The following is a 224,201-nucleotide window of genomic DNA, read 5'->3' on the forward strand; positions in this document are numbered from 1 at the left end:
GATGCTGCTTGGCGAAGCCTTCCTGACGGCTGCGCAGGCCTGGCCCGATGACGTGTTCAGCCGATTGCCGAAGAAGACGGCCTATCCGGTGGCCGTCGGTGCGGTGACGAGCGCGCACGGGATAGCGCTTGAGAAAGCGCTGGCTGCCTTCCTGCATGCCTATCTCTCCCAGGCGGTCTCTTCCGGTATCCGGCTCGGTGTCACGGGACAGAAGGACGGCGTTGCCATTCTCGCCGGGCTGGAGGAGCATGTGATGGATATTGCCGCGCGTGCTGCCCGCTCCAGTCTCGACGATCTGGGTTCGGCGACGGTTCAGGCTGACATTGCGGGGCTTCGTCACGAGACGCAGGAGACGCGGCTGTTCCGCTCATGAACGAGACTTATCCTGATATCTGCGTCATTTGACGGTGGCGGGAAAGCAGCGCTTCGCTATCATCTGACTTCGATTGGAGTAAGACATATGAAATCAAGAAACGGACCTCTGCGCGTCGGCATCGGCGGGCCGGTCGGCTCGGGCAAGACGGCGCTGACCGAAAAGCTCTGCAAGGCAATGCGCGACGACTATTCCGTCGCTGTCGTGACCAATGACATCTATACGACCGAGGATGCCGAGGCGCTGGTGCGTATGCAGGCGCTGCCCTCCGAGCGCATTGTCGGTGTGGAGACCGGCGGCTGCCCGCATACGGCCATCCGCGAGGATGCAACCATCAACCTGCAGGCGATCGCGGGTCTCAACGAGCGCATCCCCGATCTCGACGTCGTCTTCATCGAATCCGGCGGTGACAATCTGGCGGCGACGTTCTCGCCTGATCTCGCCGACATCACCATCTATGTGATCTCCGTCTGCCAGGGTGAGGAAATTCCGCGCAAGGGTGGGCCGGGCATTACAAGGTCAGATCTTCTCGTCATCAACAAGAAGGATCTGGCGCCTTATGTCGGGRCTGACCTCGATGTGATGGATCGGGATGCGACACGGATGCGCGCAACGCGCCCCTTTGTCTTTTCCGACATGAAGCGCGGCGACGGCATCAGTTCGATCGTCGACTTCCTGCGGGTGCAAGGCGGTCTATAAAGCATCTCCGGTTTTTCGAATCACGGGAGATGCTCTATCTCCTTGTTCTTATGCAATTCCGGACGCAAAACCTCTGCGCACTTTTGCTGAGGCCTAGATACGCCTGAGCATGTTGACGTCGCTGATGGCGATGAAACGGCCGCGCACGGTCACGCCTGCGGATTTGAGTGACGAGAAAGCGCGGGACAGCGCCTCTGGCGCCAGACCCAGCTTGCGGGCGAGCAGATTCTTCGGGAAGGGTAGCCGCAGCGATGCCATGGCCGGTCCTTCCTCCACGCAATGCGAAAGAAGGTAGTGTGCCACGCGTTGCGGCGCCGTCTGCATCCGGTCGTTGGCGAGGCACTCCATCGTCGACAGCAGATGCAGCGACAGGCTACGCATGATCGCAGTGCCGATCTGCGGGTGTTCAGCCAAGAGGGCGCGTACCTTGCCGATGTGGAAGCGGGCAAGCACCGTGTTGTCCATCGACTGGGCGCCATAGCGATAGATGCCGCCTGCCTGGATCAGACATTCGGCGAAGCTGTCGCCCGGCTCGCAGATGCGGATATCTGCCTCACGCCCTTCTCCATTCAGACGAAAGAGCCGGACGTAGCCCTCCAGCACGCTGTAGAAATAAACGCCGGGCTCGCCTTCCTGAAAGAGAATGTCGTGCGAAGCGGACGTGATCACGGTGGAGCAGGCGCGCAGCGCCTCGGTTTCCGCGCTGTCCAACTCTGCAAATATTCCGGCTCTGGAAAGCAGCGCCCGCTCGCGGCTGCTCGGCATCAGCATCCTGTTCATGTTCCGGCCTCCGGCAGCGGCCAATGCCGCCAATATCCCCTTGATGATGCCAGAATAGGGGAAGCGGGGCGCGGGGGAATTGATTTTGGTCAAACGCCTCAGCGTGGCCTCTTATCGAAGCCGGCGATCAACCGGGATGGTGAAGGACCAGGCGTCCGGACCTTTGCGACTGATGAACCGATGCATGAATGGCAGGAGGACAAACAGACGCTTGCCGCGTTCGGCCTCCTCGGCAGGTTGGTTGTTGCGCGGGTTCCCCCAGCGGTCTTCATAGAGATCCTTGAATAACGAACTGATCGGGATCATCGCTCCGTTCTCCGTCATGTTGAATCGATTCAAAATCTCAGTGGATTTATTGAACCGATTCAATCTTCCTCCTCATCCGTAACGCTGTCAAGTTTATTTTGAACCGATACAATTTCTTGCTAGAGTGAGCCAAATCGGTACCTGCAAGGAGTAGCTTTGGGCAAAGGGCATGTGAGACTGGCTGATGTCGCCAAGGCGGCAGGCGTATCGCAGGGCACGGCATCGAATGTATTCAGCCGCCCAGACGTGGTCCGGGAGGAGGTTCGCGAACGGGTGCTCAATGTCGCCCGCGAGCTCGGTTACGGTGGGCCTGATATCAAGGGCAGGCTGCTCAGGGCAGGGCGGGTGAACGCGATCGGTGTTGCCGCCGTCGAACCGCTCACCTATTTCTTCGACGATCCCTGGGCGCGTTCGCTGATGACCGCGATCGGCGAGGTCTGTGATGCCAGCGGCACAGGCATTGCCGTCGTATCGGCGATGAACGAGGAGCGGCTCGCCTGGAACATCAACAGCGCGCTCGTCGACGGCTTCATTCTGCTTTGCGTGGAAGGCGGAGAGAGGCTCGTGGAACTCACCCGTCAGCGCCAGCTGCCGTTCATCGCGCTGGCGCTCGGTATCGAGGATGAGACCATTCCGGCGATCGGCATCGACAATGTCGCGGGCGGGGCTGCGGCTGCGCGGCATCTGCTGGAACTCGGGCACCGGAATATCGCGATCCTGTCGATCGGCGATGTCGATGGCCTTGTCGGCCTGGTTGCACCAGAGCGTGTCGATCCTGAAATGGAAGCGACGCCACGCGACCGCATGCATGGCTACTGGAAGGCGTTGGCGGAATACGGCATTCCTCGCGAAGCCGTTCCGATCCAGGGAACGTTGCATGACAGGCCGAGCACCATCACGGCTATGGAAACCCTGTTCTCCTCTGCCAATCCACCAACGGCAATTCTGGCAATGTCGGACAAGGTTGCGCTGTTTGCCATGCAGTGGCTCGCCGAGCGCGGGCTAAAAGTGCCAGAGGACGTATCCATTATCGGCTTCGACGGCGTGCCGGAAGCCGCAACCTCGCTTCCGCGCTTGACCACCGTCGCGCAGCCCTTTGCCGAAATCGCACGGCGCTCGGTGACGGCGATCCTCGAAAATGCGCTGCCGGAAGACCATGAGGCGCTCGATCTCGAACTTGTCGTGAGAGACAGCACGGCGGCGCCGCGTCCACGCTAAGGCTTAGAAAATAAAAAGGCCGGGTCGATGCCCGGCCTTTTCCTTCATGGCGTTAGCCTATTCAGCCGCGAAGGGCGGCAGGCGCAGCACGTTGGTGTCGTTGGCAACCTTGCGCTTGCTTTCCGGCTTCTCGATCGCGTTCAGGCGTTCCTCCAGCGAGTCGATGTCGCTGCGGTTCTCGCGGGTGACGCGGGTGAGATCTTCGCTCGACATCGGCAGGTCCTCCTTGTCCTTCTTGCCCACCAAGCGGCCGAAGATCCAGCCGAGCAGGCGGGAAAGATCGTCCATGATCAGGAAGAAGGAGGGCACGACGACGAGCGAGAGCACCGTCGAGACGATAATGCCGCCGATCACCGCGATCGCCATCGGCGCGCGGAACGAGCCGCCTTCGCCGACGCCGAGCGCGGAAGGCAGCATGCCCGCCGACATGGCGATCGAGGTCATGATGATCGGCCGTGCGCGCTTGCGGCCGGCTTCGACCATGGCCTCGACACGAGCCATGCCCTGGTGGCGCATCTCGATCGCGAAATCGACGAGCAGGATGGCGTTCTTGGTGACGATACCCATCAGCATCAGAATGCCGATCATGACAGGCATCGACAGCGGGTTGCTGGTGACGATCAGGCCCGCCGCCACGCCGCCGATGGCAAGCGGCAGCGAGAACAGGATGGTGMAGGGCTGGATAATATCCTTGAAGAGCAGGATCAGCACCGTCAGCACCAAGAGGAGGCCCATCAGCATGGCGTTGACGAAGCTCTGCTGCATCTCGGTCTGTACCTTGGTGTCGCCGCTTTCAGCAAGGTGCACGGTGGCCGGGATCTTGGCGTCGTTGACGATCTGGCGGAAGCGGGCCGAAGCCGTGTCGAGCGCCACGCCCTGCGGCAGGTCGGAGCCGATCGAGACGACGCGGTAACGGTTGTTGCGCTTGATCGAGCTGACACCTTCCGAATAGTCGATATTGGCGACTGTTGCGAGCGGCACGGTGCCGCCGCTGGCCGTCTGGATCTTCAATGCCCGGATGGCGGCGAGATCGCGGCGCATGTCGAGTGATGCCTGAACCCGGATCGGAATCTGGCGATCGTCAAGCGAGATCTTGGCAAGGGCCGCGTCCACATCGCCGATCGTGGCAACGCGGATCGTCTCGGATATCTGCTGCGGCGTGATGCCGAGGCGAGCCGCCTCATCCTTGCGCGGATAGACCTGCAATTCCGGACGGGGCAGGGCGCCGTCGGCGCTGACATTGGCCAACAGCGGATCGGCACGCAGCTTGGATTCCAGAATGCCGACCGCATCATTCAGGTCCTTCTCGTTCTTGGAGAGGAAGTTGAAGGACAGGTCGCGTTCGCCGCGGTCGTTGAGCTTCAGAATATGGACGTCGGGAATGTCGCGCAGCTTTGCGAAGACTTCCTTTTCGATATCCCATTGCGGACGTTCGCGGCCGTGGACTTCCACCTTCGGCAGTTTCGGGCCGATAACAGGGATATGGCCGAGCACATCGTTGACCACCTTCTTGACCAGCGACTGGTCGAGCTTGTGGAGCGCAAGCGTGATCGTCGCACGGCGCAGTTCGAGATCGCCCTTCGGCGATGCGCCGCCGAGAACGAAGACGCTTTCGACGCCGTTGATGTCCTTGACCCTGTCATAGATCGCATCGGTCGTCTTCTCGGTGTCGTCGAGCCGCGCATTGGGCGGCAGTTCGACGGAGAGAACGATGCGTGAAGCATCTTCCGGCGGCAGGAAGCTGCCGGGAACCTGCATCAGCAGGAAGACAGAGCCGACCAGGAAGCCGATCGCCGCAAGCAGCGTCGCATAACGCGTGTACCAGTGCCCGGTCGTGCCGCGCACCAGGCGCGTATAGCCCTTCATCAGCAGGCCGTCATTGTCATGATGGTCATCGATGCCGTCTTCGGCACGCATCAGATAGGCGGCCATCATCGGGGTGATGAGGCGCGCCACCATCAGCGAGAAGAAAACGGAAAAGGCGACCGTCAGGCCGAACTGGATGAAGTACTGGCCCGGAATGCCCGGCATGAAGGAAACGGGGACGAAGACCGCGATAATGGTGAAGGTGGTGGCTATGACGGCAAGGCCGATTTCGTCCGCAGCCTCGATTGCCGCCCGATAGGGCGTCTTGCCCATCTTGATATGGCGGGCGATGTTCTCGATTTCCACAATCGCATCGTCGACGAGAATACCCGTCGCAAGAGTCAGGGCGAGGAAGCTGACGAGGTTCAGCGAGAAGCCCATCATGTCCATGACCCAGAAGGTCGGGATCGCGGAGAGCGGCAGCGCGATGGCCGAAATCAGGGTCGCGCGCCAGTTCCTGAGGAACAGCAGGACGACGATGATGGCGAGGAGAGCACCTTCGAGCAGCGTGTGAATGGCGGCTTCGTAGTTGCCGTAGGTGAAATAGACCGAATCGTCGATCAGCTCGATCTTCACGTTCGGGTTTTCGCCGCGCACCTTGTCGAGGCTCTGCGCCACTGTTTCGGCGACGCTGACTTCGCTGGCGCCCTTCGAGCGGAAGACGCCGAAGGTGACAACCGGCGTATCGTTGAAGCGCGAGAAGGATTTCGGCTCCTCGTAGGTGTCCTTGATGACGCCGAGATCGGATAGCTTGACGAAACGGCCACTCGGCAGCGCAATCGTCGTGTCTGCAAGCTCAGCGACGTTGCGGGCGTCGCCGAGAACGCGGATCGCCTGCTCGCTGCCTGCCACCTGGCCGCGGCCGGAGCCGAGGTCGACGTTGGTACCGCGCAGTTGCTGGTTCACGCTTGCGGCGGTGATGCCGTAGGCATTGAGTTTGTCAGGGGTGAGTTCGATGCGTACTTCGCGCTCTGCGCCGCCATAACGGTCGACACGGCCGATGCCGGCCTGGCCCTGCAGCGCACGCTTGATGGTATCGTCGACGAACCAGGAGAGTTCTTCCAGCGACATATCGGGCGAGGAAACAGCAAAAGTCTGGATTGCCTGGCCCTCGACATCGACCTTTGTGACGATCGGCGCTTCGGCCGTTGCCGGCAGATCACTGCGAATGCGGTCGATCGCGTCCTTGACGTCCTGTACGGCCTGTTCCGTCGGCACTTCCATCCGGAACATGACATTGGTCTGCGAGCTGCCGTCGGTCACCGTCGACTGGATTTCGTCGATGCCGGTGATCGAGGCTATCGCGTCTTCGATCTCCTTCGTCACCTGCATTTCGAGTTCGGACGGCGAAGCGCCGCTCTGCGTCACACTGATCGAAACGAGCGGCACGTCAATGTTCGGGAAGCGCGTGATCGGCAGCTTGTTGAAGGACTGCATGCCGATGAATATCAGCAGGCAGAAGGCCAGGAGCGGCGCGATCGGATTTCGAATGGACCAGGCTGAAAAATTCATCGGATGGTCTCTTTAGTTGGAAGCCGGGGGCTGTTCGCGCACCGGAGTGATGTGGTCGCCGTCGCGGACATAGGCGCCCGCCTTGGCCACGACCTCGTCGCCGGTCTTCAATCCACTGATGATCTCGACATAGGGTCCGTCCTGGATGCCGGTCTCGATCTTGGCAAATTTCACCACGCCACCCTCGACCCTTCGGGCGGAGGAGCCTTCACTGCTCGTGAGCACCGCAGTCAGCGGAAGCGATACACCCTCGGTCTCACGGACGATGATCTCGGCGCTGCCATACATGCCGGAACGCGCCTTGCTGTCATCGTCGATGGAGATATGGACGAGGCCCAGGCGGGTGACCGGATCGACGGTCGGCGACACCAGGCGCACGGCACCGGAAAGCTTTTCGCGGCTGCCCGAGAGCGAGATCGTCGCCTTCTGTCCGGCCATGACCCTAACGATGTCGCTTTCGGCGACTTCGGCGACAAGTTCGACGTCGCCGTCGCGGATGATGGTGAACAGCGGGTTGCCGGCACCGGCAGCAATGGCGCCGACTTTGGCGTTCTTGGCCGAAACGATGCCTGCAACCGGTGTTTTCACATCGGTGCGCGCCAGCTTCAGGTCCGCATCGGCGATCTGGCTGTCGAAGACCTTGAGGTCGGCTTCGGCGACCTCGATCGCCTGCTCGGCGGAGGAGACGCGGGCATTGGCGGCTGCGGCGGTCGCATCGGCCTGCTCGACCTGGGCGGTGGAAACCGTGCCCTTCTTGCCCATTTCCTGGGCGCGGGCCTGCTGCTGCCTTGCCTGCTCGGCATTGGCCTGTGCCTCGATGAGCTGGGCGCGCAGCTGGGCAAGACTTGCCTCACCCTTGGCTTTCGTCGCCATCATCTGGCTCTTGGTCAGGACCAGAGCGTCGTCGTTGAGCGTCGCCAGCGTGCTTTCCGCCTGAACCTTGTCGCCGACATCGGCCTTCAGGGTGCGAATGGAGAGGCCTTCGACCTGCGGCTGGATATAGACTTCCTCGACGGGCTTGACCGTTCCCGTGCCGATGACACGGTCGACGAGGGTGCGGTTCACCGCCTTGGTGACGACGATTGCCGGCAGGTTCTGCGGAGCCTGGGCCTGCGGCTGCGTGGCCTGAGGTTCCTGAGCAAATACAGCCGAGGCCGCAAAAGCGGCGGCAAGAAGGGCCGAGACCGCAAAAGCGGTGACAGGGAAAGTGGAGGCGCGTAGTAATGCGTGTGGCTTCAGTGCCATGCGTCTTCGTCCAATCTCTTGACAGGATCGGCCGGACTCGCGCGTCGTCATGCAACTCGCGAACCGGGCAAATGCCGTCTTCCAAATCTCAGAGGTATTTACCCGCATCTCATCTGCCGGAACGCGTCATCCCTCTCCGGCAAATCCAGCTAGTACGTGGTATCGATTTGCTCCACGTGCAAGCCTGGCAGAAAATAATTCCCCATGAGATAATATTAATTACCATTGCGGGGCTCATCAATCACCTCAGGGTTATGTGAACATGACGATGATTGATCGGCTCTCATATGCTTGACGTTTGACGCCTGATAAATGCGACAGTTGCAAGGCGATTTTTTTCATCGAGTGCAAAAAAACAGAAACGCGCGGGAAATTCTCCCGCGCGCGTTGCATTTTGGTATCGCTATGCCGTTACTTGGCGGCGGCGTCGGTGATGTCGTGGGTCCAGGCGCCCGAGGGTTCCTTGTTGATGATCTTCTGGTCGAGCAGAGCCTTCGCCGTACGATCATAGAGCGTGGTGTCGAGCTTGCCGGTGCCGTCACCGATCAGCTTGGCGACTTCGCCCATCATGCGCTTCTGGTGGTTTTCGTCCTGGCCGCCGGCGTCGACGACGATTCCGGCCGCTTCATCCGGGTTCTCCATGGCGTATTTCCAGCCCTTCATCGAAGCGCGGACGAACTTGACCATCTTTTCCTTAAAGGCCGGATCCTTCAGCTTTTCTTCCGAAGCATAGAGGCCGTCTTCCAAGAGGTCGTTGCCCATGGCGGTGTAGTTGAAGACGGTGAGATCTTCCGGCTTCAGGCCGGCATCGATTGCCTGCCAGTATTCATTATAGGTCATGACGGAAATGCAGTCGGCCTGCTTCTGCAGCAGCGGCTGAACGTCGAAGCTCTGCTTCAGCACGGTCACACCGTCAGGGCCGCCATCGGTCTTGAGGCCGAGCTTGCTCATCCAGGCGAAGAACGGATATTCGTTGCCGAAGAACCAGACGCCAAGTGTGTGGCCCTTGAAATCGGCTTCGGTTTTGACCGGGCCGTCCTTGCGGCAGATCATTTCCATGCCCGACTTCTGGTATGGCTGGGCGATGTTGACCAGCGGAACGCCCTTTTCGCGGGCAACCAGCGCGCCACCCATCCAGTCGACGATCACATCGGCGCCGCCGCCGGCGATCACCTGCTCGGGAGCGATATCGGGACCGCCTGGCTTGATATCGACGTCGAGGCCCTCTTCTTCATAATAGCCCTTGTCCTTGGCGACGTAGTAGCCGGCGAATTGCGACTGGGTGACCCACTTCAACTGGAGCGCCACCTTGTCGGCCGCCATCGCGTGGGCGGCGGCAAGCGACATAGCGCTCGCCATCATTGCAACCATCAATTTTTTCATTTTCTTGTTCCCTCTGAAGTTATGCCCAGACCCTGGTGCGGGGCCGGGGCACGTCTAACCACCACGGATAGACGGATGCCAGAACGTCACCGCCCTCTCGGCAAGGGCGACGACACCATAGAAGATCGAGCCTGCAAGCGCCGCGACGGCGATCTCGGCCCAGACCATGTCGACATTCATGCGGCCGATCTCCGTGGAGATGCGGAAGCCCATGCCGACGATCGGCGTTCCGAAGAATTCCGCAACGATGGCACCAATCAGCGCCAGCGTCGAGTTGATCTTCAGTGCATTGAAAATAAAGGGCATTGCGGCCGGAAGCCGGAGCTTTACGAGCGTCTGCCAGTAGTTCGATGCATAGGTGCGCATCAGGTCGCGCTCCATGTTGCCGGAGGCGGCAAGCCCCGCAACAGTGTTCACCAGCATCGGGAAGAAGGTCATGATGATGACGACGGCAGCCTTCGACGGCCAGTCGAAGCCGAACCACATGACCATGATCGGCGCCACGCCGATCATCGGCAGGGCCGAAACCAAATTGCCGATCGGCAGCAGGCCGCGGCGGAGGAAGGCGAAACGGTCCGCAAGGATGGCGACGACGAAGCCGCTGATGCAGCCGATGGCGTAACCGATCAGAACGGCCTTGAAGATCGTCTGCCTGATGTCTTCGCCGAGGATCGGCAGGGAGCCTATGATGCGTGCGCCGATCGCGGACGGCGGCGGCAGCAGCACGAAAGGGACACCGGCGCCGCGCGTGATCGTTTCCCAGATGATGAGGATCCAGGCGCCGAAGATTGCCGGGATCAGCAGGCGCAGCAGCCACTGGCTGGCTGGGGTTGTCGGCTTGACCTCCGAAAGCTCCGTCACGCAGCGCCAGGCAAGCAGCCAGCAGGCGGCCAGCAGCAGGAAGAAGGAGCTGCTGGCGAAGCCTTCATTGCCCGAAAGCGTGCCGAGCAGCAGCCATGCCGCACCATGAGCGCCGATGAAGAGGGCGGTTGCGACAAGCGATGTGGATAGGGGCGCGAAGGAGATCAGTGCTGCGACGATCGCAAGCAGTGCGATCAGGATGACGGTTCCTGCGGATGGAGGCTGTGTGGCACCGGCCCCAAAGACCGGCAGCATGACCATTGCGCCTGCCACGCAGAGGAGGGCGATCAGGCCCTGCCAGGAAAGCACGACTTGCTTCATGCCGGCCTCCCGCCCATGGCGCGGTCGACGATCTTTGCGACGAGGCCGACGATTGCGACAAGGATTGCTGCGAGGACCGAGCCGGCGACCAGTGCTGCCCAGATATCGATCGTCTGGCTGTAATAGGAGCCGGCAAGCAGCTTGGAGCCAATGCCGGCGACGGCGCCGGTCGGCAGTTCGCCGACGATAGCGCCGACGAGGCTTGCGGCGATTGCCACCTTCATCGAGGTGAAGAGGAAGGGAATGGAGGCGGGCACACGCAGCTTCCAGAAGGTTTGGGCAGCCGTGGCATTATAGGTGCGCATCAGATCGAGATGCATGACCTCGGGCGAGCGCAGCCCCTTCACCATGCCGACCGTGACCGGGAAGAAGGAGAGGTAGGTGGAGATCAGCGCCTTGGGGATGAGGCCGGTAATATTGATCGAGCCGAGCACGACGATGACCATCGGGGCGATCGCCAGGATCGGCACGGTCTGGGATGCGATGATCCAGGGCATCAGGCTGCGATCGAGCGCCTTGATATGGATGATGCCGACGGCGATGACGATGCCGAGCAGCGTACCGAGCGCAAAGCCGAGCGCGGTGGAAGAGAGGGTGACGCCTGCGTGGTAGACGAGGCTGCRATTGCTGGAGAGCTTTCGCAGGAAGGTGTTTTCGAAGACGTTCTGCGCCACCTGATGCGGCGCCGGCAGGATGGGCTTCGGCTGGGAGAGCGTCCTGCCGATGAATTCCCCCGTCGTCGAGGTGACGTTATTGCGCGTGTCCATATCGCGCTGGAACGGCGCGTTGAGGAAGACGGCTGCGACATACCAGACGGCAATCAGCACCAGCAGGATGGTAAGGACGGGGACGATCTTGTCCTTGAGGGTGTCGGGTTTCATGCGGCCTCCCTCGAAATTCCGCGTATGGGCTTACTCATAACTGTGCCCCGCCCTCAGCCCTTCGCGGACGCGATGGGCGATTTCCAGGAATTCCGGTGTCTCGCGGATGTCGAGCGGGCGTTCCTTCGGCAGTGTCGAGTCGATGATATCGGTCACGCGGCCCGGGCGTGGCGACATGACGACGATCTTGGTGGAGAGGTAGACGGCTTCCGGAATGGAATGGGTGACGAAGCAGATCGTCTTGTTGGTGCGCGACCACAGTTTCAGAAGTGCTGCATTCAGATGATCGCGGACGATTTCGTCGAGGGCGCCGAAGGGTTCGTCCATCAAGAGCAGATCGGCATCGAAGGCGAGCGCGCGAGCGATCGAGGCGCGCTGCTGCATGCCGCCTGAGAGCTGCCAGGGGAACTTCTTCTCGAAGCCGGAGAGTTCGACGAGGTCGAGCGCCCCATCAATGCGCTTCTTCTGTTCCGGTTTCGAATAACCCATGATCTCCAGTGGTAGAGCGATGTTCTTCTCGATCGTGCGCCACGGATAAAGTGCCGGCGCCTGGAAGACGTAGCCATAGGCACGAGCCTTGCGGGCCTCATCCGGTGTCATGCCGTTGATGGCGATGTCGCCGGAGGTCTTGCGCTCGAGATCGGCGATGACGCGCAGGAAAGTCGTCTTGCCGCAGCCGGAAGGGCCGATGAAGGAGACGAACTCGCCCCTGCGGATATCGAGATTGACATCAGCAAGCGCGTGCACCGCGCCGTCATTCGTCTGGTAGCTGAGACAGAGTTCCTTGGCGGATACGACGGAGGGTGCTTGCATCAATAAACCAGTCTTGTTTTCGCCGCGCCGTCGCGGTTTTCCATGATATCATTGCCGCCGGTCTTACCGACAGCACAGTCCTTGGAGGATGAGGATGGACGCAAAATCAAAGCCCACCTGCCACATTGTTCGCCCCAACCACACCTATGACGGCAAGCAGGGGCTGAGCTATTTCCAGGGCATCGCCGCCGAGACGGTTGGTGCGAAGGGCATCTGCATGCATCTTCTGACGATCCCGCCCGGCGTGCGCGCCAAGGCGCATCTGCATGAGGCGCATGAGACGGCGATCTATATGCTCTCCGGTGAGGCGCATACCTGGTATGGCGACAGACTGGAGAACCATGTGATCGTGCGCGCCGGCGAACTTTTCTACATTCCGGCCGGTGTGCCGCATCTTCCGGCAAACCTTAGCGGCACGCCCTGCACGGCGATCATTGCCCGCACCGATCCGAACGAGCAGGAAAGCGTGATCCTGCTGCCCGAGCTGGATGCGCTGGTGCCTGCGTGAGGCTATTTGCATAGCGGCAGCGGCCCCCACTTGATTGCGGCATCGGCCACGAACCCGATCGTATAGCCTTTAGGCCCTGATGTGATCTTGACGGTGTCGTCGTTAGTGCTCTCTTCGCCCTCCGCCTGGCAAGCGACCGTGGCGGTGAAGTCCTTGCCTTCGGTCTTCAGGACTTTCTTGATTTCGCAGTAAGAGGCTGCCGTGGTGATGCCCTCGGAAGTCAGCAGAAAGAAGTTGTCGGAACCCGTGCTTTCGCCGCTCTTGGCGTAGGCGCAGCCATCCTTGTTGCCGTAGCTGCCCTTGATGGGCAGCGTGTCAGCATTCGCCGCGGTGGAAAGCGCGGCCAGGGAAACGATCGTCAGAAGCAGATGGCCGCGCATATGTGTCACACCCCGCTCGCCGGAATGCYCGTGCGTTCGACCTTGCGGGGAGCGGTGATCTCCTTCCAGGTCGACAGCGCCCTGCTGACGGCGGTGACCGGCTCGCGCTTGACGAATTCGCCATGGCCCGAGCGGGTCTTGACGGTCCCTTCCTCGATCGCCACGACGCCACGTGTTAGGGTATAGCGCGGCAGGCCGGTGACTTCCTTGCCTTCGAAGACGTTGTAATCGATCGCCGACTGCTGGCTCTTCGACGTAATGGTCTTGGAGCGCTTCGGATCCCAGACGACGAGATCGGCATCGGCGCCGACGAGGATCGCGCCCTTCTTCGGGTAGATGTTGAGGATCTTGGCAATGTTGGTGGAGGTGACGGCGACGAACTCGTTCATCGTCAGGCGGCCGGTATTGACGCCGTAAGTCCAGAGCATCGGCATCCGGTCTTCGAGGCCGCCGGTGCCGTTCGGGATCTTGGTGAAGTCGCCGACGCCGAAGCGCTTCTGCGCCGTGGTGAAGGCGCAATGGTCGGTCGCTACCACCTGCAGCGAACCGGAGGCGAGGCCCGCCCAGAGGCTGTCCTGATGCTGCTTGTTGCGGAAGGGCGGGGACATGACGCGGCGGGCGGCATGATCCCAGTCCTTGTCGAAATACTCTGACTCGTCGAGCGTCAGGTGCTGGATCAGTGGCTCGCCATAGGCGCGGATGCCCTTCTGGCGGGCGCGGCGGATCGCTTCATGCGCCTGTTCGCAGGAGGTGTGGACGATATAGACGGGGCAGCCGGCCATGTCGGCGATCATGATGGCGCGATTGGTGGCCTCGCCCTCGACTTCAGCCGGGCGCGAATAGGCATGCGCCTCGGGGCCGTTATTGCCTTCCGACAGCAGCTTGGCGGAGAGCGAGGCGACGACATCGCCGTTTTCGGCATGGACGAGCGGCAGGGCACCGAGCTCGGCGCAGCGCTGGAAGGAGGCGAACATCTCGTCATCGTTCACCATCAGCGCGCCCTTATAGGCCATGAAGTGCTTGAAAGTGTTGATGCCCTTGTCCTCAACGATCGTCTTCATTTCATTGAAGACCTGCTCGCCCCACCAGGTGATCGCCATGTGGAAGGAATAGTCGCAGTTGGCACGCGTGGACTTGTTGTCCCACATGGTCAGCGCTTCGAGCAGCGACTGGCCGGGAGAGGGAAGGGCGAAATCGACGACCATGGTCGTGCCGCCGGAAAGGGCCGCCCGCGTACCGCTTTCGAAATCGTCGGAGGAATAGGTGCCCATGAAGGGCATTTCGAGATGGGTGTGCGGATCGATGCCACCAGGCATGATGTAACAGCCTGTGGCATCCAGCACCTCGTTGCCGGAGAGGTTCTGGCCGATCTCGACGATCTTGCCGCCGTCGATCTTCACATCCGCCTTATAGGTGAGGTCGGCCGTGACGATGGTGCCGTTCTTGATGACTGTAGTCATGGCTGCTGTTCCTTTTCCGTGCGGTCTTGTTCCTGTTACTGCTCAACTGTCATCGTGGGCGTGCCACTTCGCAGGAGCGCTGCACCCTTGGCGATGAGGCGGTAGACGGCCTCCTCACTCAGCTCATCGGGCGTGTCATGCTCTTCCTCATGATACCAGTCAGGCTGGTCAACAACATCGGTGCCGCCTACTGACAAAGACCAAAAACCATCGCTTTCGCGAAAGTAGAAATCTTTGCCATCGATCAGCCCCGTTGCCTGTATCGGCTGGCTGCCTCTGGGGCGTTCAATCAAAATTCCAGGCATCGAAGGGCCGAGTTCTATCCGAACGACGCCAGGCCCAGTTGGCATGGTACTTAAAATTGAGTGGAAGCCATTTGAGTCCGGATCATTCGGTCCGGCCAGTTGGACGTCGTTAGGCTTATAGCGCCATAAGTTCGAGATCTGCGGGAGCTTGATCCGCTCGCCCCTCTCGTTGATGCCAATGTAGAAAACTTGCGCGCCAGGAAGAGCGCCCCATGGTCCTTCGGTGACCGGCGCAATATTGGCCATGGCCCATTGGAGATCTGCAGCGGTTCGCTGACTTACGAACTTGAAGGCATCAGCATAATCGAGATAGGTCGTTGGCAAATCAGCTGCCATCACACCACAATCTCCGCCGTTTCCACCACTGCATGGAACAGCACGTCCGCCCCAGCCGTTGCCCATTCCTTGGAAATGTCTTCCGCTTCGTTGTGCGAGAGGCCGCCGACACAGGGACACATCACCATGGTCGCGGGCGCAACTTTGGCGGCCCAGCAGGCGTCGTGGCCGGCGCCGGAGATGATGTTCATGTGGCTGTAGCCGAGGCGTTCGGCGGCGGAGCGGACCGAGGTGACGAGCTTTTCGTCGAAGGTGACGGGCTCGAAATGGCCGATCGCTTCGACGGAATAGCCGACGCCCAGTACCTCGCAGATCTTCGGCGCTTCGGCCTCGATCTTTGCCCGCATGCGGTCGAGCTTGGCCTTGTCGGGCGAGCGGATGTCGACGGTGAAGACGACCTTGCCCGGCAGTACGTTGCGGGAGTTCGGCGAGAAGAAGACCTGGCCGACGCCGCCGACGGCGCCCGGCTGTTCGCCCATTGCCACGCCCTGCACCATTTCCAGGATGCGCGACATGGCAAGCCCGGCATTGACACGCATGTTCATCGGCGTCGAGCCGGTATGGGCTTCCTTGCCGGTCAGCGTGAATTCCAGCCACCACAGGCCCTGACAGTGGGTGACGACGCCGATCTGCTTGTTTTCGGCTTCGAGGATCGGGCCCTGTTCGATGTGATATTCGAAATAGGCATGCATCTTGCGGGCGCCGACGTCTTCGTCGCCGACCCAACCGATGCGCTTCAGTTCGTCGCCGAAGAGATTGCCATCGGGGTCTTTGCGGTTATAGGCGAAATCGAGGCTGTGCGCGCCGGCGAAGACGCCGGAGGCCAGCATCGCAGGAGCGAAGCGCGCACCTTCCTCATTGGTCCAATTGGTGACGACGATGGGGTGCTTGGTCTTGATGCCGAGGTCGTTCATGGTCCTGACGACTTCGAGGGCGCCGAGCACGCCGAGCACGCCGTCATATTTGCCGCCGGTCGGCTGGGTATCGAGATGCGAGCCGACATAGACGGGAAGGGCGTTCGGATCGGTGCCGGGGCGGGTCGCGAACATCGTGCCCATCTTGTCGACGCCGAGCGTCATGCCGGCGTCTTCGCACCATGTCTTGAAGACGTTGCGGCCCTCGGCGTCGGAATCCGTCAGCGTCTGGCGGTTGTTGCCGCCGGCAATTCCCGGGCCGATCTTCGCCATGTCCATGAGACTGTCCCAAAGACGGTCCCCATTGACGCGCATGTTTTCGCCTGGCGCTGCCACCATACTGAAAGTCCTCACCTGTTTTGCGGCAGTCATGCAAAGTACATGCCCGCCTTGTTCCCATGGTCAAATTCCGCTGCCGCTTCTTGTTCTGTCAGCGCCGGAAAATCGCCAGTTGCCTTTGTTTTTTATCTGGCGGATAATTTGACCGATTGGTAAACATTACAACTTCCATCGCTGCGCTCAAGACGAAAATCACGAAAAATACAGACAAAAATGCGGGCAATTGCGCATTAAAGCGGCAGGAGAGGCCGCTCTTCCAATCTTGAGCGAAGGAGTTGAATTTCAAGGGGAAAGAGCGAATGGCCATACCGAGAGCGGCGAAGACACTTCGGCGGACACGCATCCAGGAAGAGAAGGAAGAGCAGATACTGGAAGCGGCGCTCGATGTGTTTTCGGTCAGCGGCTTCCGCGGCTCGACCATCGATCAGATCGCCGAAGTGGCCGGCATGTCGAAACCGAACCTGCTCTATTATTTCCGCACCAAGGAAGCGATGCACCGCGCGCTGATCGACCGGGTGCTTTTCAACTGGCTGGAGCCGCTACGGGCCTTCGATGCGGAAGGCAATCCGGAATCGGAGATCCGCAGCTATATCCGCCGCAAGCTTGAAATGGCGCGCGATTTCCCGCGCGAGAGCCGGCTCTTCGCCAACGAGATGTTGCAGGGCGCGCCGCACGTTCTCGATATGCTGAAAGGACCGCTGAAAGAGCTGGTCGACGAAAAGGCGGCCGTGATCCGCACCTGGATCAAAAGCGGCAAGATCGCCCGCTGCGACCCCTATCACCTCATCTTCTCGATCTGGTCAACGACGCAGCACTATGCCGATTTCGACGTGCAGGTTCGCGCAGTGCTGGGCGAGGAACGTTCCGGCGACGGGCGTTTCGAGGATGCAGCGCGCTTCCTGGAGCAGCTTTTCATCAATGGTCTGCTCCCGGATCCTACGGGCGCCTGATGGCCGTTTAGTCGGCGGGGTAGCCGGGCGAGGCTGCGTCTGGCGCATTGGATAGGGCTCCCTTCTCCCCGAGTGGAGAGAAGGGAGTTCCGATCAGGCGGCAGCGCTTGCTCCGCCTTCAAAAGCAAGACCTTCGTCCGCCCAGCCGGTCAGGCCGCCGATCATCATCTTGACCGGCAGGCCGAGGCGGGACAGGCGCAGTGCCGCCTTGTCCGCGCCGTTGCAATGCGGGCCGGCGCAATAGACCACGAACAGCGTATCGGCAGGCCATTCGGACATACGATGCGCGGTCATCTTGCCATGCGGCAGGTTGAGGGCGCCGGGCACATGCGAGAGGGCGAAGAGCTGCGGCGAGCGCACATCAAGCAGCACGAAATCGACCTTGCCGGAGGCGAAGGCGGCGTGCACATCCGAGCAATCGGTTTCGAAGGCGAGCTTGCGGGCGAAATGTTCGGCGGCGGTTTCGGGGGAGGCTGTAGGGATTTCGGAGACGGGGCTTGGCATGATCTTTTCCTTTCTTGCTTTGCTGTTGCCGCAGATCATTGCCGATGCTACGGATTGGCGAAATTGGCCATCGTGACTGACAGCGTAAAGATCATGCCAAAATCGGATATGCACCGGACGCAGGGGCCGCATGTCGTGGTGCTCGCCTATGACGGGCTCTGCACCTTCGAATTCGGTATCGCCTATGAGGTCTTCGGCCTGTCGCGGCCGGAGATGGGCGAGCGCTGGTATCGCTTCTCCGTCGCCGGCATAGAGCCGGGTCCGCTGAGGGCTGCCGGCGGGCTGACGGTTGCGGTCGACCAGGGGCTTGAGCAGCTCGACGAGGCGGATCTGATCATCGCGCCAGGATGGCGGGCGATCGATGCGCCGGTGCCGGAGCCTCTGATCGCCGCTTTGAAGGCAGCCCATGAGCGGGGAGCACGCGTGATGTCGCTTTGCTCCGGCGTGGCAGTGCTTGCCGCGACTGGCCTGCTGGCCGGGCGGCGGGCGACGACCCATTGGCGCTATGTCGCCTCGATTGCCGCGCGTTACCCCGACATCGCGCTTGATGCCGATGTGCTTTACATGGACGAAGGGAGCATCCTGACGGCGGCGGGCAGTGCCGCCGGCATCGATCTCTGCCTGCATGTGGTACGCGGCGATTTCGGCCCCGATGCTGCCAACAGCGTGGCGCGGCGACTCGTCGTTCCGCCGCATCGCGAGGGCGGGCAGGCGCAGTTCATTGCGGCTCCCGTACCGGAAGAGCGAGAGGGCATTCGCCTTGGACCGCTGATCGAATGGATGCGCGAGCGGCTATCGGAGGAGCAGCCGATCAGCCTGCTCTCGAGCAAGGCCGGCATGAGCATGCGCACCTTCCAGCGCCGCTTCGAGGCGACGACGGGCGACAGTGTCGGTGAGTGGCTGCTGAAGGAGCGGTTGCGGCATGCCCGCGACCTTCTGGAGAAGGAGCTTGCGGTGTCGCTCGACGATATCGCCATCGCCAGCGGCTTCGGCACATTGGCGACCATGCGCCACCATTTCCGCAATAGGCTCGGGACCAGTCCGAGTGCTTACAGGAAATCCTTCGGCAATTAGCACGCCCCAGGCTTGCATTTATCTTTCGCTTCGCCTAAGTGGGCCGCGTTAATTGTTTCTGGAAAGGGAGCGCACGATGACGAAAATCTCAGCACGCCCCGAGAGGGTTTCGGCTTAAGTCGCCTAACGGGCTGACGATGCCGGTTGAACATCGCCGTTCGGGCGATGAAAGACCACTCATATCCAGAGTTCGTAATCATGGGCAATTCCATTGGGAGCAAAAGCTCCCCGGTGACGCCGGCCATATCGCCTGCGGTCATCAACCATTTCTTTTCCGGCAGTACCTGGATCGAAGGCGCTGCCTTGGATCAACTTGCCGAAATGTCCCGCCTTCCGGGCGTTTCGCAGATCGCCGCATTTCCAGATCTGCATCCCGGCAAATATGGCGCAACCGGTGTGGCGCTGGCATCGGACCGGCTATATCCGCTGCTGATCGGCAACGATATCGGCTGCGGCATGTCGCTCTTCCGCCTGGATCTGCCGCTTCGTAAATTGAGGATCGACAAGGCTGCGGAGCGGCTTCGCCGCCTTGAGGCTGAAGAGATCGGCGATCCCGCTCTTCTGCTTGAGGAGGCGGGCTTGCCCGTTTCTCTGGCGCCGGATGCGCTCGGCACGATCGGCGGCGGCAACCACTTCTGCGAATTGCAGGCCGTGGAAACGCTTGCCGAAGGTGGGGCTGGCGCCGGTCTGGATGGTCAGGGCCTTTACCTGCTTGTCCATTCCGGCTCGCGTTCGCTCGGTGCTGCCGTGTTTTCCGAGGCGGTCAGCGCTCATTCCTGTCTTGGGGCCGATCTTGCGGCTGGGCTCTTGCCGGGTTCGGAAGCAGGCGTCGCATGGCTTGCAAGCCATGACCAGTGCGTTGCCTGGGCATCGCTGAACCGGCGGCTGATCGCGGCACGGGCAGCGGCGGCATTGCGTGCCGATCTGCATCTTGTCGCCGATGTGCCTCACAATCTCGTCCGGTCTTCCGGCCGCGATTTCGTGCACTACAAGGGGGCGGCCGCGGTCACACCGGATGTGCTTGCGCCGGTCGCCGGATCGCGGGCAAGCCTCAGCTATGTGGTTCGCCCGGGAGAGGGCGTATCCCGTTCGCTTGGCGGCATATCGCATGGAGCTGGTCGCAAATATGACCGTGCCAGCATGCATGGGCGAGCCGGGCGCAACAGGTCCGAGCGCGAGCATCTGCTGCGCAATGCCTGGGGCGGCATCGCCATTTGCGATGATAGGGCGCTCGTCGTCGAAGAGGCGGCCTCCGCCTACAAGGATGCCGGGCAGGTCGTCGCCGATCTCGAGAATGAGAAGCTGGTCACGGTGCTTGCAAGCTTCCGGCCTCTCGTCACCTTCAAGAAGGCAGTCGACGAAGCCGAGGTCGAGCAGCGTCGGCGCAAACCGGAATACCGCCGGGAAGGAGGGCGTGGCCGTGAGCGCTATTGATCTCCTCATCACGTCTGGCAACGGGCCGGTCGAATGCCGCATCGCGGTCTCGGCACTTCTGCGTATTCTTGAGGCCGAGGCCAGGCAGCAAGGATGCTCCGTAACTGTCAACCTCGGACCGATGCCGGATCCGCACGGTGCGAAGTCGGCGATCATCAGCATCGAGGGTGATGCGGCGGAGCAGGTCGCCACGGGCTATTGCGGCACAATCCGGTTCACCTTCAAGAGCCCGGTTCGTCCCGGACACAAACGGCAAAACTGGTACGTGGCCGTGCGGCGTATCGATCTCGCGCCCGAGGGCAATGCAGTGACGATCAATCCGGCGGACCTGCAATTCGAGACGCTGCGGGCTGGCGGGCCGGGCGGACAACATCAGAATACGACCGACAGTGCGGTTCGTGTCCTGCACCGTCCGAGCGGTCTCGTCGTGACGGCACGCGACGAACGCTCGCAGCATCGCAACAAGGCGCTGGCAATCCGGCGGTTGCAAGCGATGCTGCAGGATATCGAGGCGGAAAAGCAGGAGGCGGCGAAAGCCGGGCGCTTCATTGCCAACCGTACGATCGAGCGTGGCAATGAAGTCAAAGCCTTCAAGCTTTGATCCGCCAATGGCCTGAAAACAGTCGACGCCCGTCTAGGCGGGCGTCGATTTTCTGCGTTTCGTGGGCGGATTCTTACTCCGCGGCCTGGCGCGCCATCGGGTTGTTCGGGTGGGTCGTCCAGTTCGCGTAGTTCGGGTCGACCACCTTGCCGGTGCGCTTGTCGAGGGCGCCAGCCGGGAGCTGCTCCATGGTGATGCAGTTTTCGACCGGGCAGACGCTGACGCAGAGATTGCAGCCGACGCATTCCTCGTCCATCACCTCGAAATGGCGAACGCCATCGACGAAATTGGTGATCGCCTGGTGCGAGGTGTCCTCGCAGGCGATGTAGCAGCGGCCGCATTTGATGCAGGCGTCCTGATCGATCTTCGCCTTGGCGATGTAGTTGAGGTTGAGGTACTGCCAGTCGGTGACATTCGGCACGGCGCGGCCGGTGATGTCGTCGAGGGTCTTGTGGCCCTTTTCATCCATCCAGTCGGAGAGGCCCGTGATCATTTCCTGCACGATCTTGAAGCCGTAGGTCATGGCTGCGGTGCAGACCTGCACGTTGCCGGCGCCGAGCACCAGGAATTCAGCCGCATCGCGCCAGGTGGTGATGCCGCCGATGCCTGAGATCGGCAGGCCGTAGGTTTCCGGATCGCGGGCAATCTCGGCGACCATGTTGAGCGCGATCGGCTTGACGGCTGGGCCGCAATAGCCGCCATGGCTGCCCTTGCCGCCGACGGTCGGGTTGGGGGCGAAGTTATCGAGATCGACCGAGACGATCGAGTTGATCGTATTGATGAGCGAGACGGCGTCCGTGCCGCCGGCCTTGGCGGCGCGGGCAGGGCGGCGCACATCGGTGATATTGGGCGTCAGCTTGGTGATGACCGGCATGCGGGTGTACTGCTTGCACCAGCGCACGACCATTTCGATATATTCCGGCACCTGACCGACAGCCGAGCCCATGCCGCGCTCGGACATGCCGTGCGGACAGCCGAAATTCAGTTCGATGCCATCGGCTTCGGTCTCTTCCACCAACGGCAGAATGGCTTTCCAGGCCTGCTCCTCGCAGGGCACCATGATGGAGGCGATCAGCGCCCGGTCCGGCCAGTTCATCTTCACCTGCTTCATTTCGCGCAGGTTGGTCTGCAGGTCGCGGTCGGTGATGAGCTCGATATTGTTAAGGCCGAGCAGGCGGCGGTCGGCGCCCCAGATCGCGCCGTAGCGCGGACCGTTGACGTTGACGACAGGCGGGCCTTCTTCACCCAGCGTCTTCCAGACGACGCCGCCCCAGCCGGCCTTGAAGGCGCGTTCGACATTGTAGGCCTTGTCGGTCGGCGGTGCAGAGGCGAGCCAGAAGGGGTTCGGGGACTTGATACCAACGAAATTATTGCGGAGATCAGCCATTGTTCATTCTCCCCTTCAGGCGACCGCGACAGCCGGAGCGGCTGCGGCAGTGAGGGTGCGGTGAATGGATTCGGCCGCATCACGGCCATGGGCGACGGCAGAGACGGTAAGGTCTTCGCCGCCGAAGACACAGTCGCCGCCGGCCCAGACGCCATCAACCGACGTACGGCCTTCGGCATCCACAGCGATGCGGCCGGATTCTATCCGTAGCGCGCCGAGACCTGAGGTTTCGAATGTCTGGCCGATTGCCTTGAAGATCTGGTCAGTCGCGATCACACCCGTCTCGCCGGTGCCGGAAAGGCGGCCATCGACGATTGCGGTATATTCCACCTCGATTGCCGCCACCTTGCCATCCTGCGAGAGGATGGATTTCGGCGCCAGCCAGTGGCGGATGATGACGCCCTTGGAGGTGGCAAGATCCTGCTCGAATTCCGAAGCGTTCATATGCTCCTTGCCGCGGCGGTAGCAGATCGTCACTTCCTCGGCGCCGAGCAGTTTTGCCTGCACTGCGGCATCGATTGCCGTCATGCCACCGCCGAGAACGACGACACGGCGACCGATGGCGATCTCGCCCTTGTCACCAGCCTGGCGCAGGGCCGCAATGAAATCGACTGCGTCATCGACACCGGGCAGGTTTTCATTGTCGACGCGCAATGCGTTGACGCCGGCAAGGCCGAGGCCGAGGAAGACGGCGTCATACTGGCCCTGGAGATCGGAGAGCGAGAAATCGCGGCCGAGCTGCTGGTCGTGCTTCACTTCGATGCCGCCGATGGAGAGGACGTAATCGACCTCTCTCTGTGCGAAATCGTCGACCGTCTTGTAGGTGGCGATGCCATATTCGTTGAGGCCGCCCGACTTGGGCTTTGCGTCGTAGATCACGACGTCGTTGCCCTTGACGGCAAGACGGTGGGCGGCTGCGAGGCCAGCGGGACCGGCACCGACGACAGCGATCTTCTTGCCGGTCGGTTCGGCGCGCCGGTAGAACTGCTTGTCGGCAGCCATTGCCGCATCGGTCGCATAGCGCTGTAGGCGGCCGATCTCGACAGGGCGCTCTTCGGCGGTGTTGCGCACACAGGCCTGCTCGCAGAGCTCTTCGGTGGGACAGACGCGGGCGCACATGCCGCCAAGGATATTCTGGTCGAAGATCGTCTTTGCCGAGCCGATCGGGTTGCCGGTCGAAATCTGGCGAATGAAGAGCGGAATATCGATGGAGGTGGGACAGGCCGTCATGCACGGCGCGTCATAGCAGAAATAACAGCGGTCGGCGGCGACCAGCGCTTCGTGGTTGTCGAGGCGCGGATGAAGATCGGAAAAATTAGCCTCGTACTCGGCGGATGAAAGCCGGCCGGCACGAATCCCAGTTTCCAGGCGTTCCATTGAAGTTCCCTCTTTATTGGTAACGACTAGTGAGGGAATCGTAACTCAGGTTCAAAAATTTATCAAACGGTAAAATTTTGGCAATTTTCTTTCGTCTGCGTCATGTAAATAATTGATTTTGTTTGTCATGATAATTCTTTAGGCAGGCTCTGCCTTCCGATTGGATGGATCTGAGTGGCAACCCAGTTCGGGTGTCCGAGAAAAAATTGACAAAAGGCCAAATTTTTTCCGAACCGGGGGAACCAAAGTTAATGAGCGTAGTTAATGCGATATCCGGATGATGACCGCATCGACCCAACATGCGCGCCCCCAACCCATCATTCGGACGAACTCACGGTCCCCTCCCGGTGAGTGGAGACAGCCGGTGCGCCGCCCTCGCACCGGCTGTTTTTCCGTCTAGGCCCCAACAATTTCAGCAGGCAGGCAATTCCGGCAAAACGTGCAGCGGTAAAACGTCTCAAGTGCGTTTCAGTATTTCGAATTCCGTTTCCGGAACGGTCAGGTGATATTCAATGCGGCCGGGTACCAGCGTCAGTTCGGCCTTGCCGTTGACGGAGGAGGGCACGACACGCTCCAGCACCGTGCGGCCGAAGCTGTTTTCGCTGAATTCGTGCACATCGGCACTGTTTGGAAGCACTTCCACCCAGGCGAGTTCGATTGCCCGGCGGCCGGTGATCTTAGCCTCCCGGCAGTTCAGCGTGACCGACGTTGCCCCGTTGGCGATTGCGCCATAGGAGGCGGAATTAACGATCAGTTCGTGTAGCGCCAGGCCGACATGCACGGCGGCGTTCGGCGTCAGGTGGGCGTTGATGCCAAAGATYGGCATGGAGCCKGCGGTTTCCGGCCAGTAGGGGGCGAACTGTTTTCCGGCGAGTTCGAACAGGAAGGCGCCGCGCCAGCTGGAATCGGTGATCAGATCCTGCGAGTTGGAGAGCGACTGAAGACGGCCGCGGAACTTCATCAGGAAAGCATCGAGAGAAATGGTATTGCGTGCGGTCTGCGTGGCGATACCCTGGATGATGGCAAGCAGGTTCTTGGAGCGGTGGGAAAGCTCGCGCAGCAGCGATTTCAGCACCTTTTCGCGATGCCGGCTTTCGGTAATCTCCGAGATGACAGAGAGCAGGCCGTAATTGCCGCGCGCGCCGGTGCGTTGAACGTTCAGTTCGAATGTCCTGACTTCGCCGTCGATTGCAACATCGACCTCGGCATTGCTGGAGGCGCCGGTCTCAAGCACCACCTGCTTCATCGCGGCAAGGGATTTGCCGTGTGCTTCGCCAAACAGTGAGCCGTCATCACCACCGGCGACAAAACGCTTCTGGAAATAGGGGAGAAGATTTTCGGCATAGATTATGGCAAGGCCCGCATCCTGATACAGGATCGAGATAGCGGCGCTGGCGAGCGCGCGCTCCATGATGGCCGCCTTGCCTTCGATGGTGAAAGGCGTTCCGGACAATGGTCCAGTCGTATTCACTCGGCCGCCTTTCCTCAGTCCCTTCGAACATACGGAAGGATGTTACCCCTCCCGACAAAACTGCCGGTCATTCTAAAAGCAAGCGCTGCAAAAACCGTTAAAGCCGCCAATACGCTCCGGCAGAGCCGGAACGCATTGTTGCCGGAATGGTTCCGGCGCGGCTGAAATTCATGTTTCAGGCCGCCACACGGGTCGTTTCATTGAAGAAAAGAGCCTGGCTGATCAGGGCCTTGACCATGTCGGGGTTGAAAGGCTTGGTCACGAGGAAGGTGGGCTCCGGCCGCTCCCCGGTCAGCAATCTCTCGGGGAAGGCGGTGATGAAGATGACGGGCACGCTCGATGTCTTCAGGATATCGTTCACGGCATCGATGCCCGAGCTGCCGTCGGCAAGCTGGATATCGGCCAGCACCATGCTTGGTTTGGTCTTGTTGTAGAGCGCGACGGCTTCAGTATGGGTGCGGGCGATGCCGGTAACGCGGTGGCCGAGGCTTTCGACCATCTGCTCGATATCCATGGCGATCAGCGGTTCGTCCTCGATGATCATGATATCGGTGGCCACCTGGCGCGAGATCTCGTGCGAAGCCTTGTCGAGGAGCTCCATGGTCTCATCATCGCTGATTTCGAGAATGTCGGCGATCTCGGAGACCCGGAAATTCTCGACGGAGGCGAGCAGGAAAGCCTGCCGGGCGAGGGGCGAAACCTTCGAGAGGTTCAGCGTGGCGCGCTGCTCCCAGGCATAGGGAGAGGATGGTTCAGGAATCTCGACCGCAGTGGAACCAAACAGTTGCGTGAACAGTTTGTAGAGTGCAACGCGGTCATTCGCGGTATCCGGGAATATGGAGAGATCGGCGATGATCGCTTCCAGGACGGCGGCGACGTAAGCATCGCCAGAAGTCTGAGTGCCGGTAAGCGCGCGGGAATAGCGACGCAGATAAGGAAGGTGCGGCGCAATTCGAGTGGAAAGTGTCATTAAAAACTCCCGTCTACAGGCCATGAATAGCTGCAATGATCTAAAAACGCGGTCTTGATAAAAAAGTTCCTGATGTAAGGAACTTTTTTTGCAACGCCGCATTATCCTAGCCGACAAATGAAGGGCGTCACGTTTTGACCCATGTGAGCGGAATGGATCTATTGCATCAAGGGTTTGAAAGAACCGGCTTGATCGATTGGATATACGTTCCATTTAGCTTTCACAGCAGACTTTGCCTTTCATCCCGAGACAACAGGCAAGAAGTGATCAGTTGATGACGACAGCAAAGACAGAAGCACCGGACGAGCGCCAGCTGGAACTGCGGGCGAGCGATATACTGGATCCGAACAATCAGATCGGCGTCAGGCTGCGGTCGCTCTATGCCGCCGCGCAGGAGGAAGCTATTCCCGACCGCTTTCTCGACCTGCTGGAAAAGCTCGACCAGGCCGAATTGATGGCTTCCGCGAAGATGGCCGAATAGGAATACCCGCATGGAAAAAGCGCAACCGAGCTTCAAGCGCGAACTCCTGGCGGCCCTGCCGAGCCTTCGCGCTTTCGCCATATCCCTGATCGGCCGGCACGATCGCGCCGACGACCTGGTTCAGGACACCATCATGAAGGCCTGGGCCAAGCAGGACCATTTCGAGATGGGCACCAACATGAAGGCCTGGCTCTTCACGATCCTGCGCAACGAGCTTTACAGCCAGATGCGCAAGAGCGGCCGTGAGGTGCAGGATAGCGATGGTTTGTTTACCGAATCCATGGCGACGCATCCGTCCCAATACGGCGCACTCGACCTGCAGGACTTCAAGAAGGCGCTGGACCAGCTGCCGCCCGACCAGCGCGAGGCGATCATTCTCGTCGGTGCATCGGGCTTCTCTTACGAGGAAGCGGCGGAAATCTGCGGCTGCGCTGTCGGTACCATCAAGAGCCGTGTAAACCGCGCGCGCCAGCGTCTGCAGGATCTCCTGCAAATATCAGGCGAGGCGGATTTCGGCCCGGATGCCACGTCGGCGCCGCTGACGTCGAAGGCCTTTGCCTTCTGATCAACTTGTTTCCGTGGGAGGAAGGAAGGCCGGCTGCCCTCACGGGCGCCGGCTTTTTATTTGGCGTCCGGGGGTGCACCCGCCTGCCTGAGCGGGTCGCCGAAAACCGGGCCACCGCAGCGTCGGTGCGATCACTCGCTCGAATGCAGTATGCCGCGCCAACGGATTTGGACGCGGCATATATGTGCGACAAAGCACTGTCGGGAAAGTGAAGAGGCGCTGCGGAACGTCAGTCGTCCCGCTTCGAACCCACGAGATTGGCGGCGACAAGAGCGGCCACTATGCCCGCGGTTAATAGCGGCTGGGAGCGGACAAGACCGATGCCGGCGGTTGCCAGGGATTCCAGTGCGGCGCGACGTTCGCGGGCGCGGCGGGCTTCCTGGCGATTCATGATTGCCATGACGACAAAGACGATGATCGCGATCAGCAATGCGCAGGCCGCCAGGAAAAGCGAAGCGCCGATCGGCCCATAGATGCCTGCCAGCCAGATCGCTCCTGCGGTCACGGCAAGCGCATAGGCGGTCAGCAAAAAAAGCAACGCAACGGCGACGAAGATGCCGTTGCGCTTGGTGCGTTCCACCGTGCGGTGAACGCTCGTGCCTACGAGCAGGCTCAGGATCGGGAAGAGCATCGAGCCTCCTAGCGGCGGGCGAGCATGGCGATAAGCAGGCCGAAGGCGGCAGCGGCGCCGACCGTTGCCAGTGGGTGGCGGCGGACCGTATTGCGCACTTCGCTTGCGCCGCGCAGGTAACTCTGCTGCAGCTCGTTCAGCAGATCCTCGCTGCGGCCGAGGATGTCCTCGTAGCCTGCGGATGCCTGCGAGCGCAGTTTCTCGCCCTGACGGCGCGAGGTCTTGCCGAGAACATGCGTCAGTTCGGCGAGCTCTTCGCGCAGGGCTTCGATCTGATCTTCAACACTGGCTTCGAGATTGTGGAGCGCGCCGTTGCGGCGGCTGCGGCTGGACTGGAAGAGGGAATAGGCCATGACTGTCTCCATAGCTGGGCGCGGACAAGCACCGCCCGGTTTCACACAGGGTCAGCGCCATCAATGGCACGGAAGAGAGCGCCCGGCTTTGACCCAAATCATTGCGGACAACGCATTTGGGCTGGAAAGGTTCCTCAGTTGGCGGGAAGCGCGCTGTGCGCAAGCACGAAGGGCGTACCGTCGACTGGCACCTGATTGACGCGCAACGGGCAGCCGAAGACGGATTGCATGGTTTCGTCCGTCAGTACCTCACGCACATTGCCAGCGGCTGCCAGCCGGCCGGATTTCATCAATACGATCCTGTCGGCGAAGAGAGCCGTCAGGTTGAGATCGTGCATGACAGCGATCACCCCGCCGCCGCGTTCGCAGAAATTACGCGCCAGCGTCATGATCGTCAGCTGATGGCTGATGTCGAGACTGGAGACCGGCTCATCCAGCAGCAGCCAGCAGGGTTTGCCATCAACGACCGGTTCGGCGATCTGGCAGAGCACGCGGGCAAGCTGAACGCGCTGCTGCTCGCCGCCCGAGAGTTCCTGATAGAAGCGACCTTCAAAGCCAGTGAGATCGACGGCGGCAAGCGCTTTTGCAGCTGTCTCCTCGGCCTGATCGGGGTGAAGGTTGAGGCCTGATGTCAGGCCCATGCGGACGATTTCCCGCACGGTGAAGGGAAAGGAGATGCTGCTTGCCTGTGGCAGCACCCCGCGGGTGGAGGCAAGCTGCCAGGGCTTCAGTGTGTGCACTTCTTCGCCGTTGAGGCGCACGGAACCTTCATAGGCAAGCTCGCCGGAGACGGCTTTCATCGTCGTCGTCTTGCCGGAGCCGTTGGGACCGGCAATGGCGGTCAGTTCGCCCGCCTTCGCAGTGAAGGCGACGTCGCGCACGATGGTCTTGCCGGAGAGGCGCACGCTGACGCCGGAAACTTCGATCATCGAAACAAACTCAAAGGGCGAGGCGCGAGCGCTGCCGCAACAGGATCCAGAGGAAGAAGGGGCCGCCGACGGCCGCCGTGATGATGCCGATCGGCAGTTCGGCCGGTGCTACGATGGTGCGGGCGAGCACGTCGGCAAAGATCAGCAGCGAACCGCCGAGCAGGGCGGAGGCCGGCAGGAGGAAGCGGTGGTCCGGGCCGATCACCATGCGCAAGATATGCGGCACGACGATGCCGACGAAGCCGATGCCGCCGCTGACGGCGACGGAAGCGCCGGTTGCGGCCGCAACGGTGACGATGGCAATATTCTTCAGCCGCTGGACCGGCACGCCCATGTGAAAAGCGGCAGCCTCGCCGAGTGTGATGGCGTTCAGGCCACGCGCCATGAAGGGCAGGGCGACGAAGGACAGGAGGATGATGGGACCGGCTGCAGCGATCTTGATCCAGGTGGCGCCGGCAAGCGAGCCCATGCCCCAGAAGGTGAGGTCGCGCAGCTGCTGGTCATTCGCCATATAGATCAGCACGCCCGTCAGCGCGCCAGCCAATGCACCAAGCGCGATGCCGGCAAGCAGCATGGTGGCGACGGAGGTCTGGCCGTTGCTGGTGGCGACCCGGTAGAGCAGCAGCGTGGTGGCGAGACCGCCGCCGAAGGCTGCAAGCGGCAGGGCATAGATGCCGAGTGCCAGGTAGAGGGGTGCTGCGATTGTGCCGCCGAGCACGATCATCACGACAGCGCCGAGGCCGGCGCCCGAGGAGACGCCGACGAGGCCGGGATCGGCGAGCGGGTTGCGGAACAGGCCCTGCATGACGGCGCCGGAGACGGCGAGCGATCCGCCGATCAGGAAGCCGAGGATGGCACGGGGCAGGCGGATATCGAAGATGATGATCCGGTCGCGGGCGCTGAGCGCCGTTTGCGACCCCGCCATGTTTCTGACGACATCAAGAATGGAAGCGTCAGACGCCCCCGTCGTGATGGAGAAGAGCAGGGCGAAGACGGAAGCCACGATAAGGAAGGCGATGCCGAGCAGGGCGAGCTCGGTTCTGTCGCCCGCCTGCCGGTGTCTGCGGAATGCCGCCGAAAAGGATCGCCTGTTTTCCATCATGGCTTCCGAAACGGCCATCGTCAGCCTCCGTAGATCGCCGCGTTGAGTTCGCGAACCGCACTTGCCGTGCGCGGACCGAAGCCCAGGAGATGCAGGCCATCCATGCGGATGATCGCCTTCTTTTCGCCGGCTGGCGTGAGCGCGATCGACGGCTGTGCGAGCAGATCCTCGTTCTTGGTGCCTGCGCCGTCGCCACGATTCATCATCAGGATCACATCGGGCTTGGCGCTGATGATAGCCTCATCGGTGAGCGGCTTGTAACCCGGAAATTCGTCGACCGCATTGATGGCGCCGGCGAGCTTGATGACACCGTCCGCGGCGGTGCCGGTGCCTGACGCCATGATGCGGCCGTTCTGGGCGCTGAGGATGAAGAGAACGCGTTTGCGCTCGGCCTCGGGGCGCTTTTCAGCATCGGTGACGGCGGCATCGATGTCGGCGCCGACCTTTTCTTCAAGCGCCTTCGCCTTGTCCGGCACGTTCAGCAATGTGCCGACGCGATCAATCTTGGCGATGATACCGTCGCGCGTATAGGCATTCGGAACGGTTTCGAAGGGCACGCTGGCATTCTTTAGGACGTTCAGCGCTTCCTGCGGGCCAGAGCCTTCGACGGCGATGATCGCCGTCGGGTTCATGGCGAGAATGCCTTCCGGCGAAAGGGCGCGCATGTAGCCGACATCAGGCAGCTTCAGGGCTGCTTCGGGAAACATGCTTGTGGTATCGCGGGCGATCAGCCTGTTTTCTTCGCCGAGGGCGTAGATGATCTCGGTGACGTCGCCGCCGACCGAAACCAGCCGCGAGGTATCGAGCTTCTTTTCCTCAGCTTGCGCGGCGCGGACGAAAGCATAGCTCTCGCCCGCCGGTGCTGCCGGGATCAGCGGCAGAGCCATGACAGCGGCCGTCAGGGCCAGTTCCCAGGGGCGGATCCGGCGCAGGAGGTTTCTAGGCATCTTCATCGTTGCGATCCTTATGCGGCGACGCTTGTTGCCCGCGGCAGGTTTTCCATGATGTCACGCCATTCGGCATTCTCGTCGGAGCCTTCCTTCCGCTTGCCGAAGAACTGGATGATCATGTTGCCATCAGCATCATAGGCTTCGAGCGAGGTAACGTGGCCGTCCTTGGTCGGTTTGCGCACGGCCCAGGTCTCGGCAATGTGGTCCTGGCGCAGATGCAGGTGGAAGGTTTCGTCGAGGATGTTGATCCATGGACCCATCGGCTGGACGTTGAAGATCGGGCCGGAATGGATCTGCACGATGCCGTTATTGGCGACGAAGCACATGATCGGCAGGGCTGATTTGACGGAGGCATGCATCATCTCTGCCGTCGCCGTATTGTCGAGCTTCCAGGCATAGTCGTCGCCGACGGTGCGCACGGCGGCCTGGCGGCCGATCTTCAGGCGCTTCAGCATGCCGAAGAATTCATGCGTGTCGGTCATCTTGCTCCAGTTGTCGCGCAGCTCTTCGCGGCTGACATCGCCGTCTTCGTCAACATCCGGGGAAGCCTCCGCTTCGACGAGTTCTTGGCCCTGGTCATCGAGCTTCAGCTCGCCGACAATGCGATGGTAGGCCTCGACATTGGATGCCGGGCGCAGGTGGATCTTGTGGACGGCGTTGCCCGTCTTGTCGAAATACTGGAGGCTGAGGCGCTCCGTGTCGCCGTCCTTCTTGGTGACGGCAAAGGCGTGGACCCAGCGGCTTGGAAAGACGCGCAGATCGATGTTTTCGCCGAGCACGATGGCGTTGTGCTCGCCGACCTTGATGTTTTCGTAGACACCGATCTTCTCGTGTACGGCGCTTTCGTTGCGCGACAGGGCCATGACTTCACCGAGATCGGCGACACGTTCGAGCAGCTTGACGGCGCTGGCATCGATTCTGATAGCGCTGATGCCGACTTCGGCTGCGACGAGGGCCGCCTCGGAGATCTTCAGCTGCGCGGCGATATCGCGCTCGCGCATCTTCGGATTTTCAGCGCGGAATGCGCGGATTTCGGATGGTGCCGGTCTGGTCTGCTCGGTCATGTTCTACCCTGCTGTTATGAGCTTACTTGTTGAGAATGAGTTTGCCCTGACGGGTGATCTTCAGGCGGTAGATCACGCCATCGTGCCGAATCATGATCTCGTTTGAGCCGGCAAAAAGATCGCCGCTTTCGAGAACGCGGATCTCGGCCACCGCAGGTCCGTTCCGCGGCGGTGCGAGCTTAAAACTATCTGGCTTTTCAACCATCATTTCGGTTGGCTTATTCCGCGATTGCGGGGGTGAAGGCCCCGGTTCCGGTTACAATTAACTTGACTCTCATACTCATAGTTTTTTAAAGACGCAATAATTGAAGACAAAAGCAGTCAAGTTTTTGATCCTGCTGTTTTGAAGCCGCTGGACGGCGGTCAATTTGCTTATGGAGAGGCGATGATGACGGGTCGGTTTGCTGCGTTTGTGGCAAGTGTTCTGCTTTCGGTGTCGGGCGTCGCACAGGTCTATGCGCAGGATGCGGCCGCCGCCAAGCTTGATGTCGAGCTTAATGCGCTGGCACCTTCGCAGAAGGGCTGCATGATGACCTTCGTTGCCGAGAACAATCTCCAGACGCCGATCAACAAGATCTCGTTCGAACTCGCTTTCTTCAACGACAAGAATGCCGTCGACCGTATCACCGTGCTCGATTTCCGCGATCTGCCGCAGGGCAAGAAGCGCGTGCGCCAGTTCGATATGCCTGGTGTCAAGTGCGAGACGGTCACACGCATCCTCATCAACGACACGCCTGTCTGTGACGGGCCGGCCGCCGGCGAATGCATGAAGGGTCTCGTGACCCGTTCGCAGATAACAGTTCCTTTCGAAGGCTAAGACGAAAGCCGGGATGAAGCCCGGCGCGCATGTTTCAGGCTGTCCGAGGCGTAAAATGGCTATTTCAGCGAAGTCCAGATCGAGACACGTGCTCATCGAGGAGGCGAGCGCTGGCGAGAGCCTGAACGATAACAATCCCGGCATGCATCCCGGCCACGAACTGGCCGACCTGCACAATGCGCAGCGTCAGCCGGCCGGCGAGCAGGTCATCCACTATGCGCGTTTTGCGCAGATCTCCTCTTTCCCCGATCATCCGGAAGCAGCATCAGCCTCTTCCGTCACCCCGCCGCCGATGGATGCGGCAGTGGAAAAGCAGGAAGACGAGAAGGCACCGGTACGGCGCCGGCTGACGGTCACCTGCATCTGCTCGCTGATCTTTCATGCGGCACTGGCGGTCGTGCTGATCGTTGCCTTTCCGAAGGCGCCTGAGGAGGCGATTGAAGAAGCCGGCCAGGCGATGAGCGTCGTCATGTATGGCGATTCCGACGTCGATCAGACGGCAGCCGGCGAGACCGAGACGACCATCCAGCAGGAAATCATTCCGGAAGAGGTGCAGCCCGACACGATCCAGCCGACGGAGACGGCGGAGGTTCAGCCGGAAGCCGTGCAGCCGACCGGGGTCGCGCCTGTCGAGACGCAGGATCCCATCCAGCAGGCGCCGGCGCCGGAAGTGACGCGTGTTTCGCCTGAGACGGCTGCGGCTGTCGAGCCCGAGATTCTGGTGTCCGAAGTGCCGGCTGAAGAGTCTGTCGCGCAACCGATGTCGACGGTCGTTCCCGAACAGCAGCAGATGCAGGTCGATACGGTCCGGCCTGAGGTGCAGCCATCCGAAGTACAGCCGACTGCGGTCCAGCCGACCGAAGTGCAGCCTGCAGAGACTCAGCCGGAAGTCGCGGAGACGCCGCAAGAGGTCAAGCCCGTCGAAACCGCCGAAGTACAGCCGGAGCCGGAGCAGCCCGAGGAGGTTGTCACGCCGACGCCGAAGCCCAAAGCGGAAACGCAGGAAAAGCCTAAGCCGGTCGAGAAGAAGCGTCCGCCGCAGAAGGCGGCAGGCAGGGAAGGCGAGCAGCAACAGAATTCTCAGCGCGGCGTTGCTGAAGGCGATCCGTCAGCCCAGTCCGACCGTAATTCGCAAGCTGCCAGCAACAATAACGGGGTCGGCACAGCCGCTCGCGCCAATTACGGAGGAAAGGTTCGCGCCCGTATCCGGCGTGCGCTTCGCGAGCCTCGCGGCGTTGATGGGACGGCGGGAGTGACGTTGACCATCGGCGGTAGCGGTAATCTTGTCTCTGCCGTCATTTACAGAAGTTCGGGCGTTCCGGAGATCGATCAGGCGGCTACCGAGGCTGTGCGGCGCGCATCGCCTTTCAGCCCGCCGCCGGGAGGGCAGTCCGTGAGTTTCAAGCAGGAAATTCAAGTCGGCAGAAATTAAATATGATAAAAATAATCAACTTTATACTTTACTCTAAAAATCAAGTTTAATAAGGTCCGTTCGCACACGCAGGAATCGTGTGACGATCAACGAGCGAACGGGTGGTAAATGGCTCGAAAGGCGAAGAAGGGGGCGAACCGGGACATCCGTGTTCAGGCCGATCAGGAGACGAAAGAGATCTCCTCGGGCCGCTCCAAGCTGGATGGCCGCAGTTTCCTCTATGTCGGCGGTCGTGATTGCCAGGTGGCGCATCTTCGCCAGATCGCCAGCAATTTCGGCGCCGAGCTCATCCACCATGATGGCGGTCTTCGCGAGGCCGTTTCGCGCATCGATACATTGCTTCCCTCGGTCGACTGCGTGTTCTGCCCCATCGACTGTATCAGCCACGATGCCTGCCTGCGTGTGAAGACCGGCTGCAAGAAGTTCAGCAAGGCCTTCATTCCGCTGCGCAATGGCAGCAAGTCCAGCCTGGAACGTGCGCTGCAGACGATGAACGAACGAGACAATTCCCGATGAATGAAGAACGCCCTGACGGGTTTACGATGATCGGCCTGCATAAGCTCGCCGCTCACGGTGGCGACGGCCTGGTGCCGGAGCTTTACGAGGTTTTCCTGGAAAATGCCGCGCGCCAGCGCAGCTATCCCAATGTGGTGCTGTTTCCCGCCTGGGAGGCGCGCATGCCCGGTGAAGCGGCTGCAAACTCCATTGGCGCGGACGCTGTTGATGGCAATAATATCGTCGCCTTTCCGCGTTATGCGGAGCGGGCGAGCAAGAAAAAGGCGTGAGGAGTTTTTGATGTATATCGCGATGAACCGCTTCAAGGTGGCCGCCGGCGCCGAGGGTGATTTCGAGACTGTCTGGCGCAATCGCGATTCCAGCCTTTCCGAAGTTCCTGGCTTCGTCGAGTTTCGGCTGCTGCGCGGCAAGGCCAATGCGGAGGAGGGTTATACGCTGTTTTCCTCCCACACGCTCTGGCGCAGCGAAGAGGATTTTCTGAACTGGACGAAGTCGGAGAATTTCCGCGCTGCGCATCGCAATGCAGGCGACAACAAGGGCCTGTATAAGGGCCCACCGGTGTTCGAAGGCTTCAACGTCGTTGACGGCATATGAGCGGCGATCCCGATCGTATCGAGGTTCTGCCGGTCCTGCCGTCGCTCGACATCTCCGAGACGCTTTCCTTTTATCGCGATCAGCTCGGCTTTGCCGAAACCGTCTACGAGACCAGCGATTATCTGATCGTCAGACGCGGCGAGATGGAGCTGCATTTCTGGCTGACGGATGATCGAAGCCTGCCGGAAAAGACATCCGTCTACCTGCGCGGCGGCGGCGTTGCCGCCCTTCATGCGGAATACCGTACGAAGGGCGTTCCACGCCTGTCGGATATGGAGGTGCGGCCGTGGAACATGGAGGAATTCTATATCCATGATCCGCACGGCAATCTCCTGCGCTTCGGCCGTATACCGCAGCCGGTGAGCTGAGATTTCGTACGGAAGAAGGCACTTGGCGAAAAGCACTCCGGAACCCTGCGGGAGGCAGGGACGCGCTAGGGTGCCGTTTTTCCCTTCTCCCCRGCGGGGAGAAGGTGGCCCGAAGGGTCGGATGAGGGGGCTCCGAATGCCGACGGATGATGGTGTTGGGCGGGCGGCGACGGTTGCTCTATGCGATAGCCGATGCCATTTGGATTGTGGTGTGGTTAGCCTTGTGCCCGGGGCCCCCTCATCCGCCCTTTGGGCACCTTCTCCCCGCCGGGGAGAAGGGGGCGCCTATGCCCGGACCCGAAAGAATGCACTTGCCGAAACCGTAAGCCACCCCAGCATCATCGCCCAGCCGCCCGTGGGCGCGGCATAGGGGAAGAGGCCGGAGCCGGTGAATCGCAGGGTGACGAGATCGCCCGCAAAGAGCAAAGTCCCCACGATCATCAGCAAACCGGCCAGCCAGGCGGTTTTGATTTTGCCGGCACCCAGCGCCAGTGCCAGCAGGGCGGGGGCGTGGGCGAGACACATGGCAGAGGCCGAGGCGGCCAGATGCGCGTCACCACCGCCATGGGCGGCAAGGGCGGCCAGCGCTACGCCTGCGAGGCCGAACAGGCCGGCAAAGAGATAGAGCACCGGTTCCAGACTGGCGTTCAGGCTCATGACTATTCCTTGTTCTGCATGTGATGGGCGAGCCGTTCGACCGGTGTCCAGATGAGGTCGCGCAGCGCCTGGCTGGCGATGGTTTCATCCATGGCGCGGCGGAAGCAGAGCAGCCATTCGTCGCGTTCGACGGGGCCGATCTCGGCAACGAAATGACGGCTGCGCAGACGGGGATGGCCGCGCTTGTCGGTATAGAGCGGCGGACCGCCGAGATAACCGGTCATGTATTCGTAGAATTTCTCTTCGCTGCCTTCGAGGCTTGGTGGATGCACGGCGCGCACGTTTTTCGCCTCTGGCAGCGTATCCATCAACTCGTAGAAACGATGCGTCAGCGCCCGAACGGTCGGATCGCCACCGATCGCCTCGTACAAGGTCGTCACCTGTGAAGTTGCCTGCTCCGGCACGAAACCATCCCTTTAATACCCACCCCAGAGCGCCGGCGTCCCCTCCGCCACTCTGGGTTTTTGTTCCAGCATCGGATTGTCCGAAAACCGTTTCACACTTTCGGTCCGATGCTCTACATGCACTCGATCAAAAAGGATCGCAACTGTCATCAAAACAGCGCGGCATTTCGCGCATAATCCTTTGCGAGGTAGGGCCTTCAGTCGATTCTTCTTGGCAAAACCGTCCGGACGGTATCTTTATAAATCCATGTCAAACGCTCATCATCGCAAGAAACAACCCGTGCTCGTGCGCCAGCAGTTGCTGGAGGTCGCCGCGCGTCTTGCTGGTGAAAGTGGCATGAGCGCTGTCACGCTCGATGCGGTCTCGGCTGCGTCAGGTGTCAGCAAGGGTGGACTGCTGCATCACTTCCCGACGAAGAATGCGCTCCTGGACGCCCTGTTCGAAAGCCTGCTGGAGAAGTTCGACGCCGATATAGACGAGCTGATGCGCGCCGATCCGCTGCCGCAGGGCCGTTTCTCGCGCGCCTATCTGCAGGCGGTGTCCGGGCTGAAGGATCGTCCCGACGATTCCAGAAGCTGGACGCAGGTGACGATCGCGCTTCTCGCCGAACCCCGGCTGCGCCTGCGATGGCGCCAATGGGTGGCGGCGAGGGCCGAGGAGTATATCGGCACGGACTCCGCGCTCGACACATTGATCGTGCGTTTTGCCGCCGACGGTCTGTGGTTTGCAGATACGTTGGAAAGCCATGATATCAGTGGCGCTCTGAGGCGAGAGCTGATCGCTCGCCTCATCGAGCTGACCCACAAGTAGATTAAGAAGGAATACCGCCATGAACCCGGCTGCCGTCTATGGGCTGCTCGTTGCAGCCATCGTGCTTGAAGTTATCGGCACGACAGCACTTCAGCTCTCCCAGCAGTTCACCCGCCTCGGGCCGACGGTGCTTGTCGTCGCCTGCTATGGGGCTGCCTTCTACTGCCTGTCGCTGACGCTGAAGCATATTCCCGTTGGAATCGCCTATGCGATTTGGAGCGCTTTGGGAATCGTGCTGATTTCCTCCGTCGGCCTCATCTTTTTCAAGCAGCGGCTGGATACGCCCGCCATCATCGGCCTTGGCCTGATCATATCTGGCGTGGTCGTCGTCAATCTGTTTTCCAAGTCCGTTTCCCATTGATGTGACAAGGGGTTTTCCCGGGCGGTAAGGCCCGGAAAAATCCTCTTTGTCAAAATACCGACAAAGGTCTATGTCTTCCTCTGACGTGGAGGAGGGACTGCTTTGGCTGGCCATCTTTCCAAAGCGCTTTGAATCCCGCCTTCCTGCTTGCCAAAAATCCAAAGGTTCTAGAGGAGCATAGCCATGGCCATTCGCACCGTCGTATGGGGAGAGAACATCCATGAGACAACCAACGAGATCGTCCGCGGCATTTACCCTGAGGGCATGCACACCACGATCGCCAAGGCGTTGAACACCGATCCGGCTATTTCCGCGACCACGGCAACGCTGCAGGAACCCGAACACGGCTTGAGCGAAGCCCGGCTTGCCGAGACCGACGTTCTGACCTGGTGGGGCCACAAGGATCACGGCGCCGTCTCCGACGTCGTCGTCGAGCGCGTCGCCAAGCGGGTGTGGGAAGGCATGGGCCTGCTCGTGCTGCATTCCGGCCATTTCTCCAAGATCTTCAAGCGGCTGATGGGCACGCCCTGTGCGCTCAAGTGGCGTGAGGCGGGTGAGCGCGAGCGTCTGTGGACGATCAATCAGCGCCATCCGATCGCTGCCGGTCTCGGCGAGCATTTCGAGCTGGAAAACGAGGAAATGTATGGTGAGCAATTCTCCGTACCCGAACCGCTGGAAACGGTGTTCATCTCCTGGTTCCAGGGCGGCGAAGTCTTCCGGTCCGGCCTGACCTGGCGCCGTGGTGCGGGCAACATCTTCTATTTCCGTCCCGGCCACGAAACCTACCCGACCTATCACGATGCAAACGTGCAGAAGGTGCTGATCAACGGCGTGAAGTGGGCCTATAACCCCGAGGGTGCGTTGACTGGTATTACCGATGCCCCAAATGTGCCGGTAGAAAAAGCACTGGAGCCGATCGTCGAGCGCGGCCCGAGACTGCACCAGGCCGGCGAAGCCGGTTACCGCTGAGGAGCATCCATGCGACTACTCGTTCTTGGTACGGGCGTGATGGCGAAAAACCAGCTCGCCCACTTCATGAGTATCGACGGCGTGACCGTGGTCGGCGCCGTCGACACGGATTCCGACCGGCTTGCCGCATTCGCCGATAAGTTCAATATCGAGAAGCGGTTTCTGACGCTGGAGGAGGCGATCGCCTGGGGTGAATTCGATGCGGCGACGAATATCACGCCTGACCGGATCCATCACCCGACCACCATGGCGCTGATCGCGGCCGGCAAGCATGTGCTTTGTGAGAAGCCGCTGGCGGAAAACTATCCGAAGGCGCTGGAGATGACGGAAGCGGCTGAGACCGCCGGCGTCATCAACATGGTGAACCTCACCTACCGCAACGTCGCACCGCTGCAGCGTGCTCGCGAGATGGTGCTGGCCGGCGAGCTCGGCACGATCCGCCATGTGGAGGCGTCCTATCTGCAGAGCTGGCTGGTGTCGCGCGCCTGGGGCGACTGGCGTACGGAATCGACCTGGCTCTGGCGTTTGTCCACCGGCCATGGATCGAACGGCGTGCTCGGCGATGTCGGCATCCATATCCTCGATTTTGCGGCCTATGGCGCTGCGACCGATATCGATCATGTCTTTGCGCGGCTGAAGACCTTCAACAAGGCGCCGGGCGGCCAGATCGGCGAGTATATGCTCGATGCCAATGACAGCTTCACCATGTCGGTCGATTTCGCCAACGGCGCGCTTGGCGTCATCCATGCCAGCCGCTGGGCGACGGGTCATCTGAACGAGCTGAAGCTGCGCATCTATGGCGAGAAGGGCAGCCTCGAGGTCATCCACCGTCCAAGCGGTTCGGAGCTGCATGGCTGCCTCGGCGAGGATGTCGAAACGGCGACCTGGAAGCCGGTCGACGCGCCGCCGGTTCCAACCAACTATCAGCGCTTTGCCGAGGCCGTGGCGACGGGCGTGCAGCTCGACCCGAACTTCCGTCATGCGGCAAACCTGCAGAAGGTGCTCGACCTTGCCATGGTCACCGAGCGCGAACGCCGCGAGCTGAAAGTCTGATATTTATCAAACGGAACCGCCGTCACAATGCGCGGCGGTTCCTGCGGCATTTGATCGCAAAACCTGTACTTGAGCGGCGGGCGTGACTATCCATATTTAGGAAATGGTCAACGCGGTGATGTCGTGTCGGCTCCTGCGCGGAAGGCCATGCAATCTCCCAAGGCCCGCAATGGAACGCCCATGACAGACGGTATTGCCAACACCCCCCTTCCCGAACAATCAGTATCCACTCCCGAAACGCAGGGCTTCGCCACTGCCGGGATCGCCCCCATGGATCGCCCCAGCGCCATCACGCGCTTCTTCATGGGCATCGTCGCCTGGGCCGAGGGCCTGAACTTCAAATATGCAAAGCTCGGCAATCCGCCTGTTTATGACAACGCGGTGTTCCCGTGGGCGAAGGAGGTCGAGAAGGCCTGGCCTGAGATCCGCGCCGAACTGGACCGCGTGCTGGTGCGCCAGAGCGAGCTGCCGAGCTTCCAGGAAATCTCCACCGACGTGCAGACCATCTCCAAGGACAATCGCTGGAAGACCTTCTTCCTCGTCGGTTTCGGCGTAAAGTCGGAGCAGAACATCCAGGCCTGCCCGGAAACCTGGAAGGCGGTGCAGAAGATCCCCGGCCTGAAGACGGCGATGTTTTCGATCTTCGAGCCCGGCAAACATCTGCCGGCGCATCGCGGCCCCTATAATGGCGTGCTGCGCCTGCATCTCGGCATGATCGTGCCTGATGCGACCGATAAGCTCGCCATCCGCGTGAAGGACCAGATCTGCCACTGGCAGGAAGGCAAGGCGCTGATCTTCGACGACGCCTATGAGCATGAAGCCTGGAACCACACGGACAAGACGCGCGTCGTCCTGTTCATCGATTTCGTGAAGCCGCTGAAATTCCCGGCGCGGCTAATCAACTGGGCTCTGCTCAATCTTGCGATTTTCACGCCGTTCATCCGCGAAGGGCTCGATAATCACAAGGAGTGGGAAAAGAAGTTCTATGCGCAGGCGGAAGCCCTGCGGAACCGTACATAGAAAAAGGCCCCGCTGAAGCAAGCGGGGCCAGTTCCCTGTTATTCGATCACTTGAACCACACGATGGGTCTGCGGCTCGACGATCACATGGCGGTCGTTGATGACGGTATAGGCGTAACGCGGATTATCCGGCACCGGGATCACCTGAACATCTGCAGGCAGCGGCTTGCCAACCACGATCGGCTGCTGCACGACCACTGCTGACGGCGGGGCCGGCTGCTGCTCGACATAGGTCACGACCTCACGCGGCGGCGGATCGACGACAGCACCGGCTACACCGCCTGCCACGCCGCCAATTGCAGCGCCCACGGGACCGCCGACAATGGCGCCGGTGATAGCGCCGCCGGCGGCACCCGTTACGGCTCCATCAGCCATCGCATTGGTGGCGAGAGACGAGAGCGCAAGCGCGCTCGATACAAGAATGACCTTGTACATTTTGCTTCTCCTTAGCTCTATGTCTTTGTTTTCAAGCCAATTCCGGATGCAGAACCGCTATAGGCTTCTGCTGGAATTGCTTTGGTTTGCATTGGGGTAACGAGCCCATCCTGTCGATGTTCCGGCCGGAGAAGCGTTTCGGAGTCACGGTTTGGAAGCGCAGGTCACATAGTGTGAGGTGTGCTATTCCAGCCTGCGGCGGAACAGCCAGGCGGCAGCACCAAGTGTCGCGCAGGCGATCAGCGCCAGTGGAATGGTCTGGTTCAGCACCTCGGCGGCCGGAATATCCTTCAGGAAGACGCCTTTGACGATGATGAGGAAATAGCGCAGCGGATTGATGATCGTGATTGGCTGCAGCCAGTCCGGCATGTTCTCGATCGGGGTTGCGAAACCCGAAAGCAGCATGGCCGGCACCATGAACAGGAAGGCGCCGAGGATTGCCTGCTGCTGTGTCATCGAGAGCGCCGAGATGAAGAGGCCGAGGCCTGCCACCGAACCCAGATAGAAGATCGAGCTGCCATAGAGCAGGAAGAGCGAGCCGCGTAAGGGCACGCCGAAGATGAAGATCGCCGCCAGCACATAAAGCGTCATGTGGAAGAGGCCGATCATCATTGGCGGAATGAGCTTGCCGATCAGGATTTCATGGACGCGCAGCGGCGAGACCATCAGCTGGTCGAAAGTGCCGAGTTCCCGTTCGCGGGCAATGGAGAGCGCTGTGACGATGAGGCCGATGAGCAAGGCGATGCTGGCGATCAGGTTCGGCACCATGAACCATTGATAGGTGAGGTTGGCGTTGAACCAGTTGCGCGGCACGGTCGCGACCGTCTTCGCCATGGCGCGCCGGCCTGCCGGCGTTTCGGCCGAAAGCGTCATGCCGATTTGGGTGAGATAGCCGGAGACGATCTGGGAAGCGTTGGAGCGGCGCCCGTCGAGGATGATCTGCAGATCAGCGGGGATACCGGCCTCGATGTTGCGGGAGAAATCCGGGCCGATCTCGATTGCGGCAATGACGGACTGGCCGTCGATCGCCTCGCGGATATCGGTCTGGTTATCGGTGGTCTCGATGCGCCGGAATGTCGGCGAGCCCTGGATGCGCTGGATCAGTTCCTGCCCCCAATGACCGCTGTCGCGGTTCAGCACCATCACATCGACATTGCGCACTTCGAGTGTCGCCGCATAGGAAAAGACGAGGAGCTGCATGAGGGGCGGCACGATCAGCACGAAACGACCCTTGGGGTCGCGCATCACGGCGAGCAGTTCCTTGATGATGAGGGCCTTCAGCCGCGTCCACCACATCTCAGCCGATCCTCTTTCTGGTGCTGCGAGCAGCCAGCACAAACATGATGCCACCGATCGTGAGCATGACGGCAATGGAGCGCGCGAACATCGGCCAGATATCGCCTGCCAGGAACACCGTCTGCAGGCTGGGGATCAGATAGCGGGCCGGCACGATGATGGTGATCCACTGGATGATCGCGGGCATGGAATTGATCTCGAAGAGAAAGCCCGACAGCAGGAAGGCCGGCAGAAAGGCTGTGATCAGCGCGATCTGCGAGGCGAGGAACTGGTTCTTGGTCGCCGTCGAGATCAGCAGGCCCTGGCCGAGTGCGGGGATCAGGAAGGCGGCTGACAAAGCATAGAGTGCTGCGACCGAACCCCGAAAGGGAACGCCGAAGAGGAAGACGGCCAGCAGCACGCAGAGCGTCATCGAGGCGAGGCCGAGCAGGAAATAGGGGAGGATCTTGCCGGCAAGCAGTTCGGCTGATGTCACCGGCGTCGCCATCATCGCCTCCATCGTGCCGCGCTCCCATTCGCGGGCGACGACGAGCGAGGTGAGCAGCGTGCCGACCAGCGTCATGACGATGGCGATGGAGCCGGGGACGAGGAAGTTGCGGCTCGTGAGCTCCGGATTGAACCAGAAGCGCTGCTCGATGGAGATGGGCGGTCCGGCCGCGACGGTTTCGGATTGCCGCTGCCGCTCCCAGTTGGCGACGGTCCCTTGCGCATAGTTCTGCACGAAATTGGCGGTATTCGGGTCCGAACCGTCGACGAGAACCTGGATCTGCGGGCGGTTGCCGGCGGCATAGTCCGTCGTGAAGTCTGCGGGAATAACGACGATGCCGCGCACATTGCCGAGCACGAGATCGTTCTCGAACATGCGCCGGTCGCGCCCGACTGTGACGGAGAAGTAGCGGGAGGCCTGGAAGCTTGCCGAGAGGTCCTGCGTCAAGGGTGTGGCCTGCTCCAGCACGAGGCCGATGCGTGTGCGGGTCGTATCCAGCGACACGCCATAGCCGAAGAGGAAGAGCAGGATCAGCGGCAGCACGAAGGCGATGAGAATGGTGCTGGGATCACGGATCGCCTGATAGCTTTCCTTGCGCACGAGGGCGACGAAGCGGCGGATGCGGGAAGAGGTGCTCACGCGGCTTCCCCCTCTGTTTCCGACTCCTGAACAAGAGCGATGAAGGCGTCCTCCATCGTCGGGTCCGGCTGCTCCTTGGTTGCGACACGCGCCTTCAGCTCATCGGGCGAGCCGAGCGCGATCGAGCGGCCGCGATAGATCAGCGAGATGCGGTCGCAATATTCCGCCTCGTCCATGAAATGCGTCGTCACGAGCACTGTGACGCCCTTTTCGACGAGCGCGTTGATATGGGTCCAGAATTCGCGCCGGGTAATCGGATCAACGCCTGATGTGGGTTCGTCGAGGAAGAGGGCGCGCGGCTCATGCATGACGGCGCAGGCAAGCGCCAGGCGCTGTTTCAGGCCGAGCGGCAGGTCCTTCGCCGAATGGCGCACGTGGCGGCCGAAATCGAAGATCTCGGTCATCAGCTTGATGCGCTCGCGGCGGCGGCTGCCGGAAAGACCGTAGACGCCGGCGAAGAATTCGAGATTCTGCATGACGGTGAGATCGCCATAGAGTGAGAATTTCTGTGCCATGTAGCCGAGCTGGTTGCGGGCCTCGGCGGCATCCTTGCGCAGGTCGAAGCCGGCAACACGGCCTTCGCCCTCCGTCGGCTTCAACAAGCCGCAGAGCATCTTGAAGGTGGTGGACTTGCCCGCACCATTCGGGCCGAGCAGGCCGAAGATCTCGCCGCGGCTTATATCGAAGGTGATCTTGTCGGCAGCGGTGAAATCCCCGAAGCGCTTGGTCAGGCCATGCGCCTCGATGACGGGCCGGTTGCCCATTTCGCTTGGCGACCCTTGCGCTTCCGCGAGTTTCGAGCGTCCGCCGGGGCCGCCGCCGAGCATATCGATGAAGGCATCCTCGAAGCGGGCAGGGGTGGGCGCGAGCTTTGCTTCACCGCCGGCACCACCGATATCAGGCGTCTCATCCTTGCCAGTGACGAGGCGGATGGCATCGCCCTGGATGACGCCGTCGATGACGCCTTTCGTCTGCAGGAGTTCGGCCAGCACCTGGCGCCTGCGGCCTGTCACGCCTGACACCTTGAAGACGCGGTCCTCCACGCGGCCGGTCAGATCATGCGGCTTGCCGGAAAAGAGCAGCTTGCCCTGATTGAGCAGCAGAACGTGATCGCAGGCTTCGGCCTCATCCAGATAGGCGGTCGACCAGAGCACGCCGATGCCTTCCTGCGTCAGGTTCTCGACCATTTTCCAGAGATCGCGGCGCGAAATGGGATCGACGCCGACGCCCGGCTCATCGAGCAGCAGCAGGCGCGGCTTCTTCAGCAGCGCGCAGGCAAGGCCGAGCTTCTGCTTCATGCCGCCCGAGAGCTTACCGGCAAGCCGCGTCGTGAAGCGCTTGAGATCGGTGAAGGTCAGCAGTTCCTCGAAGGAGGCTGCGCGCTCGGCCTTCGGCAGGCCGCGCAGATCGGCGTAGAGATCGAGATTTTCCTGAACCGACAGGTCCTCATAGAGGCCGAAGCGCTGCGGCATGTAGCCGATCGAGGCCTGGATGGCGGCCGGGTTCTTCTGCGTATTGAAGCCCAGCACCTCGACCGTGCCGCTATCGGGCAGCATCAGGCCGGTCATCAGCCGGATCAATGTCGTCTTGCCGGCGCCGTCGGGGCCGACGAGTCCGGTGATCGCGCCGCCCTTCACTTCGCCGGAGACGGCATCAAGTGCGGCCGGGCCATCGCCGAAGCGCTTGGTGACATCGGCAAGCCGCACCAGCGCTTCATCCTTTGGGGCGGGAGACGTGCTCATTGTGCGGCCAGCGAGGGAAAGTGCACGGTGACCGGCATGCCCTGACGCAGGTCCGGGCCGGGCTTGTCGATGACGATGCGCAGGCGGTAGACGAGATCAGTGCGAAGCTCGGGCGTCTCGACCGATTTCGGCGTGAATTCCGCGACCGGCGAAATGAAGCCGATCGTGCCTTCATAGGGCCTGTCCGGCTGCGTATCCGAGGTCACCTGAACCTTCATGCCGGGATGCAGGCGGCCAAGATCGCCTTCCGCGACATAGCTGCGCACCCAGACCGGCTGGGTCAGCGAGAGCACAAAGACGGTATCGGCCGGCGAAACGATGGCGCCGGGCTCCCGCACGCGAGAGAGGATGACGCCGTCATTCGGGGCGCGCAGTTCGGTATCGGCAAGCGAGATGCGGGCGGAGACCAGCGCGGATTGGGCGGCCTTCAATTGCGCTTCGGCAGCGGCGATATCTTCCACGCGGGTGCCTTCCTGCAGAAGCTTCAGGGCCTGGTTTACGGAATCGGCGCGTGCTGCGGCCATCGACCGGTTGGCTGTCGCCTCATCGAGACTTGCCTCCGATATCGTGCCCTGTGGGCGGAGCTGGCGCGCGCGGTCGTAGGCGATGTTGGCATTGCTGAGCGCCGCAAGGCTTTCGTCGTAGGATGCTTGTGCCTGGGCGATTTCCGTCGGGCGGGGGCCGGCCTTCAGCTTGTCGAGTGTCGCCTGCAGTGCGGTGACATTGGCCTCGGCGGAGGCGACGGCTGCCTCATTGGGTGTGGCATCCAGTTTGCCGAGCACGTCGCCGCTCTTGATCATGTCGCCTTCATCGACAGCAAGCGAAGCAAGCCGGCCATTGACGCGGAAGCCGAGCGAGACCTGGCGGATATCGACATTGCCATAGAGCGCGAATTCCCTTGATCGTTCCGGCAGCCAGCCGAGCTTCTGAGGTAGGCCGTACCACCAGGCGGCAGCGCCCGCCGCAACGAGAATGAGGATGGCAAGGGGGAGGATCCGTCTCATCTTGTATTTCCTTTCGGCTGATGCAACTGGCCGACAAGCTCTGCAACGAGGTTGCGCAGGGTCTGGAGTTGTTCAGGGCCGACCGACTGCCACTCCATCTGGGCGAGAACGGCCGCATGGGCGACACGGAAGACCATGATGTTGCCGACGAAGGCGAGGGTGCGCAGCCGCACATGTTCGCTGGCCGGGTCTTCCTGCAGGATGGTGCCGATCATCCGGCGCGCCATTTCGATCATCGGGCGCATGAGGCCCTGATAGACACGGGCGAAGGCCTCGGTCGGCTCCATCTGCTCGCGGATGATGAAGCGCGCCCAGGGCTCGGACTCCTTGCTGACGAAAAGGCCGACCATGGTCGCGCCCATCTCCGTCAGCAGGCGTCGCGCATCCTCTTCGCTCAGCTTCCGACCCGCAGCCTCGAGCGCCATGAGATGGGCGCCGATCTGCTGGCGCAGGGAGCCGACATGACGGTCGATGCGGGAGACCAGATATTCTGCGGTCGCGACATAGAGGCCTTCCTTGCCGCCGAAATAATAGGGAATGGCCTGCAGGTTGACGCCTGCGGCTTCGCTGAGCTGCCGCGTCGAAGTCCCGTCGAAGCCGTATCGGCCGAAGACATCGAGGGCCGCGGACAGCAGCTTTTCCCGGGTGATTTCGGCGCGGTTTGGTTGGTTTTGTTCATCAGTCATGTCTCATATATAACCCCAACGAACGTTTCAGTCAATCGAATGAATGTTTATCTTGCGAGGCCAGTCCAGATGTGTATGAGGATTGCGGGCGCGAGCCGCCAGTATATTTACGTTTACTGCCGGCGCATTTACCGTTTCGTACTTCCATAAATGCTAATGTTCTGGCTGAATGGGCTGATGAGAAACCAGCACGTCACGCCAGGAATCGGACGACATGCCTGGAGAGCGCTTGTTACCGGCGCTGCTCTTGCTCTTCCTGTGGCCATGGCTTGCGCTGACGATATTGCGCCCGGAAAAGGCAATCGCATTCAGAACGAGGTGGTGAAACCATCTCCTCATGATGGACAACTGACGGCGCCGCATATGAGCGCGGTCTGGTGGCTGCGAATCAGGCGAGAGGCACCGCAGGCCGATCAGCCTGATCGTTCAAAGCAGGTTTTCGTGCGCAGCGACAACCAGCCCTAATCCCGGCCACCGCAGCCTCAGCTGAAGCGCTGCGCGTCCATTCTCAGGCACGAAGGACGCCTTCTGAGCCTAGACATCGGGCTTTCCGAAAGCCGATTCCGGTTTGCGGGCCGGTGCCGGGGGGCTCGTTTCCGGCCGATGGGGGCTCGGGTCTCTTTTCCGGCGCTGAGCCCGGCCGATCAGGCGGAGCGCCACCGCTGAGGGCAAGATCCTCGCAATGAAGGCGGCGAGCTTCGAAGAGATGCCGGGAATGACGAGGCGGCGGCCGGACTTGAAACCCTGCCATGCCTGCTCGGCCACATAGTCGGCATCGAGCTTGGGCAGGACCTTGAAGAGGGCAGCCCGGTCGGCGCCGGATTTTTCCAGGAAATCGGTCGAGACAGGGCCGGGGGCGACGCAGGTTACCGTGACACCGAAGCGGCGGACCTCCTCATGAAGGGCGGTCGAGAAGGCGCGCACGAAATTCTTGCTGGCGTAATAGAAGGCCATGTAGGGGCCGGGTGTGAAACCCGCGACGGAGCCGAGATTGATGACGCCGCCGCTGCGGCGCGCCACCATGCCCGGCAGGAAGCGCAGCGTCATGTCGGCAAGCGCGCGGATGTTGACGTCGATGATCCCGAGCTGCTCATCGGCGGGCAGGGAGGTTGCCGCACCGCGCAGCCCGTAGCCGGCGCTGTTGACCAAAACGCCGCAGGTCAGCCCGTTTTCGGCAAGATAGGATTCCAGCCGGGCGGATGCATCCGCAGAGGCGAGGTCGAGTTCGATCGTGAAGGCTTCGCCGCCCGCCTGCGCAATCTCCGTTGCGGCGGCCGCAAGGCCTTCGGCGGAGCGGGCCACCAGAACGACGATATTGCCCTCGCGCGCGGCAACCCTGGCAATAGCACGCCCGATGCCGCGGGACGCTCCGAGAACGACGACAGCCAAGCGCTGCTCGGCGCTTTCGCTCATGGGACAATTCCCGCAATCGATATGCCGGCGGGCTTTCCCGCCTGCGGCAGCCCCCTGACCTCGTCAGTGACTTCGCCGTTCAGGATCTTTTCGAACCGCTCCAATGCCCGGGCGATCGTGGCGCCATCCATGACGCGGTGATCATAGTGGATGCGCACGGTGACCGTGCCGTCCGCATCGATCGGGCCGTAATTCAGCAGCGTGGTGAGCGGCGTCAGCGGATTCAAGGATTCGGCGCCGAGGCCGGAATAGACAGAGAACTGGAACGTGCCGAAATAATGCCCGCGCCGTTTTGCCAGGTTGAGCCCGAGCCACATCATGGACCAGCGGAGCAGGGCAGGCGCCCGGGCAAGTTTGAGCGAACGCCGGAAGTCCTTGATCTCGCCAATCGGCAGCGAGCGGGCTTCGCGGATCAGCTTTTCCAGCTCGGGAATGGGGCGCTGTTCCGGCCCCTTTATCTTGCTCAGGAGAACGATCCGCTCGCCCTCATGCTCGCGCTCATGAGCGATGGAGGCCACGCTTTCAGGATATTCGTAGAGCTGATGAAACGGGAATTTGATATAGGCGCGCCGGAGATCCGGGGTCTCCTTCGAGAGCAGCGCATAGCCTTTCAGGAACAGCACGGTCCATGACGGGCGCGGATTGCAGGCGTTTCGGGCATCCAGCAGCGGGCGGATATTCATCTGCCGCTGCACGGTGACCCGCGGGATGCCGATCGAAAATCGCATGAGATCTCCGACAAGCCGCCTTGCGGGCGAAAGTCTGATTGTTCGTCCCCTCATCCTGCTGCTCCCCCTAATAGAGATAAGGGATGATCCGCTTGGTTTTGTCCATATAGGCGCGGTATTCAGGGCCAAAAACATCCATCATCATACGCTCTTCCTTGTCCACCCGCAGGAAGAACAGCACGGCAAAGCCGACGAGGCCAGCCAGACCTGCCACCCAGTTTGCCAGCAGGAAAGCCTGGGCGAGGCCCATCAGCATGAAGGAGGTGTACATGGGGTGGCGCACCAGCGCGTAGGGACCTGATGATATCAGCTCGTGCTTCTGGCGGATTTCCAGCGTGATGGACCAGTTTCGTCCCAGCTGCTTGTGTGTCCTGCGAAAGACCCACATTGCGAGGCAGAAGATAGCGGCCCCAAGCACGACCGCCCACAGGTGGGCAGGGTAGTCGGCAGCTTTCGGGATGCCTGTCGCGACGTAAAATCCAGGCACGATCGCAAGCCCCGCGAGAGCCGCCGCAAGGGCTATCTTCTCCGAGATGCTCCGCCGGCTGCTGACGACGGGCACGCGTTTGCCGCGGCGCTCAAACGGGTATCGAATGATGTACCATGCGACAATTCCGAGGACCCAGACGATCTCGCCAATGGTGTGAACTGACAAGTTCAAATCTGCACCAGAACCTTTCCACGATCCGTTTTCCGGGATCGCCCTGCTTTTCTATCAACCCGTATTCATCTCCCGCAGATCTGTAATGAATTGTTGCGGGCGAAGCCAGATGCCGGGCGTCTTATAGCCCATATGCTTGGCGATATCGGCCACGAAGGCATTGCAATTGTAGACAGTCGCTTCCCAGAGACGGCTGCGTGCCTGGAGGCCCCTGATGTAGGCGACCGTGTCGTCATATTCGGCATCCGTCAGCATCACGCGCCAGCTTGCCGAGCGGTATTGTTCCTCGAGGTCGCCATCCGTTGGGCCTGTCGTGGCGGGGACGGGAATGAAGTGGCCGATCACATAGGGCGCGGCATCTTCCGAAGCCGGGGCAAGTCCGGCAACATCGGGATTGATCATTCTTCCGTTCTTGTCGACGCTCCCGAAAACGACATAGGTGTGACCGTAGGTCAGCGCGTAACGCGAGCGGAACTCGATGAAACGCCGCCCCGCCTGGTTTTGAGCCGTGGCCGGTTTCTTCAGGTCACGGGCATCGGATGTATAACGTGGCTGGGGGGCTTTGTCTTCTGACTGACACGATGATACCACAACCGCCAAAATAGCGACCAAGCACAAGCGGCTTCTTTCAAGCGCCATCAACACGCTCCATGTGCAGGCTCCTGCGAATGCGGGCCTGATGCCGGCTGATGCGCCGTTCCTGCGTCCTGAATGGCAGGCGGGATCAATCCTGGCTGTTTTAGGATGTTGGAGAGAGGAAGGGCCTATCGAGCCCTTCCTAAGTTCATGCGAATTTTACTTGTAGACGGCCGTTGCTGCGGGCGGTGGAGCTTTCCCCTTGCCTTTACCAATCGACCCGCAGGCACTCAGATTGGCCACCGCAAGCGTTGCGAGGATCACGAATAAAATTCTGCTCATTAAGTCCTCTCCTCATCCTGGTGCAGGCCTGAAAGACTGCACCTCAAAGTTTGACGATAATCGGCACCTTGGACAGTGCGGGAGTGATGCAATGTGCAACGAATCTACATTAGCAGATACTTACCGGTGTGGCCAACCCCGCAATTTCACATGGTAAACGGCATCAAATGACGACCACACGCGTTCCCACCCGGGTGCGGGAGTAGAGGTCGACTATGTTTGCATTGGTCAGGCGAATGCAGCCGTTCGAAACCGCTTGACCGATCGACCAGGGCGCGTTGGTTCCGTGCAGCCGGAAGAGCGTGTCCTGGCCGCCCTGGTAGAGGTAAAGAGCCGCAGCCCCCAGCGGGTTGTCCGGTCCTCCCGGCACGCCATCGGCATATTGGGCGAGCCGCGGCTTGCGCGCGATCATGTCGTCGGTGGGCTTCCACGAGGGCCACTCCGCCTTGCGGCCGATCGAGGCTTCGCCCTTGAAGCTTAAGCCTTCCTCGCCAACGGCGACGCCATAGCGCGTGGCAACGCCGCCGTCCTCGACGAAATAGAGATAGCGTGCGCCCGTATCGACGACGATGGTGCCGGGCGGCTCGCCTCCGTCATAGGCCACTTCCTGCCGGCGATAGCGGGGATCGGCATCCGGATCCCTTCCCAAAACCCGGTAGCCCAGCGGCGGGCCATCCGATGTCGTACTGCATCCATGAAGCATCAGAGCCAGGCTGCCCAATACGAGGCCCCGGCGCGTGACTGCTGCCCTTTCGTTCATTTCCACCTACCCTCAGTCAGCTTCGATATTTTCCGGTCAGCAGCGGGCTCGTTTCCGGCCCATTCGCTTCTGTGGAATTGCGTATCTGGCAGGCGGACAAGCTGCGCAACTTGTAATAGTATGCATTTCGATCATTCACGAATCTCCTTGCCTCAGCCACTCGTTTTGCAAGAGTATTAGAATACGGGAATGGAAGGAAGCGATGAAACTTTGCCTGGAAGGAAAAGTCGCGATCGTGACGGGTGGGGGCTCCGGTATCGGGGCTGCCGTTTCCCGGCAGCTCGCCAACGAGGGTGCCGAGGTCGTCGTTGCCGATCTCAATGAGGATGCTGCACACAAGACTGCCGCGGCAATTACTTCGGACGGCGGGCGCGCCCGCGCCTTTGTCGTCGATGTGACCGATTTCGAGGCCGTGCAGAGGCTTGTGCATTTTGCCGTCGAGGAATGCGGCGGTCTCAATCTCGCCGTCAACAATGCGGGGGTCGATGGCGTGCGGGCAGCGGTCGCAGATTATCCGCTCGACGACTGGCACAGATTGATGAACGTCAATCTGAACAGCGTTTTCTACTGCATGAAATGCGAGATCGGAGCGATGCTGAAATCGGGCGGGGGGGCAATCGTGAACATGTCCTCTGCCCTTGGGGCCGTCGGGTTGCCGACCGCGGCCGCCTATACAACAGCCAAGCACGGCCTTGTCGGACTGACGAAGGTCGCCGCGATAGAATATGCGCGATATGGAATCCGGGTAAACGCTGTCGGTCCCGGCTGGATCGACACGCCACTCCTGTCGGAGCATCTGGAAGCAGCGAGCACAAGGCGGATGGCGGCGCTGCAGCCAATGTGCCGGCGGGGGACACCTGATGAGGTCGCCAATCTCGTCAGCTTCCTGCTGTCTGAACAGGCGAGCTTCATTACAGGCGCTCATTACCTGGTGGATGGGGCCTATACTGCACATTAGAGCCCGGCACAGGTTCGCAGAAATCACGCGACCTTGCCGGTTCAGCAGCATACCCTAGATTGAAGTTGCGCGGGATTCTCGCGGCCGATGTACATGCCGTTGTTTTTAAACACAAAGGGCTTCCATCATGTCGGACAAATCGAAGAAAGGCATCGATCGCCGCGATCTCCTGATCGCATCTATTGCCACGGTCGGCGCGTCGGCTGCGCTCGCCGTCAGCACCGGTGCTGCGAATGGCCAGGACGCAGCGAAACCTGCTGCCAATCCAGCCTCGGGAACGGTCTATACCGGCGATGTCATCCAGGGGAAAAAGGTCGTCAGCGCGCTCGACGTCGACGACCTGGAGCCCGGGCAGAAGCACCTCCTGTATTTTCAAGGTGCGCAGATGCCCACGGGGCAGCACTGGTACGTGTCGGTGACGGTCGCCAAGGGGGCAAAGCCGGGCAAGCGCGGCATCCTGACCAGCGGTGTGCATGGCGACGAAATGAGCAACATTCACACGGTCCAGACCGTGATGAACCAGCTCGATCCGGCGCAGATGTCGGGCACGGTCATGGCGGTCACCGACGTGGCACGCCCGGCCCTTGAAAGCATGCAGCGCAGGTGGCCCAATCAGGGCAGGGGCGTAGATCTGATCGATATGAACAGGGAATGGCCGGGGAACGAGAACGGTGCCTCCGCGCCCAGCCGGCATGCCGGGCTGCTGTTCAACCGGCTGCTGCGGCCGAACGCCGATTTCGCGATCGACTTCCACACCGGAACAACCGGGTTCGAAGTCACCGCATTCAATATCGGCGGCATGGATGTGCCCGAGGTCAAGGCGATGGTGGAGCTCTATCCCGTCGGCCAGATCTTCGACAACCATGTCTATCCCGGTGTCCTGCACAACGCGTTCATGGATGTGGGCATCCCCTCCTTTACGCCGGAGATCGGCGCTGCCCGCGTTCTGGACATCGAGATGATCGCGCTGTTCGTGGAAGGCACGATGAACGTCCTCAAGCATCACGGCATCGTTGCCGGGCCGATGGGCCGGACAGGCAAGGACGTGAATGTCTTCGTCGGCAACARTGCGTTCCCGATCCTGGCAACCCAGGGCGGGATCGTCGAGCATCTGGTCAAGCTCAACGACAAGGTTGAACCCGGACAGAAGGTGGCCATCCAGCGCAACAGCTTCGGCGAAGTGGTCGTGGAATATACAAGCGGCGTGGCCGGAGAGATAACGGGCCAGCGCAGCGATGCAATGTCCGAGCCCGGCAACCCCCTGGTCTTCATCCTCTTCCACAAGGCGGCGCTGGAGGGTGTCGAGGCTTATCCCGAGTAATCCGCCGTTTCCGCACAAGCGGGCTGTCAGCTGGGTGGAAGGGCAGGTGGAGGCGCGGATTATGGAATGCGTGGCGGGTGCTGCCTTCCCCCTTCTCCCCGAGGGGAGAAGGGGGATCCCCGATCCGCTTCAAAGGTTGTTCGGTATTTCATGCCCGGTTGGCGGCCAGCCGTTCACGCGCAGCCTGGAGGATATCTTCCTTCGTGCGGTCGCTGACGCCACTCTCCAGACCTTCGGTAACAAGCCGTTGCAGCTCTGCCAGCTTGTCCGATCGCTCCTGATCGCGCCGGATCAGATCACGGACATAATCGCTTGCGTTGCTGTAGCGCCCTGTCCTGGTCTGGGCTTCCACCCACTCCTTCATCGGGTCGGGCAGGGAAACATTCATGGTTGCCATATCAATCACCTCGTTTTGAGATAATGGCATAGTTTGGCAAGGATTGCCAATATTTGGAAGATGGCAACCGGCGATGCGTGCAGCCCTCCAGCATCGGCCCCCAAAATCGTCCTTTGTGCATCCGAATGGACGAGCGGCGCTCACCCAATGGTCAGGTCGAGCGCAGGAACCGCGCGATCAAAGTGATGCCTGCCAATCAAAATCGGTTATCGGCTGCTTCCAAAGCAAACAAATTCGCTGGGATGATCAACTTATCCGTTTACTTGGGTTGGAATTGCGCAGAATATTAGCAAATGGGAGGATAAGCCTTCGGCCCACTCTCGATACATTGCGCCCGAACGGCTTTCCTCCCTTGGTTTCAAGGGAGGACCAATCATGAGGCGGGTATTGTTCTACGCGGCATCCGCCGCGATACTATCGCTCGGCGTCTCGCATGCATTTGCGCAGTCGGGCGGCGTCGAGAAAGCGGTTGGCGGCTACAACTTCGAGGAAGCCGCAAAAGAGGCCCCCGGCACGAAGGATTTCCATTCGGCTGACGGTCATCTGACCTTCGCGATCGTAACGCATACGGCAGGCAACGGCTTCTTTGACCCTGTCTATGTCGGCGCGACCGTCGCCGGCAATATGATCGGTGCCAAGATATTGCTGCTCGGTTCGGAATCGCCGGTGGACGACCCCGCCCGCGAGCTCGAGGTCCTGAACCAGATCATTCAGGACCCGACGATCGACGGCATCATCATGACGACGCCGCAGGTCGGCGCCTATAACGACATCGTCAAGGCTGCCGAGGCGGCCGGCATCCCGATCGCGACGACCAACTCGTTCGACGGCACCATTCTGCACCGGAGCGCGATCAGCCACACCGGCCAGGATGCGTCGGCGGCGGCAATCGGCGGCGAGGCGCTCGCCAATTGCGTACTCGCCAGTGGCGCGACCAGCGGCTCGATCGTGCTGCCGTCCTCCACCGCGATGGGCAATATCGAGGTGAACAACCGTGTCACCGCCGCCTTCAATGCCATCGTCAAGACGTTGAAGGACGCCGGCAAGCTCGATGCCTTCAAGGTTGACGCCGGTCCGGAGAATGTCGGCATCGACACGAACCCGAACGACCCCGTCAACGCACTTGTTTCGCTCTTCGAGTCCCGCGGTGACGTGGTCGGCGCCTTCACAGCCAACAACGTCTTTACGCCGCCGCTCGTCAAGGCGGTTGCCCAGATGGGGAAGACCGGCAAGTTGTGCGCTTATGGTTTCGATCTCGGCCCGGCACAGCAGGAAGGCATCGCAGCGGGGAATCTGACCGGCTCGCTCGGTCAGCAGCCCTTCCTGCAGGGCTTCTGGCCTGTCATGCAGCTCTATCTCCAGATCGATCGCGGTATCGCAGCTGCCAATCTCGACACACGCGCCCAGCTTGTGACGAAGGACAACGTCGCCAAGGTCGGCAAGCGCTTCGAGAACTGACTGCCGTTCGAAGCGTCTGAAATCAAGGCGGGAGGGCGCGCGCCGTCCCGCCACGCGACAGCAAGGATCGGTCGGTAGAAACTCATGGAGCTCGCCACGACGACATCGCTCGGCCGTGCGCCGCCCCAGCTCGTCGGCGGCTGGGAGGCGGGGCTCCTCATGTTTCTTGCGCTGCTCTATTTCGGCGGGGCAATCGTCAATCCGGCCTTTTTCGGATCGACAGAAGCCCTTCACGCGCTTCTGCGCGATACGTCGCGTGTGGGGATCATCGCGGTCGGGATGACTTTCGTCATCGTCAACAGGGATCTCGATCTTTCGGTCGGTTCGACCTACGGTCTGGTCGCCGTGGTTTTCGCCAGGCTTTTTGCCCCGAGCTTTCTCGATTTCGGCGTGATCCAGTCGGTGATCCTCTGCGTGCTGCTGGGTACCGCGATCGGCCTGATCAACGGCGTGCTCGTCACCGTCCTGAAAGTGCCGGCCTTCATCGCGACGCTGACGATCCTCTTCATCGGCCGCGGCTTCGTGCTGGCGCTGACGCATGGTCAGGCAATCTATTATTCCGACAAGGCGAAAGACCATCCGCTGTTCTTCCATCTCGGCGAGACGAATATCCTCGGCTTCAACAACCAGATCGCGATCTTCTTCCTCATCGCCATAGTTGGAGCCTATGTGCTTGCCAAGACCCGCTGGGGCTATGAGACTTTCGCCACCGGCGGAAACGAGCAGGCGGCGGTCTATGCCGGCATTCGCTCACGCTGGGTGCGCATTCGCGCCTATCTGCTCTCCTCGCTTTGCGCGACCCTTGCAGCTCTCCTGTCGGCCGCCCAGGACAAGGGTGTCACCCCTCTTTATGGTGTCAGCTGGGAACTCACCGTCATCGCCTCCGTCGTCATCGGCGGAGCATCGATCCTTGGCGGGCGCGGGCGCGTCATCGGGTCTTGCCTGGGTGCCGCGGTCGTCGTGCTGATCGACAAGGTGCTGCGCGAGGGATGGCCGATCACGCGCATCGTCGTGATCGACGGTGAAAGCATCGCAGTCGGCGCCAAGTTCACCCTGCCGGCGGGCGCCGTGCTGGTTTTCCTCGGTCTGCTTCTCGTCATCGCCGTGCTGATCGAGCCCTTCCTTATCAGGCGCCAGGTTGCGGCCAGGCTTTGGGCATGGCTGCGCCGCCGGCCGCCCCCGCCGGCCTACGAGATGGGTGGCGTGGCGATTGAAGGTGTCCAGACCAAGGGGGCGATGGCGGCCGACATGGCCCTGTCTGCCACCGGGCTCGGCAAGTTTCTCGCCCGCCGCGATGCCCTCGCCATCATCCTGACCGCCGTGTTGTGGCTGACCGGTCTCGCGCTCAGGCCGGATTACTGGTGGAACCTGCCCAACACCTTTGCCATCCTGCTTAACTACACGGAACTGGCCCTCATCACGGTCGGTCTCACCTATGTCATCGCAGCCGGCGATATCGATCTCTCCGTCGGCGCGGTGCTTGCCCTTGCCGGCAGCACGGCTGCCTATTTCCTGAAGGTGCTCGGCGCCGACCCGCTCACCGCCGTGGCGATGGGCCTGTTTGCGGGGACGTGCGCCGGCGCCGTCAACGCCATGGTCGTCGTCGGCTTCAAACTGCCTGCCTTCATCGCCACGCTCGGCATGTTCTACATTGCCCGCGGGCTCGCCGCCTGGTTCGTCGCGGGACAGCAGCTGACCGGCTGGCCCGAGGGCTATAACCTGCTCGGGCGCAAGGTGAATGATGTTCTCCTTCATTTCGGCCTTGCGTTGCCGCCGGGGATCATTCGCTCGGTGGCCGAAGTCGTCAGCGTCCAGACGATCTGGATGTTTTTCATCGCCGTGATCGCCGGTATCGTGCTTGCCTATACGCCGTTCGGGCTGAAGGTCTGTGCGGCCGGCGGCAACGTGCGCGCCGCAGCCTATGCCGGCATCAACACCAACCGCGTGCGCTTCATCTCGCTCATGCTGTCGGCGATCTGCGCAACCATGGCCGGGATCATCAACGTCGCCTACTTTCGCAGCTTCAACCCGGTCGCCGGCCAGTTTCGCGAGCTCGATGCGATCGCTTCTGTGATCATTGGCGGCGGATCGATCTTCGGCGGTTACGGCACGATGATCGGCTCGCTTGCGGGTGCCGCCGTCATCACGCTCGTCCGCGCACTGCTTCAACTCAACGTCCAGGGGTTCAGCATGCCGCAGCACTGGATCAACGTCTTTATCGGCGTCATCCTCATCGTCGCGGTGCTGATCGATATATGGGTGCGCCAGGCCAATATTTTCGGACGCCTGCGAGCCAGGCTGAGAAGAGGCGCGTCAACGGGGGACGGCAGTCATGGCTGAGGCGACATCATCCGCGCCGATCGTGGAAATGCGCGGCATCGAAAAAGCCTTCGGGGCCGTGCAGGCGCTTCGCAAGGTCGATCTGACGCTTTATCCCGGCGAGATTCTCGGCCTGGTCGGCGACAATTCCGCCGGCAAATCGACGCTGATGAAGATCCTGACCGGTGCTTATCAGCGCGATGCGGGCGATATCCTCGTTGCCGGGCAACCGGTGCGCTTCAAGAGCCCGCACGAGAGCCGCGGCGTCGGCATCGAGATGATCTACCAGGATTTCGCGCTCTGCGGCAACATGGATGTCGGCCAGAATATCTTCCTCGGCCGCTGGCCGCTCAAAGGCCCTTTCGTCAACAGGCGGAAGATGTATGCGGAAGCCGACAGCGTGTTGAAACGGCTCAAGGTCGACGTGAACTCTGTCTATCAGAAGGTCGAAAGCCTGTCGGGCGGCCGCCAGCAATCCGTCGCGATCGCCCGCGCAATCTCGTTCGAGCCGCGCGTCGTGATCCTCGACGAGCCGACCGCCAACCTTTCCGTGATGGCGACGGAACGGTTGCTCGAAACCATGCTGGAACTGAAGAAGCAGGGCGTTGCCCAGATCATCATCTCACACCGTCTGGTCGATATTTTTGCCGTGGGTGATCGCGTCATGGTGCTCAAGCGCGGTGAATATGTCGGCGATCGTTACATCAGGAATACCGACGAGCATGAAGTGCTGGAGATTATCGTTTCCGGCACGCGAGAGAGCGCGCGGACAGCCGATGAGGCGAGAAACATCTGATGGATCGACCGCTCCGCTTCGCGCCAGAAGCGGACTCGCGGCCCCTAGCTGACCTTTCCGCATTTCGACAGGATATCGTCGACGACCGAGGCGAGCGGCCGAGTGGCGTCGATGGTCGTCGCATTCCCGGGAATGTCTTCCTTCGTCGCATGCAGGTGCAGGACCAGGTCCCGTTCGGCCGGTTTGCCGCCAAACTCGTCTTCGGGCCGGCCGGCAAGCCGGTTCTTCAACGTGTCCGGGTCGACGTCGAGAACGAAGACCGCGTCAAACAGATCGATAAAGTGATCAGAATTCCTCGAGCCGCCGCAGAAGAAGGAGACCGGGTGGCTTTTATCGTCCGCGAGCGATTTGACCTTGCCGACATGCCAAAGATGGTGCCGGTGCACGAAGGCCACATCCAGGCTATTCTCTTCATGCCGGGAGACATCCAGCGGCTCACCCGTCAGGGGATCGCCCCTGTAAGCCAGCTCGCGGTCACCGTGAACGACGTGGTAACCGCGCCGCTGCAGTTCCGACGCGACCGAGGTCTGGCCGGTCCCGGAAACGCCTTCGATCAAATAGTTCCTGACGCCCATTTCGCTCCCGCTCGGTGAACCGCACGCCTTATGGCGCCCTGCTGCCTTATGGCGCAGAATTATAACGGATTCCCGACGCTTCAATGCTGCCGCTGCTCACAAACGCCGTCAGTGCAGGACGGCGATGGCGGTAACGCCGGCCTCGTCTGCAGCGCGAATAATCGCTGCTCTGAGTTGCTCCGGGGCAGCGTTGCCCTTCACGACATCAAGGCAGATTTTGATTGCCAGAAGAAACTCCTCTCCATCATCGGAGGGGAATTCCCTTATGAGCGCATTGGCGGCCCCCATGGCCGTCCTGATGGAAAACAGCCTGTCGGGGTCCTTGAACATAAGGATCACGGGAGCGAATTCGATCGAGGCGTCCCATTCCATTACACAATACTCCAGATGGGATAGTGTAATTTTAACGGTGCAAGAGGCGTGCCAATGCACGCGACGGTTTATGGGCGGGCATTTATCGGAAGGGATGTCAGTTCCGATCGCTGCTCAACGTCCGTCGTCGCCCAGCATGTGATCCGCCAGCTTGTAACAGTGGCTCGCCTGATAGGCGTTCCGGCCACGGTTCATGTGCGTCAGGTTGAATGCCCGGATAGCCTGCAACGCACGAGGTGTGGCGAGAAATTTGCCAATTGAGGAGAAGCCGCGGACCTTGACGCCGAAAATGTCCTCGCCTCTGGGAAAGAAATAGCTGACGTCATCAGGCGTCATGACGCAGTGCTCGAGGAAATCCTCGTCCACCTGGCCTTGATCCAGTGAGTGGTCGGTGGTGAAATCGGAAAGATGCACCAGGAAGAGCGCGCGGATGTCCTCACCATCAGCATAGAGCGAGAAGAGCTCCATCCAGCTCGCATTGACGCGAACGAGGGCTTTGCCCGGTGTCGACGGCAGACAGGAAACCGACCAGTAGTGCCGCTCCGTCCGGCGCGGGATCGGGATGCAGTCGCTCCCGTAGCGCCGGAGAATGTCCAGAACCTCTTGTGCCTGCCGCCGGCGCAGCAGCTTCTCAAACCTGGGGACGTACTTGAGACGCAATTCCAGGGACTCCGAGCGCTCGTCGGCATCGTGCAGGATCGTCTCGCCCCGCATCCAGTCGCGCTGCTGCTCAAGATCGAGGAACCCGCGCAGACCGGCGGTGTTTTGGCGGCGCACCGCGCTCACGTCATGTACCATTGAAGCAATCCCAGGCTCCGCTTCTGAACAGCTCTTCGCCTCGTCGCGGCGACAGAGCTTTACGAATTTTTTCCGCTAGCCGCATATATCCATCATTTGCTCGGGAGAACTACGGCCCCTATGCCGAGACACTTGTCGGACCTGCCGCTCAAGCGAAGCCGTAGACAGCCAGAAGCGGGTGTGGAACCACTCTATCTCTTTGTTTTTACGCAATTCCGGACGCAAAACCGCTATGCACTTTTGCTGGAATTGCTCTAACCAGACAGGGTTCGAAAACCGTGATCGATAGGCCGGTTTCCCGAACCCATCGGTGGATCAGCTCTCAATGGAAATCAGCAGCTACTAATAGCCACCGATATTGCCGCGAACGGGACCAATCCCCAGTGGAGTTGCGTAGGTCGTGTTATCGCCGCCGGTGCCGGTGGTCGCGCACCCTGAAAGGGTCAGAAGCGCGATCGTTACCGCGGCCAAAAGGTATTTTACAGACATGACATTGTCCCCCTTATCAGTCACCGCGCAGGCCTTCAGGGCCAGAGCACGAGTATTCCCCAAACCATCGGCATCGGCAACTGTGCGAGTACCTATTCGACGCAATTGCCTCAAGATATCGGGGCTTGGAATAAGCCCGTTCACTCTCGGCCCGATGGGCCTTTGCGGAAGGCATGGACCGAATTCATTTCCAAGCTGGGGCCTGCCCGGCGGCGGTGTCGAAGCCGTGGATGATGGCGTTTACCGCCGGCCAATCGTTTTTGATCGTGCACCCGGGACGGTATACCGGCGGATCGCGGCGCTTTCAGGAGCGTGCCCTAACTTTCAGCAGCATGCCCTGGGTTGAAGCCGTGCGGGACTTCGCGACCGCTGCGCATGCCATTGTTCGATATCCTCGTTTCCGGCACGCGAGAGCGCGCGCTGACCACTGATGAGGCGAGAAGGGGCCTGACTGGCCGGCTATTCCGCCATCCACTTCGCCTTGGAGGCGTCGAACCCTGTCTCGCAGCGCGTTCTATCTGCCAACCGTTTTCCGAATAGGTCTGGCGACGCCACTCCATCCCACGCGGAAAATCTCATGCCACATATGACCGCACACGAGCCGCCGCGCGACTGGCTCGCCATGCTCAAGACGAATGACAAGGGCAATCCCCTTCCGGGCCTCACGCTCAATTGGACCGTGATGCTGGAGCACCACCCCGACGCGCGCGGAATGCTTGCCCTCGATGAATTCAGCGGCCAGACGATGCTGCTGCGCCGGCCGCCGTGGGATCTGCGGCAGGGCGACTGGAAGCCTCGTCCCGTCGGCAACAATGACCTTGCCGAAGCGGTGGAATGGCTGGAAGGGTTTGGCCTGACGCCGAAGGTTTTCAACATCAATCCCGTTATCGACAAGGTCGCCAGCCGGCATCCCTATCACCCGGTGAAAGGCTGGCTCACGTCGCTGCCGGCATGGGATGGAACGAGGCGCGTCGATACTTTCCTGACCTGTTATCTCGGTGCCGAGGACACGCGCCTGAACCGCGCCTTCGCGCGTAAATGGCTCTCAGCGCTGGCCGGACGCGTCTTTGAACCAGGGTGCCAGTTCGACCACGTGCTGACCCTGCAGGGCAGACAGGGCCTTGGAAAATCATCCTTCGGCCGGGCGCTCGTTCCGATCGAGGAATGGGTGACCGACGGCGTGACGGTGGGCGATGGCGCGCGCGAAGTGATCGAGAACACGCGCGGGCGCTGGCTTGTCGAGCTTGCGGAGCTTGCCGGCAGGTCGAACCGGGAGATCGAGGCGATCAGGAAGTTCATCACGGTTCGCATAGATACCGCGCGCGGGGCGTATAAGCAGAGGGTCGACGACGTGCCGCGCCAGTTCGTGTTCTACGCCACGACGAACGCCGACGAGTTCCTGACCGATACGACGGGCAATCGCCGCTGGTGGCCGGTCAAGCCCACCGCGATCGATATCGCGGCCATCCGGGCCGATCGCGCTCAGGTCTGGGCCGAAGTCATGACGATCTACGAGCGCGAGGCCCTGTGGCTGGACGACCCGGCATTGCGGGCCGACCTTGAAACCCTGCACCAGGGCGTGATGGATTTCGGCCCCACCTATGAGATCATCCGCGACCTTATCCCTGATGGGGACATGAGGCTGACCTGCGCGGACATGCGCAAGCTTTTGACCGGCGGAAGCGAGGATGCAAGCCGGTTGCCGGCCGGCTGGCGCGCCAACCTGCAGAGGGCGCTTGTCGGGCTGGGATTCAAACCGGACTCGAAGCCTACCAATCGCAGCGGGCGCACCGTGCGCGTTTATGTTCGTGGCGATGAGGACGGCCCGCCCTGGGCAAGATGGGTTGATGGCCGCATCGAGTTCGAACGCCACCCGAGAAGGCGAGATGCGAGTTTCTAAAATGTGCTCTGCGAGTGAAGACGCCGCCCTTCGGGCGGCTTTCTCTTTTCGGGCCAGTTCGCGGAAACGCCGACAGCGATTACGAACGCACACGCAGATATTGTAACCTCATTTCGGTAGCTTTCTCAACAGGTTACGGATGTTGTTACGCAATTACGAAGACAATGGTGAAACATGGGCGGAGAGGTAGAATGACGTTCCGATGCGCCGTTTCATATCTTTATGAGAAGCGGACATGCGCCGTAATCTCGTAATTCTGTAATCTTTTCTGCTAAGGTACTGAATTCATTGAATGAACACTCTTACGAAATCTGCCGGTAAATGCGGTGATTACACAAGTCGGACATCGCCGCATTCCCTCGAAAGCACGGCCGGCAAGGGGCGGTTATCCGCTTCTGGAACCGACCTCGGGCGCGACGGGATCTGAGTGACTCGCCAGGCCTGTGCTGGTCGGGAGACGGACAGCTCAGTGAAGTACGGCGATGGCGGTAATCCCGGCCTCGGCTGCAGCGCGAATGATCGCCGCTCTCAATTCCCAAGGGTCAGCGTTGCCCTTCACGACATCAAGACAGATCTTGATCGCCGCAAGAAATTCCTCCCCGTCATCTGAGGGGAATTCCTTCATGAACGCGTTGGCGGCTCCAATAGCCGTTCGGACGGACAGCAGCCTGTCCGGATCGTGAAACATCAGCGTATAGCGGGCGCTTTATACGTTGGCGGATGCGCGGATCGGAACGAAACCTCAGGTCGCGTCCTGGATAAAAATTCGGAACAGCGTCATGCACGGCAAGCTCGTTTCGCCCTGTTCCAGCCAGGAGGATGACCAGATCATCCTCGATCTGGCCGAACTCCTTCGAACGCTTACCCGCGAGGCTGCGCGTCGCGCTTTGGCTTGAGTCACCCGGCACTGCCGGGTGACAGATCGTCCGACCGACGTTGGGTGACGGCCGCGGTCCGGTCGATGTCGTCAAGACCTGATGAACGAGAGCAGGTCGGGGTTGAGGACATCCGCATGTGTGGTCAGCATGCCATGGGGGTAGCCCGGATAGGTCTTCAGCGACCCGTTCTTGAGCAGGTCGACCGCACGCGGCACTGAACTTGCGAAGGGGACGACTTGATCGGCCTCGCCATGCATCACCAGCACTGGCACAGTGATCTTCTTGAGGTCTTCGGTATAATCTTCGAGCCAAGAGTCGACGGTTGCGTAATGAGCGAGGGCACCGCCGGCCATGCCTTGGCGCCACCAGTTCGCAATGATCGCCTCCGAAGGCTTCGCCCCATCGAGGTTGTAGCCGTAGAACGGGTTCTCAGGGACGAAACGGTAGAACTCCGACCGGTTGCCCAGCACGCCTGCCCGGATCGCTTCGAACCACTCTGGCGGCTGACCGGACGGGTTGTTCTCGCTCCGGTACATGTTCGGCGTCAGGGAAGCGACTAGTACCGCCTTCGCGACGCGCTCTTGGTGGCGAGCGACATAGCGAGCTACCTCACCGCCACCCGTGGAGTGGCCGATGTGGATCGCGTCGCGCAGGTCGAGGTGTTCCGTCAGGGCCGCGAGGTCGGCAACCCAGTGGTCCATGTCGTTGCCGGTGCCGGGCTGGTCGGACCGGCCATGGCCGCGCCGGTCGTGGGCGATCACCCGGTAGCCGTGGTGAAGGAAGAAGGTCATCTGGGCGTCCCAGTCGTCCGCCGACAGCGGCCAGCCGTGGCTGAAAACGATCGGCTGGCCTGAGCCCCAGTCCTTGTAGAAGATGTTTACGCCGTCCGTGGTAGTGATTGTAGGCATCGCGTTGCTCCATCTGCGCTGTTAAACGTTTATTTGAAGATCATAATCAATCAATTAGAGCCATTCATCCACGCGCTACTGCAATAGGCTCTTTAGACATTTAGCGTTTCCTCTCCGATTGGACAGAGTTGTTTGCGAAATACTCCGGTGAGGCGCGTTCGATTATATCCCGAAATTGCGACGTTAATTAAATCCCCCTTTTATCAGAGACAAATACCTTGTACGTTCGAGCTATGCCTTGAAGGTATAGCGAGGGCTCGATGGAACTCAGGCATTTGCGCTATTTTGTTGCCGTTGCGGAGGAGGGAAGCCTACTGACCGCAGCAGAGCGGCGGCTTCACACGTCCCAGCCCTCACTCAGCAGGCAAATTCGCGATCTGGAAACCGAAGTCGGTGTAAAACTGTTGGAACGGCAGTCGCGCGGCGTGACGCTCACCGCCGCCGGTAAAGTGTTTCTTGATCACGCGCGGCTGGCGTTATTGCAAGTCGAGGCGGCTGCGGAAGGGGCCCGGCGGGCAGAACGGCCGGAAAAGCAGTCGTTCACTATCGGTTTTCTCGCAGGGCAAGAGATTGTGTGGCTACCCCATGCATTGCGCATTATTCGTGAGGAAGCGCCGGAGGTTGAAATCATATTGTCCAGTCAGTCTTCCCCGGACCTTGCTCTGGCACTGATGCGAGGCAAGCTGGACGTCGCTTTCCTTCGCCCCGAGACGCAGAGTGTTGGTGTGTCCTTCAAGTTTTTAGCCAAGGAGCCACTGATCGCCGTGCTGCCGGCGGACCATCGCTTGACGTCGCGCAAAAAGATCCGGCCGCAGGACCTTGCCCGCGAAACTTACGTCAGTTCGGCTAGAATTTCTCCCGTATTGCAATCCGTGATCCAGGATTACGCGTCGAACGTTGGGATCACACTCAAGGCAGAGTACGAAGGCGAAGGCCTACCATCAGCAATGTCGCTCGTCGTGTCTACAGGTGGAATAACGCTTATTCCGCTTTATGCGCAAAATATGCTTACACCAAATGTCGTTGCCAGAGCACTTGAGGGTGTGCCTCCGACAATTGATCTCACCTTAGGATACAACGATTCAAATTCCTCACCTTTGCTCCGCCGATTTTTGTCTCGCTCTGATGAATTAGTCGCCAACGTCCAAAATCAGAGCATCATCCGCTATGCTGAAGTTCCATAGTAGGGACCCCCTTTACAAAGAAAAGCAGGCCCCCTTGCGGCAGCCATGAAGAGTAGCGTCACGGCGTTCACATCCTCACCCCCCCCTCTGTAACCATAATCCATGTGTGGCGCACGCCCCTGTGATGTTGGATGCTGCAGAATGCTTTCCCTGTTTTGCGACAAATCACCTTAAGCGGGCCGTTCCCGCCGAAGGGGACGCCGGGAACAACGGGCGCAAAGACCAACGTCACAGGTGATGTCGCCACCGGCATGCGCCTCGTTCGTGGAACCGGGACTTCTACCTATGCCGGCAGTAAGGAGGTCGTTGCGGCCGGCAATGAAAAGCAGGTCATCACGATCACGCCCGTGAACGATGCCGCACCGGTTCATACCGCGACGCATGGCCTGCCGGCAAACCTCAGCTTGGCAACTCTCGGCCTTGTTGCCGGTGACTGGCTTGAAATCGAAATCCCGGTGGAACTGAACGATTGGGCAGGCTGGGACTATCTCGACACTTCAGTCCGCGGACCGGTCCAAATCGGCAACACAGTCACCGTTCCAGGTGGCGGCTGGACAACGGGCAATTATGTCGGCGGCCGAGGCCGGTCATTGATATGCGGTTCGAAGCTCTGGCTTCCTCCCGGTCTAACGATGACGAATATTCGTCTCGATAACCTGCTGATCCTTCGACACCTCTGCAATACGGGCGGGACCGGCGTTGCGAAGATCGGAGCCCCGATCATTCGCAAGATCGCCGATCCACGTGCCGCATGGAAGCTGGTGGCATAAAGGCGAAAGCCCGCCGTGGGTGCGGCGGGCTTTCAGAAGAGGGCTTTCGTCAGGGTGAAAACCTTCCTCGCGCTGAAAGTTGAGAGCGCTCCAGCGACGCAAAAATTATGCGAAGAGTGGGGTTTTTCTAGCGCCTCGTTCGAAATAATTCGCAGCTTAGTTAAAGCGCTTCTAGCACCACTTCGATCTGGAACTTAGCGGGGGCGTCATTAAAAATGAAATTTATCTCCGCGCGGTTTTCCGAAAATTCCAAAACGTAGAAGAATGCAACGCTCTGCTCGTCACCCATGGCAAGGAAGGTGGGCAGTCTATCAGCCAGCCCTTCTTGATTGGTCGATACGATCACCATGAATTTTGTATGTCTCCCAAACACCTTGGGAGCTAGGACGCCGGAATCTTTCCATTCTATTAAGCCGACTATGCTGGTGACATAAGCCGCCGCAGCAAACGTGTCATCCCAGGAGATATCGGCCAATACCTCCATTCCTTCCTTCGGCTCTTTTCGAACATCGGCTAGATAGCCGAAAAATTCATCGAAGTGGCTTATTAACTCGCCGTCACGCACCCCGAATCCTATCCTTGTAGGATAGCGCGGAATTTGCGCCAGATGCTCTGCCCTTAAGTCTCGGACCTGCCTCGCGATCCAAACAGCCATGTTTTCCTCGGCGAAGCGCCCGTGGTTCTTCTTGAGTATCCCGCAAATCTCAAGGATATCGCGCGCGCTGCCATTTAGTGAGGCAATTTCATACATGACTTTGGACGTGAGAGTCGTGCAGATTTTCACCTTTTCAGGCAGGTCGAGTCCCGTGAGCGGATGATCCGAACAAGCTGCATAGGGACCATCAACAACACTTATAACCGCGATGTAGTCGATGTCCCCCCACGCGATCGAGAAGCTTCGCCACTCATTGCTTCCCCTGATCGGCTTGCCCGCCTTCCATTCTTTCATGCGGTCACGAGCTTGCTTTACGTTATGCGCTACCAGATCCTCGAAATAGGAATTGCTCTCGGTCATGTTAATGAAAAAGAGCGCTCGTCCTGCGACGATGATCATGTCCGCAGGCTCATGGCGGCCAGGGCCGCCCCATAGATCTGGATGAAACATTGCATAAGCACTGATGGAGTGAGACGCGAAATGCGCTACCAGCTTCTCCTGTTTGGTCCGCTCGTGCGGCTGTTTCTTTCTCTTCCCCATGGTCCTCTAGAATCCGCAGCTCTTCTGTTTCAGCGCCAACATAGCCTAGGTTGAAAAACCTGCCCATAGAGTCAATTCTCATGGTTGAGTCGTCGAGGCGCGAGGAGCAGATGAACCGGAAGCAACTGAGACAATTTTACGCCTATGTCCCTTGGGGCAAACCTGAAGACTGCCCTTGCAGAAGTGGAAAGCAATACGGGCAATGCTGCGGCGTGAGAGGGGGATGGCCCGACCTTGCTATTCCCCCGTTTTTGCCAAAAGCAAAGGCAGCTGAAGCGCCTCATGACGAATGTTATATGGCTAGCTTCGGTGGTTGCGGTGGAACCATTTCCCGCGAGCATTACATCTCCGAGTCGATATTGGAGGAAATTGGCGACCTCGACATGGGGGGGTTGCCGTGGGTAGAAGAGGGGAAAACCTTACGGCTGCCTGCCAGCGCCTTGGCGGCTAATGTGCTTTGTAAAGACCATAACAGCGCTTATGCCACCCTTGATGATCTTGGGCTGCGAAACTTTCGAAATTTGAAGCGTGCGACCGAGGAAATCATCAAGTTCTCATCGAAGGTGTCGCACACACTGATGTCGGGAAGCGCCATGGAGCTTTGGGCGCTGAAATGCCTCGCGGGAATGTATTATGGTAGGGTCGCTGCGGCCGATCGGCACCGTCTCCGCGATGTCCGTGAGATGAATATTGATTTGCTCCGCGAGATAATGATGACGCGGCGGTTTCCACCTGACTGCGGGCTTTATGTCAGGACGAGGGACGTAGACCCAAAGGGAATTGACGTTGCCATTGCGCCATTATCGACGGCCTCGAATGTCATCGGGATCAGAATTCGATGGTTCTATGTCGAATTTGAAATCATTTTTGACCCGGCCGGCGTCAATTTCGACGTGCTCCGGACGGAAGCAGAATTTCGCCCGCGTCTGCTAACGCTTCGATGCCAATCGCGGAAAACACATATCGTGATGACCTATTCCGAGCCTACGGACCCTGTGCAGTTCATCACAACCGGCCGAGAGGTCACTTTAACGGTGCCTCCGCGAAGAGAATCGTAACCGATACCTTCGACCTTTCTCTAAGGGTATGTGATAGCACTTTGTTCAGAGTTGATCGTCGCTTCGGCGGCGATCCGACTAGCGATAGTGCAGCTGCTTCAGTCTATCGTGATGTTCTTCGGCCTTGCGTGATGCTTCACGCGCACTTTCCTCCCACCCGTTTTGTGGCATGATCCGATGGCGAACCCATGGCTCGAAGCCTACGTTCCACCGCCATTTACCTGAGCGGTTCGGAGTTGTGCTGTCTAGTTGGATACGGCCAAACACCTCGCCGTTGTCGAGACCTTCAAAGTCTTGCTTGCCTTCGCCGGGCCAAGTCTCGCGCCATTTGTATCTGGGTCGGTATTCGTCGTGCATTGCGGAAGGCTAGCGCGCCGACTTTGCGAGGACAACGTTAGTTGTTGAGTTTTCGTGTCCGAAAGCTAACGCCAATTTGTCCAGAAGGCCGCGCCGCGCCACAATGGGTGGCGGGACGGCTCCTGCGGGAGTGCCCAATTTTGTTCGGAAGTGGCGCACCCGACAGGATTCGAACCTGTGACCTTTGGAATCGGAATCCAACACTCTATCCAGCTGAGCTACGGGTGCATGCCTGACGATGTGACTCGTCGTCCGATGTCGTGGTTCTTAGCCTAGCTTTGGCTCTGCTTCAATCGCGAAGTTCACGGAAATTCTGGGACTTGGCTTTTAAAGCGATTTCCGGCCAAGCTGTTGCCGAAATGAAAACTCCGCCGGTCCTTTCGGTCGGCGGAGTTTTGTCGAGCTATCGGTCGATCAGACCTGCATGGCGCCGGGGCCGGGGATGGCCTTGGGGGGCACCTTGCCGAGGATGATCATGCCGAGGACTTCGTCCTTGGTGACATCTTCGGTGCGGGCGTGGCCGACGACCTGGCCGTTTTTTCATCACCGAGACACGGTCCGCGAGGTCGAAGACGTCGTGGATGTCGTGGCTGATGAGGAAGATGCCGATGCCTTCTTTCTTCAGCTGCTTGATGAGCTCGCCACCTGTGCCGTTTCCTGGGGCCCGAGGGCTGCCGTCGGCTCGTCCATGATCAGGATGCGGGCGTTGAACAGGATGGCGCGGGCAATGGCGACCGACTGGCGCTGGCCGCCGGAGAGCGCCTTGACCGGCTCCTTGAAGCGCTTGAAGTTCGGGTTCAGGCGGCCCATCACTTCGCCCCCGACGGTGCAACGGCCCGCAACGCGGTCCTGACGATCGCATCGCCGAACTCCGGCGAGACCGGGCGATGGCCGACCAGCAGCCGGAAGAAGACCGGTCCGTAGATCATGTCGAGCAGCGCCTCCATATCAAGCGGCGGAACGATCTCTCCCCGAGCCAGAGCCTCCTCCAGGATGACACGGCCCGCGTTGCGGCTCGACAGGATCACCTGATTGCGGAAGGCCTTGGTGAATTCGCTTTCCGGGTCGGCGGCCGCGAGTGCCATGGTGATCTGCCGCCCGCGCGTGCTCGCAAAGGCAGTCACCAGTCCGCTCATCTGCGCGCCGAGAGCCGCCTGCGCCGTGCCCCCTCCGACCTCCGCTTCCGGTAGCCGGTTGACCAGAAGGGCGGCCATCGCCAGTTCCTGCGCGTTGGCCCAGGAGCGGTAGATCGTCGGCTTGCCGACGCCGGACCGCGCCGCCACGGCTTCGATCGTCATGCGGCCAAAACCTTCGGCCATCAGGATTTCATGGGCGGCCTCCAAGGCACGCCTCTGTGCGGCAGCGCTTGGCGGCCGCCCTCGTTTCTTCGGTGTTGCGTTAATCTCTTGACTCATATCTTTACGATACGTAACGTTAATGAAGGACCCAGTCAAGGAGGATCATCCATGCCGAGTTTTGCCCGAAAAGTGAGCACCTACTTCATCGTCAAGGATGCGGCGCGGGCCATCGACTTCTACAAGGAGGCTTTCGGCGCCACGGAAGTCTTCCGTATGACCGATCCTTCGGACGGGCGGATCGGCCATGCCGAGCTGCGTTTCGGAGAGACGCTGATGATGTTGGCAGACGAGTATCCGGACTTCGGCGCCCTGTCTCCCGATACCGTCGGAGGCTCGCCGGTAACCTTCCACATGGACACGGTGTCGACCGACGCAGCACTGGCGCAGGCGCTGTCGGCCGGGGCGACGATGTTGCGCCCGGCGACCGACCAGAGTTTCGGCGAGCGGGTGGCGCAGGTGCTTGATCCCTTCGGTCATCGCTGGATGCTGTCGCAAACCATCGAGCAGGTCACGCCTGAGGAGATGCAGCGCCGATGGAACGAGGACATGTCGGCGTGAGTGCTGCAACCCTTGAAGCGCTCGAGGAGGCTGAGCGCGCCTTCAACGCGGCGATGGTTTCCAACGATCCCACCCAGATCGCCGCCTGCATCACTGAGGATTGGGTGCTGGTGACGCCTGAGCGTGGCCCAATCCCTGCACAGGCTATTCTTTCGGCGATCGGATCCGGTGTCCTGAGCCATGACACGATGACCAAGACGACGCATCACGTCCATCTGCTCGGCAATGTCGCCACGGTTACCGGTCGCGGGCAGAACACGGGCATGTTCCGTGGCGAACCGATATCAGCCGACGAATGGATCACCGACGTCTATCACCGGGAGGGCAACAGGTGGCGGTGCGTACTGACCCACCTCTCCCCTGCCAGGAGCGGTGTCTAGCGGAGAATGCATATAAAAACTCCGCCGGCCTTGCGGGCGGCGGAGTGTGATTGTCGCGGGTCTGGTCGCCTGGCGGCGATCAGACCTGCATGGCGCCGGGGCCGGGGATGGCCTTGGGGGGCACCTTGCCGAGGATGATCATGCCGAGGACTTCGTCCTTGGTGACATCCTCGGTGCGGGCGTGGCCGACGACCTGGCCGTTTTTCATGACCGAGACACGGTCCGCGAGGTCGAAGACGTCGTGGATGTCGTGGCTGATGAGGAAGATGCCGATGCCTTCCTTCTTCAGCTGCTTGATGAGTTCGCCCACCTGCGCCGTTTCCTGCGGACCAAGGGCTGCCGTCGGCTCGTCCATGATCAGGATGCGGGCGTTGAAAAGGATGGCGCGGGCAATGGCGACGGACTGGCGCTGGCCGCCTGAGAGGGCCTTGACCGGCTCCTTGAAGCGCTTGAAGTTGGGGTTCAGGCGGCCCATCACTTCGCGGGCGGAATGTTCCATCGCGACGTCGTCGAGCGTGCCCCAGCGGGTCTTCAGCTCGCGGCCGAGATAGAGGTTGGCGGCGGCGTCGACATTATCGGCGACGGCGAGCGTCTGGTAGATCGTCTCGATGCCGAACTTCTTGGCATCGCGCGGATTGCGGATGTCGACCGGTTCGCCATTGATCAGGATCTCGCCCGAGTCACGCTTGTAGGCGCCGGATAGGATCTTGATCAGCGTCGATTTGCCGGCGCCGTTATGGCCGAGAAGAGCCACGACTTCGCCGGGATAGAGATCGACCGAGGCATTGTCGACCGCGTGAATGCCGCCGAAGGAGATCGAAATGTTTTTCAATTCGACAAGGGGAGAGCGTTGTTCAGCCATGGTTCGTACTCCTCTTACTTCGCACGGGAGCGATAGACAGTGTCGAGCCAGACGGCAATGACGAGCACCGCGCCGACGACGACGTTCTGGATGGGCGTATCGACATTTGCGAGACCCATGCCTGACTGGAGCGACTGCATGACGAGCGCGCCGAGCATGGCGCCGGCAATCGTGCCGGTGCCGCCTGCGAGCGACGTGCCGCCGATGACGGCTGCTGCGATCGTATAGAGCTCGTAGGTCGTGCCCTGCGAGTTGGCGGCGGCGTTGAGGCGGGCCGTCGAAATGGCGGCGGCGACGGCTGCGAGGAAGCCCATCAGCGCGAAGATGCGTACCGTGACCCAGCGGGTCTTGATGCCGGCGAGTTCTGCCGCTTCCGGGTTGCCGCCGATCGCGAAGACATAGCGGCCGAAGCGCAGGCGGGTGGCGATGAAGGTCATGACGATGCCGACGAGGATGGCGATCAGCACGGGCACGGCGATACCGTAGGGGATCATCAGGCCGGTTTCCGGCATGGTGATGTTATTGGCTTCGGCATAGCGCTTGGCGATCGCCGGCGGCCAGTAATAGATCGTGGATACCCAGATCGCGCCGAGCACCATGGCACAGCCGAGGACACCGAGGACATATTCGGCCCAGAGCGGACGGCGCGGGAAGTTGAAGCGCCGGCGCTGGTGACGCGAGCCGATGATCGAGACGACGATCAGCACGCAGGCAGCCGCACCGATGATCCAGCTCCAGGTGGCACCGATTGCGCCTTCGGCGCCGCCGCCCATGATGCGGAAGGTGGTGTCGAGGGGGGCGACTGTCTGGCCGCTCGTGACATACCAGGCAAGGCCGCGCCAGGCGAGGAAGCCGCCGAGGGTGACGATGAAGGACGGCACGCCCATGAACGCGATGATGACGCCCTGGAACAGGCCGATCGCCGAGCCGACGAGGAGGCCAGCGATCAGCGTGATGACCCAGGTGAAGGAATTGTCGAAGCCCAGATATTGCGGCAGGAACTTCGCCTGGACCACGCCCATGATCATGGCGACGAAGCCAAGGATCGAGCCGATCGACAGGTCGATGTTTCTGGTGACGATGACCAGCACCATGCCGGTCGCCAGAACCGCGATTTCGGTCGTCTGGACGGAAAGGTTCCAGAGGTTTCTGGGCGTCAGGAACAGGCCGCCGGTATAGAAGTGGAAGCCGACCCAGATGACCAGCAATGCGCCGATCATGCCGAGAAGGCGGGTGTCTATTTCCGTTGCCCTGAGGAAGCGCGTGAAGGGGCCTTCAACTGCCGTGCGCGGGCCGGAGGAGGTCGATTGGGTGATGTCTGCCATGGGTTTGCCGTTTCCCCCATTTGTTTGGGCGCAGGCCTGCTCCTGATAGGAATAGCTGGCCGATGACCGCCCTGTTCTTGATGTGACCACCGGGACGCTTCCGAAAATAGCCGATCACAACGGCACTATTCTGGCAGGGAATCAAAGCATCCGCGATGTGCGCGAGAACGGAGAAGCGCCACTGAGCGGGCTTCATCCGCATCCGGCGCCGCAGCGGAGGGCCGCTGCGGCGCCGGTATTTCAGATCGTCAGGCGAGGATTAGTCGCAAGCCTTGACGGAACCAGCCTTGACGCCCTGGCAAGCTTCAGCCTTGGAGATCCAGCCGGCGTCGATGACGACGTTCAGGTTGTCCTTGGTGATGGCGAGCGGGGTCAGGAAGATCGACTGCATCTTCACCTTCTTCGGGCCGCCTTCGAAAGTCTGCACACCTGCAACCTTGTCGAGGGCCGTGCCGCCGGCGAGATCGAGAGCAACTTCGGCAGCGCGCTTGCCGAGTTCGCGGCTGTCCTTCCAGACGGAAACCGTCTGCGTGCCGAGAGCGATGCGGTTCAGAGCAGCCTTGTCGGCGTCCTGGCCGGAAACCGGAACAGTGCCGGCGAGGCCCTGTGCGTCGAGAGCGGCGACGGCGCCACCGGCCGTACCGTCGTTGGAAGCAACGACAGCGTCAACCTTGTTGTTGTTGGCGGTCAGGAACTGCTCCATGTTGCGCTGAGCGTTCTGCGGCAGCCAGCCGTCGGTATAGGCTTCGCCGACATTCTTGATCTTGCCGGCGTCGATTGCAGCCTTCAGGACTTCCTGCTGACCTGCGAAGAGGAAGTCAGCGTTCGGGTCGGAAGACGAGCCCTTGATGAAGACGTAGTTGCCTTCCGGCTTTGCCTTGAAGACGCCCTGAGCCTGCAGGCGGCCGACTTCCTTGTTGTCGAAGGTGATGTAGAAGGCAGACGGGTTTTCGATCAGGCGGTCGTAACCGACGACCGGGATACCTTCGCTGGCAGCCTTTTCAACAGCCGGGCCGATTGCGTCGGAGTCCTGAGCGAGAATGATGAGGGCGTTTGCGCCCTGGGAGATCAGCGACTCAACGTCGGTGAGCTGCTTTGCAGCCGAAGACTGTGCGTCAGCGGAAATGTACTTTGCGCCCTTGGCTTCCAGAGCCTTCTTGATGGCGGCTTCGTCCGTCTTCCAGCGTTCTTCCTGGAAGTTCGACCAGGAAACGCCAACGACGAGGTCGGCAGCCATGGCAGCCGACTGCAGCGAAACGAGAATGGCAGCACCTGCCATCAGCTTATAAATAGACTTCATAATGTCCTCCCGAGTGAATTGCAGCCGGCCCAGCCTCTGCTCCTCCGGCCACCGCGAAAGCCTGTCCAGAAAGGTTCGGATTTTTTTCTCGACAGTCGAGAAATTTAGTGTCAGAGATTTTTTCAACTGTCAACACCGCACTACCGGCTTAATTTCCTTTGACTGGAGGGGCTGGAGATGCTGTGGCAAACCAAGGGCGGAACGAACGGGGAAGAGGCGGCGATAGATGCTGACCAAGTCGAGCACGGAGCTCGTACGGCAGAGAAACAGCGTGCTTGTGCTCGCCACTCTTCGCCGCCACGGGCCACTTGCTCACACTGAAATATCCGATTTCACGCGGCTTTCGTCCGCGACCGTTTCTGCGATCACGGCCGATCTCGAAAAGGCGCAAGTGATCGAAAAATCCGAGCACCAGGCAGCGAGCGGGCGAGGGCGTCCGCGCGTGCTTTTGCGCCAGCGGCGCGACTGCGGCTATCTCATCGTCGTCATCATCTCCTCGGATGCCGTGCAATATTCGCTCGTCGATTATTCGGGCAAGCTGATCGACCGCTTCAGCGAGGAAAGGTCGCATGATCCTGATGGGGCTGGCCGCTTCGTGAACGGGGTGCGGGCGGGGCTAGAGCGTATCCTGTCGCGCTCGCGGATCGAACGGGAGAAGGTGCTGCTCATTTCGATCAGCAGCAAGGGGCTGGTCAACTCCTCCGAACCGGTTCTCGTCTGGTCGCCAATCTTCGGCAGCGACCAGATCGATTTCGAACTGGCGCTCAAGCCGGAATGGAAGGCGAAGGTCATTCTCGACAACGAGACACTGCTGGTCGCCGCCGCTCTCGGCGCGCGCGAAGAGAATGTCAAAGGCGCGGATTTCCGCTCGCTGGCGGCCCTTTCGCTCGGCCACAGCATCGGGCTCGGAATCGTGCGGCGGACGACCCATGGCGGGCATGAAGTCTCCGCGCCCAATTTCGGGCATATGCTGCATATGGCCAATGGCGGGCTTTGCCGGTGCGGCACGCGCGGCTGCATCGAGGCCTATGCCGGTTTCTATGCGATCCTGCGCACCGCCTTCGAAGTGCCGCTCGATACGATCCCGGCAAAGTTCGTGCCGCTGGCCGAGCTCGACAAGATCGCGGCGCGGGCGCGGCAGGGCCACCGCATCTCGGGCTTTGCCTTCCGGCAGGCGGGGCTCGCGCTCGGCAACGGGCTGTCGCGCATGCTGAGCCTGACGGAGCGCATGCCGATTGCGATCACCGGACCTGGCACGCGATATTACGATCTGCTGCGGCAGGGGATCGAGGAGGGGCTCGGTCAATCCCATATGGTTCGCATGGAGGGCATGCCGGAACTCAGGGTCGTCGCGGACGAGCAGATTCTCGTCTTCGAAGGACATCTGAATCGGGCGCTGGCCGTCATCGACGAGGATATCGTCGTGGCGGGTCTGCAGGGTGGGGATTAGTGGTCGGTATGAAGCCGGTCAGACCCGGTAAAACCCCTCCCTGGTGCACCGCTTCGCTTCTTCCGAAACGCTGAGAATCTGGAAAGCGGGTGCGGCGGTTTAAGCCCCTCCCACCTGTGGGGAGGGGTTGGGGAGGGGGGTTTTGAGGCCCACCCGCGCGTGTCATCAAACGAGAAATGGCCGGGCAAGAGCCCGGCCATCTCATTGTGGCGACCGTCGGGAGAGGGCGGTCAGCCGATCTTGATGAGCTTGCCTTCCTTGACGGACTGGACGGCGGCATCCGCGAGCGCGAGAGCAGCCAGGCCATCTGCGCCGGAGGGCGAAATCTTCGAACCCTTTTCGATCGCCGAAATGAAGCTTGCGATCTCGTTGGCATAGGCCTCGGTGTAGCGGGTCATGAAGAAGTCGTGCAGTGGCGGGCGGGTATAGCCTTCGCCGTTGGCAACTTCGATCGAGACCGGGCGCTGGTTTTCGGCCGAGACGAGACCCTTGGAACCGTGGGCTTCGATGCGCTGGTCGTAGCCATAGGTGGCGCGGCGCGAATTGGAGATCACGGCCTGCTTGCCCGACGCGGTCTGCAGGATGACGGAGACGCTGTCATAGTCGCCGGCTTCGCCGATCGCCTTGTCGACCAGCACGGCTGCGGTCGCGAAAACCGAGACTGGCTCTTCGCCGAGCAGGAAGCGGGCCATGTCGAAATCGTGGATCGTCATGTCGCGGAAGATGCCGCCCGAACGCTTGATGTAATCGACCGGCGGGGCGCCGGGATCGCGCGAGGTGATCGTCACCATCTCGACATCGCCGATCTTGCCTTCGTCGATGACCTTGCGGACCGCCATGAAATGCGGGTCGAAGCGGCGGTTGAAGCCGACCATCAGCTTGGCGCCGGTTTCTTCTACGACCTTGATGCAGGCTTTTACGCGCGCAACATCCAAGTCGATCGGCTTTTCGCAGAAGATCGCCTTGCCGGCGCGGGCGAAGCGCTCGATCAGGTCGGCATGGGTATCGGTCGGCGTGCAGATGACGACGGCGTCGATATCCTTGGCGGCCTCGATCGCTTCAATGGTGCGCACTTCGCAGCCGTAGGCGGAGGCGATCGCTTCGGCAGCCTGCGGGAAAGCGTCGGCGACGGCCACGAGCTTTGCATTGGCATCGCCGCTGACGGCCTTTGCATGGACCTTGCCGATGCGGCCGGCGCCGAGAAGACCAAATCTCACTGTCATTACTGCCTCCCTATATTCGGAACAAATAAACCGAATTGATATAAGTTTGGAATTTTCATTCCATTTTCCAGTCGCCGCGTCAAGTCCGCGGGCCTTTCACATTTGTGAAATCCATCCTAAAGACAAGTGACGTCTTCACAACAGTGAGACGGCGTTACCACGACAATGGGACAGAGATGCAGCTGATCGATCCTAACCATCCGACCTATCGACACCTTTGGGTTCGTGTCCTCATCGTCGTGGTCTGTTTCGGATGGGCGATCTTCGAATTCATCGGCGGCGACCCCTTCTGGGGCGTGCTTGCGGGCGGCGCCGGCGCCTATTCCTTTTATATGCTGATCTGGACCTTCGATCCGAAGCCGCCGGAAACGGCGGCAGTTGTCACACCCGATGATGAGGACGGGGACAAGCCGGCAACAGAAGAAGAGAAGAAGGTCGAATAATTAAAGCGTGTCGCGATCTTTCGGATGCGCGCCACGCTTCAGGTCCTTGTTTCACGCATATCGTTCTTGCAAAACCGCTGCACAGTTTTGCACGGCACGGGTTCTCCGGCCCTCCGATTCGGCGCGGAAGGCCCGCAGCTGTTCAGAGCGACAGCTCTCTGGCTTGCGCGTCGATCTTTTCGCAGGCATCCCCGAACGGATCGCGCATCGGCACCAATGGCGAAGCGCCAAGGAGGAGAAGCGCTTTCAAGTGCTTCCAGCCGCCTTCCTCGCCCAGCACCGGTGCATAGGATGTCATCGCGGTGCGTTCCTCACCGTAGAGGCGCTTGTATTCCGCAAAATTGGAGAAGTCCTCGTGATTGCTCCCCAAAAGATGGAAGGTCTCGGCCGCGGCACCTTCGGCAAGGATGACTTCATGCGTGTCGAGCAGGACGGCATAGTACTCGATCGACATGTCGTCGGCCGGAGTGACCGGTGCAATGGTCGTGCCGTTCACGAGATCCTTCACACGGATCAGAACGCCGTTCAGATACAGCGCATGGCCCGGTGACAGATAGAGATCGGAATGTGGCGTGCGGCTATCCAGCGCATGGCGGGAAATCCGGATCGGCACGACGCCTTCATGCCAGCGTGCGCCGCTCTTCTTGAAGACCTGGCGGCCGACCCATTTGATTGGACGGGTGCTCCCGTCCGGAAGGGCAACGCGATCGCCGATGCGCAGATCCTCGACGGGCTTTTCACCGCAATCCGTGAGGATCGCCGTCCCGCGCAGGAAACACTGCGGGCCGCCGCCAGAGCCACCGTGTCCGCTAGAGCCACCGTGTCCACCGGAGCCGCCGTGTCCGCCAGAGCCTCCATGTCCACCGGAGCCGCCGTGCCCCCAAAGCCGCCCCAACGCATTCGCGGGAGATGTGGAAATTGCCGTCGCCAATGCCGCAACGCCGGCAAGCCGGGCACCGGCGGCAGCGGCAACACCTAGAAAATGTCTGCGCGCGGTATTGCGTGGCAGCTTAGGATCTTGCGTGGATGACATGCTGGTGTCCTTCGATAACATTAACACCGGCCTATGTTACAAAAGGTTGTATCGCATTCAATTTCGCTAAATAGCGTTGAGGCCTAATGAAAAGGGAGTAGGCACGGTATGTTGGCCTGCCGAAATATGCTGTCGCCGGTACCAAAAAGCGGAAGAATTATCTGCTACTAAAACGCGAAATATTCAATCTGGCTGCTATCAGTACCGGTTGAGTTGTCAGAAAAAAGCAGTGTAGACAAGCCGCAAAGCGAGCCGGAAACGCCGGCCTTCCAAAGCCTGGAACGTCTCAAATCATTCGACGAGGGACGGGGAAGCTTCAGCTGTGCGGCAGGCGGCGCATCGCCTCGTCGATCAGCAGATTGGCGATCATCATGCGTCTGTTGGCATTGTCGCGGAAAGGCTCTGCGACACCGTCAGGATGATTGGCCTTGGCGAAAGCGCGCCGTTTCTCGTTCAGCGTCTGTTGCGTATCGGCAGATGAAATCGACAGGTCCGAGGCAATCTCTTCCGGCGCAATGCGGGCGAGATGAGCGGGCATGACCGGTTCGGGCTCAGGCGGGGGAGGCGCCGCTATCGTAGGCTCGGGGCCGAGATTGTCGAAATAGGCTTGCCCGACCCGCTGCGAAGCAGCCGAAACACCCTCCATCACATCGAAGGCGAGGCCTGTCGGAAAGCCGGGAACGCGATGGGCGGCCGGCTCTTCCGCTTTTCCGGCGTCTTCCTCTTTCAACCGTTCGAGAACAGATTGGAATATCGATTGTCCGAACAGCATGCGCCTTCCTTTTCGAGCGGCGCATTAAACGGCGCCAAGTTGGCGCCGGGCTGGATTTCGGTGCAGTGATCCTGAGCCTGTCCTGGCGAGATTGAAGCATTCTGTTGGCCACAGTAAATCTTGGCGTGGTGCCAGCCTGGTGGAATCCTATGCCTGGTGAACTGTCCGCAATGTATCGTGCCCAGAGCCGGTCGCCGCGACGGGGCAGCATTTGTGGATAAGGAGATGGGGGCGCGTATGACAGCGTGGAAGCGGACGGTACAATGGACCGATTGGAACGGAGACGGACTTGAGCGTCTTTCCATCCTCCACAATGAAGAGGGTGTGCTTGCGGAAGGTGTTGTGACCGGACAGTTCGAAGCCGGCAAATATGATCTGACCTACCGTTTGGTGATAGACCCGCATTGGCGCGTGCGCGAAGTCGGGGTTCAGATCGCCAACGGCCCAAGACTGCACATTCTGTCCGACGGCCGCGGTCGTTGGGTCAACGGGAATGGCTCGGAGATTTCCGATTTGGCCGGGTGCATCGATGTCGATATTGCGGCAACACCCTTCACCAACACCCTGCCAATTCGGCGGCTTGAACAAAAAATAGGTGTCGCCGAAGACATCAGCGCTGCCTATGTTTCCTTGCCGGACCTGATCGTCGAACCTGTCGAACAGCGATATACCAAACTTGCCGAGAACCGTTTTCTCTATGAGGGTATATCAACCGGATTTTCCGCCGAACTCGAGGTCGACGGCGACGGTATCGTGCTGGACTACCCAGGCGTTTTCAAAAGATTGTCGTAGCATGCGCGTCGTTCAGTCCGGGTATCTTGAAGGCCCTAGCCCTCAGCCTGCCGGATGCTCTCTTCCAGAATGAGATCGTAGAGCAGCCGGGCGCTCGGCGGCAGGGCGCGCTCGCGGACGGTGATCAGGCTGTAGGGCTTGACGTTGATCTCGAAATCGATCGGCAGGATGCGCACGTCGGAGGCATTCGAGCTCTGGGAGGCGAGAAACTGGGCGACGTCGACGGCGACGGGGGCAATGGCATCCGTCTCGCAGATGATCGCGCAGGTCAGCAGCAGCGAGGAGGTGTTGACGATGTTTTCCGGAAGCCGAACTGCGCGCGACAGGAAGATATCCTCTATCGTGCGGCGCAGCAGCGTGCCCGGCGGCTGGAACACCCAATCGTAATCCTTGATCTCCGACAGGCTGCTTGGGCTCTTCTTCTTTAAGAGGGGATGGCGGCTGCGCACGATCAGGCAGGCTTTCTCGATGCCGATCTCGCGGACCTCGAAAAGGCGCGGGTTGAGGTCATCGGGGATGCGGCTGATGATGAAGTCGTGGCGGGCGGCCAGAAGCTCGCGCGCCAGCACATTGCTGGTCTCGACCTGGATATTGACCTCGATGCCGGGAAAGGTCTTGCGCACCGTGTTGATGGCGGGAACGACGAGGCTCATGGCGGGCGCGGTGACGGCGCCGATGAAGACCGAGCCGCCCTTGCCGCTCTTCAATTCGCCGATCTCGCGGCTTGCCTCGCGGAGCTCCAGAAGGATCTTGCGGGCACGCCTGGCGAGTGCCTCGCCGAAGGTGGTCAGCACCACGCCGCGGGCAACCCGCTCATAGAGCGAAGTCTTCACGATCGACTCCATTTCGGACAGCATTCGGGAGGCCGCCGGCTGCGATATGTTCAGCACCTCTGCGGCAGCAGAAATCTGCCCGCTATCTTCGATTGCGACAATCATACGCAGATGATTCAGCTTAAGTCCTGCACGTAGAAGGCCGTCATCACCAAAATTGTCGCTGTGAATGTCGACATGTTCCAACGAAAATGGCTCGGAGATAATCGTCATGGTTGCAGCCTCCCCACCGCGCTCCATCAAAAGTAATACTTTTTAACGATATACCAAATTTGTTATGCACATTACCAGTTATTCTATTTGACAGTTATAGGAATCCATACCAGTTTGCCGCCGTGTGCTGGTTGGCACTCAACACGTGTGAGATCGTGGAGGAGACCTACTTCGTTTCTCACCATCTGAAGTAACTATCCAATACGGAACCTGCCACAGTTTCGGGGCGGGCGATTTTTCGTCCGCTAATCTTTAACAAGGGAGAGAGAAATGAAATCCATTATCTCATTGATGGCTGCGGCTGCTTTCGGCGTCGCATCGTTCGTTATGCCGGCTATGGCGGCTGACAAGGGCCTGGTTGGCATTGCAATGCCGACGAAGGCTTCGGCCCGCTGGATCGACGACGGTAACAACATCGTCAAGCAGCTCCAGGCTGCCGGCTACCAGACCGACCTGCAGTATGCTGACGATGATATTCCGAACCAGCTTTCGCAGATCGAAAACATGGTTACGAAGGGCGCCAAGGTTCTCGTCGTTGCTTCGATCGACGGCACGACCCTCTCGGACGTTCTCCAGAAGGCTCATGACGCCGGCATCAAGGTCATCGCTTATGACCGCCTGATCCGCGACTCGGCTAACGTCGATTACTACGCCACGTTCGACAACTTCCAGGTTGGCGTTCTCCAGGCTGGCACGATCGTCGACAAGCTCGGCCTCAAGGACGGCAAGGGCCCGTTCAACATCGAACTCTTCGGCGGCTCGCCGGACGACAACAACGCCTTCTTCTTCTACGACGGCGCAATGTCTGTTCTGCAGCCCTACATCGACTCCGGCAAGCTCGTCGTGAAGTCCGGCCAGACCGGCATGGACAAGGTCGGCACGCTGCGTTGGGATCCGGCAACGGCCCAGGCCCGCATGGACAACCTGCTCTCGGCTAACTACACCGACGCCAAGGTTGACGCTGTCCTGTCTCCTTACGACGGTCTGTCGATCGGTATCCTCTCGTCGCTGAAGGGCGTCGGCTACGGTTCGGCTGGGCAGCCGCTGCCGGTCGTCACCGGTCAGGACTCGGAAATCCCGTCGATCAAGTCGATCATCGCTGGCGAGCAGTATTCCTCGATCTTCAAGGATACCCGCGATCTGGCGAAGGTCACCGTTCAGATGGTTGACGCCRTCATGTCCGGCAAGGAGCCTGAAGTCAACGACACGAAGACCTACGACAACGGTGTCAAGGTCGTTCCGTCCTACCTGCTGAAGCCGGTCGCCGTGACCAAGGAGAACTACAAGACGGTTCTCGTTGACGGCGGTTACTACAAAGAAGACCAGCTGAAGTAATTATGAATGGCCGGAACCCGCGCGATTGCGGGTTCCGGTCTTCGATTCTATGATCGCCGGGTCATTTCCGATCGCGGCGTTGGGTTTTTAGTCATGGAAAATACAATCCTCGAAATGCGGAACATCACCAAGACGTTCCCGGGCGTCAAGGCGCTCGAGAATGTGAACCTCAAGGTTCGTCAGGGTGAGATCCACGCATTGGTGGGCGAAAACGGGGCCGGCAAGTCGACCCTGATGAAGGTGCTCTCCGGCGTCTATCCGGCAGGAAGCTATGATGGCGACATCGTCTATGAAGGCGACGTGCGCAACTTCAAGGTTCTGAAGGATTCCGAAGAAATCGGTATCGTCATCATCCACCAGGAGCTGGCGCTGGTGCCCCAGCTTTCAATCGGTGAAAACATCTTCCTCGGCAATGAAAACGCCAAGAACGGCGTCATCAGCTGGGGCGATACATTCAATCGCACGAAGCAATTGCTCGCCAAGGTGGGCCTGGCGGAATCTCCGAACACGCTTGTCACCGACATTGGCGTCGGCAAGCAGCAGCTCGTCGAGATCGCAAAGGCACTGTCCAAGAGCGTCAAGCTGCTCATTCTCGACGAGCCTACCGCATCGCTGAACGAAAGCGATTCCGACGCGCTGCTCACCCTGCTGATGGAATTCCGCAAGCAGGGCATCACCTCGATCATCATTTCCCACAAGCTGAACGAGATCCGCAAGGTCGCCGACCAGATCACGGTCCTGCGCGACGGCATGACCGTCAAGACGCTCGACTGTCACAAGGACGAGATCAGCGAAGACATCATCATCAAGAACATGGTGGGCCGAGACCTCGCGGACCGTTATCCGCCGCGCTCCGTGCCGATCGGCGAGACGATCTTCGAAGTCAAGAACTGGAATGCCTTCCACCAGCAGCATCGCGACCGCCAGGTCCTGCACGACATCAATGTGAATGTCCGCAAAGGCGAGGTCGTCGGCATCGCTGGCCTGATGGGCGCCGGCCGCACCGAATTCGCCATGAGCGTCTTCGGCAAGTCCTACGGCCACAAGATCACCGGCGACGTCTTCGTCGAGGGCAAGAAGGTCGATACGACGACGGTGCGCAAGGCGATCGACGCCGGTCTCGCCTATGTGACCGAAGACCGCAAGCACCTTGGCCTCGTGCTGGGCGAAACGATCGTCCACAACACGACGCTTGCCAATCTGGAAGCGGTGTCGAATGCCACCGTTATCGACAGTGTCAAGGAATCGCGCGTCGCCTCCGACTATCGGGCGAAGCTGCGTATTCGTTCCTCCAGTATTTTCCAGGAAGCGGTCAACCTGTCGGGCGGCAACCAGCAAAAGGTCGTTCTGTCGAAATGGTTGTTCTCGGATCCCGAAGTGTTGATCCTGGACGAACCGACGCGCGGCATTGATGTTGGCGCCAAATATGAAATCTATACTATCATCAACCAGCTCGCGGCTGACGGTAAAGGCGTTCTGATGATTTCATCTGAAATGCCTGAGCTTCTTGGTACGTGCGACCGCATCTACGTCATGAATGAAGGACGTATCGTTGCGGAACTGCCGAAGGGAGAAGCGAGCCAGGAAACCATCATGCGCGCCATCATGCGCTCAGGAGAGAAGAAACAATGACGCCGATCAATCAACCCATCACCGAGCAAGGGCGTGTCGTCTCCATCGGCGAATTTGTTCGAGGCAACATCCGTGAATACGGCATGTTCATCGCGCTCATCGCGATCATGGTGTTCTTCCAGATCTCGACCGGCGGCGTTCTCTTCAGGCCGCTCAACCTGACGAACATCATCCTGCAGAACTCGTTCATCGTCGTCATGGCGCTGGGCATGCTGCTGGTGATCGTTGCCGGCCATATCGATCTTTCGGTTGGCTCCGTCGTCGGTTTCATCGGCGCGATTGCCGCCGTCATGACGGTGCAGTGGCATATGAACTATGTGCTCGCGACCGTTATTTGTCTGGCCGTGGGTGCGCTGGTCGGCGGCGTTCAGGGCTATTTCGTCGCCTATCACAAGATCCCGTCCTTCATCGTCACGCTCGCCGGCATGCTGGTCTTCCGCGGCCTGACGCTGACCGTGATGACGGGAGCCGGCACGGGCACCAGCATCGGTCCGTTCCCTCCGGCCTTTCAGCTGATCAGCATCGGCTTCCTGCCCAACCTTTTCGATATGGGCGGCATCAACTCGACCTCGATCATCCTGACCGTCATCGGCGCCGTGACCCTCGTCTATCTGGCATGGCGCGCGCGCAAGTCGAACGAAAAGCATGGCAACGACGTCGAGCCTCTGGGCTTCTTCATCGCGCAGAACGGCATCGTCGCTCTCGCCATCCTGGCGCTCGGCATACAGTTGTCGGTCTACAAGGGCTTCCCGAACGTGCTCGTCATCATGCTGGTGCTGATCACGGCTTACGCTTTCATCACTCGTCGTACGACGATCGGCCGCCGTATCTATGCGATGGGCGGTAACGAGAAGGCAACGAAGCTGTCCGGTATCAACACCGAGCGTCTGACCTTCCTCACCTTCGCAAATATGGGTCTGCTTGCCGGTCTGGCTGGTCTGATCGTTGCGCTGCGCCTCAACTCGGCAACGGCCAAGGGCGGCTTCGGCCTCGAGCTCGACGTGATCGCGGCCTGCTTCATTGGCGGCGCATCGGCGCAGGGCGGCGTGGGCAAGGTGACCGGCGCTGTCATCGGCGCTCTGATCATGGGCATCATGAACAACGGCATGTCGATCCACGGGCTCGGCACCGACTCCCAGCAGATGGTCAAGGGTGCGGTGCTTCTCGCTGCCGTCTTCTTCGACGTCTATAATAAGAACAAGGGCTGAGCTCAGGCTCAGCCCCCGCATCGCAGTCATATGAAAATTGAATTCCGGCTCCGGATGGAGCCGGAGCGGCGAAGCTTTGTCATCGCCAAACGAAAAGGATGAAGACCGTGCTTATTTCGCAGATCAAGGGCGCAAACGAAGAGATCATCGTCGCCGTGCGCGAACCGGGTGCCGCCGCCAAGGCCGTCAAGGGTGCCGAGAGCGTTTACGCTCTGGCGATGGAAGCCGCAGATAGCGGCAAGTCGCTCGTTTCCGTTATCGAGGCTCACGGATACGGCGAACCCGTCGATCTTGAAAAGGCCTATGCCGAGGGACGCTTCCTGCCGCCGATCACGCACCCGGATGCCGCGCATCTGCACCTGACCGGTACGGGCCTGACGCATCTCGGCTCCGCCGCGACGCGCGATTCCATGCACAAGAAGACCTCCGAGGCGGCAGAGGAAACGCTGACCGACTCCATGAAGATGTTCAAGATGGGTCTTGAAGGCGGCAAGCCGGCTGCCGGCCAGAAGGGCGTGCAGCCCGAATGGTTCTACAAGGGCAATGGCTATGGCGCCGCTGCTCCGGGCGCTCCGCTCGTTTCGCCGTCCTTCGCGCTCGACGGCGGCGAAGAGCCTGAGATGGCCGGCATCTATGTCATCGCCAAGGACGGCACGCCGTTCCGCATCGGCTTTGCGCTGTCGAACGAGTTTTCCGACCACGTCACCGAGCGGATCAACTATCTCTTCCTCGCCCATTCCAAGCTGCGTCCGGCAAGCTTCGGTCCGGAAATCCGCATCGGTGTGGCTCCGGAGGATATCCGTGGCACCTCGCGCATCAAGCGCGGCAACCACGTGATCTTCGAGAAGCCGTTCCTGTCGGGCGAAGCGAACATGTCTCACACTTTCGCCAATCTGGAATATCACCATTTCAAATATGGCCTCTTCCGCGTGCCGGGTGATGTGCATGTACATATGTTCGGTACGGCGACGCTTTCCTTTGCCGATGGCATCAAGGCGGAAGAGGGCGATGTCTTTGAAATCGAGGTGGCCGAATTCGGCCTGCCGCTGCGCAACCCGCTGAAGGTTGCTGCCGAAGAAGAGATCGCCGTCAAGCAGCTCTGATTTCCAAGACCGGCCGCCACGCAAGCGGTCGGTCATTTGTCATAGAGGAGACCCAAGGCCCATGACTATCCATCAGAATCTCATTGCCGGTGAATGGACCGGCACCAATGCCGCCGAGAATATCAACCCGTCCGACACGAACGAGATCGTCGGTCTCTACGCGCAGGCAAGCGCCGAGGATGCCAAGGCTGCGATCGCTGCTGCCAAGGCTGCCTTTCCGGCCTGGTCGCGCTCCGGCATCTGGGAGCGCCACGTCATCCTGAAAAAGGCCGGCGACGAGATCATGGCGCGCAAGGACGAGCTTGGTGCTCTGCTTGCCCGCGAGGAAGGCAAGACGCTTCCGGAAGCGATCGGCGAAACGATCCGCGCATCGCAGATCTTCGAATTCTTCGCAGGCGAAGCACTGCGCCTTGCCGGCGAAGTCGTTCCCTCGGTGCGTCCCAACATTGGCGTCGAGATCACTCGCGAACCGCTTGGTGTCATCGGCATCATCACGCCCTGGAACTTCCCGATCGCCATTCCGGCCTGGAAGATCGCTCCGGCGCTCTGCTACGGCAACACCGTCGTCTTCAAGCCGGCCGATCTGGTTCCCGGCTGTTCGTGGGCAATTGCCGACATCCTGCACCGCGCGGGCCTGCCGAAGGGTGTTCTGAACCTCGTCATGGGCAAGGGCTCGGTCGTGGGGCAGGCCATGCTCGACAGCCCCGACATTGCCGGCGTCACCTTTACCGGTTCGACAGGCACGGGCAGGCGCGTCGCCACATCTTCCATCGAGCATAACCGCAAGTTCCAGCTTGAGATGGGCGGCAAGAACCCGATGGTCGTGCTTGACGACGCCGATCTGACCGTGGCCGTCGAGGCCGCAGCCAATTCCGGCTTCTTCTCCACCGGCCAGCGCTGCACGGCGTCGTCGCGGCTGATCGTCACCGAGGGCATCCACGACAAGTTCGTTGCAGCGCTCACCGAAAAGCTGAAGACTGTCGTCGTCGACAATGCCATGAAGCCCGGCACCCATATCGGCCCTGTCGTCGATGCCCGCCAGCTTCAGACCGATACCGATTATATCAAGATCGGCAAGGAAGAGGGCGCCAAGCTTGCCTTCGGCGGCGAACTCATCTCGCGCGAAACGCCCGGCTTCTACCTGCAGCCGACGCTCTTTACCGAGGCGACCAACCAGATGCGCATCTCGCGCGAAGAGATCTTCGGACCCGTCGTTTCCGTCATCCGCGTGAAGGATTACGAAGAGGCGCTGGCAACCGCCAACGACACGCCGTTCGGCCTGTCTGCCGGTATCGCCACGACCAGCCTCAAGCATGCGACGCATTTCAAGCGCAATTCCGAGGCCGGCATGGTGATGGTGAACCTGCCGACCGCCGGCGTTGATTTCCACGTTCCCTTCGGCGGCCGCAAGGGCTCGTCCTACGGCCCGCGCGAGCAGGGCAAGTACGCCGCCGAATTCTACACAACCGTCAAGACCGCCTACACCCTGGCTTGAGACGAAGTGCGATAACCCTGATCGTACGAGGCGATCAGGGGATATCCTGAAGGACAGAAATTATGAAGAAGAAAGCAGAATGGCCGCGCAAGCTGAGGTCGCAGGAATGGTATGGCGGCACGAGCCGCGACGTGATCTACCACCGCGGCTGGCTTAAGAACCAGGGATATCCGCACGACCTGTTCGACGGCCGCCCGGTCATCGGCATCCTCAATACCTGGTCGGATATGACGCCGTGCAACGGTCATCTGCGCGAGCTCGCCGAGAAGGTGAAGGCTGGTGTGTGGGAAGCCGGCGGCTTCCCGCTCGAGGTGCCGGTATTCTCGGCATCCGAAAATACCTTCCGCCCGACCGCGATGATGTACCGCAACCTTGCCGCACTCGCGGTCGAAGAAGCGATCCGTGGCCAGCCGATGGACGGCTGTGTGCTGCTCGTCGGCTGTGACAAGACCACGCCGTCGCTGCTAATGGGTGCTGCCTCCGTCGACCTGCCGTCGATCGTCGTCACCGGCGGTCCGATGCTGAACGGCTATTTCCGTGGCGAACGCGTCGGCTCCGGCACGCATCTCTGGAAGTTCTCCGAAATGGTGAAGGCCGGCGAGATGACGCAGGCCGAATTCCTTGAGGCGGAGGCGTCGATGAGCCGTTCGTCGGGCACCTGCAACACGATGGGCACGGCTTCCACCATGGCATCCATGGCTGAAGCGCTCGGCATGGCACTCTCCGGCAACGCCGCGATCCCGGGCGTCGATTCCCGCCGCAAGGTGATGGCGCAGCTCACCGGCCGCCGCATCGTGCAGATGGTCAAGGACGACCTGAAGCCTTCCGATATCATGACCAAGCAGGCCTTCGAAAACGCTATCCGCACCAATGCGGCCATCGGCGGATCGACCAATGCCGTCATCCACCTGCTGGCCATGGCCGGCCGTGTCGGCGTCGACTTGACGCTCGACGATTGGGACCGCTGTGGTCGCGACGTGCCGACGATCGTCAACCTGATGCCGTCGGGCAAATACCTGATGGAAGAGTTCTTCTATGCCGGCGGCCTGCCTGTCGTGCTGAAGCGCCTTGGCGAGGCGGGCCTTCTGCACAAGGATGCGGTGACGGTTTCGGGCGAGACGGTCTGGGACGAAGTGAAGGACGTCGTCAACTGGAACGAAGACGTCATTCTTCCGGCTGAAAAGGCGCTGACCTCTTCGGGCGGCATCGTCGTGGTGCGCGGCAATCTCGCGCCGAAGGGCGCGGTGCTGAAGCCGTCTGCCGCCTCGCCGCATCTGATGGTGCACAAGGGCAGGGCCGTCGTCTTCGAGGACATCGACGACTACAAGGCCAAGATCAACGATGACAATCTCGACATCGACGAGAACTGCATCATGGTCATGAAGAACTGTGGTCCGAAGGGCTATCCGGGCATGGCCGAAGTCGGCAACATGGGCCTGCCGCCGAAGGTGCTCAAGAAGGGCATCACCGACATGGTGCGCATTTCCGACGCCCGCATGTCCGGCACCGCCTACGGTACCGTCGTGCTGCATACCTCGCCGGAAGCCGCTGTCGGCGGCCCGCTTGCTGTCGTCAGGAACGGCGACATGATCGAGCTCGACGTTCCGAACCGCCGCCTGCATCTCGACATTTCCGAAGAGGAACTGGCGAAGCGTCTGGCCGAATGGCAGCCGAACCATGATCTGCCGAAGTCCGGCTACGCCTTCCTGCATCAGCAGCATGTCGAAGGTGCCGATACCGGCGCCGACCTCGATTTCCTCAAGGGATGTCGTGGAAGTGCAGTCGGTAAGGACAGCCACTAACGGACGTATCCGACCGTAGATTGATGGAAAGGCGGGGTGAGAACCCCGCCTTTTAGCTGAAATGTTCGCAAATATCTGTCGCGAAACTCCGGCTCTTACGGGTGGTTTTGCGACAGAAATTACGGGAAAGTTCGGTGCTGGCGGCCTTGTTTTGAAAGTCAGGAACTCCGCTAGAGGCTGAATGCGCGAAATGCCAACCGTCATTTTGACCGCGCAGCGCAATCGCCGATTTTGTCATCGCCAATCGTCAGCCAAGGCCATCGCTGCAGGTACTGATTGCACTTATCCAGAAATAAGCCGCGCTGAGGATTGAGAGGGTTCAGGCGCAGGATGCCGTTCCACATGTCATCCAAGCCATCGGGCGCATAAAGGCTGCCGTCGCTAAGGCGAATACCGATCCTTGTGCAAAGGGTGAGGTAACGGTCGATGCCATCCTCCGCCTTTTGCAACGTCGGATAGTCCGCTCCAAACTTGTCCTTGTACCAGAGATGGACCCGAGCCTGGTTCTTGATCTCCACCTTTACGGATAGATCGGCGACCGCCTGCTGCACCCGGCGAATGACGGCATCTTCGGCGTCCCATGACAGGTCGGAGTCGTCGAAGTAGAAGACGTCATAGTCCTTTATCCCGTGCTGAGGATCATAACCCGACTTTAGGTTCCAAACCGTCTGCACGAGGCAGCCGGCGGTTAGAATGCCTTGAGGAATCTGGAGGAGGCCCAGCCGGCTTAGCAATTCGGCGTTTATCGGGTTACGGCGCACAGACTCAATGAATTGCTGCTCGCTAAGCGACATAACATATCCTCTGCTAGTGGCTTCGCCAAACCGGTTATCTCGAAAACCCCAACTGTGCGGAGTGATTGCTGGGCATTAGTGCGAAAGCCCGCTGCCTTCGCAACGCTACAAATTCAGGCGCCTCGTCACGGAGCGAACTCTAGATTTGATCCAGCGAAAATCTGAATTCGGACGCTTCTTCGTAAACCAAGGCCGATGGTCTTTGGCCTGTTCGCATCAGGTGGTCCGCGACAAGCTGGAAACCCATTGAATATCCGAGCTGACCCGGCAGATCTGATGTCCAGAAGAACCATGCCTCGTGGTCATAGCTGCGATTGCCCCACTCCTGCGCGGCACGGGTCACATATCTGCGGATTTCATCGCTGGATAGTCTTTCCCAGGGCTCAGGTGGACCACCGTAAATTTCCTGCGCAAAATGTCCCGCCAGGCCTTCAGAAACCAGTGCTTCCCCCAATGAATTTCCGTATCCGGGTCCATCCCATCGGGCAGCGTGATGCAGTTCATGCACAAACATCCGCTCCAACGACGCATCGGCATTTGCAGCAAGAGCTGGATTGGCAGGATCGACCGTCAGATAGATCAAGCCCGGTTCCGGCGCATATCCAAGATGCCCCTTCTCGGACAACACGTGGGTTCCAGCTTTCACCACGACATCGACGGGTGCTGCCCGCAGTAGAGCGCTCCCTTTATCGAAGGCGTCGGACAGCCGCTCATCCAGCCAATCACGCAGCTCGGAAAGTGCACCGCGTGCATCAAGAAAATGAAGGTTCATGCGAGACATGACTGCACCATAAGTTCATGCAGGGGATTTCGGCAAATGGCAGCCGGCACCGGATCGCCGGTCTGTGGAAGAAGGCCTCATGGAAGCCGAGCGGGTGTCAACCGCTGGAGCGCAGGCGGTCTTCTTCCATCTCAAGCTGATCGAAGAGCATGCGGATCGCCGGCCATTTGCGGTGGAAGGCGGCGACGCAAGCCGGATCGAAATGGGTGCCGCTGCAGGCGATGATTTCCCGGTAGGCTTGGTCGATCGGCCATGCCTGCTTGTAGGGGCGCTCGGAGCAGAGCGCATCGAAGACATCGGCAACGGCGACGATGCGCGCCTCGATCGGTATCTGTTCGCCGGCAAGGCCTTGCGGGTAGCCGGTGCCGTCCCATTTTTCGTGGTGGCCGCCGATGATGGCGGTGGCGACGCGCGAAAGCTCGGCGGAACTGTTGCGCAGGATCGAAACGCCGATCGGCACATGCTCGCGCATCTTTTCGATCTCGTGCGGCTCCAGCTTGCCGGGCTTCTGCAGGATGGCGTCGGGAATGCCGATCTTGCCGATATCGTGCAGGGGCGCGGCGAGATAGATGTTGCGGCGCTGGATGCGGTCCATGCCGAGGCCTTCGGCAATCAGTTCGGCGATGTTGGCGACACGTTCGATGTGATCGCCGGTATTGCCGTCACGCGAGGCCATGGCCTGCGCCAGACACCAGACGATCTCCTGCTCGCGGATATCGGCTCGTTCGGTGGCACGGCGGAAAGCCTGATCGAGCGAGCGGGCCCGATCGACGAGGGCAAGCTGAGCGCTGCGCAATGCCAGGAGGTTCAGGACGCGGGCCTCGAGCTCCAGCGGATCGAAGGGTTTTGCCAGGAAGTCCGTAGCACCTGCCTCCAGCGCTTCCAGGCGCACGGAGCGTTCCGTCTGGGAGGTCACCATCACGATGGGTATGGTTTCATAGCCGCGCTGGCTGCGCAGGCGGTGGATCACGGTGATGCCGTTGAGCTCGGGCATCATGTAATCGACCAGCACGAGATCGAATTCGACTGTTCTCGTGCGCTCGAGGGCTTCCAGCGGATTGGTGAAGCTTTCGATCTCGCAGCTGGCAAAGCGGCGGACGGCGGTTTCAAGGGCAAGCAGGCTGGATTTGCTGTCATCGATAATAAGAAGAGACATAAACGACCTACTGAAATCTCAAAACAGGCCGGCGCGCTGTGCGCCGGTGCCCACAAATGCGGGCCTTATGAGCGCACAGCTTCCGCCAGCCGGTTTAAGATCGGGTTAGCTCGAAGTAGAGAATTGGTTGCAACAGCAATTATTGCGTGTTTCAACGCGCATGATGCCGCGGCAAATCGGCCTGCTCTTGTCAGTTCTGGCTTTGGCTCTGCATCTGGCCGCTGTCTTCGACCTTTACGGTGACCGACAGTTTTTCACCTGGAGTGCCGATGCGCATGCCCGACACGGGAGCCGCATCGCGATAGCAGAGGCCGGAAGCCATGCGGACATAGCGGTCGTCCGGGCAGATCTCGTTGGCAGGATCGAAGCCGACCCAGCCGAGGCCTGGAATATGCGCCTCGCCCCAGGCATGGGTGGCAGCCTGATCGACCTTTTCTTCCATCATCAGATAGCCGGAGACGTAGCGCGCCGGAATATCCAGGGCGCGCGCCGCGGTAACGAAGATATGGGCATGGTCCTGGCAGACGCCGGTCTTCCTCTCGAGCGCCTGTTCGGCAGTGGTCTCGGTGCTGCTGGTGCCGGGCCTATACTCTACCGCCTCGTGGATCGCCGCCATCAGGGCATGCATGCGGGCAAGATCGTTCTCGCCGGTTATACCCTTGGTCAGTTCCTTTACCAATTTGCCTGCCTTGGTGAGCGGCGTATCGCGCAGGAAGAGCCAGAGCGGGCAGAAACCGGTATGGGGGCCGGTGACACCGTTGCGGTCTTCAGTCTCGATCTCGCCTTCGGCGACAATGCGCGTCACCTGCTGTTCGCCTTCCAGCGAGACGAGGTTTACATGATTGCCGAACTGGTCGTCATATTCGACTTCCGGCTTGGCGCCTTCGACATGGAGGGACCAGTTGAGCACGGTCTGGCCGATCGTGGTCGGCGGTGTCAGGCGCAGCCGCTGCAGGGAAAACTGCGCCGGTTCGTCGTAGCGGTATTCGGTGAGGTGGCTGATCTTCAGTTTCATGATCTGACCCGCTTAAGCATAGAACCGGTAGCCATCGGAGATTTCGTTGCCGAGCTTGTTGTTTTGAGCGACGAAATCCTCGAGAAACTCATGCAGGCCCTGATCCATGACATCCTTTATCTTCAATGTCTGCAGCGTGGCGCGAATGGCATCCGCCGTATCATGTGCGGCCAGCCGCTCGCCGTAATCCTTGGCAATGTAACCAAGGTTGCTGACGATCTTCTCGTAGCTATAGGCGAGTGAACGCGGCATCTGACCGTTCAGGATCAGGAAGTCGGCAATGTTCATGGCACGGTATTCGCCGTCATAGGCCCAACTGTAGGAGCGGTGGGCGGAGACCGAACGCAGGATCGACTCCCACTGAACGTTGTCGACCGAAGAGCCTACCTGCGAGATCGAGGGCAGCAGCACGTAATATTTCACGTCGAGGATGCGGCTCGTATTGTCCGCACGTTCGATGAAGGTGCCGATGCGGGCGAAATTATAGAGTTCGTTGCGCAGCATCGAACCATGGAAGGCGCCGCGGATGAGGCCGGCGCGATGCTTGATGACATCGATGACCTCGGGCAGTTCTGCCGCCTTCAGTTTTTTCGACAGCAGTTCCTTGAGGTCGATCCAGCATTCGTTGGTCGCTTCCCAGGTCTCGCGTGTCAGCGCGGTGCGCACCATGCGGGCGTTGTTGCGGCCGAAATCGATGCAGGACATGACGCTCGACGCGTTCTGGCGGTCGCGCAACATGTAGTCGATGACATCGGGGCCGGTCAGTTTCGAATGGGTCTCGTCATAGAGTTCGCGCACGCCGGCGCTTTGCAGCACGCCGTCCCAGTTGTCATCACCGGCGTCGCTGCGCGTCAGCGACATGCGCAGGCCGGCATCGACGAGACGTGCAATATTCTCGGCGCGCTCGATGTACCGGAACATCCAGTAGAGCCCGTTTGCAGTTCTTCCGAGCATCAGTCCTCCAATACCCAGGTGTCTTTGGTGCCGCCGCCCTGGCTGGAATTGACAACCAGCGAGCCCTGCTTCAGCGCCACGCGGGTGAGCCCGCCCGGAATGATCTGCACCTTGTCCGAGACCAGCACGTAGGGGCGCAGGTCGACATGGCGGGGTGCTATACCCTTGTTGACGAGGATCGGAACGGTGGAGAGCGAAAGTGTGGGCTGGGCAATGTAATTGCTGGGCTTTGCCTTCAGCTTCTCGGCGAAATCGGCGCGTTCCTTCTTGGAAGCCGTCGGACCGACGAGCATGCCGTAACCGCCCGAGCCATGCACTTCCTTGACGACCAATTCTTCCAGGTGCTCCAGCACATATTTCAGGCTTGATGCTTCTGAACAGCGCCAGGTCGGCACATTCTCGAGGATCGGCTTGCGGCCCGTATAGAACTCGACGATCTCAGGCATGTAGGAATAGATCGCCTTGTCGTCGGAAATACCGGTGCCGGGCGCATTGGCGATGGTGATATTGCCGGAGCGGTAGACATCCATGATGCCGGGAATGCCGAGGGCCGATTCCGGGCGGAAGGTGAGGGGATCGAGGAAGTCGTCGTCGACGCGGCGGTAGAGCACGTCGATCGCCTCATAGCCGCGCGTCGTACGCATCTTCACCTTGCCGTCGATGACGCGCAGATCCGAGCCTTCGACGAGCTCGACACCCATCATGTCGGCGAGGAACGAGTGTTCGTAGTAAGCGGAGTTGTAAATGCCGGGGGTGAGGACGGCGACACGCGGCTTGCCCTTGCAGCCGGGAGGTGCGAGCGACGCCAGGCTCTGGCGCAGGAGATAGGGATAGTCCTCGACGCGCTGCACCTTGTTCTCATGGAAGAGTTCCGGGAACATCTGCATCATGGTTTCCCGGTTTTCCAGCATGTAGCTGACGCCCGAGGGCGTGCGGGCATTATCTTCCAGCACATAGAACTGGTCTTCGCCGGTGCGCACGATATCCGTGCCGACGATATGAGTGTAGACGCCGCCGGGCGGCCGGAAGCCGATCATCTCGGGCAGGAATGCAACGTTCTTTTCGATCAGCTCGCGCGGGATGCGGCCGGCGCGGATGATTTCCTGCTTGTGGTAGATATCATCCAGGAAAGCGTTGAGCGCGATCACCCGCTGCTCGATACCCTGAGCGAGCTTTCGCCATTCGCGGGCAGAGATGATGCGCGGGATGATGTCGAAGGGGATGAGCTTTTCGGAACTGTCGGCGTGGCCGTAAACCGCGAAGGTGATGCCGGTTTTGCGGAAGATGTTTTCAGCGTCGCGGGACTTTGAAATCAGATGTGCCCGGTCTTGGCTGTTGTACCACTCAAAGTATTTTTCATATGGCGTACGGGGACTTTCGTCTCCGGTGATCATTTCATCAAATGCCAAAGGTGTGGCTCCCCTTTTTTCTTCATTTGAATACAACGCAAAAGGCAATGCAAGAACCATGCACAGTTCGCATGGAAGATTCATAAAATCTTCTGCAGTGCGAAAAACCGGTGAAAAACTGGGCATTTATCAAGATCTGGCGCGAGGCGGATTCCTGTCAATCCTGACGTCGCGCACAAAAGATGAGCAGGTGATTATTTCCTGCCCGGGCGACGGATCAAACTCTGCCCGTGCCGGTGACCGAAGGACGGCCAAAAGAAAAGGGCCGGATCGCTCCGGCCCTCACTGATATCACTAGCTTAAGCGCGTTCGCGACGCGGGCCGCCGCCATTGCGGCCCTTGCGGCGCAGACCGCCATTGCCCTCGCGGCGCTGTTCGCCCTGCGGCTGCTGGTCGCCGTGATTGCGCGGCGGGCGGCCATGGACGTGCTGCTTGTTACCGCGATGATGGCCGGTTGCCTCAGCCGGCTGAGCCGGGCGCTGCTGCTGATTGCGGGCAGGGCGGAAATCCGAGGTCGAAACCAGATCATTGTCCGGGCCGTGATCCGGCGCCTGCTCGTTGCGGCGCTGGCCACGGAAATCCTGATTGCGGTTGTTGTGCTGAGGGCGGGCGCGGCGCTCTTCGCCGGCGCGCACTTCAGTGACGTCGCCATCGTTACGCGGACGGCGATCACCATGGCCGGCGGGACGGCCGCCATTGCGGGTTTCGCTGCGTCCGCCTTCACGACGTTCGCCGCCGCGGTGGCCACCTTCGCGACGCTCGCCACCTTCACCACGGCCACCTGGGCCGCGCTGCTGGTTCTGGCCGCGGCCGCGATTGTTGGCACGGGGAGCGGCACGCATATCAGCCGGCGGTTCGCCGCTGGCAACGGCAATGTCGATGCCCATCAGCTTTTCGATGTCGCGCAGCAGGCGGGCTTCGTCGGGTGCGCAGAAGGCAATTGCGATACCATCGCGGCCGGCACGGGCCGTGCGGCCGATGCGGTGGACGTATGCTTCCGCCACTTCCGGCAGGTCGTAGTTGAAGACGTGGCTGACGGCAGGGATATCGATGCCGCGAGCGGCGACGTCGGTTGCGATCAGCGTCTTGATGGCGCCGTCGCGGAAGCCCTTCAGCGCGCGTTCGCGCTGGCCCTGGCTCTTGTTGCCATGGATGGATGCGACGGAATAGCCGACCTGCTCCAGATGCTTGGCGAGCTTTTCAGCGCCGTGCTTGGTGCGCAGGAAGACGATGGCGCGGCCATCAGGGTTTTCGGTCAGCGACTTCTTCAAGAGAACCGTCTTGTCGTTCTTGCCTGGAACGAAGTGCACATACTGCTCGACCTTGTCGGCAGCCTTGCCCGGAGGCGTCACTTGGACCGTGACCGGATCGGTCAGGTAGTCGCCGGCGAGATCGGCAATCGCCTTCGGCATGGTTGCCGAGAAGAGCATGGTCTGGCGGCGCTTCGGCACCATCTTGGCGATCTTGCGCAGGTCATGCACGAAGCCGAGATCGAGCATCTGGTCGGCTTCATCGAGCACGAGGTAGCGCACGGCCGTCAGTGTAATGGCATTGCGGTTGCAGAGATCGAGCAGGCGGCCGGGAGTGGCGACGAGGATATCGGAGCCGCGCTCGAGCTGAAGCTGCTGCTTGTTGATGGAAACGCCGCCGACGACGACGTTGATGCGCAGCGGCGACTTGCGGATGAATTTTCTGAGACTGTCGGCGATCTGGTTCACCAGTTCGCGGGTCGGCGCCAGGATCAGCGTGCGGACGGAGCGATTGTCCGGACGCTTCTCTTCCTTGAGCAGGCGCTCGATGAGCGGCAGGCCGAAAGCAGCGGTCTTGCCGGTGCCGGTCTGGGCAAGGCCGATCAGGTCACGGCCCTGGATGAGGAGGGGGATAGCCTGTTCCTGAATGGGCGTCGGCGTTTCGATGCCGAGCTGGAACAGAGTGGCGACGACCGGCTTGGAGACACCGAGCGATTCAAAATTGGTCAAGTCATAACCTTTTAGGGCGCGCCAAACGAAAACGCCGGATCGCCGAATGCGGTCCGGTGTTAATCTGGCGTCAAGAACCCCGCGTGAAATGGGAACTTGTAAGTTGGAAAAAGCTTCCAGCGCGTCTTGCCGCTCTTGGGTGCGACATTATCAGAATGCGCTCTATCCTTCTTCAGCGTCTATCGCAGTGGCACGCTCACGCGGCGGCCGGAAGGTGAAAGCTGAGCGCCATGTGGTCTATTTCCCACTGAAAGTCAAGGGGATCGGCCGACAATGACCTCTGAGGGCATGGAAAGGACGAAATTTCCCGAGGCCGTCTCGGTACCGTTGACGAGAATGACGATGCGATGTTCGCCGGGATAGTAGCGCCGCGTCGTGATCGGCCGCATGGCGTGGCGGCGCTGCACGATATGGTCTTCGCCCGCTTCCAGCGTGACGGTCTTCCATTTGAAGACCTTGGGAGAGAGCGAGCCGTCGGCCTTCACATGGTGGATCGCGTAGTCGATCATCAGTGATTGCGCGATATCGCCGGCATTGCGCAGGCGGATTTCGAAATCCAGCCCTTCGCCGAAAAGCACCGCCGGGTTCGCGAGCAGCAAGTTGCACTCCAGCGATGCGGCCGCGCCGAAGCCGAAATTGGCGAGCGCCCGGGCATGACCCTTTTTCAGAAGGGTGCGGGAAGCATGTTTCAGCAGCCAGCGGCGCTCGGCAGAAGCGCCTTCGATATGCTTGGCGATAAAGGCCGCGACGAGATCCGGATGATCCTTGGCGATATCGTTCAGGCTGTTTGCCACTGAACGGCGAACATAATCTTCGGGATCGTCCATCAGCGCAGTCAGAATCGGCAGGATGGGAGAAGGGTCCGTGATCAACCGCGGCAGGCGCATCGCCCAGGGCAGGCGCGGGCGGGTGCCCTCGCTCGCCAGCCGGCGGACATGGTGGTCGGGATCGCCGACCCAGCTGGAGATGATGGCGAGCGCGCGCTGCTGATCGCGATGGATGAAAGGGCGGATGCCGAATTCGGCGGTGAAATGCGGCGTCAACCCCTTCAGGAGATCGATACCGAGGTCGAAATGATCGGGGCCGCGGGCGGCGATGAATTGGTTGACCGGCAGGAGCATCCAACCTGAGAGTCCCACCCTGCCTGATATCGGAAGGCTCGCCTTTAGGATGGCGGCGGCCTCAGGAAAATCCTCGGGAAGGGTTGTAAACAGCGCGTCGCGGATCAGCGCCGAGCGCTCCATCAGCTCCAGAGCTGCGAGGCCGTCGGTCGCGAGCCTTATGAAGCGCTCCTTATCGAAGGACGGTGCGTTGCCGGCAATGCGATCGGCCATATCGCCGACCAGCCCTTCATGTAGCAGGTTCTTGAGCGGTTCCGGCATGGTGGTCCTCCTACCTATCTGGCGGCCGCAAACGGCAAGTTCGGATAGAGCCGTTTAATAACGGCGCACCGCATCGCGATAGCGAGATCGTCGTGAAAGATTTCCAGCGCTTTGCTCGCTTCGTTTGGTACGAGCCAACCGTCAGCAAGACGCCAGTGGCGGAAGAACAGCCAGTCCAGTTCGATCTGGCATAGGAACTCCAAACCTCTTCTTGCTTGTTCGGGAGTGTCGGGTGGGCCTATCCACGCGTTCGGCCCAAATTTAGCGCGCGACTCCTCTACAGCTGCCGCACTGCGCTTCACCGCTGCCGTGACATCCGCGTCGGTGATGGTGACAAGTTTGTCCATTTCGGCGCGGATATCAGCCGGGATCGTAGCGAGAGCTTGCTCAGCCGCAGCAGAAAAACGGGGATCGAAGGTGAAAGCCATTTCCCACTCCTCTGGCCAGTCTCGCCAGAATACGGTTTCAGCAATCTCCGTCCAACGGCCTTCGGCCAGCAGCCCCAATGCCCGAAGGACGGACAAGACCTCGGGTGTTGCTAACGCAGGACCAAGACCGTTTGCAGCCCCGATATTCGGCGGAGGCGGAGGCGGAGGTGGTGCGCATATCCGGTAAATGAGAAAGGCGCCCGTCGGCAGGGGCGCGCTGCCGTCTTGCAGGTGATAAGATAGCAACCTCTGTTGTGCCGCCAGTCGAAGCACTGAGACGCACAGGTCGTCCCAACGCGGTAGCTCTTCAGGTAGTCTGGCATTCTTACGCGGGATTGCGCCTCCGCTGGTTTTATCGGCCTGGCCAAGTGCCACCAGCGCTTCGCAGCTGATCTCGTAGGCCGTTAGGGCCATATCGTTCCAACCCTCTTCCTCATCGTCGCGAGGGAGGTTTCGGGATAGAAAATCGATTACTTCGGCCGCCCAACCGGCAGCTGCGGTGTTCGTGGCCATTCCGTCTCTGCCCATCTGCATGCCAATATCTGGCTGAATGCTTGAAATGCGATCGATAGCGAAAGCAAAATGCATGAACGCTACGGGCGGATTACTAGCTGCCTTCTATGATATTTGACAGAGCGACGAACAGATTGGTCAGCGCGGAATTGTTGCTCCGGCGTTGTGGAGCAAAGGCGTTTCATCGGATTGAGTGATGCCGTAGCCATGACGCTATCGGCACTGATGCCGAAACTCGCCATTGCATGGCCCGGCGCCGCCGGGAGGGCAAGTGGCGCCGGGAAGAGACTCAGCGCCTGCAGACTTCGATGCGATAGGGTTGGCCCCAGCGATCGTAGCGCCATTCAGGATGGCAGAAGCGCGGGCCGTAATAGGCGGGATAGGCGGGATAGTAGGCATAAGGTTGTGGATAATACGCATAGGGCCCGGGGTAAGCAGGACGCGAGGCGATCGCCCCACCCACGACGCCGCCGACGACACCACCGGCAAGGCCGCCCCAGAAGGCATTGCCGGAATGGGCGTTTGCGGTCCCGGCCGTTGCCAGCGAAGCGCCGGCAAATGTCAGTGCAATCAGGCCCGCCGCCATTGTCTTATGAAGAACGGACATGTCGAATTCCTTTCGTGGTAGGCTCGTCATTGAAGCCATTGCCAGAATCGGCKCCGATCGCGGCGCGCTGATGGTCGCGCAAGCCGCGTCGGGATTAAATTTTCTCCATGCTTGGTCATTGCCAGGCCGGGATCCTCCCCGTGGCCCGGTGGCGTTTTTCTCGGTGAATCTTCAAATCATTTCAGTTTCGTGCAAGCCTTTATTGTCACTCTGATTCATCAACTTCATGAGCCGGCTTGGAATTTTTGCCAGTGGAATTTTATGGTTAACAGCTTGTTAAAAGCCTTGGCGTTATAGTTGTTCTAGGGGATATTTCGTTCATTGCGGGAGTGAAGATTTTTTGAATTTTACCGGGGAACTCTTGGAGCTGGCCTGCCGCCGGATCGCTGATCTGGATACCCCGGCCTATGTCAAAAACAGCGAACTCCGCTATGTCGCCGTCAACGAGGCCTATGCCCGCTTCTTCGGTCGCGAGATTTCCGATTTCATCGGGCGGCGCAGCCGCGAACTCTTCGACCGGCCGGAAGAAGAGGAGCGCGAGGATCGCGAACGCCGTGCGCTGGTGTTCGGTACGGAAGAGAGCGCCATCTCCTTCGATGCCGCCGGGCTCAGCCATGAGCGCGTGCTGATCGAAAGCTTTTCGCCTTCCCAGGACCGGGCCTATGTGCTCGGCATCTTCGATGCACGCGAACCGCGCCGCGCCATTCCCGAGGCTGCCGATGCGATGGCGACCGATCTCGGCCGCATCCGCGAGACGCTCGAAAATCTCGATCATCCGATCGGTATCTTTGCCGATGACGGCCGGCCGCTGATCGTCAACGCGGCCTATCGGAGTGGCAGCAGGTATGCGCCAGACGGCAGCAAGCCTGCGCCTGTGGGTGAGACTGCCTGGCATGAGAGTGTGCGGGAGCGCGATCTGCTGCGCACCATCATGGAGGATCTTCCGGTCGCCGCCTTCGTGCGAGACGAGGACCACCGGCTGGTCTATGCCAACCAGTATTACGAGACCTTCACCGGCCATGCCCGCTCCAAGGTACTCGGCCTGACCGAGCACGACATGTTCGGGCAGGAGGCAGGTGAGGCGATCTACCGGGAAAACCTGCGGGCGCTGAAAAACGGCGCACTGACCGAGGTCGAGAGCACCCTGCCGAATACCGACGGCGAAATCTTCCAGGTGATCTCCCGCGTCAACCGGGTCGTAACACCTGATGGCAAGCACTATGTCGTCGGCTCCTTCTCCGACATCACGCCGCTGAAGGCGCGCGAGAAGGAACTGATCGAGGCGCGCAAGCATGAGGAAGTGCTGCATCAGGAAATCGAGAGCATCCTGCGCTCGCTTCCGGTCGGCGTCCTCATCCTCGACAACGACCACACCATTCTCTACGTCAATGACGAGTTCTACAGCATCTGGGAGCTGCCGCTCGACGACCGTTTCGATGGGCGGCCGTTCATCGATGTCATCAAGCGCAATTACGAACTCGGCCGCTACGGTGAGACGCAAACACCGGAGGAGATCTACGAATTTCGCAAGGGGCTTTTCGAGGCTGACAATCCGGAGCCGATCGAGCTTGACTGGGCCGCGGGCAAATCGGTCATTTTCGACAGCCGGCGCATTTCCAGCAACCGTATCCTGCTGACCTATTCGGATATTTCCTCAGTGCGTGAGCGCGAGAGAGAAATCCACGAGGCGCGTGCGGCGCTGGAAAATCTCGGCGAGATGATGCGAGATGCGACGCATGCCATGCCGCAGGGGCTTGCGATCGTCCAGGACGGCCTGATCAAGCTTTCCAATGACGGGCTGGCCGAGGTGCTGCACATTCCGGCCGAGCTGACGGGAGTTGGCAGGGAATGGATCGATCTCTTCCAGTTCTGCGCCAATCGCGGCGATTTCCACGACAGGGCGGTCGAAACGCTGGAGGGGTGGCGTGCCAATATCGCCGCGCGTCAGCCGATCTCCACCGTCTTCCACGTCGGCGGCGAGCGCTGGGTGAACATGGAAGCCACCATCAGCGAACGTCAGCACTGGGTGGCGCTGTTTACTGACGTCACCGAGCTCAAACGGCGCGAGGAGGAACTGACGCAGCTTCTGTCGCGCGCCGAGGCCGCCGACCGCGCCAAGTCGGAATTCCTTGCCAATATGAGCCATGAGATCCGCACGCCGATGAACGGCGTGCTCGGCATGGCGGAACTACTTGCCAAGACCAATCTCGATACCCGCCAGAAGACCTTCGTCGATATCATCGTCAAGTCAGGCAATGCGCTGCTGACGATCATCAACGACATCCTCGATTTCTCGAAGATCGATGCCGGGCAGATGAAGCTGCGCAAGGCGGCCTTCGATCTGATCGAGGCTGTCGAGGATGTGGCGACGCTCCTTTCCTCGCCCGCTGCCGAGAAGGATATCGAGCTTCTGGTGCGCGCGGCGCCCGATCTGCCGGCAGCCGTCATCGGCGATGCCGGGCGCTTCCGCCAGATCGTTACGAACCTCGTCGGCAATGCGGTGAAATTTACCGAGCGCGGCCATGTCTTCGTCGATATCGGCTCGGAGCAATCCGCCGGCGGCGAGATCATGATCAGCATCCGCATCGAGGATACCGGCATCGGCATTCCGCCCGAGAAAGTGGAAACGGTCTTCGACAAATTCTCGCAGGTCGATGCCTCATCGACCCGGCGGCATGAGGGCACGGGCCTAGGCCTTGCGATCACTGCCGGTCTCGTCGATCTTTTCGGCGGTTACATCGATGTCGAAAGCGAATGGGGCAAGGGTTCGGTCTTTACCGTCAAGCTGCCTTTCGCGGTCGCCGCCGCCCGCATCGAGCCGAAGCCCTTGCCGATCAATGTGCAGGGTGCGCGCGTCCTCGTCGTCGATGACAATGAGGTCAATCGCCGGATCCTCACCGAACAGCTCGGCCTCTGGGGCTTTGACGGCGTTGCCGCAGAGGGCGGCGCCACGGGCTTTGCCATTCTGGAGGCTGCCGCTGATCTCGGCATCAAGGTCGATGCCGTCGTGCTCGATTATCATATGCCCGACATGAACGGCGCCGAAGTCGCCCGCCGCCTTCGCGCTGATAGCCGTTTCGTGGAGCTGCCGATCATCTTCCTGACCTCGATGGATATTTCCGGAACGGAGAAGGAGTTTGCGGCGCTGAACGGCCATGCGCATCTGATGAAACCGGCGCGCGCCAACTTGCTGCGCAATACGGTCGTCGAGGTGGTGCGGGCAAGCCGCGTCAAACAAGCCTCCGAGGCCGAGATTGCGCGGCTGCAGAAAGAGATCGAGGTGCTGCCGCCGGCACCCGCACCTGCTCCGCAAAGACGAGCTGCCGAATTCGTCGATGTTCTCGTCGCCGAGGACAATGAGGTCAACCAGATCGTCTTCACGCAAATTCTGCAGGGAACCGGGCTTTCCTTCCTCGTCGTCAACAACGGCGAGGAAGCGGTGGAGGCCTGGGAGCGTCATACTCCGCGGCTGATCATGATGGATGTCTCGATGCCAGTCATGAACGGCCATCAGGCGACCAGGCTGATCCGCGAGAGGGAACAGGGGCAGGGGCATCGTGTGCCCGTTATCGGCGTCACCGCGCATGCGCTGGAAAGCGACCGCGAGCTTTGCCTCGATGCCGGCATGGACGATTACATGTCCAAGCCGATCAGCCCGGAACTTCTGGAAGACAAGATTCGCCAGTGGCTTGGTGGTGGCGAATTGCAGCCGGGCCGCTCCGGCTACTGAGGCTTTACCCCGCAGAGCATTTCCCGCTTGCCGGCAAACCCCTTGCGACGCTCGACAATAAAGCCGGCGGCCGCGAGATTGCGGCGCACGAAACCCGCGGCGGCATAGGTCGCGAAACTTCCGCCAGCAGCAGTCTTTTCGCAGACGAGATGCATCAGCTCTTCCGACCACATATCGCTGTTGCGCGAGGGGGCGAAGCCGTCGAGATACCAGGCGTCGAATTCGGGAGCAGCTTCAGAAACCCCGTCGAAGGCTCCGCCGCAGACAACGCTGAGCTTTGTCTGGTTGTCCAGATCGAGCGCGACGATGCCCTCGGGATTATCCGGCCAGATGGTGGCCAGCGCCTGCCGTTCGGCATCGATCTCAGGCCAATGGGCAAGCGCGCGGTCGATTTCCGCGCGGCGCATCGGATAGAGCTCGAAGGACATGAAATGCAGATGCTGGCCGGGCTGGCGGCAAAGCTTCCATTGCCGCCAGGTCTCCGAGAAATTCAGCCCGGTGCCGAAGCCGAGTTCGCCAATGAGAAACGTTGGGCGGCCGCTCCATCGATCAGGCAGGCCGTTTCCCGAGAGGAAGACGTGGCCGCATTCCAGCCGTCCGTCGGTCTGGCAATAAAAATGGTCGCCAAAGGCGGTCGAATAGGGCATATCGCCGTCGCGCCATTCGAGGGGCTGCGGCTTGCCCGCGCCGATCTGATCGGGATTGATGTCTGTCATGGAAAAAGCCGATAATCCCGCCCCGGCCTCGGGTCAATCATCGATCGATCTCCTCATCGTCGGCGGCGGCATTATGGGCCTATGGGCAGCCGTCCATGCCGAGCGCCGCGGTATCAGCACTCTGCTTGTCGATGCAGGTCTGCTCGGCAGTGGCGCAAGCGGCGGACTGCTCGGCGCCCTGATGCCGCATATGCCGGATCGCTGGTCGGAAAAGAAGCAGTTTCAGTTCGATGCACTGGTTTCGCTGGAGGCCGAGATTGCGGCCATTGAGGCGGAAACCGGGTTATCAGCCGGTTATCGGCGATCGGGCAGGCTCATCCCGCTGCCGAAGCAGCATCTGCGCAAGATCGCGCTTGGCCATTCCAAGGATGCCGAGGTTCACTGGAGAGCGGGAGAGCGGCGTTTCCATTGGCATGTGCTGGATAGGCCACCCGGGGAAGGCTGGATCGGAATCGATTCAGTCGCCGGCGAGAGTGGTTTCGTGCATGACACGCTTGCCGCTCGTGTCGCGCCACGCTCGCTGGTGGCAGCACTTGTCGCCTTTCTGGGCAACGCACGGCATGTGCGGATGCTGGAGAATACGGAAATAGCAGAGCTCGATCCGGCGCGGGGAACGGCCTCGATCGACGGCGGGACGATCGCCTTCGGCCGCTGTATCCTTGCAGCGGGATATCGCTCGTTTCCCTTTCTGGAAAAACTGACGCCCGGGTTGCGGAAACCTCTCGGGCAAGCCGTGAAGGGGCAGGCGGCCCTGCTTGCCGCCGATATCGATCCCGCCTTGCCGACAATCTTCCGCGATGGGCTTTATGTGGTCGCGCATGAGGGAGGGCACGTGGCTGTTGGTAGCACCAGCGAGAACAGCTTTGCCGATCCGTTTTCCACCGATGAACAACTCGACGCGCTGATCGAAGCCGCCCGTGATATGGTGCCAGTGCTGCGCGATGCGCCTGTCATCGAGCGCTGGGCCGGATTGCGTCCCAAGGCGATAGACCGCGATCCGATGGTTGGACGACATCCGGAGAATCACAATCTCGTCGCCCTGACGGGTGGTTTCAAGGTCAGTTTCGGGCTCGCGCATCGGCTGGCGGAAGCGGCGATATGCATTGCAAGCGATGCAAATGCAGAATTTTTGTTGCCGGAAAGCTTTGCAATTTCAAACCACATAACAATCTCTTCACGTTAAACGTGAATTAGAAGCCGCTCCGCTTCGTTATTCTGTCATGCAAATCACCTATCAGCTTGCGCATCGACGGCGCGGGACGGGATCCCGCGCTCATTTCATCCGATGGAGGAAATCGCATGCGCTATGCCATTTGCTTCACGCCCCCCGCGAGCGATCCGCTCTCGCATGTGGCGGCCAATTGGCTTGGCCGCAACGTATTTTCAGGTGATATGGTCGAGCCCCCGGCAATCCGCGGCCTCGGGATCCATGAGATCGCCTTTCATACGGCAGTGCCGCGTCGCTATGGGTTTCACGGCGTGCTGAAGGCCCCTTTCCACCTCTCGTCCGAGGTTTCCGAATCGCAACTGCTGCGCGATCTGATGCGCTTTTGCGGGACGCTTTCGCCCTTCCAGATTCCGCGTCTGGAAGTTGCGCGCCTCGGCACGTTCTACAGCCTGTCACCGATCCGTCCTTGCGATCAGGTTCACTACCTCGCATCTGCTATCGTCCAGGAGTTCGACCGGTTTCGTGCGCCGCTCTCCGAGGCGGATATCGAGCGCAGCGATCCGGATGAACTGTCGGCCGCGCAATTCACGAACCTGCATCGCTGGGGCAATCCCTACGTGATGGACGAGTTCCGCTTTCATATGCCGGTCACAGGTCCGGTCAACGCGGTCGACATGCCGCGTATCGAGCAGGCGCTGCGGTCACTGTTCGATCCAGTGCTTGCCGAACCGGTGACGGTCTCGAATGTCGCGCTGATGATCGAGGAGGGCACCGGCGGCCCGTTCCGGGTACACTCGCTGCATCCGATGGGCAAGGTCAGCGCGCGCAAAATCGCCTGAGGCGCGCGCCTCAGGCCGAAGGCCAGTTACGCACTTTTACGGCTCGACATTCCGCTCACGGATGCTACCGTTTCACCTGTCTTTTCAAAAGGTGATTTGATGGTATCCGAGACCTATCCGCGCAATCTCATCGGCTACGGGCGCAATACGCCCGATCCGAAGTGGCCCGGCGAGGCACGCGTCGCAGTGCAGTTCGTCATCAATTACGAGGAGGGCGGCGAGAGCTCCATCCTCGACGGGGATCCGGCTTCGGAAAACCTGCTGTCTGAAATCGTCGGCGCGCAGCCCTGGCCGAACCAGCGCAATCTCAACATGGAGTCGATCTACGAATACGGCTCCCGCGCCGGCTTCTGGCGGCTCTGGCGTCTTTTCACCGATCTCAAGGTGCAGGCGACCGTCTATGGCGTGACGCTTGCCATGGCCCGCAATCCGGAAGCGGTGGCTGCCATGAAGGAAGCGGGCTGGGAGATCGCCAGCCACGGCTATCGCTGGCTGGAATACAAGGATTTCCCCGAGGATCTGGAGCGCAAGCACATTCTCGAAGCCGTGCGTCTGCATACCGAGCTGACCGGTGAGCGGCCCTATGGCATGTATCAGGGCAAGCCCTCCGACAATACGCTGAAGCTGGTTCAGGAGGAGGGTGGTTTCCTTTATTCGTCGGATTCTTATGCTGACGATCTGCCCTATTGGGTGAAGGGCATCGACGAAAATCCCTTCCTCATCATTCCCTATACGCTCGAAACCAACGACATGCGGTTTGCCACGCCGCAGGGCTTCAATTCCGGTGACCAGTTCTTCACCTACCTCAAGGACGCCTTCGATACGCTCTACGAGGAAGGCAAGGAGGGTAGTCCGAAGATGATGTCGGTCGGCCTGCACTGCCGTCTCGTCGGCCGGCCGGGACGCGTGGCGTCGCTGAGGCGCTTCATGGAATATGTGCTGAAGCACGACAAGGTCTGGATCCCTCGCCGTATCGAGATCGCGCGGCACTGGCATGCGAACCATAAGCCGGAAACAGTCTGATGATTTCGCGCAACGAATTTGTGTCCCGCTTCGGTGGGGTGTTCGAGCATTCGCCCTTCATCGCAGAACGGGCTTATGACGATGGCTTTGTCGGCGACAAGCTGACGGTGGATCGTGTGCACACGGAGCTCGTCGCCATTTTCCGCGCCGCGAGCAGGGAGGAACGCCTCGGCGTCTTGCGTGCTCATCCCGATCTTGCCGGGCGGCTGGCGATATCGGGTGAGCTGACTGAAGACAGCAAAAAGGAACAGGCTGGTGCCGGGCTCGACCGGTTGAGCCCTGCCGAGCATGCGCGTTTCACCGAGCTTAATTCCGCCTATACGCAGAAATTCGGCTTTCCCTTCATCATCGCGGTGAAGGGGCTGAACAAGGACGATATCCTTGCCGCTTTCGAAAAGCGGATCGACAATACCAGCGACGAAGAATTCGTGACTGCGGCAGCTGAGGTCGAAAAGATCGCGTTGCTGCGCCTGACATCCATGCTTCCGGAGACCTGAATGACCGCTACGACCGATACCAGCCTGCCAGCTTTCGCCACGGGCGCCATCAATCTTGCCTCGGCCCGTCTCGGCGCCAAAGGTCTCTACGCCACGGACGAATTCTTCGCGCCGCTGGAGCGCATGCTGCAGGATGTGCCGGCAAGCTTCGATCCGGATCTCTATGACGATAACGGCAAGTACATGGACGGCTGGGAAAGCCGTCGCAAGCGCGTTCCCGGCCATGACTGGGCAATCGTGAAGCTCGCCATGCCAGGCCGCATCTTCGGCTTCGATGTCGATACCAGCTATTTCACCGGCAACTATCCGCCGCATTGCTCGATCGAAGCTGCCTTCGTCGAGAGCGGCGACCCGACCGACACGACCGCATGGACCGAAATCCTGGCAAAGTCGCCGCTCGGCTCCAGCGCGCATCATTTCTTCGAAAATGCCGACAAGGAGAAGATCTGGACGCATCTTCGCCTGCATATTTACCCGGACGGAGGCGTGGCGCGTCTGCGCGTCTATGGTTCAGCCTATTTCGATTGGTCGAAGGTCGGCGCGGGCGAGGAGATCGACCTTGCCTATATTTTCAACGGCGCGAAATCGCTTGCCTGGTCGGATGCGCATTACGGCCATCCCGACAAGCTGCTCGGCCCCGGCCGCGGCCTCAACATGGGCGACGGCTGGGAAACCAAGCGGCGGCGCGGCCCGGGTCACGACTGGGCGATCATCCGCCTCGGCCATGCTGGCACGATCAAGCGCGTGATCGTCGATACGGCCTTCTACAAGGGCAATTTCCCCGACACCTGCGAACTCCTGGGCGCCTATCTGCCTGATCTCGGCGATACGCTCTCGGAAGCCGATATTGCCGCATCGGAAAACTGGAAGCCGATCCTGCCGCGCAGCAAGCTGCAGATGGATCACATCCATGAATATGGCAGCGATACGATCGCCGATATCGGTCCCATCACGCATGTGCGCTATGCCATGCATCCTGACGGAGGCACGATGCGGCTTCGGCTCTATGGGGTGAAGGCTTGAGTTCTTTCCTCTTTCAGCCACGTCCCTTATATTCGCGGCATCAGGAGTGATGCCGCGATGACACCGTCGGAAGTGCTGGAGAAGAACAGGCAGGCGATCCGCGAAGCGACCAAGCGCTTCAACGCGGCGAACCCGCGTGTGTTCGGTTCCGTCGCCCGCGGCGAGGATCGGCCGGACAGCGATCTGGATATTCTGGTGGACGCTTTGCCCGGGACGACGTTGTTCGATCTCGGCGGGCTGCTGGAAGAATTGCAGGACATTCTGGGGGTTGAGGTGGATCTGGTTACTTCAGGCGGATTGCCGGAGCGCATCAAGCATCGTGTTCTATCGGAAGCCTCTGCCATATGAGCCGTGAGCGCCTTCTTGAACACGTGGATCGTATGCAGGAGGCCGCGCAGCAGGCCTTCGACCTGACAGAGGGCATGAGCCAAGAACAGTTTCTCGGTGATATTCGCACTCAGTTGGCAGTGACGATGTCGCTGGTTTTAGTCGGCGAAGCGGCAGCCCGAATTTCGGCAGGCGACCCCGGCTTTATCCAGGATCATCAGGAAATTCCGTGGACCCGGATCGAGGGCATGCGAAACCTCATTGTCCACGATTACTATCGGGCAGAATTGCCCGTCATCTGGCAGACGGTGAGGAGCGACCTTCCGGCTCTGGTTTCCCAACTTGAAAATGTTCGCCACTGGCGCGTTCAGGGCGAGTAACACCGTGTCCCAATATCTCGAAATACAGCCTCTCACGAAATCCGCCTTCGCGCTCTTCGGCGAGGTGATCGAAGCCGACCCGGCCAAGATGCGCTTTATCAACGTCGGCAATACCGAGCGCTTCCATGCGCTTGCTACCCCCGAAGTCGTGGGCGAGGGCGCGCGTGTCATCATCAATCTCTTCCGCGGCCAGCCGCGCGGCTTTCCCTATGACGTCGGCATGATGGAGCGGCATCCGTTCGGCAGCCAGAGCTTCTCGCCGATATCAGGCCGTCCCTTCCTCGTCGTCGTTTCGGAAGATGAGGGCGGTCGTCCGGGGCGTCCGCAGGCCTTTCTCGCGCGCGGCGATCAGGGCGTGAATTACAGGCGCAATGTCTGGCACCATCCGCTGATGGCGCTCGGTGAGCCGAGCGATTTTCTCGTTGTCGATCGTGACGGGCCGGGCAACAATCTGGAAGAATTCTTTTTCGACGAACCCTTCATCATCAAAGAGCCAGGCCTATGACCGGACTGACCACTCATGTTCTCGATACTGCGCTCGGCAAGCCGGCGCAGGGGCTGCGGATCGATCTCTTTCACATCGAGGGTGAGCTTCGCCACCTTATCAAGACTGTCGAGACCAATGCCGATGGCCGCGTCGATGGCGGGCCGATCCTGATCGGCGAGAGTTTTCGCGCCGGCACCTACGAACTGCTCTTTCACGCCGGCGATTATCTGAGGTCAAACGGGACGCCTCTGCCGCATCCTGCCTTCCTCGATCTCGTGCCGATCCGCTTCGGCATTGCCGATATCGCGGCGCATTATCATGTGCCGCTGCTGATCTCGCCCTATGGCTATTCCACCTATCGCGGGAGCTGATATGCGCTTTGCCGCTATTGCCGATATCCATGGAAACTACCCCGCACTGGACGCTGTGCTGGCTGACATCGCCGCCCAAGGGATCACAGATATCGTCAATCTCGGCGATTGTTTCAGTGGCCCGCTGGAGGCGGGCAGGGTGGCGGACCGGCTGCTATCGCTCTCCATTCCGACCGTGCGTGGCAATCACGACCGCTATCTGATCGAAGGACCGCCGGAGGAGATGCATATCTCGGACGCTGCAGCCTATGCGCAACTAGATGCAGCTCATTTCGATTGGCTACGGTCGCTGCCGGTCGACCTGATCTACAGGGATGAGGTCTATCTCTGCCACGCGACGCCCGGGGATGACAACCTCTACTGGCTGGACATGGCCGTTGTCGATGGCAGCGTGGTGCTGCGGCCGCAGGCGGAGATCGAAGCGCTGGCGGAGGGTATCGAAAGCCCATTGATCCTGTGTGGTCACACGCATATTCCGCGCATGGCAGCACTTTCCGGCGGCCGTCTTATCGTCAATCCCGGCAGCATCGGCGGCCCGGCCTATGACGATGACAAGCCCTATCCGCACAAGGTTGAAACCGGCCACGCGATGGCGAGTTATGCGGTGCTGGAGAAACCGGCCAGTGGATGGACGGCGCAATTCCGCAATGTCCGATACGACAACATGGCCATGTCGGCACTGGCGGAAGCCAATGGACGCCCGGAGTGGGCATCCGCGCTCGCGACAGGCCGAATGCCGTAACCTTACTGCCGTCCGGCGATAATCGAGGAATCGACATCCTTGATATCGCGTTTGCCGCACAGCGCCATGGTGACGTCCATCTCCTTACGGATGATCTCAAGCGCCAGCGTGACGCCGTCCTTGCCCATGGCGCCGAGGCCATAAAGGAAGGGGCGGCCGATATAGGTGCCGCGCGCCCCGAGTGCCACGGCCTTCAGCACATCCTGACCGGAGCGGATACCGCCATCCAGATGCACTTCGAGACGGTCGCCGACGGCATCGACGATCCGCGGCAGCATGCTGATCGTAGAGGAGGCGCCATCGAGCTGGCGGCCGCCATGATTGGAGACGATGATGGCGTCGACGCCGGTTTCGGCGGCCTGCCTCGCATCCTCGACATCGAGAATGCCCTTGATGATCAGCGGACCGCCCCATTGTTCCTTGATCCAAGCGACATCTTTCCACGATAGCTGCGGGTCGAATTGTTCGTTCGCGAAGGTCGTGATCGAGGGAAGGTCGTTGAGGCCCTTGGCGTGGCCGAGGATGTTGCCGAAGCTGCGACGCTTCGTCTTCATCATCTCCATGCACCAGAAGGGGCGGGTCGCCATCTGCCAGATATGCTTGGGCGTGAATTTCGGCGGGGCCGACAAGCCGTTGCGCAGATCCTTGTGACGCTGGCTGAGGATCTGCAGGTCGGCGGTCAGCACCAGAGCGGAGCATCTGGCTGCCTTGGCGCGGTTGATGAGATCAAGCACGAAGCCCCTGTCGCGCATGACATAGAGCTGGAACCAGAAGGGTTTCGTCGTGACGGAGGCGACGTCCTCGATCGAGCAGATGCTCATGGTCGAAAGTGTGAAGGGTACACCGAATTCTTCCGCCGCGCGGGCAGCCAGCATTTCACCGTCGGCATGCTGCATGCCGGTCATGCCGGTGGGAGCAAGCGCCACCGGCATCGACACCTTCTGGCCGATCATCGTCGTCTCAAGCGTGCGGTTGGTCATGTCGACCAGCACCCGCTGGCGCAGCTTGATATCCCGAAAATCGGCTTCGTTGGCGGCGTAGGTCGATTCCGTCCAGGCGCCGGAATCCGCATAGTCGAAGAACATCTTCGGGACGCGGCGCTGAGCCATTTTCTTGAGATCGGCAATGGTCAGCGGCTTGGCCATGGATCGAACCTTCACATCTGGTGATGTGGTCGAATACCACGCTTTCTCATTCTCTGGTATTTGATTTCAGAGGAGTTTTACCATCAGGCCATCGCCTTTCTAAAGCCCGCTTTTCATTGCGACGCCCGCCACATAAGTCTCCGCCACGGCGCGGTCATCGCCCATGGTCTGCAGCAGGAACAGTTCCTCCGGAAGCGTCTTCACGACCTCCATCTTCAAGGCCATGGCAGGTGTCGCTGCGGCGTTGAGAACGACGAGGTCGGCATCCGTGCCGGGCTCCAGTGTGCCGATCTTGTCAGCCAGCGACAGTGCCTCGGCATTGCCGAGGGTCATGTAATAGTAGCTGTCCAGCGGATTCAGCCGTTCACCGAGAAGCTGCTGGATTTTGTAGGCTTCGTCCATGGTCCGCAGCATGGAATAGCTCGAGCCGCCGCCAATGTCCGTGGCGACACCGATGCGAACGGGCTTCTCGCGGCGGGCGAGCGCCTTCAGCGGGAAGAGGCCGGAGCCGAGGAAGAGGTTGGATGTCGGGCAATGGACGGCGACCGCGCCGCTCTCGCTCATGGCGTCGGCTTCGCGCTCCGAAAGGTGGATGGCGTGACCGAACAGGCTCTTCGGCCCGAGCAGGCCATAGCGGGCGTAGATATCGGTGTAGTCGATCGCCTCCGGATAGAGCTCGCAGGTGAATTTGATCTCATCGTGGTTTTCCGACAGATGCGTCTGGATGTGCAGGTCGGGAAATTCGCGGGCGAGGGTTGCCGTTGCCTCCATCTGGGCGGGCGTCGAGGTGATCGCGAAGCGCGGCGTGATGGCGACGTGGTTGCGGCCCTTGCCGTGCCAGTCGGCAATCACCTGCCGGGTCTCGTCATAGCCCATCTCCGGCGTATCGAGCAGGCCCTGCGGCGCATTGCGGTCCATCATTACCTTGCCGCCGACCATGCACATGTTGCGGCGCATGGCTTCAGCGAAATAGGCATCGGCCGAGGTCTTATGAACGGAGCAATAGGCAACCGCCGTCGTGGTGCCGTGGCGGATCAACTCGTCGTAGAAATGCGTCGCGATCCTCTGCGCGTGGGCGCTTTCGACGAAGCGGCACTCCTCCGGGAATGTGTAGGTGTTCAGCCATTCCAGAAGGTTTGCGGCATAGGAGGCAATGACCTGCATCTGCGGAAAGTGGAGGTGCATGTCGATGAGGCCCGGCATGATCAGATGCGGACGGTGATCGATTTCGGCGATCTCGGCAGGTGCCTTGGCCTTGACGTCAGCATAGGTGCCGACAGCGGCGATGATGCCATCCTCGATCAACAGACCGCCGTCTGTCTCGTAGAGATAGCTCTCGCTATCGGCGAGGCTGAGTGGGGCACGGCGAAAGGAGAGCAGGCGCCCGCGCAGGAGTATCGTGGTCATTCTTGTTTGCCTTCGACTGCGCTTTCGAACCAGGCGACGAGCAGCTTGCGCTCGTCGGGCGTAATGTCGGTTACATTGCCCGGCGGCATCGCATGGCTGCGACCGGCCTGTATATAGATTTCGCGCGCATGCGCGGCAATTTCCGCGTCATTTTCCAGAATCACGCCCTTTGGTGGCCGGGCGATGCCCTCATAGACCGGTTCCGCCGCATGGCACATGGAACAGCGCGTGCCGATCAGCTGCTTCACGGCGGGAAAGTGCGGATCGCCGGCAAATTGCTGGAAGGCGGGAGCAACGGACGCATTCTGATCCTCGCCGGTCAGCAATTTGGGCACGGTCGACAGCCACATGATGAGGATGAAGAGCACGACCGTGACGATCCAGGTCCAGGTCGGTCGTCCCTTGCGGGCATGGGTGGTGTTGAACCAGTGGCGGATCGTGACGCCCATCAGGAAGACCAATGCGGCGATCACCCAGTTGAAGGCAGTACCGAAGGCCAGCGGATAGTGGTTCGACAGCATGAAGAAGATGACGGGCAGCGTCAGGTAGTTGTTATGGAGCGAGCGCTGCTTGGCCATGTAGCCATATTTGGCATCCGGCGTGCGGCCGGCGATCAGGTCGGCGACGACGATCTTCTGGTTGGGAATGATGATCATGAAGACGTTGGCCGACATGATCGTGGCGGTGAAGGCGCCGAGATGCAGGAAGGCGGCGCGGCCGGTGAAGACCTGCGTGTAGCCCCAGCCCATGAAGACCAGCACGACGTAGAGGACCGCCATCAGGCCCCAGGTGTTCTTGCCGAGCGGCGACTTGCAGAGCAGGTCGTAGATGATCCAGCCGCCGGCGAGTGATGCAAGCGAGATCAGGATCGCCACCGGCCTCGAAATATCGAGCACGTGGCGATCGATGAGGAAGAGGTCGGCGCCGCCGTAATAGACGATGCAGAGCATGAGGAAGCCAGAGAGCCAGGTGAAATAGCTCTCATATTTGAACCAGGTCAGGTGCTCCGGCATCTCAGCCGGCGCCACCAGATATTTCTGGATGTGGTAGAAGCCGCCGCCATGCACCTGCCATTCCTCACCGTGAACACCGGCGGGCAGATGCGGCCGCTTCACCAGGCCGAGGTCGAGCGCGATGAAATAGAAGGACGACCCGATCCAGGCGATCGCGGTGACGACATGGAACCAGCGCGCCGCAAAGGCCAGCCACTCCCAAGCTATTGCATATTCATACATTCAGTTCCCCTGTTCTTCTTCCCGACTCGTGAGATTGCGAGAAATTCCGGCGCGAGGAAAGGGGGCACGTGGGGTTTCTTGCCGCAGTGGAGATTGCAGGAAGAGCTTGCCGGGTGCGGCATTTGTGCTACGGCATCGCCGACGACGCTATTAAGGAGGCGCTGAAACATGCAGATCGAAGTCCCTTGCCCGAAGTGCCGCAACACGCGCATGAAGTTTCCGCGCCCGCAGCCGATCGACAGCGACATCATCACCTGTTTCAGCTGCAATTTCGAACTCGGCACCTACGGTTCGATCAAGACGAAAATGGTTGCAATGCTGAACCGCGTCGCGGCTGCCGAACAGCAGCAGAAGAAGCACTAGTTTACGGTTTAAGCCGGTGCAGTTGCGCCGGCCGCGGCACGAGCCCGTTCACAGGGTCCTTTAGCGACAGCCTAAAAGATTAGCCCGCTTCGATCAAAGCGTCCTTTCCGACCGGGCGCCTGTCGGCGTCGAGCAGTGCCTTGAGCAGCGAAATCGCGCGCTGGCCGAGCGCAATCGACTGACCGTCCCGCCGCAGCACGCCGCTGCCGGGGTTGAGTATGAAACGGCCAAAAGCATACGCTGCTCTTCCATCACAATACTTATATCCGCGCAATTTGAGGTGGCAATCTGGTTGAGTGCTGCGCTGTTGAGCGGGTACGTCGTTTCCACGCCTTAAAAAACAACGGATTTCTGCGACATTTTATCCACCGCTAATGCTCCGAAGTGGAGCAGATGATTCCTTGAAATGTGAAGATCGGGTTACAGTTTTTTAATGCTTGCCGCCGGGAAGGGGTGGAAACCGCTAAAGACCGGCGGCGCATTCATCGACGGAGAAGATGCCAATGCGCAGCATTCTGACATGTGTGATGATTGCCTATGCGTCGTTTGCGACAGCTCACGACGCCGCCACGGGTTGGAGTTACGACCCCTACTGTTGCAATGGAAATGCCGAAAACGGCGATTGCCAGATGATCCCGTCCAAGACCGTGGCCATCACGCCGGATGGTTATCGCGTGACACTGAAGCCTGGCGACCACCGGCTTGTGACGCGCTATCATGTCTTTCTGCTACCGATGACCAGGGCGATGCATTCGGGCGACAGCGATTATCATCTCTGCCTGTTCCCGAACGAGGATACGCCGCGATGTTTCTATGCGCCCGATATGGGTTACTGAGAGGATTTTAAGCCCTGTCGTTTTTGCGTGACATGTTCAGTCCTGCTCCACATCGAATTTCTGCAGCAGCCATTTCCGAAAATTCCTGATTTTCGGTACGTTTCGCCTGTTTTCCGGATAGGCGAGCCAATAGTCGCGTCCGTCATTGCCGGTCAGTTCGAAGGGCTGGTAAAGCCTCCCGGCGGCGACATCGTCCTGGAAATGGCCGGGATTGAGCATGGCGACACCGCCGCCGGCAATCGCGATGCTGGCATCGAGGATCTGGGTGCCGAATTCGCTTTTCGGATAGCGGGAGAGATCGGCATCCTTGACGCCGGCGGCTGCGAACCATTCGGCCCACCAGGAATCACCGGCGCTGATCAGGAACAGTTTCAGAAGATCGGCGGGCTCGTGGATGCCGCCGATTTCGGCCGCGAGCTTGGGGCTCAGCATGGGGGAGTAGTCAAGTTTCATCAGCCGATGACTGATCAGGCCCGGCCAATCGCCGCGTCCCCAACGGATCGCCACGTCGGCAGCCTCTTTCTGGAAGTCGACGATCGTGCCTGAGGTGACGAGCCTGACGGCAATGTCCGGAAACTGCAGCTGGAAAGCGCCGATGTAGCGCGAGAGCCATTGCTGGGCGAAGGTCGCCGTCGAATGGATCGTCAGCGTTTCCCCGGTCGTCTTGCGCATCGAGGCCATGGCTTCGATCAGAATGTTGAATGCCTCGGAGACCCTGGGCGCGAGATGTTTGCCCGCTTCCGTCAGTTCGATCTGGCGGGGCAAGCGCAGGAAGAGCGGCTCGCCGATATTCTCTTCCAGAAGCTTGATCTGGTAGCTGACGGCCGTCTGCGTCATGCCGAGCTCATCGCCGGCCCGGGTGAAACTGCCGAGCCGGGCCACGGCTTCGAAGACGCGCAGCGCATTCAGCGGGAACTGCTTCGACAGTTTCATGGATAAGTTCTCTTTATGGATGCAGGCGGTTGTTCGATTGGAATTGCAGCATTTTTTCCGGCAAACTGCAATCATCTCATCAAGCCATTAAGGTGATGTCATGGATTGCCAAGCTATCGAAGAGAGCCGTTCTCCCACAAGAGAGACATTGTTCACCGTCATCATTCGCCGGCTGGCCCGGGGGATCGGCAGCCGGATGCCGCGGCTGGATATCGACGTCACACCCGATCGCATCAAGCGCGATCTCGGTTTCCTGGATGGACGCGATCCGCGTTATGAGGATGACCGCTCGCGGTAGGCCGCGAGCGCAGTCAGGATTTCGGCTGCTGTCATGGTGGCGATTACTTCGGGGCGTTTGTCCTTCACGAAGGAGCCGCCGATCGGCAAGGTAAGGCGCTCCAGCCAAGAGCGTTCGCCGCCGGCTTCGCGGGAAAGCCAGCTTGCAAAGGTCGCTCGTTTGGTCGCCGAGCCGATCATGCCGGTATAGGCAAGGTCGGTGCGGGCAAGTGCTTCACGGGCGATCAGGAAATCAAGGGCATGATCGTGGGTCAGGATGACGAGTGCTGCGCCGGCGGGCATGTCCTTCACCAATGCCTCGGGCATCGGCACCAACAGGCTCTTCGTCGAGACCGGAAGATTGGCGAGTTCATCCCGCCGGGTCTCGATGACGGTGATGGAAAGCGGTAGTGGTGCGAGCGCCGCTGCAAGGGCGCGGCCGACATGACCTGCGCCGAAGACGTAGACTTCGGGCAGGCGTTCGGCTTCACTTTCCTGCTTTTTCTCCAGTTCATCCCTGACGGCATCGGTCACACAGCGGAAATGCAGTTGCGTGCGGCCGCCGCAGCACTGGCCGATTTCCGGACCGAGCGGAATATCCATGATGTCATTGCCGCCAGTGCCGGCAAGCAATTCGCGGGCATTGCCGATGGCGATATATTCAAATTGGCCGCCGCCGATCGTGCCCCAGAGGCTGCTTGCCGAGACCAGCATGAAGGTGCCGGCCTCGCGCGGTGTCGAGCCTTGGGTGCCGGTTATTTCGACGAGGATCGCTTCGGGCTGGAGGGCCAGAAAGGCGCGGAAGTCGCTGCCGGGCACAAAACCGGAAAGGATTTCGCGCCGCGTCATGGCTACACCCTCTTCATCCTCTCGACCGCCATCAGCACGCGTTCAGGCGTTGCGGGCGCATCGAGGTGAGGGCAGACGCGGTAGTTTGCGATGCTGGCGACGGCCATGGAGAGCGCTTCCAGCACTGAAATCGCCAGCATGAAGGGCGGTTCGCCGACGGCCTTGGAGCGGCCGATCGTGGCTTCCGCATTCTCGGACCATTCGGCGAGCCGCACATTGAAAATCTTCGGCCGGTCGGAGGCGAGTGGGATCTTGTAAGTGGAGGGCGCATGCGTGCGCAGGCGGCCCTTGTCATCCCACCACAGTTCTTCGGTCGTCAGCCAGCCCATACCCTGGACGAAGGCGCCTTCGACCTGGCCGATATCGATTGCCGGGTTCAGCGAGCGGCCGACATCGTGGAGAATGTCGGTGCGGTCGATGAGATATTCGCCGGTCAGCGTGTCGATCGTGACCTCGGTGCAGGCGGCGCCATAGGCGAAATAGTAGAAGGGCGTTCCGCGGCCGGCCTGGCGATCCCAGTGGATCTTCGGCGTCTTGTAGAAGCCGGCGGCGGAAAGCTGTACGCGGGCGAAATAGGCCTGCTTGATGAAATCGGGGAAGGGGATTTCGATCTCGCCGACCCGCACCCGGTTCGGCAGGAAGATGATTTCAGAGGCCGGAACGTTCCATTTCTCCGCCGCAAAGGCGACGAGGCGCTCCTTCAACTGGCGCGCCGCATCGTAGGCGGCCATGCCGTTCAGGTCCGAGCCGGAGGAGGCGGCGGTCGCCGAAGTGTTCGGGACCTTGCCCGTCGTGGTCGCTGTGATCTTCACGCGGTCGATATCGACCTGGAAGCTGTTCGCCAGCACCTGCGCCACCTTGGTATAGAGGCCCTGGCCCATTTCCGTCCCACCGTGGTTCAGGTGGATCGAGCCATCCTGATAGATATGGACGAGGGCGCCGGCCTGGTTGAAGGCTGTCATGGTAAAGGAGATGCCGAATTTCACCGGCGTGAGCGCGATGCCCTTGCGGATATAGCGGTTGTCGCGGTTGAACGAGACGATGGCGTTGCGTCGGGCGCGGTAGTCGGCGCTGTCCTCCAGCTCCTCGACCACGCGGGCGATGATATTGTCCTCGACCTCCTGATGGTAGGGCGTGGTCGTGCGCCCCGAGCCTGGCTGGCCGTAGAAGTTCAGCTTGCGGATATCGAGCGGATCCTTGCCGACGGCATAGGCGATCTCCTCGATGAAGCGCTCGGCGCCGAGCATGCCCTGCGGGCCGCCGAAACCGCGGAAAGCGGTGTTGGAGACGGTGTGCGTCTTCAGCGGCTGCGAGGTCAGATGCACATGCGGATAGAAATAGCTGGAATCGGCGTGAAAGAGTGCACGGTCGGTCACCGGGCCCGACAGGTCCGACGAGAAGCCGCAGCGTGCCGAATAGGTGGCGTCGACAGCGTGGATGCGGCCTTCGTCATCGAAGCCGAGTTCATAATCGACGCGGAAATCGTGGCGCTTGCCGGTGGCGCTCATATCCTCGTCGCGATCGGGGCGGAACTTGATGGCGCGCTTCAGCTTCTTGGCCGCGACCGCGGCGAGGGCTGCGAACTGGTTGCCCTGCGTCTCCTTGCCGCCAAAGCCGCCGCCCATGCGGCGCACATTCACGGTGACGGCATTCGAGGGAATATGCAGCACATGGCCGACGATATGCTGGATTTCGCTCGGATGCTGGGTCGAAGACCAGACGGTGACCTCGTCGTCCTCGCCTGGGATCGCCATGGCGATATGGCTTTCGAGGTAGAAATGCTCCTGACCGCCGATGCGCATGCGGCCTGTCAGCCGGCGCGGGGCGTTTTCCATTTCGGTCTTCGCCTCACCGCGTTTCAGCGTCATCGGGGTGATCACAAGCGGGCTGCCGTTTTCGATGGCGCCGTCGATGTCGCTCCAGTGCGGCAGGTCGCGATATTCGATTTTTGCCTCGCGGGCCGCACGACGAGCAGCCTCGCGGGTTTCGGCTATGACGGCGAAGATCGGCTGGCCGTGGAATTGAACCAGGGTTTCGGCAAGCAGCGGCTCGTCATGGCTGCCATTCGAGCTGACGTCGTTGACGCCGGGAATGTCCTTGCCGGTGAAGACCCAGACGACGCCGGGATAGGCCGCGACTTCCGACAGGTCCATCGAGATGATCTCGGCATGAGCGCGATCGGACATGCCGAGAGCGCCGTGCAGGAGATCAGCAGGCTCTGGAATATCGTCGATATAATCGGCACTTCCGGTGACATGCTTATGCGCTGAATCATGGCGCAAGGACACATGCATCTGGCCGTTGATGAGCTTGCGGTCCTCGAAGGTGGATTTGTCCATCAGGCAACCTCCTCGAACCGCTTCAGTTCGGCAGGTGCGCCGACGGTTTCGAGATAGAAGCGCGTCAGCAGGTTCTTGGCCGTCAACTGGCGGTATTCCGCCGTAGCGCGCCAGTCCGTCAGCGGCTGGAAATCGGCATCAAAGGCAGGGCGTGCGGCCTCTATGGCTGCTTCCGTCCAGGGTTTGCCGATCAACTCGGCTTCGACGCTGCGGGCGCGCTTCGGCGTTGCCGCCATGCCGCCGAAGGCGATGCGGATCTCTGTCACGCGCTCGGCCTCATCAAGCACCAGATAGAAAGCGCCGAGCACGGCGGTGATATCCTCGTCGCGGCGCTTGCTGATCTTGTAGACCGCGAATGTCGCGTCTGCGACCGGGTGGGGCACGAAGACGCTTTCGACGAATTCGCCCGGCCGGCGATCCTGCTTGCCATAGGCGATGAAGTAATCTTCCAGCGGCAGAGTGCGGGCGCCTTCGGCCGAGCGCAGCGTCAGCTGCGCGCCAAGCGCAATCAGCGGCGGTGGGCTGTCGCCGATCGGCGAGCCGTTGGCGATATTACCGCCGATCGTGCCCATGTTGCGCACCTGATCGCCGCCGATGCGGGTGATGAGGCGGGCAAAGGCGGGGATCTTCCGGGCGATGGTGTCGAGCGCGCGGGTGTAGGTGACGCCGGAGCCAATGCTGATGCCATATTCACCTGCAGTAATCGTCTGAAGCTCAGCCAGATGATTGATGAAGACCACGGGGTTCAGGTGCTGCATCTGCTTGGTGACCCGGAGGCCGACATCGGTGGAGCCGGCAATGACGGTTGCGGTCGGCTCGGCCGCCAGCACCCGCGCAAGCGCATCGACGGAGCGCGGCACGATGAGGCGGCCTTCTTCTGACACAATCGAGATCGTATCGGATGCCTGCATGGCCCAGAGGCGAGAGATGATTTCGGCACGGGTCTTTTCGAGCGGATCGAAGAGGGTGCTCGGCCGCTGCAGGCTCACCTGTTCGGCGGCCTTGACGATCGGCTCATAGCCCGTGCAGCGACAGAGATTGCCTTGCAGCGCCTTTTCGATCTCGGCACGGTCCGGCTTCTCGTTTGAGAGCCAGAGGCCGTAAAGGGACATGATGAAGCCCGGCGTACAGAAGCCGCATTGCGAACCATGGCAATCGACCATGGCCTGCTGCACCGGATGCAACGTGCCGTCCTTGGCTGCCAGATGCTCGATCGTCACCACATGTGTTGCGTGGAGCGAGCCGATGAATCGGATGCAGGCATTGACGGATTCGTAGAAAAGCTTGCCGTCGATCAGCCGGCCGACCAGCACGGTGCAGGCACCGCAATCGCCTTCGGCGCAGCCTTCCTTGGTGCCCGTCAGCCGCCGCTTCAGCCGGAGAAAATCGAGAAGAGTCTCCGTCGGCCGGACGTTACTCAAGGAAACGTCCTCGCCATTGAGGATGAAGCGGATGCTGTCGTTCATGATATTCCCGGTTGTTTTTCTTAAAATGGTTATGCCGCCGTCCAGCCCCCGTCAATCGAGATATGCGTGCCCGTCACCTGCCGGGCTTCCTCGCTTGCGAGGTAGAGGGCGAGCGCGCCGATCTCCTCGGCCTTGACGAATTCATGCGTCGGCTGCGCCTTGAGTATGACCTCGGTCTTGACCTGCTCCTCGGTCATGCCGCGCGCCTTGGCGGTATCGGGGATCTGCTTTTCGACCAGCGGGGTCAGTACATAGCCGGGGCAGATGGCGTTTACCGTGACGCCGAATTCGGCAAGCTCGAGGGCAGCCGTCTTCGTCAGGCCTAATATACCATGCTTTGCCGCTACATAGGCAGATTTGAAGGGCGAGGCGACCAGGCCATGCGCCGAGGCGATATTGATGATGCGGCCATGCTTCTTCGCCTTCATCAGCGGGATTGCGGCCCGCATCGTATGGAAAGAGCTGGACAGATTGATGGCGATGATCTGGTCCCACTTCTCGATCGGGAAATCCTCGATCTTTTCGACATGCTGGATGCCGGCATTGTTGACGAGCACATCGACCGTTCCGAAGGTCTTGCCGGCAGTCTCGATCAGATCGGCAATCTCTGATGGCTTCGTCATGTCGGCCGGATGATAGAGTGCCTTCGCTTTCGACGATGATTCAAGGCGTTCGATTATCGCCTTGATTTCGTCGTCCTTTCCGAAACCGTTGATGACGACGTTGTCGCCCTTGGCAGCAAAGGCAGTGGCGATCGCAAGCCCGATGCCGCTGGTGGAGCCGGTGACGACGACTGATCTGCTCATGCTTTTTCCTCCCTGACTATGAGATGCTGCATTGCAGCGTCAAGGCGAGGTTATGCCCAAAGGCGGCGAGCTGGCAATCGGGAAGTGACTGAGGGGCCTGGCTGCCACTTACGCCCTTCCAAGCCAGGCGGACCTGCCCTATTGATTTGCCACGACAACAGCATGCAGCGGGAGGAATCGCATGGGTGGATATGTTCTGACGGTCGATCAGGGAACGACCTCGACGCGGGCGATCGTCTTCGACGGCGACATGAAGATCGCCGGCATGGGCCAGAAGGAATTCACACAGTTCTATCCGCGCTCCGGCTGGGTGGAGCACGATCCCGAGGAGATCTGGGACTCGGTCGTTTCCACGATCCATATGGCGCTGCGCGAAGCCAAGGTGACGGCCAAGGATATTGCCGCACTCGGCATCACCAACCAGCGCGAGACCGTCGTCGTCTGGGAGCGCGAGACCGGCAAGCCGATCCAGAACGCCATCGTCTGGCAGGACCGGCGCACGGCAAGCTATTGCGACAATCTCAAGCGGCAGGATCTCGAGCGCACCTTCACGAAAAAGACCGGCCTTATCCTCGATCCCTATTTCTCGGGCACCAAGCTCTCCTGGATGCTCGCCAATGTGAAGGGCGCAAGGGCGAGGGCGGCGCGCGGTGACCTCTGCTTCGGCACGATCGATACTTTCCTCATATGGCGGCTGACTGGCGGCAAGAGCTTCGTCACCGATGCGACCAATGCCTCACGCACGCTGATGTTCAATATCGCGACCAACGAATGGGACGAGGATCTGCTCGACATCCTGCGCGTGCCGGCCGCTATGCTGCCCGAGGTGAAGGATTGCGCCGATGATTTCGGCACCGTCGATCCCGAACTGTTTGGTGCAGCCATCCCGATCCTCGGCGTTGCCGGCGACCAGCAGGCGGCGACGATCGGCCAGGCCTGCTTCGAGCCGGGCATGCTGAAATCGACCTACGGCACCGGCTGCTTCGCGCTGCTCAATACCGGCAGCGATATGGTGCGATCGAAGAACCGGCTCCTGACGACCATCGCCTATCGCCTTGATGGCGAGACGACCTATGCGCTGGAGGGTTCGATCTTCATTGCCGGGGCAGCCGTGCAGTGGCTGCGCGACGGCCTCGGCATCATCGACAGGGCGTCCGATACGAACGACCTGGCCGAGAAGGCTGATCCGACACAGGACGTCTATCTCGTGCCGGCCTTTACCGGCCTCGGCGCCCCGCATTGGGATGCCAAGGCACGCGGTGCGATCTACGGCCTGACCCGCAACAGCGGCCCGGCAGAACTTTCCCGTGCGGCGCTGGAGGCCGTCTGCTACCAGACGCGCGACCTCTTGGAAGCGATGCAGAAGGACTGGAAGAACGGAACCGACGATACGGTGCTGCGCGTCGATGGCGGCATGGTCGCCTCGGACTGGACGATGCAGCGGCTTGCTGATCTGCTGGAAGCTCCCGTTGATCGTCCCGTCATCCTGGAAACGACGGCGCTTGGTGCTGCCTGGCTTGCCGGCAGCAGGGCTGGAGTGTGGCCGGACAGGGAGAAGTTTTCGGCGACCTGGAAGCGTGACCGGCGCTTCGAGCCCTCGATGGACGAGAAGACCCGTGCCGCTAAGCTCAAGGGTTGGAAGAATGCGGTGAAGCGGACGCTGAGCGAGCTTTGATTGCTCAGTTTGGCGAGCTTATATGAGCGTACTGCTTGCGGTATTCCGCCGGCGTCACGTCAAGATGGCGCGTGAAGGCGCGGCGTAGCGTATCGTCATCGGCAAAGCCGCATTCGCTCGCCGCAATTCAGCCTGGATCGGCTAAGTCTCAGGCAGGCGGCGTCGATGCCGTCTGCCTCTTTCGTCTCCCAAATTAAAACAACTCTATTTTGTGGTGTGGAAAAATATACGCTTTAATGTAGAATTTCCTAGGGTATTGGCTTATACTCTTGCGCTGCATCTGTGGGGGATAATGCCATGAACAGCATACACCCAATAGCGACTGCACTTGTACTTTCTCTGCTGTCAGACATTGTTGCGCCGACTTTGCTCTATGCGCAGACGCGCGTGCAGGTGAAGTATTTCGCAGCCTTCACGATGGATGGGCGGCCTACGTCGCGGCCATATGCAAGTTGTCAGCGGGTTCAGATCCGCAGCAGGACATTATGGGCATGCCCGTTGTCCGCACTTCGTTCCGACGCCGCCGAGCGCAACCGCAGTGGATCGGATATGGGCAGCATGAGCAATTCCCGTTCCACGTCTAGCGACAACGGCTCCATGGGCGACCAAGGCGGTAGCGGCATGGGTGGATCAGATTCGGATCCTATGAACTGAAGAATCACACGCGATGCCGATTGATTTTGCTTTTAGGGGGTGAGCCGTCGGAATGAGCGAAAACTGGGCCGTCTGCATCGGCATCAACAGCTATGACAGTCTGAAGCCGCTTGATTGCGCCCGGCGGGATGCCGAGGCCGTGAATGATTTTTTCAAGGACACGCTCCATTTCAAGAATGTCTATTTCCTTGCCGAGGACGCACCGCCGCTAAAGGCGGATTATGGGCAGATGCTGCATTCACGACCGACATTCGGCAATCTTATGCGGTTCCTGCGCGTGCGCTTCGAACAACCGTTTCTGCAGCCGAGCGATAATCTCTGGTTCTTCTTCGCGGGTCATGGCCGGCGCGAGCGCGACCAGGATTATATCCTGCCGCTGGACGCGGATCCGGGCAATGTCGAGGAAACCGGCATACCCGTGAGATATGTCGTCGAAAGACTGCGTAGAAGCGGCGCCGAGAACGTCGTTCTATTGCTCGATGCCTGTCGCAACGAAGGTGCACGCGACGGTCAGGGTGTCGGTCTGGACAACCAGCGCGGCACGGTGACGATCTGCTCCTGCAGTCCCACCGAATTTTCCTACGAGATCGATGACCTAGGGCACGGAGCGTTCACTTACGGGTTGATCGAAGGGCTGCGGCTGCATGGAGAGCAGAATTGCGCAACCGTCGAGCGGCTGGATGCCTATCTTCAGACGCGCGTGCCGGAAATATGCCGGCTGCACGGCAAGCCGCGTCAGACGCCGTGCACTTTTGCCGAACCCCTGTCCAAACGGCATTTCATTCTGTTGCCGGATATTGCCCTGCCGGAAGACCTGGAGCCGCTCAAACTGGAGGCGCTGGAGGCGGAGGCCAACGACGATCTGGCGCTTGCCGAGCAGCTCTGGTGGCGGATCAACGCGGTCGAGCCTACGGACGCGCAATCGAGAGCTGCCATCAGGCGTATCGCGCTGAAATTCGAACGTCTGGCGGCACAGCCAAAGAAGCCCGAACTGCCGGCGCCAGATCCTCCTACACCTCCGCTGCCGCCGGACGATCAGACTGTGAAGACCTCACGGCGCAGGCTGGTGATTGGTGCGGCCGCCGGGGCTGCCGCGCTTGCTGCTGGTGGGGGCTTTTTGGTTCTGCCTCGACTGATGAAGCCGCGATTTCCCGAGCTTCGGCAAGAGATGCTGCAGATTGAAACGGTGGATAGCGAGGGCAGGCCGCAGCCGACGGCCTGGCAGCAGGCAAATTGTTTCGACCAGCCGCTTGGTGGCGATAACKCCATCGAATTCAGCATGATACCGGCCGGCGAGTTCACCATGGGATCGCCCGACGGAGAATTGTTGCGCAGCGACGATGAGGGACCGATGTTCGTCAAGGTCGGACATTTCGCGATCAGCCGAACGACGATTACGCAGGCACAGTGGCGCAGCGTCGTGCTGGCGCGACCCAGCACGATCCGCTGGGCGATGCCGGTCGATCCATCCTCCTTCAAGGGGGACGACCTGCCGGTAGAGACGATCACCTGGCAGCATGCGTGGGAATTCTGCGCACGGCTTTCGGCATGGACCGGCCACACCTACCGTCTGCCAAGCCAGGCCGAATGGGAATATGCGTGCCGGGCGCGCACGACGACACCCTTTCACTTTGGACAGACGCTAACGCCGAAGCTCGCCAATTATTGCGGCACGGGCGGCGCGGTCTGCGGGGTGAGCGACGGAAGAGACATCTCCGACCTCGCCTATGATGGAAATGTTTATCCTGACGGCGCCTATGGCAGCGGCCCTGCCGGCATCTTCATCGGCCAGACAAAACCGGTCCGGTCCTACCCGACGAACCGCTTTGGTCTCTTCGAGATGCATGGCAACGTCTGGGAATATTGCAGCGACAACTGGAGCGACCGGCTTGAGGACATCCCGGATAATGGCAGTCCCTATGTGGGCGGCCGGATGGACCTTCATGTGCTTCGCGGCGGTTCATGGTCGCACAATCCGGCCATTTGCCGGTCGGCTTACAGGGATCGCGTGAATGAAACCTCCCGAGGCTGGTCCGGACGGATCGGTTTCAGGATCGTTTGTGAAGTCTGAGTGCAAAGGGAGCTGAATTGCGATGGACAGGCAGATCCAGGTTATTACCGACGCCGAACCCCTTGTTACGAGCGGCGCAAGGGGCAGCGAAGACGTGGGTGGCGGTTTCGGCGCTCGCTCTGATGGCGGGCTCTTCCGGTCGATCACGCTCAGTGCCGATGGGTTGCGCGATCAGGTTTCCAATCTCGTCGAGGTCGTCCAGTATGTCTTCAGCCATACGCTGGAGAAGCCCGATCTTTCGCTCGATCAGATCGAGCTTTCTGTGGAGATCAGTTCGGAAGGGCAGATCAGTATTCTCGGCACTGGAGGCAAGGCCGGCGGCCGAGGCGCGATCAAGCTTGTCTTTAAGCGTCCTCCCCAGCCGGTCGCCAAAATTGCGGTTGCGGCAGGAGAGGGGCATGCAGGAGCCGAAGCCGTGGTTAGCAAACCGCAATAGCTGCCGACGAGGGTCGGGTTCCGATCATTTCTTCAGCCAGGGTGTCGCGGTGCTCCAGAAGATCACGTTGGCGCCGAGATAGTCCTGCGCGAAGGCGGTGAACTCTTCCTTGGTGAAGGGCTTCCTGGTCGCCGGGTTCTTGTAGGTCAGCGTCGGCTCCTGCACGGCGAGGCCGACATAGGAAATCTTGCCCTTGTACTTGTTGAAGAAGGGGTAGGAATTCTTCATCTGCGCCTTGCGGTTCGGTACGATATCGGGACCGCCGAGGCCGACATTGTTCTTGGCGGCATAGTCGAAGAGCCGACCCATATAGTTGTGGTCGTTCTCCCATTCGCAGGGCCAGAAGTTCACATATTGCACGACCAGCGATTTTTCGAAGGCCTTGCGGGCGAAGGCGAGGTTTTCCATCTCGGCGGAGAAATAGGCATCGCACGAGAAACCTTTCGGATCGTGCTTGGGATCGAGATCGATAGAGGTTTCCGGCAGGTTGATGCCGTAGACCTGGCCGTCGAACCTTTCGGCGAGCGCCTTCAGCAGCGCCTGGTAACGTTCGCGAACGGCCGGGTTCCACTGCTGGGCGACCCAGCCGGAACCGACCGGCTTGTTCTCGCCGGGATTGTCGAATTGCGGGGTCAGGCCGCCGTCATATTCCGGTTCGGTCAGCATGTAGTCTGGAATGTTGCGCGCCTTCGGATTGAAGAAGCGGTCCTGCACCTGGATGAACATCTTCTTGTTCAGGCTTTTGGCAATGGCCAGGTCCTGCTCGATTGCCGAAAAATCATACTGGCCCTTCGCCGTTTCCAGGCTCTTCCAATTATAGACGACTTGCACGCCACCGATATTGGGCCGAGCGAGCTTCGCCTTTGCGGCCGCGAGGTCGCCGGAGCCCATATAGAGGAAGTTTTCCGGGGCGGAGGCGGCATGGGCAGCCGGCGTCGACAACACGAGGGCGGCAAGCGCAACGAGAAGTCTCTGAGATTTGTTCATGGGGTTCTCGAATGGAAAGGTGATGGAAAGCGCGCAAAGCTCTCCCGGCCAAATCGGGCAACTCAATGGCGGCGATTGCCGAGCCCTTGTGGATAGTTAACCGCGCTACATTCATCGGATTTACTAATTTTTCCATCCGTAATTTTTTGATGCGGCCTGTCGGCCAAACGGTTACTCCTTCGTCATTCGGAAAGAGGAGCTACCGATGCTTTACGCAATCCTTTGTTACGCCAATGAGGAAACCGTCTTCGCCTGGACCGAGGAGGAAGAGGCCGCCGTCATGGGAAATCTCCATGCCGTGATCGAGCCGTTCGCCGCTGCCGGCAAGCTCGGCCCGACCGGCCGGCTGATGCCGACGACGACGGCAACGACCGTGCGCAAGGGCAGGGACGAGGCCTTTGTGGTCGACGGTCCGTTTGCGGAAACGAAGGAGGCGCTTCTCGGCTTCTATACAGTTGATTTCGAAACGCTGGATGAGGCGATCGGCTTCACGAAACAGCTTTCGGCGGTCAATCCGGGTTCCACCTCTTACGAAATTCGGCCGTTCTACACATTCCGGCCGGGAGAAGTTGCATCATGACAGACATTGCCTGGATCGACCTCGCGCTTGCCTCGGCCCGGCCGAAGGCGCTCGGCGCGCTGCTGCGCTACTTCCGCAATCTCGATACGGCGGAAGAGGCGTTTCAGGAGGCGTGCCTGAGGGCGATCCGGACATGGCCGGAAAAGGGACCGCCGCGCGATCCGACGGCCTGGCTGATCTTCGTCGGCCGTAACAGCGGTATCGATGCGGTGCGCAAGCGGGCGAAGATCCAGGCCCTGCCGGACGAGGACCAGATTTCTGACACTGAGGACGCTGAAAGCGATATTGCCGACCGGCTGGACGATTCCCATTATCGGGACGATATCCTGCGGCTGCTGTTCATCTGCTGCCATCCGGACCTGCCGGCCACCCAGCAGATCGCGCTGGCGCTGCGCATCGTTTCCGGCCTGTCGGTGACGCAGATCGCCCGTGCCTTCCTCGTCTCCGAAAGCGCCATGGAGCAGCGCATCACTCGGGCCAAGGCGCGGGTGGCAAAGGCTGGCGTGCCGTTCGAGACGCCGAGCCCGCAGGAGAGGGCCGAGCGGCTGATAATCGTCAGCACGATGATCTATCTGATCTTCAATGAGGGCTATAGCCAGGCTGATCCGGAGCAGGAGGCGGCAGCCTTCAGCGACGAGGCGATCCGGCTGGCGCGGCTGATACTGCACATCTTCCCCGCTGAGCCGGAACTGATGGGGCTGCTTTCCCTGATGCTGCTGCAGATTTCCCGCCGGCAGGCACGCTTCAGTGCCGAAGACGAGATCGTGCTGCTCGAGGATCAGGACCGCTCGCTCTGGAACCAGCCCTTCATCAACGAGGCGCTGGCACTGCTCGACAAGGCGCTGCGTCACCGCAAGCCCGGTCCCTATCAGTTGCAGGCGGCAATCGCCGCCGTTCATTCCCGTGCCAAACGCGCCGAGGATACAGACTGGGTGGAAATCGATCTGCTTTATCGTGCGCTCGAACGTGTCCAGCCTTCACCTGTCGTGACGCTGAACCGCGCTGTCGTCATTTCCAAACTTCATGGCCCGCAGGCGGCGCTCGACCTCATGGAGCCGCTCGGCGAAAAGCTCGACGGTTACTTCTATTATCACGGCCTGCACGGCAATCTCTTGAAGCAGCTTGGCCGTGTCGCCCAGGCACGGATCGCCTTCGACCGTGCGATTGCGCTTGCCCATTCGGCTGCGGAAGCGGCCCATATCCGCCGGCAGATCGACAAGATGCAGGAAGAGGCGGGGCAGTCGGTGGTAAAGTAAGCTGTGTGTCCATGGGATACCGCGTCTTGCGATCTCAGTGAATGGGCATCGAAATCATCGATACCCGGGAGTCGTCCGCCTGACGCGGCTATCAACTTTATCGAACGATCCGTTCCAGAATTTCCGTTTGCTCCAAGCCCTGCCGGACCTTATCTCAGGGGCAAGTCAAACAGGATGCCGACCATGGAACTGGGCCTTTATACATTCGCAGACGTCAATCCCAACCCGTCCCGCAGCAAGGGGGTGGAGGGGGCCGAGCGGATCAAGCATCTGATCGAGGAGATCGAGCTTGCCGATCAGGTCGGGCTCGATGTCTTCGGGCTCGGCGAACATCATCGGCCAGATTATGTGGCCTCGGCACCGGTGGTTGCGCTGGCTGCTGCTGCGGCGAAGACGAAGAATATTCGGCTCAGCAGCGCCGTCACGGTTCTCTCCTCCGACGATCCGGTGCGGGTGTTCCAGCAGTTTGCGACGCTCGATCTGATCTCCAACGGTCGTGCCGAAATCATGGCGGGGCGCGGCTCCTTCATCGAATCCTTCCCGCTCTTCGGCTATAACCTAGAAGACTACGACCAGCTCTTCGAGGAGAAGCTCGATCTTCTTCTGGCCTTGCGCGATAACGAGGTCGTCAACTGGAAAGGCGAGCTTCGCGCGCCGATCCAGGGACGCGGCGTCTATCCGCGGCCGCTGCAGGATCCGCTGCCGCTGTGGATCGCGGTGGGTGGTACGCCGCAGTCCGTCGCTCGCGCCGGTGCGCTCGGCCTGCCGGTGGCGCTTGCCATCATCGGCGGCGAATATCCGCGATTTGCGCCACTGTTGGATCTCTATCGGGAGGCTGCCCGCCGGGCAGGGCAGGATGCGGCGAAGCTGAAGACCAGCATCAACGTCCATGGTTTCATTGCCGATACGACGGAGGCCGCGGCCGACCAGTTCTACGGCCCGCAATCCGAGGTGATGAACCGCATCGGCCGCGAGCGCGGCTGGGGTCCGACGAGCCGGGCGCATTTCGACATGTCGCGCGGCCCGAGCGGCAATCTCTTCCTCGGCGATCCGGAAGTGGTGGCCGAGAAGATCATTGCCGCCCACAAGGTTTTCCGCAACGACCGCTTCCTGCTGCAGATGGCGATCGGGCTGATGCCGCATGACCAGATCATGCGCGGCATCGAGCTCTACGGTACAAAAGTGGCGCCGATCGTCAGAAAGGCATTGACTGAGGCTGCCGAAGGCGCGAAAGCCACCGCTTGACGCAGAGCCTGTCGCTCTCGGGTAAAATCCGGAACGGTCTATGGTTATCGAGAACGACGAAGAACTTACCAAGCTCAAGGATATCGGCCGCATCTGTGCCAATGCCATACAGGTGATGGCAGCGGCCATGGAGCCGGGGATGACGACGCTGGAACTCGACCAGATCGGCCGCAAGGTGCTGGAAGATGCCGGCGCGCGTTCCGCTCCGGAATTCTGCTACCAGTTTCCGGGCGCGACCTGTATCAGCGTCAACGAGGAAATTGCCCACGGCATTCCCGGGCCGCGGGTCATCCGACCGGGCGATCTCGTCAATATCGATGTTTCGGCGGAAAAGGACGGCTTCTTTGCCGATACCGGCGCTTCCTTCGCCATGCCGCCGGTCAAATCAAGGATCGAGAGGCTCTGCCGGGACGGCAAGCGGGCGCTTTGGGTCGGTCTCAACCAGATCAAGGCTGGCGAGCCGCTGGCGAAGATCGGCAACGCCGTCGGTGCCTTCGCACAGAAGAACCGCTATACGCTCGTCGCCAATCTCGCCAGCCACGGCGTCGGCCGTTCGCTGCATGAGGAGCCGGCCGAGCTTTCCACCTGGCCCGATCCGTCCGAACGGCGCATGATGACGGAAGGCCTCGTCTTTACCGTCGAACCTTTCCTGTCGCTCGGCGCAACATGGGCAGAAGGTGGAGATGACGCCTGGACGCTTTATGCCGATCCCAAGGCCCCGACGGTGCAGTATGAACATACCGTGGTTGCAACCCGCAACGGGCCGATTATTCTGACATTGGCGGCTTGAGGGGCAACGCCCTTCACTGTTGGAGGTCGAGATGGCTGTTGCCTTCACCAAGGAAGAAAGTGCCGAAACCGCAGCGGAAACGCTGCTGCCAGATCGCACGATTTCGCCTCATCCAAATCTCGTGACTGATGCAGGGCTAAAGGCGCTGGAACTGCAAGTGCAGGAAGCGCGGCAAGCCTATGAGGCTGCGAGCACGATCGAAGATGTGAATGAGCGGCGGCGGCAGGCAGCAAATCCCCTGCGTGATCTGCGTTATTTTGTCGAGCGCGTCCGCACAGCCCAGCTCGTTCCTGCTCCGGCTTCGACTGAAATTGTTGCCTTCGGAAGCACTGTAACCTTCAGCCGCGATGATGGGCGGGTCCAGACATATCGCATCGTCGGAGAGGATGAAGCCGATCCGAAAGCTGGGTCGATTTCCTATGTCTCGCCGGTCGCCCGGATTCTCATGGGCAAGGCCGTCGGCGACGTCGTTGCGGTCGGCGATCAGGAACTTGAGGTCATGAAGATTTCGTAGAGCGCCGCGCGCTTCATGCGCGACGCTCATGTCTGCGTCAGGCGGCCTGCGGCAGGCGAGCGATGACCTTGATCTCAAAATCGAAGCCGGCCAGCCAGTTCACGCCGACGGCCGTCCAGTTCGGGTAGGGCGCCTCGCCGATTTCCTTCATTCTGATGCCCGAAATTACCGGCCACTGTGCCTCGGGATCGGTGTGGAAGGTCGTGACGTCGACGACGTCGTCGAACGTAGCGCCGGCAGCTTTCAGCACGGCTTTCAGATTATCGAAGGCAAGCTGTACCTGCTTTGCGAAATCGGGCTCGGGCAAACCGTCTTCGCGGCTGCCGACCTGGCCGGAGACGAAGAGAAGGTCACCGGAGCGGATTGCCGCCGAATAGCGGTTGATCTCATAGAGCGCCTGCCGGCCGGCGGGGAAAATCGCATTGCGCTTGGTCATTGTTTTACTCCTGTTCAGACAAAAGGATACCGATCGCCGAACTTGCGTTCGTCGAGAGAGGTGAGGCCTTTATGGGTGCGGGGTTGGCCCGTTACGCGGAGCCGCAATTGATATACGCTCCGTATGTGGATATATCATGAGATACGCCGCGTATGTCAATACACATACGGGGCGTATGTGAGTTTTGGAGATAGTAATGGCCGCAAAAACCCGGGCACAGATGATGGAGGAGACGAGGGCGAAGCTTATCCATGCGGCCCGGAAGGCTTTCGCAGTCAAAGGCTATGCGGCAGCCTCCATGGACGACTTGACCGCCGATGTCGGTCTGACGCGCGGCGCGCTCTATCATAATTTCGGAGACAAAAAGGGCCTGCTGCAGGCCGTCATCGACCAGATCGATGGCGAGATGGTGGAACGGTTGCGCATCGAGCGCGATCGGGCGGAGACGAGCTGGCTCGGGCTATTGGCGGAATATACCGCCTATATCGAGATGTCGCTGGAGCCGGAAATTCAGCGCATCATGCTGCTCGACGGGCCGGCGGTGCTGGGAGATCCCTCGCAATGGCCGAGCCAGAATGCCTGCCTTCGCACGACAACGCAGACCATCCAGGCGCTGATCGATGAAGGCACGGTCAAGTCAGTCGATGCAGAGGCCGCCGCCCGCCTGCTCAATGGGGCGGCGCTCAATGCGGCACTCTGGATCGCCGCAGAGAATGATCCTCATCCTTATCTGGCAAAGGTCATCGAAGCGTTCCGATGCCTTGCGGGCGGTCTATTGAAAACCGAAAGCTGACGAGGGCGGCGATTTAGGCCGTCCTCGTCGGGTGAGATTAGTCCTGCTGCGGGTCGGTCTTGCCGCCCTGCAGGATCTCCATGGCAGCGCGCTCCAATATGCCTGATATCCTGACGGCTTCGCTTGCCGACCAAGGATGGCGCATGCGTAGCGCTGAGCGCAGCAACTGGCGTGCGGCATGTACGTTGCTGTGGTCGCGGCCGAACTCATCGTCCTCATGATCGCGGCGGTGCTGGCTGCGGCCACCGCCACCTCTGCCATGGCCACCCTGCGGCTGGTCTGGGTCGAACATGCGGTTGACGAAGGCCATGCCCTCGGCAATGCGCTCCAGCTTGGCAAGCGTCTCGTCGATCGCCGCGCGGTTATCTTCCACCTTCTGGCGGCCGGCCTCGGTGATCTTGTAGAGCTTCTTTGCGCCGTCGTTTTCGACTTCGGCCAGTCCGGTTTCTTCCAGATAGATCAGTGCCGGATAGATGACGCCTGGGCTCGGCACGTAAAAGCCGCCGGAGCGCTCTTCCAGCGTCTTGATCAGCTCATAGCCGTGGCTGGGACGCTCTTCCAGAAGCGCCAGCAGGATCGTCTGCAGTTCGCCTGCGGAAAACCTACGGCCCATTCCCATGCGCATCGCCTCACCGACGAAACCACCTCGAAAACCTCTCATGACATGCTCCTTTATATCTGATGTATCGCTCACTATGTCGTAAAACATATATCGTAAGATATGTCGTTCAAGAGGTGAGCGCGAAAAATCTGTTGCGAAATTGAAGCACCCATCAGAATTACTCACTTGTGGCACCCATGTTGCAGCGCGATAAACGGGCAATGTTGGCTCCGAATAACGACCGCCCGGTCAATCTCCTCACCGCAGCGCTTGCAGGCGCCGTCGCCATGGCGGCGGCCATGGGCTTCGGGCGCTTTTCCTTCACGCCGATCTTGCCTGGCATGATGGTCGGCGTGCCGCTTTCGGCCGCCGATGCGGGCTTCATCGCTTCCGCCAATTTCGTCGGTTATCTGGTTGGCGCCGTTCTTGCCGCCTATGGCTGGGCGGCGGGGCGCGAGCGGCTGGTGGCGCTTCTTTCCTTGCTTGCGACTGCAATCCTGCTGGCCGCCATGGCAGCGACGGATTCAGTCTTGCTCTTTGCCGTCATCCGCTTCCTGGCGGGCGTGGCGAGCGCCTTCACGCTGGTCTTCAGTTCGGCAATCGTGCTAAGCCACGGTGCTGCTGCAGGCAATGATCACGTTCAGGCGACGCATTTTGGCGGGCCGGGGGCGGGGATTGCGATTTCCTCCGTCATGGTGCTTGCGCTCGGCTATGTCTTTGACGATGCGGCCGGCGGCTGGCGCGCGGACTGGATCGGTGGAGCGCTCTTCTGCCTGGTCAGCCTCGTTATCGTCTGGTCATTGCTGCCGAAGGCTCCTGTGCACACGGGGCAGGTGAAGGAGCCTGCGCTGATCTGGAGCCGGCCGATGGTGCTGCTGACACTGTCCTATGGCTTGTTTGGCTTCGGCTATGTCATTACCGCCACGTTCCTCGTCGCCATCGCCCGCGCGAGCGCGTCCGGGCCGATCGTCGAGTTCCTCTGTTGGTTCATAGCGGGGCTGATGGCGACGGTCGCGTTGTTCATCTGGAAGCCTTTCGTGCGCTCGCTCGGCCTTGGCGGCGTCTATGTCGCGGCGCTCATCATCGAGGCGATCGGCGTGCTCGCAACGGTCGAACTGCCGCATTCGGTGGCACCATTGATCGGCGGCGCGCTTTTCGGCGCGACGTTCCTTGCCATCACCGCCTATGGATTGCAGATCGGTCGCCGGCTCTCACCCGAAAGCCCGCGCCGCATCCTGGCGCTGATGACCGCCGCCTTCGGTGTCGGCCAGATTATCGGCCCAGTCGTTGCTGGATGGATCGCCGAGGCAACCGGAAATTTCGTGCTGCCGACCATTATTGCTGCCATCGTGCTGGTTTTCTGCGCACTACTCGTCATGCCTGTGATGAAGAAAATCCCTTAAGTGGTTACAAGTGCGTAACAATGGGCTGAACCCATTGCCGCTTTCTTCGAACTGCCTTAATTTCCGGGCAATCAGTGGTTCGCCACTCTTCCGTGACTCCAGTTCAGGAAAGCAAATCCTCCCGTGTTCCATTCCTTCTTTCCCCAGCCAAAGGCGTTCTTTACTTCGCTCGTAGTCTGGACGCTGGCCGCAATTTTCGGCTGGTATTTCTTCGCCGCCGGTCTTGGTGCTTCCCTCGGTTTTGCACCGGTTCCTGAAGAGCAGCAGCCGATCGATCTCTCTTTCTTCCTGCTGCCGGAAAACCTCTGGTTTTATGGGTATTTCTTCCTGGCTGCGCTGATCTTCTGTGGTGCGTGGCATCTGAAGGCGCTCAGGCATCCGTGGAAGATTTGGTCCATCTGGGGCTCGGCGCTTATCATCTTCGTGACCTATTTCAGCGTGCAGATTTCGGTTGTTATCAACAACTGGCGCCGGCCGTTCGGTGATCTGCTGCAAAATGCGCTGGCGAAGAAGCCGGGTATAACTGTCGATAACTTCTATGATCTGTTTCTAATCTTTGCACAGATCGCCTTCCTCGCCATGTTCGTATCGATCATGACCGACTTTTTCACCAGCCACTACATCTTCCGCTGGCGAACCGCGATGAACAATTTCTACATGGCGAATTGGGAAAAGCTTCGTCATATCGAAGGCGCATCGCAGCGTGTGCAGGAAGACACGATGCGTTTTTCCACCACGCTGGAAGGTCTCGGCATCAACCTGATCAATTCAGTGATGACGCTGGTCGTCTTCCTGCCGATCATGCTGGCGCTATCACATTACGTAACGACCCTGCCGTTTCTGGGGGAAGTGCCAAACTCTCTCTTCTGGCTGGCTATCTTCTGGTCGGCCTTCGGTACCGTTCTGCTTGCTGCCGCGGGTATCAAGCTGCCTGGTCTGAACTTCAAGAACCAGCGCGTTGAGGCCGCCTACCGCAAGGAACTGGTCTATGGCGAAGATCATGCGGACCGGGCGCAGCCGCCGACGGTTCAGGAACTGTTCTCAAGGGTGCGGAAAAACTATTTCACGCTCTACTTTCACTACATGTATTTTAACGTCGCCCGCTCGTTTTATCTGCAGGCGGACAATCTTTTCGTCTATTTCTTTATGGCGCCCACCCTCGTCGCCGGCGCCATCACGTACGGTATCTTCCAACAGATCGCGACCGCTTTCGGCCAGGTCAGCAATTCTTTCCAATACCTGGTAAACTCCTGGTCTACGATCATCGAGCTGCTCTCCATCCACAAGCGTCTCAAGGCCTTCGAGGCGGCAATCGACAACGAGCCGCTGCCTGATATCGACCAGCGCTACCTGGAGCGCGAGGCCGGTGTTGTCCACGTCGACGGCTGATCACAGGAATAAGGGCCACCGCTTCGGTGGCCCTTTTCTTTTGGGGATCCGACGAGGATCGTCAGTTCGGGCGCGTACAGCCCGTATTTTTCCGGTCCATATCCATCAATGCCTCCAGAATATGGTCGGCGACGGCCCTGTTGCCTTCCCTGATGGCAATATCGTAGGCCGCCAGGCAATGGTCGAGCAGCGGTGTAGCCACTGGCGCTTCCTCGGGAAGAGGAAAGACAATGCCGCCGTAAAGAGACGGAATGCCGTTCTTGTTGCGGAAGCACCGCCCAAATGCCATGACCTGATGGAAGGTGCCGTTGGCGCGACGTACGCGGTAGCTCTGTTGCTCCGGCTCCTGCGTCAGGATTGTATCATGGATGATCTTGGCTGCGGCCGGCTGATCCTCCGGATGGATACGGGCGACATAGGCTTCGAGTGGAAGGCCACTTGCCGTTTCCGCGGAATCAAGTCCGAACATTTCAGCGACCGCTCCGTCGCCATAGAGGAGGTTCGCAACGATATCCCAAGTGAAAAAGCCAGTTTCACAAGCGGGAAATTCGTCCTTGTCAGCCAGGCACTCCGGGTTCTCAATAAATGTCATGACGTTACCTCCCATGCTTGCCGCGCATTTGTGAGGTAATGCTTATCGAAGTGCAGGCTCGATGCAATCAATAGGTGCAGGTGGTTTTTGATATCCAACAGTTTGAGCGGTAAGTGCGCCTTACAACCCGGAGTTCTCCTGCAGCTTGCCACGGGCCTCGATCATGGGGATCGCTTCGGAATAGCTGACGCAGGCAACATCTGATCTGTGGCAAACGTCGCTGACCAGCCTGTCGAGCGCGCGCCAATAAGCGCCGCCGTTCATTTCCACGAAGTGGAAGCCGAGCTGCAGGGGAATGCGGCTGCCGGTATATTGCTTGTCGAAGGCTTCCTTAAAGGCGGCGTAGGCACGCTCTTCGAAAGCGGCGGTGTCTGCTGCATCCTCCTCGCCCTTGGAGTGGCGGACGAAGAGATTGTAATCCATTCCGATGATGGGCTTTTCGCCCGGACCTTCAGGGATGAGCGGCAGGCCGAAGCGTATGACGCCGTCTTCCTCGACCGGCATGGCCGGCCCCCTGGTAACGAGGCTCGCATCATAGGTAAAACCGGCCCTCTTCTCGGCTGCGATCATGTCCGCGCCGCCGCCGGTCGAAAGGTACGGGGCGCGAAACCCCCTGATGCCGTGGTCGACGAGATCCTGCCAGCCGGCTGGCTCTTCCAGGCCGACGCTTTTCCAGGCGTTTTTCAGCGTCTGTTTGAAGGTCGCATATTCGGCTGACCAGTCCGCCTCGCTCCATTGCCGGCCGTCGAAATGGCCGCAAGCATGGCTGGAAATATCATGGCCCTCGAGGTGAGCGTGCCAGATATTGCCGAGGCGTTCACGGATTTCGTCGTCGCTCTGTGCGAAGCCGACATTGGATTTTCCGCGTTTCTGATGAGGGGCCTGGTAAGCCTGCTTCGCGTCCTGATTCATCAGAAAGGTGCAGGATAGGAAATAGGTGAAATGTGCGCCGTTCTTCGCCGCCATTTCACGGCTCTTCTGCCAGAGCGCATTGTCGTGCGCGCCGTCAAAGGAAATGATGACGAGCTGTTTCGGCTTGTCGGCGGCGCCAGCAACAGCCGGAAAAATCAAGGAGAGGGCGAGGGAGGCAGAAAAAATAGAACGAAACATGGGCACCGCGACAATTTGCATTGCGGTTTTCCTGTTACAGAAATGCGGCGAAGCTACGGTCTTGCTGGCATTTTTCGCCGTCTGCCGGTAATTCATTGCTGACCGTCAAAATAGGAAAACCAGATCATCATGGCTCTGCTCGTCCTCAGCCTCATTCTCTTCCTCGGCCTGCATCTGATCCGCGTCGTCGTTCCGGGCTTCCGGCAGGCGATGATTGACAGGGTGGGCAAGCCCGCCTGGATCGCCTTCCACTCGATTGCCAGCATTCTGACGCTGATCTTCGTGATCTATGCCTTTGGCGTTGCTCGCAGCGAACCGATCGGCATGCTTTACAATCCACCCATGGGTATGGCGCATCTCACCGTCACCCTGATGTTGATTGCAGTGATCTGTCTCGTTGCCGGTTTCCTGCCTGCCGGTTATATCAAGACGAAGACGAAACATCCGATCGTTCTGTCGGTGAAGATCTGGGCGCTTGCCCATCTTCTGTCGAACGGCGAGGCCTATTCGGTGCTGCTCTTTGCTGCATTCCTTGCCTGGGGCGTGGTGGTGCGCATTTCGCTGAAGCGGCGCCAGCGCCGCGGCGAGATCACGCTGCCGGTTTTCGTTTCGGCCAAATATGACATCTATGCCGTCATCATCGGCGTGGTCGTCTGGGCGCTGATGATCTGGCGTGTTCACGAATGGCTGATCGGTGTCGCGCCGCTACCGATGCTTGCTTCGTGACGATTCTGCGATATCCCCCTTACAACTGCTGCAAAATGGAGTAGAAGGCCCGACAATGTGCGTTTTGCATTGTATATGGGTATCCGCGGCCGGAGACGAGAATGGCATTCAACGACGATAGCTTCATTCGTGAAGTCAATGAGGAACTGCGTTCCGACCAGATGAAGGGCGCGGTGCGCCGGTTTGGCCGCTATATCATTGCCATTGCCGTTCTTATCGTTCTCGGAACCATCGGCAAGGTCGCCTATGAATATTGGGACAGCAACGCGTCCTCCGGCGCTGGCGACCAGTTCCTGGCGGCGATGAAGCTTGCCGACGAGAACAAGACTGACGAGGCGCTGGCCGCTCTCGACAAGCTGGAGAAGGAAGGCCACGGCGCTTACCCGGTCCTGGCGCGCATGCGCGCCGCGACTGTCCAGTCGCAGAAGGGCGACAATGCCGGTGCGATTGCATCCTTCCAGTCCATTGCCAAGGACACGTCCGTTCCGGCTGCCGTGCAGGATGCCGCCAAGATGCGCGCCGGCTGGCTGCTGATCGAAAACGGCACCTACGAACAGGTTTCTGCCGCCGTCGAGGAAATGGCCGTACCGGGCAATGCCTTCCGCCATTCGGCGCGTGAGGCGCTCGGTCTTGCCGCCTACAAGGCCGGCAACATGGCGCAGGCACGTCAGTGGTTCCAGTCGATCGTCGACGATGTGGACAGCCCGCGCGGTGTTGCCAATCGTGCCCATATGATGCTTGATCTCATCACCGCATCCGGCAAGGCGCCCGCCGCGCAGGGCTGAGCTTAAGGGAAAATAATGAGTTTTACGGTCGCCATCGTCGGACGCCCGAATGTCGGCAAGTCGACGCTTTTCAACCGACTGGTCGGGAAGAAGCTTGCGCTTGTCGATGACACGCCCGGCGTGACCCGCGACCGCCGTCCGGGTGAAGCGCGGCTTATCGACCTGCGTTTTACAATTGTCGATACGGCAGGCCTCGAAGAGATGACGGATGAGAGCCTGCAGGGCCGCATGCGCCAGCAGACGGAAACGGCAATCGACGAGGCTGATCTATCGCTCTTCGTCGTCGATGCTAAAACCGGTCTGACGCCAGTCGATACGGCGCTCGGCGAGATGCTGCGCCGTCGCGGCAAGCCGGTCGTGCTGGTTGCCAACAAGTCTGAGGCGCGCGGTTCCGACAGCGGTTTCTACGATGCCTATTCGCTGGGGCTTGGCGAACCCGTGCCGATTTCGGCCGAACATGGGCAGGGCATGCTCGATCTGCGCGACGCCATCGTTGCCGCTCTCGGCGAGGATGTCGCTTATCCGTCGAAAGACGATGTTGCCGTCACCGACGTCGATCTGCCGCAGCCGACCGGTGAAGAGGGCGAAGAAGACGAAGAGCCTGCCTATGACGACACCAAGCCGCTGCGCGTGGCAATTGTCGGTCGTCCGAATGCCGGCAAGTCGACGCTGATCAATCGCTTCCTCGGCGAAGACCGGCTGCTGACAGGCCCGGAAGCCGGCATCACCCGCGATTCCATCTCCGTGGAATGGGATTGGCGCGGACGTACTATCAAGATGTTCGATACGGCCGGCATGCGCCGCAAGGCCAAGGTGATCGAGAAGCTGGAAAAGCTTTCCGTTGCCGATGGGTTGCGCGCCATCCGCTTTGCCGAGACCGTCGTCATCGTCTTCGACGCGACGATCCCGTTCGAAAAGCAGGATCTGCATATCGTCGACCTCGTGCTGCGCGAAGGCCGTGCGGCTGTGCTCGCTTTCAACAAGTGGGATATGATCGAGGATCGTCAGGCTGTGCTGGCGGACCTGCGCGAAAAGACTGACCGACTGCTGCCGCAGGCGCGCGGCATCCGCGCGGTGCCGATCTCCGGCCAGACAGGCTGGGGGCTCGACAAGCTTATGCAGGCGATCATCGACACTGACCGTGTCTGGAACAAACGCATCTCCACTGCCAAGCTCAACCGCTGGCTGGAGCAGCAGCAGGTCCAGCATCCGCCACCGGCCGTTTCCGGTCGCCGCATCAAGCTCAAATATATGACGCAGGTAAAGGCGCGCCCGCCGGCCTTCATGGTGTCCTGTACCCGGTCGGATGCCCTGCCGGAATCCTATACGCGCTATCTGATCAACGGGTTGCGGGCGGATTTCGACATGCCGAGCGTACCGATCCGGATCCATTACCGGTCGCCGGACAATCCGTTTGAGGGCAAGAAGAGGCGGACCTAGCCCGCTTCTTGTTGTCGCCTTACCGCTTGGGCCAGAGTGGGTTTGCCGGACGCGCCGGTAGCCCTCAAGCCGCGCTCTTATTCAGTGCTTCCCGCAGCGCGACGATCTCTGCCTGTAGCCGGACAAGCTGATCCGCGTCGTGGCCGCTTGCGTCGATGATGCAGCCCGGTACGGTCTCGGCTTTTTCCTTCAGCCGCTTGCCTTCTTCCGTCAGGTGCAGCACGACGACACGCTCGTCCTCTCTGCTGCGTTCGCGGCGGATGTAGCCTGCTGTTTCCAGGCGCTTGAGGAGAGGGGTCAGCGTGCTCGATTCCAGGAAGAGCTTTTCACCGAGGCCGCCGACGGTCTGGCCGTCTTCCTCCCAGAGGCAGACCATCGCCAGATATTGGGGGTAGGTGAGGCCGAGCTTGTCGAGCAGAGGCTTATAGACGCGGTTGAAAGCGTGGCTTGTCGTATAGACGGCAAAGCAGATGAAGGTGTCGAGTTTCAGCTGGTCCGACATGATGCGTTCTCCAAAATCGTCAAATTTTATATCGCGCGATAAATAATCGTAGCCGCTTTTAGCGCATGGCAGCTATGCAAGAATTATAGTCGCACGATAATAAGTCGTGTGCGATATAAAAACTGTGTTCAGGACGAACGCGACGAACCCAAGAGGACACGACAATGTCGACGATCAAGACCGCAGTTTCCGCAGCAGCAATCCTGGCAGCTTCCGCCATTGGAGCGTTTGCCGATCCGGTACTGGAACCGACAACGCAGAAATTCATCGATAGCCTGGCCGGCTCCAAGCCGATCTACACGTTCTCGCCCGCCGATGCCCGCAACATTCTCGCCGGCGCCCAGAAGGGCGACGTCAAGAAGTTGGCGGCCCAGGAAGAGGATAAGGTGATCAAGGTCGGCCCGACGGGCAGTGTCAAGCTGCGCATCGTACGCCCTGAGGGCGCCAAGGGCACACTGCCTGTAATCATGTATTTCCATGGCGGCGGCTGGGTATTGGGCGATGCCGATACACATGACAGGCTGGTGCGCGAAATTGCCAACGGCGCCAAGGCTGCCGTCGTCTTTGTCGACTACGATCGTTCGCCGGAAGCCCGTTACCCGATCGCCATTGAACAGGCTTATGCCGCGACGAAGTACGTCGCCGATCATGCCAAGGAATTCCATGTCGATGCCAGCCGCCTTGCCGTTGCTGGCGATAGCGTCGGCGGCAACATGGCAGCCGTCGTGACGCTGCTTGCCAAGGAGCGTGGCGGTCCTGCTATCGACCAGCAGGTTCTGTTCTACCCCGTCACCGACGCTAATTTCGACACTGGCTCCTACAACCAGTTCGCCAATGGCCCGTGGCTGACCAGGGAGGCCATGAAGTGGTTCTGGAATGCCTATCTGCCGGACGAGGCCAAGCGCAAGGATCCGACCGCTTCGCCGCTGCAGGCGTCACTCGAGCAGCTGAACGGCCTGCCGCCGGCGCTCATCATCACCGACGAAAACGACGTGCTGCGCGATGAAGGCGAGGCCTATGGCCGCAAGCTCACTCAGGCCGGCGTGAAGGTCACGTCGATCCGCTACAACGGCACGATCCACGACTTCGTGCTCTTGAATGCGATTGCCGAAACGCCGGCCGTCCGTGGCGCCATCTCCGTCGCCAACGATACGCTTCGGGCTGCTCTTCACAAGTAAGGGTCAATCAGCGGATGGAAGAGGCCCGGCAGGTTCGCCGGGCTTTCTTCTTGGAAGGGATTTGGTGGCATACTGCCAAGCCTTCTTCCATTTCGGCGTGATAACGCCGTTGGCGGCGCGGATATTATTGATGAATTGCAGCGTCGCCGCTTCCCAGGAATATTGCATGGCAAGCTCGCGTGCCTTCTCTCGCGAGCTGGAGAGGGCAGCAATGCAGGCAGTCTGCAGGTTCTCGTCCAGCGCGCCGACAAGGCTTTCTTCGCCGATGATATCCAGCGGGCCGGTAACGGGATAGGCCGCGACCGGGACGCCTGATGCAAGCGCTTCCAGAATGGTATTGCCGAACGTATCCGTCAGCGACGGGAAGACGAAGACATCGGCCTGCGCATAGGCCTTTGCCAGTTCTTCGCCGAATTTCACGCCGGTGAAATGCGCATCCGGATAGCGTTCTTCGAGTTCGGCGCGTGCGGGGCCGTCGCCTACCACCACTTTCGAACCGGGCAGATTGAGATCCAGGAAGGCCGGCAGGTTCTTTTCCAGTGCCACGCGGCCGACCGTCATGAAAATCGGCCGGGGAAGGCCGAAGGGCTTTTCCTCCTGCGGCATCGGATGAAATTGCGCGGCATCGATGCCGCGGCTCCAGGGCATCAGGTTCTTGAGCCCCTTGGCAGACAGTTCGCGGGCAAGGCTGGGCGTCGCCACCATGCAGCCGGCGCCACCATTATGGAACCAGCGTACGAAGGCGTAGAGCCAGCTTTCGGGGATCGGCAGGCGAGCCGACACATATTCGGGAAAGCGGGTGTGGTAGCTGGTGGAAAAGGGCATGCGCTTGCGGATGCACCAGCGCCGCGCCGACAGGCCGAGCGGGCCTTCAGTCGCGATGTGGACGTAGGAAGGATTGTGCTTTTCGATCTCGCGGGCGACGCGGCGGTACCAGGCGATCGACAGGCGGATCTCGGGGTAGGTGGGGCAGGGGATGCTGGCGAAACGCTCGGGCGTCACCATCGAGACTTCGACGCCCATCCTGGCCAGTTCGCGATTGGTGTTCTCGATCGAACGGACGACGCCATTGACCTGGGGATGCCAGGCATCGGTGACGATCACAAGCCGCTCCGGCACGGCCCCAGCGGCTGCGGCACTAGCCCAGCTTTCGCCGCTATATGAATTTGACGGACGTTGCAGCATGTTTCCATTTCCATCAGCGTCGCTTAGTTCTGGCAACGCACAACCCCTGGCGGGGTTTCCGGAATGGCGATTCCCGCTTTCTTATTTTGGCGGAAGTGCGTGATGGAAATATTACAGCCCTGTACGAGTATTTACAGGAACTTGCGGCGGCAGGGGCCAGCAATTATGTCGGCGATGAATGGCCGGAAGGCGTTTGCGCCTTAAAAGGAACGGCGCCGACGGGGAAGTCGGCGCCGCAGTAAAGCTTAGGCTGCAGCCGAAGCGAAGCCGGAAGTCGGGACTTCCGAGATCGTCTTCAGAACCTGCGAAGCGATCTGGTAGGGGTCGCCCTGGGAGTTCGGGCGGCGATCTTCGAGGTAGCCCTTGTAGTCGTTCTTCACGAAAGAGTGCGGAACGCGGATCGAAGCGCCACGGTCAGCAACGCCGTAGGAGAACTTGTTCCACGGAGCGGTCTCGTGCTTGCCGGTCAGGCGCTTGTCGTTATCCGGGCCGTAAACGTTGATGTGGTCCATCAGGTTCTTGTCGAACTGCGCCATCAGCGCTTCGAAATAGGCCTTGCCGCCGACTTCGCGCATGAACTTGGTCGAGAAGTTGCAATGCATGCCCGAACCGTTCCAGTCGGTGTCGCCGAGCGGCTTGCAGTGATACTCGATGTCGATGCCGTACTTTTCGGTCAGGCGCTGCAGGAGGTAGCGCGCCATCCAGATCTGGTCGGCGGCCTTCTTGGAGCCCTTGCCGAAAATCTGGAATTCCCACTGGCCCTTGGCCACTTCGGCGTTGATGCCTTCGTGGTTGATGCCGGCAGCGAGGCAGAGGTCAAGGTGCTCTTCAACGATTTCGCGGGCAACCGAGCCGACATTCGAATAACCGACGCCGGTATAGTACGGACCCTGCGGAGCCGGGTAGCCGCTCTCCGGGAAGCCGAGCGGACGGCCGTTTTCGTAGAAGAAATATTCCTGCTCGAAGCCGAACCAGGCATCCTCGTCGTCGAGGATGGTCGCACGGGCGTTGCTTGCATGCGGTGTCACGCCATCCGGCATCATGACTTCGCACATGACGAGCACGCCGTTGGTGCGGGCCGGATCGGGATAGATGGCAACGGGCTTCAGCACGCAGTCAGAGCTGCGGCCTTCAGCCTGCATCGTCGACGAACCATCGAAGCCCCAGAGCGGGAGCTGTTCGAGCGTCGGGAAACTATCGAATTCCTTGATCTGCGTCTTGCCACGCAGGTTCGGTACCGGGGTGTACCCATCGAGCCAAATATACTCGAGCTTATACTTTGTCATCGCGACTCTCTCTGCTGCGAACTTGAGCAAATCCTGAGGCAGTAGACGCAAGGGTGCGCTCTCCCGCCGGGGGATGTCTCATGTAAAGCACGTAGCGTGCCAGATCGGGCGATCGACATAAAAAATTTACGAATCATCCCGCCATCGCAATTTCGGAGTAGGCACGGCAGGAGGCCGAATGAAGCCGGTATATGGCTATCCCGCTTTGAGATGAGCATCTTCCGCGTTGGAACCAGATGAAAATTCTGGCGTTGAGGCTGACGGATGAAGTTTTAAACAAATCAGCGCACGCTTAATCAGGAAATGCTGCATCGATCGTTCATAATTGCAACATTGCTGCTATTTTGTGCAATTTGCATAAACTATGTGCATTGTGCTATTATACAGACCGTGAATGTTGATAGGCCGAGCTGAAGAAAGGCTATCTCATGGCAATCGGTTTCCACCGTGAATCCGCGACAATATACCAGTTTCCCATCAAGGCCGTTCAGGCCCAGAACCGCTTCGAGCGCTTTCGCATGATGGAGCGGGAGGCCGCTGATGTGTGTGACGCTGCGCTCGACAGCTGCTGGTATCACGACGAAGCCGTTCGCACCGACGATAAGAAACCCAATTCCTGATCTGGCGATCGACGATGAATGACCGCTTAGGCGGGGGCGAGCCTGCGCGTGGCCAGCGATAAGCGACATGCGCAGGCTTTAATAAAACGGTATCAGAGGCCGAGCTTTTCCTTCGGCACGAGTGCGCCATGCTCGCTGACGACGCGGGCGGCAATTTTTGCCCCGAAGCGAGCAGCTGCCGGGGCGTCCCGGTTCTCCAGATAATGAGCAAGGAATGCGCCGTTGAAACTGTCGCCGGCGCTCGTCGTGTCGACGACCTTTTTGACCTTTTCCGCCGGCACGTAAGCTTTCTCGTTGGCGAAGCTCAGCGTTGCACCTTCGGCGCCGTTCTTGACGACGACATGCGAGGCGCCAAGAGCAAGATAGCGCTCAATGGTGGCGTCGATGGAGGCGTCTCCGAAATGGGCTGCCTCGTCATCGAAGCTCGGCATGACCAGCGAGGAGGCACGGCCGCCTTCGCTAATCGTCGTGTGCATCACATCGTAGCTCGACCAGAGGCGGGGACGGATGTTCGGATCGAAGACGACGAACTTGCCGATTGCCTTGGCGCGGCGGATTTCCGCCAGCAACGTCTCGGCGTCGTCATGGGAGAGGATGGCAAGCGTGATGCCGGAGAAATAGACGACGTCAGCACTTTCCACCGCCTCACGCAGGCGGTCAGGATCGGCGGCAAGGCTGCGGGCGGCGGAGCTGTCGCGCCAGTAGCTGAAGGAGCGTTCGCCGTTCCTGAGATTGATCATGTAGAGGCCGGGCGTCTTGCCCTTGATGCGATGGATGAGGTCCGTGCCGATACCGGCCTTGCCCATGAAGGCGACCATTTCGTCGGACATAGGATCATCGCCGAGCGCGGTGAAATAATCGACCGACCAAGCGGAAGGCAGGCAGGCGCGAGCATACCATGCGGTGTTGAAAGTATCGCCGGCAAAGCCTTTCCGCAGCAGGCCTTCACCCGCCTGCGAGAGCTCCACCATGCATTCGCCGATCGACAGAAACCGTCCGCTCAAGCCGTCCTCCCGGATTTTTTCTGTTCTTGCGGATACGCGAAGTGCTGAGATGAGACAAGCCGCACGGAGCGGAAAGTCCATCGCCCCGATGTAGGGCGATGGAAGATGGGAGATCAGGGCCGGTCTATGTGATAGCAGGCGGCTGTCTGACCGGGACGGATCATTTCCGTCGGCGGCATTTCGGTGCGGCAGATATCTGTTGCCTTCCAACAGCGGGGCGAAAAGACGCAGCCCTTCGGCGGATTGAGCGGCGAGGGCGGGTCTCCCTGCAGGCGGATGCGGCTGCGCAGGCGCGCAAGTTTGGGATCCGGGATCGGAGCCGCGGAGAAAAGCGCCTGCGTGTAGGGATGGGCCGGGTGTTCGAAGACCGTCGCGCAATCACCGGCCTCTACGACCTTGCCAAGATAGAGCACCAGCACGTCATCCGAGATCAGACGTACGACCGAGAGGTCGTGGCTGATGAAGATCAGCGTCAGGCCGAACTCCTTGCGCAGCTTGCGAAGCAGCGTGATGACCTGGCCCTGGATCGACACGTCGAGAGCCGAGACCGGCTCGTCGCAGATGATGAGCTTCGGCCGGGTGACGACAGCGCGGGCGATGCCGATGCGCTGCGCCTGACCGCCCGAGAATTCGTGCGGATAACGGTTGATCATTTCCGGCACCAAACCGACGGCGGTCATGATCTCCCGCACGCGCTCAAGACGCTGAGACCTTGTCAGCTTCGGTTCGAAGACGGTGAGCGGCTCGGCAATGATGTCGCCGACCGTCATGCGCGGATCGAGCGAAGCGATCGGATCCTGGAAGATGATCTGCATGTCGCGGCGTGCGGCACGCATTTCCTCATCCGTCAGATCGAGCAGGTTGCGGCCCTGCCAGAGGATACGGCCCTTCTGCGCCTTCAGAAGACGCAGGATCGAGCGGCCGAGCGTCGACTTGCCGCAGCCGGATTCGCCGACAATGCCAAGCGTGCGGCCTTCGGCGAGATCGAAGCTGACATTGTTGACGGCCGTCAGCATCAGCGGCGGCTTGAAGAAGGATTTCGAGGGGATCTCGAACTGGGTCGTCAGGTTCTCGACCCTCAGAAGCGAGCGTTCAGCCATGGACCAGCAACTCCTCGCGGCGGGGGAAGGGATGGAAACAGGCGGCACAGTGGTTTGCGCCCTGCTGTTGAAGCTGCGGCGGTCGGTCGATGCAATCGTCCTGGACCTGCGAACAGCGCGGCGAAAAATTGCAGCCCTTCGGCAGGTGCTGCAGGTTCGGCGGGCGGCCGGGGATGACGACGAGGTCGTCGACATCCTGGTCCGGGCGCGGGATCGAAGCATGGAGTGCGGCCGTATAGGGGTGGGCCGGGTTTTCGAAGAGCTCGTCGACCGGAGCTTCCTCGACGATGCGGCCGGCATACATGACTGCAACCCTGTCTGCGAGACCCGCGACGACGCCGAGGTCGTGGGTGATCATCAGAAGCGCCGTGTTCATCTCGGCCGTCAGATCATTGAAGAGGTCGAGGATCTGGGCCTGAATGGTCACGTCGAGCGCGGTGGTCGGCTCGTCCGCAATCAGCAGTTTCGGCTTGGTGAGCAGCGCCATGGCAATGACGATGCGCTGGCGCATGCCGCCCGAAAGCTCGTGCGGATAGAGGTTGAAACGGCGTGTCGGATCGGGAATGCCGACGCGCTTCAACATCTCCAGAGCCGCGGCAGAGGCCGCCTTGGCGGTAAAGCCGCGGTGGATCTCGAGCTGTTCCGTCAGCTGCCGGGAAATCCGGAGCGACGGGTTCAGCGCCGTCATCGGGTCCTGGAAGACCATGGCCATATCCTTGCCGCGGACATGGTCGAGCTCGCGGGGTTTAAGCGCCAGCACGTCCTTGCCTTCGAGCAGGGCCTGGCCGGTCGTTTTACCGTTCTTGGCGAGCAGGCCCATGATGCCGAGGAAGGTCTGGCTCTTGCCCGAACCGGATTCGCCGACGATGGCGATGCGCTCACCGCGGCGCACCGTCAGGTTCATGTTGGAGACCGCCTTCACCTGCCCTTCGGGCGTTTCGAAGGTGATCGAATAGTCCTTCAGTTCGAGAAGGATATCGTTCTGTTTTTCTTTTTGATTTTCTGGGGTCATCCTATCGATCCTTCGGGTCGAACGCATCGCGCAGGCCGTCGCCGATGAAGAGCAGGCTCAACAGCAGGGCAACGAGGAAGCTTGCCGGGAAAATCAGCAGCCAGGGCATGCTTTCCATGGCGTCGGTGCCTTCGGCAATAAGGGTGCCGAGCGAGGTCAGCGGTTCCTGAACGCCGAAGCCGAGATAGGAGAGGAAGCTCTCGGTCGCGATGATCTCAGGCACGGTCAGGGCGGCGAAGATGACGACGGGGCCGACGAGGTTCGGGATGATGTGCTTGGTGATGATCTTGAAGGGCTTCTGACCGGAGGCGCGGGCCGCTTCCACGAATTCGCGGTGCTTGAGCGAGAGGGTCTGGCCGCGCACGATGCGGGCCATGGTCAGCCATTCGAGCGCGCCGATCGCCGCAAAGAGCAGGTAGACGTTGCGGCCGAAGATGACCATCAGCAGGATGACGAAGAGGATATAGGGGAGCGCATACATGATGTCGACGAAGCGCATCATGATGGAGTCCAGCCTGCCGCCAATATAGCCGGAGACCGCACCGTAGAGCACGCCGATGACGACGGAGACGAGGGTTGCCGTCAGCGCCACGGCCAGCGAAACGCGCGTGCCGTAGAGCACGCGGGCGAGAAGGTCGCGGCCGTTCGGGTCGGTGCCGAAATAGTGGCCGCTTTCGAAGGAGGGCGGGGTGCGGAAGGCGGCCCAGTCCGGGTCTTCATAGTTGAAGGGGATGAAGTTCGGGCCGAGGAAGGCGGCGAGGATCAGCAGCACCAGCACGCCGATGGAGATGACTGCCGCTTTGTTACGGGAGAGACGGCGCAGCGCGTCTTTCGTCAGCGAGCGGCCTTCCGGAGCCAGGCCTTCCGCTTCCAGCAACTCGGCTGCGAGCAGCTCTCTTTTTGCAGGATTGAGGATCATCTGTTTCTCACTTTCGGGTCCAGCCAGGCATAGGCGATGTCGACCAGAAGGTTCAGGAACACGATCAGCACCATGTAGAAGATGACCGTACCGAGAACCATGCCGTAATCGCGGTTCAGCGCTGCGTTGACGAAATAGCGACCGATGCCGGGCAATCCGAAGATGCTTTCGACAACCAGCGAGCCGGTGAGAAGGTAGCTTGCCGCCGGGCCCAGATAGGAGACGACGGGCATCATGGCGGGCTTCAGCGCGTGGCGCATGACCGTCAGGCGCGGACCGATGCCCTTTGCCTTGGCGGTGCGGATGAAGTTCTGGTTCATCACCTCGATCATCGAACCGCGGGTGATGCGCGAGATGCGGCCGGCATGCGGCAGAGACAGAACGACAATCGGCAGGACGAGATATTTGATCGAACCGTCACCCCAACCGCCGACCGGAAACCAGGCGAGGTGAATGCCGAAGATCAGCTGCATGATCGGCGCGATCAGGAAGTTCGGAAGAACGACACCCACCAGAATGAGGGCACCCAGAATATAGTCCGGTGCCTTGTTCTGATAGAGCGCCCCAAGACAGCCGACGGCCACGCCGACGATGATGGCGATCAGGAAGGCTGCCGTACCGATGGTGAAGGTGTAGGGCAGACCGATCATGATCTGCTGGGTGACGGTGAAGTCCTCGCTCGCGAAGGAGGGGCCGAGGTCGCCTTTCAACAGGTCGCCGACATAGATCAGGTACTGCTGAACGAGCGGCTTATCCAGATTGTAGTGGATCGCGAGGTTTTTCAGGATCACCGGCGGCAATGGCCTTTCGCCATCGAAGGGGCCGCCGGGGGCAAGGCGCAAAACGAAAAAGCAAGCTGTGACGGCGATCCACAGAACAGGGATCGTCGACAGCAATCGACGGAGAGCGTATTTGATCATGATCGTGGAGCGGCTCTTCCCGGGAGGACCGGGAAGAGCCTTTCATCCTTATTCCTTGATGGACAGCCAGCGGGTGCGGTGGATGTCCTGAACGTTGTCGACGAAGCCTTCGATCTTAGGCGAGACGACGTTCTTGGAGACGTAGTAGTAGATCGGAAGTGCTGCGGAATCGTCCAGCGCGAGCTGTTCGGCCTTCTTGAAGATTTCGGCGCGCTTCGTCAGATCGGTCTGAGCGTTGCCGTCCTTGATCAGCTTGTCATAGTCGGCATTCGACCAGCGGCCGTAGTTCATCTGGACACCCGTGACGAGCAGATTCAGGAAGTTGTCCGGATCGTTGTAGTCGGCGAGCCAACCGGCACGGCCGATCTGCACTTCACCACGCTGCAGCTGGTCGTAGTGGACCTTTGTCTCAGCGTTGACGAGCTCGACATTCACGCCCAGCGGCTTCCACATGGAGGCGATCGCGACGGCGATACGCTTGTGGTTGTCGTTGGTGTTGTACTTGAGCTCGGTGGTCAGCGGATGATCCGGGCCGAAGCCGGCTTCCTTCAGCAGCTTCTTGGCTTCTTCAACCTTGTCCTTGTAAGGAAGGTCCTTCCAGGAAACGTAGGCCGGTTCGCCGTAATTTGCCGTGCCCGGTGGAACCCAGGAATAAGCCGGGAGTTCGCCGGTGCCGAGGATCTGAGGGCCGATGACTTCGCGGTTGATCGCCATCGAGAGAGCCTGACGGACGCGCTTGTCGTTGAAGGGCGGCTTGGTCGAGTTGATGACGTAGTAGTAGAGACCGGAGAAGGGGGCGACATGCGCCTGGCCAGGCAGGTTCTTCTTCATCCACTCGTACTGGTCGGTCGGGAAGTCGGTGAGGATGTCGAATTCGCCGGCGCGGTAGCGCTTCAGCGCGGCTTCCTGGTCTTCAAGCACGAAGAACTTCGCGCCGTCGATCTTCACATCCTTGGCGCCGTAGTACTGGTCGCTCTTGACGGTCGTGACATGCGAACCGGGGACCCACTCGACCGGCTTGTACGGACCGTTGGTGACGATGTTGCCGATCTTGACCCAGTCCTGACCCTTGGCCTCGACGACATGCTTCGGCAGCGGATAGGCCGTGTAGTGCATCAGGGCGTTGATGAAATAAGGGGTCGGGTTTTCAAGGGTGATCTCGAGCGTCTTGTCGTCGATTGCCTTGACGCCGAGCTCGTTCAGATCGGTGATCTCGCCCTTGTTGATCTTTTCCGCGTTCTTGATGGTGAACTGCAGATAGGCGTAGTCGGCCGCATTCTTCGGATCGATGAGGCGCTGGAAGGCGAACACAAAGTCGCCGGCCGTTACCGGTTGGCCATCGGACCACTTGATGCCGTCACGCAGCTTGAAGGTGTAGACCTTGCCATCAGCGGAAATGGTCCAGCTTTCGGCCTGGCCGGGAACCGGGTTGTCCTTGGCGTCTTCGGTGACGAGGCCTTCGAAGATGTCGCCGGCAATACGGTTTTCCCAGTCGCCGGAGAGTTTTTGCGGATCCAGCGAGGTGGGGTCGCCACCATTATGGATATTCAGCGTGGCCGCGTGGGCCGAAAATGCGAGCAATGAGCCAACCATTGCAGACGCGAGAAATTTTTTCGTGAAAAAGGACATACTGGGTCCACCTTTCTAGGCTTTTCGCCTTTTCTTTAGTCATTTGTTCCCGATTTGACCTGTTACGTGCAGGTCAACGGCACCTTAACGCAAAGGTTTGGCGTTGCAACCCCTAAACCGGTGGGTAGCATTCGGGTGTGGACAAGCTTATAAGCGTCTCCCTTTTGTCCGATCGCGACCGTCCGTCATTCAAGTCCAAATGCGCCATTGCGCTGTTGTTTTTTGCTTCGCCGCCTTTAGTGTTGCGGGCGAAATGAAGCAGGAGGCGGTGGTCAATGGTGCTGCAGACAGGCGGGAATGCGGATTGGTGGCGCGGTGCGGTGATCTATCAGGTCTATCCGCGCTCGTTTCAGGATACGAACGGTGACGGGCTCGGCGATCTCAAGGGGATAACCCGGCGCCTCTCTCATATCGCAAGCCTTGGCGTCGATGCGATCTGGCTCTCCCCCTTCTTCAAATCGCCCATGGCCGACATGGGTTATGACGTCTCCGACTATTGCGACGTCGATCCGATTTTCGGCACGCTCGACGATTTCGATGCGATGATGGCAGAAGCTCACAGGCTCGGCATCAAGGTCATCATCGACCAGGTGATTTCGCACACATCCGACCGCCATCCGTGGTTCGTGGAAAGCCGCTCCAGTCGCATGAACGACAAGGCCGACTGGTATGTCTGGGCCGATCCGAAGCCCGATGGGACGGCGCCGAACAACTGGCTGTCGATCTTCGGCGGACCGGGTTGGGAATGGGACGGCGTACGCCGGCAATATTACCAGCATAACTTCCTGACCTCGCAGCCGGACCTGAACTTTCACAGCAAGCCGGTTCAGGATGCGCTGTTGCAGACGGTGAAATTCTGGCTCGACCGCGGCGTGGACGGTTTTCGGCTGGATACGGTGAATTATTACTTCTGCGACAAGCTGCTCCGAGACAATCCGCCGCATCAGCCAGACCCGGATCAGCCCGGCCTCGATGCGCCCGACAGCAATCCCTATGGCATGCAGAACCACCTTTACGACAAGACGCAACCGGAAAACCTCGAATTCCTCAAGCGCTTCCGTGCATTGCTCGACCAGTATGAGGGGCGCACGACTGTCGGCGAAGTCGGCGACGGTGCGCGCTCGCTGAAGACCGTTGCGGCCTACACGACCGGCGGCGACAAACTGCATATGTGCTACACCTTCGACCTGCTTGGTCCGGACTTCACGGCAGATCATATCCGCGGCTGTGTCGAGAGCTTCCAGCGCATGGTGAAGGACGGCTGGGTCTGCTGGGCCTTCTCCAATCACGACGTCAACCGCCACGTCAGCCGTTTCGCGCTGACAGAAGAGGAGCGTCCTGTTATCGCCAAGCTGGCGATTTCGGTTCTGGCAGCACTTCGCGGTTCGATCTGCCTCTATCAGGGCGAGGAGCTGGGGCTGCCGGAGGCGGAGCTTGCCTTCGAAGACCTGCGCGACCCTTATGGCATTCGCTTCTGGCCGGCCTTCAAGGGCCGCGATGGATGCCGCACGCCGATGCCCTGGGAGGCCGGCAAGGCGCATGCCGGTTTTACCAGCGCGGAAAAGAGCTGGTTGCCGGTGCCCTATGAGCAGGCAGCACTTTCCGTGGACACGCAGGAAAACAATGACAGCTCCGTGCTGCATCATTACCGGCGTACGCTGGAATTCCGGAAAACCTATCCAGCGCTCGTCGACGGCAGCATGGAATTCGTTGGCAGCAATCAGGATCTGCTCGCCTTCGTGCGTGAGAAGGGAGACGAGAAACTGCTCTTCGTCTTCAATCTGACGCGTGAGCCTGCGGAGTTTCAACTTCCTGCCGGCATGGTACTGGGCGCTCCATTGTCCATGCCCGGGTTCAAAGCCGTCGCCAGCATCAAGGCAGTGCAGCTCGACGCGCTTGACGCCTTCTGCGCTCGTATCAGCTAACTCAGTCGTCAGCTGATCAGCGCGAAGCGATCGACGTCCACCATTCCCTTGTCCGAGATCTTCAAATGTGGGATCACGGGCAGGGGCAGGAAGGCGACCTGCAGGAAAGGTTCTTCCAGGGTCGTGCCCAGCGCATAGGCCGCCTTGCGCAGATGATGCAGCGTGTCGCGCACCGCCTCATAGGGTTCGAGGCTCATCAGGCCGGCAACGGGCAGGGCGATCTCGCCGGTGACCTTGCCGTCTTCGACAACGACGAAGCCGCCCTTGATCTCGCCGAGACGATTGGCCGCAAGCGCCATGTCATCCTCGCTGACGCCGACGACGCAGATATTGTGGCTGTCATGGCCGACCGTCGAGGCGATGGCGCCTTTCTTCAATCCAAAACCCTGGACGAAGCCGTTGGCGTGATTGCCGTTCTTGCCGTGACGCTCGATGACGGCCACCTTGATGATGTCATTGCCGAGATCGACGGTGGTCTGGTTGCCCCTGGCTGGCAGGCGGTAGCGACGATGCTCGGTGATGATCTTGCCGGGCATGACGCCGATGACGGGCGTCTCGCCTTCCGAAACGGGTACGCCGAAGTGGGCCGCATTGACCGGCCGCGCCTTGACGCTGTCTAGGCCGACAGGCGAGACGGGCTTGCGGGTGGCAAAGAGCGCATCGGTGACGTGGCGGCCGGCCGAGAAGACCATCTCCGCCCGGCAATTCTCCAGGCTGTCGACAACGACGAGGTCGGCCCTCCAGCCCGGGGCAACGAGGCCGCGGTCACGCAGGCCGAAGGCGCGGGCGGCGGAGATCGAGGCGGCCCGGTAGATCGCCAGCGGCTCGACACCAGCAGCGATCGCCGTGCGGATCATGTAGTCGAGATGGCCCTGCTCGGCGATATCGAGCGGATTGCGGTCATCGGTGCAGAGCGCGAGGTATGACGACAGGCGTTCGGTGATGATCGGCATCAGGGCGTGCAGGTCCTTGGAGACGGAGCCCTCGCGCACGAGAATATGCATGCCCTTGCGAATTTTCTCCAGCGCTTCGACAGCACTCGTGCATTCATGCTCGGTGCGAATGCCGGTGGAGAGATAGCCATTCAGATCATTGCCTGAAAGAAGCGGCGCGTGTCCGTCGATATGGTCGCCCTGGAAGGCGTCGAGCTTCGCCATGCAGACGGGATCCTTGTGGATCACGCCGGGGAAATTCATGAATTCGGCGAGGCCGATGACCTTGGGATGGTCGCGATAGGGCAGGAGGCTTTCGACCGGCAGGTCGGCGCCTGATGTTTCCAGATGCGTGGCCGGCACGCAGGAGGACAGCTGCACGCGGATATCCATGATCGTTTCGAGCGCCGAAGCGAGGAAGAACTCGATACCGTCCTTGCCGAGCACATTGGCGATCTCGTGAGGATCGCAGATCACGGTCGTCACACCATAGGGCAGCACGCAGCGGTCGAATTCATGCGGCGTGACGAGAGAGGATTCGATATGCAGATGTGTGTCGATGAAGCCGGGAACGACGATCTTGCCGGAGATATCGATCTCGGTCTCGCCGCTATAGGCGCCGCAGGTGCCGACAATACGATCGCCACCGACGGCAATGTCCGATTGGACGAGTTCACCCGTCACGAGATCGAAGAAGCGTCCGCCTTTCAAGACGATATCGGCCGGTATGCGACCCACACCCTGATCGATGAGACGTTCGAGTTTGGCGGTCATGACTATCCTCGCGATACAATCGATTCCGCGAGTTATAGCGCATCTGTCTGTGGATTCGATGCCCGCAAACGAAACCGGGCGCCGACGACGCCCGATCCCGTGTTTCATTCGTTTCGATTACTCGGCAGCGACGATCTTGCCGCCTTCCCACTTGTAGAGCGAGAAGCTCTGCGAGGTGAGGTCGCCGGTTTCGCCGTAGGTGAGCTTGCCGATGACGGTCGAGATTTGTTCGCCACCCTTCAGGGCAGCAGCAACGGCTTCCGCATCCTCGGCACTACCGGCCTTCTCGATGCCGGCCTTCAGCACTTCGACGGCAGCATAGGCGTTGAGCGTGAAGGCTTCGGCCGGGATGTTCTTGGCGGCCAGTGCATCGGCAGCAGCCTTAGAGTCCGGGCTCTTGGTGGCGTCGGAGGCGTTGGTAAACAACGTGCCGGCTGCCGCATCCGTGCCGATCGACCAGAACTCGGTGTTGGAGAGGCCGTCGCCGCCGATGATCTGGGCGTTGACCGAGAGGTCATGCAACTGGCGGGCAAGCAGGCCGCCTTCCGGGTGGTAGCCGCCGAAATAGACGAGATCGACCTTTTCGGCCTTGATACGGGTCGTGAGTGCGGAGAAGTCCTTGTCGCCGGGCGTAATGGAGTCGTTGATGACTTCGGTGACGCCGCCTGCGTTCAGTGTCGCCTTGAAGGCGTCGGCAAGGCCCTTACCGTAAGCGCCCTTGTCGTTGATGATGGCGACGCGCTTGTCCTTGAAGTGTTCCAGAGCATATTTGGCGGCGACTTCTGCCTGCTGGTCGTCGCGGCCGCAGGTGCGCAGAACGTTGGTCAGGCCGCGCTTGGTGAGGTCAGGCGCGGTTGCCGTTGGCGTGACCATCAGCACGCCGTTTTCGGCCAGAACGTCGGAAACCGGGATTGCAACGCCGGAGGTGACCGGACCGACGACGAAGCGGATGCCGTCGGCGACAACCTTGTTTGCGGCAGAAACGCCCTGCTTCGGTTCCCCGGCGTCGTCAGCAAGCTCGAGCACAACCTTCTCACCGAGAATGCCGCCGCTCTTGTTGATTTCATCGACGGCGGTCTGTGCGCCGTTCTTTACCTGGTCACCATAGGCAGCCACCGGGCCGGTCAGCGGCGCGATGAGGCCGATGACGATATCCGCATGCGCGAGCGGCGCAAATGCCAGCGAGGCGATGAGCGTCGCCGTCAGGGTCTTCAGGGTCATGTTCTCTCTCCTTGGGTAGGGTCTCTTCGACCACCGGTTGCTTGCCGCGAAAGCCGTTTCTTTTGTCAGCGATCCCTTCGGGAGCGTGCCAAGGACGAGGAAAAGCTGCGCGATCAATGAGCCTCGCGGCCATATTTGGCTCGCGCGGCGCATGGCAAGATTTCTAGGAATTTCGGTGAGATTCCGCAAGATGATAACAAGATCGGGTTCGTTTTCGCCAAATCTGGAAAGATTGCGCCCGATTTTTTGATTTTTCAGTCCATTTCCCGCAATTTTCGGTCTGCCTTGTCTCGACCATCCCTCAGGCTTGCCGCGGCCGCTGCCAGGGCAGTCTCAAGCTGCGACCGTTAGGCGATGTTTTTTTGATCGCGTGCTTTCAGTCGGGTGTGACTTCAACTTCTGCTGAAAACCGAAGCGAATCTTCTTCGACCGAGCATATCGACGGCTGCGAATAAGCAGACAGCCGGTAACGTCGCCAATGATCCTTGCGGTAATTCATATATTCAAGACAATTAATAATTGATTCTGAAAATCCCAGTATAACTGTCGTTCCTGTAGATATTGTTGCGGTGCAATAAAATATTCGATTTGTCGATATATAGATAGCGGGAACAGATATCTGGATGCTCAAGCGTATTGAAGCCAGGCAGGTGCGCACCGGAATGTTTATCGAGATGGTCGAGGGTATCTGGCACGATCCTCTTCTATCTCGGCGACGGTTCTTACTGCGGCGCGAGAGCGATACGCTGAAGCTCAATGAGTGCGCGGATGCAGGTGTCGTGATCAACACCACCAAGGGTCTCGATGTCAGGAACACCTCACGTAAGATCGAGATCGACGTCAAGGCAGCGCGCGAGACCATTCAGAAATCCGTGGAGGTCCTGGAAGATGTCTTCGGTCGGCTGCAGGGTGGAGATGCGATCACCGTCGATCAGGTCGAGCCGGTGATTTCCTCCGTTTCCAAATCGATGGATGACCACCCTGCCGTCTTCATGAGCGTTACCCGGCTGAAGTCCAAGGACGAAGTGACCTTTCTGCATTCCCTTTCGGTCAGTGCCTTGATGATCCTTTTCAGCCGCCATCTCGGACTGGATGAGGAAGTGGTGCAGACGCTCGGCACGGCGGGGCTGTTGCACGACGTCGGCAAGCTCGAAATTCCGCTCGAAGTACTCAACAAGGAGGGGCGCCTGAACGAAGACGAGATCCAGTTGATCCGTGATCATCCGGAAAAAGGGCATGCAATCCTGTCGCGCCAGGAGGGCATGTCGGAAATCGTTCTCGACGTTTGCCTCAATCATCATGAACGGATCGACGGCAAGGGTTATCCGCGCAAGCTGTCCCACGGCGAGATTAGCTTTCACGCACGTCTTGCCGCGATTTGCGATGTCTATGACGCCGTTACTTCGGTGCGCCCCTACAAGGCTCCGTGGAGCGCGAAGGAGGCGTTGAGCTGGATGCTGGCCAATGAAGGGCATTTCGACCGCCGGCTCGTCAAAAAATTCGCCCTCTGCCTGTCGATCGCCTCCGTTTCCTGAGCGTATCTGTCTCATCACACAAGGCCTGCAGGGCCGCAGGCCGAATGTCTTCGTGATCCGTGGCTCCCCGAAAGCGCGCAGACGAGGAAGCTGCTCTATTGATCAGCGAGCGCCTTTCCCAGGAAATCCGTGACCATGCTGGAAACCTGCCGGTGAATCGTTCCGCGATCTGCGCCGACGCCATCCCGGCAGACGATGCTCTCCCCTGGCGCTTCCTTCTCGATCAGTTCGGCGGCGCCAGGTTTGCAGGGCTGCATGAAGCTGAAATGCAGCGATCCGGGGATAAGGCTGTAGGTGGTGGCCGCTGGCGGCAGATGGCGGGCAAGGTAATCGGAATCCTTGTTGGTGGCGGCTATGTCCGCCTCGGTTGCCGTGTCCGCATCCACATCCGCCGAGGCACCCAGCACCATGAGGGGGATATGGATTGCCGCAAGGCTCTCCGGTGTCAGCCCGCGGCCAGGTCCGAGGTCGAGTGTCACGACGGCACGAATCCTTGCATCACTGAGATCGGCGGCCATCGCCGCATTTGACGCCGCATCGCGCCCGATGCCGAGCGCCTCGAATATCTTGCAATAAATCGGGCTGAATTCAGCCACGCAATTCTTCGTCACCTTGGCGGCGTCGAAGCGGCCGCCCGCCAGTTCGACGACCGTCCAGCCGCCGAGTGAATGGCCGATGGCGGCAATCCGATCGGATGCCACGCGGCCCGTCAGATCAGGATTGTCGAGCAGAGCATCGATCACGCGGCTGAGGTCGCCGGGGCGCTTCCACAGTTCAACGGCATCGGGCTTTCGCATGTCGAATGTGGTCGTGCCGGGATGATCGGGTGCGGCGACGACATAGCCTGCGTCCACGAGATCGGCGGCGAGCCAGGCGAGGTTGCGCCAGCTGCCGCCATAACCATGGGAGAGGACGACCAGCGGATGCGGGCCGGCTACGGGTTCGGCGTCCTTGATTACAGGTTGGCCGATGAAGGCCGGTGTTTCGCCGAGAAGGACGGGCGTGGCGTCAGACGCGGTCGGATACCAGATGCTGACATGCATCGGGCGATCGGCGTTTTTGCCGGGCAGGGTGATTTCGCGGAAACCGGTTCCGGCATGTGCTGCTGATACCAGCAGCAGGAGCAGAGGGAGGACAAAGGCAAGTCTTGGCATGGGATCTCCATTGGGTTGATTTGCCCTGTCTGGAGGAAATCCCTGAGGCTGGAGACCGATAACGCGATTGAGGTCGCCGATATCAAAAGAAAGGGCGAGGCCGGCGCCTCGCCCTTGAATTCACTTGGGACGATTGAGCTCAGATGTTGTTCTGCAGGATCGTACGCAGCTTGCCGAAGAGCTCGTCGATGTGCTTCTTCTCGATGATTAGCGGCGGGGAGAGCGCGATGATGTCGCCTGTCGTGCGAATCAGCAGGCCGCTTTCGTAAGCCTTGAGGAAAGCCGTGAAGGCGCGCTTGGTCGGTTCACCGGCGATCGGGTCGAGTTCGATGGCGCCGATAAGGCCGGTATTTCTGATGTCGATGACATTGGGGCAATCCTTCAGCGAATGCAGCGCGTCGGCCCAGTAGTCCGAGAGTTCGGCTGCACGCGTCAGCAGGCCTTCTTCCTTGTAGGTGTCGAGCGTTGCAAGTGCTGCGGCCGAGGCGATCGGGTTACCGGAATAGGTATAGCCGTGGAAGAACTCGATCATGTGCTCGGGGCCATTCATGAAGGCATCATGGATTTCCGAGGTCACGAAGACCGCGCCCATCGGGATGACGCCGTTGGTCAGGCCCTTGGCGGTGGTGATGATATCGGGCTTCACATCGTAGTACTGGGCAGCAAAGGGAGCGCCCAGGCGGCCGAAGCCGGTGATGACTTCATCGAAGATCAGCAGGATGCCGTGCTTGGTGCAGATCTCGCGCAGCTTCTGCAGATAGCCCTTCGGCGGAATGAGAACGCCGGTGGAGCCAGCGACTGGCTCGACGATGACGGCAGCAACCGTGGATGCATCGTGCAGAGTGACGATGCGCTCGAGTTCGCTGGCGATATCGCCGCCATGCTCGGGTTCGCCGCGGGTGAAGTTATTCTTGCCGGGCAGATGGGTGTGCGGCATGTGGTCGACACCGGTCAGCAGCGTACCGAACATCTTGCGGTTGGTGACGATGCCGCCGACCGAGATGCCACCGAAATTGACGCCGTGATAGCCACGCTCACGGCCGATCAGGCGGAAGCGTGAGCCGTTGCCCTTCACGCGGTGATAGGCGAGCGCCACCTTGAGCGCCGTTTCCACCGATTCAGAACCGGAATTGGTGAACAGGACGTGGTCCAATCCTTCCGGCGCGATGTCGACCAGGCGGTTGGCGAGCTCGAAAGCCTTGGGATGGCCGAGCTGAAAGGCCGGGGCGTAATCAAGTTCGCCAGCCTGTTCGCTGATCGCCTCGGTGATCTTCGGACGGCAGTGGCCAGCATTCACGCACCAGAGGCCAGCCGTACCGTCCAGAACCTGACGCCCGTCATGGGTCTGGTAGTACATATCCTTGGCGCTCACGAAGAGGCGCGGTTCCTTCTTGAACTGGCGATTTGCGGTAAAGGGCATCCAAAAGGCGCGAAGGTCGTTTGGCGTTGCATTCAGGCGGTTGGACATGCTGTTCTCCTGGCCGTTGGGGAGGCCGTTCCCGTTCAAGGCTTGGTGCCGTTTATTTTTACTGCCCGGTCAAATTATCAGCGCCCGGCAAGGCGTCAAGCCGAAGAAGCGCCGCCGTCTGCCGTTCCCGGACACTTCGGGCGTCATCAATCCTTCGCCCGGCATTGCTACAAAAATCGATGGCCGCAATGGCCGAGGGCATTTCATTCATTTCCTTGAAATTCAACCGTTTTTACCGGAGGTAGTCATGACGGACCGCCAGAAAACCAGACCGCGTCCCAATCCGCGGCGTGCATTTGCGCCGAGCTACGGCACCATTCTCGAAGAAGGCGTTCGTCGCCGTACCGTTCTCAAGGGCTTCATCGCCGCCATGGGGGCAGCCGCTTTTGCGCCGGCGCTCGAAGCAACGAAGGCAGAAGCTGCCGAGTCGACCCTTACTTTCCCCGAACTGAAGCGCGTGCGCGACACCGCCGACCATTGGCCTGATGGTTACGAGCGCCAGATCCTCGTTCGCTGGGGCGACGCTCTCTTTACCGACAGCCCGGAATTCGATGTCGCCAAGCTCAATGGCAAGGCGGCCGAGCGCCAGTTTGGCTACAACAATGACTTCACGCAGTTCCTGCCGCTGCCCTGGGGCGAAAAGAGCTCCGATCACGGCCTGATGGTCGTCAGCCATGAATATGCGACGCCCTATCTGATGTTCCCGGGCCTGACCGCCGACGATTACCGCGAGAAGATGACCGAGGACCAGATCCGCGCCGTCATGGCCGCCGTTGGCGTATCCGTTTTCGAAGTGCGCAAGGATGGCAATCAGTGGCAGGTGGTCAAGGACGGCAAGTATAACCGCCGCATCCACATGAGCACGGAAATCGGAATTTCCGGCCCGGCTGCCGGCGACGACCGTCTCAAGACCAAGGCCGATCCGACCGGCACTGTTGTCTTCGGTACGATCTCGAACTGCAATGGCGGCATCACGCCTTGGGGCACGATGCTTTCGGGCGAGGAAGGCGCAATGGACGTCTTTGCAGGCGACTATACCAAGTTGCCGAACCAGGAACTGGTCAAGCGCCAGGGCTGGGACGAGGATGAGAACGACATCTACGCTGTCAGCCGCGTCGAGCCGCGCTTCAAGTTCGAGGAAGAGCCGAATGAGTGGATGCGTTTCGACTGGGTTGTCGAAATCGATCCGTTCGATCCGACGGCAAAGCCGGTCAAGCGCACCTCACTCGGCCGCATGACGCATGAAGGCGCGCAATGTTGCGTCGCCCCTGACGGCCGCGTCGTGGTCTTCATGGGTGATGACGATGATTTCGAATATATCTACCGCTTCGTCACCCGCGATCCGTGGAACCCTGGCGATCGCGCCGCCAACAAGGACCTGCTCGACCACGGCACACTGTCGGTCGCCAAGTTCGAAAGCGACGGCACGATGCGCTGGATCCCGCTCGTTGCCGGCGAAGGTCCGCTGACGGAGCAAGCCGGCTTCAAGACGCAGGCCGACGTGGTTCTCGCCATCCGCGCTGCCGCCGACCTCGTTGGTGCGACGCCGATGGACGGGCCGGAAGGCTTCATCCCGCATCTCGGCACCGGCAAACTCTATGTCGCCATGACCGAAAACGAGGATCGCCTGCCGAAGGGCCAGGGGGACGACGAGAAGGAACAGGTCAACGTTGCCAATCCACGTGGCCCCAACCCGCATGGGCATCTGCTGGAGCTGGTAACGCCAGGCGGTCCTGACAAGCCCGATTACGCAGCTGAAAGCTTCAGGTGGGACGTTTTCGTGCTCTGCGGCGATCCGGCCAAGCCCGAGGACCAGGCGATGTTCCACCCGGCGACCACCTCGGCCGGCTGGTTTACCGACCCCGATAACCTTGCCGTGGATCCAGCAGGCCGCCTTTGGGTGACCACCGACGGCCCGCCGCCGGAAGGCATCGCCGATTCCGTCTACGTTATGGATACGGAGGGTCCGGGCCGCGCGCTGCCGAAGCTCATTTATATCGCGCCTGTCGGTTCGGAGACCTGCTCGCCGACCTTCACCTCGGACGGCTCCAGCGTCTTCCTCTCGGTCCAGCATCCGGGTGAATTGCGCATGGCCGACAACGAGGATGCGACCTCGATGGAAGATGCCGGCACCAACTGGCCGGACTTCAAGCCGGGCGTACCAGCCCGTCCGTCGCTCGTCGTGTTGACGCGCGCCAGCAACGGAGTGGTGGGCAGCTAAGCCTGTCGTTCTGACATAGATGGGACCGGCAATTCTTGCGAATTGCCGGTCCCAAAGGTTTTACGTGCTGAAAATCGTTAAGCGGCGCCCTCGGAAACATTTCCTCGGAACGTTGCTCAAACTGACGTCATGTCAGCGCTAACATCAGGCTGCAGACCTGCTCCGGTTCTGAGCCACGTAGATATCCTCCAGCGTCGCGAGGATCTTCATGACCGGCTCGGAGTTGCTGGAATAGTAGATCGTCTGTGCATCACGACGGGTCTTGACCAGCTTCTGAGCGCGCAATTTCGACAGATGCTGGGAGAGGGCCGACTGGCTCAGGCCGACCTGGGTGGCGAGAACGCCGACAGGCACTTCTCCCTTTACCAGGCTGGTGAGGATCAGCAAACGCTTGGGGTTGGCCATGGCCGATAATAAAGCTGCCGCCACATTGGTGTGCTCGGCCAAATCAGAGGTTTCCATATTTTTTCTTCCTAATGCGAAACGTACATCATCCGTACAGGCACAGGCCGTCAGACGGTTCTTTGACTGACGGCGAAACCTAGCAATTGGGCTCGAAGATTGTATATACCTAAATTTAAGGTATCAGGTATGCTATTTTAGATATGTTTGAACAAATGTGATCTAAGTCTTCAGCGGGTATGTCGAACTCGCAACGCATCAATAAGTCACCTGAAATCATATCAAAACCTTCGGAATCGACCCCACATATGCGCCAGGGACCCGCTTCAGGTGCCTTCAGCCTGGATGTCAGCGCTAACATCAGGTCCGGATGGCGCGCTACTAAATCTTGCACTGCAGCGTCAGCTTTTTCAGCGATGTGATCATTTGCCTCGGAGTGAATCACGAGATCGCTGCCGTCCAAAATGTAAGCACGGCCGAATCCGCCATTAAGGCTGGCCGATTGCGGGATGAGCCGGAAGAAACGGAAATCCGGGAAATCGATATAGAGTTTCGCCTTGGCGTGACGGTTGAGGAAACGAGCGCGGATGCGCGCGTGGAGAGGCGTATCCCGCTCCACCTGTTCCGCACGGCATTGGGTCGTCAGGCGGGCATGGGCGAGCGGATCGCCCTTGCCGGGCTCGCCGGTCAGGAGCGAGGCCCTGGCATCGGCAGCGAGCGCTTTCGTGTGGGTCGAGAGCGCAGAAACGAGAATAACAGGCACGCCGTCTATGTCGGTGCCGAGGAGAACCCGGCTTGCGAAGGGAAAGCCGGTTTCAGGATCGAGAACGGCGAGAGCCGCATAGCGGGCGGAGCGCAAGAGGGTGCGCGCCAGCTTGCGGGCCTCGTCGTCGGTTTCGCGGAGCGTAGAGGACGGTTCTTTCATATCCGCGTTGTCGCAAAGCGGAGTGAAAGGATCAAGTCTAAAGCGTGTCGCGATCTTTCAGATTCGCTTGCCACGCTTTAGTTTTCGCATGTCGTTACCGCAAAACCGCTGCACACTTTTGCGCGACATGCTTTATTCCTTCCGCTTGTGCCGCGTGAGGCCGGTGACGACATCCTGTGCAGAGATCGTGCCGACGATCTGGCCGTTGTCGACCACGCCGATGCTGCCGGGCTGCCGGGAGAGGGCGTCGAGGATATCGACAAGCGGCGTCGTGGGGCGCGCAGTGGCACTGACCGACATGCCGATTGCCGCGTCGCCAAGCCCAGGCTGCATGATGTCAGAAGCCATCAGCATGTTGATCGGGTTCATGTTCTGCACGAAGTCGGCGACATATTGATCGGCCGGGTTCTTGACGATTTCCTGCGGCGTTCCGCACTGGATGATGCGTCCGCCCTCCATGATGGCGATGCGATTGCCGATGCGGAAGGCCTCGTCGAGATCGTGGCTGACGAAGAGGATGGTCTTCTTCAACCGCCGCTGGAATTCCAGCAACTCGTCCTGCAGGCGTGTACGGATCAGCGGATCGAGCGCGGAGAACGGCTCGTCCATCAGCAGGATCGGTGCGCCGGTGGCGAATGCACGGGCGAGGCCGACACGCTGCTGCATGCCGCCGGAGAGTTCGTTGACCTTGCGGTCGGCCCATTTCGTCAGGTTGACGAGTTCGAGCTGCTCGCCGACCCGGCTCTTGCGCTCGGCTTCCCGCACGCCCGAGAGCTCAAGGCCGAAACCGACATTCTCGGCAACGGTGCGCCAGGGCAGGAGGGCGAATTGCTGGAACACCATGGAGACCGTATGCGTGCGCAGGTCGCGCAGCGCCTTGGCGTTGCATTTGTAGGGGTTTACTGGCCCCGTTGCCGTCGAAACGGCGACGTCGCCGCGCACGACCGGCGCAAGCCCATTGACGGCGCGCAGGAGCGTCGACTTGCCGGAACCCGAGAGGCCCATCAGCACGAGGATTTCGCCTTCCTCGATGGTCAGCGAGGCATTGGCGACGCCAAGAACGAGGCCGGTCTCGGCGCCGATCTCGTCACGTGAGCGACCCTGGTCGACCATGGCGAGCCCAATTTCCGGGCGGTCGCCGAAGATGATGTTGACGTCTCTGAAACTGACCGCGGTCATGCGCCGTCTCCTTCGCCTGCGGTGCGGAACATGCGGTCCAGAATGATTGCCAGGATGACGATACAGAAACCGGCCTCAAAACCCTTGGCGATATTGACGGTGTTCAAGGCACGCACGACCGGTACGCCGAGACCGGGAGCGCCAACGAGGGCGGCGATCACGACCATCGAGAGGGAGAGCATGATTGTCTGTGTCAGGCCGGCCATGATCTGCGGTGTTGCAAACGGCAGCTCGACCTTGCGCAGAACCTGGATCGGCGTCGCGCCGAAGGCGACGGCGGCTTCGACGAGGGAAGGGGGCGTCGAGATGATGCCGAGACGGGTGAGGCGGATCGGGGCGGGGATGGCGAAGATGACGGTAGCGATCAGGCCGGGCACCATGCCGAGGCCGAAAAGGATAAGTGCTGGAATCAGATAGACGAAGGTCGGAATGGTCTGCATGAGGTCCAGAACGGGCCGCATCGCGGCATAGATCCAGGCGCGGCGGGCAGCCGCAATGCCGAGCGGAATGCCGATCACCATGCTGACGAAAGTCGCGGCGAGTACGAGCGCCAGGGTTTCCGTCGTCTCCTTCCAATAGCCCTGGTTCATGATGAGCAGCAGCCCAAGACAGGTGAAGACCGCCACTGTAATCGACCGGCGCAGCCACCAGGCGAGGAGGCTGATGGCAAGGACGGCAATCAGCGGATTGGGCGTCTGCAGCACGAAAAGCAAGGCATTAATGACGTGCGACAACAGGGCGGAAAGTTGGTTGAAAAACCATTCGCCGTTCGATGTCAGCCAATCGACAAAGGACTTGGCCCAGGGGCCAATGGGAATTTTAGCGTCGGTGATCCAATTCACGAGGCGCGCCTGTCTTTTGAGAACGAAGATCGGGATGAAAACGAAAACGGGGCGGCAGATCCGCCCCGTTCATTTCATCAGAGGCCGAGGCCAGACTTGACGGCCGCGAGGCCATCGCTGCTGCCGTCACGCGTCTTGACACCGGCGAGCCAGGGTTCGACCGTGGACGGATTGGCCTTCAGCCATTCGCCCGCTGCCTTTTCCGGTTCCTCGCCGTCGTTCAGGATCTTGTTCATGATCTCGTTCTCCATCTTCAGGGAGAACTTCAGGTTCTTGACCAACGCCCCGACGTTCGGGCACTCACCGAGATAGCCGGCACGTACGTTGGTATAGACTTCGGCGCCGCCAAAATTCGGCCCGAACGTGTCGTCCCCACCAGACAGATAGGTCATCTTGAAGTTGGTGTTCATCGGATGCGGTTCCCAGCCGAGGAAGACGATGGGCTTGCCTTCCTTCTCGGCGCGGGCGACCTGCGCCAGCATGCCCTGCTCGGAAGATTCGACGAGTTCCATGTCCTTCATGCCGAAGGTGTTCTTGTCGATCATGTCGATGACATGGCGGTTGCCATCATTGCCGGGCTCGATGCCGTAGACCTTGCCGTCGAGATCGCTCTTGTGGGCAGCGATATCCTTGAAGTCCTTGATACCGAGTTCGGCGCCCTTGGCATTGGTTGCCAGCGTGTACTTGGCGCCAACGAGGTTCGGACCGTAGGACTCGACCGACTTGTCGTCGAGGTAGGGCTGGATATCTGCCTTCTGGGACTGCATCCAGTTGCCGAGGAAGACGTCGATGTCCTTGTTCTTCATCGAGGTATAGGTGACCGGCAAGGAGAGAACCTTGATGTCGGTCTCATAGCCGAGCTTCTTGAGGAGCAGGGAGGCGGTCGCCGTAGTCGACGTGACGTCCGTCCAGCCGATGTCCGAAAGATGGACGGTGGAGCAGCTTTCAGGATCTGCGGAGAAGGCGGCGGTCGCAACGGAAAGAGCTGCGATTGCAGTTGCGGTAACGAGTTTGAATGCGCTTGTTGTTTTCATTTTAGACTCCCAGTCTTACGTTCCCAAGCCAACCATCAATAGACCAGTTTTACAAGCGATCTCGGCGCGTTTGCGGCGTTCCGGACTATATGATTGCGACGCCCCAGCGTTTTTTGGGAAAGCTTGAATTTCAAGGCTTTTGGCGATTTCGCCGCCAGGATTTCCTGTGATTATCGATTTGTCGGGGCTTTTCTTTGCGTTCTCCAGCTTTCAAGAAGCCAGATAAGGAGAATCCGATGGCAAAACTCTATTTCAACTACTCGACGATGAATGCCGGCAAGTCGACCATGCTGCTGCAGGCCTCCTACAATTACCAGGAGCGCGGCATGCGCACGGTTCTCTTGATCGCGGCCTTCGACGATCGGGTGGGGCGGGGCATCATCGGCTCGCGTATCGGGCTCGAAGCGGAGGGCATCCCCTTCGAAAGCGACAGCGATCTCTATGCGCTGGTCCGGAAACTCAGCAGTGAAGGACAGGCGATCTCCTGCGTCTTCGTCGACGAAGCACATTTCATGACGCGCGATCATATCTGGCAGCTTGCCCGCGTCGTCGACAGGCTCGGCATTCCCGTGATGGTCTACGGCCTGAGAACGGATTTCCAGGGCAAGCTCTTCCCGGCCTCGCAGGAGCTGCTGGCGATTGCCGACGAGATGAGGGAGGTGCGTACCATCTGCCATTGCGGGCGCAAGGCCACCATGGTCGTGCGGCTCGATGCCGAGGGCAAGGTGCTCCACGAAGGCGCACAGATCGATGTCGGTGGGAACGAGAAATATGTTTCGTTGTGTCGCCGCCATTGGGATGATGCAATGAACGGCGAATGGATTGCCGAACCGGTCTGAACGGATCGACGCCCTGTTTTCTTTAGCGCGGCAAATGAATAATCTGGAAGGCGGAGATTCCCTGGGAGTGCCTGGTGCGCAAAAGCCCGCCTTTCGATAGCCAATATGATGCTGCCCGTGACCTTGCCGAGGCCATGGCCGGCGAGGCCGATTATTGCGCCGCCTGCATCACAAGTTTCGATGGCGACGAGTCGCGCTCATCCGACGAGATTTTCCTGGAGCAGAATGCGCGCTTCCAGGCCTTCTTAAATGACAGTGCCACACTCGATGTGCTGCTTGCGGAACTCGTCTTCTCCCTCGACCGGCTGACGGCCAAGGTTTCGGCCGATCTCGACAGTTTTCGCGGGCTGACGCGGCGCGAAAAGATGGCCGGATGGTTTTCCCGGCAGCGCATGTGGCGCATGCATAGCGCGCGGGTGCGCGAGGCGCCGGTCGTGGAACAACTACTCGATCTTCTGACGAAATCCGATCTGCTGGCGACGCTGCTTAAAGGCCAGAGGCTGTCCCTTGTCGAGCGTCACAAGAGCGCTGAATTGAGCCTCATCGACATTGTCGAGCACCGGCGGCGGCTTGTCGACGAGATCGACATTGCGCGGATGCGGATGAAGGAGCTCAACGCCAAGGCATTGAACACGCAGGGGCGCATCGGCGTCTACGGCAACAAGGCGCACTGGGAGCAGATGGAGGCGGAGCGTCTGGCGTTGAAGGCGGAGGCCGAGCGCATTTCCGTCGAGGAACATGCGATGCGCGACGAGAGCCAGCGGCGCGAACGCTTCATCGGCATGTTCCAGGCCTTCGTCGACAGGCTGAACGGTCGTATCGCCGGCTGCAACGTGCTCATCCGCAAGCTTTCGGTCGATACCGAGGAGCGGCTCATCATCTATCAGGCACAGGTCGATACCGACCGCCCGGGCATGAAGGTGAGGATCAAGCCCGAGCTTTTCCCGAATATCGCCGCATCCATCGCGCTTTTCGAAAAGGGCATGCTGGTGCCTCAGGATCTGGTCCAGCGAAAGAGCCGTGCAGACCAGGAATTTGCCCGGAAATTTCCCGCCTATGCCGAGGAGCCCTCGGAGGCGCCACTGATCGATGTGGTGCGAAAATCTCCGATGTTCGGCCTCGGATTCCTCCGTTCGCTGCGCTCCTGACGGGGCGGCGAGGGAAGGCGCATCCGATCTGTCGCGTCCGGCTCGCGCACCGTTTGGCCGAAATATCCTTGTCTGTTGTTGTACTTGGGCGATCGAGCGCATATGTGGATGGAAAGGATATCCCTGTTTTCGCCGCCTGACAGGAGACGACGATGCTCGACCGGATTGCCGGTTTTTTCAGACTGATCGGCCAGACGATCAGCCGCTGGGTTCGCCTTTTTGCCGCCTGGGCGATCTGGCCATTCATGGCCGCGCACGGATGGTATGCGCGGCGGACCTGGATGATCCGGCTGCCGATCATCGCGTTTCTCGCACTTCTCGTCGTCCTCTATGGCTATTTCATCTGGCAGACGCAGGTCTGGTCGAATTTCAATACGAACTTCGTCGATCAATATCGCCTTTCGGATCGCAAGGTGCCGGCAGGACAGGAAATTCCGGCCGCCGACGGAAGTGCTGCCAAGACCTGCCAGCGTTCGGCGATCGTCGATGTCGCGGCCGATCTGACGGATTTCAACGTCAACCAGAATGCCTGGATATCGTCGATGGTGCTCTACAAGATGGGCCTGTTCGGCATGGACTGGGATCACACGCCGTTCCTGGACAACAAGGCATCCTTCCAGCGCGGCATCAACCAGGCGGTCCGGCGGACTTCGGCGGAGCTTGTCGATACGCTCGGGCGCGTGCGCGGCACGTCCGGTATCAACAACGATCTGCAGAACGCGCGCGGCAATCTGCAGTTCGATGAACACAGCTGGTATTTCGGGCTCGATCCCTTCGGACTGAAGACGCCGACGCCTGCCTATTATCGCACGGCCATCAAAGACTTGCGCAAGTTCAACACTGATCTCGCCGCCTGCAACGCAGTTTTCGACGGTCGCGCCGACAACCTGATGCAGTTCATCGACCGCATCGCCAACGATCTCGGCAGCACCTCCGACATGCTGGCGGAGCGCTCGGAAAACCATAATCGCGGCTGGTTTGACACGCGGGCGGACGATCGATTCTGGTTCGCCTATGGCCAGCTATACGCTTATTACGCGATTCTGTCGGCCGCGCAGTCTGACTTCTCTCAGGTTGTGGCAGAACGGAACCTCGGAGCAATCTGGGCGGGCACGACCAAACAATTTCAGGCCGCACTTCGCATCCAGCCGGCGATCATTTCCAACGGCCGGGAGGATGGCTGGATCATGCCGAGCCATCTTGCCACGATGGGCTTTTATATGCTGAGAGTGCGGTCGAACCTGGTTGAAATGCGCTCGGTGCTGGACCGTTAAGCCGGAGTGCCGCCGTCCTCGAAGCCGAGGATGCGCAGCTTCTCGACGAATTCATAGGTGATACCGACGATACCGCCGCCGCTGGCGTCGTCGCGGAACTTGCCGACGGAGCGCACCATCTTGTAGCCGCCGAGCCCGTTGTCGACGCGATAGACATAGTGGAAGCCGACCCGGTAGAGGCTTGCCTGCTCGAAGGTTTCGGCAATCAGCAGCCGGTCTTCCGCATGGATGCGCGACATGAGTTCGGTCAGGTTGACCGGACCTTCGCTGTAAGGAAGATCGAAGATCTGGTGTACGTCTTCGCTGGCGAAGAAATGCCCGGTCTCGAGGTTCATCCGCCAGAAGCCGAAGAGGCGGTAGGCGGCAAACATGGTCAGCGCTTCGGCATCGGTAATTCCGATGTGGGCACGGGATTGCAGCCGATGTTCGACGGCTGACTGTTCGAAACGAAGAGGCACGGTTTCCCCCTAATTCGGGATGGCGCGCTGATTCTCTTCTGATTCCTCAGTTGATCAGCTTCAATCGGATGGCTTTTGCTACCAACTGGGTGCGGTTGACGCAATCGAGTTTTTTAATTGCGTTGGTCATATAAGCATTTACCGTGTGATCCGAGAGCGCCAGGATCTGGCCGATCTCGATCGAGGTCTTCCCCTGCGCCGTCCACCGCACGACCTCGAGCTCGCGGGCCGAGAGCGCGCTATGGGGGCTCTCCTCATTGCGCTTGACGCTGTTGTAGGTGTCGACGGCGTGGAGAACGATCATCGCGAGTTCGTTGATCTCGCTCTGGCCGAGGGATGCACGTTCGCCGCCGAACCAGAAGACGAGGCGCTGTCCATCGGCCGAATTGATCGGCATGGCAATGCCGGCGCTCATAGCGTGCTGCAGCATCAAGTTTCTGGTGCCGGCAGGGAAAGACTGGGCATGGCCGGGATCGTTAAGATGCCATACCTGCGGTACGGCTGATTCCCTCATGCGTGCGGCAAAGGGACAGGCGCGCAGCATATGCGCGCGATCGAAATCCCTGATGTAGGAAACCGGTAGCGAGCTCTCGATGATCAGCGGCTTGAGCAGCAAATCTTCTATCGTCGGCGCGTTGAGCAGAGTGGCGTGCTCAAAACCGAATGCGGCCGCCACCCTTCCAAGCGCTTGTGCGAACAGGCCGCGCGTGCGCGCCACTGCCAGTTCGCTCGATAGCAATGACTGCCTTTCAGAGGTAGTCATGTAAGACATATATGCCCCCGCAAGTCCCCATGTTACCGCTATCAAATACATAAATCCGCCTGCATGCTAGCCCTAATTGACTTAGCACACGCTGATTAATTCATTTTGTGAAAAATTAACCAGATGAAAAACGCGCCTAAGTTGATTTTCGAGCTATACGGGTAGAAGGGCTGTGCCTTTTACCTCCTCCATGACCGCATAGGTGTGTGTTTCGCGGACGCCAGGGAGGGAAAGAATCACCTCCGAGAGAAACTGACGATAAGCCTCCATCCCCGCCATGCGCGCCTTCACAAGATAGTCGAAGCCTCCTGCGACCATATGACATTCCATGACGTCGTCGCTGCGTTTTACTGCCGCAGCAAAAGCGTCGAAAACGTCAGGCGTGGTGCGGTCAAGTTTTACCTGTACGAAAACGAGGAGATTGCGGCCGAGTTTTTCCGGCGAAAGGATTGCCATATAGCCCGTGATATAACCGTCTCGGGTCAGCCGCTTGACGCGCTCGGCAGTGGCCGTGGGGGACAGGTTGACACGTTCGGCGAGCTCTATGTTGGAAAGCCGTCCTTCCTTCTGTAGCGCACGGAGAATCTTGCGGTCGAGACGGTCGAGCTCTTTCATTTTTCGCGGCCTTTCAGGCGGTCGGTAGGCGAAGATCGTGTTGGTCGGCCTCAGTTTAGTGAAAAACACCACGAATGAACAGCTATGTTGCCGAAATCACGGAGAACACTTCATGCCGACCCAGATTTCCACGCCTTTTGCCCCGTTCAACGCTCCATTTGCCGGTGACGATGATCGCCTGCTGCATGGTTTCGCCGAAGGCTTGCGCTTTTCGGCCTCCCAGGATGTTGCGATCGACAAGCGTGCAGGGGGTATGATCGAGGCGATCCGCAGCAATTCGGGATCGATCGGCGGCGTGGAGGATTTCCTCAGGGAATACGGGCTTTCCACCAAGGAGGGTCTGGCGCTGATGGTGCTTGCCGAAGCGCTGCTGCGCGTGCCCGACGCGCTGACGCAGGACAAGCTGATCGAGGACAAGCTGAAGGAAGGCGGCTGGAGCGAGCATGAAGGCAAGGCAGACAGCTGGTTCGTCTCCGCCTCCGCCTGGGCGCTCGGCGTTTCAGCCCGCATCATCCGTCCCGGTGAGACGCCCGAGGGCGTGCTTCGCGGCCTTGTCAAACGCATGGGCCTGCCGACCGTTCGCAATGCCACTAAGCAGGCCATGCGCTTCCTGGGCCATCACTTCGTGCTCGGTGAAACCATCAAGGACGCTCTCAACCGCGCGGCCAAGAGCGAGGAGAAGGGTTATCGCCATTCCTTCGACATGCTGGGCGAGGGCGCGCGGACGGCCGAAGATGCCAAACGTTACTGGCAATCCTACGCCATGGCGATCGAGGCGATCGGCGGCTGGATGGCGAAGAACGCCAAGGGCAAGGATCTGCCCGATCGCATGGGTATTTCCGTCAAGCTTTCGGCGCTGCATCCGCGCTATCTCGCCACCCATCGCGACCGCGTCATGAAGGAGCTGGTGCGCGATCTCCTCAAGCTTGCGCAGATGGCCAAAGCGCATCAGCTCAATTTCACGATCGATGCCGAAGAAGCCGACCGGCTGGAACTTTCGCTGGACGTGATCGCCGCCGTGTTTTCCGATCCGTCGCTTGCCGGCTGGGATGGTTTTGGCCTGGCGATCCAAGCCTATCAGAAGCGCGCGGTTGCCGTGATCGATTATATTGACGAACTCTGCGCAAAGCTTGGCAGACGTATGATGGTGCGCCTCGTCAAGGGCGCCTACTGGGATACCGAGGTCAAGCGAGCGCAGGAGCGCGGGCTCGACGATTATCCGGTCTGGACGCGCAAGCAGGCGACGGACCTTTCCTATCTCGTCTGCGCGCAGCATATGCTCGCCAAGCGGGCGCGCATTTTCCCGCAGTTCGCCACGCATAATGCGCTGACGGTTTCCACCATTCTGGAGCTTGCCGGCAACGATCGCTCCGGCTTCGAATTTCAGCGCCTACATGGCATGGGCGAGAGCCTCTACAACCATCTGCTGGACTCCAACGACCGTATCGCCTGCCGCATCTATGCGCCTGTTGGAGGCTACCGCGATCTGCTCGCCTATCTTGTCCGCCGCCTTCTCGAAAACGGCGCCAATTCCTCCTTCGTCGCGATGGCCGGCGACAAGAACGTGCCGATCAAGGCATTGCTGGAGCGTCCGGCGGACAAGCTGCAGTTCGATGTCGGCGCGAGCGCGCGCAACAGCAAGATCCCTATGCCGCTGCAGCTCTACGGCAAGCGCAAGAACAGCGTCGGTCTGGAATTCGGCCATCGCGCGACGCTTGAAAAGCTGATGGAGGCGATCCGGAAGGGTCTTCCCGCCATCGCGGCCGCTCCCCTCATTCCGGGTGTGGCTGCCAGCGGTTCGGAAGCGCCCGTCCTTTCGCCGTCCGATTGCTCCAGGACCGTCGGCTCGGTTCGCAATGCCACCGCTGCCGATATCGACAAGGCCTTTGCCGTTGCTGCCAAAGGCTACAAGGCATGGTCGCGCCGTTCGGTCGAAGAACGTGCATCTGCGCTGGAGCGCATGGCCGACCTTATGGAAGAAAATCGCGACAGGCTGCTTGTGCTTTTGGCCGCAGAAGCGGGCAAGACGCTCGATGACGGCATTGCGGAGATACGCGAGGCGGTGGACTTCTGCCGCTACTACGCCGGCGAGGCGCGCCGGCTCTTCGGCACGGCGACCAAGATGCCGGGGCCGACCGGAGAGGATAATCGGTACCTGTGGCGTGGTCGCGGGGTTTTTGCCTGCATCTCGCCCTGGAACTTCCCGCTGGCGATCTTCCTTGGGCAGGTTTCGGCCGCACTCGTTTCCGGCAACGCCGTGCTCGCAAAGCCTGCACCGCAAACGCCGCTGATCGCCTATGAGGCCGTCAAGCTGTTCCACAAGGCCGGAGTGCCGGAAGATGCGCTGCTTTTCGTGCCTGGCGGTCCCGACGTCGGTGCCGCCATCACGGCGCATGCAGCGCTTGCCGGCGTCGCCTTCACCGGTTCGACGAAGACGGCATGGGCGATCAACCGGGCGCTTGCTGCCAAGGACGGACCGATCGTGCCGCTGATTGCCGAAACGGGCGGCCTCAACGCCATGGTGGTCGATGCGACGGCTCTCGGCGAACAGGTGGCCGATGACGTGGTCCTTTCAGCCTTCCGTTCGGCCGGTCAGCGCTGTTCCGCACTCCGCCTGCTTTTCCTGCAGGAGGACGTGGCCGAACACATGACGCAGATGATCGAGGGGGCTGCGCGCGAGCTGCAGCTCGGTGATCCCGCATTGGAAACGACCGATGTCGGCCCGATCATCGACGAGAAGCAGAAGGCGATGCTGGAAGCCCATATCGCCGACATGCAGAAAACGCAGAAGGTGCGCTATGCCGGCAAGGCGCCTGATGGCGGCAGCTTCTTCGCGCCGCATATCATCGAGCTCGACAAGCCTGCGGCATTGACCAAGGAGGTGTTCGGGCCAGTGCTGCACATCGTCAGATGGAAGGCGAAGGAATTGCCTGGGGTGCTGCAGGATATCCAGGCCTCCGGCTACGGCCTGACGCTCGGCGTTCACAGCCGCATCGAATCCACGATCCGCACCGTTACCGATGCGCTCGATACGGGCAATGTCTATGTGAACCGCAACATGATCGGCGCCGTCGTCGGCACCCAGCCCTTCGGCGGTTCGGGTCTATCCGGCACCGGCTTCAAGGCCGGTGGGCCGGCCTATCTGCAGCGTTTTGCGCTGGAACAGGTGATCTCGGTGAACACGGCGGCTGCGGGTGGTAATGCCAGCCTGATTGCGATGGGGGAATAAGATAAAGGTACGGCGGCAGGCGTCAAAATCCAGCTTGCTGCCGTTCAATCCTATTGCTAAGCGTATCGTTAGATACAGCTGAGGCGATTTAATCGTGCGATTTGCAGTTTGCTTTTTCGTGAAGTGTCTATTTTCCCGAACAATACTTGTTTTGCTTCTTTCCAGCTTGCCGATAGGGGCTGTGTTTTCGCAGGCTGCAGAGCAAAAGCAGTCAGAACACCCGGCCATGAGCTTCATCATCGTGCGCAGTTCTGTTTGTAAGGAAGACTGTCCGGAATGGGTTTCGGCTGAGGGACGCATTACTTCCGATACACCTGCCCAAATGAGAAAAATTCTCAAGAAAATCGGGCAACGGAAATTGCCGATCGTATTCCGTTCGGAGGGTGGGGATGTGAACGCCGCATATGCCATGGGACGAATGATTCGCAAGGCTGGTCTGGAAACCGCGGTCGGTGGTACACGGCTGGAGGGCTGCCCGACCGAGGATCTGCGGTGTACCACTGCCATCGTCAAGAATGACGCTTCAGTAGGATCTACCTATTCGTATGGAGCATATTGCGTTTCGGCGTGCCCGCTGGCTTTGGCCGGTGGCACGACGAGGGTTTCATCTCAATGGGCCTATATCGGCGTTCATCAGATCACGACTGTCTACAACAAGATGCGAGTGTCCTACCGCATTGAATACAAGATCGTGAACGGGAAAAAGCAGGAAGTCTCACGCAAGGAGATTGGCCGCAAGGTCACCGGGCAGAGCAGTTCTACCAAGCTCGGCAAAAAAGCTGCGGCGACTCTCAAGGCGTATCTGAAAGAAATGGGAGTCAGCGATGACATCGTTGATCTGATGATGAGCGCCGCGCCCGACAGTATGATGATGGTAGCGCCTACCGAAGCACTTCGGACAGGTCTGATTACAGATATGTTGGCTTACAACGAATGGCCCGGCATGCCGCTCTGCGCACAGGACGCGGCGGCCGACGCCGTATGCTATCGCCATCCGGCGCCCAAGGCGGTTGTCGCTAAGGCGCCCGTGAAGCGTGCGACCGTCTACCCAAGCTATCCTGCGCCTAAAACCCACCCGATGGACTTTCTCCTGATGTACAATGGCAATTGCCAGGAAGAGTGCACGCAGTGGATTTCGGCGGATGGCGACATCATGCCGGATACACCAGCTCAGCTGGAAGCGATCTTGAAGGCGCTCGGCGACAGAAAGTTGCCGGTCGTCTTTCAGTCCTTTGGTGGCGACAAGGATGCAGCTTTCGCGATGGGGCGTATGATCCGCGCCGCAGGTCTCGATACGTCGATTGGTAGAACGCGCTTGCCGAATTGTCCTATGCAGGATCCGCGTTGCACGGCGAGCATGGCCAAAAACGGGCCGACCGAGGGTGAGGTCTTTGCCGGCGGTGCGTACTGCTTTTCGAGCTGCACGCTTGCCTTCATGGGCGGAGAGTTGCGGCTCGTCGGAAAGACTTCCGCTCTTGGCCTCAGCCAGCCGGCGATCGAGCTTACGGAGACTGAGCGCGGAAAATTCATTGCCTATTTCAGCGAGATGGGCATCAGTCCCGAGACATTCGACACGATGATGATAACGCCGTCATTCGGGAGGGGCGATATATATCCACCTCAGGCGCTCATGCTTGACATCATCGGTGGTGTGATCCCCTACGATGAAGAGCCGGGCCTTCATCTCTGCGGACCGAACGCGAAGGAAAGCGTCCGGTGCCCCAGGAGATCCGGTGTGGAAACTGTTCCGGTTGCGGCCACGGTCAATTGATGCCGATATCCGAAAAGATGCGCCGCCGCGATACGGCACCTTTGCTTTGTGCCGCTCTCGTTCGCCGGATGTGTCCGGCTTGACGTCGCCTTACGCCTTGTCCTTCAAATCATTCTTCGAGGTCACGCTCATCAGCTTCTCGAGGAACCCGAGCATGACTGCCGAGACGACAAAGGCGAGATGCATGAGGGTCAGCCACATGATCCTGCCGTCGGTATATTGATCGACGTTGAGGAAGACCTGCAGGAGGTGGATGGAGGAGATGGCGACAATCGAGGAGGCGACCTTGATCTTCAGGCTGCCGGAATCGAGCTTGCCGAGGAAGGAGACTTCGCCTTCCTTTTCCGCTTCGTCAAAGCGGCTGACGAAATTCTCGTAGCCGGAGATCATCACCATAACGATGAGGCTTGCGACGAGCGCCGCATCGATGAGACCGAGCATGGCGAGGATCATTTCAGCCTCGCCGAGTTCGAATACGCTTCCTGCGACCTTCAGGAACTTGAAGGCGAAAGATACGGCATAAACGGCCAACGCAAGCACAAGGCCGATATAGAAGACCACCAGCAGCCAGCGGCTGGAAAGAATGATGCGCTCGACCAGAAGTTCGAGTGATTTCATGGTCTACCCCGTAAATCCCAGAATCGTTGGTCCCTAATAAACAATGGAATAGGCGGACTGCAAGGCGCAGTACTATTCACAGGTTCGGGATATTTCGCTATCCGATTGAAATAAACGCCGAGTCCGTTGTGCTGAGAGAATGAGGACACGATCCATGGCTGCCATCAAATCCGATATCGAAATCGCGCGTGCAGCGACGAAGAAGCCGATTTTCGAAATCGGCGCCACGCTTGGCATCCCCCCGGAACAGCTCGTTCCCTATGGACATGACAAGGCGAAGATCAGCGCCGAGTTCATCGCCGCCCAAGAGGGCAAGAAGGACGGCAAGCTGATCCTTGTTACCGCCATCAACCCGACGCCGGCGGGCGAGGGCAAGACGACGACCACCGTCGGTCTCGGCGATGGGCTGAACCGCATCGGCAAGAAGGCGATCGTCTGCGTGCGCGAGGCCTCGCTTGGTCCCTGCTTCGGTGTGAAGGGCGGGGCGGCAGGTGGCGGATATGCCCAGGTCGTGCCGATGGAAGACATCAACCTGCATTTCACGGGCGATTTCCACGCGATCACCTCGGCACACAATCTGCTCGCGGCGATGATCGACAATCACATCTACTGGGGCAACGAAGAGAATATCGACCTGCGCCGCATCACATGGCGGCGGGTGATGGACATGAACGACCGGGCGCTGCGCAGCATGGTCTCGTCACTCGGTGGGGTTTCCAACGGTTTTCCGCGGCAGAACGGCTTCGATATCACTGTCGCCTCCGAAGTCATGGCAATCCTGTGCCTTGCGACCGATCTCAGGGATTTGGAACGTCGGCTCGGCGATATCATCATCGGCTATCGCTTCGACAAGACGCCGGTTTATGCCCGCGATCTCAAGGCGGATGGGGCCATGGCCGTGCTCCTGAAAGACGCCATGCAGCCGAACCTCGTGCAGACCCTGGAGAACAATCCTGCCTTCGTTCACGGCGGTCCTTTCGCCAATATCGCTCATGGCTGCAATTCGGTGATTGCGACGAAGACCGCGCTGAAGCTCGGCGAATATGTCGTGACGGAAGCGGGCTTCGGGGCCGATCTCGGCGCAGAGAAATTCTTCAACATCAAGTGCCGAAAGGCAGGGTTGAAGCCGAGTGCTGCCGTGATCGTGGCAACCGTTCGGGCGCTGAAGATGAACGGCGGTGTGAAGAAGGACGATCTCGGCGCGGAGAATGTTCAGGCGCTGGTTCGCGGCTGCTCCAATCTTGGCCGCCATATCGCCAATGTGCGCCGGTTCGGCGTGCCTGTCGTCGTTGCGATCAACCATTTCACCTCGGATACGGATGCGGAAATCGCTGCCGTCAAAGATTTCGTCGCGCGTCACGGAGCGGAAGCCATCCTCTGCCGTCACTGGGCGGAAGGGTCTGAAGGCATCGAGGACCTCGCCTATAAGGTTGTGGAGCTTGCCGAATCCGGACAGGCGAAGTTCGAGCCGCTCTATGGCGACGACCTGCCGCTGCTCGAAAAGATCGAGATCGTCGCCTCGAAGATCTATCACGCCGGCGAGGTGACGGCTGACAAGGCTGTACGCGACCAGCTCGCAGCCTGGGAGGAACAGGGCTACGGCAACCTGCCGGTCTGTATGGCGAAGACGCAATATTCCTTCTCCACCGATCCGAACCTGCGCGGTGCGCCCGAGGGGCATATCGTAACGGTGCGCGAGGTGCGCTTGTCAGCCGGCGCCGGTTTCGTCGTGGTCATCACCGGCGAGATCATGACGATGCCCGGTCTGCCGAAGTCGCCGTCGGCAGAGCGGATTTACCTCAATGACCATGGTTATATCGAAGGGCTGTTCTGATCCGGAGCAGCTTTCACGCCTCGGATCAGGCGATGACGTTGGCGGTTCCCAAATTCGGGGTCGATGAATAGCCAAATGAAGAGCCTTTCAAGGCTGCCGCTCAGCAATATCCCTATGGGGATGAGCCAGAGAATGTGGCCTGTAACCAGCAAGGCTATGGCGGCTAAAAGCAGCCCGAGGATGATACAGGCTGCGATAGCCTTCATTCACTTTCCTAACTTCGCCTTCGTTATTCTCAGACTTTGATTTGGGGATGTGAGGAACTGATTCAAGCCGCTGTCTCAAGCGCCTGAAATGATTAATGGCAATAGCGATAACCGCCCTTTCTCTGCAATACGTCTAGATGGAAGTGGGTCTCGTGGGCAGCATCGCTCTCGGGATCGAGCACGGTGGTGAAATAGAGGCAGCCTGCGGCGCTGACGGTGCGCTGGAATGCCCCTGTCAGCGTCGAATCCTCGCGGCGCGAGCGGACGGCAACATCCTCGCCCTTCTTGAAGCTGAAGCTTGCGATATCGATGGCATTGCCGCGGGCATGTTCGGAGATCTTGCCGGTGTCGGCGCCGTTACGCAGGCGGCAAATGTAGGCGGAGGCCTGATTGATGGTGGTGATATCGCCGCTTTCCGGCAAGGCGACCGAGGCTGTGGGAATGACGCTTCCCTTCATCCATCGTGCGAGCGCCAGGGCCGTCGGGCAGCGTAGTGTTGCTTCAGGCTTCAGTGCGATGCCGGGCAGGGCCTCAGAGACAATGATTGGTTTGTCGATGCCGCATCCGTTGCCACCATCGACGCGGGGCGTTTCTTTGAAGACAACACCAAGGCTCTGCAGCTCTTTGGTGCATTCTGCATGGTCGGCATCGCTTTCGGGTTCGATGGTTAGGTGCTGTTCCTCAAGTGTCTGTTCCCCGGGTTTCGCTGGCTCCTGATCTTGGGGCGGGGAAGGGGGTAACTCATCCTTTCCGCTTGGCGGGGTGGCAGGGGTTTCGCCGGGTTTGGGCTGCGGCGTTGGAACCTCTGAGGCCGCCGGCGTTTCGGGCTTCTGCTCGGGCGCAAGTTCCGGCTGAGGCCTGGGGGCGTGCTCGGTTTCCGGTTTCTTTTCTGGCTGAGGGGCCGCAGGCGCTTCGGTTGCTGCTTCTGGCTTTGCCTGAGGCACCGGGCCGGTTCGCGGCAGTCTTGCGCCGGGGAACAGGGCGAGTGCGGCCAGAATGACCGCCATCTTCCGAAATTCTCTCACACGTCGTTTCCCGTTGATCGAGCGGAGGGGAAACGCAAGAACGGCGAATTCGTTGCAATTGGGCAACGTTTCCTGAGATCCTTAAAACTTGACGTTATTATTCAACATAAATTGGCGGAATATATTGACAATAAAACTCATGTTTTTTATGCGGCAAAAAGAAGGCGGAAATCTCCGCAGTCGTCCGCAAGCCTAGCCAGCCCCTCGAGCGTCTGAAACGCCACGACAGCCAGCCCGGTAATTTTCATTTGAGGGTAGGTTATGATCGTCCGGCATTGGCGCTCGGTTCTAATGGTCTGCACAGCAGCCGCACTTGTTCTTCCTGTTTCACAGGCTTTCGCTCAGAGCGCTCCGGCGACCACGCCGGCCACAAATGCTGAAGGCGCAACTGTCCTTCAGAAAATCGTCGTCAAGGGAAACCGTGCGGCCCCTGGCAGTGTTGCCGACACCCCGCTTGCGACCCAGATCGACAAGAAGGAACTGGAAAAGAAGCAGGTCACGAATTACGACGATATCGGCCGCAGCGTCGATGCAACCGTGAACTATTCGCGTGCAGACGCGGGCTTCAACCTGCGTGGCCTTTCAGGCTCCCGTATCCTGACGACGATCGACGGCATCCCGATCCCGTATGTTTCCAACAGCTCACGCCAGGGCGCTTTTGCAACCAGCAACGCTAATGGCGGCGGCGACACCTTCGATTTCGATTCACTCTCCTCGCTCGACATCGTGCGTGGTGCGGATTCGAGCAAAGGCGGTTCGGGCATGCTCGGCGGCGCCTTCGTTCTCAATACGCTCGAGCCGGAAGACCTGATCCCGGAAGATCGCGACTGGGGTGCGATCGTCAAGTCGACCTATGATAGCGAAGACCGCAGTATTGCCGGCTCCGTTGCTGGCGCAAAGAAGGTCGGCAACACTTCGATCCTCTTCCAGGGAGCCTATCGCAAGGGTCACGAGCGCGACAGCGAGGGCAATGACGATGTCTATGGACGTTTCCGCACCGAGGCGAATCCAGCCGATTTCGATCAGCACAACCTGCTTTTCAAGCTGCGTCAGGACCTCGAAGGTGGTCATCGCATCGGCCTGACGGCCGAACGCTTCCGCCGCGATTTGGATACCGATCTTCGCGATCAGCAGGGCGCGCCCCGCAGCTACATGATTGGCAACTACGATGGCAGCGAACGGCGCGATCGCGACCGCGTTTCCCTTGATTACGATTACGAGGCGCAGTCCTCAGACGCATTCTTCAGCACGGCGCGCGCCACTCTCTACTGGCTGGATTTGAAGAAGGAAGCCGGCAGCAGCGGGCGGACGGTCGCCAATGTTCCATACGGCCGCAATAACGAAATCGAAAACGAAACCTGGGGCTTCAGCGGCACCGCGACCAAGGATTTCGAATATTCCGGCCTCAATCACTCCGTTCGTATCGGCCTCGACGTCGGCGTATCGCAGTGGACGCAGTATAGCTCGGCGCTTTGCCCGACACCGACGACGTGCCCGTCGCTGAACAACCAGGCGGAAGTGCCCAATGTCGACAGCCAGAACCTTGCCCTGACTTTTGAAGACAAGATCGAGATCGGCAACACCGGCTTCGCTTTGACGCCTGGCTTCCGTTTCGACTGGTTCAATTATAATCCGTCGACCGGCGGTGGTTTTGCGACCAACACCGGACTTACTCGTTTCGGTAATCTTCGTGATCGTTCGGAAGCGGCCATGTCACCGAAGCTGCTTGCGACTTATGATCTGACGCCCGATGTCCAGCTCTACGCACAGCTGGCCGTTGGTTTCCGCGCTCCGACCGTTGATGAGCTCTATAGCCGCTTCTATAATCCCACAGGTCGTTATGCTCAGCTTGGTAACCCGGATCTCGAACCCGAAATCGGTCGCGGCATTGAGATCGGGGCGAATTTCGACACTGGCGGTCTGCAGGGTCGCGTAGCGGCATTCCACACGCGGTATCAGAACTTCATCGAAGTCGTGACGACGACCACGCCGGGCTTCACGACGTTCAATTACACGAACGTGTCTTCGGCCTCCATCTCCGGTCTCGAAGCGAATGTGATCAAGACGTTCGACAATGGTATCAACCTCCATACCTCGCTTGCCTACACTTATGGCCGCAATGACGATACGCAGGAGCGGCTGCGCTCTGTGGCGCCGTTCAAGGCGATCATCGGTGGTGGCTGGAGCAACGATGAATACGGTTTCGACCTGTCTTCGACGCTCTCGTCGCAGATGACCGGCAACGACAATGCGACAACGTCGTTCGACGCACCCGGCTATGGTATCGTCGACCTTACGGCTTGGTGGACGCCGGAGCAGGTCAAGGGGCTGCGCATCCAGGGCGGCGTCTATAACATCTTCGATCAGGAATATTACAGTGCACTCGCTGTTCGTGACGTGAACCTCGATGCAGCTTCCTCGCAGCCGAAGGAATGGTATTCGGAGCCGGGCCGTACCTTCAAGATCTCGGTCACCAAGACTTTCTAAACAAGTATCAGCCTTTCAAGGCTGGGGTGAGGGGCGGCTTCCGGGCCGCCCTTTTTCGTGAGCCGATCGCCTCTTGCGCTTGGTCTCATCTCAGGCTAACAATTTCGCCCATGAAGAAGTCTGTGAACATTGCAGTTTGGTGGTGGGCTCGCTGAGGCGGCCTCGACCAATCGTGTCCAAAGACGACGAACGAGCCGCCCGAAACTTCGAGGCGGCTTTTTTGTTTCAAAGGCCGCCTCTCGTCCGGGCCCGATAACGGAGTGGAACTATGGTAACGATCCTGCGGGATGATGGTGCGGAAATCTACGAGACCAAGGGCGGCATCACCGTCACGCGGCAAAGGCGGGCCATTCCCTATGCCGATGCTGTTTCGTCCTATGTCGACAAGCTCGATGAGCGGCGCGGTGCCGTCTTCTCCTCGAATTACGAATATCCGGGCCGCTATACGCGCTGGGATACGGCTGTTGTCGATCCGCCGCTCGGTGTTTCCTCCTTCGGCCGCAATGTCTGGATCGAAGCTTACAACGAGCGTGGCGAGATCATCCTCGGCTTTATTGTCGAGCGGTTGAAGACTGTCCACGAGCTTGAACTCGGTGCATTGACCGCGCGCAGGCTCGACCTGACGGTCAAGTTGCCCGACCGCGTCTTCACAGAGGAAGAACGCTCGAAGATGCCGACGGTCTTTACCGTGCTTCGTGCCATCACCGATCTCTTCTATTCACAGGCCGATGCCAGTATCGGCTTCTATGGCGCCTTCGGCTACGATCTCGCTTTCCAGTTCGATGCGATCAATCTGAAGCTGGAGCGTCCTTCCGACCAGCGCGATATGGTGCTCTACCTGCCGGACGAAATTCTCGTCGTCGACAACTACGCCGCCAAGGCGTGGGTCGATCGCTACGACTTCGCCAAGGACGGCAAGACGACGGAAGGCAAGGCGGGCGATATCGCTGCCGAGCCGTTTATCCGCACGGATACCATCCCGCCGAAGAGCGATCACCGCCCTGGCGAATATGCCGAGCTCGTCGTCAAGGCGAAGGAGAGCTTCCGCAAGGGCGATCTTTTCGAAGTCGTGCCCGGCCAGAAGTTCATGGAGCGTTGCGAAAGCAAGCCCTCGGACATTTCCAAGCGGCTGAAGGCGATCAATCCGTCGCCCTATTCCTTCTTCATCAACCTCGGAAACCAGGAATATCTCGTCGGCGCCTCGCCGGAAATGTTCGTGCGTGTTTCCGGCCGCCGCATCGAGACCTGCCCGATCTCCGGCACGATCAAGCGTGGCGACGATCCGATCGCCGACAGCGAGCAGATCCTGAAGCTCCTGAATTCCAAGAAGGACGAATCCGAGCTCACCATGTGCTCGGATGTCGATCGCAACGACAAGAGCCGCGTCTGCGAGCCGGGTTCCGTCAAGGTCATCGGCCGCCGGCAGATCGAGATGTATTCGCGTCTCATCCACACTGTCGACCATATCGAAGGTCGCCTGCGGGACGATATGGATGCCTTCGACGGCTTCCTCAGCCACGCATGGGCGGTCACCGTCACAGGCGCGCCGAAGCTCTGGGCCATGCGCTTCATCGAATCCCATGAGAAGAGCCCGCGCGCATGGTATGGTGGCGCGATCGGCATGGTCGGCTTCAATGGCGACATGAATACCGGCCTGACGCTGCGCACCGTGCGCATCAAGGACGGCATTGCCGAAGTGCGCGCCGGTGCGACGCTGCTGAACGACTCCATTCCCGAGGAAGAAGAAGCCGAAACCGAACTGAAGGCCTCTGCCATGCTTTCCGCAATCCGCGATGCCAAGACGGGCAATTCCGGCAAGACCCAGCGCGATGTCGCCTCAGTCGGCAAGGGCATCAACATCCTGCTGATCGACCATGAAGACAGCTTCGTGCACACGCTGGCGAACTACTTCCGCCAGACGGGCGCCACGGTTTCGACCGTGCGTACGCCGGTGCCCGAGGAAGTCTTCGATCGGCTGAACCCGGATCTCGTCGTGCTGTCGCCTGGTCCCGGCAATCCCAAGGATTTCGACTGCAAGGCGACGATCAAGAAGGCCCGCGCCCGCAATCTGCCGATCTTCGGTGTCTGCCTTGGCCTGCAGGCGCTGGCGGAAGCCTATGGCGGGGAGCTTCGTCATCTGGCGCTGCCGATGCATGGCAAGCCGTCGCGCATCCGCGTGCTGGAGCCGGGCATCGTCTTCTCCGGCCTTGCCAAGGAAGTGACGGTCGGTCGTTATCACTCGATCTTTGCCGATCCATCGACGCTGCCGCGGGAGTTCATTATTACTGCGGAGAGCGAGGATGGCACCATCATGGGCATCGAACATGCCAAGGAGCCGATCGCAGCGGTACAGTTCCATCCGGAATCGATCATGACGCTCGGCGGCGATGCCGGCATGCGGATGATCGAGAATGTGGTGGCGCACCTTGCCCGCCGGGCCAAGACCAAGGCGGCCTAATGCCAAAGGCATAAGCAATAAAAAACCCGCCGGAATGGCGGGTTTTTTATGTGCGTTGGTTTGTTCGTCTATACACGCCGCATGAGCCGGGCGACGATGGATACGACGAACAGCACCAGGAAGATGAAGAACAGGACCTGGGCGATCGAAGCGGATGCGCCGGCAATGCCGCCAAATCCAAGGACGCCTGCAATCAGGGCTACGACGAGAAATACCAGAGCATAGTACAGCATCGCGATCTCCTTTGTCGGTTGCTGGCAATATAACGGAAGCGTGAGCCGTTCGTTCCATTGCCGCTGCGACAATTGAATTGTGTGCTGATTTAAATCTGCTCAGCCGAATTGCAGATCGGTATTGAACGACCGGTCCCCATCGCGCGGCATGGGCGGTTCTGCTGCTGCCAGATAGGATCTCGCCGGGCCGGTCAGCACGAACCAGAGGCTGGCGCCGATCATGAAATAGGCGGCCGTCGGATCATCCGAGCGTGAGATGAAGGGAAGGCAGATGGCGGTGAAGAGGATGGCGAGCCGCACGGCCCATTCCGCCTCGCGTTTCATGAAAGCCCTGGTTCTCAGCTTCTTGTAGGCGGCGACGTTATAGCCGTCTGTCTTGCGACTGGATGTGAAGAGCATCCAGACCGAGGGGAAGGTCAGCATCACGAGACCGCCGTAACACAGAAGCAGGGCGGGTCCGGAGAGGAAGTGTCCGGCGGCAAAGAACAGAAAGCCTGTCACTGCAATGTTCCAGAGCGGCTCCAGCCGTTCCGGCGAAAGGCCGGTTCGGATATGCCAGGCCCGCAAGGAACTGGCCGCACCGTCGAGCAACGGTTGGTCGATGTAACGATTGATCCAATGCATGTCTCATGCGGTCCCCAATTGACTGCAGGGCCGTCAACACCATGCAATTGGGACGCTATCATGGCGCAAATGGGCAAAAGCGTGAGCCTGCGGCGTTTTGGTCAGCCTATGCGCTGCGCTTGACGACGCGCAGGTTCATTTCCGACCGCAGCTTGAAGCCGAGTGCCTTGTAGAGCGTTATGGCTGAAATGTTTGTGTAATAGGCATGCAGGAAGACGGTGTCGCCCCTGGCGGAAATTTCGCCAGCGACGAAGCGGAAGAGCAGGGTGCCGAGGCCTTGCCCCTGAAAATCAGGATGGGTGCAAAGGCCGCTGAGCTCGCCAAATCCGGGATGTCGCAGGCGCTGCCCGGCCATGGCGACAAGCCGGCCGTCGATCTTGACGCCCCAGAAGGTGCCAAGTTTTTGAGCGCCAAGTGTGAAGGGCCCGGGTTTGGTCAGTATGGCGAGGGCCAGCATCTCATCCGCATCGTCGGGGGTCAGCGGCTGCAGCCGGCTGTCGGAAATGCGCGCGTAAGGCCGCTCGGCGATCATCTGCACCAGCTTTCCCTCGGAGACGACCGTCAGTCCCTGCGGGATGGTGACGGGTCCGGCTTCGACGATCGCCATGACCTCATCAACGGCGGGGAGGTTTTCGAGCGCTTCGAGGCTTTCGCGCCTATCGTCGGCGGCCGCTGCGAAGGGGACGATGGAGGGCGGGTAGCGCATCGCGTATTCGCCGCCTTCGGCGAGTTCCGCATGCGCTGTTTGCAGCGCGTTCCAGATCGGTCGGTCGAGAATATGGCTCATGGTGTCTTCTCCTGTACGGCGCTACAGCATCGGCCCGAAAATCGGGACCGATTTTCGGAAAGCCTGATGCGTAGATTCAAAAAGTTAGAGCGTCCTTTGTGCGTCCGAATGAACGCACGGCGCTCTAACGCGGCGGATCAACGGTGCTTCGGCGAGCCCGTCCTCCATCGCGGAAAGTTGCTCGAGCAGCGAGCCGTCGAGGTCCCGGCAGAGATCGGCAACGGCGGCTGCGATGCGCGGCCAGACCTGTTGCTTCGAATAGTCAACGAGTTCCTGTCCTTTTGGTGTCAGCGAAACGACTCTGCGCCGCTGATCTTCGGCAGATGGTTGCATATCAAGGATTCCTAGCTCCATGAGCTGAGAGGCGGTGCGCGTCGCGCCGGGCTGGGTGATGCCCACTGCCTGCGCCAATTCCCCGATGGTCAGCGGGCCGAGCCTGTCAATGGCGCCGAGGAAGGGATATTGCGCGGCCTGGATGGAGACGCCCAGTTCCTCGATCACCTGTTGCGTGTCGGCCTGCAGACGTTCGCCGATCCTGCGGAAGCGGCTGCCGAGGCAGAGGTAGCCCAGCGATTTCACGACATCTTCGACCAAGGCAGGTTCCCATTCTAATTGCATAACAAGTTATATAACTGGTAATGTAGTTATCGTCAATTCACAAGTGAGTTAGGGCGCCGTTCACATGGAGATGACCTCGCCTTTGTCCTGCCAAAACCTTTGACATTTTGAGCCTGACTGCCCATATCACCCGCATTGGCCGCCTGCGCGATTCCTGCGTGGGCGGTTTTGCGTTTCAATGGCTTAAATGCTGCAATTCATTCGCATCCGCAGGGGGATGATATGAACGAAGAAGGCAATCTCACGGTTCGGAAACTGGCGTTCTGGGGCATTCCCCTGTCGCTCGGCGTTCTAGGGCTGAAGATGGTCGCCTGGTGGGTGACGGGCTCCGTGGCGCTGCTCTCCGACGGGCTGGAATCCTTCGTTAATGTCGTGGCGGCCTTCATCGCCTTTTTCGTCATCCGCTACGCGCAGAAGCCCGCCGACCACGACCATCCCTTCGGCCACCATAAGGCGGAATATCTTTCGGCCGTCACCGAAGGGGTGATGATCGTCGTCGCCGCACTGCTGATCGTGCAGGAGGCCGTGAACCATCTCGCAGATCCGCGCATGCTCGAGGCACCGATGCTCGGTCTTTCGATCAACTTCGCGGCCGGTGTCATCAATGCCGTCTGGGCGCGGCTTTTGATCCGCACGGGGCGCAAGCATCGCTCTGCGGCACTGACGGCGGACGGGCAGCACATCATGTCGGATGTGGTCACTTCTGTCGGCGTTCTCGTCGGCCTGCTTCTGGCGCTTGCGACCGGTTATGCGATCTTCGACCCCATTCTCGCCATTCTCGTTGCGCTCAACATCCTCTATCAGGGCTGGAAGGTGATCTCGCAGTCGATCGGCGGGCTGATGGACCAGGCGGTCGAACCGCAGGAGGAGGAGGCGATCAAGCAGGCGATTGCCACCCATGCGGCAGGCTCGATCGGCGTGCATGACCTGAAGACGCGGCGCGCCGGGTCGGTGACCTTCGTCGATTTCCATCTCGTCGTGCCCGCCAAGATGACTGTGCGGGAAGCCCATGATATTTGCGATCGCCTTGAAGATGCCATTCGGGCCGCGCATTCGGGCTCGACAATTGCCATTCACGTGGAGCCGGAGGGCGAAAAAGCCCATGGCATCCGCGTCAAAGTGATCAAGGAGGCGTAATGCCCAATACAGACGTTTCCAGCCTTTCGATGCTGGGCCAGCAGACTGAAAGCGCCAAGAGCCCCGAAGAGGCAGTTCTGGAAAAAGTGCCGTCCAATCATGCCGGAACCGACTATGTCGTGCGCTTCACCGCGCCGGAATTCACGTCGCTCTGCCCAATGACCGGACAGCCGGATTTCGCCCATATCGTCATCGATTTCATTCCGAACGAATTCCTGGTGGAATCGAAGTCGTTGAAGCTCTTTCTGCATTCCTTCCGCAATCACGGCGCCTTTCACGAGGATTGCTCGATCTATATCGCCAAGAGGATCGTCGAGCTTCTCGATCCGAAATGGTTGCGCATCGGCGCGTACTGGTATCCGCGCGGCGGCATTCCGATTGACGTCTTCTGGCAGACAGGCAAGCCGCCGGAAGGTGTATGGCTGCCGGATCAGGGCGTTGCGACCTATCGTGGGCGTGGGTGAGCCGTGGTCGGGCGCAGCCCGAGCAATCGATGCACTGCTTTGTTTTTCGCAATTCCGGACGAAAAACCGCTTGGCACTTTTTCTGGAATTGCTCTGAATCGATTGCAACGGCGAACGCCCTGAGCTTAAGGCGAAGGGCCGGGAAACGGTGCGGCAATTGAAACCAACTGCCGCTCTTTCCTTACAGCTAAATCCTAGACATCCGTCGTGTCGTCGCCGGAGTCATCTGTAAAATCGTCGTTGTCGTCGTAATCGGCCTGCTGGATATTGTCGTTATTGTCGGCTTGGTTGTCGTCAGCCTTATTGTTGTCGCCGTAGTAATTGTTGATAACGGTTTCCTCGGTGGGCGCGCTCGCATTGCCGAAGGGATTGGCGCCGCCGAAAGGTGAACCCAAGCCGAGTGACGACATGTGGTTGCCGAAAATGCCACTGAGCGAATTGGCAAGCAGCATGCCGCCGGCAACGCCGGCTGCCGTGCCGAGGGCGCCGCGCAGGAAACTGCCGCCGGCGGACGGTGCATAGGCCTGCTGGCTCCAGGGGCCTGACGGTTGCTGCGGCACCTGGCGGGTATTGTCGTAGCCGCGTGGCTGCTCGTAACTGTCTCTCGGAGCGCCACCCCATGGGCCGGGTGCGGGCGCCGGCTGTTGCGTCTGCGTATTGCCGAAGATGGAGCTCAGAAAGCCGCCTTGTTCGGCCCGGCGGTGATCGGTTTCGCCCGCTTCGAACTGCCGGACGCGCTCTTCAAGCTCCTTGATGTGATTGGCCGCAGCTTCCAGGCCCTTTTCCTGCACGATGACGGCCTGCGCCAGATAGTAGGTGGCGGAGGGTTGTGCACGGGTCGCTTCCGATATCAGCGTTTCGGCTTCCGGATCGCGCGGCGTGGCGTCGGCGGTACGCACGCGATCGAAGAGGGCGGTTAGCAATTGGCGTTCTTCCGGTGACATGTCCTGTCTCCTCTAAAGTTCTGCGGCTTTAACATTCGGCGGATGGGCCGCTAAGGCTGAGTTAGGAAGCGATTGGGGCATTTCAAAGCCTTGGCAACTTACATTTCAGTAAGCTCAGGCCTCCTTCAGCCAGACGCGCAGCGGTCCCAGAAGTTCGAAGCCCGCGCGCAGCGCCTCGTCCAGCTCGTCGCCGCGTTCGTAACCGACAAACGGTTCTCGCGGATAGAGTTCCGCTGCCTGCGCAATCAGCCCACGGCGGATGGTTTCACTGTGCCGGCCCTCGGCAAAAAGGTTCGAATGGCCGACGACGCCGGCGTGGTGATTGAGGATGCCGCCGCCGATCGGCTTGCCGTGTTCGAAGCCGAGCAGAAAGGCGATTTCGGGATCGTGCAGCAGTGGCTCGGTAAATATCTTCTGCGTTACCGGACCGTTCGCTTTGCCCCATGCCGCCTCCCATTGCGCAAGATCGGCAGCGCTTTCCATGCGCTGCCAAGTGATTGGAGACGGCGCCGAGACCGGCGTGCGCATGCCGATCCATTCAGCTTCGAACAGCAGCTTGAAGCCGAGCGGCGCAAGATCGAGGGCCGCATAGCTGTCCTTGATCGCCCAGTCCCGTTTCTCGCTATTGATCAGCGTCGCGATCGTCTCCGTTTGCTCGCCGTCTGCCTCGGTCAGCGTTACGGCATCGGGATAGAAGGGCGGTGTGGCTCGGCGATGAAACCACAGTGTGGCCGTAAACTCACCGGGCGAGCCCAGCGCTTTGCAGACGGCATCGCACCAGAATGCATTGTTGCTGATGGCGGCACGCAGAAAGGAGGAGGTCATTTTGCGTTTCTCCCGGTCTTTTCAGAGGATGCGATGATATCGTCCGTTTGTCATAAGAATATCTTCACCGCTTCCTGCTTCCTCTTTCTCCTGCATTGTTTTACGCATTGAGTCGCACTATGTGCGAGGAACCGCATTAGACGTGAGAGAGGTTCGAATGAACGAAGAAGAAGATCAGGACGACAAGACGAAGGAACTGCCGCTCGGCAAGGAAACGGAGGCGAACCTTTTCAAGTCGCGTTCGATCTTCATCTATGGGCCGATCACGCAGGAACTGGCGCAGAAGGTTAGCACCCAGCTCGTGGCGCTTTCAGCCGCCAATGACGAAGATATTCGTATCTATGTGAATTCGCCCGGCGGTCACGTCGAATCCGGCGATTCCATCCACGACATGATCAAGTTCATCAAGCCGAAGGTCTGGATGATCGGCACGGGCTGGGTTGCCTCGGCTGGTGCGCTCATCTATGCCGCGGCTCCGAAGGAACGTCGCATCTGCCTGCCGAACACCCGCTTCCTGCTGCACCAGCCGTCAGGCGGCACGCGCGGCATGGCTTCGGACATCGAGATCCAGGCACGCGAAATCATCAAGATGAACGAACGCCTCATCAAGATCTTCTCGAAGGCAACTGGCCAGTCGGAAGAAAAGATCGCCAAGGATATCGACCGCGATTACTGGCTCTCGGCTGAAGATGCCGTCGCCTATGGTCTCGTCTCTCGCGTCGTGACCTCGCAGAGCGAAATCTGATCTTTCGCCACCTGGCTTTTTGAATATACGCCCCGTCTGCCAGTCGCAGGCGGGGGTTTCCATATCTACCGACATAGCGCCGTGTAATCTGGGGGATTGCCGCCCAAGCGAACATTTCCGGCGGCAATCCGGCTTGCGCGCCTCCCGCTTATGCGGCTCCATGCGCAATCTTCGCAGCCGGAGTCGCGCCATGCTCAAAGATTTTTCCGTCCAGAGCCTGTTCATGGGTCTTCTGACGGCTTTCGTCGGGTTTACCAGCTCCTTTGCGGTCGTGTTGCATGGATTGCAGGCAGTGGGCGCGACGGATGCGCAGGCGGCCTCCGGGCTGATGGCGTTGTCGATCTCGATGGGACTTTGCGCCATCGTGCTCAGCGCCGTCACGCGTCTGCCGGTCAGCATCGCCTGGTCGACGCCGGGGGCTGCGCTGCTTGCCAGCATCGGCACGATCGACGGCGGCTTCAATGCGGCGGTTGGGGCTTTCATTCTTTGCGGTTTGCTTATCGTCATTGCCGGGCTGTTCAAGCCGCTCGGGCGTGCGGTCGCCGCCATTCCGGCGCCGCTTGCCAATGCAATGCTGTCGGGCGTGCTGCTCGGTCTCTGTTTTGCCCCGGTCAAGGCCATTGCCTTCAATCCGCTGCTAGGCCTGCCGATCATTCTGACCTGGATCGTGGTCGGCGCCTTCAAGCGGCTGTGGGCGGTGCCGGCAGCGCTGGTGGCCTTCGCGCTGGTGCTGGCGTTCGGAGTCGATATTCCCGAGGGGGCGTTTGCATCACTCGAACAGTCGCTGGTGCCCGTTATCGACATCGTCCATCCGGTCTTCAATCTCGCCGGTTTCGTGTCCATTGCCCTGCCGCTCTTCATTGTGACGATGGCCTCGCAGAATATTCCTGGTATCGCGGTGCTGAAGGTCAATCACTATGATCCGATGCCAGGCCCGCTCTTTGCCGTGACCGGCGTCTTCTCGCTTCTGGCGGCGCCCTTCGGCGGGCATGCGGTCAACCTGGCGGCGATCACGGCAGCGATGTGCGCCGGGCAGGATGCGCATGCCGATCCTTCGCTGCGCTATTGGGCAGCGCTGATTTCGGGTGTCGGTTACGTCATTTTCGGCCTGCTTGCCGGGGCGGTGACCGCCTTTGTCGCGCTGGCGCCGCCGATTCTGATTGAGGCCGTTGCCGGTCTTGCACTGGTCGGCGCCTTCTCCGGTTCTGCCATGGCTGCCTTCCAAGCGCCGGAGTCACGTGAGGCGGCGGCTATCACCTTTCTTGTCACGGCTTCCGGAGTTTCCTTCGGTGGCATCTCCGGCGCCTTCTGGGGCCTGATCGCCGGCGGGCTGATGCTTGCGCTGTCCCGGATAGTGCAGGCGCGGAAAAAATAGGCGAGGGGTTGCCGGAATTTGCGGCGAAGGCTATAAGCGCGGTCATGAAGAGCACAAGCGCACGGATTTCCGACACGATTGCACGCGGCCGCACGGCCCTGCGTGACAATACGCGCGCCCTGACTTCGCTTCTTCTCCTCGGCCTTACGCGCGGTTGCCGGGTCCTTTGAGGAGCGCCCGGCGGCCGAAAGCCCGCCCGGCCATCGCTCCTCGCGACTCACTCTCAAAATTGACCAAACGACCGAGTAAAGGTCCGCATTTGCAGTCGCCAAGCCAGATATGATCGGCTAAGACGCGGGGCAAATGCCGGGACGAGGAGACAAGACAATGGATACGAACACCAGCCGATCCTCCGCAAGCGCTGCTTCCGCCAAGGGCATGCCCGACGCCGGCATGAAGTACCGGCCTTATCCGCAGGTAAACATTCCCGACCGCACCTGGCCGACCAAGACCATCACCAAGGCGCCGATCTGGTGCTCCGTCGACCTGCGCGACGGCAATCAGGCGCTCGTCGATCCGATGGGACATGACCGCAAGGCGCGCATGTTCCAGCTGTTGCTTGAGATGGGCTTCAAGGAAATCGAGATCGGTTTCCCCTCTGCCTCGCAGACCGATTTCGATTTTGCCCGCTGGTGCATCGAAGAGGGCAATGTGCCCGATGACGTTTCGCTGCAGGTGCTGGTGCAGTGCCGGCCTGAGCTGATCACGCGTACCTTCGAAGCGCTGGAAGGTGCCAACCGGCCGATCGTGCATTTCTATAATTCGACCAGCGAATTGCAGCGCCGCGTTGTGTTCGCCAAGGATGTGCAGGGCATCAAGCAGATCGCCGTCGATGCCGCCAAGATGATCACAGACATGGCTGCCAAGGCCGGCGGCGGCTACCGTTTCGAATATTCGCCGGAGAGCTTCACCGGCACAGAACTGGATGTGGCGCTGGAAATCTGCAACGCCGTCATCGAAGTCATGAAGCCGACGCCTGACAACAAGCTCATCATCAATCTGCCCTCGACCGTCGAAATGGCGACGCCGAACGTCTATGCCGACCAGATCGAATGGATGTGCCGCAATCTCGATAACAGAGAAAACCTGATCATCTCGCTGCACCCGCATAATGACCGCGGCACCGGTATTGCCGCTGCCGAATTGGCGCTGCTGGCAGGCGCCGATCGCGTTGAGGGCACGCTCTTCGGCAATGGCGAGCGCACCGGCAATGTCGACGTCGTCACCATGGCGCTCAACATGTTCACGCAGGGCGTCGATCCGGAAATCGACTGCTCGAACATCGAACGCATCAAGGAAGTGTTCGAATATTCGAACCAGATGGCGATCGCAGAGCGTCATCCCTACGTCGGCGAACTGGTCTACACGGCCTTTTCCGGTTCGCATCAGGATGCGATCAACAAGGGCATGAAGGCGGCGCAGGTTGCCAACCATCCGGTCTGGGAAGTGCCTTACCTGCCGATCGACCCGCGTGACGTCGGCCGCTCCTACGAAGCGATCATTCGCATCAATTCGCAGTCGGGCAAGGGTGGCATCGCCTATATCCTGCAACAGGATTACGGGCTCAACCTGCCGCGCAACCTGCAGGTCGAATTCCGCGAGGACATCCAGCGCATCACCGATGAAGAGGGCAAGGAGCTTCCTTCGAAGCGCATCCACGACCGTTTTATCGAGCGCTACGTGACCCAGCCGGGCGCCCGTCTCCGGTTCGTCGACCACCACACCTATCCCGATACAGAGCACAAGGGACAGCGGATTGTGGCGGCCGAGATTACCGACAATGGTGAGATCAAGCGTATCGAAGGCCGTGGCAACGGCCCGATTGATGGCTTCATCAATGCGCTGTCGCACTATCTCGGTATCGAGATGTCGGTCGAGGATTATTCGGAGCATTCGCTGCAGCACGGCTCGAATGCCGCCGCCATCTCCTATGTCGAGACATCCTATCCGGGCGGCAAGCTCTTTGGTGCCGGCATCAACACCAACATCGTGGCCGCGTCACTCGAAGCGATCGTCTCGGCTGCCAACCGCGTGCTCGACGTGAAGGCCGGCAAGATCTGACCATTCTGATCAGGCCGCGATCGCCTCGGAGTGACGCGGCCTGACGATGCAATCGGCGAGCTCATCGAGCTCGCCCTTCGCTTCCGCGTGGCTCTGTCCCCATTGGCAGAGAGCAAACAGAATCGGCTCCAGCCCGAGTCCGAGTTCAGTCGCGGTATATTCCACCCGAGCGGGCACTTCGGCAAAGACTTCTCGGCGTACAAGGCCGTGCTCCTCCATCTCCCGCAACTGCTGGATCAGCACCTTCTGGGTGATCTCGGGTATCATGCGCTTGAGCTCTGAAAGCCGTTTCGGTCCTGAGAAGACATGATAGAGAATGACGGGTTTCCATCGCCCGGAAATGACCTTCAAGGCCCGTTCCACGGGGAGTTTCGGCAATCTTTTCATAGGCTCGGCCATGGTCACCTCCTGGTGGGTATGGCACTGATATGTGTGTATTTTGAACCGTAAATCGAGTGCTAGAGCCTGCCTTACGCCATCAAAACGTGAGGTCTGCCATGAAAGCCGTTCAATTCACCCGCTTCGGTCCGCCTGAGGTTCTCGAAACTGTAGAGGTGCCGATCCCGAAGCTAAAGGGCGGCGAAGTGCTGGTGCGCGTCCATGCCGCCGGCGTCAATTTCTTCGAGGTTCTTATGCGGGCGGATCGCTATGCCGTGACCCCACACCTGCCTGTCTTTCCTGGTGTGGAAGTGGCAGGCATCGTCGAAGATTTTGGGGCGGATGCCGATCCGTCGCTGCTTGGCGCGCGTGTCGCCGTGCCGCTCTTTGCAATCGGGCGTGGCTTCGGCGGTTATGCCGAATATGTGGCTGTGGATGCTGGAGCGGCGGTGCATTTGTCGGACGGCCTTTCCTTTGCGGATGCGACGGCGTTGATGGTGCAGGGCCTGACGGCTCTGCACATGGTGCGTCGTAGCCCGCCGAAGGGAAAGGTGGTGCTCGTCAACGCTGCTGGCGGTGGAGTTGGGTCTCTGTTGCTTCAGCTTGCCGGGTTCGAAGGGGCGAGCATGGTCATTGCAGCGGCCGGCAGTGAGGCGAAGAGGCAGCTTGCACTCTCGCTCGGCGCCGATCTGGCAGTCGATTACACCGCCAAAGAGTGGACTGGTTCGGTCAGGACAGCGACCGGAGGGCAGGGTGCCGATGTCATCTACGAGACGGTCGGCGGCGATATCGCGAGGGCGTCTCCGGCTGCGCTTGCTCCCGCCGGAGAAATGCTGTTTGCGGCCATGGGGCGGTTCTCGCTGGAGTGTTCCGAGATCGGCTCCATGCTCGATATGAACCAGTCGCTGAAGGGCTTTTCACTCTTGCCGCTGATTGCGGGAGACAAATGGAAGGGTGATCTGGCGGCTCTCTTCGATCTTGCCGCATCCGGAGGGCTGAAGATCGTGCAAGGCGGTCGGTTTTCGCTTGATGAAGTCGCTGAGGCACATCGTGCGCTTGAGGAGCGTCGGGTCAGCGGAAAAGTCGTGCTGGTGCCATAACCGTCAAATGGCGGCGGCGATTTCCATGGCGAGCTGGCTGAGCGTGGCTTCGGCGGAGGGGCCTGCCAGTACATAGGACGTGCCGGCATTGTGCCAGGTTACGAGGCCGATCTCGTCACGGATCGTTTCCTTGAAGTCTTCCGTTTCCGGCGGCTGCGCATCCTTGCGGAAACAGATCGAGATGATATCGCCATCGGCATTGGAATAGACGAGCTGGCCGACAGGGCGGCTGTCACCAAGGATCACGCGCGCGCCCTGGAAGGTCCAGGTTTCTGCGGAAAGGTCCGGCACGCGAAACGGCACGCCGATCGCGGTCGTCAGCCAGGAGGAGATTTCCTCTGACTGCGAGGCCGGCACTTCGACGAGGTGGCGCGGCTGGCGCACGAGAAGCCGCTGGAAGGCGGTGACGTCACCCAGCCAGTCATTGGTGTTGATCTGGGGGGCTGCGACCGGTGTGGCGTCATCCGTATCTGGCGCATTGCCGATGAAATAGCCGATGCCACCGCCGACGACGAAGAGAATGAGGGCTGCGGCAAGCGCCTGGCGGCCGTTCGGCGCGAGCTTCAGCTGCGGGCGCGCGTTGCGCTGGGCAATGGGCGTTTTCGGCGGCTGCGTGCTCTTGATGGAGCGAACAAGCGCCAGCGGAACAGGTTCCTTCAGCATGTCGTCCAACTTGCGACGGCCGAAATCGACGCCGTGGCGGAGCTTATCGTAGATCTTGCGGGCGTTTTCATCCGTTGCCAGCCTGCTTTCCAGCTCCAGCTTCTGTTCCGATGTGGTTTCGCCGTCGAGGAGGGCGGCAAGCTGGGCTTCAAGCGGCTGTTTTTTGAAATCAAGCAAATCAGTCAATACCTGTGGACGGGCGGATTGTGACCGGACAATGCGGCGAAATGGAGTCGTGCGGTCGCAAGCTGACCGGCAATGCCGCCAATTGCGATGCCCATGATTTCGGCTGCCTGCTGATAGCTGTGACCTTCCACGTCGATCAGCACGAAGATGCTGGCCACGCCCTCGGGCATTTCCGCGAGCATACGGTGCAGGGCGTCGGTATCGACGAACGCTGTACGGTCGCGAATGGCATCGCGGATATCGGTTACATTGCCCCGTGCGACCGGACGCGGCTTGCGCTTGCGGCTGTCATCGGCCCATTGCTGGCGGGCCAGTGTGTAGATCCAGCTTTCCAACCTGCCTTCGCCATTCCACTGATGCCCTTTGGAAATTGCACGCAGACAGACCGCCTGGACCAGCTCATCGGCCGCAGCCGTCTCTCCCGCGAGCGTGATGGCAAAGCGGCGGAGGCGGGGCAGGAGACCGACGAGATCACGCCGGATATCGGTGGTGGTGGCGGGTTGGCGCATGGTTTTTCCAAGAAGCACTCACATTGGCCGAAACTCATACCAGCTTCAAATATGGGCCAGCTTCGCATGCGGGCCTTGCCCGGCGGGTGCGAAGCCATCGTATTCATCCCGGCCATACAGGCGGCTTTTATGGAACAAGTCGCCTGTATTTCGCAAGCGCGGGGTTCAATTCATCTATCCCATCCCAAGGGATTTCCGCACCATACCCCGCGGAGCTTGCCTCAATATGTCCTGTAGCCGTTCAGGCTCTGCAGCAGAGCGCGATAGGCCCAGGTATTTTCGCCGCCGCGATCACGAATCTCGACGAGCTGGACGCGGGCGCCCTGAATATCTCCCTGCTCGGCGAGCGCCATGCCCATATAGGAGCGGGCAAGGATGTAATTCTCATCCTGCTGCAGCGCCTTCTTATAGTAGGACATGCCGAGCTCCATGCGGCCGGCCTTGCGGTTGGCGTAGCCGAGATAGTTCAAGATGCGCGGATCGTTCTGGTTCTTGGCGAGATTGAGCACCGTAATGGCGTTCTCATACTGGCCTGTATAGGCAAATTCGCGGGCGAACTTGTAGAGATCGTCATCGTTGAAGCTCTGCTTCTTCGGATCGACGCATTCCTTCTTCTTGGCATCCCAGACCTTGCCCTTGGTGCAGGTCTTGGTCGTTTGGGTCTTCTGCGGCGGGGAGGTGTCATCGTTCCCGCCACCGACCGCGAAAGCCGACGTGGCGAGGCCGAAAGCAAAGACGGAAACAAGCGAAAGTCTGCACAGGCGATGAAGAGAAGCAGTCATCGGGCGTACTCCGTTTTGAAGCGCTGCGGTTGTTGAATTGTACGCCGACGTTTAAAAATACCAAGAGCCCCGGCGGCCTTTATTGCCAATGTTGCGATATTGGCGATCGCTCTTCAGGTGTTGATCCAACAACTGCCGAAGTTGATTCCGCAATCGCCTCTAAAGCGCGAAAATATCTGCACTTTCCGGCATCATACCGTCGCCCATATCATTTATGCTGAAGCGCTCGCCCTTCACTTCCCAGGCGCCGGGAGAACCGGAAATGGAGAAGAGATTGTAGGCGGCGCGCGGCTTGATGCCGCCCGGTCCTTGCGATGCCGAAGCTATGCCAACCACGGGTACCGGGCCTGTCTGTCCGCGCAGCCAATGGAGGGTGTTGAGATGGGTATGGCCGTGCAGCACGAGCTCGGCTCCGCCGGTGGAAACGATGGCGGCAAAACGGCGGATGCCGATCATGCGTTTATAGAAAGAGGTCGCGCCGCGGATCGGCGGATGGTGGATCATGACGACACGGAACAGACCGGCCTCGCCGGCAGYGCGCAGCATGTTGACCGTATCGCGCGCCTGGCGCGCGCCGAAGAAGCCGGAGGCCGCGAAGGGCGGAGTCGCAACGGCGGTCGAGCAGCCGACGATCGCGACCTTGTCGCGGATGCGAAGGTAAGGGAATATGTGCCGGTTTTCTTCCCATTGCGGCGGAGCGAGGTCGCCGCGCACATAGTCGTACCAGGCGCGCATCGACTTCTCATAGGCGCCCGGCACATAGGCATCGTGGTTGCCAGGGACGACCGATGTAGCGGCAGGATCGCCGAGTTCGCGCAGCCAGGCTGCCGCGCTCCGGATCTCTATGCCGCTCGCGAGGTTGACGAGGTCGCCGGTCACCGCCAGATGGTCGGCCTTGTGTGAGCGGATATCGTCCAGAAGCAGATCGAGCGTGCTGCCGAAAAGATGCTTGCGCCGGTTGCGGTGCCAGTTCACAAAGCCCGTAATACGTTTTGAAAAAAGTTCATGAATGGAAAGGCGGGGCAGGGGTCCGAGATGGACGTCGGAGATATGCGCGAGCTTGAACATGCAACGACACATAGACCAGCTTATTTACAATTCAAACACATCCCCGCGATGAGAGTATGAAAGAACCCATGGCAGACAAACAAACGTGGCCCCTTCACATGGAAGTGTTGGTGCGGCTGCTGCACGTGTATTTTTCCATCGCGCGCGGCATGACAATGGGGGTGCGCGCAGCCTGTTTCGACGAACAGGGACGCCTCTTTCTCGTTCGTCACGGCTATACCGGCGGATGGCATATGCCGGGCGGCGGGCTGGAGCGGAACGAGACGGCAGAAGAGGCGCTCATCAAGGAATTGCGGGAGGAAGGCAACCTCAGGATCGTGGGCAAGCCGCAGCTCTTTCACGTTTATTTCAATACCAACATCACCCGACGCGACCACGTGGTCTTCTATCGAGCTATCGTGGAACAGACTGCGCCGCGCTTGCCGGACTGGGAAATTGCCGAGAGCGGCTTTTTCGAAATCGACAATCTGCCGGCTGAAACGACTGAAGCGACGCATAGAAGGCTTGCCGAGCTCCGCGGTGAGGCGGAGCCGGCACATTACTGGTGAGGCTCAGGCTGCGGCTGCGAGCCTGTCGCGGCCGTGCGGCCGATCGAGATCGAGCGCCGGACCGACGGGCACGATGCCGGCCGGGTTGATGGTCTTGTGACTGCGGTAATAGTGCTCCTTGATGTGGCGCAGGTTTACCGTCTCAACGACACCGGGAGTCTGATAAAGGTCACGCAGATAGCCCGACAGGTTTTGGTAGTCCTCGATGCGGCGGATGTTGCACTTGAAGTGGCCGACATAAACAGGGTCGAAACGCACCAGCGTCGTGAAGAGCCGCCAGTCGGCCTCGGTCTGGCGATCGCCGAAAAGGTAGCGGCCCTTGCCAAGACGCTCATCGAGCTTATCCAGCGTTTCGAAGAGCTTGACGACATTCTCCTCATAAGCCGCTTGCGTGGTGGCAAAGCCCGACTTGTAGACGCCGTTGTTGACGGTGTCATAGACCACCTCGTTCAGCGCATCGATATCGCTCCGCAGGTCTTGCGGGTAATAATCCGCCGTCGAGCCCGTCAGATGATTGAAGGCGCTGTTGAACATGCGGATGATTTCAGCCGATTCGTTGTTGACGATCGTGCTCGCCTTGATGTCCCAGAGGACCGGTACGGTGACGCGGCCGGAATAGTGCGGATCGGCCTTCACGTAGATTTCCCAGAGTGCCTTGGAGCCAAAAAGGTGATCACCGGTGGCGCCATTGCCAATCTTGAACTCCCAGCCATTTTCCACCATCAGCGGATCGACGACCGAAACGGAAATCAGGTCTTCGAGCTTCTTCAGCTTGCGGAAGATCAGCGTACGATGCGCCCAGGGGCAGGCGAGGGAGACATAGAGGTGATAACGGCCGGCCTCGGCTTTAAAGCCGCCTTTGCCGCTGGGACCAGCCTCTCCGTCAGCCGTGATCCAGTTGCGGAACTGCGAGGGCTGACGCTTGAAATGGCCCTTCGTTTCCTTCGTATCGTACCAGACGTCATGCCAGACGCCGTCCACCAGCATGCCCATGTTTTTTACCTCTGAAATTGTCCGTTGCGCATAGATATCGCAGCACGCCGCTTTTTGCAGGTCGGTAAAGATTGAACACTGCGTCTCGGTCGCTTAATTCCTGACCGAATTTTTGCAATGGACGACGGAAATTTTTCCTGCTATCCGCCTTCCTCACAAATTTCAGGAATCCTGCTTGATGTCTATTCTCAGAGGCCTGCGACGACGCTGATGCTCCCGAACGCCCGACGGCGTGTTCGCGAACCCATATATCTGCGTCTATACGGTCTCTGTTCCCATGCTCATGTACAAGCACGATCTCGTCTACCTCACTGAGGATGCGTCTCACGACGCCGCAATCGAACACATCAACGAAGAAGCATTCGGCCCTGGCCGGCACACGCGCGCCGCTGCCCGTATTCGCGAGCAGGGACCGCATGACCTGTCGCTCTCCTTCATCTGCGCCGACGACGGCGAGACGATCGCTTCGGTGCGGATGACGCCGGTTCTGGCTGGAACGGTGAAAGGCCATCTCCTGGGACCGCTTGCTGTGCGGCCGTCACACAAGAGCAAGGGCATTGGCCGGGAACTGGTGCGTATCGCGGTCGAGGCCGCCAAACGCAAGGGTTCGGAAGCCATCATCCTCGTCGGTGATCCGCCGTATTACGGCCCGCTCGGCTTCGAGAAGGTCGCCTATGGCGCACTGACTTTTCCCGGTCCCGTCGATCCGGGCCGTGTGCTCGTGGTCCCGATCGCGGAAGATACGCATGCGCGGCTGAAAGGCACGATCGCCTGGCGGCGATAGAGCATTTCCGTTCTTCTTCGGATCACGGAAACACTCTATCTCTTTGTTCTTACGCAATTCCTGACGCAAAACCGCTGCGCACTTTTGCTGGAATTGCTCTCGTCAGAGGTTCTTCTTGAGGAAAGTCCGCGTCCTGCCCTCGGGGAAATCCGGCAGTTCGCCAAAGACTTCGTAGCCCTGACGCTTGTATGCGCTGAGCGCATGCGGGTTGAACGTATCGATCCAGGCGCCACGGCAGCCCCGGGCGGCGGCTTCTTCTTCAGCCTTCGCGAGGATCTTGCCGGCCATGCCACTGCCGCGCAGCATGTCGGGAATGTAGAGCATCTGCACGAAGAGCCAGCCCCAGGCGGTGTAACCGGAAAGACCGCCGGAGACCTTGCCATCGGTGTCACGGATCAGAACGGCAAGCACATGCCGTTCGGACGGGCCAACATCTTCGGTGTTAAAGGCTGTCAGGCCGTCGGTGATGATGGCGAGCTCTTCCGGTGACGGGGAGGCAGTGAGCTCGAATTCCCGCATGTCAGATGCCTTTCCTGGTCAGATTGAAGCATTCTGCCGGGCATCTTTCCGCCAGGATCGGAAGCGATCGGCTTGGACGTACCAGGAGGTATGCCCTTCGCCAATCACCTCCGCCCTGACGAAAATCTGCTCCGACAGAATGCTTCAATCTGACCAGGAAAGGCATCTATCGTCCTTCACGCCACCACATGGCGCCAAAGGCCAGAAGCAGAATTCCGACACCTGCGAAGCCCGCAAAGAGCGGCAAGGTATTGATGCCCTTCAGCACGGTCTCATTGGTCATACGGATCGTCATGCGATCATTGTCGGCCACACGCACCTGGCCGCGCACCGGCAGGATCGGTGGGACGGCAATGGCGCCGGCATTATTGACGACGCGTGTGACAAGACCGCGGCTCTTATCGGTGATCGGCTTCAGCGCAGCGGTTGTCGAAATCATCGCCTTGAATTCCGGCGCATCGACGGCACCGACATGGGCGAGCGTCGTCAGGTCGCCGTTGCGGATTTCGAAAAGGCCGATTTCGTCCATGCGCTTTTCGGCCTTGTAGAGGCCGGGCTCGGTCTGCGTCAGCGGCAGGTTCTCGGTCCTGCCTGAGGGGTATCGCACGACCGCATCTCCAGGGGCATCGCCAATCGTCTGGCGGGTGATTTCCAGCGTACGACCGGAGGTGCGTGCCGTCAGCGCCTCTTCCTCCAGTGCCGGTTCCTTCATCAACCAGTGGGCGATGCGGCGATAGAGCGAGACATGCGGGCCGCCGCCCTCGAAGCCGCGCGCCCAGAGCCAGCCCTGATCGGAAAGCAACATGGCGACACGGCCCTGGCCGGCGCGGTTGAGTACCAGCAGCGGATGGTTGTCGGCACCGACCATGACGGTCTGGCCTTGCGGCCGCTCGACATCGACGCTGCGGAACCAGCGACCCCAATGCGGCGGCTCATCGCCGGAACCGTCAAGCCCGCGGGTGACGGGGTGCTTGCGGCCCTGTTCGGAAAGACGGGGATAGAAGGCCTGTTCGATCATCCGGCCGGTCGGCTCTGCCGGCAGGACGGAGGCAAGCGGGGTCATCGCGATCGACTCCGGGCTTGCATGTTCAGGACCGGCGGCGATCAGCAGTGCGCCGCCATTTTCCACATATTGCGCGATGTTGTCGTAATAGAGCATCGGCAGCACATTGGCGCGATCCTGATAGCGGTCGAAGATGATCAGGTCGAAATCCTTGATCTTGTCGACGAAGAGCTCTCGGGTTGGGAATGCGATCAGCGACAACTCGTTGATCGGCGTGCCGTCCTGCTTTTCCGGCGGGCGCAGAATGGTGAAATGCACGAGATCGACCGATGCGTCGGACTTCAGTAGATTGCGCCAGGCGCGCTCGCCTGCATGCGGTTCGCCCGAGACGAGGAGAACGCGCAGGTTCTGGCGGATGCCATCGATGATGTGCACGGCGCGATTATTGGCATCCGTCACTTCGCCGGGAATACCGGCGACGGAGAATTCCAGCACGTTCGGGCCGCCGCGGGTCACCTTGAAGGAGAAGGGTGTATCCTGGCCGGGTGTTGCCTGCAGGGTGGCGATCTCGTCGCCGTTGAGGCGCACCGTCACATTCGCAGCGCCGCCGGGGCTCGGGCCGTCGTCGAAGACACGCAGAACGAGCTGCTGCTCCTCGTTGACGATGCCGAAGCGGGGCGCCTTGATGACCTCGATGCGGCGGTCGAACTCGTTCGGCTTGCCGGTGATGAGGCCATGGATCGGCGCGTCGAAGCCGAGTGCCTGATTGACGCCGGGCACATCATGCACCTCGCCATCCGTAAGCATGATCGCGCCGCCGACGCGCGAGGGCGGGACATCGGCGATCGAAGCCGACAGGGCCTCGAAGAGGCGTGTGGAGGGCACATCGGAATTGCGGTCCTCGTTCACGTCCACGAAGCGGGGCTCGATCTGCGGAAAGCGGGCGAGTTGGGTTTTCAAGGATGCCAGCGCATCATCCGTCATCTTCATGCGGTCGGCCGTCTGCTGGCTCTGGCTGCGGTCGACGATGACGGGGACGATGGTTGAAAGCTGGTCGCGGTCCTCCTGCAGCAGTACCGGATTGGCAAGTGCTGCCAGTAGCGCCAGCGCCGCAAGCGTGCGGATCCATGCGCCGCGTATGCCGCGCCAGATCGCGAATACGGCGATCAGGAGGACGATGCCGGTCAGTACCGCCAAAAAGGGCCAGGGCAGGAAGGGTGAATAATCAAGTGTCATATCACTGCCCCAGCCGTTCGAGCAGGTCGGGCACGTGAACCTGGTCTGTCTTGTAGTTGCCGGTCAGCATGTACATCATGATGTTGACGCCRGMGCGGAAGGCATATTCKCGCTGCGTCTCATCCGGCGGCACAGTGGGCAGCAGCGGCGTGTCATTGTCGTCAACGGCCCACGCGCCGGCAAAATCGTTTGCGGTGATCAGGATCGGCGAGACGCCGTCTGCGGCAGCGGCCGGCCTATTGGCGCTGTTCTGGTTCTGGCCGCCCTGCCGCGCCTCGATCCAGAGCGGGCTGCCGGCGTAGCGGCCGGGGAAGCTGGACAGAAGATAAAAGGACTTGGTCAGCACATGGTCGTGCGGAACGGGTTCGAGCGGCGGAATATCCAGATTGGCGAGGATCTGCTGCAGGCGCTGGCCGTTGGCGGTCGTGTCGCTGCCGCCTTCGAGGGAGTCAAACTGGTCGCGCGTGTCGAAAAGCACCGTTCCGCCATTGCGCATATATGCGTCGATACGGCTGATGGCGTTGTTGGACGGCATCGGCGCGGTTGACGAAATCGGCCAGTAGATGATCGGGTAGAAGGATAGCTCGTCCTTATTCAGGTCAATGCCAACGGGCGGGGACGGCTCCAGCGTGGTGCGGTAGGTCAGGAATCTCGTGAGGCCATTGAGCCCCTCTTCGGAAATATTGTCCACATCCTGCTCGCCGGTCACGACATAGGCGAGATGGGTATTGTCGAGCCGCTGCATGATGATGTCATCGCCCGGCTGGGTGTCATTGGCATGCGAGATGTCCGGCTGCAACATCAGGCCGGCCGCAAGTGCCACGGCGATCGTCGCCGCAGCCCGAACGCGCGGGCGCATGCGGGAGAAGGCGCCGTTCATGAAGAGCACGATCAGGCTATCGGCCAGAAGCAGCAGGAAGGCGATGAAGAAGAGCAGGGGCTTGGCCGACCAGCTTTCGCCACCGACGAGGCCCGCGCGCACGACATTGACGCCATCGATGTCGAGTGGTTTCAGCTCGGCATTGTCGGGCAGAACGTTCAGCGCCGTGAAGCCATCTTCGGAACCATAGAGGCCGGGTGGATTGTCGAAATTGGCAATGGGTGCTGCCTTGGCATTCGGGATCAGCGGGCGGGCATTGCCGGTTTCGGCGACCAGGATGCCCTTGGCGGTCAGCATGCGGAAGGGCGGCAGGGTTTCGGCAACGCGCGCACTGCCTGATGATTCCGAGGTTACCCCGCCGGAGCGCGAGATCTGGATGAGGTGGCGCAGCATTTCGACGAAGGTGCCAGAAATCGGCAGGTTCGACCAGGTCGCTTCGGCACTCACATGGAAGAGCACGATCTGGCCGGCATTCATCTTGTTCATGGTCACGAGTGGCGTACCATCGGCAAGGCTTGCCCATGTACGCTCGGCGAGATCGGGTGTCGGCTCTGCCAGCACCTGGCGGTTGACCGTCACGTCGGTTGGACGCGGTATGCCGGCAAACGGGCTGAATCCAGGGAATTCGGCGAGTGCTTGCGGCTCGCTCCAGGACAGGCTGCCGCCAAGCGCACGTTCCCCCTGGCGCAGGGTGACCGGGATCAGTGGATCTTCGGCAGGTGCCGCGGCAAGGCGCGGGCCGGCAAAGCGCAGCAGCATGCCGCCATTCGATATCCAGCGCTGCAGGGGCGCGTAGGTATCCTCCGGAAGGCGGCCGATATCGGCCATGATGATGATCGAGGGATTATTGGCGAGCAGTTTTGGGATCGCGACCGAAAGATTGGCATCGGTCGGCCGCACGAGGTCCGCATAGGGTTCGAGCGCCCGCTGGATGTAGTAGAGCGGGGACAGCAACGGCTGGAATTCATCGCCGCTTTCGCCCGAGAGAAGCACGACCCTGCGGCGCTTGAAGGCATCGTCGAGCAGATGTACCGCGCCGGCGGTGGCGCCGGTATTGATGCTGACGCGGGCAAAATCGTTGCGCATCTCGAAGGGGGCGGAAATGCCGGCATTGACGGCCATCTGGCCGGGGGCAAAGTCGGCTCTGCCGGTGGCGATCACGCGGCCCTGCGCGTCCTGTGCATTGAGCGGGACGGAGGCCGCGCCACCGGGGCTGAGGCGGGTCACCTTGACCGTCATCGCATCGGCCGTATTGGTGGCGCCCGAGATTGCTACCGTTTGGGCCGTATCGCCTTCGATCACGCGCAGTTCGGCGGGCTGAAGGTCGGAGAGTTGACGGACGGTAGCATCGTTGTCGCTGCTTGCCGCACCGTCGGTGAGGAAGGCAAGCGTGCCGGGATGCGTGCCGTTCAGGGCGGCGCGCAGCGCTTCGAAAGCCCGCTGGCGATCCGGCACGAGCGGCTTCGGCTCGGCGGCGCGCAGCTTTTCGCGGGCGGCCGCGGCAGTGCCGGGTGTCGCGTTATTGGTCGGGTCGGCGGTGAAGGCGATGGAGACGACAGCGCCGGCAGTCTCGGCATCGTCGATCAGCGCGTCGGCCGTCTGGACGCGGCGCTCCCAGTCGGGTGCCGAAGCCCAGCTATTGTCGACGAAAAGGACGAGCGGACCACCCGATGCGAGCGAGCTGGTGCGCGGATTGAAGACCGGATCGGCGATCGCGAAGATGATGGCGGCTGCCAGAAGCATGCGCAGCAGCGTCAGCCACCAAGGGCTTTTCGCCGGCGTTTCCTCGCGCTTCAGCACAGTCGCGAGGATTTTCAGCGGCGGAAAGACTTCCGCCTGCGGGCGCGGCGGGGTGAGCCGCAGCAGCCACCAGATGACGGGAAGGGCAATCAGCGCGCCCAGGATGGCGGGATAGGCGAAGGCGAAGGGAAGCGCGCTCAAAACTGTCCTCCATGCGTTGCCTTTGCCGGCATGCCGGAAAGATACATATGGACGGCAACCAGCGCTTCGGACGCCAGGTGATCGGTGCGGTGGCTGACGAAGGTCCAGCCGAGATGGCGCAGTGATTGGCCGAGATTTTCGCGTCGAGCCAGATAGGCGTTGCGATAGGCTTCCCGCAAGCTCTCTGCCCGCCCGGAGGTCAGCCTTTCGCCGGTCTCCGGATCGGTGAATTCGGTGCGGCCGTTATAGGGGAAGATTTCCTCGGCCGGATCGGCGATCTCGACCACATGGCCACGCAGGCCCCGGCGGGCAAGCGGACCGAGACGAGCCATGATGGAAGGCGCGTCATCGAGGAAATCGCCGATGAGGATGAGGTCGCTCCAACCGCGCACCATCGCGGTTTCGGGCAGTCCGCCAGTCAGCGGCGTGTGCATCAGGGCGGCTGCCAGCCTTTCGGCTGCATTGCGGGCGGAGACAGGTTCCATCACGCCGGGGCAGCCGATGCGCTCGCCGGAGCGGGCGAGGATCTCGGCAAGCGCCAACATGATGACCAGCGCCCGGCTTTCCTTGGAAACGCTGCCATAGGTCGACTTGTACATCATCGAGGGCGACATATCGGCCCAGAGCCAGATTGTGTGGGCAGCCTCCCATTCGCGGTCACGCACATAGGTATGGTCGTCGCGGGCGGAGCGGCGCCAATCGATGCGCGACAGGCTTTCACCTTCGCTATAGGGGCGGAACTGCCAGAAATTCTCGCCGATACCGCGTTTACGGCGGCCATGCCAGCCGGCAATCACGGTGTTGGCGATGCGCTTGGCTTCGACCAGGCAATCCGGCACGAGGGCAGCCCGCTGCCTTGCGCGGGAAAGGGCATCGCTGCCGGGTGTCGGATTGACGATCTGTCCGATGGATGCCACGCGCAGCGCTTCCTTATCCCTTTGCCTGCTTGACCAGTCCGCCGATGACGTCACGCACCGACATGCCCTCGGCGCGGGCGGCGAAGGTCAGCGCCATGCGGTGCTCGAGAACGGGCTCGGCCAGAGCGTAGATATCGTCGAGCGAGGGTGCCAGACGGCCTTCGTAGAGCGCGCGGGCGCGGGCGCAGAGCATCATCGCCTGGCCGGCGCGCGGGCCGGGCCCCCAGGCGACATGCTTGTCGGTGGAGGCATTGCCCTGGCCCGGACGGGCGGAGCGTACGAGCGAGAGGATGGCATCGACGACGGTATCGCTGACCGGCATCTGGCGTACGAGCGTCTGGATTTCGGACAGACGTGCCGCATTGATGACCGGTTCGGGTTTGGCTTCGGTGAGACCCGTCGTTTCCAGAAGGATCTGGCGCTCGGCGGCAAGTTCGGGATAGTGAACATCGACCTGCAGAAGGAAGCGGTCGAGCTGGGCTTCGGGAAGCGGATATGTGCCTTCCTGCTCCAGCGGGTTCTGCGTTGCGAGAACGTGGAAGGGCGAGGGCAGGTCATAACGCTGGCCGGCAATGGTGATATGATATTCCTGCATCGCCTGCAGAAGTGCCGACTGGGTGCGCGGCGAAGCGCGGTTGATTTCGTCGGCCATCAGAAGCTGGGCGAAAACCGGCCCCTTGACGAAACGGAAAGAGCGTCGGCCGCTCTCGTCCTGGTCCATCACTTCGGAACCGAGGATATCCGAAGGCATCAGGTCGGGCGTGAACTGGATGCGGTTTGCGGCAAGACCCAATACTTCGCCGAGCGTCGTCACGAGCCTCGTCTTGGCAAGGCCGGGAACACCGACGAGGAGGGCATGACCACCGGAGAGGACGGCGAGAAGCGTGTTTTCAACCACGCTTTCCTGACCGAAGATGACCTTGGAAACTTCCGTGCGGATGGCGGCGATATCGGATAGCGCTCTTTCTGCGGCGGCGACAATCGCCTGTTCATCGAGGCTGGCTTCGGTCTTGATCATACCCACGGGCATCTCCAACGGCTGAAATCATTCGGCTGCGAATCGTCTGACTTTAATAGGCGTGCCTCATACCCGATACAGTTATGAAGATGTTGCGGGCTGACAAGTTTGTTTCAAATGACTATCTCGTGACTTTATTTTGTTAAGAGCAAACCGGGACAGAAGAATGGCAGCCGAGGAAATGAGGCATACGGCAGATGCAGCGGGGCTTGCCGCGCTGATTTCGCGCGCTTCCGAAGCGAAATCCGGCAAAAAGCGCGGCTTGCCGCCTGTCGAGAAATGGAATCCGCCCTTTTGCGGCGATATCGACATGGAAATTCGGGCGGATGGCACATGGTTTTACATGGGCACGCCGATCGGCCGGGCCCCGCTGGTCCAGCTCTTTTCGACCGTTTTGAGGAAGGACGAAGACGGGAAAACCTATCTCGTAACTCCTGTGGAAAAGGTCGGCATCAGGGTCATTGATGCACCCTTTGTGGCCGTCGAGATGAATGCGAGTGAGCGTGATGGACAGCAAGTCCTGACCTTCCGCACCAATGTCGGCGATGTCATAGAGGCCGGCAAGGATCATCCTCTGCGCTTTCCGGATCATGGGCCAGAGTATGGGAAAGACAGTGAACTAAAGCCCTATCTGCATGTGCGGGGACGGCTTGAAGCATTGGTGTCACGTGCCGTGATGTATGAACTGGTCGAACTCGGCGAGGTGGCCGAGGTCGCCGGCCGGGAGATGTTCGTCGTTCGCTCCGGTGGTGGGATTTTTTCGATCATGCCGGCCGATGAACTGGAAGCAGCCTCCCGATGAGTGAAGCGATCAGCAAGACCTACCCCCCGTTTTCGGCTGCCGAGTTCCGTCGCCGTGCGCTCAACCAGATCGGCGCACCCATCGATCATGCCTGGCGCGACCATGGCGACCATGTGCTCAATCCCGATATCGTTGCGCTGGCCGAGACCTTGAAGCTCCGTGATGCGGCAGTGCTGGTGCCCGTCGTCGATGATGGCGATGAAGCGAAGGTGATCTTCACCAAGCGGACGTCGACATTGCGCAAGCATTCCGGCCAGATCGCCTTTCCCGGTGGTTCGATCGATCCCGAGGATGTCTCGCCCGAGATGGCCGCGATCCGCGAAACCGAGGAGGAGATCGGTCTTGGCGGCGGCTTCGTCGAGACAGTCGGCCGGCTGCCGAACTATCTGTCGTCCACCGGGTTCCGCATCACGCCCGTTCTCGGCGTGGTGCAACGCGGTTTTTCGCTGCAGCTCAATCCGATCGAAGTGGACGACGTTTTCGAAGTGCCGCTTTCCTTCCTGATGAATCCTGCCAATCACACACGGGACAAGCGCATGGTTGATGGTATCGACCGGCATTTCTACCGCATGCCCTATGAAACGCGGATGATCTGGGGCATCACCGCCGGCATCGTCCGCACGCTTTATGAAAGGCTCTATGCATGACCTCTGTTGCCGACCAGGCATGGTTTCAGGATCCGGCGCTCGGTCGGGTCTTTGCGCTGCTGAACGCCGATGGCGGGGAAGGGCGTGTGGTCGGTGGCGCGGTGCGCAACAGCCTGATGGGGCTTGCGGTCGCCGATATCGATATCGCCACCACGCTGCTGCCGGAAACAGTCATGGAGCGGGCCGCTGGTGCCGGCGTCAAGGCGGTGCCGACCGGCATTGACCACGGAACGGTGACGCTCGTCATCGATGGCCGCCCCTTCGAAGTGACGACGTTGCGTACCGATGTGGAAACGGATGGCCGTCGCGCCAAGGTGGCCTTCAGCGCGGACTGGCAATCGGATGCGGAACGGCGCGACCTCACCATCAATGCACTTTACGCAAATGCTGCGGGCGAGGTGATCGATCTCATCGGCGGGCTCGATGATATCGAGAAGCGCAATATCCGCTTCATCGGCAATGCAGCGACGCGGATCGCCGAGGACTATCTGCGCATCCTGCGCTTCTTCCGTTTCTTCGCCTGGTACGGTTCCGGACGGCCCGATGCGGAGGGGCTGAGAGCGTCATCCGCCGCGCGTTCGAAGCTGAAAACGCTGTCGGCCGAACGGGTCTGGTCGGAGCTCAGAAAGCTCCTGTCGGCTGAAGATCCCGGCCGGGCGCTTCTCTGGATGCGGCAGGTTGCAGTTCTCTCGGAAATCCTGCCGGAAACGGAAAAATGGGGCATCGATGCCATTCCAGCGCTTGTTGCGACCGAGAAAGCGCTTAGCTGGGAGCCTGATCCCTTGCTTCGGCTTGCTTCAATCATTCCGCCCGATCCGGCGCGGCTGGAGGAATTGGCAGCACGGCTGAAATTTTCGAATGCGGAAGCCGCCTATTTCAGGGCCTGGGCAAAAACCGCCCCGATCAATGACGAGATTTCCGCTGCCGCCTTCGAGAAGCTGCTCTACAGAAATGGCGCAGACGGCATCATCGTGCGGCTGAAACTGGCGCTTGGCGTTGCCAGGGGCAAGGCAGAGAATGGTAGTTTTGATGAGATGAGCCGTTCGGCTCGGCTTTCGAAGCTTCTGGATCATGCGCGCATCTGGAAGAAGCCGCAGTTTCCGCTGAACGGCGCAGATGTGATGGCCACGGGCATACAGGCCGGCCCAAAGGTCGGTGAAATCCTGTCGACCTTGGAAAACCAGTGGGTAGAAGAGAATTTTGTCTCCGACCGGGCGGCATTGCTCGCCCGGCTCTCGGAGATTGCAGGTTGAGATCAGGCCGCGTTCGCTTCGTCGCGGATGCGGGCCTTGATATTGTCCACCATGTTTTCGCGAATGGTCGTTTCGCCGTGGGCGGTTCTCATATGTTCGACGGCGCGGCGAACGACTTCAGCGTCATTGTCGGCCCTGGTGTGCCAGTCGCATCCGGGAACGAGTGTACCGCATTCGAAAAGTCGCATGGTCTTCTCCTGTCTCTGAAATGCAAAACCATCGCGCTTTCGCGCGCTTGAGGAATGTGCGGCAACGGAGAAGGTTCCGGGGAGAAAGCTTCGGCCGACTTGGAGGTCGGCCGAAAGGCTCTGTTTATTGATGGGGCATTGCCCAGGCCATGTAAGTGTCCGAAAGGTGCGCAGGCTTGTTGCTGTTGGCAGCACCTGTTGCCTGCTGTTGAAGTTCTTCCGGAGTCTTGCCGCCTGCGAGCTGCAATTTCACCTGCTCGACAAAGCAGGAGAGCGGCAGGTCGGAACCGCTTTTCGCTCTCAAGTCTTCAGCGATGCGCGTTAGAAACTCGGGCGCTTCGATTGCGCGGGACGTTTCCTGGATATCTGCAGAAGCAGGCGAGCTGCTTTGTACCGTCATGACAATCCTCCTCCGATTGTAACGCACAGAGACTAATTTAGGACGCACTCAGTTCTGATGAAGGCCGTTCAACGCGATTTTACCGGAATAGTATTTCAAATTTATCAGCAGGTCTGCCTTTGTCAGCATGCCGGTCTTTGCCCGCATGCTTGGCGCCGGCTTATGGCCAGCGCACGACGGGCGGCAGGGAGGAAAGAATGGATTCGACATTGCCGCCGGTTTTCAGGCCGAAGATCGTCCCTCGGTCGTAGAGCAGATTAAACTCGACATAGCGGCCACGGCGAATCAATTGTTCGTCACGGTCGGCCTCGGTCCAGTTCTTGTTGAAGTTTGAGCGGACGATCTTGGGGTAAACCATGGCGAAGGCCCGGCCGACGTCCCGCGTGAAGGCGAAATCGGCATTCCAGCCGCCGGCTTCCTCGGCGGAATGCAGCCAGTCGTAGAAGATGCCGCCGACGCCGCGCGCCTCATTGCGGTGCTTGAGGAAGAAATAGTCGTCGCACCATTTCTTGTAGGCCTCGTAATCGGCGACCGCATGGTTGCGGCAGGTGATTTCCATGGCCTTGTGGAAGAGCTGCGTGTCTTCGTCTTCCTGCGTGCGGCGGCGACCGAGAACCGGGGTCAGGTCAGCGCCGCCGCCGAACCAGCGGCTGGTGGTGACGACCATGCGGGTGTTCATGTGAACGGCTGGCACGTTGGGATTGACCGGATGGGCGATCAGCGAAATCCCCGATGCCCAGAAGCGCGGATCTTCGGCGGCGCCCGGTATCTGTGCCCGGAAGTCGGGCGCGAATTCGCCATAGACGGTGGATGTATGAACGCCGACCTTTTCGAAGACGCGGCCTTCCATCATCGACATGCGGCCACCGCCGCCGGCACCGTTTTCGCGCGACCAGTCCTTGGCGACAAAGCGACCAGGCTCCTGATCGGAGAGGGGACCTTCGAGTTCATCCTCCAGCGCTTCGAAGGAAGCGCAGATCGTGTCCCGCAGCCCCTCGAACCATGTACGGGCGGCAGTCTTTTTGTCCTCGATGTCTTCGGGCAGGCCGATCGGCAGTTCCGGTCTTTCCATGCGATTCGCTCTTTGTTGATTACAATCCCGGTTTAGCAGGTGCAGCAGAAGCCTGCCAGCAGTGGAAAGCGCCTGCAAGATTCGACTCGCAAAGGGCGGATTTCGATACTACTTTTCATTCAGAGGTAGGTTTTATGGCGAAAATTCCGGGGCCTCCGCCCTTCGAAGGCTTGAAGCGCAGAATAGCAAAGCATCGGGCAGAGGCGTCCGCCCGCGAGCGAGATCATTTTGTCCGCGAAACATACCGGATGGGGCTTTTGGAAGCCCGCGCCAAGGCACGCGAATGGTTCGACGAATATCCGAAAGCCGCCTATTGGACCGAAGTGGAAAGCTGGCGCCAGCTGGAAGGCGACCAGATCGAATTCACCATGCGTCGCTTGCCATCTGCCGATTGAACTTATTCGGCTGCATCACGCAAGCGGCTTTCGATCAGAAGGCCGCTTTCGTCGAGGATCGGATGCGCCACCGAGACGATGTGCGCATTGATACGCTTCAGGTCACGCAGCATATCGAGATGAAGTGAGCTCGTCTGGAGGCTGTCGGCACGCCCGTCGCGCAGCCGCTCCAGATGCCGCTCGGCCGATTGCTTTTCCATGCGGCGGACCTCGACCTTCACTTCCATCATCTGCCGGGCGAGATTGAAGTCGCGGGTGACGAAGATCGTCTGGGCGACACGCAGGTTGTCGATCGTCAGATCAAACAGTTTGCGCAATTCCCTGTAGCCGTCTTCGGAGAATTTCAAGCCGAGCGAGACCTTCTTGCCGACCTGCTCAAGCAAGCCTTTCTCGATGATGTCGCCCATGTGCTCGAGATTGATCGCGTAATCGATGATAACGATCGAGCGGCGGGCATTCTCGTCGCTGAGACCGCCACGGCCGAGCTTGGAGAGATAGACCTTCACCTCCTGCTGCAACAGATCCACGCGCTTTTCGAGTGCAGGGATCTCGGCGAGCTTGGACATGTCATTGTGTTCGAAGGCATCGGAAGCGCGCAGGAGCATGCGTTCGATCAGATCGCCGACGCCGAGCACTTCGCGCGTCGCGCTGGCAAGGGCCACGACGGGCGTCGACAGCTCCTGCATATCGAGAAACTTGGGACCCTGATCCGGCTGCACGTCATCGGGCACGAGGCGGGCAGTAAAGACAGCCAACATCCGCGAAAAAGGCCAGGCCACGGCGGCAAGAAGGATGTTGAAGATCAGATGCGTATCGACCGGCAGCTTGGCGGGGCCGAAAGGCAGCATCTGGAGTAGCGGCGCCGCATAGCCGGCAAGCGGCAGCGCAATCAGGCAGCCCGCACTGCGGACGATGAGATTGCCGAGCGTGACGCGTCTCGCCGAGGCAGGGCCGGAGAGGGTGGCGACAACGGGCGGAATCGCGCCGCCGAGATTGGCGCCGAGGACGAGAACGATGATCAGTTCCGGGGACACGATGCCCGTTGACGCGAGCGACAGGATCAGGACGACGACCGCAAGGCTCGACGACGAGATGAAGGCGAGTGCTGCGGAAAAAACCAGAGCGACCGGCCAGGCATCGCCGAGCAGGCCGATGAAGGCAGCCAGTGCCGGCGACGTGCGCATGGGCTCCGTCGCATTGCTGAGCAGATGCAGGGAGAGCAGCATCAGGCCGATGCCGATCATGGCCGCGCCGCCGCCGTGGCGGGCGCTGGACTTTCCGCGATAGAGCACGATGCCGCCGAGAATGAGCAGCGGCGAAAGCCATTCGATGCCGGTAGCGACTATCCAGGCAGTTACGGCAGTCCCGACATTGGCGCCGAGCAGCACGATCTGGGCCATGCGCGGCTTGATGAGGTCGCGCTCCACGAAAGAGGCCGTCATCAGGGCCGTCGCGGTCGAACTCTGCAGGGCGATGGTTGCCAGGAAACCTGACAGGATCGAGCGCGGCCCGTTCGCCGTGCCTGTCGCAAGCCCGGTCCTCAGGCGTGCGCCGAAGGCACGCGTAACACCGTCCTTGACCTGCGCAAGGCCGAAGAGCAGCAGCGCAATCGCGCCGAACAGATTGATCATGACGATCGTGGATTCCATGGCCTTGGTCTTTTTCTTCTTCTTGAGAAGTTTTCTCGGCTCTACGTTTCCGCAGCAGAGTAAATCATTGGAATCTCACTGCCTGTGCAGAATTATTGATTGCCTGGCTAATTAATATAGGCGCTTTTGCGTCGATTCAAAGCGTCGTTTGCGACCTCGAGGCCGCCAAGGATCGGCATGGGGCCGGTTCACGACCAGACGGTCTGCCGCATAGCCTCGCCCGTTATCATCGCGGCGGAGACGGCAAGGTTGATCGAACGTTGGCCTTCCACCATCGGAATCAGAATGCGCCCGTCGGCGCGTTCATGCACATGATCGGGCACGCCGGCGCTTTCACGGCCGAAGAGCAGGATATCGTCGGGACGGAAGGCGAAATCCGTGTAGCGCTGTGATGCCTTCGTGGTGGCCAGGATTAGGCGGCGGCCGGTGGCTGTGCGCCATTCCTCGAAGCGTTCCCAATTGACATGGCGGGTGAGGGCGGCGGCGGCCAGATAGTCCATGCCCGCGCGCTTCAGGTTTCGATCGGAAATGTCGAAACCGGCGGGCTCGATGATGTCGACCGCAAAGCCCAGGCAGGCTGCAAGGCGCAGGATCGTTCCGGTATTGCCTGGGATATCGGGTTGATAGAGCGCCAGTCTGAGGTCTGCCATGGGAAATTGTCCGTTGAGATGATACGCAATTGGCCTATCCGAACTGTGATTTTGAGGCAACAGAGCGCTTTTTGACCGTTCGATGGTCACTTTCCGAGCGGCCGGGGCTGGAAATTTAGGCATTTTCGCGTTATCGGTGCATATCTTCAATCGCCAACAGGGAGCGCCGACATGGATACATTTGTGCTGATGCGTCTCCCGCCCGTGATGCCACGCTTGGCGACCTGGCGCGTATAAGGCGCTTTTCTTTCCCTAATTGCCCATTTTGAATAATTGCGCGGCCATTACGGCCTCGCCCCTTGAGCCTCCGGTTCCCATATGTGCTTTCGTGCGCCACAAGAGCGCAAAGCCGGGGCCGGAACGCGGAAGTTCTGGAGCGATTTCATGTTTGACTGGTTCGAACGGCGACTTAATCCCTATCCGAGCGAGGAGCCGGTCGCTCCCCCGAAGGGTCTTTTTGCCTTCTGCTGGCACTATAGCAAGCCGGCGGCGGGATGGCTTGCGCTCATGGCCTTCCTGACGGCGCTGATCGCGGTCGGTGAAGTGGCGCTCTTCCAGTTCCTTGGCGATATCGTCGACTGGTTGACGAATGCGGATAAGGCGACCTTCCTGCAGAATGAGGGTCACAAGCTGATCTGGATGGGCGCGCTGGTGCTGATCGGACTGCCGCTCATTGCCGGTCTCGATTCGCTGATCATGCACCAGATGATGCTTGGCAATTATCCGATGATCGCGCGCTGGCAGATGCACCGCTTCCTGCTGCGCCATAGCATGACCTTCTTTGCCAACGAGTTTGCCGGACGCGTGGCCACAAAGGTCATGCAGACGTCGCTTGCCGTGCGCGAAACGGTCATGAAGATCCTCGACGTCTTCGTCTATGTCGTGACCTACTTTCTGTCGATGATCGTCATCATCGCGGCTGCCGACTGGCGGCTGATGCTGCCGATCCTTGCCTGGCTCGGCATCTATATAGGCATCGTCGCCTATTTCGTGCCGCGGCTTCGCAAGATTGCGGCGCAGCAGGCGGATGCGCGCTCGCTGATGACCGGCCGCGTGGTGGATAGCTATACGAACATTGCCACCGTGAAGCTGTTCTCCCATGCAGGCCGTGAAGAGGTCTACGCCAAGGAGAGCATGGACGGCTTCCTGGACACGGTGCACAGGCAAATGCGCAAGGTGACGCTCTTCCATATCAGCGTCTACATGAACAACTGCATTTCGCTGTTTGTCATTTCCAGCCTGTCCATCTGGCTGTGGCTGAACGGCACGATCTCGGTCGGGGCGATTTCCATCGCCATCGGCCTTGCGATGCGCGTTAACGGCATGTCGCAGTGGATCATGTGGGAAGTCTCGGCGCTCTTCGAAAACATCGGCACCGTCTATGACGGGATGGAGATGATGTCGAAGCAGCACGATATCGTCGACAAGCCGGGTGCGCCTGCGCTGACGGCGAAGAAGGGTGCGATCCATTACGAACGCATCGGCTTCCACTATGGCAAGGGCAAGGGCGTCATCGATAACCTGTCGCTCGATATCAAGGCCGGCGAGAAGGTGGGTCTGGTCGGCCGCTCCGGCGCCGGCAAGACGACGCTGATGAACCTGCTCCTGCGTTTCTACGATCTGGAAGCCGGGCGCATCACCATCGACGGCCAGGATATCTCAGATGTGTCGCAGGATAGCCTTCGTGCGCTGATCGGCGTGGTGACGCAGGATACGTCATTGCTGCATCGCTCGATCCGCGACAACATTGCCTATGGGCGTCCTGACGCAACCGATGAGGACATCATCGAGGCGGCAAGGCGGGCGAATGCCTGGGAGTTCATCGAAGAGCTTGTCGACATGCACGGCCGCAAGGGGCTCGACGCGCAGGTCGGCGAGCGTGGCGTGAAACTCTCCGGCGGCCAGCGCCAGCGCATAGCGATCGCTCGCGTCTTCCTGAAGGATGCACCGATCCTGGTGCTCGACGAGGCGACCTCGGCGCTCGATTCCGAAGTGGAAGCGGCGATCCAGGAAAACCTCTTCGCGCTGATGGAGGGCAAGACTGTCATCGCGATCGCCCACCGCCTGTCGACGTTGACCGAGATGGACCGGCTGATCGTGCTGGACAAGGGCCGGATAATCGAAAGCGGCACGCATGGCGAACTGGTCAGCCATGGCGGCATCTATGCCGATCTGTGGAATCGCCAGTCCGGCGGCTTCCTCGCTGATCATGAGGAAGAGGCCGAAGTCGCAGCCCAGTAAAATAAGCCCTTCCCGTTTCTGCGGGGAGGGCTTTTCTTTTGTCCTGCTGAAGAAATCAATTTTCCGCTTAGAGCGTGCGGACTCGGTCGGCGCAGAGGCTGTCGGCCCAGTCGATGACGCGATGATGCTCGACGACAATGATCGAGTTCGAAGCAAGCGACTGAAGCGTGAAAATCCGCAGCCGTTCCTCCCGTTCGATCCAGCTTGCGATGGCTTCCGTCACGATGCTGTCACGCGGCACATCCAGCGCGTCCGCCAGGGCGTCGAGCTTTTCCGCAAGGGAAAGCGGAAGATGCGCATTGAGCGTTTTCGTTTCCATATCTGCGGTCTCCGGTAAGGCAAGATCATGGCACGAGATCGTGGCTGCTTCCACCCGTATCAATGGCGATGACGCCGATATTACCGATCATTACGAAAATATAAGGTTGCGTCCGCCTTATATTCTCTTTGCC

Annotated in this window: 222 protein-coding genes, 1 tRNA gene and 2 pseudogenes (1 of these 225 running past the window's edge); 98 read left to right on the forward strand and 127 right to left on the reverse strand. The window is 60.2% G+C overall.

Annotation, left to right across the window (positions count from 1 at the left end; genetic code table 11):
* Both AC1DM5_RS04515 and ureG read left to right on the forward strand, forming a co-directional pair.
* Positions 1 to 373, forward strand: the 3' portion of a protein-coding gene (locus AC1DM5_RS04515; RefSeq protein ID WP_477821450.1) for an urease accessory protein UreF. Its footprint begins 299 nt before the window's first position; 373 of the gene's 672 nt are visible here — the last part of the coding sequence; the start codon falls outside the window, past its left edge; the stop codon is at positions 371 to 373.
* Positions 374 to 460: 87 nt separating this feature from the next.
* Positions 461 to 1,072, forward strand: a complete 612-nt coding sequence (gene ureG, locus AC1DM5_RS04520; RefSeq protein WP_477974665.1) for an urease accessory protein UreG — start codon at positions 461 to 463, stop codon at positions 1,070 to 1,072.
* A 93-nt stretch (positions 1,073 to 1,165) separates the two neighbouring features.
* Here the strand turns inward: ureG and AC1DM5_RS04525 are convergent, their stop codons facing one another.
* Both AC1DM5_RS04525 and AC1DM5_RS04530 read right to left on the reverse strand, forming a co-directional pair.
* Positions 1,166 to 1,852 (reverse strand): Crp/Fnr family transcriptional regulator, encoded by a 687-nt coding sequence (locus tag AC1DM5_RS04525; RefSeq protein ID WP_477821449.1) that lies wholly within the window; start codon positions 1,850 to 1,852, stop codon positions 1,166 to 1,168.
* Between the two features lie 111 nt (positions 1,853 to 1,963).
* Positions 1,964 to 2,221, reverse strand: coding sequence for a hypothetical protein (locus AC1DM5_RS04530; protein WP_477821448.1), 258 nt, complete (start codon positions 2,219 to 2,221; stop codon positions 1,964 to 1,966).
* 93 nt (positions 2,222 to 2,314) lie between these two features.
* Here AC1DM5_RS04530 and AC1DM5_RS04535 point away from each other — a divergent pair, with 93 nt between their 5' ends.
* Entirely contained in the window at positions 2,315 to 3,376 is a 1,062-nt protein-coding gene (locus AC1DM5_RS04535) for a LacI family DNA-binding transcriptional regulator (protein ID WP_477821447.1), read from the forward strand.
* 57 nt (positions 3,377 to 3,433) lie between these two features.
* Here AC1DM5_RS04535 and AC1DM5_RS04540 read toward each other — a convergent pair whose 3' ends face one another.
* The 6 genes from AC1DM5_RS04540 to AC1DM5_RS04565 form a co-directional block, all read right to left on the reverse strand.
* The gene (locus tag AC1DM5_RS04540) at positions 3,434 to 6,754 is read right to left on the reverse strand and encodes an efflux RND transporter permease subunit (protein ID WP_477974667.1); all 3,321 of its coding nucleotides are present in this window, start codon (positions 6,752 to 6,754) and stop codon (positions 3,434 to 3,436) included.
* 12 nt (positions 6,755 to 6,766) lie between these two features.
* Positions 6,767 to 7,999 carry an efflux RND transporter periplasmic adaptor subunit gene (locus AC1DM5_RS04545; RefSeq protein ID WP_477821445.1) on the reverse strand — a complete coding sequence of 411 codons (1,233 nt, stop codon included), beginning with the start codon at positions 7,997 to 7,999 and terminating at the stop codon, positions 6,767 to 6,769.
* Positions 8,000 to 8,410: 411 nt separating this feature from the next.
* Positions 8,411 to 9,382: an ABC transporter substrate-binding protein gene (locus AC1DM5_RS04550; protein ID WP_113321658.1), complete on the reverse strand. Its 972-nt coding sequence runs from the start codon at positions 9,380 to 9,382 to the stop codon at positions 8,411 to 8,413.
* A gap of 54 nt (positions 9,383 to 9,436) precedes the next feature.
* On the reverse strand, positions 9,437 to 10,564 hold the full coding sequence (locus AC1DM5_RS04555) for an ABC transporter permease (protein ID WP_477821444.1): 1,128 nt from the start codon (positions 10,562 to 10,564) through the stop codon (positions 9,437 to 9,439).
* Positions 10,561 to 11,445 (reverse strand): ABC transporter permease, encoded by an 885-nt coding sequence (locus AC1DM5_RS04560; protein WP_477974669.1) that lies wholly within the window; start codon positions 11,443 to 11,445, stop codon positions 10,561 to 10,563. Before AC1DM5_RS04560 ends, AC1DM5_RS04555 begins: the two co-directional genes overlap by 4 nt.
* Positions 11,446 to 11,475: 30 nt before the next feature.
* The gene (locus tag AC1DM5_RS04565; RefSeq protein WP_477821442.1) at positions 11,476 to 12,258 is read right to left on the reverse strand and encodes an ABC transporter ATP-binding protein; all 783 of its coding nucleotides are present in this window, start codon (positions 12,256 to 12,258) and stop codon (positions 11,476 to 11,478) included.
* A 94-nt stretch (positions 12,259 to 12,352) separates the two neighbouring features.
* Here AC1DM5_RS04565 and AC1DM5_RS04570 point away from each other — a divergent pair, with 94 nt between their 5' ends.
* Positions 12,353 to 12,766, forward strand: coding sequence for a cupin domain-containing protein (locus AC1DM5_RS04570; RefSeq protein ID WP_477821441.1), 414 nt, complete (start codon positions 12,353 to 12,355; stop codon positions 12,764 to 12,766).
* Between the two features lie 2 nt (positions 12,767 to 12,768).
* Here the strand turns inward: AC1DM5_RS04570 and AC1DM5_RS04575 are convergent, their stop codons facing one another.
* The 4 genes from AC1DM5_RS04575 to AC1DM5_RS04590 are packed head-to-tail and all read right to left on the reverse strand — an operon-like array spanning position 12,769 to position 16,500.
* Positions 12,769 to 13,146 (reverse strand): hypothetical protein, encoded by a 378-nt coding sequence (locus AC1DM5_RS04575; protein WP_477821479.1) that lies wholly within the window; start codon positions 13,144 to 13,146, stop codon positions 12,769 to 12,771.
* 5 nt (positions 13,147 to 13,151) lie between these two features.
* Complete coding sequence (gene hydA, locus AC1DM5_RS04580) at positions 13,152 to 14,606, reverse strand: dihydropyrimidinase (RefSeq protein ID WP_477974671.1); 1,455 nt, start codon at positions 14,604 to 14,606, stop codon at positions 13,152 to 13,154.
* Positions 14,607 to 14,641: 35 nt separating this feature from the next.
* Positions 14,642 to 15,247, reverse strand: coding sequence for a hypothetical protein (locus AC1DM5_RS04585; protein WP_477821439.1), 606 nt, complete (start codon positions 15,245 to 15,247; stop codon positions 14,642 to 14,644).
* Entirely contained in the window at positions 15,247 to 16,500 is a 1,254-nt protein-coding gene (locus AC1DM5_RS04590; protein ID WP_477821438.1) for a Zn-dependent hydrolase, read from the reverse strand. The genes AC1DM5_RS04585 and AC1DM5_RS04590 overlap by 1 nt, the downstream gene beginning before the upstream one ends.
* A gap of 299 nt (positions 16,501 to 16,799) precedes the next feature.
* Here AC1DM5_RS04590 and AC1DM5_RS04595 point away from each other — a divergent pair, with 299 nt between their 5' ends.
* On the forward strand, positions 16,800 to 17,450 hold the full coding sequence (locus AC1DM5_RS04595; protein WP_477821437.1) for a TetR family transcriptional regulator C-terminal domain-containing protein: 651 nt from the start codon (positions 16,800 to 16,802) through the stop codon (positions 17,448 to 17,450).
* A 93-nt stretch (positions 17,451 to 17,543) separates the two neighbouring features.
* Here the strand turns inward: AC1DM5_RS04595 and AC1DM5_RS04600 are convergent, their stop codons facing one another.
* On the reverse strand, positions 17,544 to 17,954 hold the full coding sequence (locus AC1DM5_RS04600) for a rhodanese-like domain-containing protein (protein WP_477821436.1): 411 nt from the start codon (positions 17,952 to 17,954) through the stop codon (positions 17,544 to 17,546).
* Positions 17,955 to 18,026: 72 nt separating this feature from the next.
* On the opposite strand from AC1DM5_RS04600, the gene ftrA reads away from it, so the two are divergent.
* From ftrA to prfH, 3 genes are all read left to right on the forward strand, one after another.
* A complete protein-coding gene (gene ftrA, locus AC1DM5_RS04605) occupies positions 18,027 to 19,028 on the forward strand; it encodes a transcriptional regulator FtrA (protein ID WP_477974673.1) in 1,002 nt (333 codons plus the stop codon).
* A gap of 198 nt (positions 19,029 to 19,226) precedes the next feature.
* Positions 19,227 to 20,462: an RNA ligase RtcB family protein gene (locus AC1DM5_RS04610; protein WP_477974675.1), complete on the forward strand. Its 1,236-nt coding sequence runs from the start codon at positions 19,227 to 19,229 to the stop codon at positions 20,460 to 20,462.
* Entirely contained in the window at positions 20,449 to 21,063 is a 615-nt protein-coding gene (gene prfH / locus AC1DM5_RS04615) for a peptide chain release factor H (RefSeq protein WP_477821433.1), read from the forward strand. The genes AC1DM5_RS04610 and prfH overlap by 14 nt, the downstream gene beginning before the upstream one ends.
* 73 nt (positions 21,064 to 21,136) lie before the next feature.
* Here prfH and preA read toward each other — a convergent pair whose 3' ends face one another.
* The 4 genes from preA to AC1DM5_RS04635 form a co-directional block, all read right to left on the reverse strand.
* Complete coding sequence (preA, locus tag AC1DM5_RS04620) at positions 21,137 to 22,450, reverse strand: NAD-dependent dihydropyrimidine dehydrogenase subunit PreA (RefSeq protein ID WP_477821432.1); 1,314 nt, start codon at positions 22,448 to 22,450, stop codon at positions 21,137 to 21,139.
* Between the two features lie 15 nt (positions 22,451 to 22,465).
* The gene (locus tag AC1DM5_RS04625; RefSeq protein ID WP_477821431.1) at positions 22,466 to 23,827 is read right to left on the reverse strand and encodes an NAD(P)-dependent oxidoreductase; all 1,362 of its coding nucleotides are present in this window, start codon (positions 23,825 to 23,827) and stop codon (positions 22,466 to 22,468) included.
* A gap of 457 nt (positions 23,828 to 24,284) precedes the next feature.
* Positions 24,285 to 25,280 (reverse strand): sensor histidine kinase, encoded by a 996-nt coding sequence (locus AC1DM5_RS04630; protein ID WP_477821478.1) that lies wholly within the window; start codon positions 25,278 to 25,280, stop codon positions 24,285 to 24,287.
* A 193-nt stretch (positions 25,281 to 25,473) separates the two neighbouring features.
* Complete coding sequence (locus AC1DM5_RS04635) at positions 25,474 to 26,268, reverse strand: response regulator (RefSeq protein ID WP_113185377.1); 795 nt, start codon at positions 26,266 to 26,268, stop codon at positions 25,474 to 25,476.
* A gap of 274 nt (positions 26,269 to 26,542) precedes the next feature.
* Between AC1DM5_RS04635 and AC1DM5_RS04640 the strand changes: the two genes are divergently transcribed.
* Positions 26,543 to 26,749 carry a NepR family anti-sigma factor gene (locus AC1DM5_RS04640; RefSeq protein WP_007815242.1) on the forward strand — a complete coding sequence of 69 codons (207 nt, stop codon included), beginning with the start codon at positions 26,543 to 26,545 and terminating at the stop codon, positions 26,747 to 26,749.
* A gap of 10 nt (positions 26,750 to 26,759) precedes the next feature.
* On the forward strand, positions 26,760 to 27,314 hold the full coding sequence (locus AC1DM5_RS04645; protein ID WP_007815244.1) for an RNA polymerase sigma factor: 555 nt from the start codon (positions 26,760 to 26,762) through the stop codon (positions 27,312 to 27,314).
* Between the two features lie 229 nt (positions 27,315 to 27,543).
* On the opposite strand, the gene AC1DM5_RS04650 is transcribed toward AC1DM5_RS04645, so the two are convergent.
* From AC1DM5_RS04650 to hemP, 7 genes are all read right to left on the reverse strand, one after another.
* A complete protein-coding gene (locus AC1DM5_RS04650) occupies positions 27,544 to 27,945 on the reverse strand; it encodes a hypothetical protein (protein WP_477821429.1) in 402 nt (133 codons plus the stop codon).
* An 8-nt stretch (positions 27,946 to 27,953) separates the two neighbouring features.
* A complete protein-coding gene (locus AC1DM5_RS04655) occupies positions 27,954 to 28,298 on the reverse strand; it encodes an ElaB/YgaM/YqjD family protein (protein WP_477821428.1) in 345 nt (114 codons plus the stop codon).
* Positions 28,299 to 28,432: 134 nt separating this feature from the next.
* Positions 28,433 to 29,227, reverse strand: a complete 795-nt coding sequence (locus AC1DM5_RS04660; protein WP_477821427.1) for a heme ABC transporter ATP-binding protein — start codon at positions 29,225 to 29,227, stop codon at positions 28,433 to 28,435.
* 10 nt (positions 29,228 to 29,237) lie between these two features.
* A complete protein-coding gene (locus AC1DM5_RS04665) occupies positions 29,238 to 30,347 on the reverse strand; it encodes a FecCD family ABC transporter permease (RefSeq protein ID WP_477821426.1) in 1,110 nt (369 codons plus the stop codon).
* A gap of 2 nt (positions 30,348 to 30,349) precedes the next feature.
* Positions 30,350 to 31,282, reverse strand: a complete 933-nt coding sequence (locus AC1DM5_RS04670; RefSeq protein ID WP_477974677.1) for a heme/hemin ABC transporter substrate-binding protein — start codon at positions 31,280 to 31,282, stop codon at positions 30,350 to 30,352.
* Positions 31,283 to 31,293: 11 nt separating this feature from the next.
* Entirely contained in the window at positions 31,294 to 32,343 is a 1,050-nt protein-coding gene (locus AC1DM5_RS04675) for a hemin-degrading factor (RefSeq protein ID WP_477821424.1), read from the reverse strand.
* 22 nt (positions 32,344 to 32,365) lie between these two features.
* Complete coding sequence (hemP, locus tag AC1DM5_RS04680) at positions 32,366 to 32,551, reverse strand: hemin uptake protein HemP (protein WP_477821423.1); 186 nt, start codon at positions 32,549 to 32,551, stop codon at positions 32,366 to 32,368.
* Between the two features lie 180 nt (positions 32,552 to 32,731).
* On the opposite strand from hemP, the gene AC1DM5_RS04685 reads away from it, so the two are divergent.
* The 6 genes from AC1DM5_RS04685 to AC1DM5_RS04710 all read left to right on the forward strand — a co-directional run bounded on the left by AC1DM5_RS04685 (position 32,732) and on the right by AC1DM5_RS04710 (position 36,070).
* Positions 32,732 to 33,160 (forward strand): hypothetical protein, encoded by a 429-nt coding sequence (locus tag AC1DM5_RS04685; RefSeq protein ID WP_477821477.1) that lies wholly within the window; start codon positions 32,732 to 32,734, stop codon positions 33,158 to 33,160.
* A 55-nt stretch (positions 33,161 to 33,215) separates the two neighbouring features.
* Positions 33,216 to 34,592: an energy transducer TonB gene (locus AC1DM5_RS04690; protein ID WP_477974679.1), complete on the forward strand. Its 1,377-nt coding sequence runs from the start codon at positions 33,216 to 33,218 to the stop codon at positions 34,590 to 34,592.
* 108 nt (positions 34,593 to 34,700) lie between these two features.
* Positions 34,701 to 35,108: a DUF2325 domain-containing protein gene (locus AC1DM5_RS04695; protein ID WP_477821421.1), complete on the forward strand. Its 408-nt coding sequence runs from the start codon at positions 34,701 to 34,703 to the stop codon at positions 35,106 to 35,108.
* Positions 35,105 to 35,377, forward strand: a complete 273-nt coding sequence (locus AC1DM5_RS04700; protein ID WP_477821420.1) for a hypothetical protein — start codon at positions 35,105 to 35,107, stop codon at positions 35,375 to 35,377. Before AC1DM5_RS04695 ends, AC1DM5_RS04700 begins: the two co-directional genes overlap by 4 nt.
* 10 nt (positions 35,378 to 35,387) lie before the next feature.
* Positions 35,388 to 35,702: a heme-degrading protein HmuQ gene (gene hmuQ, locus AC1DM5_RS04705; protein WP_113321676.1), complete on the forward strand. Its 315-nt coding sequence runs from the start codon at positions 35,388 to 35,390 to the stop codon at positions 35,700 to 35,702.
* Positions 35,699 to 36,070, forward strand: coding sequence for a bleomycin resistance protein (locus tag AC1DM5_RS04710; RefSeq protein ID WP_477821419.1), 372 nt, complete (start codon positions 35,699 to 35,701; stop codon positions 36,068 to 36,070). Before hmuQ ends, AC1DM5_RS04710 begins: the two co-directional genes overlap by 4 nt.
* 285 nt (positions 36,071 to 36,355) lie before the next feature.
* Here AC1DM5_RS04710 and AC1DM5_RS04715 read toward each other — a convergent pair whose 3' ends face one another.
* Complete coding sequence (locus AC1DM5_RS04715) at positions 36,356 to 36,727, reverse strand: DUF423 domain-containing protein (protein WP_477821418.1); 372 nt, start codon at positions 36,725 to 36,727, stop codon at positions 36,356 to 36,358.
* A 2-nt stretch (positions 36,728 to 36,729) separates the two neighbouring features.
* Positions 36,730 to 37,131, reverse strand: a complete 402-nt coding sequence (locus AC1DM5_RS04720) for a group II truncated hemoglobin (protein WP_477821417.1) — start codon at positions 37,129 to 37,131, stop codon at positions 36,730 to 36,732.
* Positions 37,132 to 37,378: 247 nt separating this feature from the next.
* On the opposite strand from AC1DM5_RS04720, the gene AC1DM5_RS04725 reads away from it, so the two are divergent.
* The 5 genes from AC1DM5_RS04725 (at position 37,379) to olsC (ending at position 41,345) form a co-directional block, all read left to right on the forward strand.
* The gene (locus AC1DM5_RS04725; protein ID WP_007815280.1) at positions 37,379 to 37,942 is read left to right on the forward strand and encodes a TetR/AcrR family transcriptional regulator; all 564 of its coding nucleotides are present in this window, start codon (positions 37,379 to 37,381) and stop codon (positions 37,940 to 37,942) included.
* A gap of 19 nt (positions 37,943 to 37,961) precedes the next feature.
* Positions 37,962 to 38,303 (forward strand): DMT family transporter, encoded by a 342-nt coding sequence (locus AC1DM5_RS04730; RefSeq protein WP_477821416.1) that lies wholly within the window; start codon positions 37,962 to 37,964, stop codon positions 38,301 to 38,303.
* A gap of 183 nt (positions 38,304 to 38,486) precedes the next feature.
* The gene (locus AC1DM5_RS04735) at positions 38,487 to 39,272 is read left to right on the forward strand and encodes a ThuA domain-containing protein (RefSeq protein WP_113185363.1); all 786 of its coding nucleotides are present in this window, start codon (positions 38,487 to 38,489) and stop codon (positions 39,270 to 39,272) included.
* Between the two features lie 9 nt (positions 39,273 to 39,281).
* The gene (locus AC1DM5_RS04740) at positions 39,282 to 40,325 is read left to right on the forward strand and encodes a Gfo/Idh/MocA family protein (RefSeq protein ID WP_477821415.1); all 1,044 of its coding nucleotides are present in this window, start codon (positions 39,282 to 39,284) and stop codon (positions 40,323 to 40,325) included.
* A gap of 180 nt (positions 40,326 to 40,505) precedes the next feature.
* Entirely contained in the window at positions 40,506 to 41,345 is an 840-nt protein-coding gene (gene olsC / locus AC1DM5_RS04745) for an ornithine lipid ester-linked acyl 2-hydroxylase OlsC (RefSeq protein ID WP_477821414.1), read from the forward strand.
* 38 nt (positions 41,346 to 41,383) lie between these two features.
* On the opposite strand, the gene AC1DM5_RS04750 is transcribed toward olsC, so the two are convergent.
* The 6 genes from AC1DM5_RS04750 to AC1DM5_RS04775 all read right to left on the reverse strand — a co-directional run bounded on the left by AC1DM5_RS04750 (position 41,384) and on the right by AC1DM5_RS04775 (position 47,633).
* Positions 41,384 to 41,779: a DUF1236 domain-containing protein gene (locus AC1DM5_RS04750; RefSeq protein ID WP_477821413.1), complete on the reverse strand. Its 396-nt coding sequence runs from the start codon at positions 41,777 to 41,779 to the stop codon at positions 41,384 to 41,386.
* A gap of 183 nt (positions 41,780 to 41,962) precedes the next feature.
* Positions 41,963 to 43,075, reverse strand: a complete 1,113-nt coding sequence (locus AC1DM5_RS04755; RefSeq protein WP_477821412.1) for an ABC transporter permease — start codon at positions 43,073 to 43,075, stop codon at positions 41,963 to 41,965.
* 1 nt (position 43,076) lies between these two features.
* The gene (locus AC1DM5_RS04760; RefSeq protein ID WP_477821411.1) at positions 43,077 to 44,201 is read right to left on the reverse strand and encodes an ABC transporter permease; all 1,125 of its coding nucleotides are present in this window, start codon (positions 44,199 to 44,201) and stop codon (positions 43,077 to 43,079) included.
* Positions 44,198 to 45,943: an ATP-binding cassette domain-containing protein gene (locus tag AC1DM5_RS04765; protein ID WP_477821410.1), complete on the reverse strand. Its 1,746-nt coding sequence runs from the start codon at positions 45,941 to 45,943 to the stop codon at positions 44,198 to 44,200. Before AC1DM5_RS04765 ends, AC1DM5_RS04760 begins: the two co-directional genes overlap by 4 nt.
* Positions 45,940 to 46,947, reverse strand: coding sequence for a secretion protein HlyD (gene hlyD, locus AC1DM5_RS04770; protein WP_477821409.1), 1,008 nt, complete (start codon positions 46,945 to 46,947; stop codon positions 45,940 to 45,942). Before hlyD ends, AC1DM5_RS04765 begins: the two co-directional genes overlap by 4 nt.
* Positions 46,944 to 47,633, reverse strand: a complete 690-nt coding sequence (locus tag AC1DM5_RS04775; protein ID WP_477821408.1) for a CerR family C-terminal domain-containing protein — start codon at positions 47,631 to 47,633, stop codon at positions 46,944 to 46,946. Before AC1DM5_RS04775 ends, hlyD begins: the two co-directional genes overlap by 4 nt.
* A 156-nt stretch (positions 47,634 to 47,789) precedes the next feature.
* Here AC1DM5_RS04775 and AC1DM5_RS04780 point away from each other — a divergent pair, with 156 nt between their 5' ends.
* Positions 47,790 to 48,098, forward strand: coding sequence for a hypothetical protein (locus AC1DM5_RS04780; RefSeq protein ID WP_477821407.1), 309 nt, complete (start codon positions 47,790 to 47,792; stop codon positions 48,096 to 48,098).
* A 69-nt stretch (positions 48,099 to 48,167) separates the two neighbouring features.
* On the opposite strand, the gene AC1DM5_RS04785 is transcribed toward AC1DM5_RS04780, so the two are convergent.
* From AC1DM5_RS04785 to AC1DM5_RS04810, 6 genes are all read right to left on the reverse strand, one after another.
* Complete coding sequence (locus AC1DM5_RS04785; RefSeq protein ID WP_477821406.1) at positions 48,168 to 49,046, reverse strand: SDR family NAD(P)-dependent oxidoreductase; 879 nt, start codon at positions 49,044 to 49,046, stop codon at positions 48,168 to 48,170.
* The gene (locus tag AC1DM5_RS04790) at positions 49,043 to 49,828 is read right to left on the reverse strand and encodes a hypothetical protein (protein ID WP_477821405.1); all 786 of its coding nucleotides are present in this window, start codon (positions 49,826 to 49,828) and stop codon (positions 49,043 to 49,045) included. The genes AC1DM5_RS04785 and AC1DM5_RS04790 overlap by 4 nt, the downstream gene beginning before the upstream one ends.
* 13 nt (positions 49,829 to 49,841) lie before the next feature.
* Positions 49,842 to 50,429, reverse strand: a complete 588-nt coding sequence (locus AC1DM5_RS04795) for a protein-S-isoprenylcysteine O-methyltransferase (protein WP_477821404.1) — start codon at positions 50,427 to 50,429, stop codon at positions 49,842 to 49,844.
* Between the two features lie 60 nt (positions 50,430 to 50,489).
* A complete protein-coding gene (locus AC1DM5_RS04800; RefSeq protein WP_477821403.1) occupies positions 50,490 to 51,074 on the reverse strand; it encodes a hypothetical protein in 585 nt (194 codons plus the stop codon).
* 156 nt (positions 51,075 to 51,230) lie between these two features.
* Entirely contained in the window at positions 51,231 to 51,353 is a 123-nt protein-coding gene (locus tag AC1DM5_RS04805) for a hypothetical protein (RefSeq protein WP_007815309.1), read from the reverse strand.
* Between the two features lie 163 nt (positions 51,354 to 51,516).
* Complete coding sequence (locus AC1DM5_RS04810) at positions 51,517 to 52,113, reverse strand: L,D-transpeptidase (RefSeq protein ID WP_477821402.1); 597 nt, start codon at positions 52,111 to 52,113, stop codon at positions 51,517 to 51,519.
* Positions 52,114 to 52,315: 202 nt separating this feature from the next.
* On the opposite strand from AC1DM5_RS04810, the gene AC1DM5_RS04815 reads away from it, so the two are divergent.
* Both AC1DM5_RS04815 and AC1DM5_RS04820 read left to right on the forward strand, forming a co-directional pair.
* Positions 52,316 to 53,071, forward strand: a complete 756-nt coding sequence (locus AC1DM5_RS04815) for an SDR family NAD(P)-dependent oxidoreductase (RefSeq protein ID WP_477821401.1) — start codon at positions 52,316 to 52,318, stop codon at positions 53,069 to 53,071.
* A 127-nt stretch (positions 53,072 to 53,198) separates the two neighbouring features.
* On the forward strand, positions 53,199 to 54,392 hold the full coding sequence (locus tag AC1DM5_RS04820) for a peptidase M14 (protein WP_477974681.1): 1,194 nt from the start codon (positions 53,199 to 53,201) through the stop codon (positions 54,390 to 54,392).
* A gap of 148 nt (positions 54,393 to 54,540) precedes the next feature.
* On the opposite strand, the gene AC1DM5_RS04825 is transcribed toward AC1DM5_RS04820, so the two are convergent.
* Entirely contained in the window at positions 54,541 to 54,789 is a 249-nt protein-coding gene (locus tag AC1DM5_RS04825) for a type II toxin-antitoxin system ParD family antitoxin (RefSeq protein ID WP_477821399.1), read from the reverse strand.
* A gap of 375 nt (positions 54,790 to 55,164) precedes the next feature.
* Between AC1DM5_RS04825 and AC1DM5_RS04830 the strand changes: the two genes are divergently transcribed.
* The 3 genes from AC1DM5_RS04830 to AC1DM5_RS04840 all read left to right on the forward strand — a co-directional run bounded on the left by AC1DM5_RS04830 (position 55,165) and on the right by AC1DM5_RS04840 (position 59,362).
* Positions 55,165 to 56,247 (forward strand): substrate-binding domain-containing protein, encoded by a 1,083-nt coding sequence (locus tag AC1DM5_RS04830; protein WP_477821398.1) that lies wholly within the window; start codon positions 55,165 to 55,167, stop codon positions 56,245 to 56,247.
* A gap of 84 nt (positions 56,248 to 56,331) precedes the next feature.
* Positions 56,332 to 58,587 carry an ABC transporter permease gene (locus AC1DM5_RS04835; protein WP_477974683.1) on the forward strand — a complete coding sequence of 752 codons (2,256 nt, stop codon included), beginning with the start codon at positions 56,332 to 56,334 and terminating at the stop codon, positions 58,585 to 58,587.
* Positions 58,580 to 59,362: an ATP-binding cassette domain-containing protein gene (locus tag AC1DM5_RS04840; protein ID WP_477821396.1), complete on the forward strand. Its 783-nt coding sequence runs from the start codon at positions 58,580 to 58,582 to the stop codon at positions 59,360 to 59,362. The genes AC1DM5_RS04835 and AC1DM5_RS04840 overlap by 8 nt, the downstream gene beginning before the upstream one ends.
* A 44-nt stretch (positions 59,363 to 59,406) precedes the next feature.
* Here AC1DM5_RS04840 and AC1DM5_RS04845 read toward each other — a convergent pair whose 3' ends face one another.
* From AC1DM5_RS04845 to AC1DM5_RS04860, 4 genes are all read right to left on the reverse strand, one after another.
* Positions 59,407 to 59,937 (reverse strand): nucleoside/nucleotide kinase family protein, encoded by a 531-nt coding sequence (locus AC1DM5_RS04845; protein ID WP_477974685.1) that lies wholly within the window; start codon positions 59,935 to 59,937, stop codon positions 59,407 to 59,409.
* Positions 59,938 to 60,045: 108 nt separating this feature from the next.
* Positions 60,046 to 60,309, reverse strand: a complete 264-nt coding sequence (locus AC1DM5_RS04850) for a DUF982 domain-containing protein (protein ID WP_477821394.1) — start codon at positions 60,307 to 60,309, stop codon at positions 60,046 to 60,048.
* Positions 60,310 to 60,423: 114 nt separating this feature from the next.
* Entirely contained in the window at positions 60,424 to 61,107 is a 684-nt protein-coding gene (locus tag AC1DM5_RS04855; protein WP_477821393.1) for a hypothetical protein, read from the reverse strand.
* A 342-nt stretch (positions 61,108 to 61,449) separates the two neighbouring features.
* Positions 61,450 to 61,596, reverse strand: a complete 147-nt coding sequence (locus tag AC1DM5_RS04860) for a hypothetical protein (protein ID WP_477821392.1) — start codon at positions 61,594 to 61,596, stop codon at positions 61,450 to 61,452.
* Between the two features lie 577 nt (positions 61,597 to 62,173).
* On the opposite strand from AC1DM5_RS04860, the gene AC1DM5_RS04865 reads away from it, so the two are divergent.
* Positions 62,174 to 63,496: a virulence-associated E family protein gene (locus AC1DM5_RS04865; RefSeq protein ID WP_477821391.1), complete on the forward strand. Its 1,323-nt coding sequence runs from the start codon at positions 62,174 to 62,176 to the stop codon at positions 63,494 to 63,496.
* Positions 63,497 to 63,962: 466 nt separating this feature from the next.
* Here AC1DM5_RS04865 and AC1DM5_RS04870 read toward each other — a convergent pair whose 3' ends face one another.
* Positions 63,963 to 64,184 carry a DUF982 domain-containing protein gene (locus AC1DM5_RS04870; RefSeq protein WP_477821390.1) on the reverse strand — a complete coding sequence of 74 codons (222 nt, stop codon included), beginning with the start codon at positions 64,182 to 64,184 and terminating at the stop codon, positions 63,963 to 63,965.
* A gap of 279 nt (positions 64,185 to 64,463) precedes the next feature.
* Entirely contained in the window at positions 64,464 to 65,282 is an 819-nt protein-coding gene (locus AC1DM5_RS04875) for an alpha/beta fold hydrolase (RefSeq protein WP_477821389.1), read from the reverse strand.
* A 260-nt stretch (positions 65,283 to 65,542) separates the two neighbouring features.
* On the opposite strand from AC1DM5_RS04875, the gene AC1DM5_RS04880 reads away from it, so the two are divergent.
* Both AC1DM5_RS04880 and AC1DM5_RS04885 read left to right on the forward strand, forming a co-directional pair.
* Positions 65,543 to 66,466, forward strand: coding sequence for a LysR family transcriptional regulator (locus AC1DM5_RS04880; protein WP_477821388.1), 924 nt, complete (start codon positions 65,543 to 65,545; stop codon positions 66,464 to 66,466).
* A 131-nt stretch (positions 66,467 to 66,597) separates the two neighbouring features.
* Positions 66,598 to 67,236, forward strand: coding sequence for a hypothetical protein (locus tag AC1DM5_RS04885; protein ID WP_477821387.1), 639 nt, complete (start codon positions 66,598 to 66,600; stop codon positions 67,234 to 67,236).
* A 160-nt stretch (positions 67,237 to 67,396) separates the two neighbouring features.
* Here AC1DM5_RS04885 and AC1DM5_RS04890 read toward each other — a convergent pair whose 3' ends face one another.
* Entirely contained in the window at positions 67,397 to 68,431 is a 1,035-nt protein-coding gene (locus tag AC1DM5_RS04890) for a hypothetical protein (RefSeq protein WP_477974687.1), read from the reverse strand.
* 110 nt (positions 68,432 to 68,541) lie between these two features.
* On the opposite strand from AC1DM5_RS04890, the gene AC1DM5_RS04895 reads away from it, so the two are divergent.
* The gene (locus tag AC1DM5_RS04895) at positions 68,542 to 69,489 is read left to right on the forward strand and encodes a YecA family protein (protein ID WP_477974689.1); all 948 of its coding nucleotides are present in this window, start codon (positions 68,542 to 68,544) and stop codon (positions 69,487 to 69,489) included.
* A 508-nt stretch (positions 69,490 to 69,997) separates the two neighbouring features.
* Here the strand turns inward: AC1DM5_RS04895 and AC1DM5_RS04900 are convergent.
* The 3 genes and pseudogenes from AC1DM5_RS04900 to AC1DM5_RS04910 form a co-directional block, all read right to left on the reverse strand.
* Positions 69,998 to 70,074, reverse strand: a tRNA-Arg gene (locus tag AC1DM5_RS04900).
* 186 nt (positions 70,075 to 70,260) lie between these two features.
* Positions 70,261 to 70,662: pseudogene (locus AC1DM5_RS04905) on the reverse strand (ATP-binding cassette domain-containing protein); the annotation flags it as partial.
* Positions 70,656 to 71,261, reverse strand: coding sequence for a TetR/AcrR family transcriptional regulator (locus tag AC1DM5_RS04910; RefSeq protein ID WP_477819706.1), 606 nt, complete (start codon positions 71,259 to 71,261; stop codon positions 70,656 to 70,658). The gene AC1DM5_RS04910 and the pseudogene AC1DM5_RS04905, both read right to left, overlap by 7 nt.
* A gap of 51 nt (positions 71,262 to 71,312) precedes the next feature.
* Here AC1DM5_RS04910 and AC1DM5_RS04915 point away from each other — a divergent pair, with 51 nt between their 5' ends.
* Both AC1DM5_RS04915 and AC1DM5_RS04920 read left to right on the forward strand, forming a co-directional pair.
* On the forward strand, positions 71,313 to 71,762 hold the full coding sequence (locus AC1DM5_RS04915; RefSeq protein ID WP_477819707.1) for a VOC family protein: 450 nt from the start codon (positions 71,313 to 71,315) through the stop codon (positions 71,760 to 71,762).
* Positions 71,759 to 72,142 carry a nuclear transport factor 2 family protein gene (locus AC1DM5_RS04920; RefSeq protein ID WP_477819708.1) on the forward strand — a complete coding sequence of 128 codons (384 nt, stop codon included), beginning with the start codon at positions 71,759 to 71,761 and terminating at the stop codon, positions 72,140 to 72,142. The genes AC1DM5_RS04915 and AC1DM5_RS04920 overlap by 4 nt, the downstream gene beginning before the upstream one ends.
* Positions 72,143 to 72,221: 79 nt before the next feature.
* On the opposite strand, the gene AC1DM5_RS04925 is transcribed toward AC1DM5_RS04920, so the two are convergent.
* The 3 genes from AC1DM5_RS04925 to xylF form a co-directional block, all read right to left on the reverse strand.
* Positions 72,222 to 73,004, reverse strand: a complete 783-nt coding sequence (locus AC1DM5_RS04925; protein WP_477819709.1) for an ATP-binding cassette domain-containing protein — start codon at positions 73,002 to 73,004, stop codon at positions 72,222 to 72,224.
* A gap of 14 nt (positions 73,005 to 73,018) precedes the next feature.
* On the reverse strand, positions 73,019 to 74,329 hold the full coding sequence (locus AC1DM5_RS04930) for a sugar ABC transporter permease (protein WP_477819710.1): 1,311 nt from the start codon (positions 74,327 to 74,329) through the stop codon (positions 73,019 to 73,021).
* A 259-nt stretch (positions 74,330 to 74,588) separates the two neighbouring features.
* On the reverse strand, positions 74,589 to 75,629 hold the full coding sequence (gene xylF / locus AC1DM5_RS04935) for a D-xylose ABC transporter substrate-binding protein (RefSeq protein WP_007815345.1): 1,041 nt from the start codon (positions 75,627 to 75,629) through the stop codon (positions 74,589 to 74,591).
* 226 nt (positions 75,630 to 75,855) lie between these two features.
* On the opposite strand from xylF, the gene AC1DM5_RS04940 reads away from it, so the two are divergent.
* Positions 75,856 to 77,079 carry an ROK family transcriptional regulator gene (locus tag AC1DM5_RS04940; RefSeq protein ID WP_477819711.1) on the forward strand — a complete coding sequence of 408 codons (1,224 nt, stop codon included), beginning with the start codon at positions 75,856 to 75,858 and terminating at the stop codon, positions 77,077 to 77,079.
* A 230-nt stretch (positions 77,080 to 77,309) separates the two neighbouring features.
* Here the strand turns inward: AC1DM5_RS04940 and iolG are convergent, their stop codons facing one another.
* A complete protein-coding gene (iolG, locus tag AC1DM5_RS04945) occupies positions 77,310 to 78,302 on the reverse strand; it encodes an inositol 2-dehydrogenase (RefSeq protein ID WP_477819712.1) in 993 nt (330 codons plus the stop codon).
* Between the two features lie 176 nt (positions 78,303 to 78,478).
* Here iolG and AC1DM5_RS04950 point away from each other — a divergent pair, with 176 nt between their 5' ends.
* A complete protein-coding gene (locus tag AC1DM5_RS04950) occupies positions 78,479 to 78,745 on the forward strand; it encodes a hypothetical protein (RefSeq protein WP_477819713.1) in 267 nt (88 codons plus the stop codon).
* 142 nt (positions 78,746 to 78,887) lie between these two features.
* On the opposite strand, the gene AC1DM5_RS04955 is transcribed toward AC1DM5_RS04950, so the two are convergent.
* Both AC1DM5_RS04955 and AC1DM5_RS04960 read right to left on the reverse strand, forming a co-directional pair.
* Positions 78,888 to 79,778 (reverse strand): Hint domain-containing protein, encoded by an 891-nt coding sequence (locus AC1DM5_RS04955; RefSeq protein ID WP_477819714.1) that lies wholly within the window; start codon positions 79,776 to 79,778, stop codon positions 78,888 to 78,890.
* A gap of 316 nt (positions 79,779 to 80,094) precedes the next feature.
* On the reverse strand, positions 80,095 to 80,550 hold the full coding sequence (locus tag AC1DM5_RS04960) for a hypothetical protein (RefSeq protein ID WP_477819715.1): 456 nt from the start codon (positions 80,548 to 80,550) through the stop codon (positions 80,095 to 80,097).
* Positions 80,551 to 80,787: 237 nt separating this feature from the next.
* On the opposite strand from AC1DM5_RS04960, the gene AC1DM5_RS04965 reads away from it, so the two are divergent.
* A complete protein-coding gene (locus AC1DM5_RS04965) occupies positions 80,788 to 81,342 on the forward strand; it encodes a putative glycolipid-binding domain-containing protein (protein ID WP_477974691.1) in 555 nt (184 codons plus the stop codon).
* A 35-nt stretch (positions 81,343 to 81,377) separates the two neighbouring features.
* On the opposite strand, the gene AC1DM5_RS04970 is transcribed toward AC1DM5_RS04965, so the two are convergent.
* Positions 81,378 to 82,388, reverse strand: coding sequence for a LysR family transcriptional regulator (locus AC1DM5_RS04970; RefSeq protein ID WP_477819717.1), 1,011 nt, complete (start codon positions 82,386 to 82,388; stop codon positions 81,378 to 81,380).
* Between the two features lie 270 nt (positions 82,389 to 82,658).
* Between AC1DM5_RS04970 and chvE the strand changes: the two genes are divergently transcribed.
* The 6 genes from chvE (at position 82,659) to araD (ending at position 90,963) form a co-directional block, all read left to right on the forward strand.
* Complete coding sequence (gene chvE, locus AC1DM5_RS04975) at positions 82,659 to 83,723, forward strand: multiple monosaccharide ABC transporter substrate-binding protein (protein WP_477974693.1); 1,065 nt, start codon at positions 82,659 to 82,661, stop codon at positions 83,721 to 83,723.
* A gap of 93 nt (positions 83,724 to 83,816) precedes the next feature.
* Positions 83,817 to 85,355: a multiple monosaccharide ABC transporter ATP-binding protein gene (gene mmsA / locus AC1DM5_RS04980; RefSeq protein WP_477819719.1), complete on the forward strand. Its 1,539-nt coding sequence runs from the start codon at positions 83,817 to 83,819 to the stop codon at positions 85,353 to 85,355.
* Positions 85,352 to 86,563, forward strand: a complete 1,212-nt coding sequence (gene mmsB, locus AC1DM5_RS04985; protein ID WP_477819720.1) for a multiple monosaccharide ABC transporter permease — start codon at positions 85,352 to 85,354, stop codon at positions 86,561 to 86,563. Before mmsA ends, mmsB begins: the two co-directional genes overlap by 4 nt.
* Positions 86,564 to 86,670: 107 nt before the next feature.
* Positions 86,671 to 87,666, forward strand: a complete 996-nt coding sequence (araD1, locus tag AC1DM5_RS04990; RefSeq protein WP_477819721.1) for an AraD1 family protein — start codon at positions 86,671 to 86,673, stop codon at positions 87,664 to 87,666.
* Between the two features lie 61 nt (positions 87,667 to 87,727).
* The gene (locus tag AC1DM5_RS04995; protein WP_477974695.1) at positions 87,728 to 89,161 is read left to right on the forward strand and encodes an aldehyde dehydrogenase family protein; all 1,434 of its coding nucleotides are present in this window, start codon (positions 87,728 to 87,730) and stop codon (positions 89,159 to 89,161) included.
* Positions 89,162 to 89,223: 62 nt separating this feature from the next.
* On the forward strand, positions 89,224 to 90,963 hold the full coding sequence (araD, locus tag AC1DM5_RS05000; RefSeq protein WP_477819723.1) for an L-arabinonate dehydratase: 1,740 nt from the start codon (positions 89,224 to 89,226) through the stop codon (positions 90,961 to 90,963).
* Between the two features lie 200 nt (positions 90,964 to 91,163).
* Here araD and AC1DM5_RS05005 read toward each other — a convergent pair whose 3' ends face one another.
* The 6 genes from AC1DM5_RS05005 to AC1DM5_RS05030 form a co-directional block, all read right to left on the reverse strand.
* Complete coding sequence (locus tag AC1DM5_RS05005; protein ID WP_477819724.1) at positions 91,164 to 91,757, reverse strand: nucleotidyltransferase family protein; 594 nt, start codon at positions 91,755 to 91,757, stop codon at positions 91,164 to 91,166.
* Positions 91,758 to 91,896: 139 nt separating this feature from the next.
* Positions 91,897 to 92,538: a DUF2268 domain-containing putative Zn-dependent protease gene (locus AC1DM5_RS05010; protein WP_477974697.1), complete on the reverse strand. Its 642-nt coding sequence runs from the start codon at positions 92,536 to 92,538 to the stop codon at positions 91,897 to 91,899.
* Positions 92,539 to 92,635: 97 nt separating this feature from the next.
* Positions 92,636 to 93,694 carry an HD domain-containing phosphohydrolase gene (locus AC1DM5_RS05015; protein ID WP_477819726.1) on the reverse strand — a complete coding sequence of 353 codons (1,059 nt, stop codon included), beginning with the start codon at positions 93,692 to 93,694 and terminating at the stop codon, positions 92,636 to 92,638.
* A 190-nt stretch (positions 93,695 to 93,884) separates the two neighbouring features.
* A complete protein-coding gene (locus AC1DM5_RS05020; RefSeq protein WP_477819727.1) occupies positions 93,885 to 94,709 on the reverse strand; it encodes a transglutaminase family protein in 825 nt (274 codons plus the stop codon).
* A gap of 12 nt (positions 94,710 to 94,721) precedes the next feature.
* Positions 94,722 to 95,663: an alpha-E domain-containing protein gene (locus AC1DM5_RS05025; RefSeq protein ID WP_037104808.1), complete on the reverse strand. Its 942-nt coding sequence runs from the start codon at positions 95,661 to 95,663 to the stop codon at positions 94,722 to 94,724.
* Entirely contained in the window at positions 95,663 to 97,072 is a 1,410-nt protein-coding gene (locus AC1DM5_RS05030; RefSeq protein ID WP_439016134.1) for a circularly permuted type 2 ATP-grasp protein, read from the reverse strand. Before AC1DM5_RS05030 ends, AC1DM5_RS05025 begins: the two co-directional genes overlap by 1 nt.
* Here AC1DM5_RS05030 and AC1DM5_RS05035 point away from each other — a divergent pair.
* The gene (locus AC1DM5_RS05035; protein ID WP_439016133.1) at positions 97,050 to 97,361 is read left to right on the forward strand and encodes a hypothetical protein; all 312 of its coding nucleotides are present in this window, start codon (positions 97,050 to 97,052) and stop codon (positions 97,359 to 97,361) included. The genes AC1DM5_RS05030 and AC1DM5_RS05035 overlap by 23 nt on opposite strands.
* Positions 97,362 to 97,371: 10 nt before the next feature.
* On the opposite strand, the gene AC1DM5_RS05040 is transcribed toward AC1DM5_RS05035, so the two are convergent.
* From AC1DM5_RS05040 to AC1DM5_RS05055, 4 genes are all read right to left on the reverse strand, one after another.
* On the reverse strand, positions 97,372 to 99,099 hold the full coding sequence (locus AC1DM5_RS05040) for a DEAD/DEAH box helicase (protein ID WP_477819826.1): 1,728 nt from the start codon (positions 99,097 to 99,099) through the stop codon (positions 97,372 to 97,374).
* A gap of 206 nt (positions 99,100 to 99,305) precedes the next feature.
* A complete protein-coding gene (locus tag AC1DM5_RS05045; protein ID WP_477819728.1) occupies positions 99,306 to 100,433 on the reverse strand; it encodes a DNA alkylation repair protein in 1,128 nt (375 codons plus the stop codon).
* 14 nt (positions 100,434 to 100,447) lie between these two features.
* Positions 100,448 to 101,449: a hypothetical protein gene (locus AC1DM5_RS05050; protein ID WP_477974699.1), complete on the reverse strand. Its 1,002-nt coding sequence runs from the start codon at positions 101,447 to 101,449 to the stop codon at positions 100,448 to 100,450.
* A 214-nt stretch (positions 101,450 to 101,663) separates the two neighbouring features.
* The gene (locus AC1DM5_RS05055) at positions 101,664 to 101,981 is read right to left on the reverse strand and encodes a hypothetical protein (RefSeq protein WP_037104818.1); all 318 of its coding nucleotides are present in this window, start codon (positions 101,979 to 101,981) and stop codon (positions 101,664 to 101,666) included.
* 340 nt (positions 101,982 to 102,321) lie between these two features.
* Here AC1DM5_RS05055 and AC1DM5_RS05060 point away from each other — a divergent pair, with 340 nt between their 5' ends.
* Positions 102,322 to 105,711: a response regulator gene (locus AC1DM5_RS05060; RefSeq protein ID WP_477819731.1), complete on the forward strand. Its 3,390-nt coding sequence runs from the start codon at positions 102,322 to 102,324 to the stop codon at positions 105,709 to 105,711.
* Here AC1DM5_RS05060 and mnmC2 read toward each other — a convergent pair.
* Entirely contained in the window at positions 105,705 to 106,427 is a 723-nt protein-coding gene (gene mnmC2 / locus AC1DM5_RS05065) for a tRNA (5-methylaminomethyl-2-thiouridine)(34)-methyltransferase MnmC2 (protein WP_477819732.1), read from the reverse strand. The genes AC1DM5_RS05060 and mnmC2 overlap by 7 nt on opposite strands.
* Between mnmC2 and AC1DM5_RS05070 the strand changes: the two genes are divergently transcribed.
* The 10 genes from AC1DM5_RS05070 (at position 106,426) to AC1DM5_RS05115 (ending at position 113,284) form a co-directional block, all read left to right on the forward strand.
* Entirely contained in the window at positions 106,426 to 107,610 is a 1,185-nt protein-coding gene (locus AC1DM5_RS05070; protein WP_477819733.1) for an NAD(P)/FAD-dependent oxidoreductase, read from the forward strand. The genes mnmC2 and AC1DM5_RS05070 overlap by 2 nt on opposite strands.
* A 116-nt stretch (positions 107,611 to 107,726) precedes the next feature.
* Positions 107,727 to 108,434, forward strand: coding sequence for a DUF1045 domain-containing protein (locus AC1DM5_RS05075; RefSeq protein WP_477819827.1), 708 nt, complete (start codon positions 107,727 to 107,729; stop codon positions 108,432 to 108,434).
* Positions 108,435 to 108,533: 99 nt separating this feature from the next.
* Positions 108,534 to 109,457 carry an allantoinase PuuE gene (gene puuE, locus AC1DM5_RS05080; RefSeq protein ID WP_310386751.1) on the forward strand — a complete coding sequence of 308 codons (924 nt, stop codon included), beginning with the start codon at positions 108,534 to 108,536 and terminating at the stop codon, positions 109,455 to 109,457.
* Positions 109,457 to 109,954: a 2-oxo-4-hydroxy-4-carboxy-5-ureidoimidazoline decarboxylase gene (uraD, locus tag AC1DM5_RS05085; protein WP_310386753.1), complete on the forward strand. Its 498-nt coding sequence runs from the start codon at positions 109,457 to 109,459 to the stop codon at positions 109,952 to 109,954. Before puuE ends, uraD begins: the two co-directional genes overlap by 1 nt.
* Positions 109,955 to 110,977, forward strand: coding sequence for an allantoicase (gene alc / locus AC1DM5_RS05090; RefSeq protein WP_477819734.1), 1,023 nt, complete (start codon positions 109,955 to 109,957; stop codon positions 110,975 to 110,977). It abuts the gene before it with no gap.
* Positions 110,978 to 111,034: 57 nt separating this feature from the next.
* Entirely contained in the window at positions 111,035 to 111,325 is a 291-nt protein-coding gene (locus tag AC1DM5_RS05095) for a nucleotidyltransferase family protein (protein WP_477819735.1), read from the forward strand.
* Complete coding sequence (locus AC1DM5_RS05100) at positions 111,322 to 111,684, forward strand: HepT-like ribonuclease domain-containing protein (RefSeq protein ID WP_477819736.1); 363 nt, start codon at positions 111,322 to 111,324, stop codon at positions 111,682 to 111,684. The genes AC1DM5_RS05095 and AC1DM5_RS05100 overlap by 4 nt, the downstream gene beginning before the upstream one ends.
* Positions 111,653 to 112,189, forward strand: a complete 537-nt coding sequence (locus tag AC1DM5_RS05105; protein WP_477974758.1) for an ureidoglycolate lyase — start codon at positions 111,653 to 111,655, stop codon at positions 112,187 to 112,189. The genes AC1DM5_RS05100 and AC1DM5_RS05105 overlap by 32 nt, the downstream gene beginning before the upstream one ends.
* Positions 112,186 to 112,542: a hydroxyisourate hydrolase gene (gene uraH, locus AC1DM5_RS05110; RefSeq protein WP_477819737.1), complete on the forward strand. Its 357-nt coding sequence runs from the start codon at positions 112,186 to 112,188 to the stop codon at positions 112,540 to 112,542. The genes AC1DM5_RS05105 and uraH overlap by 4 nt, the downstream gene beginning before the upstream one ends.
* A gap of 1 nt (position 112,543) precedes the next feature.
* Positions 112,544 to 113,284, forward strand: a complete 741-nt coding sequence (locus tag AC1DM5_RS05115; RefSeq protein ID WP_477974701.1) for a metallophosphoesterase family protein — start codon at positions 112,544 to 112,546, stop codon at positions 113,282 to 113,284.
* A gap of 2 nt (positions 113,285 to 113,286) precedes the next feature.
* On the opposite strand, the gene AC1DM5_RS05120 is transcribed toward AC1DM5_RS05115, so the two are convergent.
* The 3 genes from AC1DM5_RS05120 to AC1DM5_RS05130 all read right to left on the reverse strand — a co-directional run bounded on the left by AC1DM5_RS05120 (position 113,287) and on the right by AC1DM5_RS05130 (position 117,071).
* Entirely contained in the window at positions 113,287 to 114,429 is a 1,143-nt protein-coding gene (locus AC1DM5_RS05120; RefSeq protein WP_477819739.1) for an alpha-hydroxy acid oxidase, read from the reverse strand.
* A 99-nt stretch (positions 114,430 to 114,528) separates the two neighbouring features.
* Positions 114,529 to 115,836: a guanine deaminase gene (gene guaD, locus AC1DM5_RS05125; RefSeq protein WP_477819740.1), complete on the reverse strand. Its 1,308-nt coding sequence runs from the start codon at positions 115,834 to 115,836 to the stop codon at positions 114,529 to 114,531.
* Positions 115,833 to 117,071: a urate hydroxylase PuuD gene (locus tag AC1DM5_RS05130; RefSeq protein ID WP_477819741.1), complete on the reverse strand. Its 1,239-nt coding sequence runs from the start codon at positions 117,069 to 117,071 to the stop codon at positions 115,833 to 115,835. The genes guaD and AC1DM5_RS05130 overlap by 4 nt, the downstream gene beginning before the upstream one ends.
* A gap of 168 nt (positions 117,072 to 117,239) precedes the next feature.
* Here AC1DM5_RS05130 and AC1DM5_RS05135 point away from each other — a divergent pair, with 168 nt between their 5' ends.
* Positions 117,240 to 117,434 (forward strand): hypothetical protein, encoded by a 195-nt coding sequence (locus AC1DM5_RS05135; RefSeq protein ID WP_049811456.1) that lies wholly within the window; start codon positions 117,240 to 117,242, stop codon positions 117,432 to 117,434.
* Positions 117,435 to 117,937: 503 nt separating this feature from the next.
* Entirely contained in the window at positions 117,938 to 118,270 is a 333-nt protein-coding gene (locus AC1DM5_RS05140; RefSeq protein WP_477819742.1) for a hypothetical protein, read from the forward strand.
* Between the two features lie 36 nt (positions 118,271 to 118,306).
* Here AC1DM5_RS05140 and AC1DM5_RS05145 read toward each other — a convergent pair whose 3' ends face one another.
* Entirely contained in the window at positions 118,307 to 119,203 is an 897-nt protein-coding gene (locus tag AC1DM5_RS05145; RefSeq protein ID WP_113323239.1) for a LysR substrate-binding domain-containing protein, read from the reverse strand.
* Positions 119,204 to 119,303: 100 nt separating this feature from the next.
* Between AC1DM5_RS05145 and AC1DM5_RS05150 the strand changes: the two genes are divergently transcribed.
* A complete protein-coding gene (locus AC1DM5_RS05150) occupies positions 119,304 to 119,501 on the forward strand; it encodes a hypothetical protein (RefSeq protein WP_037105039.1) in 198 nt (65 codons plus the stop codon).
* Here AC1DM5_RS05150 and xdhC read toward each other — a convergent pair.
* Genes xdhC through AC1DM5_RS05170 form a run of 4 tightly spaced genes read right to left on the reverse strand, consistent with a single transcriptional unit; the run spans position 119,477 to position 124,939 of the window.
* Positions 119,477 to 120,328 (reverse strand): xanthine dehydrogenase accessory protein XdhC, encoded by an 852-nt coding sequence (gene xdhC / locus AC1DM5_RS05155; protein WP_477819743.1) that lies wholly within the window; start codon positions 120,326 to 120,328, stop codon positions 119,477 to 119,479. The genes AC1DM5_RS05150 and xdhC overlap by 25 nt on opposite strands.
* Positions 120,329 to 120,330: 2 nt before the next feature.
* Positions 120,331 to 122,667, reverse strand: a complete 2,337-nt coding sequence (gene xdhB / locus AC1DM5_RS05160; protein WP_477819744.1) for a xanthine dehydrogenase molybdopterin binding subunit — start codon at positions 122,665 to 122,667, stop codon at positions 120,331 to 120,333.
* Positions 122,667 to 124,133 (reverse strand): xanthine dehydrogenase small subunit, encoded by a 1,467-nt coding sequence (gene xdhA / locus AC1DM5_RS05165; protein WP_477819745.1) that lies wholly within the window; start codon positions 124,131 to 124,133, stop codon positions 122,667 to 122,669. Before xdhA ends, xdhB begins: the two co-directional genes overlap by 1 nt.
* A 29-nt stretch (positions 124,134 to 124,162) precedes the next feature.
* Positions 124,163 to 124,939: a 3-hydroxybutyrate dehydrogenase gene (locus tag AC1DM5_RS05170; RefSeq protein ID WP_477819746.1), complete on the reverse strand. Its 777-nt coding sequence runs from the start codon at positions 124,937 to 124,939 to the stop codon at positions 124,163 to 124,165.
* Between the two features lie 181 nt (positions 124,940 to 125,120).
* Here AC1DM5_RS05170 and glpK point away from each other — a divergent pair, with 181 nt between their 5' ends.
* The 4 genes from glpK to AC1DM5_RS05190 all read left to right on the forward strand — a co-directional run bounded on the left by glpK (position 125,121) and on the right by AC1DM5_RS05190 (position 129,775).
* Positions 125,121 to 126,614, forward strand: a complete 1,494-nt coding sequence (glpK, locus tag AC1DM5_RS05175) for a glycerol kinase GlpK (protein ID WP_477819747.1) — start codon at positions 125,121 to 125,123, stop codon at positions 126,612 to 126,614.
* Between the two features lie 297 nt (positions 126,615 to 126,911).
* The gene (locus AC1DM5_RS05180; RefSeq protein ID WP_477819748.1) at positions 126,912 to 127,268 is read left to right on the forward strand and encodes a hypothetical protein; all 357 of its coding nucleotides are present in this window, start codon (positions 126,912 to 126,914) and stop codon (positions 127,266 to 127,268) included.
* A 52-nt stretch (positions 127,269 to 127,320) separates the two neighbouring features.
* A complete protein-coding gene (locus AC1DM5_RS05185; protein WP_477974703.1) occupies positions 127,321 to 129,339 on the forward strand; it encodes an SUMF1/EgtB/PvdO family nonheme iron enzyme in 2,019 nt (672 codons plus the stop codon).
* A 22-nt stretch (positions 129,340 to 129,361) separates the two neighbouring features.
* Positions 129,362 to 129,775 (forward strand): Pepco domain-containing protein, encoded by a 414-nt coding sequence (locus tag AC1DM5_RS05190; RefSeq protein ID WP_477819750.1) that lies wholly within the window; start codon positions 129,362 to 129,364, stop codon positions 129,773 to 129,775.
* 24 nt (positions 129,776 to 129,799) lie between these two features.
* On the opposite strand, the gene AC1DM5_RS05195 is transcribed toward AC1DM5_RS05190, so the two are convergent.
* Entirely contained in the window at positions 129,800 to 130,762 is a 963-nt protein-coding gene (locus tag AC1DM5_RS05195) for a hypothetical protein (protein WP_477819751.1), read from the reverse strand.
* Positions 130,763 to 130,967: 205 nt separating this feature from the next.
* On the opposite strand from AC1DM5_RS05195, the gene AC1DM5_RS05200 reads away from it, so the two are divergent.
* From AC1DM5_RS05200 to greA, 5 genes are all read left to right on the forward strand, one after another.
* Positions 130,968 to 131,342, forward strand: coding sequence for a YciI family protein (locus AC1DM5_RS05200; protein ID WP_477819752.1), 375 nt, complete (start codon positions 130,968 to 130,970; stop codon positions 131,340 to 131,342).
* Complete coding sequence (locus tag AC1DM5_RS05205) at positions 131,339 to 132,598, forward strand: RNA polymerase sigma factor (RefSeq protein WP_477819753.1); 1,260 nt, start codon at positions 131,339 to 131,341, stop codon at positions 132,596 to 132,598. The genes AC1DM5_RS05200 and AC1DM5_RS05205 overlap by 4 nt, the downstream gene beginning before the upstream one ends.
* A 183-nt stretch (positions 132,599 to 132,781) precedes the next feature.
* Positions 132,782 to 133,843, forward strand: a complete 1,062-nt coding sequence (locus tag AC1DM5_RS05210; protein ID WP_477819754.1) for an LLM class flavin-dependent oxidoreductase — start codon at positions 132,782 to 132,784, stop codon at positions 133,841 to 133,843.
* 40 nt (positions 133,844 to 133,883) lie between these two features.
* On the forward strand, positions 133,884 to 134,633 hold the full coding sequence (gene map / locus AC1DM5_RS05215; RefSeq protein ID WP_113185286.1) for a type I methionyl aminopeptidase: 750 nt from the start codon (positions 133,884 to 133,886) through the stop codon (positions 134,631 to 134,633).
* Positions 134,634 to 134,664: 31 nt separating this feature from the next.
* Positions 134,665 to 135,147: a transcription elongation factor GreA gene (gene greA, locus AC1DM5_RS05220; RefSeq protein ID WP_477819755.1), complete on the forward strand. Its 483-nt coding sequence runs from the start codon at positions 134,665 to 134,667 to the stop codon at positions 135,145 to 135,147.
* A 37-nt stretch (positions 135,148 to 135,184) separates the two neighbouring features.
* On the opposite strand, the gene AC1DM5_RS05225 is transcribed toward greA, so the two are convergent.
* Positions 135,185 to 135,583: a RidA family protein gene (locus AC1DM5_RS05225; RefSeq protein ID WP_477819756.1), complete on the reverse strand. Its 399-nt coding sequence runs from the start codon at positions 135,581 to 135,583 to the stop codon at positions 135,185 to 135,187.
* A gap of 196 nt (positions 135,584 to 135,779) precedes the next feature.
* Between AC1DM5_RS05225 and AC1DM5_RS05230 the strand changes: the two genes are divergently transcribed.
* Positions 135,780 to 136,376, forward strand: coding sequence for a TetR/AcrR family transcriptional regulator (locus AC1DM5_RS05230; RefSeq protein ID WP_113185283.1), 597 nt, complete (start codon positions 135,780 to 135,782; stop codon positions 136,374 to 136,376).
* A gap of 37 nt (positions 136,377 to 136,413) precedes the next feature.
* Here the strand turns inward: AC1DM5_RS05230 and AC1DM5_RS05235 are convergent, their stop codons facing one another.
* Positions 136,414 to 137,037, reverse strand: a complete 624-nt coding sequence (locus AC1DM5_RS05235) for a PadR family transcriptional regulator (protein ID WP_477819757.1) — start codon at positions 137,035 to 137,037, stop codon at positions 136,414 to 136,416.
* Positions 137,038 to 137,198: 161 nt separating this feature from the next.
* Between AC1DM5_RS05235 and AC1DM5_RS05240 the strand changes: the two genes are divergently transcribed.
* Both AC1DM5_RS05240 and sbmA read left to right on the forward strand, forming a co-directional pair.
* A complete protein-coding gene (locus AC1DM5_RS05240) occupies positions 137,199 to 138,380 on the forward strand; it encodes a YbfB/YjiJ family MFS transporter (protein WP_477974705.1) in 1,182 nt (393 codons plus the stop codon).
* Between the two features lie 123 nt (positions 138,381 to 138,503).
* Complete coding sequence (sbmA, locus tag AC1DM5_RS05245; RefSeq protein ID WP_477819759.1) at positions 138,504 to 139,769, forward strand: peptide antibiotic transporter SbmA; 1,266 nt, start codon at positions 138,504 to 138,506, stop codon at positions 139,767 to 139,769.
* 61 nt (positions 139,770 to 139,830) lie between these two features.
* Here sbmA and AC1DM5_RS05250 read toward each other — a convergent pair whose 3' ends face one another.
* Positions 139,831 to 140,361, reverse strand: a complete 531-nt coding sequence (locus tag AC1DM5_RS05250; protein WP_477974707.1) for a PAS domain-containing protein — start codon at positions 140,359 to 140,361, stop codon at positions 139,831 to 139,833.
* A 120-nt stretch (positions 140,362 to 140,481) separates the two neighbouring features.
* A complete protein-coding gene (locus AC1DM5_RS05255; RefSeq protein WP_477819761.1) occupies positions 140,482 to 141,471 on the reverse strand; it encodes a polysaccharide deacetylase family protein in 990 nt (329 codons plus the stop codon).
* Between the two features lie 129 nt (positions 141,472 to 141,600).
* Here AC1DM5_RS05255 and AC1DM5_RS05260 point away from each other — a divergent pair, with 129 nt between their 5' ends.
* From AC1DM5_RS05260 to der, 3 genes are all read left to right on the forward strand, one after another.
* The gene (locus AC1DM5_RS05260) at positions 141,601 to 142,197 is read left to right on the forward strand and encodes an NnrU family protein (protein WP_037104930.1); all 597 of its coding nucleotides are present in this window, start codon (positions 141,601 to 141,603) and stop codon (positions 142,195 to 142,197) included.
* Between the two features lie 101 nt (positions 142,198 to 142,298).
* A complete protein-coding gene (locus AC1DM5_RS05265) occupies positions 142,299 to 142,982 on the forward strand; it encodes a tetratricopeptide repeat protein (protein WP_477819762.1) in 684 nt (227 codons plus the stop codon).
* A gap of 15 nt (positions 142,983 to 142,997) precedes the next feature.
* Positions 142,998 to 144,422, forward strand: a complete 1,425-nt coding sequence (gene der / locus AC1DM5_RS05270; protein ID WP_113321959.1) for a ribosome biogenesis GTPase Der — start codon at positions 142,998 to 143,000, stop codon at positions 144,420 to 144,422.
* A 64-nt stretch (positions 144,423 to 144,486) separates the two neighbouring features.
* Here der and AC1DM5_RS05275 read toward each other — a convergent pair whose 3' ends face one another.
* Positions 144,487 to 144,924: a MarR family winged helix-turn-helix transcriptional regulator gene (locus AC1DM5_RS05275; protein WP_477819763.1), complete on the reverse strand. Its 438-nt coding sequence runs from the start codon at positions 144,922 to 144,924 to the stop codon at positions 144,487 to 144,489.
* A 164-nt stretch (positions 144,925 to 145,088) separates the two neighbouring features.
* On the opposite strand from AC1DM5_RS05275, the gene AC1DM5_RS05280 reads away from it, so the two are divergent.
* Positions 145,089 to 146,102 (forward strand): alpha/beta hydrolase, encoded by a 1,014-nt coding sequence (locus AC1DM5_RS05280; protein ID WP_477819764.1) that lies wholly within the window; start codon positions 145,089 to 145,091, stop codon positions 146,100 to 146,102.
* A 3-nt stretch (positions 146,103 to 146,105) separates the two neighbouring features.
* Here the strand turns inward: AC1DM5_RS05280 and AC1DM5_RS05285 are convergent, their stop codons facing one another.
* Together AC1DM5_RS05285 and AC1DM5_RS05290 are read right to left on the reverse strand one after the other, a co-directional pair.
* Positions 146,106 to 147,287, reverse strand: coding sequence for a glycosyltransferase family 4 protein (locus tag AC1DM5_RS05285; protein ID WP_477819765.1), 1,182 nt, complete (start codon positions 147,285 to 147,287; stop codon positions 146,106 to 146,108).
* Between the two features lie 245 nt (positions 147,288 to 147,532).
* Positions 147,533 to 148,573 carry a glutamine synthetase beta-grasp domain-containing protein gene (locus AC1DM5_RS05290; RefSeq protein WP_113322021.1) on the reverse strand — a complete coding sequence of 347 codons (1,041 nt, stop codon included), beginning with the start codon at positions 148,571 to 148,573 and terminating at the stop codon, positions 147,533 to 147,535.
* Between the two features lie 428 nt (positions 148,574 to 149,001).
* On the opposite strand from AC1DM5_RS05290, the gene AC1DM5_RS05295 reads away from it, so the two are divergent.
* A complete protein-coding gene (locus AC1DM5_RS05295) occupies positions 149,002 to 149,193 on the forward strand; it encodes a DUF2735 domain-containing protein (protein ID WP_477819766.1) in 192 nt (63 codons plus the stop codon).
* A 92-nt stretch (positions 149,194 to 149,285) separates the two neighbouring features.
* On the opposite strand, the gene AC1DM5_RS05300 is transcribed toward AC1DM5_RS05295, so the two are convergent.
* From AC1DM5_RS05300 to AC1DM5_RS05325, 6 genes are all read right to left on the reverse strand, one after another.
* Positions 149,286 to 150,197 carry a sugar kinase gene (locus AC1DM5_RS05300; RefSeq protein ID WP_477819767.1) on the reverse strand — a complete coding sequence of 304 codons (912 nt, stop codon included), beginning with the start codon at positions 150,195 to 150,197 and terminating at the stop codon, positions 149,286 to 149,288.
* A gap of 113 nt (positions 150,198 to 150,310) precedes the next feature.
* Entirely contained in the window at positions 150,311 to 151,297 is a 987-nt protein-coding gene (locus tag AC1DM5_RS05305) for an oligopeptide/dipeptide ABC transporter ATP-binding protein (protein ID WP_037100162.1), read from the reverse strand.
* Complete coding sequence (locus tag AC1DM5_RS05310) at positions 151,290 to 152,309, reverse strand: ABC transporter ATP-binding protein (RefSeq protein WP_477819768.1); 1,020 nt, start codon at positions 152,307 to 152,309, stop codon at positions 151,290 to 151,292. Before AC1DM5_RS05310 ends, AC1DM5_RS05305 begins: the two co-directional genes overlap by 8 nt.
* 1 nt (position 152,310) lies before the next feature.
* Positions 152,311 to 153,228 (reverse strand): ABC transporter permease, encoded by a 918-nt coding sequence (locus AC1DM5_RS05315; RefSeq protein ID WP_007824543.1) that lies wholly within the window; start codon positions 153,226 to 153,228, stop codon positions 152,311 to 152,313.
* Positions 153,225 to 154,148, reverse strand: coding sequence for an ABC transporter permease subunit (locus AC1DM5_RS05320; RefSeq protein WP_477819769.1), 924 nt, complete (start codon positions 154,146 to 154,148; stop codon positions 153,225 to 153,227). The genes AC1DM5_RS05315 and AC1DM5_RS05320 overlap by 4 nt, the downstream gene beginning before the upstream one ends.
* Before the next feature lie 48 nt (positions 154,149 to 154,196).
* A complete protein-coding gene (locus AC1DM5_RS05325) occupies positions 154,197 to 155,777 on the reverse strand; it encodes a peptide ABC transporter substrate-binding protein (RefSeq protein ID WP_477819770.1) in 1,581 nt (526 codons plus the stop codon).
* A gap of 275 nt (positions 155,778 to 156,052) precedes the next feature.
* On the opposite strand from AC1DM5_RS05325, the gene bglA reads away from it, so the two are divergent.
* Positions 156,053 to 157,702: a beta-galactosidase BglA gene (gene bglA, locus AC1DM5_RS05330; protein ID WP_477819771.1), complete on the forward strand. Its 1,650-nt coding sequence runs from the start codon at positions 156,053 to 156,055 to the stop codon at positions 157,700 to 157,702.
* Positions 157,703 to 157,710: 8 nt separating this feature from the next.
* Here the strand turns inward: bglA and ade are convergent, their stop codons facing one another.
* Positions 157,711 to 159,408: an adenine deaminase gene (ade, locus tag AC1DM5_RS05335; RefSeq protein ID WP_477974710.1), complete on the reverse strand. Its 1,698-nt coding sequence runs from the start codon at positions 159,406 to 159,408 to the stop codon at positions 157,711 to 157,713.
* Positions 159,409 to 159,525: 117 nt separating this feature from the next.
* Positions 159,526 to 160,629 carry a branched-chain amino acid ABC transporter substrate-binding protein gene (locus AC1DM5_RS05340; protein WP_477819773.1) on the reverse strand — a complete coding sequence of 368 codons (1,104 nt, stop codon included), beginning with the start codon at positions 160,627 to 160,629 and terminating at the stop codon, positions 159,526 to 159,528.
* A 623-nt stretch (positions 160,630 to 161,252) separates the two neighbouring features.
* Here AC1DM5_RS05340 and AC1DM5_RS05345 point away from each other — a divergent pair.
* Complete coding sequence (locus AC1DM5_RS05345) at positions 161,253 to 162,164, forward strand: HD-GYP domain-containing protein (RefSeq protein WP_477819774.1); 912 nt, start codon at positions 161,253 to 161,255, stop codon at positions 162,162 to 162,164.
* A 95-nt stretch (positions 162,165 to 162,259) separates the two neighbouring features.
* Here the strand turns inward: AC1DM5_RS05345 and AC1DM5_RS05350 are convergent, their stop codons facing one another.
* Positions 162,260 to 163,318 carry an alpha/beta hydrolase family protein gene (locus AC1DM5_RS05350; protein ID WP_477819775.1) on the reverse strand — a complete coding sequence of 353 codons (1,059 nt, stop codon included), beginning with the start codon at positions 163,316 to 163,318 and terminating at the stop codon, positions 162,260 to 162,262.
* Between the two features lie 139 nt (positions 163,319 to 163,457).
* Positions 163,458 to 164,786, reverse strand: a complete 1,329-nt coding sequence (gene aptA / locus AC1DM5_RS05355; RefSeq protein ID WP_477819776.1) for an omega-aminotransferase AptA — start codon at positions 164,784 to 164,786, stop codon at positions 163,458 to 163,460.
* Positions 164,787 to 165,033: 247 nt separating this feature from the next.
* On the opposite strand from aptA, the gene AC1DM5_RS05360 reads away from it, so the two are divergent.
* Entirely contained in the window at positions 165,034 to 167,007 is a 1,974-nt protein-coding gene (locus AC1DM5_RS05360) for a PhoX family protein (RefSeq protein WP_477819777.1), read from the forward strand.
* 144 nt (positions 167,008 to 167,151) lie between these two features.
* Here AC1DM5_RS05360 and AC1DM5_RS05365 read toward each other — a convergent pair whose 3' ends face one another.
* From AC1DM5_RS05365 to AC1DM5_RS05385, 5 genes are all read right to left on the reverse strand, one after another.
* Positions 167,152 to 167,469, reverse strand: a complete 318-nt coding sequence (locus AC1DM5_RS05365) for an ArsR/SmtB family transcription factor (protein ID WP_007824533.1) — start codon at positions 167,467 to 167,469, stop codon at positions 167,152 to 167,154.
* Between the two features lie 115 nt (positions 167,470 to 167,584).
* Positions 167,585 to 168,334 carry a HugZ family pyridoxamine 5'-phosphate oxidase gene (locus tag AC1DM5_RS05370; protein ID WP_477819778.1) on the reverse strand — a complete coding sequence of 250 codons (750 nt, stop codon included), beginning with the start codon at positions 168,332 to 168,334 and terminating at the stop codon, positions 167,585 to 167,587.
* Between the two features lie 132 nt (positions 168,335 to 168,466).
* Entirely contained in the window at positions 168,467 to 169,513 is a 1,047-nt protein-coding gene (choV, locus tag AC1DM5_RS05375) for a choline ABC transporter ATP-binding protein (protein WP_007824531.1), read from the reverse strand.
* Positions 169,510 to 170,355, reverse strand: coding sequence for a choline ABC transporter permease subunit (choW, locus tag AC1DM5_RS05380; RefSeq protein ID WP_007824530.1), 846 nt, complete (start codon positions 170,353 to 170,355; stop codon positions 169,510 to 169,512). The genes choV and choW overlap by 4 nt, the downstream gene beginning before the upstream one ends.
* A gap of 77 nt (positions 170,356 to 170,432) precedes the next feature.
* Entirely contained in the window at positions 170,433 to 171,389 is a 957-nt protein-coding gene (locus tag AC1DM5_RS05385) for a choline ABC transporter substrate-binding protein (protein WP_477819779.1), read from the reverse strand.
* A 236-nt stretch (positions 171,390 to 171,625) separates the two neighbouring features.
* On the opposite strand from AC1DM5_RS05385, the gene AC1DM5_RS05390 reads away from it, so the two are divergent.
* The 3 genes from AC1DM5_RS05390 to AC1DM5_RS05400 all read left to right on the forward strand — a co-directional run bounded on the left by AC1DM5_RS05390 (position 171,626) and on the right by AC1DM5_RS05400 (position 174,650).
* Entirely contained in the window at positions 171,626 to 172,228 is a 603-nt protein-coding gene (locus tag AC1DM5_RS05390) for a thymidine kinase (RefSeq protein WP_477819780.1), read from the forward strand.
* Between the two features lie 74 nt (positions 172,229 to 172,302).
* The gene (locus AC1DM5_RS05395; RefSeq protein WP_477819781.1) at positions 172,303 to 173,376 is read left to right on the forward strand and encodes a hypothetical protein; all 1,074 of its coding nucleotides are present in this window, start codon (positions 172,303 to 172,305) and stop codon (positions 173,374 to 173,376) included.
* A 152-nt stretch (positions 173,377 to 173,528) separates the two neighbouring features.
* Positions 173,529 to 174,650 (forward strand): DUF2333 family protein, encoded by a 1,122-nt coding sequence (locus AC1DM5_RS05400; RefSeq protein WP_477819782.1) that lies wholly within the window; start codon positions 173,529 to 173,531, stop codon positions 174,648 to 174,650.
* On the opposite strand, the gene AC1DM5_RS05405 is transcribed toward AC1DM5_RS05400, so the two are convergent.
* From AC1DM5_RS05405 to AC1DM5_RS05415, 3 genes are all read right to left on the reverse strand, one after another.
* A complete protein-coding gene (locus tag AC1DM5_RS05405) occupies positions 174,647 to 175,108 on the reverse strand; it encodes a PAS domain-containing protein (RefSeq protein ID WP_113321981.1) in 462 nt (153 codons plus the stop codon). The two genes, AC1DM5_RS05400 and AC1DM5_RS05405, sit on opposite strands and share 4 nt — an antisense overlap.
* 46 nt (positions 175,109 to 175,154) lie before the next feature.
* Positions 175,155 to 175,880 carry a helix-turn-helix transcriptional regulator gene (locus AC1DM5_RS05410; protein WP_007824523.1) on the reverse strand — a complete coding sequence of 242 codons (726 nt, stop codon included), beginning with the start codon at positions 175,878 to 175,880 and terminating at the stop codon, positions 175,155 to 175,157.
* Positions 175,881 to 176,024: 144 nt separating this feature from the next.
* Positions 176,025 to 176,486: an Lrp/AsnC ligand binding domain-containing protein gene (locus AC1DM5_RS05415; RefSeq protein ID WP_007824522.1), complete on the reverse strand. Its 462-nt coding sequence runs from the start codon at positions 176,484 to 176,486 to the stop codon at positions 176,025 to 176,027.
* 112 nt (positions 176,487 to 176,598) lie between these two features.
* Here AC1DM5_RS05415 and putA point away from each other — a divergent pair, with 112 nt between their 5' ends.
* Both putA and AC1DM5_RS05425 read left to right on the forward strand, forming a co-directional pair.
* Positions 176,599 to 179,715, forward strand: coding sequence for a bifunctional proline dehydrogenase/L-glutamate gamma-semialdehyde dehydrogenase PutA (gene putA / locus AC1DM5_RS05420; RefSeq protein ID WP_477819783.1), 3,117 nt, complete (start codon positions 176,599 to 176,601; stop codon positions 179,713 to 179,715).
* Positions 179,716 to 179,809: 94 nt separating this feature from the next.
* On the forward strand, positions 179,810 to 181,486 hold the full coding sequence (locus AC1DM5_RS05425; protein ID WP_477819784.1) for a COG3904 family protein: 1,677 nt from the start codon (positions 179,810 to 179,812) through the stop codon (positions 181,484 to 181,486).
* Between the two features lie 90 nt (positions 181,487 to 181,576).
* Here the strand turns inward: AC1DM5_RS05425 and AC1DM5_RS05430 are convergent, their stop codons facing one another.
* Complete coding sequence (locus AC1DM5_RS05430) at positions 181,577 to 182,104, reverse strand: TIGR00645 family protein (RefSeq protein ID WP_007824518.1); 528 nt, start codon at positions 182,102 to 182,104, stop codon at positions 181,577 to 181,579.
* A gap of 154 nt (positions 182,105 to 182,258) precedes the next feature.
* On the opposite strand from AC1DM5_RS05430, the gene AC1DM5_RS05435 reads away from it, so the two are divergent.
* Positions 182,259 to 183,938 (forward strand): formate--tetrahydrofolate ligase, encoded by a 1,680-nt coding sequence (locus AC1DM5_RS05435; RefSeq protein WP_477974712.1) that lies wholly within the window; start codon positions 182,259 to 182,261, stop codon positions 183,936 to 183,938.
* Here the strand turns inward: AC1DM5_RS05435 and AC1DM5_RS05440 are convergent.
* Entirely contained in the window at positions 183,917 to 184,144 is a 228-nt protein-coding gene (locus AC1DM5_RS05440) for a hypothetical protein (protein ID WP_477819786.1), read from the reverse strand. The genes AC1DM5_RS05435 and AC1DM5_RS05440 overlap by 22 nt on opposite strands.
* A gap of 92 nt (positions 184,145 to 184,236) precedes the next feature.
* Positions 184,237 to 185,151: an extensin-like domain-containing protein gene (locus tag AC1DM5_RS05445; protein ID WP_477819829.1), complete on the reverse strand. Its 915-nt coding sequence runs from the start codon at positions 185,149 to 185,151 to the stop codon at positions 184,237 to 184,239.
* A gap of 279 nt (positions 185,152 to 185,430) precedes the next feature.
* On the opposite strand from AC1DM5_RS05445, the gene AC1DM5_RS05450 reads away from it, so the two are divergent.
* Positions 185,431 to 187,656 (forward strand): TonB-dependent hemoglobin/transferrin/lactoferrin family receptor, encoded by a 2,226-nt coding sequence (locus AC1DM5_RS05450; protein WP_477819787.1) that lies wholly within the window; start codon positions 185,431 to 185,433, stop codon positions 187,654 to 187,656.
* Positions 187,657 to 187,924: 268 nt separating this feature from the next.
* Positions 187,925 to 190,114, forward strand: coding sequence for an anthranilate synthase (locus tag AC1DM5_RS05455; RefSeq protein ID WP_477974714.1), 2,190 nt, complete (start codon positions 187,925 to 187,927; stop codon positions 190,112 to 190,114).
* Between the two features lie 68 nt (positions 190,115 to 190,182).
* Here the strand turns inward: AC1DM5_RS05455 and AC1DM5_RS05460 are convergent, their stop codons facing one another.
* From AC1DM5_RS05460 to AC1DM5_RS05475, 4 genes are all read right to left on the reverse strand, one after another.
* Positions 190,183 to 190,347: a DUF1328 domain-containing protein gene (locus tag AC1DM5_RS05460; protein ID WP_007824505.1), complete on the reverse strand. Its 165-nt coding sequence runs from the start codon at positions 190,345 to 190,347 to the stop codon at positions 190,183 to 190,185.
* A gap of 99 nt (positions 190,348 to 190,446) precedes the next feature.
* Positions 190,447 to 190,971, reverse strand: a complete 525-nt coding sequence (locus AC1DM5_RS05465) for a hypothetical protein (RefSeq protein WP_477819789.1) — start codon at positions 190,969 to 190,971, stop codon at positions 190,447 to 190,449.
* Between the two features lie 106 nt (positions 190,972 to 191,077).
* Positions 191,078 to 191,758 (reverse strand): GNAT family N-acetyltransferase, encoded by a 681-nt coding sequence (locus AC1DM5_RS05470; RefSeq protein WP_477819790.1) that lies wholly within the window; start codon positions 191,756 to 191,758, stop codon positions 191,078 to 191,080.
* A gap of 84 nt (positions 191,759 to 191,842) precedes the next feature.
* Positions 191,843 to 192,352 (reverse strand): MarR family winged helix-turn-helix transcriptional regulator, encoded by a 510-nt coding sequence (locus tag AC1DM5_RS05475; protein ID WP_477819791.1) that lies wholly within the window; start codon positions 192,350 to 192,352, stop codon positions 191,843 to 191,845.
* Positions 192,353 to 192,598: 246 nt separating this feature from the next.
* On the opposite strand from AC1DM5_RS05475, the gene emfA reads away from it, so the two are divergent.
* The gene (gene emfA / locus AC1DM5_RS05480) at positions 192,599 to 193,513 is read left to right on the forward strand and encodes a CDF family cation efflux transporter EmfA (RefSeq protein ID WP_477819792.1); all 915 of its coding nucleotides are present in this window, start codon (positions 192,599 to 192,601) and stop codon (positions 193,511 to 193,513) included.
* Entirely contained in the window at positions 193,513 to 193,977 is a 465-nt protein-coding gene (gene queF / locus AC1DM5_RS05485; RefSeq protein ID WP_477819793.1) for a preQ(1) synthase, read from the forward strand. The genes emfA and queF overlap by 1 nt, the downstream gene beginning before the upstream one ends.
* Before the next feature lie 194 nt (positions 193,978 to 194,171).
* Here the strand turns inward: queF and AC1DM5_RS05490 are convergent, their stop codons facing one another.
* Both AC1DM5_RS05490 and AC1DM5_RS05495 read right to left on the reverse strand, forming a co-directional pair.
* Positions 194,172 to 194,921 carry a DUF2076 domain-containing protein gene (locus AC1DM5_RS05490; RefSeq protein WP_477819794.1) on the reverse strand — a complete coding sequence of 250 codons (750 nt, stop codon included), beginning with the start codon at positions 194,919 to 194,921 and terminating at the stop codon, positions 194,172 to 194,174.
* 114 nt (positions 194,922 to 195,035) lie between these two features.
* Positions 195,036 to 195,746, reverse strand: a complete 711-nt coding sequence (locus tag AC1DM5_RS05495; RefSeq protein ID WP_477819795.1) for a hypothetical protein — start codon at positions 195,744 to 195,746, stop codon at positions 195,036 to 195,038.
* A 157-nt stretch (positions 195,747 to 195,903) separates the two neighbouring features.
* Here AC1DM5_RS05495 and AC1DM5_RS05500 point away from each other — a divergent pair, with 157 nt between their 5' ends.
* The 3 genes from AC1DM5_RS05500 (at position 195,904) to leuA (ending at position 199,927) form a co-directional block, all read left to right on the forward strand.
* The gene (locus AC1DM5_RS05500; protein WP_477819796.1) at positions 195,904 to 196,491 is read left to right on the forward strand and encodes an ATP-dependent Clp protease proteolytic subunit; all 588 of its coding nucleotides are present in this window, start codon (positions 195,904 to 195,906) and stop codon (positions 196,489 to 196,491) included.
* A gap of 160 nt (positions 196,492 to 196,651) precedes the next feature.
* On the forward strand, positions 196,652 to 197,866 hold the full coding sequence (locus tag AC1DM5_RS05505; RefSeq protein ID WP_477819797.1) for a benzoate/H(+) symporter BenE family transporter: 1,215 nt from the start codon (positions 196,652 to 196,654) through the stop codon (positions 197,864 to 197,866).
* A 327-nt stretch (positions 197,867 to 198,193) separates the two neighbouring features.
* Positions 198,194 to 199,927 (forward strand): 2-isopropylmalate synthase, encoded by a 1,734-nt coding sequence (gene leuA / locus AC1DM5_RS05510; protein ID WP_477819798.1) that lies wholly within the window; start codon positions 198,194 to 198,196, stop codon positions 199,925 to 199,927.
* A gap of 9 nt (positions 199,928 to 199,936) precedes the next feature.
* Here leuA and AC1DM5_RS05515 read toward each other — a convergent pair whose 3' ends face one another.
* The gene (locus AC1DM5_RS05515) at positions 199,937 to 200,326 is read right to left on the reverse strand and encodes a winged helix-turn-helix transcriptional regulator (RefSeq protein WP_477819799.1); all 390 of its coding nucleotides are present in this window, start codon (positions 200,324 to 200,326) and stop codon (positions 199,937 to 199,939) included.
* Positions 200,327 to 200,424: 98 nt separating this feature from the next.
* Between AC1DM5_RS05515 and AC1DM5_RS05520 the strand changes: the two genes are divergently transcribed.
* The gene (locus AC1DM5_RS05520) at positions 200,425 to 201,405 is read left to right on the forward strand and encodes a quinone oxidoreductase family protein (RefSeq protein ID WP_477819800.1); all 981 of its coding nucleotides are present in this window, start codon (positions 200,425 to 200,427) and stop codon (positions 201,403 to 201,405) included.
* 3 nt (positions 201,406 to 201,408) lie between these two features.
* On the opposite strand, the gene AC1DM5_RS05525 is transcribed toward AC1DM5_RS05520, so the two are convergent.
* The 4 genes from AC1DM5_RS05525 to AC1DM5_RS05540 form a co-directional block, all read right to left on the reverse strand.
* Positions 201,409 to 202,245 (reverse strand): anti-sigma factor family protein, encoded by an 837-nt coding sequence (locus tag AC1DM5_RS05525; protein WP_477974716.1) that lies wholly within the window; start codon positions 202,243 to 202,245, stop codon positions 201,409 to 201,411.
* Positions 202,246 to 202,250: 5 nt separating this feature from the next.
* A complete protein-coding gene (locus AC1DM5_RS05530) occupies positions 202,251 to 202,763 on the reverse strand; it encodes an RNA polymerase sigma factor (protein ID WP_477819802.1) in 513 nt (170 codons plus the stop codon).
* A 221-nt stretch (positions 202,764 to 202,984) separates the two neighbouring features.
* On the reverse strand, positions 202,985 to 203,545 hold the full coding sequence (locus AC1DM5_RS05535) for a tetratricopeptide repeat protein (RefSeq protein WP_113321999.1): 561 nt from the start codon (positions 203,543 to 203,545) through the stop codon (positions 202,985 to 202,987).
* Positions 203,546 to 203,704: 159 nt separating this feature from the next.
* Entirely contained in the window at positions 203,705 to 204,613 is a 909-nt protein-coding gene (locus AC1DM5_RS05540; RefSeq protein ID WP_477974718.1) for a metallophosphoesterase family protein, read from the reverse strand.
* A gap of 68 nt (positions 204,614 to 204,681) precedes the next feature.
* Here AC1DM5_RS05540 and AC1DM5_RS05545 point away from each other — a divergent pair, with 68 nt between their 5' ends.
* Positions 204,682 to 205,161: an NUDIX domain-containing protein gene (locus tag AC1DM5_RS05545; protein ID WP_477819804.1), complete on the forward strand. Its 480-nt coding sequence runs from the start codon at positions 204,682 to 204,684 to the stop codon at positions 205,159 to 205,161.
* Positions 205,162 to 205,164: 3 nt separating this feature from the next.
* Here AC1DM5_RS05545 and AC1DM5_RS05550 read toward each other — a convergent pair whose 3' ends face one another.
* Positions 205,165 to 206,154, reverse strand: coding sequence for a glutathione S-transferase family protein (locus tag AC1DM5_RS05550; protein ID WP_477819805.1), 990 nt, complete (start codon positions 206,152 to 206,154; stop codon positions 205,165 to 205,167).
* Between the two features lie 210 nt (positions 206,155 to 206,364).
* Here AC1DM5_RS05550 and AC1DM5_RS05555 point away from each other — a divergent pair.
* Positions 206,365 to 206,938 (forward strand): annotated as a pseudogene (locus AC1DM5_RS05555) (GNAT family N-acetyltransferase).
* Between the two features lie 102 nt (positions 206,939 to 207,040).
* Here AC1DM5_RS05555 and AC1DM5_RS05560 read toward each other — a convergent pair.
* From AC1DM5_RS05560 to AC1DM5_RS05580, 5 genes are all read right to left on the reverse strand, one after another.
* Positions 207,041 to 207,457, reverse strand: a complete 417-nt coding sequence (locus AC1DM5_RS05560) for a GNAT family N-acetyltransferase (RefSeq protein ID WP_477819806.1) — start codon at positions 207,455 to 207,457, stop codon at positions 207,041 to 207,043.
* A gap of 166 nt (positions 207,458 to 207,623) precedes the next feature.
* Positions 207,624 to 209,696, reverse strand: coding sequence for a hypothetical protein (locus AC1DM5_RS05565; RefSeq protein WP_477819807.1), 2,073 nt, complete (start codon positions 209,694 to 209,696; stop codon positions 207,624 to 207,626).
* 1 nt (position 209,697) lies between these two features.
* The gene (locus tag AC1DM5_RS05570; protein ID WP_477974720.1) at positions 209,698 to 212,517 is read right to left on the reverse strand and encodes a DUF4159 domain-containing protein; all 2,820 of its coding nucleotides are present in this window, start codon (positions 212,515 to 212,517) and stop codon (positions 209,698 to 209,700) included.
* Complete coding sequence (locus AC1DM5_RS05575; protein ID WP_477819809.1) at positions 212,514 to 213,434, reverse strand: DUF58 domain-containing protein; 921 nt, start codon at positions 213,432 to 213,434, stop codon at positions 212,514 to 212,516. The genes AC1DM5_RS05570 and AC1DM5_RS05575 overlap by 4 nt, the downstream gene beginning before the upstream one ends.
* A 13-nt stretch (positions 213,435 to 213,447) precedes the next feature.
* On the reverse strand, positions 213,448 to 214,458 hold the full coding sequence (locus AC1DM5_RS05580; RefSeq protein WP_477819810.1) for an AAA family ATPase: 1,011 nt from the start codon (positions 214,456 to 214,458) through the stop codon (positions 213,448 to 213,450).
* 160 nt (positions 214,459 to 214,618) lie between these two features.
* Between AC1DM5_RS05580 and AC1DM5_RS05585 the strand changes: the two genes are divergently transcribed.
* From AC1DM5_RS05585 to AC1DM5_RS05595, 3 genes are read left to right on the forward strand one after another with little or no spacing between them, the layout of a single operon-like run.
* The gene (locus AC1DM5_RS05585) at positions 214,619 to 215,254 is read left to right on the forward strand and encodes a DUF1285 domain-containing protein (RefSeq protein WP_477819811.1); all 636 of its coding nucleotides are present in this window, start codon (positions 214,619 to 214,621) and stop codon (positions 215,252 to 215,254) included.
* Positions 215,251 to 215,901: a CoA pyrophosphatase gene (locus AC1DM5_RS05590; protein WP_477819812.1), complete on the forward strand. Its 651-nt coding sequence runs from the start codon at positions 215,251 to 215,253 to the stop codon at positions 215,899 to 215,901. Before AC1DM5_RS05585 ends, AC1DM5_RS05590 begins: the two co-directional genes overlap by 4 nt.
* Positions 215,898 to 217,154, forward strand: coding sequence for a CCA tRNA nucleotidyltransferase (locus tag AC1DM5_RS05595; RefSeq protein ID WP_477974722.1), 1,257 nt, complete (start codon positions 215,898 to 215,900; stop codon positions 217,152 to 217,154). The genes AC1DM5_RS05590 and AC1DM5_RS05595 overlap by 4 nt, the downstream gene beginning before the upstream one ends.
* Positions 217,155 to 217,156: 2 nt before the next feature.
* Here AC1DM5_RS05595 and AC1DM5_RS05600 read toward each other — a convergent pair whose 3' ends face one another.
* From AC1DM5_RS05600 to hemF, 3 genes are all read right to left on the reverse strand, one after another.
* The gene (locus AC1DM5_RS05600; RefSeq protein ID WP_007824454.1) at positions 217,157 to 217,342 is read right to left on the reverse strand and encodes a DUF1059 domain-containing protein; all 186 of its coding nucleotides are present in this window, start codon (positions 217,340 to 217,342) and stop codon (positions 217,157 to 217,159) included.
* Positions 217,343 to 217,466: 124 nt separating this feature from the next.
* Positions 217,467 to 217,742 carry a hypothetical protein gene (locus tag AC1DM5_RS05605; protein ID WP_037100066.1) on the reverse strand — a complete coding sequence of 92 codons (276 nt, stop codon included), beginning with the start codon at positions 217,740 to 217,742 and terminating at the stop codon, positions 217,467 to 217,469.
* 160 nt (positions 217,743 to 217,902) lie between these two features.
* Entirely contained in the window at positions 217,903 to 218,814 is a 912-nt protein-coding gene (gene hemF, locus AC1DM5_RS05610) for an oxygen-dependent coproporphyrinogen oxidase (protein WP_477819814.1), read from the reverse strand.
* A gap of 134 nt (positions 218,815 to 218,948) precedes the next feature.
* Here hemF and AC1DM5_RS05615 point away from each other — a divergent pair, with 134 nt between their 5' ends.
* Complete coding sequence (locus AC1DM5_RS05615) at positions 218,949 to 219,209, forward strand: hypothetical protein (protein ID WP_037100062.1); 261 nt, start codon at positions 218,949 to 218,951, stop codon at positions 219,207 to 219,209.
* 2 nt (positions 219,210 to 219,211) lie between these two features.
* Here the strand turns inward: AC1DM5_RS05615 and AC1DM5_RS05620 are convergent, their stop codons facing one another.
* Together AC1DM5_RS05620 and AC1DM5_RS05625 are read right to left on the reverse strand one after the other, a co-directional pair.
* A complete protein-coding gene (locus tag AC1DM5_RS05620; RefSeq protein WP_477974724.1) occupies positions 219,212 to 220,858 on the reverse strand; it encodes a Na/Pi cotransporter family protein in 1,647 nt (548 codons plus the stop codon).
* 188 nt (positions 220,859 to 221,046) lie between these two features.
* Entirely contained in the window at positions 221,047 to 221,508 is a 462-nt protein-coding gene (locus tag AC1DM5_RS05625; protein ID WP_477819816.1) for a tRNA (cytidine(34)-2'-O)-methyltransferase, read from the reverse strand.
* 384 nt (positions 221,509 to 221,892) lie between these two features.
* Here AC1DM5_RS05625 and AC1DM5_RS05630 point away from each other — a divergent pair, with 384 nt between their 5' ends.
* Positions 221,893 to 223,749, forward strand: coding sequence for an ABC transporter ATP-binding protein (locus tag AC1DM5_RS05630; protein ID WP_477974726.1), 1,857 nt, complete (start codon positions 221,893 to 221,895; stop codon positions 223,747 to 223,749).
* 67 nt (positions 223,750 to 223,816) lie between these two features.
* Here the strand turns inward: AC1DM5_RS05630 and AC1DM5_RS05635 are convergent, their stop codons facing one another.
* A complete protein-coding gene (locus tag AC1DM5_RS05635) occupies positions 223,817 to 224,068 on the reverse strand; it encodes a CopG family ribbon-helix-helix protein (protein ID WP_007824443.1) in 252 nt (83 codons plus the stop codon).
* Between the last annotated feature and the right edge of the window lie 133 nt (positions 224,069 to 224,201).

The organism is Rhizobium sp. 01T437 (genome assembly GCF_056398505.1).

Coding starts and splice junctions, on each gene's coding strand:
- AC1DM5_RS05170 (WP_477819746.1), bottom strand. CDS start 124,939: ATGAGCAGATCAGTCGTCGTCACCGGCTCCACCAGCGGCATCGGGCTT.
- AC1DM5_RS05050 (WP_477974699.1), bottom strand. CDS start 101,449: ATGCATTTTGCTTTCGCTATCGATCGCATTTCAAGCATTCAGCCAGAT.
- AC1DM5_RS04915 (WP_477819707.1), top strand. CDS start 71,313: ATGCCGAGTTTTGCCCGAAAAGTGAGCACCTACTTCATCGTCAAGGAT.
- AC1DM5_RS05225 (WP_477819756.1), bottom strand. CDS start 135,583: ATGACCAAGCGCAATGCGATTTTCCCCGCCGGCCGGCAGGCGCTCTAT.
- AC1DM5_RS04725 (WP_007815280.1), top strand. CDS start 37,379: ATGTCAAACGCTCATCATCGCAAGAAACAACCCGTGCTCGTGCGCCAG.
- AC1DM5_RS05445 (WP_477819829.1), bottom strand. CDS start 185,151: ATGGCGGTCATTCTGGCCGCACTCGCCCTGTTCCCCGGCGCAAGACTG.
- iolG (WP_477819712.1), bottom strand. CDS start 78,302: ATGACAGTGAGATTTGGTCTTCTCGGCGCCGGCCGCATCGGCAAGGTC.
- AC1DM5_RS05285 (WP_477819765.1), bottom strand. CDS start 147,287: ATGCTGCAACGTCCGTCAAATTCATATAGCGGCGAAAGCTGGGCTAGT.
- AC1DM5_RS04840 (WP_477821396.1), top strand. CDS start 58,580: ATGGCTGAGGCGACATCATCCGCGCCGATCGTGGAAATGCGCGGCATC.
- glpK (WP_477819747.1), top strand. CDS start 125,121: ATGGGTGGATATGTTCTGACGGTCGATCAGGGAACGACCTCGACGCGG.
- AC1DM5_RS05240 (WP_477974705.1), top strand. CDS start 137,199: ATGTTGGCTCCGAATAACGACCGCCCGGTCAATCTCCTCACCGCAGCG.
- AC1DM5_RS04650 (WP_477821429.1), bottom strand. CDS start 27,945: ATGCTCTTCCCGATCCTGAGCCTGCTCGTAGGCACGAGCGTTCACCGC.
- AC1DM5_RS04655 (WP_477821428.1), bottom strand. CDS start 28,298: ATGGCCTATTCCCTCTTCCAGTCCAGCCGCAGCCGCCGCAACGGCGCG.
- der (WP_113321959.1), top strand. CDS start 142,998: ATGAGTTTTACGGTCGCCATCGTCGGACGCCCGAATGTCGGCAAGTCG.
- AC1DM5_RS04800 (WP_477821403.1), bottom strand. CDS start 51,074: ATGGCGCTTGAAAGAAGCCGCTTGTGCTTGGTCGCTATTTTGGCGGTT.
- AC1DM5_RS04995 (WP_477974695.1), top strand. CDS start 87,728: ATGACTATCCATCAGAATCTCATTGCCGGTGAATGGACCGGCACCAAT.
- AC1DM5_RS05450 (WP_477819787.1), top strand. CDS start 185,431: ATGATCGTCCGGCATTGGCGCTCGGTTCTAATGGTCTGCACAGCAGCC.
- aptA (WP_477819776.1), bottom strand. CDS start 164,786: ATGTCCAACCGCCTGAATGCAACGCCAAACGACCTTCGCGCCTTTTGG.
- AC1DM5_RS05415 (WP_007824522.1), bottom strand. CDS start 176,486: ATGAAAGAGCTCGACCGTCTCGACCGCAAGATTCTCCGTGCGCTACAG.
- AC1DM5_RS05605 (WP_037100066.1), bottom strand. CDS start 217,742: ATGACGGTACAAAGCAGCTCGCCTGCTTCTGCAGATATCCAGGAAACG.
- AC1DM5_RS04785 (WP_477821406.1), bottom strand. CDS start 49,046: ATGAGCGAAAGCGCCGAGCAGCGCTTGGCTGTCGTCGTTCTCGGAGCG.
- AC1DM5_RS05100 (WP_477819736.1), top strand. CDS start 111,322: ATGAGCCGTGAGCGCCTTCTTGAACACGTGGATCGTATGCAGGAGGCC.
- AC1DM5_RS05360 (WP_477819777.1), top strand. CDS start 165,034: ATGACGGACCGCCAGAAAACCAGACCGCGTCCCAATCCGCGGCGTGCA.
- AC1DM5_RS05325 (WP_477819770.1), bottom strand. CDS start 155,777: ATGTCCTTTTTCACGAAAAAATTTCTCGCGTCTGCAATGGTTGGCTCA.
- uraH (WP_477819737.1), top strand. CDS start 112,186: ATGACCGGACTGACCACTCATGTTCTCGATACTGCGCTCGGCAAGCCG.
- mmsB (WP_477819720.1), top strand. CDS start 85,352: ATGACGCCGATCAATCAACCCATCACCGAGCAAGGGCGTGTCGTCTCC.
- AC1DM5_RS05120 (WP_477819739.1), bottom strand. CDS start 114,429: ATGGCCAAGCCGCTGACCATTGCCGATCTCAAGAAAATGGCTCAGCGC.
- AC1DM5_RS04940 (WP_477819711.1), top strand. CDS start 75,856: ATGCTGACCAAGTCGAGCACGGAGCTCGTACGGCAGAGAAACAGCGTG.
- AC1DM5_RS05340 (WP_477819773.1), bottom strand. CDS start 160,629: ATGACCCTGAAGACCCTGACGGCGACGCTCATCGCCTCGCTGGCATTT.
- mnmC2 (WP_477819732.1), bottom strand. CDS start 106,427: ATGACAGACATCAATCCCGATCAGATCGGCGCGGGCAAGCCGCAGCCC.
- AC1DM5_RS05530 (WP_477819802.1), bottom strand. CDS start 202,763: ATGCGCCAACCCGCCACCACCACCGATATCCGGCGTGATCTCGTCGGT.
- AC1DM5_RS04690 (WP_477974679.1), top strand. CDS start 33,216: ATGGCTATTTCAGCGAAGTCCAGATCGAGACACGTGCTCATCGAGGAG.
- AC1DM5_RS05135 (WP_049811456.1), top strand. CDS start 117,240: ATGCAGATCGAAGTCCCTTGCCCGAAGTGCCGCAACACGCGCATGAAG.
- AC1DM5_RS04660 (WP_477821427.1), bottom strand. CDS start 29,227: ATGATCGAAGTTTCCGGCGTCAGCGTGCGCCTCTCCGGCAAGACCATC.
- guaD (WP_477819740.1), bottom strand. CDS start 115,836: ATGACCACGATACTCCTGCGCGGGCGCCTGCTCTCCTTTCGCCGTGCC.
- AC1DM5_RS05150 (WP_037105039.1), top strand. CDS start 119,304: ATGGATTGCCAAGCTATCGAAGAGAGCCGTTCTCCCACAAGAGAGACA.
- AC1DM5_RS05515 (WP_477819799.1), bottom strand. CDS start 200,326: ATGGCCGAGCCTATGAAAAGATTGCCGAAACTCCCCGTGGAACGGGCC.
- bglA (WP_477819771.1), top strand. CDS start 156,053: ATGGTGCTGCAGACAGGCGGGAATGCGGATTGGTGGCGCGGTGCGGTG.
- AC1DM5_RS05590 (WP_477819812.1), top strand. CDS start 215,251: ATGAGTGAAGCGATCAGCAAGACCTACCCCCCGTTTTCGGCTGCCGAG.
- AC1DM5_RS05370 (WP_477819778.1), bottom strand. CDS start 168,334: ATGAAAGAACCGTCCTCTACGCTCCGCGAAACCGACGACGAGGCCCGC.
- AC1DM5_RS04950 (WP_477819713.1), top strand. CDS start 78,479: ATGCAGCTGATCGATCCTAACCATCCGACCTATCGACACCTTTGGGTT.
- AC1DM5_RS05070 (WP_477819733.1), top strand. CDS start 106,426: ATGGAAAAAGCCGATAATCCCGCCCCGGCCTCGGGTCAATCATCGATC.
- map (WP_113185286.1), top strand. CDS start 133,884: ATGGTTATCGAGAACGACGAAGAACTTACCAAGCTCAAGGATATCGGC.
- AC1DM5_RS05095 (WP_477819735.1), top strand. CDS start 111,035: ATGACACCGTCGGAAGTGCTGGAGAAGAACAGGCAGGCGATCCGCGAA.
- AC1DM5_RS05310 (WP_477819768.1), bottom strand. CDS start 152,309: ATGACCCCAGAAAATCAAAAAGAAAAACAGAACGATATCCTTCTCGAA.
- AC1DM5_RS04730 (WP_477821416.1), top strand. CDS start 37,962: ATGAACCCGGCTGCCGTCTATGGGCTGCTCGTTGCAGCCATCGTGCTT.
- AC1DM5_RS04590 (WP_477821438.1), bottom strand. CDS start 16,500: ATGGTGGCAGCGCCAGGCGAAAACATGCGCGTCAATGGGGACCGTCTT.
- alc (WP_477819734.1), top strand. CDS start 109,955: ATGACCGCTACGACCGATACCAGCCTGCCAGCTTTCGCCACGGGCGCC.
- AC1DM5_RS05440 (WP_477819786.1), bottom strand. CDS start 184,144: ATGAAGGCTATCGCAGCCTGTATCATCCTCGGGCTGCTTTTAGCCGCC.
- putA (WP_477819783.1), top strand. CDS start 176,599: ATGCCGACCCAGATTTCCACGCCTTTTGCCCCGTTCAACGCTCCATTT.
- AC1DM5_RS04965 (WP_477974691.1), top strand. CDS start 80,788: ATGACAGCGTGGAAGCGGACGGTACAATGGACCGATTGGAACGGAGAC.
- leuA (WP_477819798.1), top strand. CDS start 198,194: ATGGATACGAACACCAGCCGATCCTCCGCAAGCGCTGCTTCCGCCAAG.
- AC1DM5_RS04695 (WP_477821421.1), top strand. CDS start 34,701: ATGGCTCGAAAGGCGAAGAAGGGGGCGAACCGGGACATCCGTGTTCAG.
- AC1DM5_RS05500 (WP_477819796.1), top strand. CDS start 195,904: ATGAACGAAGAAGAAGATCAGGACGACAAGACGAAGGAACTGCCGCTC.
- AC1DM5_RS05535 (WP_113321999.1), bottom strand. CDS start 203,545: ATGACTGCTTCTCTTCATCGCCTGTGCAGACTTTCGCTTGTTTCCGTC.
- hemF (WP_477819814.1), bottom strand. CDS start 218,814: ATGGAAAGACCGGAACTGCCGATCGGCCTGCCCGAAGACATCGAGGAC.
- xdhB (WP_477819744.1), bottom strand. CDS start 122,667: ATGGACAAATCCACCTTCGAGGACCGCAAGCTCATCAACGGCCAGATG.
- AC1DM5_RS04575 (WP_477821479.1), bottom strand. CDS start 13,146: ATGCGCGGCCATCTGCTTCTGACGATCGTTTCCCTGGCCGCGCTTTCC.
- AC1DM5_RS04640 (WP_007815242.1), top strand. CDS start 26,543: ATGACGACAGCAAAGACAGAAGCACCGGACGAGCGCCAGCTGGAACTG.
- AC1DM5_RS04885 (WP_477821387.1), top strand. CDS start 66,598: ATGCTGCAGAATGCTTTCCCTGTTTTGCGACAAATCACCTTAAGCGGG.
- AC1DM5_RS05140 (WP_477819742.1), top strand. CDS start 117,938: ATGCGCAGCATTCTGACATGTGTGATGATTGCCTATGCGTCGTTTGCG.
- AC1DM5_RS04780 (WP_477821407.1), top strand. CDS start 47,790: ATGTTCTGGCTGAATGGGCTGATGAGAAACCAGCACGTCACGCCAGGA.
- AC1DM5_RS04625 (WP_477821431.1), bottom strand. CDS start 23,827: ATGGAACGCCTGGAAACTGGGATTCGTGCCGGCCGGCTTTCATCCGCC.
- AC1DM5_RS04775 (WP_477821408.1), bottom strand. CDS start 47,633: ATGACTGATGAACAAAACCAACCAAACCGCGCCGAAATCACCCGGGAA.
- hmuQ (WP_113321676.1), top strand. CDS start 35,388: ATGTATATCGCGATGAACCGCTTCAAGGTGGCCGCCGGCGCCGAGGGT.
- AC1DM5_RS04830 (WP_477821398.1), top strand. CDS start 55,165: ATGAGGCGGGTATTGTTCTACGCGGCATCCGCCGCGATACTATCGCTC.
- AC1DM5_RS05265 (WP_477819762.1), top strand. CDS start 142,299: ATGGCATTCAACGACGATAGCTTCATTCGTGAAGTCAATGAGGAACTG.
- AC1DM5_RS05550 (WP_477819805.1), bottom strand. CDS start 206,154: ATGGGCATGCTGGTGGACGGCGTCTGGCATGACGTCTGGTACGATACG.
- AC1DM5_RS05350 (WP_477819775.1), bottom strand. CDS start 163,318: ATGCCAAGACTTGCCTTTGTCCTCCCTCTGCTCCTGCTGCTGGTATCA.
- AC1DM5_RS04735 (WP_113185363.1), top strand. CDS start 38,487: ATGGCCATTCGCACCGTCGTATGGGGAGAGAACATCCATGAGACAACC.
- AC1DM5_RS04925 (WP_477819709.1), bottom strand. CDS start 73,004: ATGGCTGAACAACGCTCTCCCCTTGTCGAATTGAAAAACATTTCGATC.
- AC1DM5_RS04685 (WP_477821477.1), top strand. CDS start 32,732: ATGACGGGTCGGTTTGCTGCGTTTGTGGCAAGTGTTCTGCTTTCGGTG.
- AC1DM5_RS05200 (WP_477819752.1), top strand. CDS start 130,968: ATGCTTTACGCAATCCTTTGTTACGCCAATGAGGAAACCGTCTTCGCC.
- xdhC (WP_477819743.1), bottom strand. CDS start 120,328: ATGACGCGGCGCGAAATCCTTTCCGGTTTTGTGCCCGGCAGCGACTTC.
- AC1DM5_RS04525 (WP_477821449.1), bottom strand. CDS start 1,852: ATGAACAGGATGCTGATGCCGAGCAGCCGCGAGCGGGCGCTGCTTTCC.
- AC1DM5_RS05195 (WP_477819751.1), bottom strand. CDS start 130,762: ATGAACAAATCTCAGAGACTTCTCGTTGCGCTTGCCGCCCTCGTGTTG.
- AC1DM5_RS04880 (WP_477821388.1), top strand. CDS start 65,543: ATGGAACTCAGGCATTTGCGCTATTTTGTTGCCGTTGCGGAGGAGGGA.
- AC1DM5_RS04870 (WP_477821390.1), bottom strand. CDS start 64,184: ATGTTTCACGATCCGGACAGGCTGCTGTCCGTCCGAACGGCTATTGGA.
- AC1DM5_RS05260 (WP_037104930.1), top strand. CDS start 141,601: ATGGCTCTGCTCGTCCTCAGCCTCATTCTCTTCCTCGGCCTGCATCTG.
- AC1DM5_RS05615 (WP_037100062.1), top strand. CDS start 218,949: ATGGCGAAAATTCCGGGGCCTCCGCCCTTCGAAGGCTTGAAGCGCAGA.
- araD (WP_477819723.1), top strand. CDS start 89,224: ATGAAGAAGAAAGCAGAATGGCCGCGCAAGCTGAGGTCGCAGGAATGG.
- AC1DM5_RS05280 (WP_477819764.1), top strand. CDS start 145,089: ATGTCGACGATCAAGACCGCAGTTTCCGCAGCAGCAATCCTGGCAGCT.
- AC1DM5_RS05455 (WP_477974714.1), top strand. CDS start 187,925: ATGGTAACGATCCTGCGGGATGATGGTGCGGAAATCTACGAGACCAAG.
- AC1DM5_RS05505 (WP_477819797.1), top strand. CDS start 196,652: ATGCGCAATCTTCGCAGCCGGAGTCGCGCCATGCTCAAAGATTTTTCC.
- AC1DM5_RS05020 (WP_477819727.1), bottom strand. CDS start 94,709: ATGAAACTGAAGATCAGCCACCTCACCGAATACCGCTACGACGAACCG.
- AC1DM5_RS05320 (WP_477819769.1), bottom strand. CDS start 154,148: ATGATCAAATACGCTCTCCGTCGATTGCTGTCGACGATCCCTGTTCTG.
- AC1DM5_RS05005 (WP_477819724.1), bottom strand. CDS start 91,757: ATGTCGCTTAGCGAGCAGCAATTCATTGAGTCTGTGCGCCGTAACCCG.
- AC1DM5_RS05055 (WP_037104818.1), bottom strand. CDS start 101,981: ATGTCCGTTCTTCATAAGACAATGGCGGCGGGCCTGATTGCACTGACA.
- AC1DM5_RS04930 (WP_477819710.1), bottom strand. CDS start 74,329: ATGGCAGACATCACCCAATCGACCTCCTCCGGCCCGCGCACGGCAGTT.
- xylF (WP_007815345.1), bottom strand. CDS start 75,629: ATGAAGTCTATTTATAAGCTGATGGCAGGTGCTGCCATTCTCGTTTCG.
- AC1DM5_RS04960 (WP_477819715.1), bottom strand. CDS start 80,550: ATGCTGTTCGGACAATCGATATTCCAATCTGTTCTCGAACGGTTGAAA.
- AC1DM5_RS05465 (WP_477819789.1), bottom strand. CDS start 190,971: ATGCATTGGATCAATCGTTACATCGACCAACCGTTGCTCGACGGTGCG.
- AC1DM5_RS04970 (WP_477819717.1), bottom strand. CDS start 82,388: ATGACGATTATCTCCGAGCCATTTTCGTTGGAACATGTCGACATTCAC.
- queF (WP_477819793.1), top strand. CDS start 193,513: ATGCCCAATACAGACGTTTCCAGCCTTTCGATGCTGGGCCAGCAGACT.
- xdhA (WP_477819745.1), bottom strand. CDS start 124,133: ATGAACGACAGCATCCGCTTCATCCTCAATGGCGAGGACGTTTCCTTG.
- AC1DM5_RS04805 (WP_007815309.1), bottom strand. CDS start 51,353: ATGAGCAGAATTTTATTCGTGATCCTCGCAACGCTTGCGGTGGCCAAT.
- AC1DM5_RS04865 (WP_477821391.1), top strand. CDS start 62,174: ATGCCACATATGACCGCACACGAGCCGCCGCGCGACTGGCTCGCCATG.
- AC1DM5_RS05390 (WP_477819780.1), top strand. CDS start 171,626: ATGGCAAAACTCTATTTCAACTACTCGACGATGAATGCCGGCAAGTCG.
- AC1DM5_RS05210 (WP_477819754.1), top strand. CDS start 132,782: ATGGAACTGGGCCTTTATACATTCGCAGACGTCAATCCCAACCCGTCC.
- AC1DM5_RS05010 (WP_477974697.1), bottom strand. CDS start 92,538: ATGTCTCGCATGAACCTTCATTTTCTTGATGCACGCGGTGCACTTTCC.
- AC1DM5_RS04645 (WP_007815244.1), top strand. CDS start 26,760: ATGGAAAAAGCGCAACCGAGCTTCAAGCGCGAACTCCTGGCGGCCCTG.
- AC1DM5_RS05520 (WP_477819800.1), top strand. CDS start 200,425: ATGAAAGCCGTTCAATTCACCCGCTTCGGTCCGCCTGAGGTTCTCGAA.
- AC1DM5_RS04545 (WP_477821445.1), bottom strand. CDS start 7,999: ATGGCACTGAAGCCACACGCATTACTACGCGCCTCCACTTTCCCTGTC.
- AC1DM5_RS05075 (WP_477819827.1), top strand. CDS start 107,727: ATGCGCTATGCCATTTGCTTCACGCCCCCCGCGAGCGATCCGCTCTCG.
- AC1DM5_RS04910 (WP_477819706.1), bottom strand. CDS start 71,261: ATGAGTCAAGAGATTAACGCAACACCGAAGAAACGAGGGCGGCCGCCA.
- AC1DM5_RS04595 (WP_477821437.1), top strand. CDS start 16,800: ATGGCCATACCGAGAGCGGCGAAGACACTTCGGCGGACACGCATCCAG.
- AC1DM5_RS05365 (WP_007824533.1), bottom strand. CDS start 167,469: ATGGAAACCTCTGATTTGGCCGAGCACACCAATGTGGCGGCAGCTTTA.
- AC1DM5_RS05115 (WP_477974701.1), top strand. CDS start 112,544: ATGCGCTTTGCCGCTATTGCCGATATCCATGGAAACTACCCCGCACTG.
- AC1DM5_RS04790 (WP_477821405.1), bottom strand. CDS start 49,828: ATGAGGGGACGAACAATCAGACTTTCGCCCGCAAGGCGGCTTGTCGGA.
- AC1DM5_RS05565 (WP_477819807.1), bottom strand. CDS start 209,696: ATGACACTTGATTATTCACCCTTCCTGCCCTGGCCCTTTTTGGCGGTA.
- AC1DM5_RS05130 (WP_477819741.1), bottom strand. CDS start 117,071: ATGTATGAATATGCAATAGCTTGGGAGTGGCTGGCCTTTGCGGCGCGC.
- AC1DM5_RS04955 (WP_477819714.1), bottom strand. CDS start 79,778: ATGTCATCCACGCAAGATCCTAAGCTGCCACGCAATACCGCGCGCAGA.
- AC1DM5_RS05545 (WP_477819804.1), top strand. CDS start 204,682: ATGGCAGACAAACAAACGTGGCCCCTTCACATGGAAGTGTTGGTGCGG.
- AC1DM5_RS04740 (WP_477821415.1), top strand. CDS start 39,282: ATGCGACTACTCGTTCTTGGTACGGGCGTGATGGCGAAAAACCAGCTC.
- AC1DM5_RS05400 (WP_477819782.1), top strand. CDS start 173,529: ATGCTCGACCGGATTGCCGGTTTTTTCAGACTGATCGGCCAGACGATC.
- AC1DM5_RS05230 (WP_113185283.1), top strand. CDS start 135,780: ATGGCCGCAAAAACCCGGGCACAGATGATGGAGGAGACGAGGGCGAAG.
- AC1DM5_RS04665 (WP_477821426.1), bottom strand. CDS start 30,347: ATGGCCGTTTCGGAAGCCATGATGGAAAACAGGCGATCCTTTTCGGCG.
- AC1DM5_RS05025 (WP_037104808.1), bottom strand. CDS start 95,663: ATGCTCGGAAGAACTGCAAACGGGCTCTACTGGATGTTCCGGTACATC.
- AC1DM5_RS05560 (WP_477819806.1), bottom strand. CDS start 207,457: ATGCGGGAATTCGAGCTCACTGCCTCCCCGTCACCGGAAGAGCTCGCC.
- AC1DM5_RS05255 (WP_477819761.1), bottom strand. CDS start 141,471: ATGTTTCGTTCTATTTTTTCTGCCTCCCTCGCCCTCTCCTTGATTTTT.
- AC1DM5_RS04710 (WP_477821419.1), top strand. CDS start 35,699: ATGAGCGGCGATCCCGATCGTATCGAGGTTCTGCCGGTCCTGCCGTCG.
- AC1DM5_RS04860 (WP_477821392.1), bottom strand. CDS start 61,596: ATGTCTGTAAAATACCTTTTGGCCGCGGTAACGATCGCGCTTCTGACC.
- choV (WP_007824531.1), bottom strand. CDS start 169,513: ATGACCGCGGTCAGTTTCAGAGACGTCAACATCATCTTCGGCGACCGC.
- greA (WP_477819755.1), top strand. CDS start 134,665: ATGGCTGTTGCCTTCACCAAGGAAGAAAGTGCCGAAACCGCAGCGGAA.
- AC1DM5_RS05630 (WP_477974726.1), top strand. CDS start 221,893: ATGTTTGACTGGTTCGAACGGCGACTTAATCCCTATCCGAGCGAGGAG.
- AC1DM5_RS05430 (WP_007824518.1), bottom strand. CDS start 182,104: ATGAAATCACTCGAACTTCTGGTCGAGCGCATCATTCTTTCCAGCCGC.
- emfA (WP_477819792.1), top strand. CDS start 192,599: ATGAACGAAGAAGGCAATCTCACGGTTCGGAAACTGGCGTTCTGGGGC.
- AC1DM5_RS05250 (WP_477974707.1), bottom strand. CDS start 140,361: ATGACATTTATTGAGAACCCGGAGTGCCTGGCTGACAAGGACGAATTT.
- AC1DM5_RS04555 (WP_477821444.1), bottom strand. CDS start 10,564: ATGAAGCAAGTCGTGCTTTCCTGGCAGGGCCTGATCGCCCTCCTCTGC.
- AC1DM5_RS05495 (WP_477819795.1), bottom strand. CDS start 195,746: ATGACCTCCTCCTTTCTGCGTGCCGCCATCAGCAACAATGCATTCTGG.
- AC1DM5_RS04850 (WP_477821394.1), bottom strand. CDS start 60,309: ATGGAATGGGACGCCTCGATCGAATTCGCTCCCGTGATCCTTATGTTC.
- AC1DM5_RS05180 (WP_477819748.1), top strand. CDS start 126,912: ATGAACAGCATACACCCAATAGCGACTGCACTTGTACTTTCTCTGCTG.
- olsC (WP_477821414.1), top strand. CDS start 40,506: ATGACAGACGGTATTGCCAACACCCCCCTTCCCGAACAATCAGTATCC.
- mmsA (WP_477819719.1), top strand. CDS start 83,817: ATGGAAAATACAATCCTCGAAATGCGGAACATCACCAAGACGTTCCCG.
- AC1DM5_RS04765 (WP_477821410.1), bottom strand. CDS start 45,943: ATGAGCACGTCTCCCGCCCCAAAGGATGAAGCGCTGGTGCGGCTTGCC.
- AC1DM5_RS05290 (WP_113322021.1), bottom strand. CDS start 148,573: ATGACAAAGTATAAGCTCGAGTATATTTGGCTCGATGGGTACACCCCG.
- uraD (WP_310386753.1), top strand. CDS start 109,457: ATGATTTCGCGCAACGAATTTGTGTCCCGCTTCGGTGGGGTGTTCGAG.
- AC1DM5_RS04890 (WP_477974687.1), bottom strand. CDS start 68,431: ATGGGGAAGAGAAAGAAACAGCCGCACGAGCGGACCAAACAGGAGAAG.
- AC1DM5_RS05490 (WP_477819794.1), bottom strand. CDS start 194,921: ATGTCACCGGAAGAACGCCAATTGCTAACCGCCCTCTTCGATCGCGTG.
- AC1DM5_RS04610 (WP_477974675.1), top strand. CDS start 19,227: ATGGGCAATTCCATTGGGAGCAAAAGCTCCCCGGTGACGCCGGCCATA.
- AC1DM5_RS05595 (WP_477974722.1), top strand. CDS start 215,898: ATGACCTCTGTTGCCGACCAGGCATGGTTTCAGGATCCGGCGCTCGGT.
- AC1DM5_RS05295 (WP_477819766.1), top strand. CDS start 149,002: ATGGCAATCGGTTTCCACCGTGAATCCGCGACAATATACCAGTTTCCC.
- AC1DM5_RS04565 (WP_477821442.1), bottom strand. CDS start 12,258: ATGCAAGCACCCTCCGTCGTATCCGCCAAGGAACTCTGTCTCAGCTAC.
- hemP (WP_477821423.1), bottom strand. CDS start 32,551: ATGATGGTTGAAAAGCCAGATAGTTTTAAGCTCGCACCGCCGCGGAAC.
- AC1DM5_RS04755 (WP_477821412.1), bottom strand. CDS start 43,075: ATGTGGTGGACGCGGCTGAAGGCCCTCATCATCAAGGAACTGCTCGCC.
- AC1DM5_RS05205 (WP_477819753.1), top strand. CDS start 131,339: ATGACAGACATTGCCTGGATCGACCTCGCGCTTGCCTCGGCCCGGCCG.
- AC1DM5_RS05145 (WP_113323239.1), bottom strand. CDS start 119,203: ATGAAACTGTCGAAGCAGTTCCCGCTGAATGCGCTGCGCGTCTTCGAA.
- AC1DM5_RS05435 (WP_477974712.1), top strand. CDS start 182,259: ATGGCTGCCATCAAATCCGATATCGAAATCGCGCGTGCAGCGACGAAG.
- AC1DM5_RS05600 (WP_007824454.1), bottom strand. CDS start 217,342: ATGCGACTTTTCGAATGCGGTACACTCGTTCCCGGATGCGACTGGCAC.
- AC1DM5_RS05105 (WP_477974758.1), top strand. CDS start 111,653: ATGTTCGCCACTGGCGCGTTCAGGGCGAGTAACACCGTGTCCCAATAT.
- AC1DM5_RS05585 (WP_477819811.1), top strand. CDS start 214,619: ATGGCAGCCGAGGAAATGAGGCATACGGCAGATGCAGCGGGGCTTGCC.
- AC1DM5_RS04635 (WP_113185377.1), bottom strand. CDS start 26,268: ATGACACTTTCCACTCGAATTGCGCCGCACCTTCCTTATCTGCGTCGC.
- AC1DM5_RS04835 (WP_477974683.1), top strand. CDS start 56,332: ATGGAGCTCGCCACGACGACATCGCTCGGCCGTGCGCCGCCCCAGCTC.
- AC1DM5_RS05305 (WP_037100162.1), bottom strand. CDS start 151,297: ATGGCTGAACGCTCGCTTCTGAGGGTCGAGAACCTGACGACCCAGTTC.
- AC1DM5_RS05385 (WP_477819779.1), bottom strand. CDS start 171,389: ATGAAAACAACAAGCGCATTCAAACTCGTTACCGCAACTGCAATCGCA.
- AC1DM5_RS05460 (WP_007824505.1), bottom strand. CDS start 190,347: ATGCTGTACTATGCTCTGGTATTTCTCGTCGTAGCCCTGATTGCAGGC.
- AC1DM5_RS04670 (WP_477974677.1), bottom strand. CDS start 31,282: ATGAAGATGCCTAGAAACCTCCTGCGCCGGATCCGCCCCTGGGAACTG.
- AC1DM5_RS04550 (WP_113321658.1), bottom strand. CDS start 9,382: ATGAAAAAATTGATGGTTGCAATGATGGCGAGCGCTATGTCGCTTGCC.
- AC1DM5_RS05190 (WP_477819750.1), top strand. CDS start 129,362: ATGGACAGGCAGATCCAGGTTATTACCGACGCCGAACCCCTTGTTACG.
- AC1DM5_RS04600 (WP_477821436.1), bottom strand. CDS start 17,954: ATGCCAAGCCCCGTCTCCGAAATCCCTACAGCCTCCCCCGAAACCGCC.
- AC1DM5_RS04675 (WP_477821424.1), bottom strand. CDS start 32,343: ATGACCGAGCAGACCAGACCGGCACCATCCGAAATCCGCGCATTCCGC.
- AC1DM5_RS05275 (WP_477819763.1), bottom strand. CDS start 144,924: ATGTCGGACCAGCTGAAACTCGACACCTTCATCTGCTTTGCCGTCTAT.
- AC1DM5_RS05635 (WP_007824443.1), bottom strand. CDS start 224,068: ATGGAAACGAAAACGCTCAATGCGCATCTTCCGCTTTCCCTTGCGGAA.
- AC1DM5_RS04700 (WP_477821420.1), top strand. CDS start 35,105: ATGAATGAAGAACGCCCTGACGGGTTTACGATGATCGGCCTGCATAAG.
- AC1DM5_RS05345 (WP_477819774.1), top strand. CDS start 161,253: ATGCTCAAGCGTATTGAAGCCAGGCAGGTGCGCACCGGAATGTTTATC.
- preA (WP_477821432.1), bottom strand. CDS start 22,450: ATGGCTGATCTCCGCAATAATTTCGTTGGTATCAAGTCCCCGAACCCC.
- AC1DM5_RS05015 (WP_477819726.1), bottom strand. CDS start 93,694: ATGTCTCTTCTTATTATCGATGACAGCAAATCCAGCCTGCTTGCCCTT.
- AC1DM5_RS04815 (WP_477821401.1), top strand. CDS start 52,316: ATGAAACTTTGCCTGGAAGGAAAAGTCGCGATCGTGACGGGTGGGGGC.
- AC1DM5_RS04855 (WP_477821393.1), bottom strand. CDS start 61,107: ATGGTACATGACGTGAGCGCGGTGCGCCGCCAAAACACCGCCGGTCTG.
- AC1DM5_RS04810 (WP_477821402.1), bottom strand. CDS start 52,113: ATGAACGAAAGGGCAGCAGTCACGCGCCGGGGCCTCGTATTGGGCAGC.
- AC1DM5_RS04825 (WP_477821399.1), bottom strand. CDS start 54,789: ATGGCAACCATGAATGTTTCCCTGCCCGACCCGATGAAGGAGTGGGTG.
- AC1DM5_RS05470 (WP_477819790.1), bottom strand. CDS start 191,758: ATGAGCCATATTCTCGACCGACCGATCTGGAACGCGCTGCAAACAGCG.
- AC1DM5_RS05045 (WP_477819728.1), bottom strand. CDS start 100,433: ATGCCGGAACCGCTCAAGAACCTGCTACATGAAGGGCTGGTCGGCGAT.
- AC1DM5_RS04895 (WP_477974689.1), top strand. CDS start 68,542: ATGAACCGGAAGCAACTGAGACAATTTTACGCCTATGTCCCTTGGGGC.
- AC1DM5_RS05235 (WP_477819757.1), bottom strand. CDS start 137,037: ATGAGAGGTTTTCGAGGTGGTTTCGTCGGTGAGGCGATGCGCATGGGA.
- AC1DM5_RS04715 (WP_477821418.1), bottom strand. CDS start 36,727: ATGAGCCTGAACGCCAGTCTGGAACCGGTGCTCTATCTCTTTGCCGGC.
- AC1DM5_RS04750 (WP_477821413.1), bottom strand. CDS start 41,779: ATGTACAAGGTCATTCTTGTATCGAGCGCGCTTGCGCTCTCGTCTCTC.
- AC1DM5_RS04875 (WP_477821389.1), bottom strand. CDS start 65,282: ATGCCTACAATCACTACCACGGACGGCGTAAACATCTTCTACAAGGAC.
- AC1DM5_RS04845 (WP_477974685.1), bottom strand. CDS start 59,937: ATGGGCGTCAGGAACTATTTGATCGAAGGCGTTTCCGGGACCGGCCAG.
- hlyD (WP_477821409.1), bottom strand. CDS start 46,947: ATGAGACGGATCCTCCCCCTTGCCATCCTCATTCTCGTTGCGGCGGGC.
- AC1DM5_RS05315 (WP_007824543.1), bottom strand. CDS start 153,228: ATGATCCTCAATCCTGCAAAAAGAGAGCTGCTCGCAGCCGAGTTGCTG.
- ade (WP_477974710.1), bottom strand. CDS start 159,408: ATGACCGCCAAACTCGAACGTCTCATCGATCAGGGTGTGGGTCGCATA.
- AC1DM5_RS05625 (WP_477819816.1), bottom strand. CDS start 221,508: ATGGCAGACCTCAGACTGGCGCTCTATCAACCCGATATCCCAGGCAAT.
- AC1DM5_RS05620 (WP_477974724.1), bottom strand. CDS start 220,858: ATGGAATCCACGATCGTCATGATCAATCTGTTCGGCGCGATTGCGCTG.
- AC1DM5_RS04585 (WP_477821439.1), bottom strand. CDS start 15,247: ATGGCAGCTGATTTGCCAACGACCTATCTCGATTATGCTGATGCCTTC.
- AC1DM5_RS04570 (WP_477821441.1), top strand. CDS start 12,353: ATGGACGCAAAATCAAAGCCCACCTGCCACATTGTTCGCCCCAACCAC.
- AC1DM5_RS05410 (WP_007824523.1), bottom strand. CDS start 175,880: ATGTCTTACATGACTACCTCTGAAAGGCAGTCATTGCTATCGAGCGAA.
- puuE (WP_310386751.1), top strand. CDS start 108,534: ATGGTATCCGAGACCTATCCGCGCAATCTCATCGGCTACGGGCGCAAT.